Annotated in this window: 177 protein-coding genes, 17 tRNA genes, 1 pseudogene and 1 riboswitch (1 of these 196 only partly in view); of the genes and pseudogenes, 156 read left to right on the top strand and 39 right to left on the bottom strand. The window is 47.0% G+C overall.

Going from position 1 to position 230686, the window contains the following annotated elements; genetic code table 11:
• Positions 1 to 260: 260 nt before the first annotated feature.
• The gene (locus tag NE619_RS01485) at positions 261 to 7457 is read left to right on the top strand and encodes an Ig-like domain-containing protein (protein ID WP_256130583.1); all 7197 of its coding nucleotides are present in this window, start codon (positions 261 to 263) and stop codon (positions 7455 to 7457) included.
• A gap of 76 nt (positions 7458 to 7533) precedes the next feature.
• Here the strand turns inward: NE619_RS01485 and NE619_RS01480 are convergent, their stop codons facing one another.
• The 3 genes from NE619_RS01480 to NE619_RS01470 form a co-directional block, all read right to left on the bottom strand.
• Positions 7534 to 8397 carry a DUF368 domain-containing protein gene (locus NE619_RS01480; protein WP_256130582.1) on the bottom strand — a complete coding sequence of 288 codons (864 nt, stop codon included), beginning with the start codon at positions 8395 to 8397 and terminating at the stop codon, positions 7534 to 7536.
• 72 nt (positions 8398 to 8469) lie between these two features.
• Positions 8470 to 9747, bottom strand: a complete 1278-nt coding sequence (locus tag NE619_RS01475; protein WP_256130581.1) for a glutamate-5-semialdehyde dehydrogenase — start codon at positions 9745 to 9747, stop codon at positions 8470 to 8472.
• The gene (locus tag NE619_RS01470; RefSeq protein ID WP_256130580.1) at positions 9729 to 10736 is read right to left on the bottom strand and encodes a ribonuclease H-like domain-containing protein; all 1008 of its coding nucleotides are present in this window, start codon (positions 10734 to 10736) and stop codon (positions 9729 to 9731) included. Before NE619_RS01470 ends, NE619_RS01475 begins: the two co-directional genes overlap by 19 nt.
• An 808-nt stretch (positions 10737 to 11544) precedes the next feature.
• Here NE619_RS01470 and NE619_RS01465 point away from each other — a divergent pair.
• The 4 genes from NE619_RS01465 to NE619_RS01450 all read left to right on the top strand — a co-directional run bounded on the left by NE619_RS01465 (position 11545) and on the right by NE619_RS01450 (position 14395).
• Positions 11545 to 11805: a stage V sporulation protein S gene (locus tag NE619_RS01465; protein WP_256130579.1), complete on the top strand. Its 261-nt coding sequence runs from the start codon at positions 11545 to 11547 to the stop codon at positions 11803 to 11805.
• Between the two features lie 434 nt (positions 11806 to 12239).
• Entirely contained in the window at positions 12240 to 13037 is a 798-nt protein-coding gene (gene proB, locus NE619_RS01460) for a glutamate 5-kinase (protein WP_256130578.1), read from the top strand.
• A 5-nt stretch (positions 13038 to 13042) separates the two neighbouring features.
• Positions 13043 to 13846, top strand: a complete 804-nt coding sequence (proC, locus tag NE619_RS01455) for a pyrroline-5-carboxylate reductase (RefSeq protein WP_256130577.1) — start codon at positions 13043 to 13045, stop codon at positions 13844 to 13846.
• Positions 13847 to 13855: 9 nt separating this feature from the next.
• Positions 13856 to 14395 (top strand): NUDIX domain-containing protein, encoded by a 540-nt coding sequence (locus NE619_RS01450; protein ID WP_256130576.1) that lies wholly within the window; start codon positions 13856 to 13858, stop codon positions 14393 to 14395.
• Here NE619_RS01450 and spoIIM read toward each other — a convergent pair.
• The gene (gene spoIIM, locus NE619_RS01445; RefSeq protein WP_256130575.1) at positions 14370 to 14993 is read right to left on the bottom strand and encodes a stage II sporulation protein M; all 624 of its coding nucleotides are present in this window, start codon (positions 14991 to 14993) and stop codon (positions 14370 to 14372) included. The genes NE619_RS01450 and spoIIM overlap by 26 nt on opposite strands.
• Positions 14994 to 15160: 167 nt before the next feature.
• On the opposite strand from spoIIM, the gene NE619_RS01440 reads away from it, so the two are divergent.
• Positions 15161 to 16042 carry a tyrosine recombinase gene (locus NE619_RS01440; RefSeq protein ID WP_256130574.1) on the top strand — a complete coding sequence of 294 codons (882 nt, stop codon included), beginning with the start codon at positions 15161 to 15163 and terminating at the stop codon, positions 16040 to 16042.
• A 369-nt stretch (positions 16043 to 16411) separates the two neighbouring features.
• Positions 16412 to 17200, top strand: a complete 789-nt coding sequence (locus tag NE619_RS01435) for a C40 family peptidase (RefSeq protein WP_256130573.1) — start codon at positions 16412 to 16414, stop codon at positions 17198 to 17200.
• 189 nt (positions 17201 to 17389) lie between these two features.
• Here the strand turns inward: NE619_RS01435 and NE619_RS01430 are convergent, their stop codons facing one another.
• Positions 17390 to 18955 (bottom strand): amidohydrolase, encoded by a 1566-nt coding sequence (locus NE619_RS01430; protein ID WP_256130572.1) that lies wholly within the window; start codon positions 18953 to 18955, stop codon positions 17390 to 17392.
• A gap of 697 nt (positions 18956 to 19652) precedes the next feature.
• Here NE619_RS01430 and NE619_RS01425 point away from each other — a divergent pair.
• The 9 genes and pseudogenes from NE619_RS01425 (at position 19653) to NE619_RS01385 (ending at position 31159) form a co-directional block, all read left to right on the top strand.
• Complete coding sequence (locus tag NE619_RS01425) at positions 19653 to 19877, top strand: hypothetical protein (RefSeq protein WP_256130571.1); 225 nt, start codon at positions 19653 to 19655, stop codon at positions 19875 to 19877.
• Positions 19878 to 19891: 14 nt separating this feature from the next.
• Positions 19892 to 21343: a cytosine permease gene (locus NE619_RS01420; RefSeq protein ID WP_256130570.1), complete on the top strand. Its 1452-nt coding sequence runs from the start codon at positions 19892 to 19894 to the stop codon at positions 21341 to 21343.
• A 57-nt stretch (positions 21344 to 21400) separates the two neighbouring features.
• Positions 21401 to 22291 (top strand): glycyl-radical enzyme activating protein, encoded by an 891-nt coding sequence (locus NE619_RS01415; protein ID WP_256130569.1) that lies wholly within the window; start codon positions 21401 to 21403, stop codon positions 22289 to 22291.
• Between the two features lie 743 nt (positions 22292 to 23034).
• Positions 23035 to 24135, top strand: a complete 1101-nt coding sequence (locus NE619_RS01410) for a helix-turn-helix transcriptional regulator (RefSeq protein ID WP_256130568.1) — start codon at positions 23035 to 23037, stop codon at positions 24133 to 24135.
• 117 nt (positions 24136 to 24252) lie between these two features.
• Positions 24253 to 26679: a glycyl radical protein gene (locus NE619_RS01405; protein WP_256130567.1), complete on the top strand. Its 2427-nt coding sequence runs from the start codon at positions 24253 to 24255 to the stop codon at positions 26677 to 26679.
• A 143-nt stretch (positions 26680 to 26822) separates the two neighbouring features.
• A pseudogene (rplS, locus tag NE619_RS01400) lies at positions 26823 to 27224 on the top strand (50S ribosomal protein L19); the annotation flags it as partial.
• Between the two features lie 510 nt (positions 27225 to 27734).
• Positions 27735 to 28580: a ribosome biogenesis GTPase YlqF gene (ylqF, locus tag NE619_RS01395; protein WP_256130566.1), complete on the top strand. Its 846-nt coding sequence runs from the start codon at positions 27735 to 27737 to the stop codon at positions 28578 to 28580.
• Positions 28573 to 29238, top strand: a complete 666-nt coding sequence (locus NE619_RS01390) for a ribonuclease HII (protein WP_256130565.1) — start codon at positions 28573 to 28575, stop codon at positions 29236 to 29238. The genes ylqF and NE619_RS01390 overlap by 8 nt, the downstream gene beginning before the upstream one ends.
• Before the next feature lie 34 nt (positions 29239 to 29272).
• Positions 29273 to 29357: riboswitch (ZMP/ZTP riboswitch) on the top strand.
• 125 nt (positions 29358 to 29482) lie between these two features.
• Positions 29483 to 31159 carry a formate--tetrahydrofolate ligase gene (locus NE619_RS01385; RefSeq protein ID WP_256130564.1) on the top strand — a complete coding sequence of 559 codons (1677 nt, stop codon included), beginning with the start codon at positions 29483 to 29485 and terminating at the stop codon, positions 31157 to 31159.
• A gap of 83 nt (positions 31160 to 31242) precedes the next feature.
• Here the strand turns inward: NE619_RS01385 and NE619_RS01380 are convergent, their stop codons facing one another.
• The 4 genes from NE619_RS01380 to NE619_RS01365 all read right to left on the bottom strand — a co-directional run bounded on the left by NE619_RS01380 (position 31243) and on the right by NE619_RS01365 (position 34697).
• On the bottom strand, positions 31243 to 32094 hold the full coding sequence (locus NE619_RS01380) for a DUF6179 domain-containing protein (RefSeq protein ID WP_256130563.1): 852 nt from the start codon (positions 32092 to 32094) through the stop codon (positions 31243 to 31245).
• A gap of 11 nt (positions 32095 to 32105) precedes the next feature.
• Positions 32106 to 32645, bottom strand: coding sequence for a DUF6323 family protein (locus tag NE619_RS01375; protein WP_256130562.1), 540 nt, complete (start codon positions 32643 to 32645; stop codon positions 32106 to 32108).
• A 128-nt stretch (positions 32646 to 32773) separates the two neighbouring features.
• Complete coding sequence (locus NE619_RS01370; protein ID WP_256130735.1) at positions 32774 to 33940, bottom strand: PucR family transcriptional regulator; 1167 nt, start codon at positions 33938 to 33940, stop codon at positions 32774 to 32776.
• A 160-nt stretch (positions 33941 to 34100) separates the two neighbouring features.
• Positions 34101 to 34697 (bottom strand): hypothetical protein, encoded by a 597-nt coding sequence (locus NE619_RS01365; protein ID WP_256130561.1) that lies wholly within the window; start codon positions 34695 to 34697, stop codon positions 34101 to 34103.
• Between the two features lie 427 nt (positions 34698 to 35124).
• On the opposite strand from NE619_RS01365, the gene NE619_RS01360 reads away from it, so the two are divergent.
• The gene (locus tag NE619_RS01360) at positions 35125 to 36279 is read left to right on the top strand and encodes an Rpn family recombination-promoting nuclease/putative transposase (protein ID WP_256130560.1); all 1155 of its coding nucleotides are present in this window, start codon (positions 35125 to 35127) and stop codon (positions 36277 to 36279) included.
• 218 nt (positions 36280 to 36497) lie between these two features.
• Here the strand turns inward: NE619_RS01360 and NE619_RS01355 are convergent, their stop codons facing one another.
• From NE619_RS01355 to NE619_RS01335, 5 genes are all read right to left on the bottom strand, one after another.
• Positions 36498 to 37466: an SPFH domain-containing protein gene (locus NE619_RS01355; protein ID WP_256130559.1), complete on the bottom strand. Its 969-nt coding sequence runs from the start codon at positions 37464 to 37466 to the stop codon at positions 36498 to 36500.
• Between the two features lie 12 nt (positions 37467 to 37478).
• Positions 37479 to 37946 (bottom strand): NfeD family protein, encoded by a 468-nt coding sequence (locus NE619_RS01350; protein WP_256130558.1) that lies wholly within the window; start codon positions 37944 to 37946, stop codon positions 37479 to 37481.
• Between the two features lie 69 nt (positions 37947 to 38015).
• On the bottom strand, positions 38016 to 38675 hold the full coding sequence (locus NE619_RS01345; protein ID WP_256130557.1) for a GntR family transcriptional regulator: 660 nt from the start codon (positions 38673 to 38675) through the stop codon (positions 38016 to 38018).
• 35 nt (positions 38676 to 38710) lie between these two features.
• Positions 38711 to 39841, bottom strand: coding sequence for an isocitrate/isopropylmalate family dehydrogenase (locus NE619_RS01340; protein ID WP_256130556.1), 1131 nt, complete (start codon positions 39839 to 39841; stop codon positions 38711 to 38713).
• Between the two features lie 14 nt (positions 39842 to 39855).
• A complete protein-coding gene (locus NE619_RS01335) occupies positions 39856 to 41775 on the bottom strand; it encodes an aconitate hydratase (RefSeq protein WP_256130555.1) in 1920 nt (639 codons plus the stop codon).
• 298 nt (positions 41776 to 42073) lie between these two features.
• On the opposite strand from NE619_RS01335, the gene NE619_RS01330 reads away from it, so the two are divergent.
• The 4 genes from NE619_RS01330 to NE619_RS01315 are packed head-to-tail and all read left to right on the top strand — an operon-like array spanning position 42074 to position 45186.
• Positions 42074 to 42931 carry a DUF5685 family protein gene (locus NE619_RS01330; RefSeq protein ID WP_256130554.1) on the top strand — a complete coding sequence of 286 codons (858 nt, stop codon included), beginning with the start codon at positions 42074 to 42076 and terminating at the stop codon, positions 42929 to 42931.
• Positions 42931 to 43530, top strand: a complete 600-nt coding sequence (locus NE619_RS19270; protein WP_256130553.1) for a DnaJ domain-containing protein — start codon at positions 42931 to 42933, stop codon at positions 43528 to 43530. Before NE619_RS01330 ends, NE619_RS19270 begins: the two co-directional genes overlap by 1 nt.
• Positions 43531 to 43547: 17 nt before the next feature.
• Positions 43548 to 44108, top strand: coding sequence for a hypothetical protein (locus NE619_RS01320; protein ID WP_256130552.1), 561 nt, complete (start codon positions 43548 to 43550; stop codon positions 44106 to 44108).
• Entirely contained in the window at positions 44098 to 45186 is a 1089-nt protein-coding gene (locus NE619_RS01315; protein ID WP_256130551.1) for a GGDEF domain-containing protein, read from the top strand. Before NE619_RS01320 ends, NE619_RS01315 begins: the two co-directional genes overlap by 11 nt.
• A 399-nt stretch (positions 45187 to 45585) precedes the next feature.
• Here NE619_RS01315 and hydA read toward each other — a convergent pair whose 3' ends face one another.
• Both hydA and NE619_RS01305 read right to left on the bottom strand, forming a co-directional pair.
• Entirely contained in the window at positions 45586 to 47007 is a 1422-nt protein-coding gene (hydA, locus tag NE619_RS01310) for a dihydropyrimidinase (RefSeq protein ID WP_256130550.1), read from the bottom strand.
• 180 nt (positions 47008 to 47187) lie between these two features.
• Entirely contained in the window at positions 47188 to 48780 is a 1593-nt protein-coding gene (locus tag NE619_RS01305; RefSeq protein ID WP_256130549.1) for an NCS1 family nucleobase:cation symporter-1, read from the bottom strand.
• 178 nt (positions 48781 to 48958) lie between these two features.
• On the opposite strand from NE619_RS01305, the gene nth reads away from it, so the two are divergent.
• Both nth and NE619_RS01295 read left to right on the top strand, forming a co-directional pair.
• Positions 48959 to 49600, top strand: coding sequence for an endonuclease III (gene nth, locus NE619_RS01300; RefSeq protein ID WP_256130548.1), 642 nt, complete (start codon positions 48959 to 48961; stop codon positions 49598 to 49600).
• Positions 49597 to 50109 (top strand): prolyl-tRNA synthetase associated domain-containing protein, encoded by a 513-nt coding sequence (locus NE619_RS01295; RefSeq protein ID WP_256130547.1) that lies wholly within the window; start codon positions 49597 to 49599, stop codon positions 50107 to 50109. Before nth ends, NE619_RS01295 begins: the two co-directional genes overlap by 4 nt.
• Positions 50110 to 50253: 144 nt before the next feature.
• On the opposite strand, the gene NE619_RS01290 is transcribed toward NE619_RS01295, so the two are convergent.
• Together NE619_RS01290 and NE619_RS01285 are read right to left on the bottom strand one after the other, a co-directional pair.
• Entirely contained in the window at positions 50254 to 50748 is a 495-nt protein-coding gene (locus tag NE619_RS01290) for an SEC-C metal-binding domain-containing protein (protein ID WP_256130546.1), read from the bottom strand.
• Between the two features lie 4 nt (positions 50749 to 50752).
• Positions 50753 to 51727, bottom strand: coding sequence for a homoserine dehydrogenase (locus NE619_RS01285; protein WP_256130545.1), 975 nt, complete (start codon positions 51725 to 51727; stop codon positions 50753 to 50755).
• A gap of 179 nt (positions 51728 to 51906) precedes the next feature.
• On the opposite strand from NE619_RS01285, the gene trmL reads away from it, so the two are divergent.
• The 3 genes from trmL to gap all read left to right on the top strand — a co-directional run bounded on the left by trmL (position 51907) and on the right by gap (position 54976).
• Positions 51907 to 52377 carry a tRNA (uridine(34)/cytosine(34)/5-carboxymethylaminomethyluridine(34)-2'-O)-methyltransferase TrmL gene (gene trmL / locus NE619_RS01280; protein ID WP_256130544.1) on the top strand — a complete coding sequence of 157 codons (471 nt, stop codon included), beginning with the start codon at positions 51907 to 51909 and terminating at the stop codon, positions 52375 to 52377.
• 92 nt (positions 52378 to 52469) lie between these two features.
• Positions 52470 to 53912 (top strand): RNA polymerase factor sigma-54, encoded by a 1443-nt coding sequence (gene rpoN, locus NE619_RS01275; protein ID WP_256130543.1) that lies wholly within the window; start codon positions 52470 to 52472, stop codon positions 53910 to 53912.
• A 47-nt stretch (positions 53913 to 53959) separates the two neighbouring features.
• Positions 53960 to 54976: a type I glyceraldehyde-3-phosphate dehydrogenase gene (gap, locus tag NE619_RS01270; protein WP_256130542.1), complete on the top strand. Its 1017-nt coding sequence runs from the start codon at positions 53960 to 53962 to the stop codon at positions 54974 to 54976.
• A gap of 243 nt (positions 54977 to 55219) precedes the next feature.
• Here gap and NE619_RS01265 read toward each other — a convergent pair whose 3' ends face one another.
• Entirely contained in the window at positions 55220 to 56353 is a 1134-nt protein-coding gene (locus NE619_RS01265) for a hypothetical protein (RefSeq protein ID WP_256130541.1), read from the bottom strand.
• Positions 56354 to 56565: 212 nt separating this feature from the next.
• On the opposite strand from NE619_RS01265, the gene NE619_RS01260 reads away from it, so the two are divergent.
• From NE619_RS01260 to NE619_RS01190, 15 genes are all read left to right on the top strand, one after another.
• Positions 56566 to 57750: a phosphoglycerate kinase gene (locus NE619_RS01260; protein ID WP_305146541.1), complete on the top strand. Its 1185-nt coding sequence runs from the start codon at positions 56566 to 56568 to the stop codon at positions 57748 to 57750.
• Complete coding sequence (gene tpiA, locus NE619_RS01255; protein WP_256130540.1) at positions 57750 to 58496, top strand: triose-phosphate isomerase; 747 nt, start codon at positions 57750 to 57752, stop codon at positions 58494 to 58496. The genes NE619_RS01260 and tpiA overlap by 1 nt, the downstream gene beginning before the upstream one ends.
• Positions 58497 to 58513: 17 nt before the next feature.
• Positions 58514 to 59803, top strand: a complete 1290-nt coding sequence (gene eno / locus NE619_RS01250; RefSeq protein WP_256130539.1) for a phosphopyruvate hydratase — start codon at positions 58514 to 58516, stop codon at positions 59801 to 59803.
• Positions 59804 to 59944: 141 nt separating this feature from the next.
• Positions 59945 to 60178 carry a preprotein translocase subunit SecG gene (gene secG / locus NE619_RS01245; RefSeq protein ID WP_256130538.1) on the top strand — a complete coding sequence of 78 codons (234 nt, stop codon included), beginning with the start codon at positions 59945 to 59947 and terminating at the stop codon, positions 60176 to 60178.
• 114 nt (positions 60179 to 60292) lie between these two features.
• The gene (locus NE619_RS01240) at positions 60293 to 62320 is read left to right on the top strand and encodes a sodium-translocating pyrophosphatase (RefSeq protein WP_256130537.1); all 2028 of its coding nucleotides are present in this window, start codon (positions 60293 to 60295) and stop codon (positions 62318 to 62320) included.
• A gap of 230 nt (positions 62321 to 62550) precedes the next feature.
• Complete coding sequence (locus NE619_RS01235) at positions 62551 to 67386, top strand: SpaA isopeptide-forming pilin-related protein (RefSeq protein ID WP_256130536.1); 4836 nt, start codon at positions 62551 to 62553, stop codon at positions 67384 to 67386.
• Positions 67387 to 67398: 12 nt separating this feature from the next.
• Complete coding sequence (locus NE619_RS01230) at positions 67399 to 68457, top strand: Cna B-type domain-containing protein (RefSeq protein WP_256130535.1); 1059 nt, start codon at positions 67399 to 67401, stop codon at positions 68455 to 68457.
• A gap of 14 nt (positions 68458 to 68471) precedes the next feature.
• Positions 68472 to 69125, top strand: a complete 654-nt coding sequence (locus NE619_RS01225) for a SipW-dependent-type signal peptide-containing protein (protein ID WP_256130534.1) — start codon at positions 68472 to 68474, stop codon at positions 69123 to 69125.
• Between the two features lies 1 nt (position 69126).
• Complete coding sequence (locus tag NE619_RS01220; protein ID WP_256130533.1) at positions 69127 to 70251, top strand: hypothetical protein; 1125 nt, start codon at positions 69127 to 69129, stop codon at positions 70249 to 70251.
• The gene (locus tag NE619_RS01215) at positions 70242 to 70736 is read left to right on the top strand and encodes a signal peptidase I (RefSeq protein ID WP_256130532.1); all 495 of its coding nucleotides are present in this window, start codon (positions 70242 to 70244) and stop codon (positions 70734 to 70736) included. Before NE619_RS01220 ends, NE619_RS01215 begins: the two co-directional genes overlap by 10 nt.
• On the top strand, positions 70723 to 71217 hold the full coding sequence (locus NE619_RS01210) for a hypothetical protein (RefSeq protein WP_256130531.1): 495 nt from the start codon (positions 70723 to 70725) through the stop codon (positions 71215 to 71217). Before NE619_RS01215 ends, NE619_RS01210 begins: the two co-directional genes overlap by 14 nt.
• 356 nt (positions 71218 to 71573) lie before the next feature.
• The gene (locus tag NE619_RS01205) at positions 71574 to 77090 is read left to right on the top strand and encodes an Ig-like domain-containing protein (RefSeq protein ID WP_256130530.1); all 5517 of its coding nucleotides are present in this window, start codon (positions 71574 to 71576) and stop codon (positions 77088 to 77090) included.
• 453 nt (positions 77091 to 77543) lie between these two features.
• Positions 77544 to 82337, top strand: a complete 4794-nt coding sequence (locus NE619_RS01200) for an Ig-like domain-containing protein (protein ID WP_256130529.1) — start codon at positions 77544 to 77546, stop codon at positions 82335 to 82337.
• Positions 82338 to 82837: 500 nt separating this feature from the next.
• Positions 82838 to 87049, top strand: a complete 4212-nt coding sequence (locus tag NE619_RS01195; RefSeq protein WP_256130528.1) for an Ig-like domain-containing protein — start codon at positions 82838 to 82840, stop codon at positions 87047 to 87049.
• A gap of 64 nt (positions 87050 to 87113) precedes the next feature.
• Positions 87114 to 89522 carry a fibronectin type III domain-containing protein gene (locus NE619_RS01190; RefSeq protein WP_256130527.1) on the top strand — a complete coding sequence of 803 codons (2409 nt, stop codon included), beginning with the start codon at positions 87114 to 87116 and terminating at the stop codon, positions 89520 to 89522.
• Between the two features lie 351 nt (positions 89523 to 89873).
• Here the strand turns inward: NE619_RS01190 and NE619_RS01185 are convergent, their stop codons facing one another.
• The gene (locus NE619_RS01185) at positions 89874 to 90554 is read right to left on the bottom strand and encodes a hypothetical protein (RefSeq protein ID WP_256130526.1); all 681 of its coding nucleotides are present in this window, start codon (positions 90552 to 90554) and stop codon (positions 89874 to 89876) included.
• A 79-nt stretch (positions 90555 to 90633) separates the two neighbouring features.
• Complete coding sequence (locus NE619_RS01180; RefSeq protein ID WP_256130525.1) at positions 90634 to 90891, bottom strand: hypothetical protein; 258 nt, start codon at positions 90889 to 90891, stop codon at positions 90634 to 90636.
• A gap of 1176 nt (positions 90892 to 92067) precedes the next feature.
• Here NE619_RS01180 and NE619_RS01175 point away from each other — a divergent pair.
• The 4 genes from NE619_RS01175 (at position 92068) to rnr (ending at position 98217) form a co-directional block, all read left to right on the top strand.
• Complete coding sequence (locus NE619_RS01175) at positions 92068 to 94140, top strand: efflux RND transporter permease subunit (RefSeq protein WP_256130524.1); 2073 nt, start codon at positions 92068 to 92070, stop codon at positions 94138 to 94140.
• Positions 94133 to 95782 carry a hypothetical protein gene (locus NE619_RS01170; RefSeq protein ID WP_256130523.1) on the top strand — a complete coding sequence of 550 codons (1650 nt, stop codon included), beginning with the start codon at positions 94133 to 94135 and terminating at the stop codon, positions 95780 to 95782. Before NE619_RS01175 ends, NE619_RS01170 begins: the two co-directional genes overlap by 8 nt.
• A 91-nt stretch (positions 95783 to 95873) precedes the next feature.
• Positions 95874 to 96146: a hypothetical protein gene (locus NE619_RS01165; protein ID WP_256130522.1), complete on the top strand. Its 273-nt coding sequence runs from the start codon at positions 95874 to 95876 to the stop codon at positions 96144 to 96146.
• Between the two features lie 142 nt (positions 96147 to 96288).
• A complete protein-coding gene (gene rnr / locus NE619_RS01160; RefSeq protein ID WP_256130521.1) occupies positions 96289 to 98217 on the top strand; it encodes a ribonuclease R in 1929 nt (642 codons plus the stop codon).
• Positions 98218 to 98300: 83 nt separating this feature from the next.
• On the opposite strand, the gene NE619_RS01155 is transcribed toward rnr, so the two are convergent.
• The 4 genes from NE619_RS01155 to trkA all read right to left on the bottom strand — a co-directional run bounded on the left by NE619_RS01155 (position 98301) and on the right by trkA (position 103217).
• Positions 98301 to 98780: a CBS domain-containing protein gene (locus tag NE619_RS01155; protein WP_256130520.1), complete on the bottom strand. Its 480-nt coding sequence runs from the start codon at positions 98778 to 98780 to the stop codon at positions 98301 to 98303.
• 94 nt (positions 98781 to 98874) lie between these two features.
• Positions 98875 to 100350: a TrkH family potassium uptake protein gene (locus tag NE619_RS01150; RefSeq protein WP_256130519.1), complete on the bottom strand. Its 1476-nt coding sequence runs from the start codon at positions 100348 to 100350 to the stop codon at positions 98875 to 98877.
• An 18-nt stretch (positions 100351 to 100368) separates the two neighbouring features.
• Positions 100369 to 101832: a TrkH family potassium uptake protein gene (locus NE619_RS01145; RefSeq protein ID WP_256130518.1), complete on the bottom strand. Its 1464-nt coding sequence runs from the start codon at positions 101830 to 101832 to the stop codon at positions 100369 to 100371.
• Between the two features lie 14 nt (positions 101833 to 101846).
• The gene (trkA, locus tag NE619_RS01140; RefSeq protein ID WP_256130517.1) at positions 101847 to 103217 is read right to left on the bottom strand and encodes a Trk system potassium transporter TrkA; all 1371 of its coding nucleotides are present in this window, start codon (positions 103215 to 103217) and stop codon (positions 101847 to 101849) included.
• A gap of 165 nt (positions 103218 to 103382) precedes the next feature.
• On the opposite strand from trkA, the gene NE619_RS01135 reads away from it, so the two are divergent.
• From NE619_RS01135 to NE619_RS00990, 30 genes are all read left to right on the top strand, one after another.
• Complete coding sequence (locus tag NE619_RS01135; RefSeq protein ID WP_256130516.1) at positions 103383 to 103982, top strand: MBL fold metallo-hydrolase; 600 nt, start codon at positions 103383 to 103385, stop codon at positions 103980 to 103982.
• Positions 103979 to 104803 carry a Cof-type HAD-IIB family hydrolase gene (locus NE619_RS01130; RefSeq protein WP_256130515.1) on the top strand — a complete coding sequence of 275 codons (825 nt, stop codon included), beginning with the start codon at positions 103979 to 103981 and terminating at the stop codon, positions 104801 to 104803. Before NE619_RS01135 ends, NE619_RS01130 begins: the two co-directional genes overlap by 4 nt.
• A 540-nt stretch (positions 104804 to 105343) precedes the next feature.
• Positions 105344 to 105682, top strand: a complete 339-nt coding sequence (locus tag NE619_RS01125) for a YraN family protein (protein WP_256130514.1) — start codon at positions 105344 to 105346, stop codon at positions 105680 to 105682.
• Between the two features lie 16 nt (positions 105683 to 105698).
• Positions 105699 to 107240 carry a YifB family Mg chelatase-like AAA ATPase gene (locus NE619_RS01120; protein WP_256130513.1) on the top strand — a complete coding sequence of 514 codons (1542 nt, stop codon included), beginning with the start codon at positions 105699 to 105701 and terminating at the stop codon, positions 107238 to 107240.
• Entirely contained in the window at positions 107230 to 108120 is an 891-nt protein-coding gene (gene dprA, locus NE619_RS01115) for a DNA-processing protein DprA (RefSeq protein WP_256130512.1), read from the top strand. The genes NE619_RS01120 and dprA overlap by 11 nt, the downstream gene beginning before the upstream one ends.
• A 75-nt stretch (positions 108121 to 108195) precedes the next feature.
• Positions 108196 to 110271 carry a type I DNA topoisomerase gene (topA, locus tag NE619_RS01110; protein ID WP_256130511.1) on the top strand — a complete coding sequence of 692 codons (2076 nt, stop codon included), beginning with the start codon at positions 108196 to 108198 and terminating at the stop codon, positions 110269 to 110271.
• Between the two features lie 46 nt (positions 110272 to 110317).
• Positions 110318 to 110857 carry an ATP-dependent protease subunit HslV gene (gene hslV / locus NE619_RS01105; RefSeq protein WP_256130510.1) on the top strand — a complete coding sequence of 180 codons (540 nt, stop codon included), beginning with the start codon at positions 110318 to 110320 and terminating at the stop codon, positions 110855 to 110857.
• Positions 110858 to 110866: 9 nt separating this feature from the next.
• Positions 110867 to 112315, top strand: a complete 1449-nt coding sequence (gene hslU, locus NE619_RS01100) for an ATP-dependent protease ATPase subunit HslU (protein WP_256130509.1) — start codon at positions 110867 to 110869, stop codon at positions 112313 to 112315.
• A gap of 224 nt (positions 112316 to 112539) precedes the next feature.
• A complete protein-coding gene (gene codY, locus NE619_RS01095) occupies positions 112540 to 113319 on the top strand; it encodes a GTP-sensing pleiotropic transcriptional regulator CodY (protein ID WP_148395453.1) in 780 nt (259 codons plus the stop codon).
• A gap of 66 nt (positions 113320 to 113385) precedes the next feature.
• On the top strand, positions 113386 to 114057 hold the full coding sequence (gene yunB, locus NE619_RS01090; RefSeq protein WP_256130508.1) for a sporulation protein YunB: 672 nt from the start codon (positions 113386 to 113388) through the stop codon (positions 114055 to 114057).
• Between the two features lie 40 nt (positions 114058 to 114097).
• Positions 114098 to 115378, top strand: coding sequence for a GTPase HflX (hflX, locus tag NE619_RS01085; RefSeq protein WP_256130507.1), 1281 nt, complete (start codon positions 114098 to 114100; stop codon positions 115376 to 115378).
• Positions 115365 to 115994 carry a YigZ family protein gene (locus NE619_RS01080; RefSeq protein WP_256130506.1) on the top strand — a complete coding sequence of 210 codons (630 nt, stop codon included), beginning with the start codon at positions 115365 to 115367 and terminating at the stop codon, positions 115992 to 115994. Before hflX ends, NE619_RS01080 begins: the two co-directional genes overlap by 14 nt.
• A gap of 65 nt (positions 115995 to 116059) precedes the next feature.
• Positions 116060 to 116134, top strand: a tRNA-Asn gene (locus tag NE619_RS01075).
• Between the two features lie 248 nt (positions 116135 to 116382).
• Positions 116383 to 116458, top strand: a tRNA-Val gene (locus NE619_RS01070).
• A gap of 49 nt (positions 116459 to 116507) precedes the next feature.
• Positions 116508 to 116584, top strand: a tRNA-Asp gene (locus NE619_RS01065).
• Positions 116585 to 116617: 33 nt separating this feature from the next.
• Positions 116618 to 116692, top strand: a tRNA-Thr gene (locus NE619_RS01060).
• Between the two features lie 45 nt (positions 116693 to 116737).
• Positions 116738 to 116822: transfer RNA gene (locus NE619_RS01055), tRNA-Tyr, on the top strand.
• Between the two features lie 22 nt (positions 116823 to 116844).
• Positions 116845 to 116919, top strand: a tRNA-Gly gene (locus NE619_RS01050).
• A 5-nt stretch (positions 116920 to 116924) separates the two neighbouring features.
• Positions 116925 to 116998, top strand: a tRNA-Gly gene (locus tag NE619_RS01045).
• Between the two features lie 5 nt (positions 116999 to 117003).
• Positions 117004 to 117080: transfer RNA gene (locus NE619_RS01040), tRNA-Arg, on the top strand.
• Positions 117081 to 117093: 13 nt separating this feature from the next.
• A tRNA-Gln gene (locus tag NE619_RS01035) sits at positions 117094 to 117170 on the top strand.
• Positions 117171 to 117173: 3 nt separating this feature from the next.
• Positions 117174 to 117249, top strand: a tRNA-Lys gene (locus tag NE619_RS01030).
• A 44-nt stretch (positions 117250 to 117293) separates the two neighbouring features.
• A tRNA-Ser gene (locus tag NE619_RS01025) sits at positions 117294 to 117382 on the top strand.
• 54 nt (positions 117383 to 117436) lie between these two features.
• Positions 117437 to 117528: transfer RNA gene (locus tag NE619_RS01020), tRNA-Ser, on the top strand.
• Positions 117529 to 117533: 5 nt separating this feature from the next.
• A tRNA-Trp gene (locus NE619_RS01015) sits at positions 117534 to 117609 on the top strand.
• Between the two features lie 17 nt (positions 117610 to 117626).
• Positions 117627 to 117703, top strand: a tRNA-Pro gene (locus tag NE619_RS01010).
• Between the two features lie 36 nt (positions 117704 to 117739).
• A tRNA-Ile gene (locus NE619_RS01005) sits at positions 117740 to 117816 on the top strand.
• A gap of 19 nt (positions 117817 to 117835) precedes the next feature.
• Positions 117836 to 117911, top strand: a tRNA-Phe gene (locus NE619_RS01000).
• Between the two features lie 128 nt (positions 117912 to 118039).
• Positions 118040 to 118330, top strand: a complete 291-nt coding sequence (locus NE619_RS00995) for a hypothetical protein (protein ID WP_256130505.1) — start codon at positions 118040 to 118042, stop codon at positions 118328 to 118330.
• 75 nt (positions 118331 to 118405) lie between these two features.
• The gene (locus NE619_RS00990) at positions 118406 to 118996 is read left to right on the top strand and encodes a thymidine kinase (protein ID WP_256130504.1); all 591 of its coding nucleotides are present in this window, start codon (positions 118406 to 118408) and stop codon (positions 118994 to 118996) included.
• Between the two features lie 221 nt (positions 118997 to 119217).
• On the opposite strand, the gene NE619_RS00985 is transcribed toward NE619_RS00990, so the two are convergent.
• Positions 119218 to 120165, bottom strand: coding sequence for a TIGR01212 family radical SAM protein (locus NE619_RS00985; RefSeq protein WP_256130503.1), 948 nt, complete (start codon positions 120163 to 120165; stop codon positions 119218 to 119220).
• A gap of 129 nt (positions 120166 to 120294) precedes the next feature.
• On the opposite strand from NE619_RS00985, the gene NE619_RS00980 reads away from it, so the two are divergent.
• From NE619_RS00980 to NE619_RS18975, 28 genes are all read left to right on the top strand, one after another.
• Positions 120295 to 120954, top strand: coding sequence for an epoxyqueuosine reductase QueH (locus NE619_RS00980; protein ID WP_256130502.1), 660 nt, complete (start codon positions 120295 to 120297; stop codon positions 120952 to 120954).
• 13 nt (positions 120955 to 120967) lie between these two features.
• The gene (gene asnA / locus NE619_RS00975; protein ID WP_256130501.1) at positions 120968 to 121978 is read left to right on the top strand and encodes an aspartate--ammonia ligase; all 1011 of its coding nucleotides are present in this window, start codon (positions 120968 to 120970) and stop codon (positions 121976 to 121978) included.
• Positions 121979 to 121987: 9 nt separating this feature from the next.
• Entirely contained in the window at positions 121988 to 124000 is a 2013-nt protein-coding gene (gene priA, locus NE619_RS00970; RefSeq protein ID WP_256130500.1) for a replication restart helicase PriA, read from the top strand.
• A gap of 12 nt (positions 124001 to 124012) precedes the next feature.
• The gene (gene def / locus NE619_RS00965; protein ID WP_256130499.1) at positions 124013 to 124489 is read left to right on the top strand and encodes a peptide deformylase; all 477 of its coding nucleotides are present in this window, start codon (positions 124013 to 124015) and stop codon (positions 124487 to 124489) included.
• Positions 124490 to 125419, top strand: a complete 930-nt coding sequence (gene fmt, locus NE619_RS00960; protein WP_256130498.1) for a methionyl-tRNA formyltransferase — start codon at positions 124490 to 124492, stop codon at positions 125417 to 125419.
• A gap of 109 nt (positions 125420 to 125528) precedes the next feature.
• Positions 125529 to 126239, top strand: a complete 711-nt coding sequence (locus NE619_RS00955) for a zinc metallopeptidase (protein WP_334304326.1) — start codon at positions 125529 to 125531, stop codon at positions 126237 to 126239.
• A gap of 2 nt (positions 126240 to 126241) precedes the next feature.
• Positions 126242 to 127534, top strand: coding sequence for a 16S rRNA (cytosine(967)-C(5))-methyltransferase RsmB (gene rsmB, locus NE619_RS00950; RefSeq protein WP_256130497.1), 1293 nt, complete (start codon positions 126242 to 126244; stop codon positions 127532 to 127534).
• A gap of 34 nt (positions 127535 to 127568) precedes the next feature.
• Positions 127569 to 128297: a Stp1/IreP family PP2C-type Ser/Thr phosphatase gene (locus tag NE619_RS00945; RefSeq protein WP_256130496.1), complete on the top strand. Its 729-nt coding sequence runs from the start codon at positions 127569 to 127571 to the stop codon at positions 128295 to 128297.
• A 12-nt stretch (positions 128298 to 128309) separates the two neighbouring features.
• Positions 128310 to 130250 (top strand): Stk1 family PASTA domain-containing Ser/Thr kinase, encoded by a 1941-nt coding sequence (pknB, locus tag NE619_RS00940; RefSeq protein ID WP_256130495.1) that lies wholly within the window; start codon positions 128310 to 128312, stop codon positions 130248 to 130250.
• On the top strand, positions 130250 to 131122 hold the full coding sequence (gene rsgA, locus NE619_RS00935; protein ID WP_256130493.1) for a ribosome small subunit-dependent GTPase A: 873 nt from the start codon (positions 130250 to 130252) through the stop codon (positions 131120 to 131122). The genes pknB and rsgA overlap by 1 nt, the downstream gene beginning before the upstream one ends.
• Positions 131123 to 131160: 38 nt before the next feature.
• Positions 131161 to 131811: a ribulose-phosphate 3-epimerase gene (rpe, locus tag NE619_RS00930; protein ID WP_256130492.1), complete on the top strand. Its 651-nt coding sequence runs from the start codon at positions 131161 to 131163 to the stop codon at positions 131809 to 131811.
• 197 nt (positions 131812 to 132008) lie between these two features.
• Entirely contained in the window at positions 132009 to 132992 is a 984-nt protein-coding gene (locus NE619_RS00925) for a glycosyltransferase family 2 protein (RefSeq protein WP_256130491.1), read from the top strand.
• Between the two features lie 33 nt (positions 132993 to 133025).
• Complete coding sequence (locus NE619_RS18980; protein WP_330640613.1) at positions 133026 to 133709, top strand: GtrA family protein; 684 nt, start codon at positions 133026 to 133028, stop codon at positions 133707 to 133709.
• A 111-nt stretch (positions 133710 to 133820) separates the two neighbouring features.
• Positions 133821 to 134921: a right-handed parallel beta-helix repeat-containing protein gene (locus NE619_RS00915; protein ID WP_256130490.1), complete on the top strand. Its 1101-nt coding sequence runs from the start codon at positions 133821 to 133823 to the stop codon at positions 134919 to 134921.
• A 171-nt stretch (positions 134922 to 135092) separates the two neighbouring features.
• Entirely contained in the window at positions 135093 to 136916 is a 1824-nt protein-coding gene (locus tag NE619_RS00910; protein WP_256130489.1) for a polysaccharide biosynthesis protein, read from the top strand.
• A 14-nt stretch (positions 136917 to 136930) separates the two neighbouring features.
• A complete protein-coding gene (locus NE619_RS00905; protein ID WP_256130488.1) occupies positions 136931 to 138082 on the top strand; it encodes a DegT/DnrJ/EryC1/StrS family aminotransferase in 1152 nt (383 codons plus the stop codon).
• A gap of 132 nt (positions 138083 to 138214) precedes the next feature.
• Positions 138215 to 139606, top strand: a complete 1392-nt coding sequence (locus NE619_RS00900) for an O-antigen ligase family protein (protein WP_256130487.1) — start codon at positions 138215 to 138217, stop codon at positions 139604 to 139606.
• Between the two features lie 356 nt (positions 139607 to 139962).
• Positions 139963 to 141081 (top strand): DegT/DnrJ/EryC1/StrS family aminotransferase, encoded by a 1119-nt coding sequence (locus NE619_RS00895; RefSeq protein WP_256130486.1) that lies wholly within the window; start codon positions 139963 to 139965, stop codon positions 141079 to 141081.
• A complete protein-coding gene (locus NE619_RS00890) occupies positions 141074 to 141733 on the top strand; it encodes a sugar transferase (protein ID WP_256130485.1) in 660 nt (219 codons plus the stop codon). The genes NE619_RS00895 and NE619_RS00890 overlap by 8 nt, the downstream gene beginning before the upstream one ends.
• A gap of 60 nt (positions 141734 to 141793) precedes the next feature.
• A complete protein-coding gene (locus tag NE619_RS00885; RefSeq protein ID WP_256130484.1) occupies positions 141794 to 142882 on the top strand; it encodes an NAD/NADP-dependent octopine/nopaline dehydrogenase family protein in 1089 nt (362 codons plus the stop codon).
• Positions 142883 to 144094: 1212 nt separating this feature from the next.
• Positions 144095 to 145369: an ATP-grasp domain-containing protein gene (locus NE619_RS00880; RefSeq protein ID WP_256130483.1), complete on the top strand. Its 1275-nt coding sequence runs from the start codon at positions 144095 to 144097 to the stop codon at positions 145367 to 145369.
• 49 nt (positions 145370 to 145418) lie between these two features.
• Complete coding sequence (locus NE619_RS00875) at positions 145419 to 146411, top strand: GNAT family N-acetyltransferase (RefSeq protein WP_256130482.1); 993 nt, start codon at positions 145419 to 145421, stop codon at positions 146409 to 146411.
• A 23-nt stretch (positions 146412 to 146434) separates the two neighbouring features.
• On the top strand, positions 146435 to 147634 hold the full coding sequence (locus NE619_RS00870) for a glycosyltransferase family 4 protein (protein WP_256130481.1): 1200 nt from the start codon (positions 146435 to 146437) through the stop codon (positions 147632 to 147634).
• On the top strand, positions 147635 to 148882 hold the full coding sequence (locus tag NE619_RS00865) for a lipopolysaccharide biosynthesis protein (protein ID WP_256130480.1): 1248 nt from the start codon (positions 147635 to 147637) through the stop codon (positions 148880 to 148882).
• Positions 148883 to 149231: 349 nt separating this feature from the next.
• A complete protein-coding gene (gene tnpB, locus NE619_RS19265; RefSeq protein WP_420314496.1) occupies positions 149232 to 149393 on the top strand; it encodes an IS66 family insertion sequence element accessory protein TnpB in 162 nt (53 codons plus the stop codon).
• Positions 149394 to 149479: 86 nt separating this feature from the next.
• Entirely contained in the window at positions 149480 to 149644 is a 165-nt protein-coding gene (locus tag NE619_RS00860; protein WP_256130479.1) for a hypothetical protein, read from the top strand.
• Positions 149645 to 149780: 136 nt separating this feature from the next.
• Positions 149781 to 150248 (top strand): IS66 family transposase, encoded by a 468-nt coding sequence (locus NE619_RS19255; RefSeq protein ID WP_420314493.1) that lies wholly within the window; start codon positions 149781 to 149783, stop codon positions 150246 to 150248.
• A 104-nt stretch (positions 150249 to 150352) separates the two neighbouring features.
• Positions 150353 to 150547, top strand: coding sequence for an ATP-binding protein (locus NE619_RS18975; protein ID WP_256130478.1), 195 nt, complete (start codon positions 150353 to 150355; stop codon positions 150545 to 150547).
• On the opposite strand, the gene NE619_RS00850 is transcribed toward NE619_RS18975, so the two are convergent.
• Both NE619_RS00850 and NE619_RS00845 read right to left on the bottom strand, forming a co-directional pair.
• Positions 150516 to 150992 (bottom strand): hypothetical protein, encoded by a 477-nt coding sequence (locus NE619_RS00850; RefSeq protein WP_256130477.1) that lies wholly within the window; start codon positions 150990 to 150992, stop codon positions 150516 to 150518. The two genes, NE619_RS18975 and NE619_RS00850, sit on opposite strands and share 32 nt — an antisense overlap.
• The gene (locus NE619_RS00845) at positions 150989 to 151975 is read right to left on the bottom strand and encodes an ISNCY family transposase (protein ID WP_256130476.1); all 987 of its coding nucleotides are present in this window, start codon (positions 151973 to 151975) and stop codon (positions 150989 to 150991) included. The genes NE619_RS00850 and NE619_RS00845 overlap by 4 nt, the downstream gene beginning before the upstream one ends.
• Before the next feature lie 177 nt (positions 151976 to 152152).
• Between NE619_RS00845 and NE619_RS00840 the strand changes: the two genes are divergently transcribed.
• From NE619_RS00840 to NE619_RS00775, 14 genes are all read left to right on the top strand, one after another.
• Entirely contained in the window at positions 152153 to 153544 is a 1392-nt protein-coding gene (locus tag NE619_RS00840) for an O-antigen ligase family protein (RefSeq protein ID WP_256130475.1), read from the top strand.
• A 14-nt stretch (positions 153545 to 153558) separates the two neighbouring features.
• On the top strand, positions 153559 to 154416 hold the full coding sequence (gene rfbA, locus NE619_RS00835) for a glucose-1-phosphate thymidylyltransferase RfbA (RefSeq protein WP_256130474.1): 858 nt from the start codon (positions 153559 to 153561) through the stop codon (positions 154414 to 154416).
• A gap of 19 nt (positions 154417 to 154435) precedes the next feature.
• Entirely contained in the window at positions 154436 to 157105 is a 2670-nt protein-coding gene (locus NE619_RS00830; RefSeq protein WP_256130473.1) for a bifunctional glycosyltransferase/CDP-glycerol:glycerophosphate glycerophosphotransferase, read from the top strand.
• A 67-nt stretch (positions 157106 to 157172) separates the two neighbouring features.
• A complete protein-coding gene (locus tag NE619_RS00825; protein ID WP_256130472.1) occupies positions 157173 to 158333 on the top strand; it encodes a CDP-glycerol glycerophosphotransferase family protein in 1161 nt (386 codons plus the stop codon).
• 428 nt (positions 158334 to 158761) lie between these two features.
• Positions 158762 to 159748: a glycosyltransferase family 2 protein gene (locus tag NE619_RS00820; protein ID WP_256130471.1), complete on the top strand. Its 987-nt coding sequence runs from the start codon at positions 158762 to 158764 to the stop codon at positions 159746 to 159748.
• Positions 159729 to 161219, top strand: a complete 1491-nt coding sequence (locus NE619_RS00815) for a DUF6056 family protein (protein WP_256130470.1) — start codon at positions 159729 to 159731, stop codon at positions 161217 to 161219. The genes NE619_RS00820 and NE619_RS00815 overlap by 20 nt, the downstream gene beginning before the upstream one ends.
• Before the next feature lie 9 nt (positions 161220 to 161228).
• Positions 161229 to 161636: a GtrA family protein gene (locus NE619_RS00810; protein WP_256130469.1), complete on the top strand. Its 408-nt coding sequence runs from the start codon at positions 161229 to 161231 to the stop codon at positions 161634 to 161636.
• Between the two features lie 211 nt (positions 161637 to 161847).
• Positions 161848 to 163230 carry a polysaccharide deacetylase family protein gene (locus tag NE619_RS00805; protein ID WP_256130468.1) on the top strand — a complete coding sequence of 461 codons (1383 nt, stop codon included), beginning with the start codon at positions 161848 to 161850 and terminating at the stop codon, positions 163228 to 163230.
• Positions 163231 to 163303: 73 nt separating this feature from the next.
• The gene (locus tag NE619_RS00800; RefSeq protein ID WP_256130467.1) at positions 163304 to 164419 is read left to right on the top strand and encodes a CDP-glycerol glycerophosphotransferase family protein; all 1116 of its coding nucleotides are present in this window, start codon (positions 163304 to 163306) and stop codon (positions 164417 to 164419) included.
• Positions 164420 to 164428: 9 nt separating this feature from the next.
• Complete coding sequence (locus NE619_RS00795; RefSeq protein ID WP_256130466.1) at positions 164429 to 165136, top strand: 2-C-methyl-D-erythritol 4-phosphate cytidylyltransferase; 708 nt, start codon at positions 164429 to 164431, stop codon at positions 165134 to 165136.
• On the top strand, positions 165137 to 166162 hold the full coding sequence (locus NE619_RS00790; RefSeq protein ID WP_256130465.1) for a ribitol-5-phosphate dehydrogenase: 1026 nt from the start codon (positions 165137 to 165139) through the stop codon (positions 166160 to 166162).
• Positions 166163 to 166184: 22 nt separating this feature from the next.
• Entirely contained in the window at positions 166185 to 166991 is an 807-nt protein-coding gene (locus NE619_RS00785; RefSeq protein ID WP_256130464.1) for an ABC transporter permease, read from the top strand.
• A gap of 12 nt (positions 166992 to 167003) precedes the next feature.
• The gene (locus NE619_RS00780; RefSeq protein ID WP_256130463.1) at positions 167004 to 167744 is read left to right on the top strand and encodes an ABC transporter ATP-binding protein; all 741 of its coding nucleotides are present in this window, start codon (positions 167004 to 167006) and stop codon (positions 167742 to 167744) included.
• A gap of 15 nt (positions 167745 to 167759) precedes the next feature.
• Positions 167760 to 170711: a bifunctional glycosyltransferase/CDP-glycerol:glycerophosphate glycerophosphotransferase gene (locus tag NE619_RS00775; RefSeq protein ID WP_256130462.1), complete on the top strand. Its 2952-nt coding sequence runs from the start codon at positions 167760 to 167762 to the stop codon at positions 170709 to 170711.
• Positions 170712 to 170759: 48 nt separating this feature from the next.
• Here the strand turns inward: NE619_RS00775 and NE619_RS00770 are convergent, their stop codons facing one another.
• On the bottom strand, positions 170760 to 173177 hold the full coding sequence (locus NE619_RS00770) for an LTA synthase family protein (RefSeq protein ID WP_256130461.1): 2418 nt from the start codon (positions 173175 to 173177) through the stop codon (positions 170760 to 170762).
• A 300-nt stretch (positions 173178 to 173477) separates the two neighbouring features.
• On the opposite strand from NE619_RS00770, the gene NE619_RS00765 reads away from it, so the two are divergent.
• The 3 genes from NE619_RS00765 to NE619_RS00755 are packed head-to-tail and all read left to right on the top strand — an operon-like array spanning position 173478 to position 176386.
• Positions 173478 to 173705, top strand: coding sequence for an acyl carrier protein (locus tag NE619_RS00765; protein WP_256130460.1), 228 nt, complete (start codon positions 173478 to 173480; stop codon positions 173703 to 173705).
• Positions 173706 to 173713: 8 nt separating this feature from the next.
• The gene (locus tag NE619_RS00760; protein ID WP_256130459.1) at positions 173714 to 175288 is read left to right on the top strand and encodes an MBOAT family O-acyltransferase; all 1575 of its coding nucleotides are present in this window, start codon (positions 173714 to 173716) and stop codon (positions 175286 to 175288) included.
• Positions 175289 to 175318: 30 nt separating this feature from the next.
• On the top strand, positions 175319 to 176386 hold the full coding sequence (locus NE619_RS00755; RefSeq protein WP_256130458.1) for a hypothetical protein: 1068 nt from the start codon (positions 175319 to 175321) through the stop codon (positions 176384 to 176386).
• A 47-nt stretch (positions 176387 to 176433) separates the two neighbouring features.
• Here NE619_RS00755 and NE619_RS00750 read toward each other — a convergent pair whose 3' ends face one another.
• A complete protein-coding gene (locus tag NE619_RS00750) occupies positions 176434 to 178737 on the bottom strand; it encodes a S8 family serine peptidase (RefSeq protein WP_256130457.1) in 2304 nt (767 codons plus the stop codon).
• A gap of 32 nt (positions 178738 to 178769) precedes the next feature.
• Entirely contained in the window at positions 178770 to 180251 is a 1482-nt protein-coding gene (locus tag NE619_RS00745; protein WP_256130456.1) for a class I adenylate-forming enzyme family protein, read from the bottom strand.
• Between the two features lie 168 nt (positions 180252 to 180419).
• Here NE619_RS00745 and NE619_RS00740 point away from each other — a divergent pair, with 168 nt between their 5' ends.
• The 10 genes from NE619_RS00740 (at position 180420) to NE619_RS00695 (ending at position 192284) form a co-directional block, all read left to right on the top strand.
• A complete protein-coding gene (locus tag NE619_RS00740) occupies positions 180420 to 181367 on the top strand; it encodes a LysR family transcriptional regulator (protein WP_256130455.1) in 948 nt (315 codons plus the stop codon).
• 46 nt (positions 181368 to 181413) lie between these two features.
• The gene (locus NE619_RS00735) at positions 181414 to 182388 is read left to right on the top strand and encodes an ABC transporter substrate-binding protein (RefSeq protein WP_256130454.1); all 975 of its coding nucleotides are present in this window, start codon (positions 181414 to 181416) and stop codon (positions 182386 to 182388) included.
• A 19-nt stretch (positions 182389 to 182407) separates the two neighbouring features.
• Positions 182408 to 183175: an ABC transporter permease gene (locus NE619_RS00730; RefSeq protein WP_256130453.1), complete on the top strand. Its 768-nt coding sequence runs from the start codon at positions 182408 to 182410 to the stop codon at positions 183173 to 183175.
• Complete coding sequence (locus tag NE619_RS00725; protein WP_256130452.1) at positions 183172 to 183933, top strand: ABC transporter ATP-binding protein; 762 nt, start codon at positions 183172 to 183174, stop codon at positions 183931 to 183933. Before NE619_RS00730 ends, NE619_RS00725 begins: the two co-directional genes overlap by 4 nt.
• 182 nt (positions 183934 to 184115) lie before the next feature.
• Positions 184116 to 186098 carry a S8 family serine peptidase gene (locus NE619_RS00720; RefSeq protein ID WP_256130451.1) on the top strand — a complete coding sequence of 661 codons (1983 nt, stop codon included), beginning with the start codon at positions 184116 to 184118 and terminating at the stop codon, positions 186096 to 186098.
• A 113-nt stretch (positions 186099 to 186211) separates the two neighbouring features.
• The gene (locus NE619_RS00715) at positions 186212 to 187573 is read left to right on the top strand and encodes an LCP family protein (protein ID WP_256130450.1); all 1362 of its coding nucleotides are present in this window, start codon (positions 186212 to 186214) and stop codon (positions 187571 to 187573) included.
• Between the two features lie 238 nt (positions 187574 to 187811).
• On the top strand, positions 187812 to 189161 hold the full coding sequence (locus NE619_RS00710; RefSeq protein ID WP_256130449.1) for an LCP family protein: 1350 nt from the start codon (positions 187812 to 187814) through the stop codon (positions 189159 to 189161).
• Between the two features lie 22 nt (positions 189162 to 189183).
• Positions 189184 to 190254, top strand: a complete 1071-nt coding sequence (locus NE619_RS00705; RefSeq protein ID WP_256130448.1) for a D-alanine--D-alanine ligase family protein — start codon at positions 189184 to 189186, stop codon at positions 190252 to 190254.
• Between the two features lie 16 nt (positions 190255 to 190270).
• On the top strand, positions 190271 to 192016 hold the full coding sequence (gene thrS, locus NE619_RS00700; RefSeq protein ID WP_330640609.1) for a threonine--tRNA ligase: 1746 nt from the start codon (positions 190271 to 190273) through the stop codon (positions 192014 to 192016).
• On the top strand, positions 192009 to 192284 hold the full coding sequence (locus tag NE619_RS00695; RefSeq protein ID WP_256130447.1) for a DUF2007 domain-containing protein: 276 nt from the start codon (positions 192009 to 192011) through the stop codon (positions 192282 to 192284). Before thrS ends, NE619_RS00695 begins: the two co-directional genes overlap by 8 nt.
• Positions 192285 to 192403: 119 nt before the next feature.
• On the opposite strand, the gene NE619_RS00690 is transcribed toward NE619_RS00695, so the two are convergent.
• From NE619_RS00690 to NE619_RS00675, 4 genes are read right to left on the bottom strand one after another with little or no spacing between them, the layout of a single operon-like run.
• On the bottom strand, positions 192404 to 193567 hold the full coding sequence (locus NE619_RS00690; protein ID WP_256130446.1) for an NAD(P)/FAD-dependent oxidoreductase: 1164 nt from the start codon (positions 193565 to 193567) through the stop codon (positions 192404 to 192406).
• 9 nt (positions 193568 to 193576) lie between these two features.
• Complete coding sequence (locus NE619_RS00685) at positions 193577 to 195661, bottom strand: hypothetical protein (RefSeq protein WP_256130445.1); 2085 nt, start codon at positions 195659 to 195661, stop codon at positions 193577 to 193579.
• Complete coding sequence (locus tag NE619_RS00680; protein WP_256130444.1) at positions 195642 to 196532, bottom strand: ABC transporter ATP-binding protein; 891 nt, start codon at positions 196530 to 196532, stop codon at positions 195642 to 195644. The genes NE619_RS00685 and NE619_RS00680 overlap by 20 nt, the downstream gene beginning before the upstream one ends.
• Positions 196529 to 196912 carry a GntR family transcriptional regulator gene (locus NE619_RS00675; protein ID WP_256130443.1) on the bottom strand — a complete coding sequence of 128 codons (384 nt, stop codon included), beginning with the start codon at positions 196910 to 196912 and terminating at the stop codon, positions 196529 to 196531. Before NE619_RS00675 ends, NE619_RS00680 begins: the two co-directional genes overlap by 4 nt.
• 147 nt (positions 196913 to 197059) lie before the next feature.
• Between NE619_RS00675 and sppA the strand changes: the two genes are divergently transcribed.
• The 5 genes from sppA to NE619_RS00650 all read left to right on the top strand — a co-directional run bounded on the left by sppA (position 197060) and on the right by NE619_RS00650 (position 203175).
• Entirely contained in the window at positions 197060 to 198226 is a 1167-nt protein-coding gene (gene sppA, locus NE619_RS00670; RefSeq protein ID WP_256130442.1) for a signal peptide peptidase SppA, read from the top strand.
• A 96-nt stretch (positions 198227 to 198322) separates the two neighbouring features.
• Positions 198323 to 199003, top strand: a complete 681-nt coding sequence (locus tag NE619_RS00665; RefSeq protein WP_256130441.1) for a response regulator transcription factor — start codon at positions 198323 to 198325, stop codon at positions 199001 to 199003.
• Complete coding sequence (locus tag NE619_RS00660) at positions 198996 to 200018, top strand: sensor histidine kinase (RefSeq protein WP_256130440.1); 1023 nt, start codon at positions 198996 to 198998, stop codon at positions 200016 to 200018. Before NE619_RS00665 ends, NE619_RS00660 begins: the two co-directional genes overlap by 8 nt.
• An 88-nt stretch (positions 200019 to 200106) precedes the next feature.
• Positions 200107 to 200775 (top strand): ABC transporter ATP-binding protein, encoded by a 669-nt coding sequence (locus NE619_RS00655; protein WP_256130439.1) that lies wholly within the window; start codon positions 200107 to 200109, stop codon positions 200773 to 200775.
• 9 nt (positions 200776 to 200784) lie between these two features.
• Complete coding sequence (locus NE619_RS00650; protein WP_256130438.1) at positions 200785 to 203175, top strand: ABC transporter permease; 2391 nt, start codon at positions 200785 to 200787, stop codon at positions 203173 to 203175.
• A 251-nt stretch (positions 203176 to 203426) separates the two neighbouring features.
• On the opposite strand, the gene NE619_RS00645 is transcribed toward NE619_RS00650, so the two are convergent.
• On the bottom strand, positions 203427 to 203915 hold the full coding sequence (locus NE619_RS00645) for a DUF2284 domain-containing protein (RefSeq protein ID WP_256130437.1): 489 nt from the start codon (positions 203913 to 203915) through the stop codon (positions 203427 to 203429).
• Between the two features lie 509 nt (positions 203916 to 204424).
• Here NE619_RS00645 and NE619_RS00640 point away from each other — a divergent pair.
• The 17 genes from NE619_RS00640 to NE619_RS18970 all read left to right on the top strand — a co-directional run bounded on the left by NE619_RS00640 (position 204425) and on the right by NE619_RS18970 (position 217154).
• Positions 204425 to 204500: transfer RNA gene (locus NE619_RS00640), tRNA-Arg, on the top strand.
• 71 nt (positions 204501 to 204571) lie between these two features.
• Entirely contained in the window at positions 204572 to 205249 is a 678-nt protein-coding gene (tsaA, locus tag NE619_RS00635) for a tRNA (N6-threonylcarbamoyladenosine(37)-N6)-methyltransferase TrmO (protein WP_256130436.1), read from the top strand.
• A gap of 3 nt (positions 205250 to 205252) precedes the next feature.
• Positions 205253 to 206599 (top strand): MATE family efflux transporter, encoded by a 1347-nt coding sequence (locus tag NE619_RS00630; RefSeq protein ID WP_256130435.1) that lies wholly within the window; start codon positions 205253 to 205255, stop codon positions 206597 to 206599.
• 680 nt (positions 206600 to 207279) lie between these two features.
• Positions 207280 to 208032, top strand: coding sequence for a carboxymuconolactone decarboxylase family protein (locus tag NE619_RS00625; protein WP_256130434.1), 753 nt, complete (start codon positions 207280 to 207282; stop codon positions 208030 to 208032).
• Between the two features lie 28 nt (positions 208033 to 208060).
• On the top strand, positions 208061 to 208543 hold the full coding sequence (locus NE619_RS00620) for a flavodoxin (RefSeq protein ID WP_256130433.1): 483 nt from the start codon (positions 208061 to 208063) through the stop codon (positions 208541 to 208543).
• Between the two features lie 2 nt (positions 208544 to 208545).
• Positions 208546 to 209358 (top strand): alpha/beta hydrolase, encoded by an 813-nt coding sequence (locus NE619_RS00615; RefSeq protein ID WP_256130432.1) that lies wholly within the window; start codon positions 208546 to 208548, stop codon positions 209356 to 209358.
• A 125-nt stretch (positions 209359 to 209483) separates the two neighbouring features.
• Complete coding sequence (locus tag NE619_RS00610; protein WP_256130431.1) at positions 209484 to 209711, top strand: hypothetical protein; 228 nt, start codon at positions 209484 to 209486, stop codon at positions 209709 to 209711.
• Positions 209712 to 210004: 293 nt separating this feature from the next.
• Positions 210005 to 210370 (top strand): DUF2089 domain-containing protein, encoded by a 366-nt coding sequence (locus NE619_RS00605; protein ID WP_256130430.1) that lies wholly within the window; start codon positions 210005 to 210007, stop codon positions 210368 to 210370.
• 21 nt (positions 210371 to 210391) lie between these two features.
• Positions 210392 to 210775, top strand: a complete 384-nt coding sequence (locus NE619_RS00600; protein WP_256130429.1) for an SHOCT-like domain-containing protein — start codon at positions 210392 to 210394, stop codon at positions 210773 to 210775.
• Positions 210776 to 210787: 12 nt separating this feature from the next.
• Positions 210788 to 211051 (top strand): hypothetical protein, encoded by a 264-nt coding sequence (locus tag NE619_RS00595; protein WP_256130428.1) that lies wholly within the window; start codon positions 210788 to 210790, stop codon positions 211049 to 211051.
• 114 nt (positions 211052 to 211165) lie between these two features.
• Positions 211166 to 211477 (top strand): hypothetical protein, encoded by a 312-nt coding sequence (locus NE619_RS00590; protein ID WP_256130427.1) that lies wholly within the window; start codon positions 211166 to 211168, stop codon positions 211475 to 211477.
• Positions 211478 to 211617: 140 nt separating this feature from the next.
• Positions 211618 to 212070, top strand: a complete 453-nt coding sequence (locus tag NE619_RS00585) for a ribonuclease domain-containing protein (protein WP_256130426.1) — start codon at positions 211618 to 211620, stop codon at positions 212068 to 212070.
• 2 nt (positions 212071 to 212072) lie between these two features.
• Positions 212073 to 212315 (top strand): barstar family protein, encoded by a 243-nt coding sequence (locus tag NE619_RS00580; RefSeq protein ID WP_256130425.1) that lies wholly within the window; start codon positions 212073 to 212075, stop codon positions 212313 to 212315.
• Between the two features lie 5 nt (positions 212316 to 212320).
• The gene (locus NE619_RS00575) at positions 212321 to 213952 is read left to right on the top strand and encodes a putative polysaccharide biosynthesis protein (RefSeq protein ID WP_256130424.1); all 1632 of its coding nucleotides are present in this window, start codon (positions 212321 to 212323) and stop codon (positions 213950 to 213952) included.
• 109 nt (positions 213953 to 214061) lie between these two features.
• Positions 214062 to 214514, top strand: a complete 453-nt coding sequence (locus tag NE619_RS00570; protein WP_256130423.1) for a hypothetical protein — start codon at positions 214062 to 214064, stop codon at positions 214512 to 214514.
• A 256-nt stretch (positions 214515 to 214770) separates the two neighbouring features.
• On the top strand, positions 214771 to 216255 hold the full coding sequence (locus NE619_RS00565; RefSeq protein WP_256130422.1) for a YfcC family protein: 1485 nt from the start codon (positions 214771 to 214773) through the stop codon (positions 216253 to 216255).
• A gap of 11 nt (positions 216256 to 216266) precedes the next feature.
• Positions 216267 to 217154 (top strand): DUF2971 domain-containing protein, encoded by an 888-nt coding sequence (locus tag NE619_RS18970; RefSeq protein ID WP_256130421.1) that lies wholly within the window; start codon positions 216267 to 216269, stop codon positions 217152 to 217154.
• Positions 217155 to 217217: 63 nt separating this feature from the next.
• On the opposite strand, the gene NE619_RS00555 is transcribed toward NE619_RS18970, so the two are convergent.
• Genes NE619_RS00555 through NE619_RS00545 form a run of 3 tightly spaced genes read right to left on the bottom strand, consistent with a single transcriptional unit; the run spans position 217218 to position 221513 of the window.
• Entirely contained in the window at positions 217218 to 220379 is a 3162-nt protein-coding gene (locus tag NE619_RS00555) for an FtsX-like permease family protein (RefSeq protein ID WP_256130420.1), read from the bottom strand.
• A 4-nt stretch (positions 220380 to 220383) separates the two neighbouring features.
• A complete protein-coding gene (locus NE619_RS00550) occupies positions 220384 to 221085 on the bottom strand; it encodes an ABC transporter ATP-binding protein (RefSeq protein ID WP_256130419.1) in 702 nt (233 codons plus the stop codon).
• Complete coding sequence (locus NE619_RS00545) at positions 221082 to 221513, bottom strand: MarR family winged helix-turn-helix transcriptional regulator (protein WP_256130418.1); 432 nt, start codon at positions 221511 to 221513, stop codon at positions 221082 to 221084. Before NE619_RS00545 ends, NE619_RS00550 begins: the two co-directional genes overlap by 4 nt.
• Positions 221514 to 221723: 210 nt before the next feature.
• Here NE619_RS00545 and NE619_RS00540 point away from each other — a divergent pair, with 210 nt between their 5' ends.
• The 4 genes from NE619_RS00540 to NE619_RS00525 form a co-directional block, all read left to right on the top strand.
• On the top strand, positions 221724 to 223823 hold the full coding sequence (locus NE619_RS00540; RefSeq protein WP_256130417.1) for a GHKL domain-containing protein: 2100 nt from the start codon (positions 221724 to 221726) through the stop codon (positions 223821 to 223823).
• Positions 223824 to 224054: 231 nt separating this feature from the next.
• Complete coding sequence (locus NE619_RS00535) at positions 224055 to 224858, top strand: EAL domain-containing protein (protein ID WP_256130416.1); 804 nt, start codon at positions 224055 to 224057, stop codon at positions 224856 to 224858.
• 93 nt (positions 224859 to 224951) lie between these two features.
• Positions 224952 to 228602, top strand: a complete 3651-nt coding sequence (locus NE619_RS18835) for a fibronectin type III domain-containing protein (RefSeq protein ID WP_305146539.1) — start codon at positions 224952 to 224954, stop codon at positions 228600 to 228602.
• Positions 228603 to 228689: 87 nt separating this feature from the next.
• A protein-coding gene (locus NE619_RS00525) for an MBG domain-containing protein (protein WP_256130415.1) crosses the window boundary here: on the top strand, positions 228690 to 230686 show its 5' end (the start). It continues 2533 nt past the right edge of the window; 1997 of the gene's 4530 nt are visible here — the first part of the coding sequence; it begins with the start codon at positions 228690 to 228692; its stop codon lies off the right edge, out of view.

Below are 230686 nucleotides of genomic sequence, written 5' to 3'. Positions count from 1 at the left end.
TGACAAATCAGGGTTTTGAGGAGTAGTATATTTATACGAACAGAAGGGGATTCCGGGTGAATTACAATTGCGATGCTATTAAAGGGATGAAGATGATAGCGTTTGACGGGCTGTAATTCAATAGACCCTTTTTCGCCGGAGAAAGCTTATATTGAAAACATCTTGCACACTATCACCGCAGATAGTGTGCTTTTTGTGGCGTATCAAGGATCTGATTTTACTTCTTTAATTTTCCGTACCGTCTATGGAGGAGGATACATATGGAATCGAGAAAAAAGACAAGCAGTAAGCTTTTGTCATGGCTCATAGCCATTGCCGTGACATTCACCATGACATTCCCGACCGCCTTTGTCTGGGGAGCGACGGCGCCGGAAGAGCCTGCGCCGGTTGCTGAAACAACAGCTCCGGCAAATGATGCGGATAAAGAAACCGGTGCCAATGAGGAAACGGCTGCGGCAGCAAAGCAGGCAGCGCAGCCTGCGTCCAATGAAAGCAGATCGGAGAAACAAGCCTCAGGAAAAGCGGCTGCCAATGGAGCCGTAAAAATTAACGAATTGTCAGAGATCACAGGTTCAGGTAATTATCAAATTGAAAACAATATCGAGATAACTGTAAATAATGATGATCCGTATTTGACCATTCCCGAGGGATGGGATGTGACTCTGGATTTAAACGGAAAAGAAATCAAGGTTATCAGTCCGCAGTATGGAAGTATTGCTTTTATCAATGAAGGCAAGCTGACCATTAAAGACAGTGGAACAAACGGAGAAATCATAACCGAGACGCTCAGCCTTTTAAAAAATATGAAAAGCGGCAGTGTTATTGTTGACGGAGGAACATTCCGTACTGCGTACACAGGCGGCGCAGTCCTGTTCAATTCCAGCGCGCAAGGTAAACTTACCATAAACGGCGGAACTGTAGACGCTAAGGGATACGGAGTATACAATACTGGAATCTGTACCATTAATGGTGGGAGCTTTCATTCGACTTCTTCCAGTGTGGACAAGCTCCCTAATGCGGATAAAGGATTTTATGCATACTGCATAAGAAACAGCAAGGAAATGACCATTAATAATGCGACTGTTACGGGTATCCAAGGAGCTGTGGCATGTGCGGCCGGAAAGATCGTAATCCGTGACGGCCATTTTTCAGCGGAAAAGGGAAACAATAAATCCTTTTATGCACTGTATGTGGCCGGTGAAGAGGGAGAATCGGCGGGAGAAGTGTACGGAGGAACATTTTACAGTCCAAGGAACGCAGTCCATGTTGGGAATGACAACGCCGGCGGGGACGGAGGAATTCGGACGAAAGCAACCGCAAAGATTTTCGGGGGCACCTTTACCGGAGAACAGGGTGCCATTGAGTACGAAAAACTGACAGGAAAGGATCCCTATATAAAAGCGGGTATATTCAATACAAATCCGATAGAGTACATAGCGAATGATTCCTTTGTCACAAAAACCGATGGAAACTATCAGGTCGCACCGGTTGATATCTCGTGGTATGACGCGGACAAAGAAATTTATACCATTGGCACGGCAGCAGATTTGGCCGGTCTCGCATATCTTACCAATACGGGACTGGGCGATAAGAAAATAGATTTTAAAGGTAAAACGATAAAGCTCGGCAGCGACATTGATCTTACAGGGGTGGACTGGACGCCGATCGGAAGCGGAGCCAGCTCTTCACAGATTTCCGAAGGGACCTATGGAAAGATCAATGTGACTTGCGATAATCCGTTCAGAGGAGTTTTTGATGGGCAAAACCATACAATCAAGAATCTGACTATGGATGGGAAAAATTATGAAACGAAAGAACAGGAGAAGACATCTTATGGAAAATACATTGGACTGTTCACTGCGACTGAAAATGCAGAGATAAGAAACCTCACTCTGGAGGCGGTTCGAATTGACAATGCGGGGGCCTTTGCAGCTCCGGTCGTAAGCTTTGCTGCTTCTACCGTTATGGACAATGTAAAAGTAACTGGAAAGAGCAGTGTTTCCGGTCAAAATGCCGCAGGCTTGGCAGCCTGTCTGATCGATACAAAAGACGGAAAACAATGTGAAATGAAAGACTGTTCCAGCACAGCCGATTTGACGGTTTCTGGAAATACTGCCGGAATTATAGCCGGCGGGCTGATCCAGCAGATTTCCAGTGGATGGGACAGAACTGTAGTGATAGATGGATGTCAATATACGGGATTGATCAATATTGACGCGAAGGGAACTGCATATATTTGGGCAGGAGGACTTTACGGCGGCACATCCTTCGAAGAAGGGGGCTTCACCCTGAAGGTTAAAGATTGCTCCAATAGTGAAAGCAATATTAAGGTTACAAATCAGGGCAGCCTGCCAGGAGCATTTTTTGGAACGACTTCTCAGAAAACCGAAGACAAAGACAGCCTTTCCGGAACAAGAATGGAATTTTTCGGCGGCTTGCTGGGAAGAACGCATTACAATGTGGAGGTGGTGGTTTTTGACCGGGACGGCATTCACGTGGGCGTTTCCGGTCAGTTGGAATACAAGACTGCGGCAGCCGCCATCGGCGATCGCTACTATGTATCGGTAGCGGCAGCTGTTGACGCGGCCAAGGCCGGCGATATCATCGAAATCGCAGAAGGGACCCACTCGGAAGACCTGACGGTCAACAAAGACATTACCCTGCGGGGAAAAGGCGAGGATAAGACGATCCTTAAAGGAAAAATCGATCTCACCGGCGGAACCAGCGCTTTTGAGAATTTAAAAGTAGAAAACCGGGAAAACACGACATATGAAAATGCCTTGATTACCTTAAAAGGAGAGCAGCCATCGACGGCAAGGTTTGAGCATTGTACGATTCACGACAATGAGACCGCTTTCCGCATGGAAAGCAAGGGCTCGGCCCTGACCCTGAAGGACACCGATGTAAAGGGCGAGGATCGTTATGGAATCGGGATCCGAAATGAAGGCCAAACGCTGACCGTTGAAGGCGGAACCATTGAAGGTTGGGGAGCTATTATGACATCGGCAGGCGGGCTTGTAGAGGGAAAGCTGGAAAACAGTAGGGTCAAAATAAAGATCACCGGCGCGACCATAGTTGGAATCGCCCAGGATAACGATGATTATGGAGCAATAACCCTGCAGGAAAATTTCCACAAAGTTCAGCTGGATGTTGAGGATACCATCTTTAACACGGAGAAGAAAGAAGGCCAAACGGGAGCAAAGCAGAGCTGCCTGACGATTCGCTGTTATGACAGTATAATAAATCTTAGCAGATGTACCTTCAACAACAAGCTGGCAGTCAAGCCCGGAGCCGCGCTCATCCATTCGCTGCGCAATACAACGAAAGGCTACGAAGAAAAATTCAATGAAGTCCCGACAAAAATCAATATCGAAAACTGTAAATTTGATTACACGCCTTATAACGCAGAGAAAAACGAAGGCACTTATCCAATTATAAAGCGCGGGGTCGATGTGGTTAAGATTGACGGAACCTCATACAACGTGGTTGACGGCGGAAGCATCAACGATGCCATTCACGCGGCAAAAGACGGCGATACCATCAGGATTCAGGCGGGGACCTACGATGAAAAGGTGAACCCTTTTCCGGAATCCAACCATTCGCAGGAAAAATCCATTTCTCTGATGGGCGCGAACAGCGAAAATGATCCCAATAAAAGCAGCTGGTTTGAAAAAGAGACAATTTTAACCGGCGGAATGTACCTGGGATATGATGACAGCCACACCAGAAATAACAGTATAACCGTGAAGGGGATTACCTTTAGAGGAAACGGACTGACAGTTGCGGACGAGAAGGACGTGACCATTTCAAACAACAAATTCGTAGGTATTCAACCGGCTTCTGACGGTAACGCCAACGCCATTGCCGTGCTGGACCAAGAGCTTTCAGACCTGCGGGGAAATGCCACAATCAGTAATAATCGCATTGAGGGCGTGACGGCCATCCAGGGAAAAGCCGGGATGGGTATTAACCTGCGCAACCCATATAACGCGACAGTGACCAACAACTACATCAAGGATACGGAGCATAACGGAATATTGTTCCAGAAAAACAGCAGTTATGAGAAAAATACGGGCCAGGCAACCATCACAGGGAATATTCTCGTCAATTGGGATTCGAACGATGACAGCACCGGCGGCAGGGCTCTGCGGTTAGATTTCAGGGGCAATAAAGAGGGCGATGACAGCGCCAAATCCATTTCCGTTACCGGAAATATCTTTGATAAGCCGAATATGATATCGAAACATACGGATCCGGATTTTGTAAAAATAACGGGGATTGAAAAGTGCAGCCTGGATTTGACTAAAAATTACTGGAACTCAGCGAAACCGGATTTTAAATCAATTCTTACGGTAACATCGGATGATGGCCAGGTACTGAGCAAGAACGTTTCGCCATTTTATATAGACAAAAGCCTGAGCGAAAGCAGTCTCAGATCCGATATCCGAAGCGTTGATCTGGACAAAATTAAAGCAACGCTTCACAAAGGTGAAACTTTGCAGCTTTCCGCGCTGGTATCGCCAAGCGATGCCTATGATAAATCCGTTGAGTGGACATCCTCGGATAAGTCGATCGCAACAGTAGACGCTAGCGGAATGGTGAAGGCGGTCGCTCCGGGCTCTGCGGAAATTACGGCTGCTGCGGTTAACGGAGAAAAGGATGTCTGCAAAATAAGGGTTATTAATGAAACCGTTGCGGCGAAGATCGGAAGCGAACCTTATGACTCCCTGGAAAGCGCGATTGCGGCAGCGGAAGCCGGGGACACAGTGACAATTGTATCGGATATAACCTTATCGCAGCCAATAACAATCGGTAAGGCGATCACCCTTACCGACGACGGGGATAGGACGATTACCGTGGATTATGAGCCAAAGGATGGGAAGGCGCCGATTCAGACGCCTGTTTCAGGTGTGACAATCAAGGATTTGAATGTTGTTCTGAACTATAATTCCTTTAATATTGTTCATTGCGCGGGACAGGCTATTACACTGCAAAACAATACATTTAAGGCAAAAGGTGTTAATGTCGCCCTGAGAAAACCGTTCAACTCCATTGGCGGCGGTTCAAAATTAATCGGCAATACGGTAATTTCAGGAAATAAAGCGTGGGATGGTGTTCCTGATAAGAACGGGATCCTCTCCGTTCGGACAAAAGATCCCGGGGATGCAAAAGAAGGTGAAATCATCATTAAGGATAATCACTTCGAAAACTTTTACAAAGGAATTTCCCTGGACAACAATGGGGCAAATGTGCCGGTGACTGTTACCAATAATAAATTCCTGAATGTGAATTATGCCTTTGAGATGAGTAAGAATCAGAAAAACGATGGCTATAGCTTTATGGAAAATTATAACGGCGGAGCAGCGCCAAAAGTATTGGATGCGGATTCATCAGCGGAGCTGGCCGGCGCGCCTTCCGTGCTGCCATATTATAAAGACGCAGAACTGACCCAATTGGTGACTGCGATTAAAGCCGTAAAGCTTAACGCTACTAAAATGGATGTGAAACAGGGCAATCAGGCACAGCTGATCGCAGCCGTAATTCCGGAAACGGAAAAAGGTGAATATGATACGGGTATACAATGGTCGGCAGAAGCCGGTAAGGGAGCCTCGGTAGATGAACAGGGCGTTGTCTCCATAGAGGAAGGAGCAGAGATTAATGACAAAGTTGTTGTTACTGCTGCGGCAAAGGGCAATGGCGCTAAGTACGCTACCTGCGAGATCACGATCCTTGCCAAAACGGACGATGGGTCAGCAACCCATATCCAACCGACCGTAAAAGACCAAAGGATCAACAGCGATGATGTGAAAATGGCCATCGGCAATACAGCCAAAGGGCAGGATATCGTAGTCGTAGCACCTGAAGAAGTCCCGGCGCCGATCATTGAACAGGATCTCATTGCGAGCGCAAAAGCAAATGAAAGCAATCTGATTATTGAGACACGGAATAAAAACGACAATTTGAAAGCGACTTTCAGTTTCGATGCGAAAACCATAAAAGATACTTCAATTGCAGTAAAAACCGGAATAACAAAAAAAGAAATCGCAGAGAAGCCCGTCGAACTGGGAAGTGCCGATATAACCGGCATTTCGCTGGAACATGAAGGCGGTTTTCCGGGGCTGGCTGTAATCACAGTCGCATTACCGGATCAGAATATTAATGCCGACAGCGTATATGTCTATCACCTGCAGAAGGATAATTCTTTGAAACTGGTGGATAATGGGGCTTTACCGGTGAAAAAGGACAGCAGCGGCACCAAAACGGTAACCTTTAGGCTGCTTCACGCATCGGATTATGTGTTCAGCAGTGCTCCGATGAAAGCTTCCGCTGCCAAGGCGCTTGTCGAGCAGGAGATTGAAGCAATCAGCAGAACGGATGAGATTTCCTATACCCACCAGTGGGACGCTAAGATTAAGGATGCCAGAGCGGCTTATGACGGATTTAAGGCGCAGTATCCGGACAAAGCAGCTATGCTTGGCTCTGATGAGGTTATTGTTGCCGCAGAGCGTAAATATGAAGCTATGGATGCGCAGGTGGAAGCTTTCAGAAAAAGTCTCAAAGCCTTCGAGGGAGTAAGCGGCGTTCTCAGCCGTTACCAGCAGCAGGATGCCGATAAGCTTAAAGAGGACTACGAAAGACTGGACGCGGATCAAAAGGCTTCATTAAAAGATGTTCAGGATCAGTACAACTATGTGCTGGAACTGGAGGCCGGCAGCAAAGTAGCGGAAAACAGGGTACATGCAAACAGAGTCATCAAAGCGGTAGAACAGCTCCCGATAAACGTCGTTTATTCTGCGGAAGATAAAAAGAAAATTGATGCGGCGCGGAATGTGTATAACAGTGTTGTCAGTGAAACTCCGGGAGCAAAAGCGTTGCTGACAGAAGAGCTGAAAAAAATTGAAGCTGCCGAGGCCGCTTATCGCAGCGCGGAAACGGCTTACAAGACAGCCAGGAGAAATACGTACAGCGGTACAAGAATTTCTCTGGCAGCGGCTCAGTATACCTATGACGGAAGAGCCAAAACGCCGAAAGTAAACGGCCTGTCCGGATTTGTGAAGGGAACCGACTATGTTATATCGTATAAAAACAATGTGAAGACCGGAAAAGCAACGGTAACGGTTACAGCAAAAGGGGATTTTGCCGGACTTCGCACAAAGACCGCGACCTTTAGAATCATTCCGGCCAAAGCGGCTATCAGCAAACTGAAAGGCGGCGCAAAATCATTCAAGGTAACGGTAAAGAGCCAGAAAAATACGGGCGTAACCGGCTACCAGATCGCTTATTCAAAAAAGAAGAACAAAGGATTTAAAAAGGTCAATACAACCAAGACAAGCAAAAAAATCAAAAAGCTGAAGGCCGAACAGAAATATTACGTAAAGGTGCGCGCGTATAAACGGATTGACGGAAAAAACTATTACGGCGCATACAGTAAGGTAAAGCGCATAAAAACAAAATAACTAGTTCCTTGTAATTCCATACAAAAAGAAACGGGTCTGCCTCAGGGCAAGCCCGTTTCTTTTTGTAGAATAGATCTTATTCGCCAAGCTTTCTCGTCAAAAACAAGCCCACGAGCAAAGTGACAGCGCTCAATCCAATATTAAGCGGAGAAAAAGCGGAGCGCTCCACATCCGCCAGCATGACAACCGGCGTGGCGGCGATGAGGCCGGCGATGGCCGAATACACATGTGAAGGAATTTTCTTGAAGAGGAACTGAACGAATTTTGCTGTAAGAAATACGCCAATTACCACACCAACCCCTAAAGGCACGATAAAAATGAGCTGCCGCGCCGCAGCAGGAAAGTCCAGGCTAAACGCTGCGGTGACAAAAGTGCTGGCAATGGAAAGCAGCGGCTTGTAGTAGCCCAGCGAGGTCAGGATCATTGTTCCGGAAAGTCCCGGAACAACCAGAGTAGTGGCGGCGATCATTCCAATTCCCACAAGAATCATCATCGAAAGGGGACCCGCTGAAAGGGAGGCGCTGCCGCTGCCAGCGCCTTTGGCAAACACGGGGATCAGTACGATCAGAAAAAAGAATCCTGCTGTGAGGACATGGGAAAAACGCAGGCCTTTTTCTCCCTGATGACTTTTTAGCTTTGCCCATATAAAAGGCAATGTGCCGATAATGAATCCAATAAAAAGCGTATTTGTCGGAAGCGGATAATGGATAAAGAGATAATTGATCGCCACGGACAGGCAGGCCACGCTGGCGAGTCCGCCGATTCCGTAAGGCAGCAGATATAAAAAGTTTTTGCGGAAATGCTTCAAAAGATCCGCGATGGCATTGATTAAATGCTCATAAAAACCCAGGGCAATGGCGATCGTTCCGCCAGAAAGCCCTGGTGCGATGGATGCGACGCCGATCAGGACGCCGTATAAAACCCTGGTGATAAAACTCATCTTTTGTCTGGTCCTCCCCTGAACCTTAGAAATAACAGTCTCTTCTCCCCGTAAATTGTTTCCTCTGTTGTTTTACTTCAAATCCTTGAAATGGAACTGGCTGGCGCCGCTGGCATAGTCCGCTACGATCTGGCCGCTGCCAAAGAGCTTGTATTTGTAAGTCACAAGCCCGTCAAGTCCCACAGGGCCTCTGGCGTGCAGCTTTCCGGTACTGATGCCAACCTCTGCGCCGAACCCGTAACGGAATCCATCGGCAAAGCGGGTGGAACAATTCTGGTACACTCCGGCGGAATCCACGTTAGCCATGAATCGGGACGCGGTGTCCGCGTTTTCCGTAATAATGCAGTCCGTATGATGGGATCCGTAATGGTTGATATGGTCGATAGCTTCATCGGTGCTGTCTACGATTTTAATGGACAGGATGTAGTCCAGATATTCCGTTTCAAAATCCTCTGCCTCCGCTTTTTTGCAGCTGATCAGATTGCAGACCGTTTCATCGCCCCGATACTCGATGGAGGTGCCGGACGCCTGCGCCAGTCCGGGCAGGAATTCTGCGGCGATTTTGCGGTTTACAAGCAGTGTCTCCGCTGCGTTGCAGGCGGCTACATACTGGGTTTTGGAATCGATTACGATGGGAACCGCTTTTTCGATATCGGCGTCTTCATCCACATATACATGGCAGACTCCATCGGCGTGACCCATTACCGGGATTTTGGAGTTGGCCATAATGTACTGGACGAATTGATTGGAGCCTCTGGGTATAATCAGGTCCACAGATTCGTGACACTTGAGCAGTTCGTCAATGCCGGCCCGGTCTTCGATCAGGAGCGCAAAATTTTCAGGAAGGCCCGCGGATACACCGGCCTTATAAATGGTGTCAAAGAGAATGCGGTTTGTGTTGGCGGCTTCGCTTCCGCCCTTTAAAATCGCGCAGTTTCCACTCTTGATGCACAGTGCGGAGATTTGCACCAGCGCGTCGGGGCGGGATTCAAAAATAACGCCGATAACGCCGATGGGGCAAGTCGTCTTGATGAGCGTGAGCCCCTCGTCCAGCTCTCTTTTGAGCAGCTGCCGAAAAAGAGGATCTTCCATAGCCTTGAGGTCTTCCATGCCGCTGATGCAGTCGCTGAGCTTATGCTCATCGAATTTCAGCCTGTTCTGGATCGGTGCGGGAAGCGAATCCTCCGCGGCTTTGACAAGATCACGGGCATTGGCATCAAAGATCGCTTTGCTGTTTGCCCTCAGAGCTGCGATAATGGCCTCTAACGCCTTATCCCGTACCTCCCGGGGCAGAGCCGCCATCTTAAAGCTATCGGCTTTGACGTTTGCTGCTAAGGTCTTATAATCCATTGGTTCAACATCCTTTCTAAAAATACTTTAACAAAATGATTGATTTCTAAATAATGTTTTTCTCCCTGCTGCTCGAGAATCAGAAAACCCTCCTGACAGCCGGGATATTTTTCGAAAACGGAAAGGTCCATTTTCAGCGCCGCCAGATCCACCAGGATAAGGCCGCTGTGTTTTATAAGAGGTACTGAGACCGAAAAAATGCTCTTCTGCCGGCTGAAATCCGCGCTGCAGGGGATTTCTCCCCATTCAAAGCATTTGTAGTCGCATGCTCCCTTTAACTGCCTTCCCGAAATGATCAGCTGATTTCCTGAAAACCCGATCTTTTCCACGATGAGAGCCCCGGTTCCGTCGGATTTAACCGGAAAACCCATGTGAAAAAGCGCTCTGTGAAGGTCAGCTTTTTCCAAAACCGCCAAGAGACGATAAAGCTGGAGCACGTCATCGTGATTGTGAAGCAGAATCTTTTCTTTTATGTAAGGCTCCTTCTGTGACAGGTACTGATAGTAGAGCTCCACGCTCTCGGCGCCGGATATCTCGTCCTTTCTATGATCCCACAGTCCCAGAAAATTTTCCACTGTTTTTTGCTTTAAATTGGGAAGAAACTTTCGGACAGGACTGTAATTCTTGACTAGAAGATAGAGGTCCAGATTAAACGGAAGCTTCGGCGGCGCATCCTTGGTACGCTCCCGGATAAAAGGCAGGTCAAATTTCTGCCCGTTATAGGTCAGGAGGAAATCCGCTTTCCCGATGGCTTCCAGATAAGCCTGCAGCGCTTCCCTTTCCTGCTTAAGGTCCTCAGCAAAAAACTGCCGAACCTGCAGCGCCCCATTTTCCACAGTTAAAAGCCCTCCCAGAACAAACTGGCTGTGCCTTGGACTGAGCCCCGTGGTCTCAATATCCAAAACTCCCAGCTTCATATCCCCAAAGTACAGATCAAATGCCTTTGAGGTATATATAGGATATGTAATTTTATCTGTAATATAATCCATATGATATTCTCCATACCAAGCGACCTTATATCAAACAACCAAACTAGCAAACAACCTTGCAGCCTTCGCCTGCGGCCCGCTCCGCCCCGGCAACCTTCAAAGTCGCCGGCCCCGGTAACTTTTCCCGTTTTTTTCGAAAAGTTACGCACTTTTCAACGTTTCCGGGGCCTCCCAAACAGCCGCCAGCACAAATTTTCACTTTATACGCTTTCGAACCCCCGCAAACCCACAACTTTGCGTAACTTTCCATTATTTTTTCGAAAAGTTACCGCCGGGTGCCATTCTACGCAGTTCCATGTATATCCACTGGGTTTATTATAATATGCGAGCGTAGTCGAGCATATTTCAATGGTTCCACCCTTACGGCAACGTTCGCCTGCGGCTCACTCCTCCGCTCCGCTACGCTGTCCGTTTTTCCAGCAGCGCTAAAGCGCCGGGAAAAAAGGCGAAGCCGTATCAATTTATGGAACCATTATACCACAATCCCCCTCTTTTCCAAAAAACAAAACAGACTGCAGGGGAGCAGTCTGTTTTGTTCAAAAGGGGTATTGGGATTAGAGATTAATGAGGTTATCAGGGGGATAACCACAATTTGATTATAGCTGTTCATGTCAAAAAAATCAAGGGGTTGTCTAAAAATTTTAGAAAAAAGAAAAAAAGCAAAGAATTTGTCGGTTTTTTTTGCTATAAATTGGTATTTTTGAAATATATAATAGGGATGAGGCTGAAAAAAGTTTGAACCTCACTTTAACCTTGTAAGCCCGAGAGGGACGAATGAATATCTATTTATATTAAGGAGGATGTACACGTGGAAGTTTTAAAAGTATCAGCGAAATCAAATCCGAATTCGGTGGCAGGAGCACTCGCAGGAGTATTGAGAGAAAAGGGCGGAGCGGAAATCCAGGCCATTGGCGCGGGGGCGCTCAATCAGGCGGTGAAAGCCATCGCCATTGCAAGAGGATTTGTAGCTCCCAGCGGCGTGGACCTGGTAACTGTGCCGGCGTTTACGGATATAGAAATAGACGGTGAGGAGCGGACCGCGATCAAGCTGATCGTAGAACCCAGATAAATACAGACAAACACAGGCGGAACCTGAGCGTACATAAAAAACGGGTTCCGCTTTTTATATGTAGTTTTCCATATTATTCTCGAAAGAAGGGAATAAGGAGAAATTTTGCTATATGAGAGGGATCAGGCAGCGTTCCCTCTTGTCCATCGGCCCGTCGCTGTCCGTTAAGGAGTTTTGTCTCTTGCTGCGACAGCCCCGCAATAGCAACAAACGCTGCCGATAAAATGAATCAGCGAAGCCGGCTTTATTATGCGAAAAATCGCCTGCGCAGCTGGAATCGCCGCCGCCGGAGCAGGGAATTTCCAAGACTGCCGCAAAGACTGCCGTAAATTTTCAACCGCAGGCCGGGTAAAAACCTCTGCGAACCTTGCAGGAGCGCCGATTTTGTCGTATACTTATACGGTCATATAAATAAAGAAAGAGGCGATGTAAGAATGAATCCTATCAGCGATTTAATAAAGGAGAGTCGGAAGATTGTCATCAAGATCGGCAGCAATGTGCTCTCCGACGATAATGGGGCGGTAAACCGGGAGGTCCTTCACAATATTGTAGAACAGGTCAATACTCTCATAGAAAATCATAAACAGGTTATCATGGTTTCCTCCGGAGCAGGAATCTGCGGGGTGGGCGCCATCAACAAGTGGAGCCGCCGGGGCGATATGAATTACAAGCAGGCCCTGTGCGCCATCGGTCAGGTGGAGTTAATGATGGCCTATAAAGAATATTTTGGGGATTACGGTATCCACGTGGGGCAGATTCTGCTGACCCGAGAAGATTTTCTGGATCCCCACAGGACGCTTAATATCCGCAACGCGCTGTTTACTTTGGTGGATGAGGGCGTGGTCCCCATTATCAATGAAAACGACAGTGTAAGCGTGGATGAAATAAAAATCGGCGACAATGATACCCTGGGCGCCCATACGGCTAACCTTTGGAATGCCGACGCCCTGATCGTCCTCAGCGATATCAACGGCGTCTATGACAAGGATCCCAAGGCGGAAACCGATGCAAAGCTGATCGAAGAGGTGTCGGATATTGATCGCCTGCTTTCAGATATTGATATTGGAGAAAAAAGCAGCTTTGGCACAGGCGGCATAGCGACCAAAATCGAAGCCGCCAGACTGGTCAATAAATACGGAATTTCAATGATTCTTTTAAACGGAAAAAAGCCGGATATCATTAAAAAGGCATGGAACGGCGAAGAAACGGGAACAGTATTCTCAGGGAGGTAATACATATGAAGATTGGATTTATCGGAGCAGGAAACATGGGCGGAGCGATCCTGAAAGGATACGCGGATACCGCGGCCCAAAAGGGCGACCAGATACTTGTCTATGATAAGAGGGAAGAAAACGGAAAAGCTCTGGAAGCGCAGTTTGCAGTAGTATCGGCGAGGTCCTCGGAAAAAGAGCTGACCCGCGACAGCGATGTGATCATACTGGGAGTAAAGCCCAATATGTTTGAAGATCTGCTTCCCCAGATTGCCGGAGAATGCGGCAGTGAGAAAGTAATTGTTTCCATGGCGGCCGGTGTCAGCATTGGTTTCATCGAAGGTTATCTGGGCAGCGACCGCAGGATCATCCGCATCATGCCCAATACACCGGCACAGGTGGGAGAATCCATGGTAGCGGTGTGCAGGAACAAAAACGTGGATGATGAAACCTTTGGCAAGGTTTTCGGCATCTTTGAAGCCATCGGCAGGGCCGAGGAGGTGGACGAAGAGCTGATTCACTGCGTCATCGGTGTCAGCGGCAGCAGTCCTGCCTATACCTATATGTACATAGATGCGCTCATTCAGGCAGCGGTAGACCACGGTATGGCGCCGGAGAAAGCGAAAATCTTCGCCGCCCAATCGGTCCTGGGAGCCGCTAAAATGGTCCTGGAAAACGATATCAGCGTGGAACAGCTGCGTATCAATGTATGCTCACCGGGAGGCACGACCATCGAAGCCGTCAACAAACTCTTTGAAAACGGTTTTATGGACAATATAAAGGAAGGCTTTGCGGCAGCAGTGGAAAAATCCAAAGTCATGACGAAATAGGAGGAGAAAATGGTCTTTGAGGAAAAGAAAATCAGCAGCGAGAGGATCTACGAAGGCGCGATTCTCAATCTGAGAAAGGACACCGTAACGGCGCCCAAGGGAACCGCTTACCGGGAAATCGTCGAACACAACGGAGCCGTAGCCATCGTACCGATTACCGATGAAGGAAAGCTGGTGATGGTCAAACAATTTCGCTATCCCAGCGGAAAGGTCATTTTAGAAATTCCCGCCGGCAAGATCGATGAGGGGGAAACTGACCCGCTGCAGACCGCCAGGCGCGAGCTGAAGGAAGAGACCGGATATGCGGCCGACAGCATGCACTATCTGGGGAAAATCAATCCCAGCGTAGCCTACACTGAGGAAGTGATCCATCTTTACGCTGCCACGGGCCTGACGCCGGGCGAAACCAGCTTTGACGACGATGAAGCCCTGGACATTCTGGAATACGATTTTAAAGAAGCCTATCAGATGGCAGCCTGCGGACAGATGGTAGATGCCAAAACCATTGCCGCCATCTTTATGGCTAAAGAACAATTGGGTATAAAATAGCTTCCAGCCCACAGGCCAGTCCGATGGCCAGGCATAAAAAGAGCATAAGCAAAATGTAAGAGCCTGAAACATCCTTCAGGTTCTTTTTTGTTGGCATTCGTCTGGAACGCAGAGAAAACAAGCCGTAGTTCACCGCCGCCGCGGAGGCGAGGATGAAGACCGGGATCAGGATCAGATTTTGCGGAACCAGGGAAGTCAGGATTACCAATATTCCCTTATCCTTCAGCGTTTCAACGATCAGGCCCGTACAAAACCCCAGAGCCATACCCTTATAAGTCAGCGCTGCCAGGGCGGCTGGAAATCCCAGGGCCGAGAGCCCGGCCAGGAATATAATCAGCAGGAGCAGCAAATTGCTGGTGAGGGAAGACAAAAAGGGATTGGGATAATCCACAGACCCGCTGTCCATGTAGAGATACTGCTGGAGATAGCCAGCCAGGCTGCTTTTTTCGTCGGCGGCCATGGTCAGCTCCAGAAAAATTCCGGTGGAGATGCCAGTCAGAAAAAAGAATACGGAGATCAGGAAGACCTTTTTACTGGCAAAAGCCACGGCAGCAACCTGACTCAAAGTATATGAGTGATTCCTTAAAAATTTTTTCATATGTATGCCTCCTCTTACTTAGTTAAATTATGTTAACCGAAAGCGCTTTATTACTGCTCAACAAAAAATGTCAAAATTCGGCAGAATATTATTGTAAACCATAACCCTATGGATTATAATGGAAATGGAGCCCAAACAGGGCTAATTGCCAGGAGGGAGGAGCATACATGCTTCTTGAACAATTTTTTGAGTATTTAAAACATGAAAAGAAAATGGCCAAAAATACGCTGGAAGCGTACAGGCGGGACGTATTGGAATTCTCCGAGTTTGAAAAACAGAGGGGAATCCGGGACCTCAGAGAGACTCCCGGCACGGAAGTGGTAGCGTACCTTCTCAAACTGAAAAATGACGGGAAGTCGGCGGCTACGGTTAATCGCAAGCTGGCATCCGTACGATCGCTTTATAACTACCTCCTGACCATAAAGGAAGTTGCCGTAAATCCCACCAGCGATATAAAGTCGCCGAGGATTGAAAGAAAGACGATTGAATACCTGACCATCGAGGAAATTGACCGTCTGCTGGCGCTGCCGGATAAGAGCGTCCGCGGAATTCGGGATAAAGCGATTCTGGAGCTTTTGTACGCGACAGGCATTCGGGTCAGCGAGCTGATCGAGGCCGACGTTGAGGATATCAACCTGCGTATGGGTTTCATCACCTGCGCGGGGGAACAGAGCAAGGCCAGGATCATTCCGGTGGGAAGACCTGCCAGAGCAGCTCTGGAAGAATACATATACGATGCCAGAAACAAACTGCTGAAAGAGCGCACCGAAGAAACAGCCCTCTTTGTCAACTACTATGGGCAGCGCATTACCAGGCAGGGACTTTGGAAGATCTTAAAGGAGTACGGAAAGCAGGCTGATTTGGAACACAAGCTGACGCCCAATATAATAAGAAACTCCTTTGCCGTCCATATGATCCAGAACGGAGCGGATCTCAAATCGCTGCAGGAGCTTTTAGGACACGAGGACATTTCAGCGACGCAGATTTACCTCACTGTAACAAAAAATCGCATAAAAGATGTTTACGATAAAACCCACCCAAGAGCCTGAGATGGGTTTTTATTCATTCTAATGAATAAAACAGATAAACAAACAGGTACATATCAAGAACAATTTACAGCAAATTAGTTAGAAAAATACATGAAAAAACATTAAAACAATTTTAACAAAAACGGTAAAAACATGACGAAATAAGTTGAGAAGTTAGAGAATTCAATGACTTTGGGTCTACAAGCTATAAAAAATATGGCGTTTTTTTAAAGTTTTTTTAAAGAATTTTGTGCTGTTTTGGGTAATATCGTACTGCATACTAGTGATAGCAAGGGATGGAGCGGAATTTGACTTTTTGCATGTTCGATGGTATAGTAATACCCGTGTTATTCAATAAAAGCTAGGCAAAACATGAAGAGAGAGGCTTTTATGAGTAAAAAGATGGTAACCTATGCGGTGACCCTGGCAATGATGTTCAGCATCTTTTGTCTTCCGGCAGCAGTGCATGGAGCTGACGGACAGAAACCGCAAGTGGCGAAAACGACCGGTGCAAAAGCGAAGGCAACAAGCGACAGCACGATCAAAGTGACCTGGAAGGCGGCAGGCGGTGCAGACGGCTATGAAGTCTACAGGTATAACTCAAAAAAGAAGCAGTATACTGAGTTGACAGAGACATCGCAGACGAGCTATGTAAACAAAAAGCTGAAAGCAAATACGACTTACCGTTACAAGGTGAGGGCGTACGCCGAAGTGAACGGCGAAAAATATTACGGAGATTATTCCGCAGCCGCGAAAGCAAAGACTAAGAAAAGCGATCCGCAGAAAGTGGTCGCAAAAGCAAAGAGTAAAATCGGCGCTCGCTATAGATCCGGCGGTTCGGGTCCAAAAGCGTTTGACTGCAGCGGCTTTGTATACTGGGTATACAAAAATGCCAATGTGGACGCAAAGAAAAAGATAAAGAGGACTTCTTCCGCAGGACTGTATTCTTCTCTTAAAAAGTATAAGGTGGGTTCTTCCATGAAGAGCATCAAAAAGGCCAAGGCCGGAGATATTATTCTTTTTAAGAGGGGCGGACGTTATAGCCATGCCGCTATATACGCCGGAAGCGGAAAGATTATCCATGCTGCTAACGTTAGAAAGGGAGTCTGCTCCCAGAGCGTGAAGCAACTGAATAATTCAGGTACTCGGGTAGCTGCGATTATTCGGGTCGTTGAATAAGCCACACGAAAAAACGCAAATAAAAGAGGATGTAGTATTAGAAAATTCAATACTGCATCCCCTTTTTGTTTGTATGTGGACCCGGAAGCCTGAACGCAATCTTTATTCTCCATAATCGCCGGCATCCCCAGCGGTCCGCCTCAGCTTATTTTTCCGACGCGTTCATTGCGTCCTATCTTTCAATACGTCCTATTTTTCGAATACGATCCTGCCTTCCGAAATCGTTCCCTTGACTTGGATCTCATCGATGCGGTCAGACGCCTCGTAAGGGTCCTCTTCCAATATGGTAAAGTCCGCGTAATAGCCTTCTTTGATGGTTCCTCGTTCATTTTCTTCGAAAGCCGCATAGGCTGCGTTGTAAGTATAGACCTTCAGCGCTTCGGTAACGCTCATGCGCCTGGTATCAAAGCGGGCATTTACAAGCCCCTGAATTCCGGTCAGAGGATTGAGCCCGTTTACCGGTGAATCAGAGCCTCCGGCTACGATAACTCCTTGATCGCTGATATATTTATAGGGCTCCATTCGTTTGTTTCTCTCCTCGCCAAACCACTGCTCGATGGGCCCGCCCGGCGAACCGAAGAGATAAGTGTATTCCGGCTGCTGGCTGACAACGATGCCCAGCTCGGCGGCCATCTTAATATGGGATTCTCTGGGGAGCGTAAAATGTTCGACTCTCAGGCGAAGATTTTTCTGTCCCTGCTCCGCGATAACTCGTCTGTATGCGTCCATAACCTGATCGATGGCCCGCTCTCCCATGGCGTGAAAGGCGATTTGCTTATTATCGGCGTAAGCTTTTGCCGTCAAATTATAGACTTCACTGTCCTTTCGGTAAAGGTCGCCGCGGACCTCGGGCTTACAGGTATACGGTTCGTCAAGGGCCATGGTGTAATCCAGGTCCGCTCCGTCCAGCGTCAGGCATCCGCCGTGTCTGGGCAGATTGTATTTCCTGGATTTTTCATAATCCCACATCTGCGGATAGAGAACACAGTGGAGCGGCAGATCATCCTTCTCGAGCCGTTTGATCCACAGATCCAAATCAATGTCTCCTGTGACAAATTGTCCTTCCAGACAGTGGGCGGTAGTAATCCCGTTTTCAACGCACATCTGGGCGAACTGTGTGATATAGCTATCGTACTTTTCTTCCGAAATTCCTGCGATCAGCTCGCCAAGGGTGTAGAAATTGACTTCATCTTCTGCGAGATAGCCGTTGAACTCCCCGTTTTCGTCCATAGTCAGGCCATAGGTGTTTCCATGATAATCGACAGCTTCATAGGCTGCGGTGTTGATTGCCGATGTGTGCAGGGTAATGCTGATTACCATGACCTTTTTGCCGTGGGAAACGGAATCCAGCTCCTGCCTCGTAGGAAAACGGCCTTCTTTTATCTGAGCGACGATAAAAAAGGGAGCGAATACCAGATCGTCTTCTGTGGTTTTACAGCGCTCTTCAATCAAAGCCAGAACCTCGCCAATCGTCGAGGCGTTGATCAGGTTGACACCGCCGGTCATAATGGCAGTCTGCCCCGCATGAACATGGGAATCGATGAGGCCGGGAATGATGACGCTGTCGCCAAAATCCTTTTTCATACAGCCCTCGGGGATCGGGCCGTCGCCTACCTTTACGATTTTCTTGTCCTTAACGGCGATCCAATCCGCCGCAGGATGGTCTTCATCCAGCGTGTAGATCTTTTTTCCTGTCAAAATATAATCACAGTCCATACTTCTCCTTTCCGTGCGCAAAGACAGCTTTTCATCCATAAAAAACACCTCCTGATAAACAATGGGGAAAACAAATTTGAATGGAACAATCTATTAAAAAGCAAGAACTGTTCCAAAAACTGCAATTTGCAGCTTCTGCATACTTATTGATGTCTGGCAGTTGAGTCCCGGATGAACTGCTATGAGACCCCTCCCGGAACTCAAATTGCTATTTTTATCAACACGCACCGAAAATCCGGGCTTTTGTTGGCCTTTTTCCAAGGATACAGGCGCATGCGGGCAGAAAAACTCGCTCAATATGCAGTTTTGAGCAGGAGGAGAGCTCCGGAACCTTGGAAACACCTCAACAACAAAGGAAAAATGACTCCGTTGTTGTACAAAATATGCACATGTCAAAAAAAGGCCCCCAGCCAGAGAAAAATTCATATAAGAATTGGGCCAAGTCTCGGACAACATGTCCAAACGCATAAGCTTCAAAGAAATACTCTGTTTTTGGGAGTTATTTATAAATGACTTGAGGAATTTAAATTTGAATAATTGCGCAGGCCTTTCTCCGTGCGCAGCGAAGGGGGAAGTTATTTTTGCGGAGAGGCTGGCCAGATGACCGATACACCTTAGGGATAGTAGCCCGGCGGCAAAGTATACTCGGGGATAATTATCACCAATGAATAATTGTTTTACAATTATGGTAATAGATGTTTCAATCAAAGCTGTTTTACAGAAAAGAGGTGAGCGTATGTTACCAGTTGAACAATTACCCATTGACATTAAGGGAATCACCCCGGAAATGCGACAGGAACTGGAGGAGCGAATCAGTGACTTTGAAAGGGAGCACGAACCCGAAACCTCAAGGGGCGGGGAGGGCTATGTTCCCAAAATCAGGAAAGTCGATTATATTTTCGCTGGAGTTATCAATGGACTGATCTTACTGTATTACATTGTGGCCGTTCTATTGGCATAGAGAAAGGAGAAAAAATGGCGAATAATAATAACGTTGCGGAAGCTGTATACACATCTCTATTGCCGGCAAACAAGGCCGAGAGATGTTACGGCATGTGGGATCTGATCGCAGTTCAGATCTGCTTTGGCATAGCGGCATGGTTCTTCCTCTGCGGAAGTCAGGCCGGAATGCTGCTTCCCGCCAGAGAAGCGATTCCGACAATTCTGGCAGGAAACTGCGTTGGTATTTTTATGATTTCATTCTTATCGATCAGCCCGTCAAGGTACGGAGTAGAACAGCTGACAGCCACTGCCGGCATTTTCGGACAAAAGGGATCGATTCTGATGACCTTTTTCTTCCTGATCGCTTGTTATCCGGCCCTGGCGCTGGCGACCCTGATGTTCGGACAGAGCGCCATAAAATTCGTAGCCGTTCTTACGGGCCCGGGATTCTTTGCCACAGAAGGAGCGGCAGTGACGATCTTCGCGCTGATCGCGCTGGTGGGCGGAACCTTCATCGCCTGGCTGGGACCCAACGCTCTCAGATGGTTTACAAGGCTTTCCGCCATATTTATGGCATTGATACTCGCAGGACTTATCATATACTTATTTGCGTATCACGGGATCGATTCCGTTATACATGCCAAACCGGCGGAACCCTATACCGATGCTGACATGGGAGCGGGTATGGGCATAAAATGGAGCAGGGCCACTGCCCTTGAAGCAAACCTGGGGCTGGGAATGTCATGGGGATTCTTCTTCGGCGGCTGGACAAGACTGGCTAAGACAGAGAGCAACGGATATCACGGCTGCATGTGGGGCTGGGGTGTGCTTGCTGCGGTTGCCGGTTTGTTTGCTGCTTTCGCGGCTCTGGCCATCGGCAAGTACGACCCGACGATCTGGTTCGTGCAGGTCAGCGAAGATACGGGCCTGGGATTCCTCGCCGCTATAGGTTTAGTGCTGTTTGCCATCGCGAACATCACTTCAGTAGCCACCCTCGTTTATCCGGAGGCCATTGCGGTGAAAAGCCGTATTCCAAGATTCGGCTGGATACCGGCGCTGCTCATTTCCGTGGTGCCGGTGCTGTTCATGCTCAACAACGCCGTATACTATATGGTCAGCAACGTCTATGCGTTTATCGGCCTGGTTACGGGAATCTATGCGTCAATTGTGGTGTCCGATTTTATCTTTATCAGCAGAGGCAGATTCCGCTTAAGGGAATTTTTCAGCGTCAACAAGGGCTATCAATATGCAAAGGGCTGGAACCCGGCGGCGCTGATCGCAGTGGCGGCAGGCTTTGCTACATACCTGTTAATCCTCAATCCACTTACCTGGACGAGCATGACGGGAATCTTTCCCTATACGACCGCGATCATACCGACTTTCTTTATCACCGGAATTGTTTATACCGTGTTAATGAAAGTCTGGATTTTGAAAAAATACAAGCTTCCGTTTGTCAATGACAACGAGATTGAAGAAAGCAACTAATGGAAAGGGGCTGCGATCTTTTATGAGGTCGCAGCCTATTAATAGGAATGAGATAACATGATAGGAACCATATTTGACATTCAAAAATATTCGCTGCACGACGGGCCAGGGATCAGAACCCTGGTTTTTATGAAAGGCTGTCCGCTGCGCTGTATATGGTGCAGCAATCCGGAATCGCAGAGCGGGGAGTGCCAGGTGGGGTATACGCTGAAAAACTGCATAAAGTGCGGCAGGTGCGCGGAGATCTGCCCTGAGCAGGCGATTGATAAAGAGGATTTTCATATCGACTGGGAGAAATGCGTCAGTTGCGGAAGCTGCGCTGCCTGCTGCCCGGTTCAGGCCAAGAAAAAAATCGGCTATGGGATCAGCGAGGAAGATCTACTGGATAAGATTCGGGAAGACAGGCTGTTTTACCGCAATTCAGGCGGCGGAGCAACCATCGGCGGCGGCGAGCCTGCGGTTCAAAGTCAGTTTGTAAACCGGGTATTGAAAAGGTGCAGGAAGGATTCCATTCACACCTGTATCGAAACCTGTGCTTACGCAGAAGAGGACAAATTCCAGGAAACCATTGAATATGCGGATCTGGTGCTGTTTGACTTGAAGCATATGGATTCCCGAATACATAAAAAACTTACTGGAGCAGGAAACGAGCTGATTTTAAAGAATGCCCATAACATAAAACAGGACGTGGTCTTTCGAGTTCCGCTGATACCTGGCCTCAATGACAGCAGAGAAAACCTGGAGGAAACCTTTTCCTTTGCGGCAGGATTGGAAAATGCCAAAGGCGTGGAGCTGTTGCCCTATCACAATCTGGGAGAAAGCAAATATCCGTGGATCGGGAAGGATTACCAGCTGAAAACGCTTGAGAAATATTCGGAAGAGCAGAAAGAAGAGCTGCGGCAGTGGATTGCAGGAGAAAATTTTCCCATCGGGATTAAATTGCTTTGACGATACCCTTTCCCCCGGTAACTAATCCGGATTTTTTCAAAAAGTTACGCATCTTTCAACGTTTCCACAGCTTTCCAAGTAACCACCAGCACAAATTTTCGCTTTTTACGATTTCAAGTATCCTCAAACCCACAACTTTGCGTAACTTTGCATCAATTTTGCGAAAAGGTTGCCACAGCCTGCAGGCCGCACCCCGGGGTCACTCAGGCCGTGGAATCCAGCTCCAAATCCATCGTCTGTAACCTGGGGAGCAGAAGCCTTTTTTTTGACAATGTGCATATTTGTTCAACAACGGATTCATTTCTGCTTTGTTGTTGAGGTATTTCCAAGGTTTGCGGTCTCTGCTCCCCTTCAAATTCGCATATTGGCCAAGATTTTGTGCTCGCATGCTCCGTATCCTTGAAAAAAGGTTAACAAAGACTCGGTTTCTCGCTGCGTGTTGATAAAAATAGCAATTTGCCTTTTGGACAGGTGTTCATATGAGCCGATTCTTGCCGCAAGCTTGAATATACGTGAAACTTGCTCGACCTAGCTCGCAAGTTATACTATTTTCCTCGATCGGAAACGGCTTCGCCGTAAGGCAAAAAACAGTGAAACTTGCTCGACGCTGCTCGCAAGTTATAAGATATTCTCCATTGGAAACGGCTTCGCCGAGAAGTTGAATATACGTGAAACTTGCTCGACCTTGCTCGCAAGTTATATAATTGGGATACTTTGATTTTGATGTATGGGAGGTAATGAATATGGGCACCTTTTTGGACAATAAAGAATTGCTGTATCTCAATCAGATCCTGGCGGAGCTTCATGATGACGATGATTATGAGAAAGCGTTCAAAAACTTTCTTGCCAAGCTCAAAGAGTTGATTCTCTTTGAAAAGGGGGATATTTATTTCTATAAAAAGAAAGACGGGCAGATTATTTTTGAGGATTTTATCTTTGTCGATTGGGGCGAAAAGGATTTGCAGAGCTACCTGGGCAGGTACTGCGGCATCGACGATGTGCTGCCTATCGTTTCCAATGACCAGCCGATGATGTTCCGCAGTTCCGACGTGTTCATCTTTGATGAACGAAAAAAGACGAGATACTACAATGAACTGCTGCGGCCCGCAGGTATGAATCATTCGATCGAGGGAAACCTGTATGTAGGGGAAAACGGCTATGTAGGCGGAATCGGCATACACCGGCCGGAAAAGTACAAGGATTTTTCCGATAAGGATCTGGAAATCCTCAAAATGGCCAGACCGCATCTGGCCAACATCGCCAAGCGCTTTCAGAACACGAGGGAGCAAATCAACAGCTATCTCTTTGAGCTTCCCCTGCTGTCCAACATTCAGGGAATGGGCATCTGCATATGGGATTACGATTTAAAACTGCTGGACTGCAATCTGGAAAAAAATCCGACCATCCAGTACCAGCATATCGAGGAGCTGATGCGTACACTGATTACATTGTGCAAAAGTCTGAGGGGAAAGCTTGCCTCCGGGGAAAACATTCTGACAGCCCGCGAAGGCGCCAGCGCCAGAAGCAGAATTGCCATTGACCGGGCGACGTATTTTGCTGAGGTGGTATTTGTTTGGGAAAAATCCATGGAGACCGGGAAATTCATAGCCACAGTCTACGACTATTCCAGCCTGTTTGAAAATATCCTGGCGGAAGTGAAGGACCGGTACGGCCTGACCGAGCGGGAATATGAAGTGATGCAATGTATGTTTAAGGGAATGAACAACCTGGAAATCAGCAAAAAGCTGTTCATCAGCGTTCCCACGGTGAAGAAGCATCTAACCAATATCTATAATAAAATGGACATCGAAGGCAAACATCAAATCCTGGGGACCATCCTCTAAGGTATACGGGAGTATACATGCGCGGGCTCTTTTTATCCTTGCGGCGAATATACAAATTTTCTGGAAACGGTACAATATTTGTATACGATACCACACAGAGAGTGAAAGGAGAAACCAATGAGCGATGTTATAAAAAAAGAATCCTGCTGCGGAACCATAGATCAATCGAGCAGCACAGCGTTTCCACGGGTAAACAGATTACTGGACCGTTTTTTTGATATTAAGCCGCAGCTCTGTATTGAAAGAGCGCTTGCCTATACAAAATCCTACAAAGAGACCGAAGGGGAAGCCACGGTGATCAGAAGGGCTAAGGCGTTTAAACGGGCCTGTGAGGAAAAGAGCATTTTTATTGCCGACGATGAGCTGATTGTAGGCTGTGCGGCTTCCGTGCCAAGGGCCGCGGTTTTCTGTCCGGAGCATGCCACCGGCTGGCTCAGAGAGGAGCTGGACGATTTGAGCACCAGGAGGCAGGACCCCTACGATGTTACGGAAGATCAGAAGAAAGTTCTGCGGGAAGAAATCTTTCCTTACTGGGAGGATAAGGATATCAGCAGTCACTGGCTGCGTCAGATTCCCGATGAGGTCAAAGAGATCGCTGTGAAAACAGGGATTATTGATATTGAGATCAAAACCCAGAGCGGCCCGGGAGAAATTTCACCCAACGTGAAAAAGGTGCTGCAAAAGGGATTCCTGGGAATCAGACAAGAGGCCTGCGAGGCCATGAACGGGCTGGATATCGTCAATCCGGCGGACTATGAGAAAAAGAATTTTTATGAGGCTGTCTGCATTTCTTTAGATGGAGTGATGGCGCTGGCCGGCCGCTACGCAAAGCTGGCCAGGGAAAAAGCGGCAGCAGAAGCTTCTCCGCAGCGAAAGGCGGAACTGCTGCAGATCGCAGAAAATCTGGAGCACGTGCCTGCCAATCCGGCGAGGACGTTTATGGAAGCGCTGCAGTCCTTCTGGATTCTGCAGATCTGCTGCTATATTGAGGCGAACGGCCCTTCCTACTCTCCGGGCAGAGTCGATCAGTTGTTTTACCCCTACTATAGAAGGGACACGGACCAGGGGAAGCTTACGGATGACAAGGCTTTGGAGCTGATTGAATGCCTGTATCTGAAATTTGCTGAAAACACATGGTTCCTGAGTACAAACGCGGCCATGTATTTTGCCGGGTACCAGCCGTATCAGAATACTTGCGTGGGAGGGATCAACAGGGACGGCAAGGATGCCACCAATGAGCTGTCCTATCTCTTCATCACTGCAAAGATGGAAGTTCGCCTGCATTCACCTTCCCTTTCTGTGCGGGTGCACAAACAGTCGCCTGAAAAATTTCTCAGAAAAGTAGCTGAATTGTCTCAGATTGGTACCGGCTTCCCGGCCATTCACAACGATGAGGTCACGATTAAAATGATGCTCATGAGCGGAGCAGGCATTGAGGACGCAAGAGATTACTGCATGGTCGGCTGCGTGGAACCGTATATTCCGGGCAAGATGTCCAAGTGGACCGATGGCGGGCATTACAATTACGGTTCCGTTATGGAGCTGGCCCTCACCAATGGAGTCAGCGTCGTCAACGGCAATCGCAGACTGGGTGTCGAAACAGGAGATTCCACAAAGATGAGTTTTGAGGAATTGAAGTCAGCGGTGAAGGAGCAGCTGGCTTTCTGCATCAAGCACATTGCTACGGCGTGTCACATCTGCGAAAAACAGCATGCGGAATATACGCCTTATCCCTATATGTCCTCCATGATTGACGGCTGTATCGAAAGCGGCACAGATATTACCCGCGGCGGCGCGGAGCTGACAGTGGGACCGGCCTTTATCGGTACGGGTATCGCCGATCTGGCGGATTCTCTGTCCGTGATAAAGGAATTCGTCTTCGACAAAAAAGTCATCAAGATGGAGGAAATCGTTGAAGCTGTCAAGAATAACTTCGCGGGCCATGAAGACCTGCGGGCCTTTGTTGAAAGCAACGGCAGGTTCTATGGCAATGACGATGACTATGTGGATGAATTCGTCCGGGAAATGACCGATTACGCCTTCGAGCAGATTACCAGCTACCAGTCCTACCGGGGTCCGCACTATATTTCAGGATTGTATCCGGTTGCGTCACATGTTCCCCACGGAGAAGTGGTGGCGGCGCTTCCTTATGGCAGGCTGCAGGGAACTCCACTGGCGGATGGCTGCTCGCCCAAGGGCGGCACGGACGTTAAAGGCCCGACAGCCGTTCTCAAATCCGTTTCAAAGATAAACCACGACGCACATGTTGCCGGTACGCTGCTGAATATGCGTCTGGACCCCATGTCGTCCCAGGGAGAGGAAGGAAACGCCAGAATTGTTTCCCTTATTAAGAGCTTTATCGACCTGAATATCTATCATGTGCAGTTTAATATCATTTCCAGTGATATACTAAAGCGTGCGCAGGAGAGCCCGCATAATTACAAATCCCTGATCGTGAGGGTGGCAGGATACAGCGCCTTCTTTACTGAGCTGTGCAAAGAGATGCAGGACGATATCATTCAAAGAACGGTGCAGGAATTCTAATTTGGGACAAAATTTGGGAGAACGTGCAAAAACTCCTTGCGCCTGACCGGCTTTTATGCTAAGATATGAGAGTTATTACGGGCGGTCCTCTGGATGCGGAAAAGGGCACCACGAACGTCTTGGAGGGAAGGAGGAAATGAGCAATGGATGTTATGCAGTCAATTGCACAGGAATACACCAAAAAAGATATCCCTGCGTTTAATGTGGGAGACACGGTAAAAGTGCACATTAAAATCAAAGAAGGATCAAGAGAAAGAATCCAGATCTTTGAAGGTTTTGTCCTGAAAAAGCAGAACGGCGGAATCAGCGAAACTTTTACAGTTAGAAGAATCGCTTCCGGTGTCGGCGTGGAAAAGACATTCCCAATTCACTCACCGCTGGTTGAGAAGATCGAAGTTGTGAGAAAAGGTGATGTCAGAAGAGCGAAGCTCCACTACATGCGTGAAAGAACCGGTAAATCCGCGAAGATCAAGGCCAAGGAATACAGCGAAGAACAGCTGGCAGCAGTTGCGGAGGCAAAAGCAGCCGCGCAGGCAGCTAAGGCCGAGGCAGAAGCTCAGGCAGCCGCCGCGGAAGCAGAGGCTCCTGCTGAAGAAGCTAAGACAGAAGAATAATCACGACATTACAAAGAGGTTGCCCCTGTGCGGGGCGGCCTTTTTTCATGAAGCGATTATCAAAAGAAAGCAGCCATAAAGGTCAAATTGCCATTTTATGTTCCTGATGGCGCTTCCAGCCTGTTTTGTGAACATACTTTTCTTGAATTGCGTAAGAATCACAAACAATTTCCTGCATTCAAGAGGAGGATAGAACAAAATGGTTCGTGCAATTGCTCATATAAGAGCAAATAAGTGATAGGAGTAATCTAAATGACTTTTTTTATGTTCACATGGGCGGCAAAAGTCGCCGTACGGAACATAAAACGCAGATTTTTTATAAAACAGATTTCTTCTGGCCGCTATCTTCGCCGGCCGAAAACATCTGCCTGAGCCGGCGTTTGTAATTCTCCAAAATCCCTGCTATAATTAGGTACACTTTAAAAACGAGAGGAAAAGCCTATGATGGAACATATAAACTGGTATCCGGGCCACATGAAAAAGACCCGGGAACTGATCGCGGAAAATCTGAAAATGGTGGATGCCGTAGTGGAGGTGATCGATGCCCGCATCCCCTTTTCCAGCAGAAATCCGATCATCGATGAGCTGGTAAAAAATAAAAAACGGATTATCATTCTCAACAAAAGCGATTTGTCGGATCACGAGGCCAACCAGGAATGGGAGCAGTATTTCCGCAAGCGGGGAAACCTGGTGCTGACTATGAACTGCATGACAGGGGGCGGGGCGGCCCAGCTGCTTAAGCTGCTGTCCCGTCTTCAGGAGGAAAAAAACCGGGATCAGGTGCGAAAAAGGCCATACCGGCTGATGATCGTAGGGGTGCCCAATGTGGGAAAATCTTCATTGATAAACCGGCTGACCGGGAAAAAGAGCGCGCCGACCGGGGACAGGCCCGGCGTGACAAAGGGCAAACAATGGCTCAACCTTCCGGGCAACATGCAGCTTCTGGATACGCCGGGAATTCTCTGGCCCAAGTTCGAAGACCCTAAGGCGGGGCTCAATTTGGCTTTCTGCGGCTCTATCAAGGACGAAATTCTTGATGTGGCGACGTTGGCCCTGGAGCTGATTTCCGTCCTCCAGAGGGACTATCCGAGCCTCCTGAGGGAACGCTACAAGCTGGAAGAGATATCTGAGACGCCGCTGGAGACCATGGAAGCCATAGCCATGAAACGGGGCTGCATTCTTCCTGGTAAAAAAATTGACTACGATCGAATCGCGAAGGTTGTGCTGGACGAATTCCGGGCGGGGATCATCGGCAGAATCACGCTGGAAAGGGCTTCTCATGAATAAGCAGGAAAAGGAAGCATACCTGGCCCAGCGGCTGCAGGAGATGAAACAGTTTGAAACAGAGCTGTGCGGCAGCGCGACCCGTTTTATCGCCGGCGTGGACGAAGTGGGAAGAGGTCCGCTGGCAGGCCCTGTTGTAGCGGCCTGCGTCGTGCTGCCGCGGGATTTCGACGTGCCGGGTATCGATGATTCGAAAAAACTGACGGAAAAAAAGAGGGAAGCGCTGTTTCCTGTTATTCAAGAAAAGGCGGTGGCTTACGGTATCGGCATGGCTGACCATGAGCGCATCGACGCCATCAACATTCTCCAGGCGACGAAGGAAGCAATGACAGCGGCAGTTGAGGCGGCTTCCGCCCAATTAGCCGAAAAAGAAGGGGCTGCCATCGAGCATATTCTCTTCGATGCCATGACCATCGATGCGATTGCCATTCCTCAGACCTCCGTCATAAAGGGCGACAGCAAAAGCCTTTCCATCGCTGCGGCCTCGATTTTGGCGAAAGTTACGCGGGACCGGATGATGGTGGAGCTTGCCGAGGTTTATCCCGGCTACGGCTTTGAAAAAAACAAGGGGTACGGCACGAAAGCCCACTACGAAGGCTTGCGGCAGCAGGGAACCTGTCCCATCCACCGGATGACTTTTTTAAAAAACTTCTTAAAATAAAAGCTTGATTCTCAAAAGGAGAGGTGCTATTATTTATTTGTTATACGACTGACGGAATAAGTGGAATCGACCACATGGAGTATAATGTAAATCATGAGCCGACCGTCTGGGCATTTGTCCGGGCAGTCAGGCTCTTTTTGTATTTTGCATACATACAGGGAATATGCGGATGCCGGTTGACAGCCTGCGGATAAAATTGTATGTTACAGATAAGTTTTATTTATGATGAAAAAGGAGAAGTGGAATGGAAATCAAAAGTGATATAAAGATCGCCCAGGAAACAGAAATGAAAAATATCAGAGACATTGCGGACGCCGCAGGTCTGGACCAGAAGTACATAGAGCTTTACGGAAACTACAAAGCAAAGGTGGATTACAATCTGCTGGAAGAGAAAAAGGACGCAGCCGATGGCAAGGTGATCCTGGTGACTGCCATTTCTCCCACACCGGCAGGAGAAGGCAAAACGACGACCACCGTGGGTCTTGCCGATGCCCTGAAAAAAATCGATAAGAGCGTACTTGTGGCGCTGAGAGAGCCATCCTTGGGACCGGTATTCGGCGTTAAAGGCGGGGCCGCGGGCGGCGGTTACGCGCAGGTGGTGCCGATGGAGGACATCAACCTGCACTTTACCGGCGATATGCACGCTATCGGGGCTGCCAATAATCTGCTGGCCGCAATGCTGGACAACCATATTCAGCAGGGCAATGGGCTGGGCATCGATCCCCGAAAGATCACCTGGAAACGGTGCGTGGACATGAATGACCGCCAGCTGCGGTTTGTGGTGGACGGAATGGGCGGCAAGGCCAACGGAACGCCAAGAGAGGACGGCTTTGACATCACCGTTGCCAGCGAGATCATGGCGATCCTCTGCCTGTCCAGCGATATTGAGGATCTGAAAAACAGAGTAGCAAACATAATTGTAGGCTATACCTACGACGACCAACCGGTGACAGCCGGACAGCTGAAAGCCCAGGGGGCCCTGGCCGCACTTTTGAAGGATGCCTTAAAGCCAAATCTGGTACAGACACTGGAGCACACACCGGCATTTATCCATGGCGGACCGTTTGCCAATATTGCCCACGGCTGCAATTCCATCATGGCTACCCGCATGGCAATGAAGATGGCCGATTATGTGGTAACGGAAGCCGGCTTCGGCGCGGATCTGGGCGCGGAAAAATTCCTGGATATCAAGTGCCGCATGGCAGGGATCACCCCCTCGGCTGTTGTAGTAGTTGCCACGGTCCGGGCGCTGAAACACCACGGGGGCGTGGCGAAGGCCGATCTGGGGAAGGAAAATCTGGATGCTCTGGAAAAGGGACTGCCTAACCTTCTGCAGCATGTGGAGAACATTACCCAAGTATACGGCCTGCCGGCTGTAGTGGCTATCAACCGTTTCCCAACCGATACGGAAGCGGAGCTGGCGCTGGTGGAGGACAAATGCAGGGAGCTGGGGGTAAACGTTGCTCTCAGCGAAGTCTGGGGCAAGGGCGGCGAAGGCGGCATTGAGCTGGCCAAAGAAGTTGTCCGCCTCTGCGAAGAGCCAAACTCTTTTGCTCAGTCCTACGATCTGGATCTGTCCATTGAAGAAAAGATTCGCGCCATCGCCACGAAGATCTATCGGGCCGATGATATCAATATCCTTCCTGCGGCCAGAAAACAGATGGCTCAGCTGGAAAAACTGGGATTTGGGGACTTGCCTATCTGCGTTGCCAAGACCCAGTACAGCTTTTCCGATGATCCCACACTCCTGGGAGCACCGAGAGATTTTGTGCTGACCGTAAGAAACCTGAAGGTTTCCGCAGGCGCAGGCTTTATCGTAGCCCTGACCGGCGACATCATGACCATGCCGGGTCTGCCGAAGGTTCCGGCGGCGGAAAAGATCGACGTGGATAAAACCGGAAAGATCACAGGCCTGTTCTAGCATTGCCTGACAGCATCTATAATTTAGCAATAAGCAGCGCCCGCCAAATTACGTGCGCTGCTTATTTTTTGTCTGCGGGAAAGCTAAAAATGAAAAGTTTCACAGTCCGGATAGAGCTGGGAAAACTGTATCAGTCTGACTGCGAAATCGTCCATATCAGCTCGCAGATACTCAAAAAGGCCGGGAGCATCGTCTCCTGTCTGCTGAATAAAAAGCTGCAGCAGATTCTCCAGCCGCGCTTTCAATTCATTGGCCTCAGAACCGCGGGCAAGAGCCGCCAGAGCGGCGTGCTCCGAAGGGGTAAAGGGAATTTGACGGAGAGGCTTTAACAGCAGCATACAGCATAGAGCGTGGCGCAGGACAGGGCTGCACAGGTTCATAACCTGCCGGTCATAATCCGGGTAATGATGCGCCAGCACGCGGCAAACGTGCTCCCTTGGAAAACGGCTTAAAAACCGCTGCTCCAACTTTACGGAGGCAAGATAGCTTTGGACCGCGTTTATACCGCTCAGATCCGGCAAAGGGCGGAGAATCGGATAATCCAGCGTGAGAATATGGTCCTGCGGCGCGAAATCAATATCGTAGTAATTGAAGAATGCGGAAAATCCACGGACAATCGTATCGTAATACGTTTGATTTCCATAAGCGTCAAATTCCTTCAGAAGGCCTTCATACAGATTTTTTGCCGCAACGGTTTTCTGATATACCAAATCCCGTCCCCGCTTATAGGCCTTCATAGCATCAGCATTGCGTAAATCCCGCAGATTCGAGCGGACAGCATAGGCATCCTCGTCCTCATAAGCCTCGATGCAGTACAGGATTGCCGTCATCAGCTGCTGGGCTGTTTCTCTGCGAATGGATGTGCTCTCGTTCAACGTGTACTTTTGGGTCAGCATTTGTAAAACAGGAAAAAGTTCTTCTAATGTATAGCTCATAACGTTCCTCCCTATTGGATCAATTCACGCAATACCTCTAAAAACAGCTGGTGATCCCAATGCTGCTCCTGAGAAAATTGCTCGTACATGCCTTTGCCTCCAGTAGCCTGATAGCCGTCATACCCGGCACGGGCTGCCTGAGCGAACCGGTCCAGGCAGGTTCCTCCCAGATAGTCCGTGTCACCGCAGCAGATGCCGTCAAATTGCTCGCGCATGAAGGCCAAAAGTTCATCGTCTGTGAGCAGGTCCAGGGATTCGTTTTTATAGATGTAGAATAGTTCCTGCAGATCTGCGAGGGTTTGCGCATAAGTATCCTGATGGATATAGGGAGAGTCGCAGAACGTCTCAATAAGCCGGGGGAGAATTCCTTCCGAAAGTTCTATGCGGTTTTGATCTTTTAGGGCCTGCTCCCGGGACAAGAGCAAAAGCTCCGTATCCTCAGGACTGAGGCGGAGGCCATACTGAGCGGTTAGTGAATTACAGGCAATAATTTTTTGGAACTGAGAATAACGCTGCCCCTGCAGCGCCGTGGTAAAAGAAAGCTGATTCATAATGATTTCTCCTTTCGCTTGTAATAAAGAAGTCTACTACGAAGGGAGAAAGACTGCAAGACTTGAAATTTGAACGATTTTGTGGTAATATAAGGGTGTAAAAAAGAAAAAAATCGCATTTGAAACGCCTATTTTTCACCCAGCAGCTGATGAATTTCGGACAAACGGATAAAACTGTAAAGTTGGCAATAGGAATCCATGGAGTCGCTGATATCCAGCAGTGTTTTGATTTTGGCCAGCCGGTAGCGAATCGTATTGGCATGCTGATACAGGGTGTTTGCTGTCAGGATAACATCACCGCTGCATTTCATATACTGATAGAGGGTTTCGTACAAATTTGTGTTATGTTCTTCATCGTAGAGGGTCAGAATCGAGCGGAAACGTTGATATTGACTGTCGATCCAGGGGTTGTTTCTGAGAGGGATCAGCCATTGATCCAGACCGATCTGGCGGAATTCCAGCTGATCTTCCTTGTCGATCCGGCAGGAAATATTGGCGCAGAAACTTTCGGTGATTGCCTCTCCTAAAAGCTCCAATCCGTCCTTCGCTTCGCTGAAACCAATCTGCAGATGCTTTCGGTACTCGTTCCATTTTTCAATAAAAGTGAGAGCGCTGTTTCGCAAAGCTTCAGCATCGGCGTCCTCCGTGTAAATGATTAAAATTCTGTTTTCGTACCAGATCAGAGAATACGAACTTTTCTCCGGGTCGATCAGATCTGTTTTCGGCATATTCATGTGATGACTTCTCAGCAGTTCCATAATATCCTCCGGCTTTTCCTGAGGCAGGGGACTGCATGTGCAGCAGATCAGATGCGGGTGGAAAAATGGATTGAGCTGTTTTGTGAGACGTATGGCTTCATCCCTTTCCCCCTGAAAGTGAGTGATCTGTGAAACCTTTTCTACCAGCAGGTCATTGAGATCATCTGTCAGCAGGGCTTTCTTCACCGTATAAATGATGTCATCGAAAAAAGTATCGGAGAAAAGAAAGACAGGAATGTGATGCTCATTGGCATAGCGCAGGAAGGATTGGGAAATATCCTGATAATAAACGGTTTTGATAGAAATGGCGCAGACCCGCTTGCGGATCAGCGGCTTTAAGGATTCTTCCGCCTTGCGAGGGTCGTCTCTGGACGCTGAGAGCGTCGTCATGACGAATTCGCCTGAACGAAAGGTTTTCCTGATATCATCCTCAGTTTCCCATTCAAAAATACCTGTGCCCGACACCTTATTCATCAATCCGGTAGCATCGGATACAAGCGTAAAATTTTGAAATAACGGGTACGAAAGTAATTCCATTACTGTAATCAAGACGCACACCTCACAACTCTTTGGTTTCTATAAGTGTACCATAATATTGACAGCTTGCGCGGTATGCGCTTGCCGTCAGACGGAACTTAAGCCGCAAAGCGGCATTGATCAGGGAAGATGTATACTCTTTAAAAACGCTGAAACCGGATTAATCGACAGGATGAAAGGGGCTCCTGTAAAGATCAAATTCGTTCTGATCGGTTATGGTGCACAAGTGGTTTGCCTTCTCGGTGCTTTCCTGGCTGTTCAGGTCCTTTAAAACAAGAGTCGCCATCTCCCGATCCATATAATCCTTGTTGGCATCCTCCGTATCCAGAGAAGTCTTAACAAAGGTATATTCAAAAGCGAGCGCTTTATAGGTTTCCCTGTCTGTCTCGTTGCACAGTACAAGAAACACTGTTTTTTTCGCATCGCATTTTACTTTCTTTTTTCCTTTGATCTGATTGTCATACTGCTCTTTTGTCATGGTAACACTCATAGCACCGCTGGAATCTCCGGTATTGGTCGCATCGATCAGCCCGATCAGATAGCTGCCGGATGCCTCCTTGACATCTGTGATACGCATGTCGCCGTCAACTGTTTCAGCCATGACAGCGTAAGAGACATCGTCCATCGTGTATTGACTGTCTCCATCCGAGCCGGCTTTGGAACCTGACGTATTTTTCTCTTTGCTGCTTCCGCCGGCGCAGGCCGTAATGCCAAGGAGCAGGCAAAGCGCAGTCATAATGCAAACAATTTTCTTCATTTAACAACCTTCTTTCCTGTTATTGATACACACATCTCCCCTGAAAGAAAACTGACGTGCAGCAGAATGAAACTGCTGGAACAGCTTCTGAGATATATTGTAACACAATTTGGCTGACAAGCAAATGTATAGGATCAAGAGAAAATGTGCAGGCCGCATAGAAAATGGCTTCGTTCAGGCAGTGGGTGTTTTGCCATCTCCCTGCAATGACCCTCTGGTGAGGAAGTTTTTTCTCATCTGCGTTGCGGCCAAAGTTACGTTTCTCATGGTTTACGCCTTCTTTTTGGCTCGCCTTTGCACACTGCGCAAACCGCAATTCATCAGAACCCGCTGCAAAGATATTCATATGAAATGGAAAAAAATAACTGTAATATATTTACAAAATGGAGACTGCGTGATATACTACATTTATTAAACGGAAAGGGGGATGAATATCATTGCACTAAATTTGAAAAATGATGTAATTTTTAAAGCTGTGTACGGGAGAGAAAACGAAGAATGCAAGCAAGCGCTAATCGCCGTACTCAATTTGATCCTGGATCGGAAAGAGGATCCCATTAGGAAGATTGATTACAAAAATTCCTTTAACTTACGTAAAATCGCGTCGCAAAAAGAATCGGTTCTCGATATAAAAGGGGAGACGATGCAAGGGGAACTGCTGGATTTGGAGATCCAGCTGCTCTATGACGAGGACTTTATCCCACGGAATATTTATTATCATGGAGGGATGATTACTGAGGCATTGGAAAGCGGGCAGAAATATGGTATGATGAAAAAAACAATCAGTATCTTTATTGTGGATTTTTCCCTGTTTGAGTGGACACGGCGCTATCATTGCCAATTTGGCATTGAGGAGATTCAGGAACATTTTTCTCTGACTGATTTAATGGAGATGCATTACCTGGAATTACCCAAAGTCAATCCTGACAGGCGGCCGGTCAGCCAGCTTACGGAGCTGGAACGATACCTTGAGTATCTGAGATATGCGGGTGACCCGCAGCAGGCCGCATATCTTTCCGAACTGAAAGCACAGGGAGGAAAGGAGATTCAAATGACGGAGAGATTGCTAAAAAAGGCTACGGCTGATGAAATCATTCGTGAGGAAGCCCTTGCCAGGGACAAGTTTTTGCTGCAGCAGGCCTGCAGGGAACGTCAGTGGGCCCGCAGAGAAAAAGAGTGCATTGAAAAAGAAACCCAGCTGGCGGGTAAGGAGACCCAGTTGGCGGGTAAGGAGACCCAGTTGGCAGGTAAGGAGAATCAGCTGACAGACAAGGAAACGCAACTGGCAGGTAAGGAGAATCAGCTGACAGACAAGGAAACGCAGCTAACTGAAAAGGAGAATCAACTGGCAGGTAAGGAAATGGAGCTGACCGATAAGGAAACACAATTGGTCGACAAAGAGAGCCAACTGGCAGATAAGGAAACGCAGCTGGCTAATCGCGAGCGGCAGCTGTCCGAAGCAAAGGAAAAGGTGGAACGCGATCTGGTGAGAAAGATGCGAGCCAGCGGTATGTCAAAGGAGCAGATTGCTGAGATGATAAAACTGGATCAGGCAGTAGTAGAAGGCTATCTGAGAGATTGAGAAAGGCTGCCGCCGGGTGGGACCGGCAAATGAGAGCAGCGACCGCCTGCCTATCGGAGGAGGTAGAAACAATTTAAAAGGACCCAACTTTTAAGCAAATACGCAGATGTGAAGCGGTTTGCTTTTTTCATGGAAAAAACAGCCTTTTAAGAGCATGAAAAAGGCCGCCGCGCTAAGAGTTTTGCTCCTTATCACGACGGCCTCTGATTAACGATATGCTATTGTTTTTCTTCCGTTTTTACCGCTGGCTTTGCAGGCGGTCTTTTGACCGGCGCCGGAGCGGCAACCGGAGATTGAACCAATTCCGCCAGGGAGCTGGCCAAACCGGCAATTCCCTGAATCTCTGATGGAATGATGATCTTAGTTGCTTTTCCGTCGGCAGCGGCCTTAAAGGCGTCCAGACTCTGGATGGTCAGAACTTCCTGTGTCGGCTCTGACTCGGAGAGCATACGCAGACCGTCGGCTGTTGCTTGCTGCACCATACGGATCGCTTCCGCCTTACCTTCAGCCTCTCGGATAGCGGACTGCTTGGCCGCTTCTGCTTCCAGAATGACTGCTTCCTTGTTACCCTCGGCGATGAGGATGGCGGATTTCTTTTCGCCTTCCGCACGCAGGATGGATTCACGCCGTTCACGCTCAGCACGCATCTGCTTTTCCATGGCCATTTGGATATCGCGGGGAGGATTGATATTCTTTACTTCCACACGGTTGATTTTGATTCCCCATGCGTCCGTAGCTTCATCCAGAACGATACGGATCTTGCCATTGATGTGTTCTCGGCTGGTCAAGGTTCCGTCCAGCTCCAGCTCTCCGATAATGTTACGGAGGGTGGTGGCTGAGAGATTTTCAATGGCGGCCATTGGGTTTTCCACACCATAGGCGTACAGCTTGGGGTCAGTAATCTGAAAATATACGACCGTGTCAATCTCAATGGTTACATTATCTTTCGTAATCACCGGCTGCGGCGGGAAGTCGATAACATGTTCCTTTAAGGAAACTTTTCGCGCTACTTTGTCGATGAGCGGAATTTTAAAGTGAAGGCCTACCTGCCAGGTACTGTGATAGGCACCCAGACGTTCCAGAACGTAAGCATGCGCCTGCGGCACAATGCGAATATTCGTCACGATCAGCCAAATGACCAGTACGATCAGGATGATCGGAGCAATGATGGACATAACAGTATTCATAAGATCCTCCTTTTATTTTAAACTCTGTTCTTCAGAAGGAGAGACGATCAGCTTCACGCCTTCTACGCGGTCGATCACGACCGTTGTTCCGCTTTCGATCGTAGCATGGGCTTCCTTTGCCACAGCCGTCCATGTAAGTCCGTCCACTTTTGCCTGACCGGCGCCAAACGGCTGAATCGTTTGTGTTACGATTGCCTCTTTGCCGGCTAAGGCATCCACGTTGGTTTTTTCATTTCCCACCTTTAGTTTTTTCTTGGCCAGAGGCCTGGTGAAATAGATGAGCAGTACGGAGACAACGAGGAAAACAATAACCTGTACCAACACGGAAAATCTGGCCATGGCTACAACGGATGCGATAATCGCGCCGCCGGTAAACCAGATGGTAGTAAGTCCCATGGTAGCCGCTTCAATCAGACCGCAGACAGCTGCTATAATCAGCCAGATAATCGCTGCGCTCAGGGTGACTCCAAAGATTGTCATAAAAAATTCCCCCTTCTTCTTTTATACACAAGCAATACCGGATTAACTTATTTTATCACAGTTTTCTGTTTATTTACATCTTCTTTTTTTGGAATTGTCAATATGCCGCTCCATCGCTTCCGCTCCGGCCTCGGCGTCTTTTTCCGTAAAGGCTTTGAAGATCATGCGATGTTCTTCCAACACAGTCGTCAGATAGTCATCGGCATAGATGTCTTCCTGGGACCGATACTTGAAATAGATCTGGTAGGAAGAAAGGAGCTGCCTCAGCATGCGGTTATGCGATGCTTCGTAAATGATCTGGTGAAACCCGGCATTTATAGTGAGCATTTTATCAACATCGTTTCGCAGCGTGTAGAACTCCATGAATTCGAAAGTCTCTTCCAGCGCCTCCATTTCGTCGTCTGTGATCCGTTCGATGGCCCATTTGACGGCCTGGATCTCGTATGCCTTTCGAAGCTCGAACATGTCCTCAAAATCCTGCTGTGACAGACCGATAACAAAAGAGCCCCGGTTGAGGATATTTTCCACCAGCCCCTCGGTCTCCAACTGACGCAGAGCTTCGCGCACAGGAGTACGGCTCACCTTGTATTCCTTGCAGATCGCCTGCTCAGTAAGTTTCTGACCGGGAGCAAGCTTCCCGGTCAGAATATCTCTTTGCAGCTGTGAAAACAGATTGCTGGAAATTGGCGCATTTGATTTCGGATCATCAGAATGCTTGTAGAGTACCATAACTGTCTCCTTTTATCGTATAGGAAATTGCTTTATTATTTCAGGTGTTCGATTACGAACTTTGTGAAATCGTCAGTGGAATTTCCTGTATTGTTGGATGTCATGTTGAGAGCTTCCAGCGCTTCATCCAGAGCCTTGTCCAGCGCTGCCGCCTGATCCTGATAGCCGATGTGTCTCAGCAGCATGGCTCCGGCTCTTACGATGCTGGAAGGGTTGGCGTACTGGCCTCTTCCTTCGGAGATCATTCTTGGAGCAGAACCGTGGATGGCTTCGAACATAGCGTAGCGCCCGCCCTGGTTGATGCTGCCGGCCGTGCCTACGCCGCCCTGGATCTGCGCAGCTTCGTCAGTAATGATATCGCCGTACAGGTTGGGCAGAATGAACACGTTGAACTTGCTGTTGGTCGGTTCCTTAATCAGGTTGGCCGCTGTGATATCAACGTAGTAATCGTCAACCTCAATTTCCGGATAATCTTTCGCAACTTCGTAGCAGAGGCTGAGGAATTTTCCGTCTGTCTTTTTCATGATGTTGGCTTTGGTTACGATGGTAACCCGCTTGTTGCCGTTTGCTTTGGCAAATTCAAAAGCGGCTCTGGCCAGACGAGTGGTTCCGATGGTGGTAGTAACCTTAAAGTCCATGGAGATATCGTCATTGATGTCCACGCCCTGGCTTCCCAGCGCGTATTCTCCCTCAGTGTTTTCCCTGAAGAACGTCCAGTCGATATTCTTTTCCGGAATGGAAACCGGTCTTACATTGGCAAAGAGGTCCAGCTCTTTTCTCAGCTTAACATTGGCGCTTTCCAGATTGGGCATGTTATCGCCTTTGCCTGGAGTCATGGTAGGCCCTTTCAGCAGCACGTGGCATTCCTTTACGGCTGCCAGGACATCGGCAGGAACCGTCTCCAGTTTCTCAACTCTGTTTTCAATGGTCAGTCCCTCGATGTCTCTCAGCTCCAGCTTTCCGGCGGCAATTTCGTCAGCCATCAGCTCTTCCATGATCTTCTTGCAGGACTGGGTAATGATAGGGCCGATGCCGTCTCCGTCGATAATACCGACGATGATCTTGTCCAGGCTCTTGTAATCCGTGGACTGAGGAGCGGTTTTCATCCGCTCAACTCTCTCCAACTGCTCTTTTACGATCGTTTCAAATGCTTTCACATATTCCATAGTATCTCACCTTTTTAACCTTTCATGTAATTGATCTTTCCGCCTTTTAAAATCAGTGCGATTTCCAGATCGGAGAAGTTTGTCTTTGTCTTGTAAACCTTGCCGGTGCCTGCGTTTTTTACTTCTACAGTGCCACCTTTAACCTGCTGCGGTGCGTTTTCAATCACCAGCTTGTCGCCGATGGAAAAATCATCGTAATCAGCCGGATCTTCAAATACCAGAGGCATGATACCGCTGTTAATCAGATTGGAGCGGTGAATACGCGCAAAGGATTTCGCAATTACGAATTTAACGCCCAGGTACAGTGGGGCCAATGCGGCGTGCTCCCGGCTGGATCCCTGGCCATAGTTGTCGCCTCCTACGATGGCGCAGGAACCGGCTTCCTTACATCTTCCGGCAAATTCGTTGTCTACTTTTTCAAAGCAGTAGTTTGCCAGGTGCGGAATGTTGGAACGATAAGGCAGCAGTCTGGAATCGGACGGCATGATGTCGTCTGTGGTGATATTGTCGCCTGCATGAAGCGTCACGGTTACTTCTACGGTTTCCGGCAGGGCAGTGTTTCTCGGGAACGGTTTGATGTTCGGTCCCATGGCTACCGGTGTGTTTTCCGTATTGGTACCTTCCGGATAAACAATAAAGTTATCGTTGAAGGTAAAGTCCGTATCTTCGATCTGCGGCAGTGCCTGTACTGTTTTGCTGCCGTCGGTCAGCACGCCGGTGACAGCGGAAATCGCGGCAGTTTCAGGGCTTACCAGGTAAACATCAGCGTCCAGCGTTCCCGATCTGCCTTTGAAGTTACGGTTGAAGGTTCTCAGAGAAACCGCGCCGGATTTGGGAGACTGTCCCATGCCGATGCAGGGGCCGCAGGCGTTTTCGATAATACGTGCTCCGCTGGCGATGATATCGGCCAGTGCTCCGTTTTCAGCCATCTTTGTCAGGATCTTGCTGGACCCCGGGGAGATAACAAGACTTACGTCAGGGTGTACCTTTTTCCCCTTGAGGATCGCGGCAACCTTCATCAAATCTGTATAAGATGAGTTGGTGCAGCTGCCGATGGCAACCTGATCAACTTTGATTTCACCGATATTGGCTACGGAATCTACATTGTCAGGGCTGTGGGGCTGTGCAGCCAGCGGTGCGAGACTGTTCAGGTCTACGATCAATTCCTGGTCGTAAACGGCATCCGCGTCCGCGCAGAGTGGAGTGTAATCCGCTTCCCTGCCCTGGGATTTGAGATATGCCTGTGTATTTTCATCACTGGGAAATACAGAAGTGGTCGCGCCCAGCTCCGCGCCCATGTTGGTGATGGTGGCTCTGTCGGTTACGGAGAGGGATTTCACGCCTTCGCCCGTGTATTCCACGATTTTGCCCACACCGCCTTTTACGCTCAGCTGCTGGAGTACGTAGAGGATGACATCCTTTGCCGAAGTCCAGGGCTGCAGCTGTCCTTTCAGCTCTACCTTGATTACTTTCGGAGCTATCAGGCTGTATGTACCTTTTGCCATGGCTACCGCAACGTCCAGTCCGCCGGCGCCGATGGCGATCATGCCCAGGCCGCCGCCTGTCGGAGTGTGGCTGTCGGAGCCCAGCAGCGTTTTGCCCGGCTTACCGTAGTTTTCCAGGTGCAGCTGATGACAGATGCCGTTGCCCGGCTTGGAGAAGAGAACTCCGTGTCTTTGAGCCACGCTCTTGATAAAAGCATGGTCATCTGCGTTTTCAAAGCCCGTCTGCAGTGTGTTGTGGTCTATGTAAGCCACAGAAAGCTCTGTCTGTACCTTGTCTACATCCATGGCTTCCAGCTGCAGGTATACCATCGTTCCCGTGGAATCCTGCGTCAGTGTTTGGTCAATTTTGATCGTGATTTCCTCACCCGGCGTCAGATTGCCGCTCACCAGATGGTTTTCCAGGATCTTATATGCCAGTGTTTTTCCCATTGTATATGGACCTCCTTGTTTCTTATATAATGTAGCTTTATTGACTTTTTGAACCGTCCCCGGAAGGGGTGCGGAATCGTGATGTTCTTTATTCGACATCATTGTATACAAGTATACCAGTATGCGCATGGCAGGTCAAGAGCGATGTGCGGCAGTAAAGTGGCGCAGGGGGCAAAACCCTGTATTTTCAGGCAAAATTGGGTTTAAAATTAATGAAGATTTTATGATATTTTCTACATTCTGTTTGAATTTCGGAAGGCGTTATGGTACTCTAAGTCTCAGAAAGGGGCAGATACAAATGCTAGGATATGTGACAGCGGATAAGCCGGAACTGAAAATGCGGGAATTCGAAGTATATAACGGATATTACTGCGGTATCTGCAAGTCAATCGCAAGGCGCTACGGTCAACTCCCAAGGATGGTGCTGAGCTACGACGCCGCGTTCTTAGCGCTGCTTATCGGAAGCCTCAGCAGAGAAGAGGATATCCCCTCAAAGGAGCACTGCATCATCCATCCGCTGAAAAAGAAAACCATCGTGCAAAATGAAGTGATCGACTACGCAGGTGATGTGATGCTGATTCTGGCCTGGCACAAATTGCTGGATGATGCCCATGACGAAGGAAAGCTTTATGCCAGGGCCGCAGTGGGGACAATGAAGGGCATCTATAGAAAGCTGGAAAAGGCCAGACCACAGCTTTGCCTCAAGGTGGAAGAGTGCCTGAAAGAGCTCGGCCGGCTGGAAGAGGAAAAATGCGGCAATCTGGATCAGGCAGCAGAGGCATTTGCCAGAATCATGGAGGCCATCTTTGAAGAAGGGCCGCTCCCGGAAAGCTTTAAAGAGCAGGAAGCGCTACGCAGAATCGGTTACCATTTAGGTAAATGGATTTATCTGATGGACGCTGTAGACGATATTGAAGATAATATTGAGAGCGGAGCATATAATCCGCTGATCTACCGCTTTGGCTATGAGCCGGGCGAGCCGGATTTCAGAGAGCGGATCATGGAAACCTGCGAATTTAACCTCTATCATTATCTGGGGGAAATGGGAAAGGCTGCGGATCTGCTTGCTATTAGGAAAAATGAAGGTATAATAGAAAATATAATTTACAAGGGGTTATTGCGAAGAACACAGAATATGACCCAAAAGGAGGAGTAATGGATCCATATGAAGTACTGGGAGTCAGACAGGGGGCTTCCGAGGAAGAAATCAAAGCGGCTTACAAAGAGCTGGTGAAAAAATATCATCCCGACAGATATCAGAATAATCCGCTGGCCGATCTGGCGGAAGAAAAGCTCCAGGAAGTAAACGAGGCCTACGATATGCTCATGAAGGGCTACGGGGGTACTTCCGCAAATACGGGATACGGGCCGGGGTCCAGCCGTGGAAACGGATATGGTCAGGCCCGGACTACGCCGGAGTTCAATCAGGTGAGAAGAAATATCGATATGGGGAATCTGCAAGCGGCGGAAGAGATCCTCAACAGAACCCAGAACCGCAATGCGGAATGGATGTTTTTGTCGGGAATGCTGTCCTACAGAAAAGGCTGGTACGATGACGCAGTCAGTAAGGTGCAGCAGGCGGTCAATATGGACCCCTCTAATCCGGAATACAGCCAGGCTCTGGGTCAGATGATGAATGTCGGCCGGAGCTATCAGAATACGGCCTACGGAAGAGGCTATAATTCGACGGAGGACGCTTTCTGCAAGGCTCTGCAGTGTTATTGTTGCGCGGATATGTGCTGTGACTGCTTCTAAATTCAAGGGGGGATTAGGTGGCAAACAAAAAAACCTTTAAACTTGCGCTGGGCGGAATTTGTCTGGCACTGTCCGTTGTATTCATGTTCGGGGCGTCTTTTGTTCCGGGAGTGGAGCTGACGCTGTACGCTCTCAGTTCCCTGTTTATTGCGGTAATGATTATTGAGACAGGGGTCAAGGGCGGAGTTCTTTTATATGTCGCGGCCGTACTGCTGGGGCTTTTAGTAGTGCCCAATAAGGTGGCAATTCTGCCCTATGCCTGTCTCTTCGGTATTTACGGAATACTAAAGTATTATATTGAAAAGATAAGAAACCCTGTCGTTCAGGTGCTATTGAAAGTCCTGTTTTTCGCAGGACTCCTGTCGGCGGCGTTTTTGGGATTCAGGGGCGTGGCGCTGGGCAATGTGGAGCTGCCGGATCTGCCTGCAGGGGTGTTGATCGCGGCAGGGGTACTGTTTCTGCTGCTGTATGATTTGATTTATACGCTGCTCATCCGCATCTACCGAAAACGGTTCCGAAAGCAGGAAGTGGTATCTTTTCATTTATCGGAAAAGGAAAACAATGAAAATGACCAATAGGTATGAAAAAACGCTGGAAAAAGCGTTGTCGATTCACATGCAGACGCTTTTTGGAATGGCTGTGGCCACATTTGCGGCTGAGATTGCCTTTTACTTTGTTCTGTCCGCACAGGGTACAATGGAATCAGAGCCGGCCAGATATTTTGTTAAATACGTAGCCCTGCCGACAGGCCTTAATCTGATCGGCGTTCTTGCGGCCTGGATCGTTTACAAGTCGGATAAAACGACCTTTAAGATGAAGGCGTATACAGTGTCGCTGCTGGCGGTAGCAGCGGCTTTTGTTATAGCCATTATTCATGCAACGTTTCCGTCCGTATTTTTGCTGTTTGCTTTTATGATTATCATCACCGTATTTTATGGGGATAAGTTCCTTACAACGATTACTTTTTTCGCAGCCCTGATCGGAAGGTGTCTCAGCGCAATCTATTGCATTGACCCCTCCGTTGTCTTTCTTGCGGATGAGCTGGCGGACCTGCTGCTGGCAGTAATTGTTCTCTGCGGGATCTATGTACTCTCGCTGACGATTATACGCCTGGAAAATGAAAAGCGGGAAATGATGCTTCAAAGCATTGAAGCATGGAGTCAAATGAAAGAGACGGCCCAGAGGGATTCCCTGACAAAACTGTATAATCTCAGAGCCTTAAGTGATTTTCAGGAAAAAGCAAAAGCAGGGGAAATCGGAGCGCTCCCAACTTTCCTGTCCATGTGGGACATTGACGGTTTTAAGGAGATCAACGATACTTACGGGCATTTGGAAGGGGATGCGGTGTTGAGATTCATAGGCGAGCAGTGCCGGGAGCCGGTGTGCGGGATGCTGTGCTTTCGGTATGGCGGCGATGAATTTTGCGCGCTGATCTACGATGATAAATGGGCGGACGCGGAGAAACGGCTGGAAGAGCTGCAATACCAGCTGAGCCAGTACACGATTGGAGAAACAAAAGGGGGAGCCCTGCTTTCTGTCAGTATCGGCGCGACGCCTTATGACAGCAGCCTGGACTTGGAAGATCTTATCGCTCGGGCGGACAAGGCCATGTATCAGGCCAAAAAGGAAAGAAAAGGCAGCATTGTGCTGGCCTGAAGTTGGAAAAAACAGTGGGAGTTTTTCGCCGTGGCGAAAAACTTTCTTTATTTTGGGCAGAGGGAGGCAGCCGTAACCCTTGGAGATGAAGCCTTTTTTAAGCAATCTACATAGTTGTTCAACAGCGAACCCATTTCTACTTTCTTGTTGAAGTATTTCCAAAGCTTGCGATCTCCGACCGGTCCAAAAGCTGCATATTGACCGAGAATCTGTTCTTGCAGGCTCTGCACCCTTGAAAAAAGTTCAACAAGAACTCGATTTTTTGCTGCGTGTTGCTAAAAATCGCAATTTACCTATTTTGCAATGCTCCTGCGGCATTCAAATAAAAGGGGACTGCAGCATCATGATGCTGCAGTCCCTCTCTTCTCAAAAACAACTCGATATGGCGCTTATGATGTACTAAAGTGTCGGAGTCTTATGCTTAATCTTATTGCATTTTACGAATTTACCGTCACCCTTCTTGCCGAGGAACTCGCCGTCTTTGTAAACCAGATTTCCTCTGCTGTAAGTAGCTACCGGATATCCCTTTACAGGAACGCCTTCCCAGATCGTATGATCGGTGTCGCCATGCATAGCGTCGTTGGTGATGGTGAAGTTCTTCTTAGGATCGTAAATTACGATATCCGCGTCCAGTCCAACCTGCAGAGCGCCCTTTGCGTGATCCAGCCCGAACAGCTTTGACGGGTTCGTTGCGCACAGCTCAACCGCCTTGTTAAAGGAGATTCTGCCCTTGTTGGCTTCCGAGAGAACGTAAGGATACATGTTTTCAATGCCTGCGCACCCATTCGGGATCGTAGTGAAGTTTCCTGGGGTACCGTCTTTCTGCGTGATTCCCCAGTCCTTTTCAGCTTTCGTGAACGGGCAGTGGTCTGTTGCGATGGTTGAAATGTCGCCTCTCTTAATTCCTTCCCACAGAGCGTCCTGGGACTCCTTGCCCTTCATTGGAGGGGAACATACAAAGTCGCGGGCTCTCAGATTCTGTTCCGGAATTCCATCCTTATAAACCTTGCTGGTAAAGTACAGGTACTGCGGGCAAGTCTCTGCGAAGATCGGATAACCCTGGTCTCTTGCTTCCGTAACAGCATCCATACCCTGCTTATTTGCCAGATGAACAATGTACAGAGAAGTGCCGGCCATTTTCGCCAAATTGATGGCTCTTACGTCGGCTTCGCCTTCAACTGCTTCATTCTTGGACATATAATGCCACCAGGCATCTGTTTTGCCTTCGGAGAGATACTGAGCGATCAGCACATTGTTTACTTCTCTGTTTTCAGCGTGAACGCCCACAAGAGCACCGATATCTTTTGCTTTTACCAGAGTCTTGTAGAACTGTCCGTCATCTACGCCGAAATCATATACCATGAATACTTTAAAGGAGGTTACGCCAAACTTAACGGCATCCTCCATGGAATCCAGCATTTCATCAGTGGTGACATCGCCAACGCCGATATGGAACGAGTAATCCACTGCCGCAGTTGGAGCAGCCAGATCATTTCTTCTATTGATGGCATCCAGCATCGGTTCACCCTGTCCCTGCAGAACGAAATCGAATACGGTGGTTGTTCCGCCGCAGGCAGCGGATCTTGTGCCCGCATAATAGTCATCTGTGGAAATCGTTCCGCCGAACGGCATAGCCAGATGAGTATGTCCGTCAATTGCGCCCGGAAGTACCAGTTTGCCTTTGGCATCTACTACCTCAGCTCCCTTTTCCGGTTTCAGATTTGCACCGATGGCAGTGATTTTACCATTTTTTACGGCCACGTCCGCTTTAAAGCTCGACTGTGCTGTTACGACGGTGCCGCCCTTGATTAATAAATCCATAATACAACCTCCTTCTATTATGTAGAAAACATTGATTTCAATATTTCGGAAATATCGACAATGTACGCTGTTGCCATAAAATGGTCGGGCCAGCGCTGCCCTTTGGATAAGAGTAGAAGCCTTTGGTTTCAAAGGCTTCTACGATGTTGCTATTTAAGTCTTTGTGAAAACGGAACTTCTTTATGATTCTACTTTTTCAATCGCCTTAAACTCTTCGTCAGAGATGTAGGAATCCTTAGCCATGCTGGTCTTCATCAGCAATACATAAACGATGAAACCAATAATGAAGGACCAGATGTAGTTAATGGAATTGATCCAAGTAATAAGCGTCCAGAAACCGTTGCTTGCGCCGGCAGGCTGGAAGTAAGTGATCAGCGGAATAATGAATGCTACGATCCAGGCGATGATTGCAGCCTGATTGAATCCTCCGTTGTACCAGTATCTTCCTTCTTCTCCCTTGAACAGTGCCGCAACTTCTACCTTCTTCTTCTTGCATACGAAGTAGTCTGCGATGAAGATAGCCGCGATCGGTGAGAGGATAGTGCCGTAAGCGTTCATCCAAGTGAAGTACGCGCCGCCGGAACCATAGATCCACCAAGCCTGTAAGATGAAGAACGCGATGAAAATAGTACCAACAACGCCCTTCTTGTAGCTGATTCTCTTCGGGTTCATGTTGGAGAATCCGTTGGCCGGTGCTACTACGTTGGCTGCTACGCAGGTAGTAACCGTAGCTGCAACTACAGCCAGAGCTGCGATAAATACGATGATCTTGTTGTCGATCCGATAGAATACGGCGGTCGGGTCGAACATTGCCTGACCGTCTACCAGCTCGGTCGCTCTTGCGAAGAAAGCGCCTACAAATGCGCAGAATGCCATTGGAACAGGCATGCCGTACAGCTGGCCTCTGAACTGATCTTTCTGGGATCTGGCGTATCTGGAAAAGTCCGGAATATTCAGTGCCATTGTAGCCCAGAACGCGATGTTGCCCATCAGACCTCCCAGATAAACGAGAGCAAAGCCGCCTCCGCTTTCAATCAGAGCGTCATTATTCGGTGAATTGAGTACGTCTGAGAAGGAATATCCCGCATTGCTTGCGTACATAGCCGCCCAGATCAGCAGTGCGATCATAACAGCGATGAGCAGTGGTCCGCCGACATTCTGGACCCATTTGATCTGGTCCATACCTTTGTAAGCAACCCATCCAATGAAGAGGATAAAGATGATGTAACCGATAAACTGTCCGGCTACGACTGTTTCCATACCGCCCCAGGAAGGAAGACTCATGGTCCAATCGTCATGTGCGAATTTTGGAATAAAACAGCCGATGATAGCCGCTACAGCGCCGCCGCCTACCCAGGCCTGCACCGAAGTCCAGCCGCAGGCGGTGATCGCCCTCAAGAGTGCCGGTATCTGTGCGCCTCTTCCGCCGAAGGTCAATCTGGCGAACAGCGGGAACGGGATACCGTATTTGGTTCCGACCTGCGAGTTCAACTGAATCGGGATCAGAACGATGATGTTGCCTAAGGCTACATTGATGATGGAAAGCCATGGGGATACGCCCATGCCGATAAGTCCGGATGCCAGAGATAAGGATGGGATACAGATCGACATACCTACCCACAGCATCGAAATGTTGTATGTAGTCCAGGTTCTTTGGGATACTGAAGTGGGAGCCAAGTCTTCATTGTAATACTTCGAAGACAATAGTTCTGCCTTGGCAGTATCCGTCAATTCGTATAGTCCGTTGCGAACTACTTGTGTGTGCGTTGACATTTAAACACCTCCATATTAAAATTTATAAAGCATAAATTATTTCATAACCAATTATACTATAAATTGTCAGAAATGTAACTAGTTTTTTTTAATTTTTTAGAAAACTCAAAATATTGCTTGCGGTTGAAAACAATTTGGGATGCATGTATAATCATATTCGTACTCAAGGAGGTATGAAATGAGCTTTACGAAATCCCAGGTCAATGAAATCCTGGATAAATTGGAATTGCAATATCCGGACGCTGATTGCGCACTGGAGCACGGCAGCGTTTTTCAGCTTTTAGTGGCAGTTGTTTTGTCGGCACAAACAACGGATAAAAGCGTTAATGTAGTCACAAAAAAACTTTTTGAAACATACCCGGACGCCCATGCTTTAGCCCGGGCGGATCAGGAAAATCTTGAAGAAACGATTAAGCGGATCGGGATGTATAAGACGAAATCGAAAAATATTCTGGCTTTGGCCAAGATGCTGGTCGAGAAATACGACGGGCAGGTCCCCGAGGCTTACGACAAACTGATTGAGCTTCCCGGTGTGGGAAGAAAAACCGCCAATGTGGTGCTGTCAGTTGGTTTCGGGCATCAGCGGATCGCCGTGGATACCCATGTTTTCAGGGTTTCCAACCGCATTGGGCTGGTCAGTGAAAAGGATGTTTTGAAGACGGAGCTGGCGCTGATGAAGACTTTGCCGGAGGACAGATGGTCCCGGGCGCACCATAGTTTGATTTTTCACGGCCGCTATTGCTGCCATGCCAGAAAGCCGGACTGCGAAAACTGTGTAATCGGTTACATATGTAAAAAGAAGGGCGTAAACGCAAAATGAAGAAAGACGGAAAAAATGCCCGCGGGCAAGTATATCAGGCGCTGGATGAATTGAAGATTTCGTATCAGGTCCACGAGCACGAGGCGTTTTTTACCGTTGCCGAGGCTGACGAAAAGGGATATGCGCTGCCGGGACTAAATTTGAAGAACCTTTTTATAAAGCACAAAAAAGGACCGGAGCGCTGGCTGGTCATATTGGAAGACCACTGCCGGCTGGACTTCAAAGCCCTTGGGAAATTGACCGGATGGGGAAACAAAGCCGCTTTTGCAGGTGATGAAGAGCTGATGCGATGTCTGGGACTGACGCCGGGATCCGTAGGCCCTTTCGGGCTGCTCAATGATCGGGAGCATCAGGTGATTGTAGTGCTGGGAAAGGCGGTCTGCGACGCGGAGGAGGGAACCCTGGTGAACTTTCACCCCAACGATAACACGGCTACTCTGTCGCTGACAAAAAAAGATTTCCTGAAATTCCTCAGACATATGGGAAATCCGGTGATCTTTGAAATTTGATCCGCAAGAGAATGCTGCCGCTGAAAAGCCAAGGCAGTATTTGGACTTCCGTGAGGGACTGCGGATTTTATAAAACACATGAAAAAAGGAGCTTGCTGCGCCAAAGGCTGAACCATTGACGCGGCAGCTCCCATTTTTAATTGTTTATCTTCCGCAGCATTTCTTGTATTTCTTGCCGCTTCCGCACGGGCATGGATCATTGCGCCCGATTTTTTCTCCCTTTACAACAGTCTTTGACTTCTTGTAAGCCTTGGTGATCTCCTGCCTTTTTTCTTCGGTCAGAAGCTCGTCCCACTGGGGCAGGCCGTACAGGTAATCGGCATCGGCCACCAGCATATTGTAGTAAAGCTTTTCCAGGTCAATGTCCAGCTCCACCTGAGAATCCTCGCTGAAGTTTTCAAAATCGTTCTCTTTGCGAAGACTGGTATTAATTCCGTCCAGAAATCCCATGAAGATTACAGGACGGGTCTGATACTTGTCCGCCAGATCTTTCAGCGGAGCGGATACTTTCTGGCCGGGGTTGTCCAACAGATCGCTGTAGATCCTTGTCTCAGCCTCGCTGTACTCCTCCCAGAAATCTCTGAATGTGGCATCCGTCTGATTTTCGATCAGGTCGCGCCATTGTTCGTACAAAGTCATTTATCTATTTCCTCCCACATAATTTTGCTATTTCCAGCACATCGCCCATGACCGCGCTGCCGGTTGGAAGAGGGCCGGCCCCTTTACCGTAGAACATCAGCTCGTCCACTGCGTTGCCGCGTACAAAGACTGCGTTAAACTCATTGTTGATGGTCGCCAGAGGATGGGAATTGGGAATGCGTGTCGGTTTCACACTGTATTCCAGCCCGTTTTCTGTTTTCTTCGCAGAAGCGATCAGCTTGATCTTACAGCCGTTGACAGCGGCATCCGTGATATCGGATCTGGTAATGCTCGTGATGCCTGTGGTCGGAATGTCTTCAGGAGCCACATAGGTGTCAAAAGCCAGCGCCATCAGAATAGACAGTTTATTGGCGACATCGATTCCTTCCACGTCAGCGGTCGGATCGGCTTCGGCAAATCCCTTTTCCTGGGCTTTTTTCAGCACGTCTGCATAGGGAAGCCCGTATTCGGTCATCTGGGTCAGGATGTAGTTGGTAGTTCCGTTGAGGATACCGAGGATTTCCTCGAACTGGTTGGAGCGGAGCACGGTAGTGATGGCGTTAAGAATTGGAATTCCACCGCCTACACTGGCTTCAAAGCGAAATTCCACATGGTTCTCTTTCGCGGTTTTCATCAGCCGGTCAAAGTTGGCGGCAACGGCAGCTTTGTTGGCCGTAACCACATGCTTGCCGTTTTCCATGGCAGAGAGCATGAATGTGGATGCCGGTTCGATACCGCCCAGAAGCTCGATGACAATATCTATTTCAGGATCCTTGAAGATCGAATCCGGGTCCTGTGTGAACTGCTGCGGCACAACGGTTATGTCGCGCTCCCGGTCCACGTCCCGCTCAAGGATCTTTGTTATCTCAATTTTGCATTCAGCGGCAGCTTCGATCTGCGCTTTGTTCATTTCTAAGGTTTTATACGTGCCGGTCCCGATGTTGCCAAGACCCAGCAAACCAACCTTTACTGTTTTCATTCAGAATACCTCCTACGATCTCAAAATGCATTGACTAAAAAATTATATAACAAAAAAGAAGATTTGTCTTTAGAAAATTAGAAATTTTTGCGATTGGTTACAAAGCCATTGACTTTTTTTCGCCAAGCCGCCACAATGAAAGGAGTCTTGCATAAAAGTCTTGATCAGGAGGAAAGAACATGGCAATCCATATAGTTTTGGTCGAACCGGAAATTCCGCCCAATACGGGCAATATCGCCAGATCCTGCGCGGCTACGGGCAGCGTGCTGCACCTTGTAAAACCGCTGGGCTTTTCCATCGATGACAAAAGTCTCAAACGGGCGGGGCTGGATTACTGGCCCTTTGTAAAGCTGGAGGTTCATGAGAGCCTTGATGAGTTTTTGGACACATATAAAGGAAGAAATATGTATCTGGCCACCACCAAAGGCGAACGCCTTTATACGGAGGTGACCTACCGGGATGGAGATATGCTTCTCTTTGGAAAAGAGACGGCAGGACTGCCGCGGGATTTCATTGAAAAGCACAAAGAAAACGCGGTACGGATCCCCATGAGCGAAGATACCAGGCTCCGGTCTTTCAACCTGTCCAACTCAGCCAATATCATTCTCTTTGAAGCGCTGAGGCAGATGGGTTTTCCGAATTTAAGCTAAAAGCTCTAGAAAAAAAAACTGACTATGGTATAATTATTGCGTAAGTGTTGTAAACAATAAAGGGAATTTCGTGATTTTACAGAGGTGTTTTAATGAGCATGAGACTTGGGTATGATCTGACAATTGAACAAACGCAAAAACTGGTGATGACACCGGAACTGATCCAGGCGATTCAAATCCTGCAGTTCAACACCCAGGAATTGGATTCCTATGTGCAGGAGCAGCTGCTGACTAACCCGGTACTGGAACAGGGAGCATCTGCGCCGGGAGACTCACAGGAACATCGCGAGCAGGAAAGCGAAGGCAGAGAGGAAACCTCCGCGTCTGAAAAGAACGATCACGACAGCGAGATCGACTGGAAGGAATATCTCAAAGACCGGCAGTACGACGACATTAGCTATCGCCAATGGGAGTACAAAGATCCTGAGGAAAAGGAAAACTCTTATGAGCAGTATACGACATATGATGTGACACTGCCGGAGCATCTGATGTTTCAGCTGCAGTTCGCTTCTCATAAAAAAGGATGCCGCAACGTGGGAAGATATATCATCGAATCGCTGGACGAGAACGGATATATGACGCTGACAGTGGAAGAGATATCCAAAGTGACCGGTGTGCCGGAGGATAAGATTGAGGAGGTCCTCGATATCATACACACCTTCGACCCTGCGGGAGTGGGGGCCAGGGATCTGCGGGAATGTCTGCTGATCCAGATGGAGCACCAGGGCATGCTGACAGATGAATATGAAACCGTTATCAACGAGCATCTGGAAGATCTGGCGGCCAACAGACTGGGCGCTATTTCCAAATCTATGGGAATTCCGGTAAAAGAAATTCAGGAGATGGCGGATGTGATCAAATCGCTGGAACCGAAGCCGGGCCGTCAATTCGCTACCCAGACGGACACCAGGTATATTGTGCCGGATGTTCTGGTGGAGCGGGTGGATGACGACTATGTGGTAACGGTCAATGACAGCAGCACCCCGCATCTGATGGTCAGCTCTTACTATGAAAAGCTGCTGGGAGAAGCGGAAAAGGATTCCAACCTTTCCAAATATCTCACGGACCGGCTCAATTCGGCTGTCTGGCTCATCAAGAGCATCGACCAGAGAAAACAGACAATTTACAATGTGGTAAAAGCCGTTGTCAAATATCAGAAGGAATTCTTTGACAAGGGCAGCAAATATCTGAGGACCCTTACTTTAAAGCAAATCGCAGAAGAAGTGGGCATTCATGAATCTACGGTCAGCCGTTCCATCAACGGCAAATACCTGCAGAGCCCAATGGGCGTTTTCGAGATTAAATACTTTTTCTCAGGAGGCGTAGCGGGCGACCAGGGAGAGGGGATTTCCTCCAAGAGCATCAAGAGTTTTATTAAGGAAATTGTGGACAGCGAAGATCCGAAATCGCCGCACAGTGACCAGGATATGGTGAAGATGCTCAAAGACAAGGGCATTGATATCTCCCGAAGGACAGTAGCAAAATACAGAGATGAGATGAACATTCTATCCTCATCCAAACGAAGACGGTATTAATTAATACATTTAGAATATATTTTTTAGTTAATCGAGGAGGATTAAAAATGGCAATTAAAGTCGGTATTAGTGGTTTTGGTCGTATCGCAAGAGTAGTGATCCGCGCAGCTATGGATGACAAAGATATCGATATCTGCGGAATCAACGTACGTAATGCGGACAAGGAGTACATGGTGTACATGCTCAAGTATGACACTATCTTCGGCCGTTTTCCAAAGGACCTGGCTGTATACGACAATGGAATCGTGATCGATGGCAAGAAAGTTCCTGTTTACAGCGAGAGTGACGCCGCTAATATCCCTTGGAGCGAATGTGGGGCAGAGTATATCGTAGAAGGTACCGGAGCATATAACACTACGGAAAAAGCAATGGTACATATCAATCAGGGAGCAAAGAAGGTTGTTATCACAGCACCGGCAAAGGATAAGACAACACCTACCTTTGTAATGGGCGTAAACCATCAGGGTTATAAAAAAGATATGAAGATCGTATCCAACGCATCCTGCACTACCAACTGTCTGGCGCCGCTGGCTAAAGTTATTGAAGATAACTGGGGAATCGAGCAGGGGCTCATGTCCACCATCCATGCGGCTACGGCAAAACAGAAGGTTGTAGACGCACGTTCTCTGAAGGACTGGAGAACAGGAAGATCCGCTTTCAATAATATCATTCCATCCTCAACGGGCGCGGCAAAGGCGGTTGGCCTGGTTATCCCATCTCTGGTGGGAAAAATGACCGGTATCTCCTATCGTGTTCCCACTGCCGACGTTTCCGTTATCGATCTGAATATCATGACCAAAAAATCCGCTTCCTACGAAGCGATCTGCGCAAAGATCAAAGAAGCGTCCGAAAAAGATATGAAGGGTGTAATCGAATACGTGGATGATGAAGTGGTATCCAGCGACTTTATCGGAGATCCGCATACTTCCATCTTCGATGCCAGAGAAGGCATCCAGCTCAACGATAAATTCTTCAAACTGATTGCCTTTTATGATAACGAGTACGGATATTCCAGCAAAATCCTCTCGCTCATAAAACACATGAACAGTGTAGATACTAAATAGAGGTAAAGAGAATATATTCTCTGCAATACAACAGCCGATGAAAGAATCGGCTGTTGTATTATAACTTACGAGCTGCGTCGAGTAAGTTTCACGCATATTCAACCTTGCGGCGAAGCCGGTTCAATTGGAGAATATCGTATACGATTCTGAATGATTGAAACGGCGTTGCCGTAAGGTACAGAATCGTGAAACAAGCTCGACATGGCTCGCTTGTTATAGCTTACGAGCTGCGTGGAGTAAGTTTCACGCATATTCAACCTTGCGGGCTGCGGTAACTTTTTCGTAAAAATGATGGGAAGTTACGCAAAGATGTGGGTTTGCGGGTGCTCGAAACCGTAAAAAGTGAAACTTTGTGCTGCAGGCCGTTTCGAAGGCCGCGGAATCGTTGCAAAGTGCGTAACTTTTCGAAAAAAGCGGGGCATAGTTACCAAAATTACTATTTTTGTCAACATGCAGCAAAGAATCAAAGTTTTGTTGAACTTTTTTCAAGGATGCCAGAGCATGAGGGTATAGAATCTTGGCCAATATGCAGAATTGAACAGGTGTAGAGGCCGAAACCCTTGGAAATGTATCAACAATACAGGCAAAATGAATTCGATGTTGAACAAAATACGCATATTGTTGAAAAAGGCCGCGCGGTAAGGCGGCAAATCGTATGCGCCATACAATATTGCGGCGCCGGCCCGATTGAATCCAGGCAGCCTTGCGGGCTGCGGTAACTTTTTCGTAAAAATGATGGGAAGTTACGCAAAGATGTGGGTTTGCGGGTGTTCGAAACCGTAAAAAGTGAAACTTTGTGCTGCAGGCCGTTTCGAAGGCCGCAGAATCGTTGCAAAGTGCGTAACTTTTCGCAAAAAGCGGACCATGGTTACCAAAATTACTATTTTTATCAACATGCAGCAAAGAATCAAAGTTTTGTTGAACTTTTTTCAAGGATACCAGAGCATGAGGGTATAGAATCTCGGTCAATATGCAGAATTGAACAGGTGTAGAGGCCGAAACCCTTGGAAATGTATCAACAATACAGGCGAAATGAATTCGATGTTGAACAAAATACGCATATTGTTCAAAAAGGCCGCGCGGTAAGGCGGCAAATCGTATGCGCCATACAATATTGCGGCGCCGGCTTGATTGAATCCAGGCAGCCTTGCGGGCTGCGGTAACTTTTTCGTAAAAATGATGGGAAGTTACGCAAAGATGTGGGTTTGCGGGTGTTCGAAACCGTAAAAAGTGAAACTTTGTGCTGCAGGCCGTTTCGAAGGCCGCGGAATCGTTGCAAAGTGCGTAACTTTTCGCAAAAAGCGGGGCATAGTTACCAAAATTACTATTTTTGTCAACATGCAGCAAAGAATCAAAGTTTTGTTGAACTTTTTTCAAGGATACCAGAGCATGAGGGTATAGAATCTCGGTCAATATGCAGAATTGAACAGGTGTAGAGGCCGAAAACCTTGGAAATGCATCAACAATAAAGGCGAAATGAATCCGATGTTGAACAAAATACGCATATTGTTCAAAAAGGCTGCGCGGTAAGGCCGCAATGGTGTACTCAATTGAAGAAAAATGAAATCAACTTGAAAGGGAGTAGAATTATGAAAAAAACAGTAAGAGATGTGGAAGTAAGAGGAAAGAGAGCCCTGGTGAGGTGCGACTTCAACGTGCCGATGCAGGACGGTAAAATCACCGACGACATTCGTATTACTTCGGCTCTGCCAACCATTAAATATCTGATCGATCACGGCGCGAAAGTGATTCTCATGTCCCACATGGGAAGGCCGAAGGGTGAAGCGAAAATGGAATATACATTAAAGCCGGTAGCCGAAAGACTGGAAGAGCTTCTGGGACAGGCTGTTTCCTTCATCAGCGTTCCGGAAGTGGTAAACCAGCAGATTGTGGATGCTGCCGGAGCCCTGAAAGAGGGACAGGTTATGCTGCTGGAAAACGTTCGTTTCCGCAAAGAAGAGACTAAAAATGAAGCGGGATTTGCCAAAGAGCTGGCGCAGCTGGGAGAGATTTTCGTAAACGATGCTTTCGGAACCGCTCACCGTGCCCACTGCTCTACGGCGGGAGTCGCTGACTATCTGCCGGCTGTTTCCGGATTTCTCATCGAAAAAGAAGTGAAATTCCTCGGCGATGCCCTGGAAAATCCGCAGCGTCCCTTTGTTGCTATCATGGGCGGCGCAAAGGTGGGAGATAAGATCCCGGTGATCGAAAACCTGCTGAAAAAGGTGGACACGCTGATTATCGGAGGCGGCATGAGCTACACATTCTTTAAGGCCATGGGGCTGGAGATTGGTACTTCCATTCTGGATGAAGACAGTATCGGACTGGCGGGAGAACTGATAAAGAAAGCCGAATCCGCCGGTGTGAAGCTGGTGCTGCCGGTGGATGTGGTATGCGCGAAAGAATTTGACAACAACAGCGAGAAAAAGGTCTGCGACAGAGAAAACATCCCTTCCGATATGATGGGAATGGATATTGGACCGAAGTCGGTACAGCTGATCAGCGACGAGCTGGCAAAGGCAAAGACCGTAGTATGGAACGGACCTGCCGGTGTATTTGAAATGCCCAATTTCGCGGAAGGCACGAAAAAAATCGCAGAAGCCTTGGCAAACAGCCAGGCAACGACTATAATAGGTGGTGGCGATTCGGCAGCTGCCGTGGAACAGTTCGGCTTTGCGGATAAGATGACTCATATTTCCACCGGAGGCGGCGCGTCGCTGGAATTTTTAGAGGGTAAGGCATTACCCGGAATTGCAGTATTGGAGGAGAAATAATGAGAACACCTTTTATCGCAGGGAACTGGAAAATGTTTAAAACGGGACGGGATGCCGTAACGTTTGCCGAAGAATTCAAGACTCTGTATAAGGACACGGACGTGAAAACAGCGATCTGCGCGCCTTATGTGTATTTAGGGCTTTTGAAGAATCTGTTCTCCGGCACGGAGATCAAAGTGGGCGCGCAGAATGCTTTTTATGAAGATGAAGGCGCATTTACCGGTGAGATTTCCGTAAAGATGCTGGAAGATGTAGGCGTTGATTACTGCATTATCGGACATTCGGAAAGAAGACAGTATTTTGGAGAAAGCGACCAGCTTATCAACAGAAAATTAAAGAGACTTTTTGCCGGTCCCATCACGCCAATCCTGTGCGTGGGAGAGAACCTGGAACAGAGAGAAAAAGAAGAACAGTATCTGATCGTAAGGGATCAGCTGGTGGGCGCGCTTGCGGGAATTACTCCGGAGCAGGCGGCAAGACTGGTTATCGCTTATGAACCGGTATGGGCTATCGGAACGGGTAAAACAGCCACACCTCAGCAGGCGGAGGATATGTGCGAATTTATCAGAAACGCGATTGAAGCCCTCTATAACGAAGACATTGCCGATGAGGTAGTGATCCAGTATGGCGGCAGCGTTAAGCCGGCCAATGCTACGGAAATCATGAACATGGACAATATCGACGGCGCTCTTGTTGGCGGAGCGAGCCTGAATGCAAAAGATTTTATGGAAATTATTGATTTTTAAGAAGGAGGATGAAGAACATGCCATTTATTGAAGATGTAATCGCACGGGAAGTGCTGGACTCAAGAGGTAACCCGACAGTCGAAGTTGAGATCATGCTGGACGACGGCAGTGTGGGAAGAGCGATGGTGCCGTCCGGAGCGTCCACGGGCGTTCACGAGGCAGTTGAGCTGCGGGACGGAGACAAGGGCCGTTATCTGGGAAAAGGAACGCTGCAGGCTGTTGAGAATGTGAATACTGTGATCGCGGACCATGTGGTGGGGTACGACGTATTTGACCAGGTGGGTCTGGACAAACTGCTCATCGAGCTGGACGGAACTCCCAACAAAGGTAAGCTGGGAGCCAATGCGATTCTCGGCGTTTCCATGGCAGCGGCCAGAGCCGCGGCGGAATCTTTGGGACTACCGCTGTTCCAGTATCTGGGCGGCGTAAACGGAAAAGTTCTTCCTACTCCGATGATGAATATTTTAAACGGCGGCTCCCACGCGGACAACACCGTTGACATTCAGGAATTTATGATTATGCCGGCAGGAGCGCCGACCTTCAGAGAGGCGCTGAGAATGGGCGCGGAAGTATTCCACAGCCTGAAAGCCGTATTAAAGGGCAAGGGGCTCAATACGGCAGTTGGCGATGAAGGCGGATTCGCGCCAAACCTTTCCACCAATGAAGAGGCGATTCAGGTAATCATCGAGGCCATCGAAAAGGCCGGATATAAGCCCGGTGATGACGTTCGCATCGCACTGGACGTTGCGGCCAGCGAATTTTACGATGCTGACAAGGATATTTACAACCTGACCGGGGAAGGCGTGAGCAGAACGGCTGCGGAAATGGTTGATTATTATGACATGCTGGTGGATAAATACCCGATCGTTTCCATTGAAGACGGACTTGCGGAAGACGACTGGAACGGCTGGAAACTGCTGACAGAGAAACTGGGCAAGAAGATTCAGCTGGTAGGCGACGACCTGTTTGTTACCAATACGGAAAGACTGGCCAGCGGAATTGAGAAAGGCATTGCCAATTCCATTCTCATCAAGGTTAACCAGATCGGAACTCTCACAGAAACCTTCGACGCCATTGAGATGGCGAAGAAAGCCGGTTATACGGCAGTGGTTTCCCACAGAAGCGGCGAAACGGAAGACACGACGATCGCTGATATCGTTGTGGGTCTCAATGCCGGACAGATCAAGACCGGTTCCCTTTCCAGAACCGACCGTATCGCGAAATACAATCAGCTGCTCCGCATCGAAGAGCTGCTGGGAACTTCCGGAGAATATGCCGGATTTGATGCTTTCTACAACCTGAAATAAGAAAAGGCAGGCATGCCGCATATGTGTGATTTTACACGCATGTGCGGCTTTTTTTGTTTTAGTTGCAGTAAAGCGAAAAATCTTGATTTTTGAAACAGCTTATGGTAGACTTATGTAGTTACTTTACAAGGAGGTAAGAAAATGCAGACATTTCTCATGGTAGTACTGGCGATCGCAAGTGTTATTCTGATCATAAGCATTCTGCTGCAATCCAGTAATAGTGCCGGTTTGTCAGGCTCTATCGGAGGAGGGGCGGAACAGCTTTTCGGTAAGAAAAAAAGTCAGGGATACGAGGGTATTCTCAATAGAATCTCTACGGTAGCTGCTATTCTGTTCATCGTGCTGTCTCTTATTCTCGTTATGCTTGAGGGTTAGGGTTAGCGATTAATTCGTTTCGTTTAATTTTATTATTATATTTCACTTTTATATAAGAGGTGTCAAAGGGCTCCTCTTATAGTTATGTAAAAGTGAGAGGGAGGTATCATTTTTATGGACAACTTATCAATTATTGCTCCTATTGCGGCAGTCATCGGACTAATCGTAGCCTTCGGTCTGTCATCATGGATCAGCAAAGTAGCTGAGGGTAATGATAGAATGAAGGAGATCTCGGGTTACATCCGTGAGGGTGCTATGGCGTTCCTGAGGAGAGAGTACAAAGTTATGATCTTCGTTATCATTGTACTGTTCCTGCTGATCGGCTTAGGCCTTCAGAACTGGGTAACGGCTGGGCTCTATGTAGTTGGCGCTCTGCTGTCTGTTCTGGCAGGTTTCTTTGGAATGAACGTTGCTACTAAAGGTAACGTAAGAACTGCCAATGCTGCCAATGAAGGCGGTATGAACAAAGCTCTCAAGGTGGCGTTCCGTTCAGGCGCGGTAATGGGCCTGTGTGTATCCGGTCTTGGCCTTTTGGGACTCGGTGTGATTTTCGTTCTCATGGGCATTGATTCCGCATCCGTAATTACAGGATTCGGTCTCGGAGCTTCTTCCATGGCCCTGTTCGGAAGAGTAGGCGGCGGTATCTACACAAAAGCGGCGGACGTTGGCGCTGACCTGGTAGGTAAAGTCGAAGCCGGTATTCCGGAAGACGACCCGAGAAACCCTGCTGTTATCGCAGATAACGTAGGCGACAACGTAGGCGACGTTGCCGGTATGGGTTCCGACCTGTTTGAATCTTATGTTGGTTCCATTATTTCCGCAATTACTCTTGCAGTTATTATCCCGCAAGTAACTCCAATGTTTGGATCTTCTTTTGAACTGGATCCTGTCGTTGGTTCCGTGTTCCCGTTAATTCTGGCAGCTGTCGGTCTGATCGCTTCCGTGATCGGTATCCTGCTCGTAAGAGGTAAGGAAGGCGGAAACCCGGCTACGGCTCTCAACATGGGAACTTATATCAGTGGTGTTATCGTAATTATTGCTTCACTGATTCTGAGCAAATACATGCTGGGCAACTTCAACTCAGCGATCGCTATTATCGCCGGACTGATCGTTGGTATTGCCATCGGTAAGATTACAGAAATTTATACATCCGCAGATTACAAATCTGTTAAGAAGATCGCGGAGCAGTCCCAGACTGGTTCTGCGACAACAATTATCAGCGGTCTTGGTGTTGGAATGCTGTCTACAGTATGGCCAATCATCTGCATCGCAGTTGGTATTTTCGTAGCAAACGGTTTTGCGGGATTATACGGTATCGCTCTGGCTGCCGTAGGTATGCTGTCTACGACCGGTATGGTTGTAGCGGTTGACGCTTATGGTCCGGTATCCGACAATGCCGGCGGTATCGCAGAAATGTCCGAACTGCCTGCAGGCGTAAGAGAAATCACAGACAAACTTGACTCTGTTGGTAACACTACAGCAGCAATCGGTAAAGGTTTTGCCATCGGTTCCGCGGCTCTGACAGCTCTGGCTCTGTTCGCATCCTTCTCACAGGTTGCGGAAATCAGTGTGATTTCCCTGCTGGAACCAATGGTAATCATCGGTCTGTTCATCGGCGCTATGCTGCCGTTCCTGTTCTCCGCTATGACTATGAATTCCGTAGGTAAAGCGGCTAACCAGATGATCGAAGAGGTTAGAAGACAGTTCAGAGAAGACAAGGGCATTATGGAAGGTACTTCCAAGCCTGACTATGCAAGATGCGTAGATATTTCCACAAAAGCAGCTCTGAAAGAAATGGTTGCTCCCGGACTGCTGGCTATCATCGCACCGCTGGCTGTTGGTATCATCCTGGGCGTTGAAGCTCTGGGCGGAATGCTGGCAGGCGCGCTGGCGGCAGGTGTACTGCTGGCTATCATGATGGCTAACGCAGGCGGCGCATGGGATAACGCTAAAAAGTACGTTGAAGAAGGACATTACGGCGGAAAGGGTTCCGACACTCACAAGGCTACAGTAGTAGGCGATACAGTTGGTGACCCGTTCAAGGATACATCCGGCCCGTCCATCAACATCCTCATCAAGCTGATGACAATCGTAGCAGTAGTATTCGCACCACTGTTCGTAAGCATCGGCGGCCTGATCTAAGAAAAGAAAATAGAAAAGATATAACGGGGACCGTTGCATCAAAATTATTTGATGTGACGGTCTTTTTTTTGCGTGAAATTTGGCTGGCGTAGTTGTGTCTTGCATATCCATATAAAGGGATTAATGTAAAAAAATACTTGACAAAATTTGTAAAATATCCCATAATGTAAATAAATGTAAACGGAGTGACGGGATAAAAGCGGGAATATGTACAAAGGGGGATTCTTGCAATGGGAAAATACAAAGGGACTTCTGATATACGAGGTGATCGGTTCTATGGCGACTTTCACCATCTGCGGATGGTTTTAGCACTTGTAACGATGCTTTTTCTGCTGGCAGGCCTTGTCTGGGAAGCAAGGGCCTTTACAATAGACGGCGGCAGCTACCGGTCGTTGTCATCCTATTCGGGGATTAGGAAATTCAATTATGCTGCTAAGCCGGTCAGAGAGAACTTTATCAGTTCGGACATGGTAGAGCCGGAGTACAGCTTCAAAACCGCCTCCAAGGCAGTGGACGTGTATTTCGGCACGACAGCCAACTATACGGATAACGCGGGGACGAAACGAAAAGGCTTTTATCTCAATAAGAACAGCAAGGGCAAATGCGGTGTTCGATACAACAAGCTGTTCCAATACAACAATACCTGGGTGGATGTAAAGACCACTTACACCAACTGGTCGCTGAAGGACAAGAAAAAAGCCTTTGCAACGGGAGGCTTCTGCAAGATCTGGTGGACCAACGTCAAGTGGCTTAAAATGAAGCATGAATTCTTTGTTTCCGGCACCGACACGCCGATTCAGGTAAAGGGCTTTTTTACTTACATAGATGTGGACGATGCCCAGGGACTGGCGATTCCCGCTGACCAGATCAAAAAGATCTGGACCAATTCCAAGGGAACGATTCTCAAATATAAAAAAGAGGACGGCCTTCTGCTGATAAAATCGGACGATGTCCTTATACCCAACGAATCCCACGGGAACTATGACCCGGGAAAAGCGGCCACGGCTATGTTTTCCTACCAATTCGCGGGCAAAAACCATACCCAGTATGTGCTGGACGGCAATGCGGATTCTTCGGACAACGTGATCGGTTTCGACGCCGCAAAATATATTCCTTCCATGATTCCCTCGCCGATACCTCCGGCTGTGGAAAAATCCGTATCCGACGGGGACGAAACGAAAGTCTCCGTCAATACCGCAGCTTCCGCAAGGGATCGCTGGACCTACTGCCTCAACGGCCTGGTTCCCCTTGAGACGGAACAGGGAAACTTCTATAAAGGCTTTTCTCTTTCCGATACGCTGGACAGCTGCCTGGAGATAAAAAGCGTGAAAGTTTATAGAAATGAAAGTCAGGATGTGTCGGCGCAGTTTTCCATAAGCCGGTCAGGCCAGACGGTCACAGCGTCAGCAGGGAACTGCGGAGATAAAGCCTTTTACGGCTGCAACTATCAGCTGTACATCGAAGCCGGCATTAAGCCCGATGCCGCAGAAAACCTCCTCAGGGAGCACGGACATTATGACGCCGGCCGAGATGCTTTTGTCTTTCAAAATACTGGAAAGGTCCTGTATAAAACGGGCAGCGGTGAGGCGGTTCGCAGCACCAATACCGTGACAACGGAGCTGCCGCTTCCGAAGCTTTCCGTAACCAAAGAGGCTTCTCAAAAAGAATACCGGGTTGGGGATGAGATTGCCTATACGGTGAAGGTGACCCAGACAAGGCCGAAGGCATCGGCGCTGGATCTCTCCATTGAGGATAACAGCCTGCCGCCTGAAGTGAAAATCCGGAGAGAAACCATACAGGTGGATGGCGCTGCGGGCGCTCAGCTGACTCATCTTGAAAACGGATATAAGGTCAGACTGGACCGGCTGGACTACGGGCAGACAGTGACGATCCGCTATAAAGCCAGAGCTGAAAAGAAGGCCGCTGATCGGGATATCGTCAATCGGGTTCTTGCTGAGGCAATGTTCGTTCCCCGGAAAACAGCCCAGGCTTCCGTTCATATCAATCCCTATGACATACGGGGACAAAAGATCTGGAAGGACAAGGATGATCAGGATGGGATTCGCCCCGCATCGGTCACGATTCGTCTTTTGGCAGACGGGAAGCCGCTGCTGGAAACGACCACAGATGAAAAACAGAACTGGAAGTACGGTTTTAAAAATCTGGACCGTTTTGATAAAGAAGAACGGGAAATACGCTACACCGTAGAAGAGGTTCCGATCCCCGGCTATACGATTCAGGTTTCAGGATTTGACCTCATTAATACCCATCCTCCGGAACAGGTGACTATAGCAGGTAAAAAACACTGGAACGATGCGGAAAATCTGGATAAATTGCGACCCAAAAGGATTATTGTCTATCTGATGCGGGACGGAGAACGGTATGCCTCCAAAACGATTTCAGCAGGCGATGACTGGCAGTATTCCTGGGAAGTCGATAAATATCGGCACAGGGGCAGACAAATACAATATTCAATCGAGGAAAAGCCTGTAGACGGATATGACACTGAGAATAAGGGATTTGATTTGGTTAACACCCATGTTCCCTATGGGATACGCCTGAGCAAATACGAAAAGCTGGAAAGTGGAGAGAAGACAGAGAATCACCTTTCGGGGGCCGAATATCTGGCTTACCGGCAGGGAGAAAAGGACCGGGAGGGGAGTCCGGCGCCGGATCAATACCTGGGTAAGTATGTCACGGATAAAAACGGCCTGCTGTACGTAAAAGGATTGTATCCGGGCAGTTATTACTTTATCGAACAAAAAGCTCCGCCCGGCTATGAGAAGGCGGCGGAGCGGATCGATGTGGAGATTGAGAGGGCGGAAGCGGCAGAAAAGGTGAAGGATGCTGAAATAACGGAAGTTACTGCCTATAACCAGCGAAAGTACGGTTCCATTGAGGTTGTAAAAAAGGACGACAGCGGCAACAGCATCGCCGGCGCAGAGTTTGCGCTCTATGACGATGAGGCGTGTAGCCAAAGAATCGCAGCCTGCGAAACCGATGAAAAAGGGACTTTCCGAATAAACAACCTGAACTGGGGAACGTATTTCCTCAAAGAGGAAAAAGCGCCCAAAGGGTATGTGCAGTCGGCGCAGGTTCGGAAAATCACCGTTGGACCGGAGTCCCTCAGTCAAGTGATTAAGGTTCAAAACCAGCAGAAAAAAGGATCGATAATCCTGACCAAGACGGATGAGTCAAAGACCCTGAGACTGAAGGGCGCGGTGTATGATCTCTTTGACGATGGAGGGCGGCTGATAAAAGGCGGCTTATCCACGGATGAGGAAGGCAGGATCGAAGTGGGCAATTTGTCCTGGGGCGGCTATTATTTCCTGGAAAAGCAGCCACCCAAGGGATACGGTTTGAGCGGAGAGAAAATTCGTTTTTCTGTGAACAGCACCACAGGTGGGAGCACCCAGCACGTGGAGGCTGTGGACAGCGTCGAAGCTTGTCAGGTGACCGTAAACAAACAGCTCAGGGCAGAGGATATCCATCCGGCCCACGGGACGCCCTGTTTCGTATTCCGGCTGTCGGGGGAAACCGTAGACGGTGAACCCTGGGAGGAATATCAGATTGTCACGTTCCCGGAGGAATACGTGAAGGAGCATAGGGATCAAAACGGTGTCGTACAAAATTCCCTTATCTTTTCGGGACTGAAAGCCGGAACCTATACGGTAGAGGAACTGGACCATATCCGCTACCGGCCGAGTGGACTGTCCGGAATGACGGAAAACGGCAGAAAAGAAGGAATGAAGGCTGTATTTGACCTGACAGAAGGCCGCAATGGCGCCGTTACCTTTATCAATGAAAAGGTACAGTGGCAGGACTATTCGGATACTGCTTCAAAGACCAACATGATCCGGCTGAGCCGCAGGCTTACAGGGCTGGTGGCCGAATACAGCGGAAAACAGCTGCTGGAGGGCAACAGCCCCTTTCCCCGGGAAAAACTGAAAGTAACGGCAGCCTACGATGACGGGACTGAGGAGGCCTTGGAACCGGGAGAATATGCTTTGAACAGGGAAGACGGAACGCCTCTGGTTAAAGTCCCGAAAACAGCCGGAACCTATACGACGGTCATTGAATACGAGGAAGACGGCATCAGCCGCAGGACAGCGATCGGCTATAAAGTGGAGGCGGTAAAGACGGTAACGATCCGCTTCGATACGAGGGGCGGCGAGCCATTGGCGCCTCTTGTGGCAGAAAAGTATGACAGCCTTTCCGATTATAAGGAGGGGAGTTATATTCCCGTTCGCTCCGGGTTCGCGTTTCTCGGATGGTACGAGGATCAGCAGTGCGGGATTCCCTTTGACACAAAACGGGTGCTGACAGAGGATCGGACCCTGTACGCCGGCTGGAAGGACAAGCATTTGGATGATTACACATGGGAAGAAATAAAGGAGGCCGCCGATTCGGGGATGGCGGAGACCTTGTTTGATGAATGCTTCACCGCAGTTAAAGAGGATCTGCGGGACGGAACGCTTTCACAGGAAACCCTCCGTCACATGAAAGCCTTTTCTCTGAACGGGCAGACCTATCATGCCATGCTCCTGGGATTTAATCAGGATATAAAGGAAGACGGCACCAGAGCAGGGATTTCCTTTCTTATTCAGGAACCGCTGGCAACAGCCAAATACAATCCGCAGCAGACCAACCGGGGCGGCTGGAAGGATTCGCAGCTGCGTCAAAGTCTTTCCGACCTCTCGAAAACACTGCCGGATGTAGTTGCCGCTGTGAAAAAAGAAAGCTGGGCCTACGATGAGGCCGGACCTGCCGGCGCGATAACCTGGGATCGCCTCTGGCTGCTGTCGCAATCGGAGGTCTGCGGCGCATGGGGTTATGAAGGCCGGGAACTGGAGCCTTCCATCTATTTCGAAGATACGGACTGGGGAAAGCTGCGGAGCGGAAAAGGTGAGGGAACTCAGTACAAACTGTTTCGCAATTTGGTTCCCGATGGAGCGGCGGACGGAGAAACGGCCCTGGCCTTTGGGCGGCCATGGTGGCTGCGTTCCGCCAATCTGGAATCGGATAAAGGCTTTTGCTTCATCCGTGAGAATGGCGCGGCAAGATAGGAGGGAAGAAAGATGCGGAACAAAGAAAAGAGCTGGAAACAACTGAAGCGATGTGTCTTCTGCCTGGCTGTCTGCGGAGTGCTGTTGATTGTTCTTCTGGAGCCGGTGATGGCAAAAACCGTTTCGGGCACCACTTCCAAGAACGGTTCCAAATATGACTTCAACTGCGTCTATACCTTATCAAGCGATGCCGCCAACAGCCGGTACAAGCTGGAGGTAACCGCGCAGCTGAAAATTATCAAATACAAATTCAGCACCACCAAGACCCATAAAGTTCATATCAAGATAAACGGGGAAACTTACACGAAAACCTTCAACGGTTTGAGCGGCGGAAACAATTCATCGACCGTAACCAAAAACCTTTACACCAAGACGGTCTATTTCGCCTATGGGTCCGCCGCCAGAACCGTACCTGTCAGCATCACCACGACGGATATCTCCTCCGGCGGCTACGGGCCGGGAGTCTGTAAAGCTTCCGCAAATGTAACAATTCCGGCGGTATCCACGTCAAAGACGTTGTCCGGCAGCATTATCTGGCAGGATAACAACAACCAGGATGGCTTGCGAAGTACGCGGACCGTAACGATTATGCGGGACGGGCAAGCCTATACCAGCTTTGCCGCCGGCGGCGCCTGGAACGTCTCAGTTCCGGTCTATAAGGCAGGCGGGGGAGTCAGCTCCTATGGAGTAACCGGAAACGCTTTGAGCGGCTACACAGGCCCCGTTGTTTCAGGGTACAATCTGATCTATTCCAGAACAGCCTACTACACCACAGATGTTTCAGGGGAAATCCTTTGGGAAGATTTAGGCAATGTGATGAATAACCGCCCCGCATCGGTGGAGGTAAAGGTTATGAAGGGCGATGCTGTGGCAGCTCAGGGAATCGCAGGGCCCGGAGCGGACGGAAAGTGGAGCTACCGTTTTACCGGACTTCCCAAGTACGAAGGAGGAAAGGTAATCGCCTACAGACCGTACGCCCGGATCGCAGGCTATGAAACAGAGTATAAAGGCTTCAATATTATCAATACCTGGATTCCGGCCTTCGATGTGAGGGCAGGGTTCAGCATATAGAAAGGGAAAGAAAAATGGGAAAAGAGAAAAAATCAATAAGAAAAACCGTACTTTTAGCGGCAGGGCTTGCTGCTGTAATTACCATCGGAGGGATCAGCGCCTATTTTACAGATGTGGATTCGGCGGCAAACGTGTTCACGACCGGTAAGGTTGCCATTGAACTGAAAGAACCGGAGTACAATGCCCGTCCGGAGGAACACCGGAATATCACGCCGAATAAAAGCCTGGCTAAAGATCCATATGTGACCAATACGGGCATCAACGACGCTTTTGTGTTCTTGGAATTCACAATACCGAAAGCAACAGTGAAAACGGCCAATGAGAACGGATCTCAGAATGTAGCCATCAATCAGGAGCTGTTTGCTTATGGGATCAGTGAAGGGTGGACGCAGATTGTCCGGGAAGACGGCGAAGACGGGTGCAGATATGTCTACGCATACGGAACGAAAGAGGCCTGTAAGCCTCTGGCAGCAGGAGAAACCACACCGGTGCTCTTTTCCGGCGGAGCGATTCGGTTTATCAATGTGATCGAAGGGCAGGGCATGGAAGAAGAAACGCTTGAGCTTCCGGTGGAGGCTTATGGGATACAGACGGTGGACATTGACGGAGGGAAAACAGCGCCCGAAGATATCTGGCCTGTCCTAGAGAACCAGCAGACAGCAGGCTGAAATGAAGAGGCGGAAAACAGCAGCAGCCGCAGTGCTGGCTTTCACCTTGCTGACAGGGGGAATACTGGGACTTGCGGCCTTGCCGGAGCAGAGCGTTTTCAGCAGATTTCAGACAGGCGGAGTCAGTATTGAGCTGGAATCAAAGATGGTGGAAGGCGGAACCAAGAAGAAATTTACAGTCCCCGGCAATGTCGTTCCGGGGCAAAGAATTTCAATGATTCCCAGAGTCATCAACCGTGCGGAAGAATGCTATGTACGGGCGGAAATAAAGATCCATGGAGAGTTCCAGAACACGAGGGTTATTGATACGAAGGATTTCTATGGCATGGAGCCGGGCTGGGTCAGGCAGGAGAAATATTTTTATTATACCCGCCCGCTGAAACATGGACAGGCGGCCGATTTGTATCAGGGGCTGCAGGTGCCGGGGGATTGGAGTGAAACCGATGCTTCCGAATTTCGTGTGGAGATTACTGCGGAAGCCATTCAGGCGGAAAATTTAAACCCGGATTTCGACAGCGGCAGCCCGTGGGGAAGCATAGAAACAGAAGTATCCCAGATCGGCGAAAACTACCGCACCGGTGTCAGCAAAAAGACCGACAAACGGGGAATCAATCTGGTCTATCAGGGAGGCGCGAAAACCATTGCGGCGGATGGAGATTCGTTCATGTCCCGTCTGGACCGCCTGATGCCGGGAGACATTTACAGCGATACGATGAAGCTGAGAAACCCGGAAAAGAAAAAGGTTCGAATTTATTTCAAAGCAACCGCTGAGGACAGCTCATTGCTGCGGCGGATGCAGCTGACAATCCGCTCAGGCGACGAGCTGTTTTATAAAGGGCCGATGACCTGCGGCGATTTATCGGATTACCGCCTGCTGGCAGAGTTGGTCCCCGGCGGTGTTCGGGATATTTCCTTTACCGTCAGCGTGCCTGAGGACCTGCGCAATCCTTATCAGGTTCTCAGGGATCAGGTGACATGGTGCTTTATGGCGCAGGATACAGAGGGAAATCCCGTACAGACAGGAGATGACACCGGACTTTTTGCAGCAGCGTTCATAATGCTTTTAACGGCCGGTGGAATCATCGCGTTGGTTTTCAGTAACAGGGGGAGGAGACTATGGCAATAAAACTATATCGCATACTGGAGACGATTTTGATCTTTCTGGCAATGTTCATAGTACTGGCATTGGGAGGCATGAGGCTTTTCGGCAATATGAGCCCGTATATCGTTTTATCGGGATCCATGGAACCGGTGGTTCCTGCGGGCAGCCTGTGCTTTGTGGATAAAAAGTCTACAGAGATTGAGGTGGGGGATATCGTAGCCTTCTCAAAGGGAAGGCTGCCGGTTGCCCACCGGATCATTGCGGAGAAAGACGGCGTCTATCGAACGAAAGGCGACAACAATCTGACTGCGGATACGGCGCCTGTAAAGAAGGCGGAAATCATAGGGAAAACAATTTTTTCAATACCAAAGGCCGGATATGCGGCAGCTTTTTTAAAATCTGCAAGAGGGATGGTTTTGACAACGATTCTGCTGGCCGGATTCATCGCCACCGGCCGTGTTCTTTCGAAAAGGAAAAAGCACAAAGAGGTTCGCTATGGTGAAGATTAAAAATCGTGACAAGCCACTGATTGCCGCGATGGTCCTTTTGCTCTTATTAGCGGCAGGATGCTTCGGAATTCTGGCGTACAGCACCTATCGGGACCAGACGGTCAACGCCTTTACAGTCGGATATGGAGAAATCGCCATTGAAGAGGATTTCAAACCGCCCCGAAAGCTTCTTCCGGGCATTTCAATCAAGAAGGAAGTCGCGGTAGCCAATACCGGCCCGGTGCCATGCTCGGTCAGGGTTCTGGCAAAATATACAAGCAGCAAAATGATCAAATTTTCATCGGTGGACTTCAATACGGAAGCATGGACAGCCAAAGGCGACTACTTTTATTATAATTCCATCTTGCAGCCGGGCGAAAAAACCATCCCTTTGTTTACCTCCATACAGATTCAGGACAATGTCAGTCAGGCCCAACTGGAACCTTTTGATGTTCTGATTTATGCGGAAGCGATTCAGGCGGACGGCGTAAAATGGGATTGACCGATAGCAGTCAAGAGCTGTTTGTTACATAATGAAATCCGCCTGTTACATTGTGTCAATGTAACGATTTTATCCTGCTAAAAAAACACGAAAAGTATTGACAAAAGTGAGTGGGGGGGGGGTAGTATAAATGTACAAGTAGGGGAACCGCAAAGGTGAAATACAATCAATGATGCTATTAGGACCATGATAGCTAGTTGTAAAAAGTAGTTTAATGGGGCAGTCCCTCCGCCTGGGCTCTCGTATCAAATGAAAGTTTACACACTGTCATGATTGATAGTGTGTTTTTTGTACTCATTTTTAGCAGATCCGCCTATCGAATATTTTGTTTTGTACTATTTTTTAAGGAGGAAGACATGGAAGCAAGGAAAAAGAAATCCAGCAGGCTTCTGGCGTGGGTTGTCGTGATCGCGGTTGCGTTCACAATGACGCTCCCAAGCTCATTCGTCTGGGCAGCAGAAACCGGCGCGACACAGGAAAAAGTCGTGACGGAAGACCAGACGCCGACAGAAGCGCCTGCAGTAGAAGAAAGCAGTAACAAGGACCCGACTGAGGCCGCGAAGGCACAGACGGAGAAGAAAGCAGCGAAGGCTGCGGCAACCGGGACTGAGGACCCGACAACTCCTGGCAGCACAGAAGAATCTGTTGCGAGCATTGGAGACAAGGGATATGTATCTCTGGAGGAAGCAATCGCGGCAGCAACAGATAAAGAGACTGTAAAGCTGTTAAAAGACGTAACCGTCGATAAGAAGATAGTTGTAACCGGAAAGAAAGCTATTACTTTAGATCTGGCAGAGAAGAAAATTACTGGAGGAGATCAACTATTTACTGATGAGCAGCAGCATACACAGCCATTAGAAGTGAACGGCGCAGAGTCAGAGTTAACTATTACTGGAAACGGTGAAATCAATAGTGGAAAAACCGCATTTGCGGCCGTTGGAGTAATGGGCGCAGGAAAATTGACGGTTGAAAATGGAACTTTAGTAGGTCAATATTACGGGATTGCCGGAAATGGTCTGGCAAAGAATTCAGGAACTGAAATTATCATAAAAGGTGGAACCATTAAAGGACTTGCGACTGATGATAACGCAGCAGTCTATCATCCACAGGATGGTAAGTTAGCTATTGAAGGCGGAACGCTGGAAGGAGCTACCGGTGTTCAGATGTGCGCGGGCGAAGGCAGTATCAATATCACAGGCGGAAAGATTATCGCCACCGGTCAGGACAATAAAGCCAATAAAGGAGAAGGTGATGGACTGATTTGTGACGGAGCCGCTATTTCTCTAGTAAGCAGAAATTACCCAGGAGGAGATCCTTCCCTGACAATTACCGCCGGCGAGTTTACATCCGAACATAACGATGCAGTTGTAGCTTATAAGTGGAACAGTGATAAGACATGGGGCACATGGGCGGATGCGTCAGACCATTTAAAGATCAGTGGCGGAATCTTCAGCTCCAATCCATCAGACTATGTAATTGCTGGCTATAAATCTGAACAATCAGGAGATAACTTTATCGTCAGAGCATTAAATAGCAGTGATGAGGAATCTGTTGCGAACATTGGAGACAAGGGATACGCGTCTCTGGCAGAAGCAATCGCAGCAGCAACAGATAAAGAGACTGTAAAGCTGTTAAAAGACGTAACCTTGGAAAGTTCAATTGCTGTAGAAGCAAAAAAACTTACCCTCGACCTGAATGGAAAAGACATCAATTGTGGTTATGTGCCACTCAAGGTAATGAAAGGTGCGGACCTCACAATAAAAGACAGCACAGTCAAAGCGGATTATGTATATAGTGAGGGAAATTACGATGATTATCCCGGAGGAAAGATTTATTCTAAAACAGATAACGGCATCAACGTAATAGGAAATGAAAAGGCTGACACATGGGAAACGGCAATAGATTCCAAATTAACTATTGAAGGAGCGTCAATCGATAGTCAGGAATATGGTATTGGCGTTTACGGAAACGGCGCCGTGCTGAATATGAATGCCGGCTATGTGAGAGCCAGAGATAATGCAGCGATTGCTGGAAACGGAACCAAGGATAATACAACGAACGATGGAGGAACCACCATTAATTTCAACGGCGGCGCTCTCATTGGTGAAATTGTTTCTAATGGTTATACGAGCTGTGGTATTTATCACCCGCAGTCAGGAAACCTGAACATCAACGGCGGAACGATTATCAGTACAAAAGGACCGGGCGTTGTTATGCGAAACGGTGCCCTTGACCTGCAGAAAGCAACGATAGATGCCAGGGGTGACAAAGATCTGAAAGGCAAGGTTGGAGACAGAACTTATGATCTGATTCCGAACGGAATTATCGTTGACTATGCAGAAGGATATAACCACAATAATGAGACAAAAGACACCAGAAGCATCTCAATCAGTGGAGGCAACGTAGCGTCCAAATCCTGTGAAGCCGTATACGTTGTAAAGGACGATGGCAATAAAATCGATGGAATTAACGTTACCGGCGGAACCTTCAGCTCCAACCCATCAGATTATGTAACTGAAGGATATGCGGTCAACAAAACAAAAGATGGCTATAAGGTTAGCAATGCAGAAGAAGTCAATGGCGAAGCCGTTATTGGCAAGCTGTATTATGAATCCCTTGCAGACGCAATAGAAGCCGCAAAGGATGGGGATACAGTTAAGTTAAACAAAGACCTTGAAGTATCTATCACCGTGCCGAACACAGGGGCAATTCTAATCAATAAGGACATTACTCTGGACGGAAACGGAAAGACAATCACAGCTACCGGATCCGAAAACATTGGGCATGTGATTCAGGTTGACAGCGGTGCAAACGCTGCGATTAAAAACCTGACAATCGATGGCAACAAGGTCGCAAAACATGGCATCCAGGTATATAGTAAAGAAGAGAAGCAGAGCGTAGCGAAAGTGACTTCCGTTGCAGTGAACAATTGCGTTGGTTATGGATTCATGATCAATGGCGGTAAGCTGAACGCGACCAGAATCACGGCTAAAGATAATGACTGGGGCGGAGTGAATATTGGACAGGGCACGGATGTGGATTTCGAGCCAAACTTTATCTTCAACAGCGGCACGCTGCAGGAGAAGAATCCAATCCAGGCAGACAATGTCGGTGACAAGGCGCCAAAGGCAAACTGGGTTACATTTGGCGATAACGCCGGAACCTGGTACGCAACGAAGAGCGTTCGTGAAATAGACAATAAAACACTTATTCAGTGGAGCAATGAATTACAGGGCGAAGCTCAGACAGATGGCGTGACCTATAAGACTTTCGCAGAGGCGCTTGCTGCCGCTGAAGATAATTCCGTAGTAACCTTAATGGAAGACATTGAGGTGGATATGGGAACGGATAAAAATCAGCCTGCAATCCTCATTGATAAGGCAATTACTTTAGACGGAAACGGAAAGACCATTAAAGCGATTGGCTCTAAAACAGATATCGGTCACGTGATCGGCGTACAGAGCGGCGGTGTTACGATTATGAATCTGGACATCAACGGCAACGATACAGCCAGACACGGAATACAGACATATGGAAGCGACAGCGCTGCAGAACTGCAGAATGTACAAATCACCAACTGTATCGGATATGCAGTAGTAGCAAACGGATCAAGCGTGACAGCCGAAGGTCTGTATACCAGCGATAACGGTTGGGGCGGCGTCAATGTAGGCAAAGGATCCGGTGTAGAAACTGACCCGACATTTACCTTTAAGGGTGGAGATCTGCAGGAGAATAATCCTATTCAGATTGACAACGTTGGCACTGAGGATCCAAATGCAGATTGGGTTGACATTCAGTTAGACACTGAATGGCATTACATAACAAAAAAAGATGGCGATAAAACGATCATTCAGTTTGCACCGGGCGCAGCTATTACAGACGTTGTTCTGAATGCTGACGAAATGTCTCTGACTGAAGGAGACAAGGCGCAGCTTATCGCAACAATTGCGCCAGAGAATGCATACGATACAGACGTTACATGGACGGTTGAGGACGACAGTGATGTAATAACAGTCGATGATAATGGACTTGTTACCGCTGTGAAAGAAGGCAAGGCGACTGTCATCGCAACAGCAGCGGATGGAGAAAAAACGGCGGAATGTACAATAACCGTAGAGAAAAAACAGGAAGCTGTTAAAGAACCGGTTAAGGTTGTAGTGGCGCCAAGCACAACGACAAACGAAGACGAGGAAACTGTAGTCAACGAATCAGACGTTATGCAGGCAATTGGAAATGCAAAAGAAAAAGAAGAAGTTGTTGTCAGAATGCCGGAAAATGTGGCTCCGGTGCTGAGTGAAGAAGTCTTTGTAGCAGCAAATGAGAGCGATGCGGACAAATTAATCGTAGAAGTACCGGCAACAGCTACCACTTATGAGGCAACCTTTGAATTCGAGACTGCGGCTATCGAAAAATTTGTAGAAGTCAATACAGAGATTAAGACGAATGACATTGATGACGTATCAACGCAGCTTCCTGAGAATGCGGCGAAGCTTGGACTGTCTCTGTCACATGAGGGTGATTTCCCGGCTCCGGCAACGATTACAATTACCATAACAGATGAGAACATCCAGGTAAACGATACTGTATATATCTATTATCTCAGGGACGGAAAGCTCCAACTGATTGATAATGAGCCACTGGAGGTTAAAGCGGGTAAAGATGGTAAAAGCAAGAAGGTTACCTTTACTCTGAACCATGCTTCTGACTATGTAATCAGCAGTGAGCCGATTGAACCGGAAACAGCAGCAGACTCTGTTGATGTCCTGATTGGTAAAATTGGTGCGGTCACATATACAGATGATGTATATCAGGCGATTAAAGCAGCCAGAGATGCATATAATGGTTTCAAAAAACAATACAAAGAAGCATCGTCAGACTTAGTTACAAAATACGACACCTTAGAAAAGGCTGAGGCGAGTTATAAAGCGTTAGACGACCAGGTAAAGGCATTCAAAGCGGCAGTCGATGAATTCCCTAAGGACAAAATTAAGGGCGCGATGACTTACGCGCAGCAGAAGGAAGTCGATAAACTGGAAGCAGCCTATAACGCATTAAATATTGAACAGAAAGAAGCGTTGCAGCGTGATGCGTTTGATGAAGATTATACTTATGAGGAAATATATCAGGAATTAGGAAATATTCGCGACGCCAGCAAAGACGCAGAAACAGTTTCACAGGCCAACAGAGTCAGCAAGCTGGTTGAACAGCTGCCGGCTACAGCGACCTATTCAGCAGCGGACAAGAGCAAGATCGACGCGGCCAGAAACATGTACAACAGCGTAGTTGCCGAAACACCGGCTGCAAAACAATTATTGGAGAACGAGTTAAATAAGATCCAGAAAGCCGAAACCGAGTACAGGAACGCCAAGAGAACCGCGTACAACAACGCGAGAATCTCCCTGTCAACAACCCAGTACACCTACACCGGCGGCGCCAAGACACCGGCAGTCTACGGATTATCCGCTTTCGTAAACGGAAGAGACTACTCCGTAGCTTATAGGAATAACGTCAAGACCGGAAAGGCGACCGTGACGGTTACCGCGATCGGTGACTGCGCGGGACTCAGCGCTAAGACCGCGACCTTCAGGATCACTCCGGCCAAAGCTGCCATCAGCAAGCTGAAGAAAGGGAAGAAATCCTTCAAGGTAACGATCAAGAGCCAGAAGAGCGCGGGCGTGAGCGGCTACCAGATTTCTTACTCGTTGAAGAAGAATAAGAGTTTCAAGAGCACAACGACCACGAAGACAAGCAAGACCGTGAAAAAACTGAAAGCCAAGAAGACTTACTACGTAAAAGTACGTTCGTACAAGACGATCGACGGCAAGAAGTATTACGGAGCTTACAGCAAGGTCAAGAAGATAAAAACTAAATAAAACAAATTCCTTGCAATTACATGCACAAAAAGAAACGGGCTTCGCCGAAAGGCGGGTCCGTTTCTTTTTATGTGGTCGTTTTCCGTTTTATGACATTTTAGATGCTGTCAAGAGCTGTTTGTTACATAATGAAATCCGCCTGTTACATCGTTTCAATGTAACAATTTTCTCCTGCTAAAAAAACATGAAAAGTATTGACAAAAGTGAGTGGGGGGGGGGTAGTATAAATGTACAAATAGGGGACATGCAAGGGTGAAATACAATCAATGATGCTATTAGGACCATGATAGCTAGTTGTAAAACGTAGTTTAATGGAGCAGGCCCTCCATCCGGGAGCTCGTATCAAATGAAAGTTTACACACTGTCATGATTGATAGTGTGTTTTTTGTACTCATTTTTAGCAGGTTCGCCTATTACGTATTTTATTTTGTACTATTTTTTAAGGAGGAAAACATGGAAGCAAGGAAAAAGAAATCCAGCAGGCTTCTGGCGTGGGTCGTCGTGATCGCGGTTGCGTTCACAATGACGCTCCCAAGCTCGTTCGTCTGGGCAGCAGAAACCGGCGCGACACAGGAAAAAGTCGTGACGGAAGACCAGACGCCGACAGAAGCGCCTGCGGTAGAAGAAAGCAGTAACAAGGACCCGACTGAGGCCGCGAAGGCACAGACGACTAAGAAAGCGGCCAAGGCTGCGGCAACTGATGAGGTTGTAGATACAACAAAGCCGCATGTGAATCAGGATGGCAGTAAGACTCACAATGCCGGAACGGTATTTTTTGCAGAGGGTTATCCTGTTACAATTACAGAGGCAAAAGATTTAGAAGATGGCAAAGTCGGATTTACCGCATCGTGGAAAGAGGGGGAGGAAGAAAAATCCCTGACTGTATCTAGAGATGCTGCCACAGAAAAGCAACCGGTTGCGGCAGCCAACATGATTACCGTAGTCGGCGGTACGGAAGGATTAAATGATAAGACAGATTTAGATACCACAAAGATTACGGTAAAGAGCGGAGTCGTGGACTATGTAGTTGGTGGTAACTTTAATGCAGGGAAGGTTAAGACAGCAGATATTACTGTAGAAGGCGGAACGATCGGTATTGTCCACGGAGCAACTAGAGACCTTCCAAACAATACTTATGCTAACCGCAAGGAGAAGGCTTCTATTGACACGGTAAACATGACCATCAGCGGCGGAGATATGGAAGCAGTAATCGGTGGTACGTTTGGCTATACTTATGTAAAAGATGTTAACGTAACTATCAGCGGAGGAACAATCGCAGCAACGACTTCCCCGATGCAGGCTGGCATTTTACTAGGCGGTACCAATGGCGAAGTGGAGAATGCCACCCTCAATTTCAGCGGTGGCAAAACGAAAGATATAGCACTTGGTCAGAGAGTAATGATTACAGGGAAGACCACTCTGAATCTTACCGGAGGAAATGCAGGCAATATTTACGCAGGGTCCTATTATGACGATGGAGACAATGCAGCAGGTACAGAAAATTGGGGAACATGGGGAGTTGGCAGTGTAAACTATGGACAGGCGGCTGCTATTGATATGACCCTCGGAGGAAATCTGACATATAATGATGTTTATGCAGGATTCCAATTTGTAGATAAAGACGCATTTGCTGAAAAATACAAAACATCAATAAGCGATATCAGCGGTTCAGAGAAAGCACCCATAAATATTTCCGTAAAGAAAGCTGGCGAAGCGAAACGCGGCACAGCGGAACAGCATACTGTCAGCATGCTGGAAAAAGTATTCCCGAGCGAGACACTGACAATTGAAACATCTCTTGCGGAGGGAAAAGTACTTGACTTACAAGAAGGCTGTACCGTTGTTGTAAAAGACGGAGTAAAAGATATTAAAGCAAAAACAGGCGCAGCTGATGTAACTTTGCAAGCAAGCAATACCTACACTGTTAAGGACGGCAAATTAGCCTCAATAGTAGCTAAGATTGGAAATGAAGGATACCTTACATTGCAGGATGCAATAGAAGCCGCAAGGGCTGGGGATACTGTTAAACTAAACAAAGATATCTCAGTCGATATGGGCAAAGACAAGACTGCGCCTGCAATTCTGATCGACAAAAGCATAACATTGGACGGCAACGGAAAAACAATTACAGCGAAAAAATCAGACGGCGCTGAGGACGGCATGGGGCATGTGATCGGCGTCCAGAACGGTGCAAAGGCTGCAATTAAGAACCTGACAGTAGATGGAAATAACAAAGCAGCAAGGCATGGAATTCAGACATACGGTGATGGTAGCGAAGCGAATCTTACGTCTATAACAGTAAAGAACTGCTTTGGTTACGGTGTAGTTGCGAACGGCTCATCCATTACGGCCACTAGGCTGACCACAAACGACAATGGCTGGGGTGGCGTAAACGTAACAAAGGGAGCTAATGTGACTACCGAACCAAGATTTGAGTTTAACAGCGGAAACTTAAACGAAGCAAATCCGATTCAGGCAGACAATGTTGACAAATCCGAGGTAAGCAAAGATTATGTGAACTTCGGAAAGAACGCAGGCGACTGGTACTCTGTTAATACAAAAACGGATGAAAATGCGCCAGCTATTCAGTGGAAACAGGGAATTGCCCCTGCCGAAGGTGAAGCAAAAGTTGGAACATTGGTATATGCAACACTGAAGGAAGCCCTTGAGGCAGCTACAGATGGTGAAACCGTTACATTAACAAAAGATATTACCGTCGATATGGGTCAAGATGCGAACGCAGCCGCTATTGCAATCACTAAGAACATTACTTTAGTGGGTAATAATCATACGATTACTGCAAAGCAGACCGATGCTACTAAGGCAGCAAAAGATGGTCTGGGACATGTAATCGGTGTTCAGAATGGCGCAGTTGTCACCATTGAAAATCTGACGGTTAATGGAAATCAGGCAGCAAAACATGGTATTCAGACATATGGTGAGAATAGCTATGCTGAATTAAATAATGTGACAGTGAAAGACTGTAAAGGCTACGGCGCAGTTGCAAATGGTTCGACAATAATTGCAAATGATCTCTATGCCAGCGGCAACGGTTGGGGAGGCGTTAACGTTTCCAAGGGTTCTGGCGTAGAAACAGATCCTTCCTTTACACTTTATGGAGGAGAGTTGCAGAAAGAAAACCCAATCCAGGCTGATAATGTAGACGGTAGTAAGGTAGAGGAAGCGTGGGTAGATTATCTTGCAGGTGACTGGTATAAAGTAGTATCAGAAGAGGGAAAGGTTATCAATTGGAAACAAGGAATCGAAATTGATAGTGTTGCTCTCAATGCTGAGAAATCCACGTTAACTGTAGGAGATAAAGAACAGCTGATTGCTAAAGTAATTCCGGAGGATGCCTATAACAGAGAAGTAAAGTGGGCGTCTTCTGACGAAAAAAAAGCTACGGTTAACGAACAAGGCATCGTTACCGCAGTAAGCGCAACGGGGGATACCCCTGTAACCATTACCGCAACAGCGGCGAATGGAGAAAAGGCCGAATGCGAGGTAACTATTAAAGCGGCAACTGCAGAAGGCTCAGCTACAATTACAATACAGCCATCACTTGATGAATACGATGACTTTAATACAGCTGCTGTATCTACAGCAATCGAAAATGCGAAAACGGAGAATATAAAAGACGTTGTCATCGTGATGCCGACTGAGATAGAAACCGTTCCAGAAGACGTTTTCGAAATTGCAAAGAAAAATACTGTGGGAAAACTGGTAATCAAGGCGGAAGCTGCTAATCGCAAAGTTGGAGATGTAGATGTAAAGACTTGCGACGCAACTTTTGAATTTGATACAAAAGACATCAATAAGCTGGTAAGTGTTAATACTGATATTGTTCTGGAAAACATGAACGATGTACCAAGCAGCTTACCGGAAGATTCAGCAGTAGAAAAAATCCGCTTAGAACATGAAGGCGATTTCCCTGCACCAGCCACAATTACACTTTCGCTGACAAACCAGAAAGTGCAGGAAGGCCAAAAAGGATACCTCTATTATGAGAATGGAGATGAACTGACATTAATTGATCACGGCATTGTGGAAGTAAAAGCCAATAAGGAAGTGGCTATTACATTGACGCATGCATCTGAATATGTATTCAGTACAAAACAGATGGAGCCTGCAATAGCTGCGGATTCGGTGGAAAATTCAATCAAAAACATTGGAAAAGTTGTGTATTCTGCCAAAACCGGTAAAGCAATAAAAACAGCAAGAAGCGCATACAATGGATTCAAAGAGCAGTACGCTGGAAATAATGAATCCATGATTAGAAATATCAGCACTCTGAATGAGGCTGAGAAAGCATATCAGATCCTCGACGATCAGGTGCAAGCGGTTAAAGCAGCTATGGCAAAATTTGATAATTTCGAAGATAGCGTACTGACTTATGATCAGCAGAAACAGATCGCTCAGATTGAAGCGGATTTTGCCAAACTGGATAAAAATCAAAAAGCAGTCATGGAAGAGGAAGACTATGGCCAGGGCTATGTAGACTATTTGGTGGAATTGAGCAAGGCTTCACAGAACCGTGAGGCAGTTTCACAGGCCAACAGAGTCAGCAAACTGGCTGACCAGCTCCCGGCTACAGCGACCTATTCAGCAGCAGACAAGAGCAAGATCGACGCGGCCAGAAACATGTACAACAGCGTAGTTGCCGAAACACCGGCTACGAAAGCTTTACTGACTGCGGATTTGGCTAAGATCCAGAAAGCCGAGACTGAGTACAGGAACGCCAAGAGAACCGCGTACAACAACGTGAGAATCTCTCTGTCAACGACCCAGTACACCTACAACGGTGGCGCCAAGACACCGGCAGTCTACGGATTATCCGCTTTCGTAAACGGAAGAGACTACTCCGTAGCTTATAAGAATAACGTCAAGACCGGAAAAGCGACCGTGACGGTTACCGCGATCGGTGACTGCGCGGGACTCAGCGCTAAGACCGCGACCTTCAGGATCACCCCTGCCAAAGCTGCCATCAGCAAGCTGAAGAAAGGGAAGAAATCCTTCAAGGTAACGATCAAGAGCCAGAAGAGCGCGGGCGTGAGCGGCTACCAGATTTCTTACTCTTTGAAGAAGAATAAGAGTTTCAAGAGCACAACGACCACGAAGACAAGCAAGACCGTGAAAAAACTGAAAGCCAAGAAGAACTACTACGTAAAGGTACGTTCGTACAAGACGATCGATGGCAAGAAGTACTACGGCGCTTACAGCAAGGTCAAGAAGATAAAAACTAAATAAAACAAATTCCTTGCAATTACATGCACAAAAAGAAACGGACTTCGCCGAAAGGTGGGTCCGTTTCTTTTTGTGTGCAGAGATTTTCCATTTTATAACATTGTGCTTATTGTCAAGAGTTGTTTGTTACATAAAAAAGGCTGTTTGTTACACCATGTCAATGTAACAAATTTCCTGTTTTCAAAAAACTCACAAATCGTTGACAAAACTGGTGGGGGGGGGGTAGTATAAATATACGAATAGGGGACTTACGGGCTGTAGAGAAACAATAAAATCAGGCACAATAATGACAGCCAAAAAAGTGTGCGACAGATAAAAGAAAAAATTTTGAAACATTTTCCGAACCGGATTCTCAGAAATCGTTTTGATGATGATTGCTTTTTTATGAAGTAAGGACGCTGTCAGATAGATGGCGTTTTTTTGTTCGGGCAGTATTCGGTGCAGGAAGCAGGAGCTGAGCCTGCAATACAGATTTAGCGAAAAATGAAATGGAGAACAGTGAGATGAAAGTGAAAGAACGTAATTATGGAAATCCTTTCTTAACGGTACTGGTGATTGTTCTGCTTGCTTTTGCCTTCCAGAGCGCCAGCGTGTTTGCGGAAGATATTGATGCAAGCAAGTTGTCGCCGGACGGGAGCGTAACCAGCTTTTCGAACCCTGGCGGGTGGAAGTACGATGAGGCGGAACACGCCTATATGGCGGATTTCGCTTCCGAGGAGTACAAAACGTTAAAGGCAACGATCGATGGGTCGGCTGTCCTCTCGTTTGAATATAAAGTGGAAAACGACGATGGTTCTGCTATGTTGGTAGTTTCTGATGAGTATTACTATGACACAGAGGGCCAGTTTAAGAAAGTCGTTATGTCAATCCCTGAGGGTCAAACAGAAATGGGATGGATGGCAGCGTATATTGGAGGCGGGACGGGAAAAGTCTACTTGAAAAACTTCTCATTGATCACCGGCCTCGCAGACATCACAGTCAGTAACGGAAAGACTTCCAACAAATACAGCTTTGAAGATATCAATGAAGAATATTTCCCCTCAAAGGGCAATGTTACATATACCGTGGAGACGAAACTGACGGATAAGCTGAGCGGCCTTAAGCTCTCCGCGAAGCTGGACGGCGATACAGTAAGCGCAGGGACAGAGGGAAAAATTGAGATTCCTATGACCGAAACCAGCACAGAACGCAAGCTGGAATTATCCATTGACAATAACGGTAAAACTTATACAAAAACAGTAACCATCACCCCGGCGCAGACCGAAAACGCAGGGGTTACAATCGAAGGCGACCCTCAGAAGGGGACGGTAACGGCCATATGCGACCAGGCACCTCTGAAAACAGATGGAACCGTCAACGAAATTACCAGAAAAAGCAGCGTGACAGTTAAAGCGACTCCCAATTCGGGTGTAGATTTTCTGGGATGGGTCGATGGGGAAGGCCGTTTCCTGTCAACCGACAAGGAGTATTCCTTTACCGTTGAAAAGAATATAAAGTTAAAAGCTGTTTTTAGCAAGAACGACTATGCGGCAAGAATTAACGGTGAATTCTATGCCTCGTTGAAGACAGCCCTTGATTCTGCCAAGGCGGGAGACACGGTTATTCTCACAGGAGATACGGCTCTGACGGAAAATACCGTTGTTCCAAAAGACGTATTCCTCTTACTGCCAACCGACGCAACGGATACGAAGGGGTATGCGGCTAGTGGTTACTGCCCGGACGGTACAAGTCTCGATTCGTCCACCGGTTTGGGAAAGAAGGCAACCCTGTATCATACCCTGACCATTGGTGAGAATGTTTCTCTGGACATCAATGGCAGCGTTCTTGTCAACGCAGTAGTAGGCCGCCCGCAAGGTGGGCATAATGATCAGGATATAACCGGCGGGTACTCCCAGATTAATCTACAGGGATCTATCAATGTTGAGGACGGTGGAATACTGGATGTATGCGGTTATGTAAAAGGAAAAGGAAAAATTCACGGAAAAGCCGGTAGCGAAATAAGGGATTTATTTGTTATAAGGCATTGGCGGGGAGGATCTCAGGCTCTTAAGATGTATTTGGCAAACGTTTTCCCGTTCACAGAATACGACTGCCACAACATTCAGGCTCCAACCAGAATCGATTATGGCGCTTCCCTTTTGGGGACTGTCAAAATGTACGCAAGCAGTACGTATAACTATACCCGTTTTCCTCAGATTGACGGCAACAATGGGATGTACCGCCTGAAAGATACAAGCAGCTACGCAATGAAAACTTATGAAAATGGAATAGAAAACATTAGCCTATACGGTGGCGGTACGTTTTCAAATTCCACATTGGATATCACTGGCTTGACGCTTTCTACCAAAAGCTATCTGTATCCAATCGACGGAGACTATCAATATGAATTAAACGATGGCGAATATATTTTTGACAATGATTATAAATTCATGCCGGGATCAAAAGTTACCGTTAGAGCTGACGCGAAGCTTACCATCCCGGAAAAGAAAAAAGTTGTCTTTTATGATAGCTTTGAGGATCCTACAAATATTTCTGGTACCCAGTATCCTCAGGACCGTACTCCGGCACAGCTGGTTCTTAACGGAACCCTCGATCTAAAGGGAACCCTGGCAGGACAGGTTCTCTGCGGCAAGGAATCTTTCGTCAGCAGAGAATGCAATGCCGGACTGACCCTGACGACAAAAGAAGCCAGTGGAGATCAAAAGGGAACGAAAACATATACCTTTAATTTGACATGGCTCGATGCGGGTGGGAAGCCGATGGAAGCTCCTGCGGCAAAACCTCATATTGGTGATTGGACATCGGATGCCCAGAATCATACCAGGGCCTGTCCGAAATGCGGAACCATTGAAACAGAAGCGCATCAATACGATTCGTGGAGCAGCACCGGCGATACACAGCACAAGCACGCTTGTACCGTTTGCGGATACGAAGAAACAGCGGATCATCAATGGGGAAAAGCAGTAGAAAACGCAGAGGAAACGGAACTGGTTTATACCTGTGAGGATTGCGGTGCGCAGAAGATTGAAAAACTGGTGACGGGTATCAGCCTGAACAAAAAAGTGGTTGAAATCGCAAAGGGCAACAAAGAGCTGCTGATCGCCAAGCTCGAACCGGAAGACGCGGCGGATAAGACAATAACTTGGTCGTCTTCCAATGAAGATGTGGCCACGGTTGATGAAAACGGCCTGGTAACGGCGAAAGATGCGGGAAACACAATGATAACCGCTAAGAGTAACAGCAAAGAACGGTTGGCAACCTGCGCAGTATCCGTAATGGAAGAACCGGGAGAATCGATTCCGGGAGCAGGGGAAAGCCCAACTGTAACCGTTCAGCCGCAGACCAATGAAGCGGGGACGCTGGATGCCGAACCGGTTATTCAGCTCATAGAGAAATCGGGAACGGACGAAACGGTTGTCATTTTGCTGGAACAAGAAGCCAGGGAAGAATTGCCGAGTGTCCCTGCGGAAGTCTTTGAAAAGGCGGCGGCAACAGAAGGCGCACCGATTGTCATACAGACGGTCACAAAAGAGGATGATAAAATTGCTGCTACCTTTGTCTTTGAACGTTCTGAAATAACCAAGCCGGACATTCCGGTAAAGACAGACATTTCCAAGACTCCAAAGACAAATGAGAAGGCATTGCTTGATGCATGCCTGCCGGATAAAGCGGCAAAGAAAACGTTGAATTTAAGCCACAGTGGTGATTTCCCGGGACCGGTGATGATTACCCTGGATGTCAGCGACACCTTTAAGGCGGGAAATATCGTTCATTTGTATTATCTCAATACGGAAAAGAATAACCTGACCCTTACAGCCGAGACGTTAACCGTTGACCCTAAAGGTCAGATTACCGTGAAATTGGCCCATGCTTCCAGCTATGTCGTGACAGACACGATATACAAAGGCAAGAACATAACGGGAATTACCCTGGATAAAAGCAAAGTCACCCTGGAAGCGGGGAAAAAGACACAGCTCCATGCGTCAGTACAGCCGGAGGACGCCGCCGATAAGACGGTCACTTGGAGTTCCTCCAAAGAAAAGGTTGCCAAAGTCAGTCAGAGCGGAGAAGTGACGGCCCTTACCCCGGGCAGCGCGGAAATCTACGGCAAAACCGCTGACGGAAGAACTGCCGTATGCAAAGTTGAAGTAAGACTGGCACAGACAGCAGGCTTGAAGGCAGTTTCGAAAGAATACGACAAAACCAGGCTGACCTGGAAGAAAACAGCGGGAGCAAAAGGCTACAAGATTTATCGAGCCGCTTCCAAAAACGGGAAATACAAGAAAATCAAAACAACCAAAGCAACCAATTACACAGACAAAAAACTGAAGACAGGAAAAACGTACTATTACAAAGTAAGGGCCTATGCCGACGCAAATGGAAAAACCACCCATGGCGCCTACACATCGGTCAAGAAAGTAAAAGTAATCCCGGCAGCGCCGAAGGGCGTCAAAGCGAAAGCGGGAAAGAACAGAAGCGTTAAGTTCACCTGGAACAAGGTGCAGGGGGCCAGCGGATACGAAATCTACAGATCCAAGGCCGATACGAAGCATTTCAAAAAGATCCGCACAGCCGGAAAAGCTTCAAAGAGCTATAAGAGCCAAAACCTGAGCAAGAAAACGAAGTATTACTACAAGGTGCGGGCTTACAGAAAAGTAGCCGGTAAGAAAGTATATAGCAAATATTCCAAGACCACAGCTGTGTTTGTAAAATGATGGCGAATCGCCGTCTTACAAAATATAACTTATCTCATTAACAATTTTAAAGAAGGAGTTTGTTATGAAGAAACAAGGCAAAACGAAAAAACTTTTGGCCTTCCTCCTGTCGCTGACGGTATTGTTTACCATGTCAGCGCCGGCGGTATGGGCCGAAACGTCAGATGACCCTACTGTTACGGGGACAGTTGACAAGGTAAATCTCTCCATTCAGTCGGGCAATGCGAGGGTATCCGCCGTTGTACGGGATGACTATTCCGCGTACTTGCAGATCACGAAGAATGCGACAGTAGACGCCGCCAATGCCACAATTAAGCTTACAATGAAAAATATCGAGAGCTTAGGTATGGGGAATATGGAAAAATCCCACGAAATATCCATTAATACAGGCGTGACTGGTCATGACAGTGTGCCCCTAGAAGGATTTATCGAACCGATTACAAATTTTAAAGATGCGAAAATATCGGGCAAGATTGATGGAAAAGAGTATTCCTATAAAATAGAGAATAAAACACAGCCGGACGACAGTGATTATTTAATCAAGGCAAGTACCAATACTGAGCAGACGAGAGCTGCATGGCAGTCTCTGGCTTCCCATGTGACAACAACTACTTATGCTGAGGACGACAGCTACATGATGATCCCGGCAAAGGCTTACATGCAGATTGGAAAAGAAAGACTGAGCTTTACTGATCCTGACGGTACACCATTGAAACTGGATGATACCAGTAATCTGGATCAAATGCAGAAGGATATCCGCAATCTTGTTGAACTGGATACAAATGCTCCAGCATTTAGTGATAGCAGACAGGCAGAGGCATATATTCCGGCGGGAACAATTCTGCGTGTTGGCGCAACGGAAGCAAGGCTCATGCAGGGTGCTACAATTGATCTGAGCGGACTGAATACAGAGACTTTAGCAGATGATACGCTCAGCGGTCTGCGCGATGCGGGAAATAATAGTGATATGATCAAAGCGCTGATCACCTTTGTCATGAACCCAATCAGCGCCGCAAGTGGACAGCAGGATATCAAATGTAACATCAGCTTTGACAAGGTAGATGTAGAAAAAACTGACGAAACAACAACGGTAAACGTAGATAAACCCGATCCAATGGAGTCTACAACCGTAGATACGATCAAGAACATCCTTGCCACAGCGGGAGCAGAAGAGACCGTAGAGGTTGTCGTTCCTCAGACCAAAGACGGCGAGGCTCCGGAAATTGATAAAGCGATTTTTGCCGCAGCAAAGGATTCCCAGGCAAAGACGCTGGTTATCAAGACAAAAGATGAAGAAAATGCGATTACCGCAACCTTCGTATTCAACACAGAAGAAATAGCGAATGACATCGCTGTTAATCCGGGAATCAAAGCCAGTGTAAAAGATGACTCACAGAAGCTGGCCGACGCAGCGCTGCCGGCAGGCACCAAGACAATGGGCATTACCCTGGCGCACAACGGAGATTTTCCGGCACCGGCCAATATCACATTGTCTGTTGACAAGAACAAGTTTAAGGCTGGAGATACCGTTTATCTGTATTACATCAATCCAAACACAAAGAAACTGGAACAGATCGGAGATAAGCCTCTGACCGTAAGCGACGAATATACAGTTACTTTCACTTTGGCTCACGCTTCCGAATATGTGATTACCAGCGCGGCTGTAAAGAACGCGGTGGATGTTTCCGGAATCACGCTCAACACAACGAAAACAAGTGTAAAGACAGGCAAAACCGTTGCTCTGAAAGCTACCATAACGCCTGCTGACGCGACAAACAAGACTGTAACCTGGACATCCTCCAACACGAAGGTAGCCACAGTAGACGCTAACGGCGTTGTAACCGGAAGAGCAGTTGGTTCTGCTACCATTACCGCCAAGACAGCCAATGGAAAGACCGCAGCCTGTGCAGTTTCCGTAAGCCTGTCCGCGCCGGAAAACGTAAAGGCAGCTTCCGCAAGTAATACCAGTGTTAAAGTTTCCTGGCAGAAGGCTGTAGGCGCACAGAAATATCAGGTATATCGTGCCACTTCCAAGAAGGGTAAGTTTAAGAAAGTCGCCACTACCTCCGGTGCCAGCTACACCAATAAAAAACTGACTACCGGCAAGACTTATTACTACAAAGTAAAAGCGATCGCAGGTTCATCGACCAGCGCGTACACAAAGGTTGTAAGCGCGAAACCGGTTCCGAAAGCTCCTACTAAGGTGAAGGCTAAGAAGGCCAGCAAGACCAGCATCAAGGTTTCCTGGAAGAAAGTCAGCAAGGCAAACGGATACAAAGTATACCGCGCCACTTCCCAGAAGGGTAAGTACAAGGCTGTAAAGACGATCACCAAAGGATCAACGACAAAATACACGAACAAAAAGCTGAAGAAAAACAAGACCTATTACTACAAAGTAAGAGCTTATCAGAAGGTAAAAGGTAAGAAGGTTTATGGAACCTATTCAAAGGTTGTAAAGGCAAGAACAAAATAAATGCCCGTTTGTTACATAATAAAACCTATTTATTACATGGTTGCGATGTAACAAAATAAAGGGCTGAAAAAACGGCTGAAACCCTTGACTTTACTGGAATTCAGCGTTAGTATAATAGTACAAACAAACTTTGAAATAAGAAATTCCTTACAATAATTACATGCACCAATAGGGCGGGCTTTGCGAATGCAAAGCTCGTTCTATTTTGTTTTAGGTGTTTTTCTTGTAGTCCCGGCGCAACAAAAAAGAGGAAAACGCTTGTGTAAACAAACTCATTCGCTTCCCTCTTTCAATCCGATCATCTATCCCATATGTTTCTGCCTGCCGTCTGCTGGAGAGCGGCAAGACCGGTTAATGGGCGGCGTAGGTATCGTAATATTTTTGTGCCTCCGCCGCATTTAACTGAAAATGCTTCCTTAGCTTCTTAACAACCTTTTGTTCAGAGAAACCTTCCTCGCAGAAGGCTGAAATAAATCCGGCAATGTCCTGTTCCCGGGCTTCTCCCCAAGTCTCCTTCCGGGCTTGTTCCCAGGCCTCTTCCCAAGCCTCTTTGCGTGCCAGTTCCCGTGCCTCTTCCACTTGGATTCGAATTATATCCTCATAAGTGATCTCGTCAAACATCATATTATACACCTCCTTACCGTGCCGCTGTAAAAACTTCCGCAGGATATTTTCCTTCATACACTCCCGAATCGCTTCTTTTACTGCTATGTCCCGATTTTTTCCATCTCGTTGTTTTGCGTGGATTCGCCCGATAAACTGGCTGTACTCCTTCAACGGCGGGCATCGATCCAGAATCGGATGCTCCTTTTCAATGTTGATATTGATGGCCAGCACTTCCAGTTCCACTGGAGTCTCTCCCTGGGCTGCCCGGAACGCATCGGAGAGCCGATACCGCTTTTCCCGAGGAAAATCTTCTTTTCCGTTGTACAAAAGATACAGCCGCGGAGTCGGAATTCGATACAAAGCCCGCTGGTATGCCTTACTGATGTCCAGAATCTGTTCATAGACTCTCGCCAGATACAGAAACATCCGTATCGGTGCGTTCCCGGTTATGCTGGATTGGTGCTCGATAATACTGAGATAGCACTCCTCCACGGAAAAAGAAAGGTCATTGCGCACGCACCTTGTTGAAAATAGCACCTTTCAGGGTGTTGATCCGAATATCCGATTTCTTTGTGTAATGCGTATCCTCCAGGGCGTTAAACAAACTCAGCAGATTTTCCTCATCATCAAAGAGCAGACGGAAGACACTGTCTTTAATGCTGCGATTTGAACTAAAAGTTTTAATACTTTCTCTTATTAGTTCTCCTTTTATTATAAAATTTTCTTCCTCTGAATGCAAGAAATATTGCGCAAAATGATCCATATCCCGATACTCCTTTTTATTTACCATTTTTATCCATTGTATAGCCCAATCAACAATATGTCAATAATTTCCAATGCAAAATTATGGGAGGCGGAGGATTATCTGCGGGCGCTATTCATCTGCAGAGGATTCTTTCATTTCCGTACCAGCCGGTTGTTGAAATTTTAGCAATACCTATTATAATAAAGTATAAGATACGCATCGTTCTGTGCCTTGCGGCAACACCGGCTCAACTGGTCAGGATCGTGTAACTTACGAACTGTCTGACAGGAAGATGGTCTGGCGCTTTTTGCTTTGAATTTTGGCAGGAGCGGATAAAATATGCAGGTTTGCGGGGTTTATGGATTTATTTTTGGGAAAGTTCCACTTGAGATTGACCACCAAGGACAAGAAACGTTGAAAAAAGGTCCGATTCCACCTATTTTTTTGGATAAAAGATCCGGAAATAATTTAGCGCGTTACAATGCGAAATCGGATAGACGTTTCTTCTTAGCCGAATGCAGTCCGAATGTAGTCCGAACGCAGCAGAGAGCGAAGAATGTTTTGGAATTTGCGACCAAATCTCAATTTTACCAGCAAATTCTGCGACCATTGCCCCTCAAAGAAGCACCATGGTCGCAGATTAAATTCGAAAAGGGCCGATTTGACGGCAGGCCCATAATCTGCCGCAATATGCGGTAACTTTTCGAAAAAATCCTGCAAAGTTACGCAAGGTTGTGGGATTGCGGGTGCTAGAAATTGTAAAAAATGACAATTTGTGCTGCCAATCTTTCTGAAGGCTGCAGGCTCGTTGAAAAGTGCGTAACTTTTCGAAAAAATTTGGATTAGTTACCGAAGGTGCTTGTTCCTGGCAGCAAGCGCAGGGAGCTGCGCCGTCAGCCATTTTGGAGGTCGCAGGCTCGTTGAAACATGAGGGGCACGAAAAAATGCCAAAAAGGCAAATCACTATTTTTATCAACACGCAGCGAAAAGTCAAGTCCTTGTTGAGCTTTTTTCAAGGCTACAGAGCATATGAACGCGGAAATTCGAGCAATATGCAGCGTTGAACAGAAACAGAGGCCGTAAACTTTGAAAAAACTTCAACAACAAAGCCGAAACGAACCCGTTGTTGAGGAACTAAGCGCATTATGATGTTCATCAGTTGAAACGAAATTTGTCAATATAAAGGAGAGGCCAATGGAACGATTTTTTCGGGCAATACTAAGTCATAAAAAGACCGTGGTGCTGATTTTTGCCGCGTGCGCTGTCCTGGGCGCGATTCTTTCCACAGGAGTAAAGGTGAATTATACCTTTGCCGACTATCTGCCGGAAGATACGCCCTCGACGATTGCCTTAAAGACGATGAACGAGGAATTTGGCAGCGGCGCGCCCAACGCCAGGCTGACTGTGCAGGACGTTTCAATTCCCGAAGCTCTGGCTTTGAAGAAAAAAATCGCGGAGATCGAAGGAGTCAGAGACATTGCCTGGCTCGACGACGCAGCGGATATCAACGGACCTTTGGAGTTGATCGAACAGAAGACACTGGACGAATACTATAAAGGAAGGAAGGCCTGCTTTACCCTGACCATTGCCTCCGATAAGATTTTGGAAACCTATAATCAGGTCCGCGAGGCAGCAGGCGAGGACGCGGCAATGGCCGGGGCGGCGGTCAATACGGCGGTAGCCACGGCGACGACAGGGATTGAAGTGGGAAAGATCATGATGCTGGTCATACCGCTGTGCTTTATCATTCTCTTGCTGACAACCACCTCCTGGTTTGAGCCGGTGCTGTTTATGGTGACCATTGGCATTGCGATCCTGATTAACCTGGGGACTAACCTGTTCTTTGGGGAAATCTCCTTTGTCACAAAAGCGGCGTGCAGTATCCTGCAGCTGGCGGTTTCCATGGACTATTCCATTTTCCTGCTGCACAGGTTCTCCGGTTACCGGGCGGAAGGCATGCCGGTTCAGGATGCCATGATAAAAGCCATACGCAAATCCTTTTTTACCATAGCGGCCAGCGGCCTGACCACGGTCATCGGTTTCGCGGCTCTGATCCTTATGGAATTCCGTATCGGACCGGATATGGGAACCGTCATGGCAAAAGCCATCGCCCTTTCCATGATCAGCGTTCTGGTCCTGCTTCCGGTGCTGGCGCTCATGAGCTACAGACTGATCGACAAGACGCAGCACAGGCCACTGATGCCAAAGTTTCAGGGATTCGCAAAATTTGTCAATAAGATACGGGTTCCGGCGCTGATCCTGTTTCTGCTGATAATGATACCGGCCTTTCTGGCCCAGAGCAGCAATGATTTTCGCTACGGCGCCGGCGAGATATTCCGGCAGGGAACGGAAACGTACGCGGAACGGGTTCAAGTGGAAAAGGATTTCGGCAGGGCCAATCAGCTGGTTATAATGGTGCCCAAAGGGGATACGGCAAAGGAAAAAGAGCTGAGCAACGATATTCACCAAATACCGCAGGTTACGGGCGTTCTCTCCTTCGTGGATGCCGCAGGACCGCAGGTGCCGCCCGCCTATCTGGATGAGAACACCCGCAGTAAATTGATCTCCGACCATTACAGCCGAATGGTCGTGACCGTCAGCACCAATCAGGAAAGCCGGGACGCTTTTACAGTCGTAGAAAAGCTGCGGCAGCTGGGCAAAAAGTATTACGGGAGCAAGTATCTTTTGGCAGGGGAAAGCGCCACCACCTACGATATGCGGGACGTGACAACCAGAGATATGGAGCGGGTCAACTTCATCGCCATTGGAGCGATTTTCCTGATTCTGCTGCTGACCATGCGCTCTGTCATCATCCCGGTGATTCTAGTATTGGTGATCGAGACGTCCATATGGATCAATTTGTCGGTTCCCTATTTTTCCGGTGAGCAGCTGCAGTACATCGCCTACCTGATTATCAGCGCCATTCAGCTGGGCGCCACGGTGGATTACGCTATTCTGATGGCCAGCAGATATATTGAGGAGCGTCAGCTGTATCCCAGGAAGCAAGCGGTCCTTCAGGCCGTGCAAAATACGGCTCTGTCCATTCTCACCTCCGCTTCCATCCTGACTTTAGGAGGGGGAATGCTGGGAGCCATCTCCACCAACGGCGTGTTGATCGAACTGGGCACTCTGGTAGCCCGCGGGGCCGTATTATCCGCAGCGCTGGTTCTGCTGGTTCTACCGGCGGTCCTGTATCTTTCGGATAATCTTATAAGCAGGCTGACTCTAAAAACGGATTTCGCGCAAGGGGGTAAAAAACATGCGTAAAAAATATGAAATTGATAAAAAAATAAAACGGTTTACAGCTGCGGCTTTGCTGTTTTCTCTGATGGCCCTGAGCGCGGTTCCGGCTTTTGCGGACCAAACGCCCAGCCAGAAGGATGAGGTTGTCTATGCGGATCTGGGCGCGGCAGGACAGCCTGAGCGCATCTACGTGGTTAACATTTTCGAAAATCAAAAATCCATTCTTGACTACGGAAACTATGAAAGCGTCCGCAACATGACCTCCGCGGATAAAATCCGTGAAAACGGCGATAAAGTCCTCATAGAGACCGATCAGGACATGCTTTACTACCAGGGGAATTTAAAGGAAGGAGAACTGCCGTGGAGCATAGGGCTGACCTACTGGCTGGACGGCAGGGAGACGGTTCCGCAGGATCTTGCCGGAAGCTCCGGGCAGTTGAAGCTGCAAATTACAGTTACTAAAAATCCCAAAGCAAAGAAAGATTTTTTCGACAATTACGCACTGCAGATCACAGCCGCCTTCGATACGGAAAAGTGCGGGAATATCCGCTGTGAAGGCGCGACAGAGGCCAATGCGGGCCGCAACAGACAGCTGACCTGGACGCTGCTTCCGGGAACGGAAAAGACACTCGAAGTTCAGGCCGCAGTGAAGAATTTTGAGATGGAAAGTCTGTCCTTTAACGGCGTCCGGCTGAATATGGACGCGGATGTTGACAGCGGGAAGCTGACCGACAAGTTTGAGCAGCTGTCAACAGCGGTCAGCGCCATCGACCGGGGAGCAAAGGGAGTCGCAAAGGGCACGGAGCAGGCGGACAGCGGAGCAAAAAAACTGAAAAAGGGAACCGGAGAACTGGACAAAAGCGTAGAGCAGCTTTCCAGGCAGACAAAACAGGTGGGGAAGCTGGGTACGGCTTCCTCTGAAATCAAAGGCGCCGTTGAAACGCTGGATCAGGGTATGGAAAAGGTTAAAGAGGGAATCAGCTATGACGCGTATAAGCAAGCCATGGCGCAGAACGGCCTGAATATTGATGAGCTGAAAAATCAAAACACACAGATGATGACCTTACTGGACCAGCTGAAGGCCCTGGCGGAGCAGCTGCCAGAACCGACGAAAACCCAGCTCCTTTCACAGATCAGCCAGGCAAAGAAATTGACCCAGGGAAATATCGCAGCCGCAGAAGGAACGGAACAATACCTCAACAAAGCAGCGGAAGGACTCTCGGAAACAGAGAAGGGGGCGGCGGCTTTAGCGGAAAAATACGGCGAATTTGACCGGAATATACAAAAGACCGTAAAGCAGCTGCAGGGACTGGACCTGTCTCAGATCAGCAAGCTCACCAAAGGCGCGGAAGATCTTGCCAAAGGAACAGGGAAAATGAAAAAAGGCAGCAGTGCTCTGGCCCAGGGAACAGATCAGCTAAGCAGCAAAACCTCCGATATGGGTCGGCAGGCGCAGGAGCAGATCGACGAGATGCTGCAGGGAATATCGGGAACCGACGCCGATACAGTGTCCTTTGTTTCCGAAAAGAATACTGACGTCCGCAGCGTTCAATTTGTAATAAAAAATGATCCCATAGAGATTCCGGAAAAAGAGCCGCCCGCCGAATCCTCCTCAGAAAAACTGAGCTGGTGGCAAAAGCTGCTGGCGCTGTTTGGCATCAAATAGACGTTTTCAAATAAAATTTCTTTTTTCATTGATAAATTTGCGGTAAAAGGCAAATAATAGTTTAAGAAAAAAAGAGAGGAGTGAAGACGTTTTGAAAAAAGCAAGAATCATATTAGCGATGCTGCTGGCTGTATCTGTATTTTCCTTTGCAGGCTGCGGCGACAGCAATAAAAGCGACAGTGGCGTAAACGATGGCACAACAGTGGAGCAGACAACGGATAAAGCGTCCGATGCCGGCGAAGATCTGAAGAATGACGCCGAGGATCTGGGCGACGATGTGAAAGACGGTGCTAAAGACATGGTCGATGGCACAGACAACACAGATGATGCGCAGAAAAGTACAACCAAAGAAACTACCAAATAGGTGGTTTGCTGAACGGTGAGCCAGCGTTTTTTCAGAAGGACGCTGGCTTTCCTGTAAAGGAACGGCAAGGGATGATGGCTCCTGCTCGTTTTATGGTGCGTTAACCGCCGTGATGTGTTAGAATGTACATATGAGAAAAAAGATGAAAAGACCTGAAAGGATAGGCACATTGTCAAAGCACAGAAAAGGCTTTGGCTTTGTTATAACAGAAGATGAAAACCCGGATATCTATATTTCCGCCCGCAGTATGGGAGGAGCTATGAACGGGGACAAGGTGCTGGTGGAGGTAATTCCCAAGACCTCCGGCAGTTCCGGAGAAGGAATAATTGTCAAGGTGCTGGAACGCAATACCAAGGAGATCGTGGGCACCTTTGAGAAAAGCAAGCGCTATGGTTTTGTCGCACCCGATGACCGCAGGATGGGTGAAGATATTTTCGTAAGGAAAAAAGATTTTCACGGTGCGCAGAGGGGCGACAAGGTCGTAGTTCAGATAAGCAGGTACCCGGATAAAGAAAACAGTGCCGAAGGCAAAATCGTAGAGATCATAAGCCGCCGGGGTCAGGCGGGAGGCGATATCAAGGCTCTGATGAGGGCCTGCGGTCTCAGAGAGACCTTCCCCAGCCGCGTCAACGCGGAGGCAAAAGCTGTTAGCAAAGGCGGCGTGACGGACCGGGAACTGGCAGGACGAAGGGATCTGAGGCAAAAGACCATCATTACCATAGACGGAGCCGACTCAAAGGACTTCGATGACGCCATATCCGTTGAAATGCTTCCGGGAGGCAATTACCTTCTGGGCGTGCATATTGCCGACGTGACCCACTATGTCAAAGAAGACGGCTACCTGGATCAGGAAGCCCTGAAAAGAGGAAACAGCGTTTACCTGATCGACCAGGTGGTGCCCATGCTCCCCAAAAAACTTTCTAACGGCATATGCAGTCTGAATCCCGATGTGGACAGGCTGACTCTGTCCGTGGATATGGAAGTGACTCCCCAGGGAGAAGTGGTGGACCACGATATCTACGAAAGCGTGATTCATTCCAAGGCCAGAATGGTCTATTCAGAGGTGTCCGATATGCTAGAAAAAAACGATCTGGCGCTGATGAAAAAGCACAGGGCGGTCTTTGAGGACATCCTCATCATGGATAAGCTGGCCAAGATCCTCCGCAAAAAGCGGGAGGAGAGGGGCAGCCTGGACTTTGATTTCGATGAGGCATACATTACCCTGGATGCTTCGGGTATCCCTGTAAGCGTTGACATTGCTGAACGCAGGACAGCCAACAAGCTGGTGGAAGAGTTTATGCTTTTGGCAAACCAGACGGTAGCGGAGCATTTTTACTGGATGGAAGTGCCCTTTGTCTATCGTGTCCATGAGTCCCCCTCGCCGGAAAAAATGGAGGAATTCCGCACTTTCCTGAGAGGCTTCGGCATTCGGATGAAAGGCGATGTCGATTCGGTGCATCCGAAAACCCTCAACGGCATACTGGAAAAAGTGTCGGGAAAGAATTACGAAAACGTGGTCAATACGGTGATGCTCCGCTCCATGCAAAAGGCTTTTTACGGGACGGACTGCGGCGGCCATTTTGGGCTGGCGCTTAAATACTACTGCCATTTCACATCGCCGATCCGAAGATATCCGGATCTGATTATTCACCGGATTATCAAGGCCTGCCTCCACGGAGAGCTGGACAGCGGGACCGTGAAAAACTTCAAGAAAAAAACCCGCGAAGCGGCGGAAATCGCATCTGCCACCGAGCGCCAGGCCATTGACCTGGAACGGCAGGTTGAAAAAATGAAGAAAGCGGAATATATATCCTATCACATCGGTGAATCCTTTGACGGCATCATCAGCGGCGTGACCACATACGGGATCTATGTACAGCTGGAAAATACCATAGAAGGTATGATCAGGCTCGATTCGCTTAAGGATGATTACTATATTTACGAACCGGAAAAGTATCGGGTTGTAGGGGAACGAAGACACAAGATCTATATGCTGGGCGGAAAGGTCCGCATTACTGTGGATTCGGTCAGCATTGAGAACCGGGAGATCAATTTCGTAATTGAGGAATAGCAGGCGCCGCCGGACGAAGCACGGAACCTGCCGGGTGTATGAAAACCGGCAGGCACGTCCCCGGCCTTTATCCCTTGGGAGGCCTATAGATGCGCGGGAGGCGCAATCGCGCAGATTGAAGAAAGTGCGTCCCCTGCTTCGTCGATAAAGACGGTTTTTCTTGCGATATCGGCCATGGACAGCATTCCCACCAGCTTGCCGTTCTGCGTTACCGGCAGTCTGCGGACCTGATATTTGGACAGCAGCAGAGCCGCATGGTGGGTATTCATATCGGGAGTCGCGCAGACAATGTTTGTGGACATCACATCGCATGCTTTTAATTCGCTTTCCCTGGAGCTGGAGTTTTCCGGCTTTTTTTTCTGCCCGGAACGATCCCCTATTTCCCGGGCCATGGCCCGCAGAACGAGATCGCGGTCCGTTACCACGCCCAGAACCTCCCCCTTATCATTGCAGACCGGAATCAGGCCCACGTCCTCCTGCTTCATCTGTTTGGCGATCTGCCTGAGAGAAGCGTCCTCCTTCACGCAGCTTATCCCCGTGCTCATCAAATCCTTTACCAGCATAAAATTTTCCCCCTGCTTCTTGATTATTCAGCTCCTTTCATAAAAAAGAGCACCCTGTTGTTAGGGTGCCCATAAATTTCCTGTTCATGCGGTTTTAACGGTCTCTTCCCCAGAAGTTTCTTGTGAAGAGGATTACGATGGTAAAGAGCTCCAGCCTTCCTACGATCATCAAAAGGCTCAGATACAGCTTGAGCCCGCCTCCGAACATGGAGTAGTTCCCCAGAGCGCCCACCTGTCCGAAAGCCATTCCCGTATTGGAGAGCATGGCGGCGGAGGTGGTGATCGTTGTTTCCAAATCCAGATTCTGCAGAGAGAGAATCAGGCAGGAGAAGAGAAACAGTCCCATATACATAAGGATGAACACTGTGATGGCAGAAACCACCGGAGCAGGCACAGCCTTCCCGCGCAGCTTTACCGCCACGACGGAACGGGGGTGAATCCGTTTATAAAAGCCGCGCCCGATCAGTTTGAGCAGGACCACGATACGAATCACTTTGATGGAACCGCAGGTGGAAGCCGCGCAGCCGCCGATGAACATCAGGGTAAATAGGATCATCTGGCACAGCACCGGCCAGAGGGTGTAGTCGGCGCTGGAATATCCGGAGGTGGTAGCCACGCTGATAACCTGGAAGAACGAATCGCGCAGCGCCTTGCCGAAACTGGGGGCGTTTCCCAGAAAATACAGCCCCAGCGTGCAGAGCAGAACCGCTCCGATGAGAATCCGAAGAAAGGCCCGCAGCTCGATGTCCTTTAAGACATACTTCCATTGTCTTTTTATGGCATAGTGATAGAGCACAAAGTTGACGGAAGCCAGGATCGTAAATACGCTGATGACGATTTCCACATAAACGCTGTTGTAATAGGCGATCCCGTTGGGATGAGCCACAAGTCCTCCTGTGCTGATGCTGCCCATAGTGTTGATAAGTGCGTCAAAAGGTGACATAGAGGGACTGAGAGCCAGCATGACAAATTCAATTACCGTAAAGGAAAAGTACATCAGGTAGAGAATTTTTGCCGAATCGCTCATCCGCACCGCCATTTTCTCCAGAACAGGCCCCGGCGCCTCGGCTCTGGCAATCATCTGTCCGTTGATTCCCAGTGTGGGAAGGATGGAAATGACGAATACCAGGATACCCATTCCTCCCAGCCAGTGAGAAATGGCCTTCCACATGAGCAGGGAATTGGGCATGATTCCGGCGCCGATGGACGTGCAGCCGGTGGTGGTAAATCCGGCGGTGGATTCAAAAAATCCGTCGATAAAGCTATTGGTGTAATCCGAAAGATAGTAGGGCAGCGTGCCGAACAGAGAAGCGATGATCCAGCACAGAGCGACCACCAGATAGCCTTCTCTGGCACGGAACTTTGCTTTAACCGGCCGGATGAGCAGAACGGTCAGTCCTCCGGCGGCGATGGTAACGGCGGAAGAAATCAGCAGCGCCTTAAAGCTGGACGGCTCTTTATAGATATGAGCGCAGAAAAGAGCCGGGAGCATGGAAATCCCAACGATCAGGGTGATGACTCCTAAGATCTTCACGATTGCTTGATAATTCAATGATGTGTTAAATGACATGGTTCTTCTCCCTTGCGGTTAGTGGTCCTGATTCCAGAATTTCGGCGTCAGCAGAATAAAGAGCGTGAAAAGCTCGAGTCTGCCGGCCAGCATTAAAAAGGATAAAAGCACTTTCGCCGGGCCCGCGTAAATGCTGAAATTGGCCGTAGGCCCTACCAGCTCAAAGCCGGGACCGATATTGCCCAGGCAGGTAATCACAGAAGTAAAGCTGGTGACCAGATTGAAATTGTTTAATGAAATCAGGATCGTAGAGATGAATATGACCACGATATATAAAAACGCGTGGTTAGCGATAGCCGTGACCGTATCGGCCGGCACGGTGCTCCCGTTCAGTTTTACGTTGACTATGGCGCTGGGATGCAGCCGGGTGGCGATGCCCCGCCGAATCAGCTTCAGCAGGATCAGAACACGGATTACCTTTACGCCGCCTCCGGTGGACGATGAGCAGCCGCCGATGAACATCAGCAGCATCAGCAGCATCTTGCTGAAAGTGGGCCAGAGGTCAAAGTCCGTGGTGGCAAAGCCGGTTGTCGTCAGTATCGACGCGGTCTGGAAAGCGGAGTAACGCACAGCCTGTCCAATACTTTCATAATAATTGGAAAGGAGCAGATTCAGGCTGATTAAAGCCGTTACCGAAGCGGTAATGAACAGATAAAACCGGAATTCGGCGTCCTTGAACAGGGTACGGATACCTCTGCGCAAAGACATATAGTAAAGGTTGAAGTTGGCTCCCGAGAGAACCATAAAGACCGTAATGACAATATCCACATAGGCGCTGTTAAAGTGCGCCACACTGTCGCCGTAATTGGAATAACCGCCGGTCCCCACAGAGCCGAAGGTGTGAATCAGCGCATCGTAAAGGCTCAATCCGCCCAGGCAGAGCAGAACCGTTTCCACAACTGTGAAGATGATGTAAACGGCATAGAGAACCTTGGCGGTGTCGGACATTTTCGGCGTAATTTTATCTAAAGTGGGACCGGGAGCTTCCGATACGGCGATATTCTGGCCGTTGATTCCCAGGGAAGGCATCAGCGCGATGGCAAAGATCAGAATTCCCATGCCGCCGATCCAGTGGGTGAAGGAACGCCAGAAAAGAATGCTCTTGGGAAGCGCTTCCACATCGGAAAGGATCGATGCTCCGGTGGTGGAAAAGCCCGAGCAGGTTTCAAAGAAGGCATCGATAAAGCTGGGGATGCTCTGTGAAATTACAAAAGGAACGGCTCCGATCAGCGCGGAAACGATCCAGCATAAAGTAACGATGAGAAATCCGTCTCTGACTTTCAGTATGGCAGTGGACCGATGGCCGAAACGAATGAGGATGAACCCGCAGACTCCAGCGATCAAAATAGTTGACAAAAACGCCAAAAGAGCAGGCATTTCGCTATAAATGCCTGCTACCGCAAGTGATGGTATCATGGAAGCGCCGATCACCAAAAGCACCAGTCCGATGATTCGGCATACTGCACGTAAACTTAAATTCATTGTCTGCCCTACCCTTACTTCCTCAGGAACGAGAATTTCCCGCTTACCCGCAGCAGTTTTTCCAGGTTCGGAAGCTCTGTCAGCAGGCTGAAAATAATAACGCGGTCATCTTCTTCGATGACTGTGTCTCCGTCAGGGATGATGACGCTGAGACCGCGGTGTATGGCTGCTACGATTACGCCCTTCGGCAGGTTCAGCTCCCGCAGCGGCGTATCGACCATCCGCATGTGGTCGGAGGCTACGATTTCCATGATCTCAGCTTGTCCCTGAATCAGGACGGAGGAGATCACCCGTTTGGAGCCCTGCACAAAGCGAAGGATCGTACTGGCAGTGATATCCAGCGGATTAAGCGCCATGTCGATACCCATGCTCTCGATCAGGTCGGAATAGCTTTCTCTGCTGATCTTGGCGATAACGTCTTCAATGCCGTGACGCTTCGCCATGAGCGCCAGCAGCAGATTTTCTTCATCATAGCCGGTGGCCGTGACAAAGGCATCCATCTCATCGAGGTTTTCTTCCTCAAGGAGATCCAGATCTGTCGCGTCGCCGTGAAGAACCATGACGTCTTCCAGGTGAGTGGAAAGATAGTGGCAGCGATTTTTATCCATTTCAATGATTTTTACCGCAGCGCCGAACTCGGACAGTTTTCCGGCCAGATAATATCCGGTTTTTCCGCCGCCTACGATCATTACCTTCTGCAAGTCGGTGTATTTTCCCTTTTCATGGACCTGCGCGTTCAGCTCCATGATAGGGGTCCGTTCTCCGATTACGTAAAGTCCGTCTTCCGGGTGGATGACCGTATCCCCGTGGGGGATAATCACTTTTCCGTTTCTGGAAATGGCCGCCACCAGCATATCGGCCAGAACCGAATTGACCTCCTGCATGGACAGGCCGATGAGCTGCGGCATCTTTTCGGAATTGAATTCCAGAAGAGAAACTTTTCCGCTGGAAAAGATTCCGTTGCTCAATGTATATTTTTCCACCAGGTATTTATAAATTTCCACAGTAATGGAAAGGTCCGGATTGACAATGCTGTCGATCCCCATAGTTTCCTTAATGAAGCCCAGCTGCCCCATATGCTCCGGGTCGCGCACTCTGGCGATGACCTTTGAGCAGCCTAACTTTTTTGCGAAGGCGGATATGACGATATTAGTCTCATCGCTTTCCGTTACGGCGATCAGATAATCGTACGTGGAAATACCCAGGTTCTTTAATATCTTTGTTTCTTTGGCGTTGGCATTTACAGTCATAACATCCAGATGAGAACTCAGTTTCTGTAAAACGGATTCATCCTGATCGATGACGGTCACAGAATGATCTCCCCCAAGGAGAGCTTCCGTGACCTTCAGACCCAGCTTCCCCGCGCCAACTATTGCAATCTTCATTTTCTACCTCCAATATGAATAACACAACCATTTTACCACTAATTTGCGGTTTGGCAACAGGTATTTGAGAGGAAGTGCAAAAAGAGCAGGAAAAGCTGTTTTTTTGGACGAATTTCTATATTTGTGGTAGAATAATTCATAAGTATAAAAAGGATGGTTGAGAATATGAAAATCAAACGTTTTATCGGAGGTGTTCTGGAAAGCAACGGCTATGTGATCTATCAGAACGAAGGCGGCAGCTGCTTTGTGATCGATCCCGGCTACAACTCGGACCGATTTGTTCAATATATTCAAAAAATGGATCTGAAACCGGAAGGAATTCTTCTCACGCACCACCATTACGACCATACGGGCGCGGTGAAAAAACTGAAAAATGAATTTGACTGCCCGGTCTTTCTGCATCGGGAGGATATGGACATCTATAAGGAGGCCGTGGAGCACCCGCTGGAAGACGGCGAGGCAATCATGCTGGAGGACGAAGAGCTGAGAGTGATCCATACGCCGGGCCACACCCGGGGCAGCGTATGCTTTTATTCGGAAAAAAGCAAGACGGTATTCACCGGAGACACGATCTTCAACGTGGATCTTGGAAGGACGGATCTGGAAGACGGTTGTCAGGAAGATATGGTCCGTTCCTGCAGGGACATCATTGACAAGTGGAGCAATGAGATCTACATTTATCCCGGACATGGAGACGGGTGCAATATGAAGAAAGTACGCAGACTGAACAAGGAGTTTCTGGACATAGTGGGGGAAGAATCATGACTATAAAATTAATCGCTTTGGACCTGGACGGAACAACGCTCAACAACGACAGAATCATCAGCAGGGCCAACCGCTCAGCCCTTGAAGAGGCCATCGACCGGGGCGTCAACGTGGTGATCGCCACCGGCAGAACCTATAGCGCGCTGCCGGAAGACGTCTTTCAGATCAGAGGAATCCAGTACGTGCTTACTTCCAACGGAGCGGTGATTACGGATCTGAGGACCAAAGAGTCCATCTATGAGAACTGCATCGCGCCGGAGGCTGTGGAAAAGGCAGTAGCTTTGCTGAAGCAGTATAATTTTATGATTGAAGCCTTTACAGGAGGAGGCGCGTATATTGAAAAATCCTTCTATGACCATATTAAGGAGACGCGTCTCAGTTTCCGCCATGTGGACTACGTGCTGACGACGAGGCAGCCCATTGAAGGACTGTATGATTTCATTCTGGAACACAAAGATCATATTGAGAATATCAATGTCAACTTTGACGATCAGGCCGACCGGTCTATGATGCGGGAAGTTCTTTCGGGTCTGGAAGACACCACCCTGACCACTTCCTTCGATCATAACCTTGAAATCGGCGGCGCGACCACCAGTAAAGCGGCGGCTCTGCGGGAGCTGGAGCATATTCTGGAGGTAAAGCCGGAGGAAATGATGGCCATTGGGGACAGTCCCAACGATATGGCTATGATGCGGCTTGCCGGTATGCCGGTGGCTGTTGGCAATGCCAAGGATGAGGTGAAATCCATTGCCAAATACGTAACCGCGACCAACCACGAGGACGGAGTAGCTCAGGCAGTGCGGAAATTTGTCCTGGCGTAGAATGGGGTGGGGTGATTTACCCATATTCCTTCTTTTTAAGGAGAAAATGGAGAGTTTTACAATGGTTCCCGGAGCCGGTTTTTGAAAAATGAATTGGCTAGAGAGAAAAGCTTTAAAACAGTCCTTTCAAAGCCACAACTTTTATCCATAAAGAGGACTTTTCGACCGGATATGGAGAAAAAATTGGATTCACGTCTCCGGGATCGTGTCTAAACCTAAAGGGGCTGTCGCATTAAGTAAGAAAGACGGATGCGACAGCCCGTTTTTTATAATATAGGAAATATCGAATGCGTGGCATTTCCTATATTTCAAAAAAATCTACAATATGAAAATGAGCGCTATGCGTGAATAACTCACCGAAGGTGATTTTTTTATAATACAGGAAATATCAACAAAGTCTACCACTGAACAGAATCGGTGAGGAGACATTGTTTTATCCGTGTATGTAATTTATTGTAAAAAATGTAATAAAATTCTTGACTTTTGCCGATTAATATTATACCATAAATACAAAATATGGAAATGAAAAGGGGATAAACGATGAATAACCGACAATTGGGGCGTCTGGGGGAAGACGCAGCGGCGCAGTTCCTGGGAGGCAAGGGATATCGAATCCTCTGCAGGAACTTCACCTGCAGAGCAGGAGAAATTGATATTGTGGCATCAAAGGGGGCCGTGCTGCATTTTATAGAAGTAAAGACACGGCAGGGAGATCTTTTCGGCACTCCGGCGGAAAGCATCGATCAGCGGAAAAAAGGCCATATCCGAATGGCAGCTAAGATTTATCTTTCCACCCGGCCGAAAGGCTTTTGGCAGCCCCGCCAGTTTCAGTTCGACGCAGTGGAGATACAGATTAATCATATTGAAGATATTTTTTAAAAGGGGGATGAACGGCATGATGTCAAAGATTTTTACTGCCTCTCTTTTAGGAATGGAGGCGGACCTGGTAACCGTAGAGACGGATATTCAGCCGGGGCTTCCGGCGATGAACCTGGTGGGACTGGCGGATACGACGATCAAAGAAGCAAAAGAACGGATCCGGGCGGCGATTCTCAACTCAGACTATCCGTTTCCAAAGCATAGAATTACCGTTAATCTGTCGCCTGCGGGCAGGCCAAAGGAGGGCAGCCACTTCGATCTGCCCATCGCCGTAGGGATTCTGCTGCTGGGCAGCGAACGGACTGCGCGGCAGGAAAAGACGGCTTTCATCGGCGAACTGGCATTGGATGGAAAAGTCAAACATATCCGGGGCGCACTGCCTCTGGCCATGGGTCTCCGGGAAAGGGGTATCCGCCGGCTGGTTCTCCCCTATGAGAACCTTGAAGAAGTAGCACTGCTCCGGGACCTGGAACTCTATCCGGTCCGCAGTTTGCGGGAGAGCATTGAGTGGTGCCTTGGACGAAGAGAACAATCCGCATATAAAAGGAAGAAAAAAGTTAAAAGGAAAATAATGGATCAAACAATAGATTTTTGCGACGTAGTCAGCCAGGAGAATGCCAAGCGGGCGATTACTGTGGCGGCGGCCGGCAATCATGGAATTTTGCTCATGGGCAGCCCGGGCAGCGGAAAAACGATGCTTGCCAAACGTATCCCGGCGATCATGCCGGAAATGAGCTATACGGAGCAGTTGGAGGCTACTCGGATTTACAGTGCCGCCGGGCTCCTGAGTCAGGCCTGTCCGTATATCGGGGAAAGGCCCTTTCGCATGCCGCACCATACAATTTCCCGGGCAGCGCTTATCGGAGGGGGAAACAGGCCCAGACCGGGGGAAATCTCTCTGGCCCATAACGGGATTCTCTTTCTGGATGAATTCGGAGAATTCGATCCGCAGGTGACAGAGCTTTTGCGGCAGCCTCTGGAGGATGGCCAGGTGACGATCAATCGCGCCTGGGGCAGCGTGACTTTTCCATGCAGAATGATGCTGGTCGCTGCGGCGAATCCATGCAAATGCGGGTATCTGGGAGATGACAGACATACCTGCACCTGCTCGGAAAATCAGCTGAGCCGTTATTTGTCCAGATTTTCAGGGCCGGTACTGGAACGCATCGATCTGCATATTAAGGTGCCTGCCGTTCCTGCGCAAAAACTGGAGAAAAAGACCACCGCGCTTTCCACGGCAGAGATGAAAGCACAGGTGCGGCAAGCGGCAATGCTGCAGAAGGAGCGATATAAAGGTACGGATATTTGTTTCAACGGACAGCTTACTCAGCGGCAGATACAGAGCTACTGTCCCGTTACGGCGTCGGCAAACCGGTTCTTGAAGGAAGCCTATGAAAAACTGGCTCTGAGTATGCGTACATATTACAAAATTATTAAGGTTGCCCGAACGATCGCCGACCTTCATGGAACCGACACAATTGATGCGTACCATATAGCAGAAGCACTCCAATACCGGGCATTGGACAGATTTTACAGGAGGCCGGGCAATGGAAATTAAAGAAGTGCGCCTTGATGATTCCGATTATCCCCGGCTGCTGAAAGAAATAAAGGATCCTCCCAATCCTCTCTATTATGCGGGGGATCTGAAACTGGCCAGTGAGCGCTGCGCAGCGGTAGTCGGGTCCCGAACAGCGACGGAGTACGGCTGCTGGGCTGCCAGACGACTAGGGGCGCGTCTGGCGGAAAGCGGAGTCGTCGTAGTCAGCGGAATGGCAAAAGGCATCGATGCCTGTGCCCATGAGGGCGCTCTGGAGAGCGGCAGAAGTGAAGAGGTTTCCCATAGTGAGGTCGGAAGCGGAAGGACCATTGCGGTCCTGGGATGCGGCATCGACGTCTGCTACCCCGCTTCCAACCGCAGGCTGTGGAAGGAGATCGCCCGAAAGGGACTGCTGCTTTCCGAATATCCCGAAGGGACCGAGCCGGCCAGATATCGTTTCCCCCGGAGAAACCGTATTATCAGCGGTCTGGCGGAGGCGGTGGTCGTGGTACAGGCCAAAGAACGCAGCGGAGCGCTGATTACAGCTGAGCTGGCGGCCGATCAGGGGAGAAACGTATATGCTATCCCGGGCAATATCAACAGCGCCTACAATCTGGGCAGCAACAAGCTGCTCCGCGACGGGGCGATGCCGCTGGTGGTGATGGAGGATATTCTCGATGATATGGGGCTGGCGTCCTCCCATTTACAAAAAATACGAAAAGATTTAGGAAAAGATGAAATGACCCTGATTTCCCTCTTAGAAAAAAACGGCGAAATGACGGCAGACCAGTTGTGTGCGGCAACAGGACAGCCGCCCTTTCAGATCAGCGGAATTGTGACAATTCTGGAGATGAAAGGAGTAATTTACACATCTTTGGGAAAAATTTTTATTGCAAAATAAAAAAAAGGCGATATAATAAGCTTTTAGAACCAATAGGCAAGAAATATTCCTGCTGCCGGCAGGAAAAGATTATAGATGGGGAGGATTTTTATGGCTGCCGCCAAGAAAAATTTGGTGATCGTAGAGTCACCGTCAAAAGCAAAGACCATTGGGAAGTTCCTGGGGAGCAAATATAAAGTGATTGCTTCCGTAGGACATGTACGGGATCTGCCCAAAAGCAAACTGGGAATCGACCTTGAAAACGATTTTGAACCGCAGTATATCGCGATTCGCGGCAAGGGCGACATCATTAAGGAACTGAAAAAAGAGGCGAAAAACGCCGCAAAAGTATATCTGGCAACTGACCCGGACCGTGAGGGAGAAGCCATTTCCTGGCATCTGGCGTATCTTTTGGGTATTGACCAGAGCAAGCCATGCAGAATCGTATTCAATGAAATTACGAAGAAAGCCGTGCAGAATGCGATAAAAAGCCCGCGGCCGATTGACCTGAAGCTGGTGGATGCTCAGCAGGCAAGAAGGGTGCTGGACCGGCTGGTAGGCTATCAGATCAGCCCGCTTCTGTGGAGAAAGGTAAGACGGGGTCTGTCCGCGGGAAGAGTTCAGTCCGCCGCCCTGAAAATTATCTGTGACCGGGAAAACGAGATTAAGGCGTTCGTGCCCAAAGAATACTGGAACATTACCGCAGAACTGAAAAAAGGAAAGAAATTTACGGCAAAGCTTACGGAATATAAAGGTAAGAAACTCACCGTAGAAAATAAAGAACAGGCTGACGAGATTGTCAAAGCGCTGAAGGCAGGGGAATACACAGTAAAGAAAGTGGAGGAGAAGGAACGCTCCCGCAGACCCTATGCTCCCTTCACAACCAGCAGCCTGCAGCAGGAAGCTTCCACAAAGCTGGGATTTTACACGAAAAAAACCATGCTCATTGCTCAGCAGCTTTATGAGGGTATTGAAATCAAAGGACACGGTACGGTAGGTCTGGTATCTTATATCCGAACAGACTCCGTCCGCATTTCCGACGAAGCAAAGGCCGCTGCCAAAGAATACATCACTGAAAAGCTGGGCGCTCAGTATTATCAGAACAATGTCTATTCCAATAAGAAAAAGGATGTGCAGGATGCTCACGAAGCCATCCGTCCCAGCTATATCGAGCTGGAGCCTGATGAGATAAAAGAATCTCTCAGCAAAGATCAATATAATCTATACAAGCTGATCTGGTCAAGATTTATGGCCAGTCAGATGTCTCCTGCCAAATTTATGGGCGTTTCCGCAGCGATTGAGAACAATGACTATATCTTCAAAGCCACCGGCTCTAAGCTGATCTTCGATGGCTTTTTAAAGGTATATTCTCCGGGAAAAGATGATGACAGCGACAAACTGCTTCCGCATCTGGAAAAGGGCGAAAAGCTGGAGCTGGCGGAGCTTTTATCCGAACAGAACTTTACTCAGCCGCCGGCAAGATTTACAGAGGCCAGCCTTGTTAAGGACCTGGAGGAAAAGGATATCGGCAGACCGAGTACTTACGCGCCGATCATCGCGACGATTATTGACCGGAAATATGTGACCAGAGAAAAGAAAACGCTGACCCCCACTGAGCTGGGCTTTATTGTCACCCAGATGATGGAAGACTATTTTAAGGAAATCGTAGACACCGGGTTTACGGCTGACATGGAAGACAAGCTGGACGCAGTGGAAGTAAAGGACGTGGAGTGGAAGGATATCATCCGCGATTATTACGGTACTCTGGAAAAGGAGCTGGAAGTCGCGGACAAAGAAATAAAGAAGGTCGAATTTGAAGTGGAGCTTACCGGAGAAATGTGCGAGAAATGCGGTAAACCGATGGCCATCAAGCATGGACGTTTCGGCGAATTCGCAGCCTGTACCGGTTATCCGGAATGTAAAAACACAAAGCCGATCGTTAAATCCACCGATGTCAAATGCCCGAAATGCGGTAAGGACATCGTGGCCCGAAAGAGCAAGACAGGACGGGTGTTCTACGGATGCAGCGGTTATCCGGAATGTCAGCAGTCTTACTGGAATAAGCCGATCGACAGGAAATGCCCGAAATGCGGGGCGCTTCTTGTAGAGAAGAAAACTAAGACCAGCAAATACGCGTGCTCCAACAGCGAGTGCGATTATAAAGAAGAATAAATAGTTCAGTAACCTAAAGCAAGGTGAAACATGAGGAGGTATGAATATGGTACAGTTCCACGCGACGACGATCGTTGCAGTAAGAAGAGGTCCTGACGATGTCTGCATAGGAGGCGACGGTCAGGTGACAATGGGTGAAACTGCCATTATGAAAAATGGCGCTAAGAAAGTAAAGAAAATCTATCGCAATTCCGTTCTCACGGGGTTCGCGGGATCTGTGGCGGACGCGTTTTCGCTGACTGAAAAATTTGAAAGCAAGCTGGATGAACACGGCGGCAATCTTAAGCGGGCGGCGGTAGCGCTGGCTCAGCTGTGGCGCTCCGATAAAGCGATGAGAAGCCTGGAGGCCCTGATGATCGTAGCGGATCATGAAAGTCTGCTGGTGGTTTCCGGAAACGGAGAGGTAATCGAGCCGGATCAGGACTTTATCGCCATCGGTTCGGGCGGAAACTATGCCTACGCAGCGGCAAAAGCATTGTATAACAATACGGATATGACCGCAGAGGAAATTGTAAAGGAGGCCCTCAATATCGCCTCTTCCATCTGCGTTTATACCAATGACAACATATCTGTAGAAAAACTATAGGAGGAGATTATGGCAAACAAACTATACCAAATGACCCCCAAAGAAATCGTGGGGGAATTGGACAAATATATCATCGGGCAGGACGAGGCCAAGAAATCCGTGTCAATCGCCCTCAGAAACAGGTACAGGAGAAGTCTGCTTTCAGAGGAGATGCAGGAAGAGATTACACCAAAGAACATCCTTATGATGGGCCCTACCGGAGTAGGTAAGACGGAAATCGCAAGGCGGCTGGCAAAACTGATGGACGCTCCTTTTGTAAAGGTAGAAGCCACTAAGTTTACGGAGGTCGGATATGTAGGACGGGACGTGGACTCCATGATCCGGGATCTGGTGGAAGCTTCCATTCGCATTACAAAACAGAGCCAGCTGGATGAGAAATACGCCATTGCCGATGAAATCGTGGAAGAACGTATTATTGAAGCGATCATTCCAGGAAAGAAAAAAACAGGCAGTGAGCAGAACACAAGCCGAAATCCCTTTGACTTCCTGCTGGGCGGCGGAGGCTATCAGAGTCAGAAGCAGCAGTATGAACAACAGCAGCAGGATCAGAATAAGCAGAGCCCTGAAGAAAAGCAGGATGTGGAGCTGGCCAGAGAACAGGTAAGGCAGCAGCTGAGACAGGGACTTTTGGAGGAACAGTTTATTGAGATTCAGGTGACGGATACACCGAAGAGCAATACGCTGGATCTCAACGGCGAAGGCATGGGAATCGCCATAGGCAATATTTTCGGCGATATGATGCCTCAGAAGAAAAAGAATAAGAAAGTACGGGTCAAGGATGCCAGAAAGATTCTGAGGGAAGAGGAAGCTCAGAATCTGATCGACATGGACCAGGTTATCGAGGATGCGCTTCATAACGCGGAGCAGAACGGAATCATCTTCATTGATGAGATTGATAAGATCGCTTCCGGCTCCGGTTACCGTTCGTCAGGCGCTGACGTATCCAGAGAAGGCGTACAGAGAGATATTCTTCCTATTGTAGAGGGCAGCGTTGTCAATACAAAGCACGGCCCCGTAAAGACGGATCACATCCTCTTTATCGGCGCGGGAGCATTCCATACGGCAAAGCCTACGGATCTGATTCCCGAACTGCAGGGCCGTTTCCCGATCCGTGTTGAGCTGGAAAATCTGGACCGCGAGACATTCCTCAAGATCCTGACGATTCCTGAAAACGCGCTTTTAAAACAGCATAAGGCGCTTCTGGAGACAGAAGGCGTGGAGATCGAATTCACCGACAGCGCCATCGAAGAAATCGCTACAATGGCATTTTTGATGAATGAACAGACCGAAAATATCGGTGCCAGAAGGCTTCATACCATTCTGGAAAAGCTTTTGGAGGATATTTCTTTCAATATTCCGGATATGGATGAGGACAAATTTGTAATCGATGAAGAATATGTAAAAGAGAAATTCATGGAAAAAATCCATCCAGAAGATATTGATCGGTTCATCTTGTAAGGTTTATAGGGTGTTTGAGCAAACCTTCTATAAAATACGCAAAGTAGTAAAAAAAGGAACTGCTCAAAGAACAAGTTTGTTTTAATTTTCTCGTTCTAAAAAACTTTTTAGAAAACTCAAAAAATGAGTTGTCATATTTGAGAAAACCATATATAATACCTTATATCAACAAGACGACTGGAAATTTTGTACAACACAGTGTTGTAGAAGGAGAGACATCATATATGGAAAATCAAATTTTAGCAAAAGTAAGAAAGTTGAACTGGGTCCTCCAGGAAAGCGTTGCAGGCGCGTTTTCGTTTAAAGAACTCTGCGCTATCCTGAGCGACCTGATGGATGCCAATGTTTACATTGTCAATCGAAAGGGAAAAGTCATCGGCGTAAACTATAAAATCCGTTCCGACAGTTCTACAATCGCGGACCCGGAGACTGGCTCCGAAAAATTCCCGATTGAATATAATGAAGCATTGCTGAAAGTAACGACCACCCAGGCCAACCTGACTGCCGAGGAGGCGCTGAAGATCTTCAAGTACGATTATGATACTTCGGACAAGCTCCATACAGTCATTCCGATTCTGGGAGGCGGCCAGAGATGGGGTACTCTCATCGTGACCAGATACGCACCGGAATTCAGCGATGAGGACCTGGTGCTGGGCGAATACGGCGCTACGGTAGTAGGCCTTGAGATTCAGAGGAGAAAAGCGCTGGAAGAGGAAGAAGAGTCCAGACAGCGGGCTGTTGTTCAGATGGCTATCGGTACTCTGTCCTATTCCGAAATCGAAGCGGTACAGCAGATATTCTCCGAACTCAATGGAAACGAAGGTCTTCTGGTTGCCAGCAAGATCGCCGACCGTTCCGGGATTACCAGATCGGTTATTGTTAATGCGCTGAGAAAACTGGAGAGCGCCGGCGTAATTGAATCCCGTTCCCTGGGAATGAAAGGTACTCACATCAAGATCGTTAATTCCAAATTTAACGAAGAGCTGGAGAATCTCAATATTTAATTAAAAGAAATAAGCACGAAGCATCTCTGCCGAGCATAGACTGATATAGTCGGCGGAGGTGTTATTATGAGAAGAAAAAGAAGACAGAGAGAAAGACGGTCTATTGTACTGCCTTTGTCTCTGTTTTTAATTTTTGCAGCGATCCTTTGCTCCGCCAGCTATTTCCTCAAAACGACGATAGAGCCCAATCTGGAAGAGATCGGTAAAATGAGGGCCAAAACGCTGGTAACCAGAATGGTCAATAAGGCTATTAACGACCAGTTTCACGAGGAAACCGATACGGAAAACCTGATTATCCGCAAGACCAACGATAAGGGCGAGACAGAAATGATCCAGGCGGATACCAAAGCCATGAATCTGCTGATTACAGAAATATCGAAGGAATTACAGGCCGAATACCGGCGAATGGAGGAAGATAAGATCGACGTGCCTCTGGGAGCCGTCCTGGGAAGCCAGATTTTATCCGAGCACGGCCCAAAGATCGATGTTAAGGTAATTCCCCTAAGCGTGTCCGGAATCGACTTTAAAACGGAATTTGAGACCAAGGGGATCAACCAGACGAAATACAAGGTGTACATAATCCTCAAAAGCCAGGTCAAGGTTCTGGCTCCGCTGTCATCGTCCACCTTCGATATGTCCAGTACGGTTCTCATCGCGGAAGCGGTTATTCTGGGAAGCGTTCCCAACAGCTATGTTCAGGTACCAAAGGAGAATATTTTGGATGTAACCGAAGAGTAAAGGGTGGCATAAAGCCAGGCGGGTGTGGTAAGATATAGGCATGGTTAGATTTAATGAAAACAATGAGATAATAAAAGACGAGGATTATCGGGCCATTCTGGTCGGCCTGCAGATGGGCAAAGATATATCCTATTCCATGGAAGAGCTGGCCGGCCTGGCTCAGGCGGCGGGGGTAACTGTGCTGGGACAGATGGTCCAGAGCCTGGAAAAACCCAACTCCGCCACACTGATCGGAAAGGGAAAGGTGGAAGAACTGGCTGACATGTGCGCCAACATGGAAGCGGATACGGTCATTTTCAATGATGAACTTTCCGGCATGCAGCTGCGAAATCTGGAAGAAGGGCTGGCGGTGCGAGTGATCGACCGTACAATTCTGATTCTGGATATCTTTGCGTCCAGAGCCACTTCCCGGGAAGGAAAACTTCAAGTGGAGCTGGCGCAGCTCCAGTATCGGCTGCCGAGGCTGACCGGTTTCGGCAAATCCCTGTCCAGACTGGGCGGAGGAATCGGAACCAGAGGGCCGGGCGAGAAGAAACTCGAGACCGACCGCAGGCATGTTTCCGGAAGAATGGACGATATAAAAAAAGAGCTGACCCGCATAAAAAATACCAGAAGCGTGCAGCGGACGCAGCGGGAAAAAGCGGAGATCCCGGTAGTGGCTCTCGTGGGCTATACAAACTCAGGAAAATCAGCGCTTATGAACCGCCTGCTGACTATGTCCGAAAAGGAGGACAAGTCCGTAACGGAGCAGGATATGCTTTTCGCTACCCTGGATACGCAGCAGCGCAGCATCCGCCTGGACAATAACTGCGAGTTCATTCTCATCGATACGGTGGGATTTGTCAGCAAACTGCCTCATTCCCTTGTGGATGCCTTCAAGGCCACCCTGGAAGAGGTGACTTACGCGGATCTGCTGCTTCACGTGGTAGACGCGTCTTATGAAAATTATGACTTTCATATTGAGGTGACGGACCGGGTTATCGATGAGATCGGGGCCGGCGGAAAAGAAAAAGTCATGGTATACAATAAGATTGATTTGATTCAGGAGCCTCCGGTGGATGCGACGGGCCATGACAGTGTGCTGATTTCTGCAAAGTATGGGCAGCACATAGATGAGCTGTTGTCAAAAATAAGAGAGAAGCTTTTCTCCTCGCGGGTGCGCGCCAAACTTCTGATCCCCTATGATCGCGGAGATATTTCCTCCTATTTGTGTGAAAAATCTACGGTGTATTCTATGGACTACGGAGAAAACGGGACGCTCTTTGACGCGGAATTGTCGCAGACGGATTATAACAGGTTGAAGAAATATGATACAGTATAAAACACCAGCAAAAGAAGCTCATGCTGAACAAATTATAGAAAGATCCAGGTTTATCGCCCATGTAAAGCCGGTGGAAAGCAGAGAAGAAGCAGAAGCGTTTATCGCATCGATAAAGAGCTCTCATAAGACGGCTACTCACAATGTTCCGGCTCTGGTGGTGGGCGATCAATTCCAGCTGCAGTGGGCCAGCGACGACGGAGAGCCTCAGGGAACTTCCGGAGCGCCCATCGTGCAGATGCTGGTCAAAGAGGGCATTACCAATGTGGCTGTCGTGGTGACCCGTTATTTTGGCGGCATCAAACTGGGCACAGGCGGACTGGTAAGAGCCTATACCGGCAGCGCTAAAATGGGTCTTGAGGCGGCAGGAATATGCCGGGTCAGGGAAATGTCAATTCTGCGGTTCAAGACGGACTATTCCTTTCTCAGCAAAATCCAAAACCTGTCGCAGGATGGAAATTTTTCAATTGAGGATATAATTTACGAAGAAATGGTTACGCTAAAAGTGGCGACAGAAATGGACAAAGCGGAAGAAATCAAAGAACTTTTCGGCAATCTCACGGCGGGAACCGCGTCTCTCATTTCTGAGACTACGGAACTCGTAAAAATTGCTTTATAAATTTCCAAAAATTGCGTTGACACGCACCTTTAGCTGTGCTACTATATAAAAGCTCTCAGGATTGTTCCAAGGTAGCTCAATGGTGGAGCAACCGGCTGTTAACCGGTAGGCTGTGGGTTCGAGCCCCACCCTTGGAGCCAACTTTAAAAATGCGAGCAAAAAGGGCGAGAACCCGAGAGGGCATAAATCTCCGGTGGAGATTTATGCGCGGAGCAGTGCTTATGCACGGCGGAGCGGATTCAGCTTGCGCGCAAGCGTGAGCCCCACCCTTGGAGCCAACTTTAAAACCTGCGAGAAATGACAAAAAAGATTAAAAAAGTTCTTGACAAGTTAGAGAAAATGCTGTATATTTAATAAATGTGTCGAGTAGATAAAAACACTTACTTATGGGCGCTTAGCTCAGCTGGGAGAGCACCTGCCTTACAAGCAGGGGGTCATAGGTTCGAGCCCTATAGCGCCCACCATAACAGTTGACGTTTGGCTGAAAAAGCGGACGTGTTATCTAGGATATGCGGTCCGGTAGTTCAGTTGGTTAGAATGCCAGCCTGTCACGCTGGAGGTCGACGGTTCGAGCCCGTTCCGGATCGCCAATTTTTATCAGACTGATACAGACAGCGATGTTTGCTGGCGTGGCTCAACGGTAGAGCAGCTGATTTGTAATCAGCAGGTTGGGGGTTCGATTCCCTCCGCCAGCTCCAGTATAATGTTTAACGGTCGCATGTGTGAACGTGCGGCAACTATATCGAGGGTTTCCCGAGTGGCCAAAGGGGGCGGACTGTAAATCCGTTAGCTGAGCTTTCGGTGGTTCGAATCCACCACCCTCGACCAATTTAATTAATATGTTTAGTGTGCGGAAGTGGCTCAGGGGTAGAGCATCGCCTTGCCAAGGCGAGGGTCGCGAGTTCGAATCTCGTCTTCCGCTCCATTTATGCGGATGTAGTTCAATGGTAGAACCTCAGCCTTCCAAGCTGATGGCGTGAGTTCGATTCTCATCATCCGCTCCATTTTTGGGCTCATAGCTCAGTTGGATAGAGCAACGGCCTTCTAAGCCGTGTGTCCGGGGTTCGAATCCCTGTGGGCTCGCCATTTTTTTCAAGATTGGGGTATAGCCAAGCCGGTTAAGGCAACGGACTTTGACTCCGTCATTCGTAGGTTCGAGTCCTGCTACCCCAGCCATACGACCCATTAGCTCAGTCGGCAGAGCACTTGACTTTTAATCAAGGTGTCCGGAGTTCGAATCTCCGATGGGTCACCAACTTTTTAAGGGTATGGTGTAGCAGAACAAAGACTTACAAGTGAGGAGAGGTGTCCGAGTGGTTTAAGGAGCTGGTCTTGAAAACCAGTGACTCCGAAAGGGGCCGTGGGTTCGAATCCCACCCTCTCCGCCATAAGGATTCTGAGGATACTCGCAGAATAATAGGACGGAAAAATAATTTTAGCCTGGAGAAGTACTCAAGAGGCTGAAGAGGACGGTTTGCTAAATCGTTAGGGTTCGTTAAGGGCCGCATGGGTTCGAATCCCATCTTCTCCGCCATTTATAGGGGTATAGCTCAGTTGGTAGAGCAGTGGTCTCCAAAACCACGTGCCGTGGGTTCAAATCCTACTGCCCCTGCCATATCACAATCCTACTTTCGGGGTGTAGCGCAGTTTGGTAGCGCAACTGGTTTGGGACCAGTGGGCCGCGGGTTCAAATCCTGCCACCCCGACCAAAAATAGGAAGACTGTGACGGAAGACCGCGTAAAATGGGCCATTAGCTCAGTTGGTCAGAGCATCCGGCTCATAACCGGCAGGTCCGGGGTTCAAGTCCCTGATGGCCCACCATCATATGAATAAGAATTATGCCCAGATAGCTCAGTAGGTAGAGCAGAGGACTGAAAATCCTCGTGTCCTTGGTTCAATTCCGAGTCTGGGCACCATTTTTTAAAAGGTAATCTTTTGCTGACTTTATGTCCGAAGGGTTACTTTTTTTCTTGTTCAAAACCGGATGAATGGATGTTTTCATAAAATGACATACTAAGAAAAAAGCAGAAAAGGAGACGAAAAAATGAAAGCAACAAAAAGCGGTATTTTGGTGTCAGTGCTGTTGGCGCTGCTGATCGTTGTTTCGATGGTCATGAATATTCAAAATGGCAAAGTTTTTGAGATTGGGCACAACCCTGCTCCAAGTATTGAGGAATGGAAATTTTTCGGATGGTGGGCGGTTTCCTTTGCGAGCGCGCTTCTTCTGTTCGGCGCCTCGAGGGTGATGTTTTCTCACTGCAGAAAAGCTTTCTCGACAGTGGCCTGTCTGGTCCTTATCCTGGTGCTGGGCGTGCTGGCGCTGCTGATTTTTTAGCGCCGTTTGCGGTTGCTTTTCCCTTGGCGATACGATACAATGGACAGGCAGATAAAAGGGAAGAGGTGAACGTAATTGGCGCAGCTTTATTACAGGTATAGTACAATGAATGCGGGAAAATCGGCGGAGATCATCCGTATTGCCCATAACTATGAGGAGCGGAGCAAACGGGTGCTGACGTTAACTCCCAGTGTGGATGACCGCTACGGACTGGGTGTGATTACATCCAGAATCGGCATCCAGCGGGACGCCCTGGTGGTTAACGAAAGTACCAACATCCTGGAGCTTTTCATGATGGAAAACATGAAAGAGGAAATCGCATGTGTACTGATCGATGAAGCGCAGTTTTTAAAAAAGCATCATGTGGAAGAACTGGTTGAAATTGTGGACAGCTGTGATGTGCCGGTGCTGGCTTACGGACTGAAAAACGATTTTCGCAATGAGCTTTTTGAAGGGTCTTATTATTTGCTGGTTTACGCCGATAAGATTGAAGAGATTAAAACGATCTGCTGGTGCGGCAGAAAGGCTACCATGGTAGCCCGAATCGTAGACGGAAAGCTGGTGAAGACTGGGGAACAGATTGTAATCGGGGGCAATGACATGTACGTTTCCCTGTGCAGAAAGCATTATAACGATGGCCGGATCGGGCCGAAGATCAAAAAATAAATATCATAGAAAAAGAAGGCAGCTGCATTGGATGAAATTTAACGCAGCTGCCTTTTTAATAAATCGAAGAACCAGCATCGTAATTCTGCTGTCCCGGGAAGCAGGGTGAAGAGATAATGTCGCCTGATCCTGCTCGTATAACTACACCCAGGTCTGAGCTTCTGACCCGCATCCAAACAAATGGCAGCGTTCAGGTTTTAGCAACTAATCCCCCCGCCAAATCACTGAGAGTCTGACTCTGCCAGCCGCCCCTGCCAGGTCTTGCGGTCGCGCAAAGCCTTGTGGATGCCGTTGAGGATGGTTCTTTTTTTGTAACTCCACTCCGGCGCGATCAAAGTCGGACGGGGAGCATCCCCGGACAGTCGGTGAATGGTGATTTCCGGCGGAATAATTTCCAGAGCGGAGATTACCAGATCGATGTACTCCTCGATAGATTGGAAGGAAACGTAATTGGGATACAGCTTTTCCATCTGGGAACCGCGGACCAGGTTGAGCATATGAAGCTTGATGCCGAAGATTCTCTGGGGAACGTGGTCCGGTGAAGTTTGGCCGGACAGATCACGGCAGACATAGCGGACGGAATCCAGCATCTGCTTTTTTGATTCCCCGGGAAGGCCGAAGATTAAATGGGTTACTACCCGAATCCCCCGGGAGCTTAATTGGGACACTGCATGGTCGTAAACGGACAGAGGATAACAGCGATTAATCAGCGAGGCTGTTTCCTCATGGATCGTCTGCAGTCCCAATTCCACCCACAAAAATGTTTTGCGGTTAAATTCGGAAAGAAGGTCCAGGACCTCGTCGGACAGGCAGTCGGGCCGGGTGGCGATAGCCAGACCGACGACACCGGGATATTCCAGTGCCTGGGAATATTTGCGGCGTAGCTCGGAGGCCGGCGCATAAGTATTGGTGTGGCTTTGAAAGTAAGCGAGATATTTCGCATTGGGCCACTTATCCGACAGAAGATGAATCTGAGAGGGAATATCGCTGGCCAAATCTCCCGAACCCGCTGCCGAACAGAATATGCAGCCGCCGGTCCCCTTGGTGCCGTCCCTGTTGGGACAGGTAAATCCGCCGTCTATGGAAAGCTTTACGATCTTGCAGCCCATCCGCTCTTTCAGATGAGCGCCAATGGCGTTGAAAGTGTAACTCGTTGAAATCTCTGACATTTTATCCCTTTCTGCTCATAGAAAAAACACATTTTTTTAAGTCCTGAATATTTCCAGAACAATATTTATATGATATAATAAATTGTTCAAATTGCAAACAAAAATCTCACGTAAGAAGGAATGATCTTTATGACAGGAGAGAAACGGACAAAACCGCTGCCCAGCGGCGGAAATTTCGGCGGACAAGCGAAACAGAGCTTTGCCTGCATGAAAGGATTTTCTGATAAAATCGAAAAACCATCTCTGCTTTTGCACAGCTGCTGCGGTCCCTGCAGTACAGCGGTAATAGAAAGACTAGCCGGTGACTATCAGATCACCATCTTTTTTTATAATCCGTGCATTACCGATCAGGCGGAATACCAGCGGCGCAAAGACGCGCAGCTCGACTTTATAAAAAAATACAATGAGAGTCTGCCGCCGAAGGAACATATTTGTTTTATGGAAGGGCCTTACGACACCAAGAACTTTTACCGGGCCGCAAAAGGTCTGGAAGCGGAGCCGGAAGGCGGAAAGCGGTGTCTGGAATGTTTTCGGCTGCGACTGGAAAAAACAGCGGAGACCTGCAAGCTGGCGGGATGCGATTATTTTGGCACCACTCTGACCGTCAGTCCGCATAAAAATTACGAACTGATCAGCAGGCTGGGCAAAAAACTGGCAGTCCGGTATGGGCTCAGCTTTATTGATGAAGATTTTAAGAAAAAAGACGGATTTAAACGAAGTATTGAGCTATCACGGCAGTATGGATTATATAGACAGAATTACTGCGGATGCGAATTTTCCAAACGATAGAAGGAGAGACTATATGGCAAACGTAATCATACCCGAAAACTACACCCCGGTGATCGACTTTATGGAGAGCCAGCGGGCGATCAAAAAAATCAAAGACTTTTTCCAGCAGGAGCTGGCTTACGGCCTGAGCCTGCGGCGGGTGACCGCACCTCTGTTCGTGGCCCCGGAAACGGGCCTCAACGATAACCTCAACGGCGTGGAACGGACAGTGAGCTTTACCGTCAAGGACATGGGGGAAAAGCCGGTTGAGATCGTTCAGTCGCTGGCAAAGTGGAAGCGGATGGCTCTGGGAAAGTACAGAATTGAGCCGGGGCACGGAATCTATACGGACATGAACGCGATCCGCAGAGACGAGGAGCTGGATAACCTGCATTCCATCTATGTGGATCAGTGGGACTGGGAAAAGGTAATTACAAAAGAGCAGCGTACGGAGAGCTACCTCAGAGAAGTGGTAACCAATCTGTACAATGCGCTGAAGAATCTGGGCGATTACGTCAACCGTCTTTACAGAGACCTGAGGACAAAGATGCCCAATGAGATTTTTTTCGTCACCACTCAGGAACTGGAGGACATGTACCCGGATAAAACGCCGAAGGAAAGAGAAGACGCCATTACCGAAGAGAAACGGGCTGTTTTCATCATGAAGATCGGCGGCAGACTGAAGTCCGGAGAGCGGCATGACGGCCGGGCTCCCGATTATGACGACTGGGAACTGAACGGCGACATCATTCTCTGGAACGATATTCTGGGACGCGCTTTTGAAATTTCTTCCATGGGAATTCGCGTGGATGAAGCGGCTATGGAAAGGCAGCTTAAAGAAGCCGGAGCCGAAGAACGGCGCAGCATGGAGTTTCATAAGAAGATCCTCAACAGAGAACTTCCGTACACCATAGGCGGCGGCATCGGCCAGAGCCGGCTGTGCATGTTTTTCCTGCGGAAGGCTCATATCGGAGAAGTACAGGTCTCCATCTGGCCGGACGAGATGATAAAAGAATGCAGTGAAAACAATATCTTCCTGCTGTAAGGGGATCGGATGAAATACATAAACGTAGCGATTGACAATAAAAGCGAGCATACGGATACGCTGTACACCTACGGGTGCGAGGACGATCAGGTTCAGGTCGGACAGAAGGTATACGTGCCCTTCGGACTGGGCGACAAGGTACGGGAAGCTTATGTATTTCAGGTCCTGGAAGAGCCGGAGCAGGAATATAAAAAACTGAAATTCGCAGAGAAGATCGATGAGGAAGTCAGCCTGACGGAAGAAATCATCGATACCTGTATGTGGATGAAACGCAGATATCTCTGCAAATATATAGATGCGGTCAAATGCTTCACCCCGGCGGGAAGCAGATCCAAACGGGGAAAAGAAAGAAATCCCTATAAAGACGCCGAGGGGGAAGCGCAGAACATTCTTAGTTTGACCGCCGAGCAGGAGAGGGTTCTTGCGCCCATCCGGCAGGCCATTTCCGAGGGGCGGCACAGACGCTTTCTGCTCCACGGGGTCACTGGCAGCGGAAAAACCGAAGTCTATATGCGGGCCGTGGCCAAATGCCTGGAAGAAGGCAGGCAGGCCGTGATGCTGGTGCCGGAGATCTCGCTCACAAAGCAGATCATAGAGCGGTTTATCGGCAGATTCGGATCGGACAGTATCGCAGTGCTTCACAGCCGCTTGTCCCTGGGCGAGCGCTATGACGAGTGGAGCCGGATCCGAAGCGGGCAGGTGAAGATTGTCATTGGGGCCAGATCAGCGGTTTTCGCGCCATTGTCGCAGATTGGACTAGTCGTACTGGATGAAGAACATGAGACCACTTACAAGTCCGACATGACCCCCAAATACGACGCGGTGGAGGTGGCGCTCAAAAGACTTCAGCACCATGATGGCGTATTGCTTTTAGGCAGTGCGACTCCGGGCGTGGCGACCTACTTTCGATCCTGCCAGGGAATTTACGAAAGGCTGGAGCTGACCAGCAGGTACAACCAGGTGGCTCTGCCGCAGGTATCGGTGGTGGATATGCGCGATGAGATGAAGGCTGGGAACCGCTCCATCATCAGCAGGCAGCTGTATGAAGCCATGGAAACGGCGCTGGAGAAAAAACAGCAGATTATTCTCTTCCTCAACAGGAGAGGCTATTCCACCTTTATCTCATGCAGAGAATGCGGCAAGGTCCTCAAATGCCCGGATTGCGGGATATCCCTTACTTATCATAAAGATAAGAACCGGGCAGTCTGTCACTACTGCGGGTATGAAGAAAAACCGCCGGAAATCTGTCCGGATTGCGGCAGCCGCTACATCCGATATTTCGGAACCGGTACGGAAAAGGTGGAAGAAACGGTCCGCGGGTTTTTTGAAAAAGCATCAGTCGAGAGGCTGGATTTGGATACGACAAAACGCAAGGGCAGCATTGAAAGAATATTAAACAGCTTTAAAAAGGGTAAAATAGACATATTGATCGGCACTCAGCTGGTGGCCAAAGGGCTGGACTTTAAGAACGTGGGGCTGGTGGGCATCATTTCCGCGGATGTCACCTTGAATATCCCGGACTTTCGCTCTCCGGAGCGCACCTTCCAGATGATTACCCAGGCTGCGGGAAGAGCCGGGCGGGGCGACGAAACCGGTACGGTGATTATCCAGTCCTATACGCCGGAGAATTACGCCGTACAGCTGGCCGCTGAGCAGGACTACAAAGGGTTTTACGAAACAGAGATCCAACTGCGCCAATACATGGGCTACCCGCCCTACAGCGATTTAATCCAGCTGGTGTTTGCTTCCAAAACAGAAGAAAAGGCGAAAGGTGCGGCGGAAAACTGGTATGAAAAGATTCTCTCGGCCCTGGGCGGCGAGGAGAAGGAATGCGTATTCCGGCCGCAGGCAGCGCCCATGAGCAAGATTAAAGAGCAGTATCGCTACTGTATGCTGATTAAGTGCCCTCAGGGGAAACGAAGGGCTTACTCGGAGATTCTGGAAACGCTCAAGGAAGCCGAAAAAATAAAAAAGAAAGACTATACGGTTAACGTGGATATCAATCCATACAGCTTTATATAAACGGAGGAGAAAATGGCATTAAGAAATATTGTACTTGAAGGAGATCCAATTTTAAGAAAACACTGCAGAGAAGTGGATCAGGTGGATGACCGCATCCGCATGATTCTGGACGATATGGTGGAGACCATGCGCCAGGCCAACGGCTGCGGTCTGGCGGCGCCCCAGATCGGAATTATGCGCCGGATGTTTGTCGCCGAACCTGAGGAAGGCAGAGTGTACTGCTTCGTCAATCCTGAAATTTTGGAGATGGAGGGCTCTCAGACAGGAGATGAAGGCTGCCTGAGCCTGCCGGGTTATCAGGGAACGGTAGAACGTCCCCAGAGGATCAAAATACAGGGGCTGGACAAAGAGGGCAATCATCAGTCTTACGAATTCGAAGGCTGGGACGCAGTGGTGATGTGCCACGAGTTCGACCATCTGGAAGGAATTCTTTATACCGATAAATCGGATCACGTCTATGAACTGACAGATGCGGAAGAGGGAAAATAAGTGAAGATTGTATATATGGGAACCCCGGATTTTGCCGTACCGGCGCTGGCCGCTTTGGTCGAAGCAGGTCATGAGATCGGCTATGTGGTGACTCAGCCGGACGCGGTTCGGGACCGGGGGAAAAAAGTAAAAATGACTCCGGTGAAAGAAAAAGCGCTGGAATTGGGACTGAAAGCCCTGCAGCCGGAGAAAATAAAAAAAGACGCTGAATTTTTTGAGACCCTGAAGGCCTATGCGCCGGATCTCATCGCAGTGGCCGCATACGGACAGATCCTTCCCAAAGAGCTTCTGGATCTGCCAAAGCTGGGGTGCGTGAACATTCACGGCTCTCTGCTTCCGCGCTTTCGCGGCGCGGCGCCGATCCAAAGAGCTATTCTGGAGGGAGATGAGGAAACCGGTATCACTCTCATGTATATGGAGGAAGGTCTGGATACAGGGGCAATGCTGGCAAAATGCAGTACGCCCATTGAAAAAAAGAACTGTGCGCAGCTGCATGATGAGCTGGCTCAGATGGGAGCACAGCTGCTGGTAGAATCGCTTCCGGCTCTCGCGGCGGGAGAACTGGCAGCCCAGCCTCAGGATGACGCCAAATCTACCTATGCGCCGATGATCGCTAAGAAGGACGGGGAGATTGATTTTTCCCAGAGTCCTCAGAGGATCGAACGGCTCATCCGGGCCTTTGACCCGTGGCCGGGCGCCTATACGTCTTACCAGGGAAAGCTTTTGAAGATCTGGCAGGCTGATGTAACAGACGCCAAATGTCAGGAGCCTCCGGGAACCATTGTCGGAGTTTCGGAGAAAGGAATCGAAATTTCCGCGGGAGGGGGAACTCTTTTGGCAGAGATCATACAGCTTCCCGGGAAAAAGAGAGTGGCGGTAAGGGACTATTTAAAGGGCAATAGCATTGAAAAAGGCAGCGTTTTAGGATAAAATACTATATTAACCAGAGTGTGCGGCGTTGCCGTGAGGTACAATATAGTGAAAGAAACTTGACGTGGCTCGTTTCTTAATAGAATGAAAATAAAAAGGAGGGGTACGGATCATGCCGATGTTTGGGATGTTTGATCCTACGATTATTCTGCTGATTCCGGCGATTTTATTTACGCTGTACGCACAGGGGAAGGTGAACCGTGCATATCGAAAGTTTTCACAGGTTCCCAACAGAACCCATATGACAGGGGCGCAGGCAGCGAGAAGAGTATTGGACGCCAATGGGCTTCAGAACGTAAGGATCGAAATGGTGGGAGGGACGCTCAGCGACCACTATGACCCGCGGGACCGGGTTATGCGTCTTTCCGCACAGGTTTATAACGATGCGACAATCGCATCGGTCAGCATAGCGGCGCATGAATCAGGACATGCTATCCAGCATGGCGGCGGCTATGCGCTTTTAACCATCAGAAACGCCATTGTACCGGTGGTCAACGTAGCATCTAATCTTTCCTGGTTCCTGCTGATTATTGGAATTGTCATTTCCGGTACAGGCAGGATAGCCACGGGAAATTTAGTTTTTGACATAGGGATTCTTTTCTTTGCGGCGGTCGTTGTTTTTCATCTGGTCACATTGCCGGTGGAGCTCAATGCCAGCAGCAGAGCGATCCAGCAGCTGCAGACTCTGGGCATCGTCGGAACGGACGAGATCGCAGGGTCGAAGAAGGTCCTTTCAGCGGCGGCCATGACCTATGTGGCGGCCCTTGCAACAGCCGTTTTAAATTTAATAAGGTTACTATTGATTAGGGAGCGTGATTGATCATGGATGCAAACAGGAAAACCGCTTATTTAACACTGATGGATGTGGAGTCAAAAAAATCCTATTCCAATATCGCTTTAAACCACCAGATTATCTGCAACAGGCCTAATTCTCAAGGGTTTGTTAGGGAACTGGTATATGGGGTGCTGGAAAACAAGCTCCTCTTGGACTACTATATCGATCAGCTTGTGAGCTCGGGGGCGGATTCGCTTCGGGCCAGCGATCTGACCGTACTGCGCATGGGGATCTACCAGCTGGGGTATATGGACTCAGTGCCTGAATACGCGGCAGTTAACGAAAGCGTGATCCTTGCCAAACGATACTGCCGGGGAAGGGAAGGCTTTGTTAACGGCGTCCTGAGAAATTACCTGAACCGCAAATTTTCCATCAAGCTGCCGGATCGTACGGAGGATGAGATTCGCTATTTATCCATCAAGTATTCCTATGCGCCGTGGATCATCGAGCTTTGGATGGAGCAGTACAAGGTGGACTTTGTGGAGGAGCTGCTGAAAGCAGGAAATGAAACGCCTCAGACCACGATCCGCCTCAATTGGCTGCGGATCATAAAAAAGGATCTGATTGAGAAGCTGGAAGCGAAGGGTTATGAAATAACGCCGGGAGAGCTGTGCCAGAACGCGCTGCACGTCAAAGGCAGCGAACTGCTGGGTACGGAACTCTACAAGCACGGGCTGTTTTCCATTCAGGATGAAAGTTCCATGCTGGTGGCGGAAAAGCTGGATCCCAAGCACGGAGACGTTGTTATGGATGTCTGTGCGGCTCCGGGCGGCAAAACCATGGCAATCGCAGAAAGAATGAACAATACGGGTACGATCATCGCATCCGATATTTATAGAAGAAAACTGGACATTATCGATAAGGAAGCGGAACGACTGGGGATTACCAATGTGGAGACCCGCTCCTGGGACGCTACCAGAGTGGATTCTTCCATGGTTGAGAAGGCCGACCGGGTTCTGGTGGATGTGCCTTGTTCCGGCTTGGGCGTTGTCCGCAGAAAACCGGAGATCAAATACAAGGAAAAGACTACGGAGATGGAGCTGCTGCCGAAAAAGCAGCTGGCGATTCTATCCGCGTCCTCCCAATACGTTAAACCGGGCGGCACGCTGCTTTACAGCACCTGCACCATCAATCCTTATGAAAACCAGAGAATCATTGCCGACTTTCTCAAAAAGAACCCGAGCTTCAAGAAAGAGGAGGCGATTCAGCTGCTTCCCCACATTAACCATACAGACGGATTTTTTATCTGCGTGATGAAAAAGAGTAAGGGACTTGTATAAATGTTCGTTAATACCTTCTGAGCGGAGAAATAATATGGCGCAAATAGGATTTAAAAGCAATACCGGGGTGATTCGCGATAATAATGAAGATGCGTGTTTCGTCATTCCCAGCCACAACGTTTACGTTGTGGCTGATGGCGTGGGCGGAAACAACGCAGGCGAGATCGCCAGCAGGACCTGTGTGCGGGGGGTGGCCGAATATGTGGCTGCCAATCCCATAGAGAAATGCATGGAGGACCAGGAAATCTACGAATATTTTAACCGGTGCCTTAGGCTGGTCAATGATGAGATTTATCAGATGGGGCGAAAACATAAAGAAAACAAAGGGATGGCCACCACTGCGGTCATCGCGTACATCAGAGACGATACCGCCTATGTGGTCAATGTGGGGGACAGCCGTGCGTATTTATACCGCGGGGGCAGGCTCTCCCAGATCACAGAGGACCATACTTATGTGAACGAGCTTTTAAGAAACGGTGTGATCACCACCGAGGAAGCGGAAAATCACAATCAGAAAAATGTGATCACAAGAGCCGTGGGCGCGGAGCTTACGGTAAAAGCTGATTTTTTTCAGACGCAGCTAGAAAAGGGCGACATAGTGATGCTTTGTTCGGACGGACTTTACGGTGAGGTAGAGGAACAAAAGCTTGTGGAGATACTGGACAAAAAGAATACGATGTCAGGGACATGCACACGTCTTGTGGAAGAAGCCATCCGATGCGGCGGCAGAGACAACATCACCGTAGTTTGTTTGAAAATATAAGGGAGGATGAGAATGAGCAGTAAGATCTTAGCTGGGCGATATGAGCTGTTTGAAAAGATTGGCGAAGGCGGCATGTCCGTTGTATATAAAGCAAAAGATAAGCTTTTGAATCGCTATATCGCCATTAAAGTACTAAAGCCGGAATTTGTCAAGGACCGTAAATTCATAGAAAGTTTCAGAAGGGAATCCCAGGCGGCGGCCAGTCTGTCCCATCCCAATATTGTAAATATTTTCGATGTAGGACAGGAAGGCAATATCCACTACATCGTTATGGAGCTGGTTGAAGGAAGAACCCTCAGCGAGCTGATTCACGATGAAGGGCCCCTTCCTTATCCGCGAGTGATTGAGTTGACAAAGCAGATTGCCGCGGCCCTCAGCGTGGCCCATAAAAATCAGATTATACACAGGGACGTCAAGCCCCATAACGTATTGATCACATCCGGCGGAACGGCCAAGATCACCGACTTTGGTATCGCTAAGGCGGTAAACTCCTCCACTATCGTGGATACGACCGGAGGCGGAATCATGGGTTCGGTCCATTATTTTTCCCCGGAACAGGCCAGGGGAGGATATGTGGATGAAAAATCCGATATTTATTCTCTGGGAATCGTTATGTATGAAATGCTCACAGGCCGTGTTCCCTTTGACGGAGACAATCCGGTGAACATCGCGCTGATGCATATCAACAGTGAAATGGTACCGCCCTCCAAACTGGTTTCCGGCATTCCGCCGGCGTTGGAGAGGATTGTTCTCAAGTGTGCCGATAAATATCAGACCAACCGCTTTGCCAGTGCCGATGAGCTGATCGATACGCTGGACCGTCTGGAGTTTGTGGGAAGCGTCGTTGGAAATTCTGTTTTTATGGCCGGAGAAAACGAAAAGGCGGATCCCGATAAGCCGCTGGTGGATACGGATTTTGATGACGGCGACGATGAAGATGATGACGATTACGAAGAGCCAAAGAAGAAAAAGAAAAACAAGAAGAATAAGAACGGTTCAGGCAGAAATAAAAAAATTCTGATTGCCGTGATTGCGGGACTGGTCGTAGTGGCTGCCGTGGCGGTTGCCGCGGCGACGGGGGTATTCAGCGGAAAGCCGGTCATTGTGCCGAACTTGACAGGCCAGACTCTTGAAGAGGCTCAGAAACTGGCTGAAGAGGTTGGCTTCGAAGTAGAACAGGGCGATCTGGTTTCCGATCCGGAGATTCCGGAGGGAAGCGTTGTTTCCCAAAGCCCCGAGGCCAACACCCCGGCCAAGAAAGGCACGACGATACGGGTAAATATCAGTAAAGGCCCGGGAAACGGCAAAGTGCCGGACGTGACCGGAAAAACAGAGGATGAAGCCAGAGAGTTGCTGGAAGCCAACAACTTTAAAGTCGGAAACGTGAGCACCGGCGCCAGCGAGCTGGAAAAGGGCAAGGTGTACAAACAATCTCCTGAGGCCGGATCTACGGAAAAGGAAGGCACGGCCATCGATCTGGTGCTGAGCGACGGCTCAAAGATGAAGGTTGTGGTTCCTTATCTGATCGGAAAGGATATCGACGCGGCTCAGCAGGAGCTGGAGGACCTTGGTCTCAAACCGGGAAAGGTTAGTTATGAATCCAGCACCACCTATTCGGTGAACCAGGTTATGTGGCAGCAGTACGATGCCAACAAAGAGGTTTCCAAAGGGACTTCCATTAAACTGACCGTCAGCACCGGACCGGAGGAATCCAAGGAGCTGCAGCTGCATATTGATTTTAACCAGGCGGAAAACGAAATGTTCTTTATGACCGTAACGCTGAGCGACAGCGACGGAACCAGAAATGTAATCGACCATCAGCAGAGGATAAAAAGTGATGGCAGCGAGGACGTAATGCTTGAAGGAAAAGGCAAGGGAACGGTAATCGTCACCTTTGACGGCAAGCAGGTAATGAAGAAGACGGTTGACTTTACAAAGGGGACTATCCGCTGATGAAGGGCACTATTGTCAAGGGAATCGCAGGATTCTACTATGTAAAAAGCGGTACGGAGGTTTACCAGTGCAAGGCCAGAGGGGTCTTCAAAAAGGAGGGAATCACGCCCTTTGTGGGAGATCAGGTGGAATTTGATCTGGGCCGGGACGAAGAAGATGACGGGCTGATCCGGGAGATCGGCGAACGTAAGAATCAGTTTGTCCGGCCGCCCATTGCCAATGTTGACTGCTTTGCTGTAGTTCTGGCAGCGGCCAGGCCCAAGCCCAATCTTTCCATTGCGGATCGTTTCCTGGTGATGGCGGAAAAGAGCGGTACGGATGTGATCCTTTGCATCAACAAGATTGATCTGGCGAAAGGAAAAACCGTATCGGAGATCCTGGAGATTTACAGGCAGATCTATCCGGTGGTGTGTCTCAGCGGCAGCACCGGGGAAGGCATCGCAGAGCTGCGGGAACAGATGAGCGGCAAGCGGACGGCGCTGGCCGGTCCGTCGGGCGTGGGAAAGTCCACGATCCTCAACCGGCTGATACCCGGCGCAGGAGCAGAGACAGGTGATATCAGCGAGAAGACCAGACGGGGAAAACATACGACCCGCCATTGTGAGCTGTTTGACCTGGGCGGCGGCACCATGATCTTTGATACGCCGGGATTTACATCCTTTGACATCCTGGAGGCCGATGAAGAGGAGCTGCAGTTTCTGTATCCGGAGATGGAGCCCTTTGTGGGGCAGTGCCGGTACGACAACTGCAGACATCTGAAAGAGCCGGGATGCGCGGTGCGGCAGGCTGTGGAGGATGGAGAAATCACCCCATGCCGCTATGAATCCTATAAGGATCAGCTTAAAGAAATACAGGAAAAGAAAAAATATTAGCAGAAAAAATATCAGCGAAAATCAGGAAAGGATTTGCTATGATCAGATTAGCGCCATCTATTTTATCCGCGGATTTCTCCCAGCTGGGAAAAGAAACGGAATTGATTGAAAAAGCCGGGGCCCATGTGATACACGTGGATGTCATGGACGGTCACTTCGTGCCCAATATCAGTTATGGGGCAACGGTTATGAAGAGCCTCTGCGGCAAAACGAAGCTGCCCTTTGATGTACATTTAATGATTGAGAATCCAGATAAATATCTGGAAGACTTCGTAACGGATCAGACGGAATATATTACGGTCCATCAGGAAGCCTGCCCGCATCTGCACAGGACGGTGCAGCATATCAAGAGTTTGGGAGTAAAGGCCGGAGTGGCGTTAAACCCGGCGACTTCGCTCTCTTCCCTGGATTACATTCTCGAGGAAGCGGATTTGATTCTGATTATGTCGGTCAACCCGGGGTTCGGCGGCCAGAAGTTCATTCCCTCGGCCCTGCGGAAGGTCGAAGCGCTGAAAGCGCTGAAAATGCAGAACGATCATGATTTTATCATTGAGATCGACGGCGGAATCAACCTGGACAATGTCCGTTCCGTTACGGACGCAGGGGTAGAACTGGTTGTCGCCGGTTCCTCAGTATTCGGAGCGCCGGATATTGAAAAACGCGTCGGTGAGTTTTTAAAATTATTTTAGGAAAATGAAAAAACTGTTTCAGATTCCGGCCTGTCTCTTGTCAAGCAAGGGTGGGCGGGTTCTTCTGGAGCAGTTTTGTTTTTCTGTCGAAACCGTGGGAATCCTGTAAAGCCCTGACGAAGAGCGGCGGCTCAGAAACGTTGAAATTTCAATTTTTGTATGGTATACTGTTTTCTTGTCGGGGAGGGATAAGAAGTATGAATGAAAAAAAGAAACAAAAACTGAGCGTTATCGTTCCTTGTTATAATGAAGAAAAAGTTTTGCGCCTGTTTCACGGGGCGCTGATCAAACAGCTGCGTCAGCTGGATCCCGAAAAATACGATTATGAACTGATCTTTGTCAATGACGGCAGCAGGGACAAAACCTTAGCCTTGATTCTTGAATTCGCGGCCGGAAACGACTGCCTTAAATACATTTCTTTCAGCCGGAACTTCGGAAAGGAGGCGGCCATGCTGGCCGGCCTCGAACATGCGTCCGGGGACTGCGCTGTCATAATGGATGCCGATCTGCAGCATCCGCCGGCTCTGATTCATCAGATGCTGGAAAAATACGAAGAGGGGTACGATCAGGTCATCGCTAAACGTGACCGAAAGGGCGAACCGAAGAAAGCCGCTTTTTTTGCCAGGACCTACTACAAGCTGGTCAATAAAATGGTCGATGTTCATATGGTGGACGGCGCTGGCGATTTCCGCCTCCTCAGCCGGGAAACCATCGACGCGGTCCTTTCTCTCAAGGAAACCAACCGTTTTTCCAAGGGCATCTTTTCCTGGGTGGGCTTTAACCAGACCTATATCGAATACGCCAATCGGCAGAGAACATTCGATGACAGCCGATGGTCCTTTAAACGATTGCTGCGCTACGGCATTGACGGCGTCGTCTCCTTTAACGTACAGCCCCTCAGACTGTGCGTCTATCTGGGCGGTGTGCTGCTTGCCATCAGCATGCTCTATCTGGTCTATCTCTTTGTGCGCATCCTGATTTACGGTGTCGATGTACCCGGGTACTTTACCACCATCACGCTGATTGCTGTCCTGGGCGGCGTACAGCTGATCTCTCTGGGAATCATCGGCGAATACGTAGGCAGAATCTACGCGGAAGTAAAAAAACGACCCATTTATATTGTGGCTAAAACGAACATCCGTAAAACGAATATCAGCAAAACGAGCATCAGGGAAAAATGATGAAATCCGATTATATATGAAGGAAGTTGTATTATGGTGAAACGCATATTGAATAAAACCTTATTTAAGTTTGTTATTGTTGGAGTTATAAATACCCTTCTTGGTATGGCGATTATGTTTGGCCTCTATAATCTGGCGGGAGTCTCCTACTGGGTGTCCACGGCCGCTAATTATGTGATCGTCAGCTTTCTGAGCTTTTATCTCAACAAGAGGTTTACTTTCCGCCATGAAGGCAATGTGATTAAAAGCGGACTGCGGTTTGCCGTAAACATCGGAGTCTGTTATCTGCTGGCTTATGGGGTAGCCAAGCCCTGGGCTATGTTGATGCTGTCCGGGCAGGACCGCCAGTTTCAGGAAAACGTGGCTATGCTGGCGGGGATGTGCCTCTTTACGCTGTTTAATTATCTGGGGCAAAGACTTTTTGTGTTCGCCGATTCCGGCCAAGGCCTGCCGGGCGCCCGGCAGAGCGCTGGGAAAGCAAAGAGCAGGGAGGAGCTCGCGGCCGAGCTTGCGGAGGCCATGGCCCGGGAAGACGACCGTGATCCGGGGAGCTATTTTGACCGGGAAGCGCTGGATCGGCGGCGGGAAAGGGTGCTGGCAGCCGCGAAGCGCAGTGTGGCGGCTGCGGAGGTGCCGAAGGAGGCTGAGGAGATGATTGTTCGGGAGAAGGAAGAAGGGACGGAGAAGCGTTTTGACGAAGAGCGAGCTGAGAAATAGTTTTCTGAACCGTATAATGAAGAGTTTTGTGGTATTGCAGGCGAATTGCAAGTGAAACCTGAGTATGATAAACTGTAGGAAATTATAATGAAGGAAGGATGAGGAAGAGCAATGAAAAAGTCATTCAAAAGGTTACTGGTGATAATGTCCATAACCGTCATAGGCTTCACCTTTACTGTACCCGCCGCTGCTTTTGCGGACAGCGCGTCCGGCAGCGTAACGGTGACAACAGCGGGTGAGCTTTATGCCGCTATGGATGACAGTTCAGTAACAAACATTACAATTCCGGGAGGAACGACCATCAACCTTACCAGGGCGATTCGGGTAAAAAGCAATAAAACGATTAACGCTGCAGGCGCAACTATCGTCCGCAACGGAACCGTGATGCTCAATGAACCCGCGGCAGTTGATTACAAGGCCTTCTCTAATCTGACGATTCTCGGAGGCATCTGGAAAAGCACCAGCAGCAAAGGCTATAACGGTACCATGATTCGTCTGGCCCACGGCAATAACATTACTTTTGATGGATGTACGGTGTATACCAATTACAGCGGCCATGGGATCGAACTGATTGCCTGCAAAAATGTTAATGTGAGAAACTGCACACTCCTTGGACAGGGAACTTGCCCCAAGAAGGGATTGGAGGAACAGCTCCAGATTGATATTGCGACTCCGAAAACTGCTCCGGGTTTAAAGCAATATGGCAGCAAATATGTAAATGGCCAGACTTGTCAGAACGTCTATGTTACGAATTGTACAATAACTGGTGCCAGGGCTGTCTGCGCAAATTACGCATCGAAGGAGAAAAAATTCAAAAAGAAATTCCATAAAAATATTCAGGTGAAAAACTGCACTCTGACCGGCAAGACTTCCGAGGCGCTGGCGCTGTTCAATACCCGAAGCGCCGTAGTCAGCGGTAATAAGATTTATTCAAAGGGCAAACGAACCAGTAGTTCCTATACCGTAGGATGCCATGTGGCCATGTTCGGAAAAGCTCCGTCAGGGATTAAAAAAGACAAAATTACCATCACCAACAACACGATCAAAGGAGGGAGACATGCGGTTTTGGTTTACTCCCATTCCTCCTCCAAATACGGAAAAGTGACCGTCAAGAAAAATAAGCTGTATTGTAAAAAGGGAAAGAAAAACGCGCTGAAAATCAGCGGCGCAAAGAAAAAATCCGTGTCAAAGAATAAATTGAAGAAATGGTAGGAAGGGATGGCGGCTCTTGGGTTATTGGGGAATATACCGGCAAGTATGGTAAAAATCGTCGAATCCTTGAAATATAAATGTATATGTGGTATACTTGTGCAAGATTTTCAATATATGTGCGATATTGAACACGTTAAAATATGTATTCAAGGAAATGAGCAATATTAACCGATGGGTAAGAAATATAGCAGAATTATTATATTAATATTTGTGGACATGGCGATTGTCGCAGTTAGCTCCATCTTTCCGCTGGCACTCCGTTTCGGTATTTTTACTATGGATGTGACTTATCTGGAGCCGGCACTGAAATGTCTGCCAGCTGACATTGTCATTACAGTTATTGTGATGGCATTGTTTAAGTTATACAATCGAGTTTGGACCTATGCGGGCATTGATGAACTGATGTCAGTGCTTAAGGCCTCGCTGATCATAGAAGCACTGTACGTTGCGTACCGGCTCTTTATGGGGGTTGCTATGCCGCGGAGCTTTTATGTCTTTAACTGGGTATTTTTGTTTTTGCTGCTCGCGGCATCGAGAGTATCCGTGCGGCTGTTCCGGCAGATTAGAAGAAAATACACAAAAGAGGTCAGCTCTCACAGACTGATGATTATCGGAGCGGGTTCTGCAGCATCAGTGTTGATCAGAGAACTTCAGTATAATAGCAGTTCGAAAATCGCTTGTCTGATTGATGATAACCCGGGGAAAAAAGGAAAATATATTCACGGTATTCCTATTGTGGGAAATCGGCAGGATATCCCCCATATGGTTGAAAAGTATGAGGTTGATGAAATTATAATCGCCATTCCTTCTGCGCCGCCCAGAACTATCAGAGATATCATTTCAATCTGCAATGAAACCCCGGCAAAATTAAAAATCTTACCGGCGATTGCCTCGACTTTGACATCTTCGCTTAGCCAAAAGGTACGAGAAGTTAATTATGAGGACCTGCTAGGCAGAGATGCGGTCGTTATCAACAACAGGGAAGTCGAAAGCTTTGTAAGTGAAAAAACGGTAATGGTCACAGGCGGGGGTGGGACAATTGGCTCGGAACTATGCCGACAAATTGTAGCGAACAAGCCCAAACGATTACTTGTCATTGATATTTACGAGAATGGCGCCTATGAACTTCAGATGGAGCTTTTACGAAATTACCCGGAAGCAGATGTTAAAGTACTGATTGCATCGGTGCGGGATTATGATCGTATGAAAATGATCTTTGAAGAATATCAACCGGAAATCATTTATCATGCGGCGGCCCACAAACATGTGCCATTAATGGAATATTCACCTAACGAAGCGGTCAAGAATAATTGTAAAGGAACGCTGAACATGGCCAAGCTGTCCGATGAGTATGGTGTAAAACGCTTTGTGCTGATATCTACAGATAAAGCGGTGCGCCCGACCAATGTGATGGGTGCCACGAAACGCATTTGCGAGATGATTGTACAGTCCTACAATAAAATGTCTGAGACAGAATTCGTTGCCGTGCGTTTTGGAAATGTGCTGGGCTCCAATGGGTCAGTGATTCCTTTATTTTTAAAACAAATTGAAGCAGGAGGACCGGTGACCTTGACACACAGGGATATCACGCGTTTTTTCATGACAGTCAGTGAAGCTGTTTCGCTGGTGCTGCAAGCGGGCCTTCTGGCAAAAGGCGGAGAGATATTCGTCTTGGATATGGGACAACCTGTGAAAATTTATGACTTGGCAGTTAATCTGATTCGATTAAAAGGCTACGTTCCGGGCGAGGACATTAAGATAGAAATTGTTGGACTTCGACCGGGAGAAAAGTTGTATGAAGAACTGTTAATGGCAGAAGAAGGCTTAGAGAGTACGCCCAATGAATTGATATATATTGGGCAGCCGATTGATATGAATTGCAGAAAGTTTTTGCAGCAATTGGACAAGCTGATTGAAACTGCGGAAAAGAATAGTGACCAGATTAAGGCGGAAATTGAGCGTGTATGTGATACGTACAATCCGCAATTATCATGAAAGAGAGCAGTATAATGACAGAAAAAGAACGAATCTTTCTGGCCTCACCGCATATGAGCGATGAGGGTTATGAAATGGAATATATAAAAGAGGCGTTTGAAACCAACTGGATTGCACCTTTGGGAGCCAATGTGACAAACTTTGAGAAAGAAATATGTCAAAAAATCGGCTGTAAGGCTGCGGTGGCATTATCCTCCGGAACTGCTGCGATGCATCTTGCGCTAAAGCTTTTAAACGTAAAAGAGGGTGATTTAATATTCTGCCAGGATTTAACTTTTTCTGCCACAGCGAATCCGATTATGTATGAAAGGGCGAAGCCGGTCTTTATTGACAGTGATCGGGAAACCTGGAATATGAGTCCGGAAGCATTGACAAGAGCTTTTGAAAAGTATGAAGCCATAGGTCAAAAGCCTAAAGCGGTAGTAATTGTTCATTTGTACGGCCTTGCGGCTGATATGGATGAAATCACCCGCATATGTAAGAAGTATGATACTCCGATCATAGAGGATGCTGCAGAGAGCCTGGGAACTATTTATAAAGATAAGATGACAGGAACCTTTGGAGACTATAGTATTCTTTCCTTTAATGGGAATAAAATAATCACATCTTCCGGCGGGGGGATGTTGCTGTGCAATACAGCGAAGGCGGGAGATGATGCAAAAAAGACACTTTTTTGGGCGACACAGGCCAGGGACCAGGCGAGATATTATCAGCATAGCGAACTGGGATATAACTATCGGATGAGCAATATCGTTGCGGGGATTGGAAGAGGCCAATTAAAGGTCCTGGATGAACGTGTGAAGAAAAAGCGGCAGATTTATAGCGTCTATCAAGAAGCCTTTGCTGATGTACCTGACATAACGATGATGCCGATTCACGATGGTATAGAAAAAAGCAACTGCTGGCTTTCCTGCATGGTGTTGGCAGACGATTCGAAGGTTACGCCATTGGATGTCCAGTTGGCCTTGGAGGCTGATAACATTGAGGCGAGACATATCTGGAAGCCAATGCATATGCAGCCGTTTTTTGCAGAGTGTGATTATATCGATAATGGAGACATAGGGCAATGGCTGTTTGAGCAAGGTGTATGTCTGCCGTCAGATACCAAGATGACCGAAAGGGATATGAGCAGAATCATCAAAATCATAAAGGACTTGTGGAAATAAAGATATGAGTAAACCCTTTAAAAAGTAAGCAGGATGAATAAAAAGGTATTCTGTAGGGTAATATTATTAATATAATGATTTTCGTAACATTTTTATTTGGAATTAAGTAATGAATAGTTTTGGAGCAAAAGAATGAAGAACAAATATAACAGGAAACAAATAAATGAGACACTATTATTTATTGCAATGGTGCTTATCCTGTTACCAATTGTAGGGGTTTCATTTTTCGGGATTCCTGGTTATGTTTATACAATTGAAATAGGTGTGGCTTATTTAGTACAAACGTGCATTTTAATTTATACATTTAATGAAGGATTGTGGAGAGTTAGAGAAAATCTGCTAGCTAAGACTGTTTTGGCGGTATTTATATTATCGCAAATATATATTTGTTTGTTAGGATTAAAGAATTCCGTAAGTCCAAATGTAAAAGAGATTATCAATATCTTTACTCTTTCCATAAACGGCTATATTATAATACTGGCTAATAACTACAGCTTAAATGAAACAAAATTACTAAGCTTTATGCGAAATTTTGTTGATATTGCAATTATAGCGTGTATTTATAATATAATGCTACATTTTGGGGATATTCTAAGTGTTTTATCAGGGACAAATAAAGAATACTTACAAATTGATAGTTTTTTCACTAATAGAAATTTATTTGGAGCATTTTTGGTTTTTTCTATAATTGCGTTGCTGATAGCAAAAGACATACAACAACTTAATAGAGATAACTGGGTACTATGTTTATTTGTTTTTAATTTATTATTGACAATGTCAAGATCTGCTATAGGCACCTTTATAATTGTTGTTACGGTTAAATATATTTATGAGATCGTTTCAAAGGAGTATACTATAAAGGAGACAGTTACTAAATGTAGTATAGAACTAAAATATATGATAGGAGGGATTGCAAGTGTATTTTTTAAAAGAATTTTTGCTGGAATATTAATCCTGATACTACTTGTTGCATCAATTAGTTCAGAAAGAATTGTTTCAGATAAAAGCGATAAGTCATTAGGGGAGAATCTGATTAGGGCTGAAGATATTGGAAGTGTAGCAGGGCGAACAGTCATTTGGAAAGAGGGGCTTAAAATTTGGAATACTCACCGTATTTTAGGAGTAGGAAGATTTGGCGCTATAGAACGGTTGCATAATTCGCGGGAAGATTGCAAAAAATTTACCCAATTCCATAATGCATATATCGAGGTTCTTGCATCACATGGGATTTTAGGGTTGATGATATACTTATTCCTATTTTTATGGATATTAAGAAAAATTTATAGAAGCCGAATGCCTATTAAACAAAAAGGAATATTTTATGCCATGTATATATCAATGGGGATCCAATCATTATTTGAAACAAGGATTAGATTTTCTATGGGGTTTGTAGATACATTTTCTATGTTTTTCTTAGTTGTTATACCTATTCTTTACATTAATAACTATAGTGAAAAAGTGGAAATACAGGCAAAAGATAGACTTTCTAAGGACTCTGAAAGAAATGAGCCAACATATTCATAAATTATAAGGATATTGTAATAAGGGGTGATATTAGTGTAAGCTAGTAGCACAATTTTGATTATGATAGTGATAATCTTTATGGTAATAGAATATACCACTAATTAGTAATGAACTGCCCAATATATAATTAAGTTTGCTTTGAGAAAACTTAATTAAGAAGGATTTAATATACAGCACTCTAATAATTTTGTCTTGCCATATTTAGGTCATAGTTTTATAAGGAGAAAGCCTGTAAAACCAATGATTTAGGGCTTGGCATTATAGGAAGGAAAACTGATAAATATGATTATGGACTTTAGCTTACTAAGCCGGTTAATAGGAGTTATATCTTTATTGGAACAAAAGAATGTGATAAAATGCAAAGAGAAATAGGTAGCTACTTTTGGATTAATCCAAATACAAAAGTAGTGAGCGAATCGATAGTTTCTCCTGAAAAATTCAACTGCAAAGGTAGCGATTATGTTTGGTTATCAAGCGGGCGTGCTGCAATCACCTACATTTTGGATTCAATCTCTGAAAGAAATCCTAATATAGAAAAAATAGCGTTGCTTCCATCATATACTTGCCATACAGTAATAGAACCTTTTTTTCGTAACCAGTATACTGTTCATTTTATTCCCATTCACGAAAAAATGAACATTTATGCACAAGAATTAATAAAAATTGCAAGAAAAACGAACGCAAAAGTGATTTTACTTCATAACTATTTTGGATTTAATACTTTGCTGGGTTGCGATAACGTATTAAAAATATTGCGTAATGAAGGTGTGATCATTATTGAAGATAGAACGCAATGCTTATATAGTAAGTTCCCGCCCCTGTCTGCAGATTATTATGTCGGCAGTATAAGAAAATGGATAGGCGTTCCTGATGGAGGGTTTGCAATGTGCAAAAAAGGTTCTTTCACGAAAAAACCTTATAAATCAGATCTTAAAATGGAATCAACTAGAGTGGCAGCAAGCATTGATAAGTATAAATATTTATACGAAAATATTGGAAGTAAAGAGGAGTATATTAAAAAATACAAGACATCTGATAATATGTTGGCTAAACAAAAAAATTTTTATGCAATTGGAAGTTGTTCGATTAAAATGCAAGCAGCACTTGATTACGATGAATTAACTATAAAGAGACGGTCAAATTATAATGTGCTATTATCCGGTTTACGTACTTGCAAAGCTGTAATTCCTATCTTTAAAGTATTGCCAGAGGACGTAACACCTTTGTTTTTTCCTCTTTGGATTAGTGATAATAGACAAGCCTTTCAAGAAAAATTAATACAAGCAGAAATTTATGCCCCAATAATATGGCCTAAATCAAAGCTTATATCTTGCGAGTATCACGAAACCGAAGAAATGTATAAACATATTTTGTGTATCCCGATTGATCAAAGATACAATGAGGAAGATATGAATAGAATTGTTGATGAAATATGCGTATTTCAATTAAAGAATAAAAGGTATAAAAATGAATGAGTTTATGCAACAACATCAAAAAGGATTTTATGAAAAATATATAAAAAGACCATTGGGATTTTGCTGTGCCTTGATAGCAGTTGTATTGTTAAGCTGGTTTATGGTGATTATTGCAGTACTAGTTAAACTTAAATTAGGTAGTCCAATTATATTTAAGCAAGAGCGACCAGGGCTGAATGAAGAAATTTTTACCCTTTATAAGTTTAGAACCATGAACAACCAGACTGATGAAAAAGGGAATTTATTACCGGATGACGTGCGATTAACTAAATTTGGAAGGTTTTTGCGTTCATTAAGCATTGACGAATTACCTGAATTGTTTAATATATTGAAAGGGGATATGGCAATTGTTGGACCAAGGCCATTGGCAGTTATTTACCTGCCATATTATTCAAAACTAGAAAGACAACGACATAGTGTAAGACCTGGTTTGTCAGGACTCGCTCAAGTAAATGGAAGAAATTCAATATCATGGGAAAAAAAATTTGAGTTTGATATAGAATATGTTAATAATATATCCTTTATTAATGATTTGTTGATTGTTATGAAAACAATTAGGAAGGTTTTTGCTAGAAGTGATATTGGACAAGGTGAGGAGCATCCAGGGAGTTTACATATTGAGCGACAAAATAAAAAAAATGATGATATGTAAAGAGGCCTATAAGTTTATAAATTGATTTTTTTGGTTGTAAAGATTAGGAGATGATCAGAAATGAAAGTAACAGTTATAGGATGTGGAAATGGTGCATTTGCAGTAGCAGCAGATTTATCAAGCCGAGGGCATCAAATTACCTTGTATGTTGATCCAAGTCATAAAAAAAACTTCGAAGTCATAGAAAAAACTAAAGTGATTCATTGTGTCGGAAAGGAATTAAAGGGTGACATATCTATTTATAAGGTGACGACAAATATTGAAGAAGCACTGATAGATGTGGATTTAATTATGCCCGTAGTGCCTTCATTTGCACATGAAGATATTGCAAAGTCGTTAGTACCTTATGTTAATAAAAAACATAAAATTTTACTTGCCCCAGGAAGTACAGGGGGAGCGCTAGTTTTTGCAAAAGTCTTTGCAAATAATAAGATAGGGCAAGATGTTCGTATATCAGAAATGCATACCTTGCCATACGTTGCTAGAAGGATTAGTGAAGATTCTGTGGATATTTCGTTGTTTGTAAAAAAGATATATTTTTCCACATTCCCTGCAATCCATAATCGGGAAATGTATGATTTGGTTAGGCAATTATATAATGGAATTGTAATGGTAACAGATGTTTTAGAAACGGGTCTAAATAATGGAAATCTTGTTATTCACCCAGCCCCGGTCATACTAAATGCAGGAAAGATTGAATATTATGGTAAACACTATCATTATAAAGAAGGGATAACCCCTTCAGTCGGAAAAGTTATTCAAAAAATTGATGATGAAAGAAAACTAATATGTCGAGCTTTTGGATATAAGGAAATTGATATGAAACAAAGACTTTATGAACAAGGAGACTGTGAACTAAAGGATACAGTTTATGAAACGGTACAGACTAGTACAGACATTCTTGTTCCATTAGAGGGTCCCAATAATTTGGATAGCAGATATTTGGTCGAAGATACATCATATACTTTAGTAGCTGCTATTAGTTTGGCGGAGGTTGCTGGTGTTGAAACGCCTCTGATGAAATCGATTCTGTATTTAGCAAACGCATTAAAGGATGAGGATTATATGAAAACTGGAAGAAACTTGAAAAGGATGGGATTAGAGAACAAAACTGTAGAAGACATCAAAGCTTATTTAAAGTTTGGATGATAAAAAACAAAGGGTTATAGCTAAAAAATTTTTAAAAAATGAAAAAAGCAAAACTCAAGATATGTTTAGAGAGAGGGATTTCTATAGTAACTCAGTTGTCAAGATAAAAATCTAAGATTTTTATCTTGAACTAAATGGTTGATAAGTAACTAGGAATATGGAAAGGAGAACGGAACACATGGTGTTGTCAGCCTAGTGGCTTTTTATCCATACTCTGACGGATACCATTTTCTTTTACAAAGTCAACGCACTGCTGATTTGTAAACTAACAGTCCTGATCTAGGTTAAACATCTGTGGTTTTGCCACGGCAAATGCCTTTTTAAGTGTATTGACAACTATGCAAGTGCATCGTCGACTTCCCAGCAACGTTACAGCGTCTAGACCAGTCGATTACAGAAATCTGTACATGGTTGGAATATATGTAAGGGCCAATAGATTAGTCCTGATTTGATACGTCTATGATGCGTTGCGAAGAAGATAAGGGCATACCATAAGTCTGTTGCACCCGTCTGAATGGATTCATCTTCGGATAGATTGGATAAATAACCATTTCATTCATACGATGATGTGCTTTACAGTACTTGACAATGATATTCTCTGTATTTGTGTTGCTCCCCTAGTAGGATTATTTGTATGAAAATGATCAATAATCTTTTTACAAACCAGTTCTTCTGCTGACGTAGAAGAACGGTTATAGTAAATGTTGGTATGATTGATATCAAGAAGCTTCGATCCTACAGGTACCAGTATTTATTTGGTCGTCAAAAGGTTTTGAACTAAATTTGCTCTCATAGTTAGGCCCACAAATTTTCTTGGATTTTTTTGAGCCGGTTAATCTGCATAGTTAAATGGCTAAATTTTTTGGCATACTCCGCGTTTTTTGCATCCTTCGACAAGCTTACCCCTTGAGGTTTTCTTCACGTTTGTTTTCGAATCCTGCAGAAACGTTGATTAGGAACTTTTTCCTCCGATTACGGAGCAGATTAGGTGGATATTGTTCTCAGCCGCCAGAGTGTTGAGGTTTCTCTCTCCCGTAAGCAGCTTAATTATAAGCTCTAATTTAAATTTGGTGCTAAAGTTTCTCCTTTGTCTGGACATAATGATGAATTCTCTCTTTCGTATGGATTTTAGTATATCAGATTCATTAAAAAGTCCGAAAAAGCGTCTTAATTTATGAGACCATTATACTCATAGAAAGGTTATTTATAGATATGTATAATAATTTGATAGGAAAAAAGTTATTAATTTTAGGGGGCATTCGTACTCTGTGCGATTATGTTGTGCGAGCTCAAAAAATGGGCGTTTATGTATATGTTGCAGATTACGATATATATAGTCCGGCAAAACAAATAGCTGATCAAGCAGTATTCTTAGATGCAACTAATGTTGAAGAGATAGTTGCGTTCTGCAAAAAAGAAGGCATTGATGGGATTACTACAGGATATGTCGATATATTGCTAAAGCCATGTTATGAAGCTTGCAGACGTTTGAACCTTTTTTGTTACTTAACTCCTGAAATGATAGAAATGTCAACAAATAAAGAATACTTTAAATCTATATGTGCTGAATATAGTATTCCTACTCCTATTAGCCATGAAATTAAAAACGAAGACTATGAAGTTGCAGCTTTGGCGCTTAATTACCCTGTTTTCATAAAGCCTTTGGATGCAAGCGGGTCTAGAGGCGCGGCAGTTTGTAATAATGTGAAAGAGTTTAAAAAGCAATATAAATGCGCATTAAATTTCTCTAAACAAAAAAAGGTTGTTGTCGAAGAATACCTAAGTGGGACAGAATTCTTAATGGACTACTTAATAGTTGATGGACGTCCTTATTTATTGTCAATGTTTGATAGAATAATGAGTGCAGATAGGAATTCTGCAATTAATCATTCGGATTTATGTATAGCACCTTCTTGTAATTTAACTGTTTTTCAACAAAAAATACATCAAAATATTTTAGAAATGTTATCTGGAATGAATTTTGAAAATGGCTTAATATTTTTTCAAGGATTTGTAAAGGATAAGAACATTACAATATACGAAATGGGATGTAGGCTAGGAGGATCCTTTCCATTTATAGATGAGCATTGTACCGGAATAAATCCAATGGACATGCTCATCAACTACGCATTAACTGGGGAAATGGGTAAAAAAATTGCTATTGAAGAGATCTCTCCACATTTTTCGGAACTGGGAGGGGTAATAAATATAATGGCTTTGAGTTCGGAATATAGAATTGCAGAGATTAACGGGATTGAAGAAGTAAGTAAGCTACCACAAATGTTACACTATCTTCAACGTATGTTTATTGGAGATTCCTTTCAAGTTGGAAAAATTACAGATAGTCCGGTGGTTAGCTTTTATTTTTATGCGAAAGATATAGATGAATATAAAGAAATTGTTCGCTTTATATATTCCAAAGTATCGGTATTTGACAAATATGGAAACTCACTCTTAATGCAACCATGCAGTATAGAAAACTTGTAGATAAAGGAGTTAATTTACAGAGTAAGGAAAATGCTCAGAGGGAAGTCGTATGGATATTTATTTTAGTGATAATTATGGAAAGTTATATGAAGAATTGGAAGATGGCGTAGCTGAAATTTTTGTGCATAATGATATAAATGGATGTGTTAAACACCAGTTTATAAAAAGAAAGATAATTCCATGGATTGATGGAAAGCAGTTTTATGATTTAGTGACACCTTACGGATATGGGGGGCCCTATATTGTTGAATTAAAGGGTGAAAAAAAAATATTGGTTGAATCTTTTCAAAAAGCTTTTTCTAAATATTGCATGGATAATATGATTGTATCTGAATTTGTTAGATTTCATCCAATAAAAAGGAACCATAGGGACTTTTGGGAAATGTATTACCCTATTTTCGATAGGATAACTTTGGGTACGAATATCTATAAGTATGATGATCCGGTTCAAGAAGAATTTTCGAAAAGTTGTAGAAAAAATATTCGCCAAGCATTAAACAAAGGGGCAAGTTACTCTATTACTGAAGCCCCCGAATCTTTAGCAGACTTTGTTGGCGTATACTATTCTACAATGGATAGAAATAACGCAAATGATTATTATTATTTTAACAAAACGTATTTTCAAAATTTAATAAAATATTTTAGAAATAATATTTTACTAGTTAAAGTCCATTATGACAATAAAATAGTTGCTGCAGGTTGTTATTTTGTTAGTGATAGCGTGGTACATATTCATTTGTCTGGAACGTTAAGTGAATATTTATGGCTATCACCAGCATATTTATTGAGATATGCAGTTACTAAGTGGGCTAAAGAAAATAATATCACATATTTACATCATGGGGGAGGTAGAACAAATAAAACAGATGATTCACTTTACCAATTTAAAAAACGATTTGCAAAAAACACGGAATTTGAATTCTATATAGGGCAGAAAATATGGAACAAAAAAATATATGATAAATTATGTAATATAAATAGAAAAAATGTAAATAGTGATTACTTCCCTGAATATAGAATACATGGAAACAATGATAGGTAGTAGTGGATAGAAAAGGAATGCATATGAATATACTAATTGTTGCAAATTATTGTAGGGACTTTTCTAAAATAGATAATGGGCGGTTTAACTATTTAGCTAGACTTCTAGCTAAAGAACATAATGTCGAAGTTATTACTTCAGATTTTAACCATACAACTAAAACTTTTAAAGAGGAAATATGTGGAATATTGCCCTTTAAAGTTACTTTTATTCATGAAACGGGTTATCCTAAAAACATATGTTTAAGGCGGTTTTATAGCCATTATGTTTGGGGAAAAAATATAGGAAGCTATTTATTAAAAATAGACAAGCCTGATCTCATCTATTGTGCGATTCCTTCATTGGAAGCTCCCTTTGTTATTGCACGGTATTGTAAACAAAATAATGTACGTTTTATTATTGACATTCAGGACTTATGGCCGGAAGCTTTTAAGATGGTTTTTAATACTCCTTTATTAAGCGATATTATTTATCAGCCAATGAAAATGAAGGCAGATTATATTTATAGTCAAGCGGATCAAATCATTGCAGTATCAAAAACATATGTTAATAGGGCAATGAAGGCAAAGAAGCAAAGGGAAAAAGGATATGCTGTTTTTTTAGGAACTGAATTAGCCTCATTTGATTTAGCCAAGCAAAAATACATAATAAAATATAATCATAAAGAGATCCATTGTGCATACATTGGATCACTAGGTTACAGCTATGACTTAGAATGTATTATAGACGCAATTGCACTTTTAAAAAAAAGGGGAATCACTAATATTAGGCTAATCGTTATGGGGGATGGACCATTAAAAGAGAAGTTTGAAAACCATGCCAAAAGTATAAATGTTAATTGTGATTTTTTGGGGAAATTGGATTATCCTCAAATGGTTAGAAATTTGTGTGCATGTGATATTGCTGTTAACCCAATTAAAAAAGGATCGGCAGGAAGTATTCTTAATAAAGTTGGCGATTATGCGGCAGCTGGTTTGCCTGTGATTAATACCCAGGACAGCAGGGAATATCGGGATCTTTTGGAAGAATATAATGCAGGGTTAAACTGTATTTGTGGGGAGGCAAAAGACGTGGCCATGAAATTTGAATATTTAATTAAAAATGAAAATATAAAAGTACAAATGGGTTTGAATAGTAGAAAATTAGCTGAAGAAAAATTCGATAGGGCAAGAACTTATGAGACAATTGTTCAGATAATAAATGATGATTTTTTGGAGAAATAAATGCGAGTTATCAAATACTTTAAAAGCAATAAGCATGTAAAAAAATTTACTGGCGATGTATTTTTTAATATTGTCGCATTTTCTATTTACATTATAGGTCAACAGATACTTTTACTACCAATTTTGGCCAGAAACACCAATGATAAAGGCTTTTCCTCAATAGTTGTATTTATTTCTATTTTTTCGATTATTACAAATACATTGGGAAGTGAACTAGGAGTAACAAGACAAATAAAAAAAGAAGATGATGAGAATAAGGGAATCGATCAAGACGGATATGATAGATTTATTTTGTATTTGACCCCAATCGTGATTATAGTTGCAGTTACCTTGTTAAGTATATATAATTTTAACTTGAAATATATCATAGTCTGCACTATTGTGATAGTCTTAGGAAATTTTAGGCTGTATTTAGCCGCTTTTTTTCGTTTACAAAAGAATTTTATTAGAGTTATTTTACAAAATGTTGCATATGTCGTTGGGATGTTAATAGGTCTAGGTATATTTTTACTTACAGAGAACTTTTTTCTACCATTTATTGTTGCAGAGGTTTGTGGTGTCGGGTATAGTCTTAAGAAGATCCCTTTTAGAAAAAAAAGAAAATTTAGATGGCAACAATTTAAACTTGATGTTAGTAGAATAGGGAAAACATTTTTTGACTTGGGACTAATTGCACTGCTAATCAATACAATGGTGTATTTTGATAGATTAATTATTTACCCAATTTTAGGCGCAACAGCGGTTTCCGTTTATTATGCAGCAAACTCAATGTCAAAAGCGGTGACACTGATAGTTAATCCAATTCATGGTGTTATACTATCATGGTTGGGCTCATCAAAAAACTATAATAAACAAAGAATCTTAAAGATAACAATTAAACTAAACTTTCCAATGGTTATTATTGCAGCGATTGTTAGTTGGCCAATAACATACTTTGCTTTATGGTTTCTTTACCCCCAGTATTTTGAACAAGCTCTATCTTTTATAGTTCCAATCTGCATTTCAGTAGGTTTTAGTGTCGCTTGCAGTCTGTCAAAAGGCGTGCTTCTGAAATTTATTAATAGTAGAAAGCTTTTGACATGTTATATCTCATATTTTATAATTTTTGCAATTCTTGCAATGCCTTTAAGCAGTATGTATGGAATAATGGGATTTGTAATAGCTAATTTGGTTGCTAGAATAGAACAATGGGTAGTATTTATGGTATTTATGAAAAACGCATTATCCAAAGGGGAAAGTGTTAACTAGCCGACCTAAACATAGATGGATGGTGGTAAATGGTAAACCACCCGTGCGTCGAATTCCTCCTAAATAAACCTTAAAATACCCTTAAGGTCTTTAGGGGAATTTTTAATGAATATCAAAGAATAGATGAAACTGCAAAAGTGGGTAGCAGATACGGCTGAGCAAAAACCAAGCGGTCTATTCTTGGTAAAACAAGAACTGTCGGAGCCTGTTTTTTACAAAAATAGAGCTTAATCTTTAGGGAATTGATGTTAACATAGGATCTGGCATTAACATGAAAGGAAGCGGTATTATGGTAAATATAGCACTAAATTCCAACATTGAATATAGCATGAGGTTATACTGATCTAAGATACAGTATAGATGGACTGGCGTAAGCGCCTTTGAAACCGAAGCAATCTTTTTGTTTTGCGGAAGACGAAATGACCGAATAAAAACTCTTGTCTGGGAAGGTGACTGTTGCTGTAGAAAAGCCTTGAAGCAGGTAAATTTGAAGCCACAGTACCGTTATTGAAATTTCGATGGACAACTTAGCCTATTCGACAATGGTTTCAATGAGGTTGAAGCAATTTTTTCAGATCAGCCTATCTGGAGCCTGAAATGGATCAGGAGGTAGTTCATACGCATACAAGGAAGAAGTGCAAAGGAAAACGAGATGAGGATTTATCAGGCTACCCAACAATTATAACTTACCATACTCTTTCAGGAAAAGAACTGAAAGAGTATGGTAAATTTCTTGATGAATATACAAGAAGTTGGAAATGATTTCTGTTCCTTTGAAGTTCACGAGCACCATATCGAAGTCTACAAAGGCAAAATGGGAAGATAGTTAAAAGAGAACATTCGAAAGCGATGCTGAATAACAGTATTACTATATCATCTTTAGTTACCGCAAGCACTAATGCAAAATATGGCTGTCAGATTTATCGTGTACTTAAAAACGAACCGGTTACCAGATTTCAGTTTGCGGGACGCTGGGCTAGGCACATGTAAGAGACCACTTGCGGAAATAGTAAAAAGTCTTAAGCTTAAGCATAATACGTCAATTGGTACTGTAGCATATGAAGCGCTGGTACAGCTCCAGAATATCTATCATACAGAGAATTCTCTTAAGAAGTTGCCACCATCAAGAAGAAAAGCTCAACGAAAAGCGCTGGCTAGGTCACTAGTTGACAACTACTTTAAATGGGCGAGAAAAAGTCTTCTTAGAGTCCCGCCAAGCAGTGCGATAGCAGATGGCATAAAATATTCTTTTAATCAGGAGAAATACCTAGGATCATTTTTAACAGCTCAAGAAGCTACGCTTAATAATAACCTTGCAGAGCAAGTGATCAGGCCTTGTTGTGTTAGGATGAAAAACTGGAGCTGATTGATACGGTAAATGGTGCTACCGCCAGCGCAATTTTATAAAGTAACAGAGCTGGTTCTGAAGTTGGTAAAAGTCCGAAAAAACGATATACTGGAGAGGCTTCTGTGGGATTTAAGGGTCTTGAACTGCCTATCCTGGAAGAATGGGGATATGTGCCGGTAGATAAAGATGGCTCACAGTTGCTGTTCCGCGTCATATCTGACAGCTATGAGAGCAAAAGTCTGAAACTGACCCCAAACCTGGGATTTTCCAAATGGGGAAGGATCTTTACAGATGAGCAGATGGTGTCAATAACTTGAGAAAATGTCCCTTTTTGTAAGGAAAATTCACTTGAGAAACTGTCTTCTTTGTGAAAGGGCGTTTTCGCCCTTTCACAACGCTAGCTGGTTTGGATTGTTTTTCAAAGAACAGCTCATAAAAGAATTTCAGCGATAAGTTATAGTCCTCCATCCACCAAATACGCTTCCATTCTTCGCTGCCATGTCGCAGCCCCACGTGCGGCGTGACGGTGGTCACGACTTTCCTCGGGACCTTCGTATTGGTGTTCTTGTTCTGCGGTTTCAAGTAGCGAATCGTGTCGTAGGTTCTCCCCTGGTATTCCATGCGAATTCCACGGTTTGGGTGAACCAGAACCGTGATCTCCTTGTGGGCGTTGATGATGGGGAACCCAGCGTCCAGAATCTGAAAGCAGCGATTCTTGAAAGAAAAGACACCGGCTGCGTCCGTTTTTCGTCTATGCTTCACGCATAAAATCGCGTCCAGGTCGGTCGTTTCCTGGACCGGGACGAACAGGGAGCCGCCTTCGGCTTCCACCGCGAAATGGGCGTTGAACTGATCCAGATAAGTTTCCTCCAGAAAGCGATTGCCTCAGCGAGCGTCTTGATCCTGCGTTTGGCGAATTCGACGGGCAAGCGGCTCTGCAGCGTCGCCCAGAGACGTTCCACCCGGCCTTTGGTCTGGGGCGAACCGGCAAAGAGCAGGTCGACGCCCAGTTCTCGCATGGCCCGTCCGAACTGGGTCAGGTTGACTTGTTTGCCGTCCAGCAGCTCCTCGACCGTGAGTTTACCGGTCTTGGGGGAGCGGAAAATGGTGTGGTTGTCCAAATAGACGGTCTGTGGCACGCCGAAGCGGCGGCAGCATTGGTCCATGGTCCACAGGTAACCATAGAGACATTCGTTGCTGGTTAAAAACAGGCCGACGACCTTTCCGGTGGCGTCGTCGATGGCGCTGTGCAGGGCGTATTTGGAGGCGCCGCCAAACCATTCGTAAGGGGTGGCGTCAATCTGGATCAGCTGGCCGGGATGCGGCTTGCGCTTACGGCGATGAGTGCGGTGACGGATTTTTTTCTTTTGAGGGCTTTCTTTTCCGGAATTTTTCAGTATACTGGAAAGAGCGGAGTAGGGAATGGCGATTCCGAAATCCGTGAGTAGAATTTCTTTGAAGTGGAGGAAGTTAACCTGGGAAAATTCCGGTTTGGAAGCGATCCTGAGGATGGCTTCCTTCGTTTCGTCTTTTATGGCAAGGGCTGGTTTTCTACCGGTGTTTTTATGAATCAGGGATTCGGGGCCAGAAGCGAGAACTACTTTCTTTAAACGAGAAATCTGGCGGGTAGAAAGACCCAGGAGGTCAGCGGCCTGCTGCCTGGTAATGTCTTTGTTGATGAAACGGTAGATGACCGTTAGCGTTTTCAGTTGTTTTTGTGACAATGTGAGGTTACCTTCTTTCATAGTTTTCAGTGTATCAAATTGGGACAGTTTCTCAAGTGATTCCTATGGTGACATTATCACAAGTTAATAACAACTTTAGAGTGAACACTTTGAAAGCATGAACGATTTATGGTATACTTACATTCTAAAAAGAGAACACCTTTCTTCCTTAGTTTTTAAAAGGAAAAAATTGATGATATGAGAGGAGCGTTTCCTGTTAATAAGATAGCGTGGAAAAATGATATGATATTATTACAAAAACTATATATAGTCGTCTTGAACTCTATTTATAAAATTACAAATAAAATACCAAATAAAATAAGACATGGGATTATTTATTTGACTGCAGCTGCTTTGATGAGTATATATTTGATTTTGGATGCATATGCATATCTGGGGATATCAATGACAAGGACAAACAAAACTATACTGGGATGTTTTCTACTATTAATCATTATTGCTATGAGCATTAATGGTAACCTACACATGGTAATCTGGGAGAAAAAGATCACAATTCTTTGGTTTGGATCAGGTATCTGCATGCTAGTAATAAGCTTATTTCACCCTATAGGAGAAGGGTTACGAGCAACTATATTGGCCATGCTATTTGGATTCCCTTGCTTGTATTTCGTATGGCATAATAGAAATGATTACAGCACACTATATAAATTAATCGCAAGAGCGTTTTCACATGTTTTTTTGATTTATTTTACCTTGTGTTTCATTTTTGTCCCTATGGGAGAACAAACTTTGCAAAACGGAAGGTATTTAGCTACTACATTTAATCCTAATGCGTTAGGGATGTTTTGCGGGGTAGCAATGTTCACTGCGTTGTATCTTATCTCAGAAAAGGACAAGTGGTTTGGGATATATTTCTTTCAAATAGCAAGTGCAATTGGTTTTGCAATCCTATCCGGCGCAAGGGCGACTATGCTCGTAATTATTTTAGAACTAATTGCCTTTTTTATATATTATGGTAGACACATGATTAGAAACTCAATAGAAAAAAAGGCGTCTATTCTTATTCTGATTGTATTGATTTTAACATTGCTCTTTTCTGCAAGTTACATTCCTAAACATATGATGAAAGATACAGTAAAAGCAGAAGAAGAGGTGAATGAGCAACAGAAGCCGACGGTGCAGAGCCCTGTTAACAGATTCAATCCTGAGGGGAAAAATCTGAATGAAATTTCTTCTGGACGACTCACTGTTTGGAAAGCATACCTGCATAGTTTGAACTTTATAGGGCATAATGGAAACAAACCATTATATTATAGCGGAACTAAAAAAATGTGGGCACATAATACAGTACTCGAAATTGCATACCGTTGTGGTATTATACCGGGAATATTGTTCTTGATATTAGAAATATATTCGGCAATTTATATGTTGTCATGTCTATTCAGAGGAGAATATGTAAGCTGGAAACTGTTTTCGATACTAGGCGTAGGCCTATTTTGTATATATTCTATTCTGGAGGTAGTGATATTCCCCTTTGAACACTCCCCGATGTTCGTGTTTTTTATTGCTATTATGCCAATGTTTAAAAAAGAGCAAAAAAAGGAACTAAGAAATTATAAAGAAATATAAGGAGATTGGGTTTTATGAAAGGTATTATTTTGGCAGCAGGAAAGGGCACACGCCTGTATCCCATGACTAAACCAGTATGTAAACCATTACTCCCAGTATATGACAAGCCTTTAATTTATTACCCACTGGAGGTATTATTACAGGCGAATGTCAATGAGGTTTTAATAATTATCCCCCCTGGAGAGGAAACTGCTTTTGAGACATTGCTAGGAGACGGGAGTGAGCTGGGCATTTCTATAACTTACGAAATACAATCTGTAGCCAGAGGAATTGCAGACGCACTTTTGATTGGTGAGAAATTTATCGATGGAGATAATTTTTGTTTAATGCTGGGCGACAATATTTTTTATCATCCGAATTTAAAAAATATGATAGAGTCTGCATATGACAAAAGTATTGGTGCAACAGTTTTTGGCTATTGGGTTGAAGATCCAAGGCCTTTTGGAGTTGTGGAATTTGATCAAAATGGCAGAGCTATTTCAATTGAAGAAAAGCCACAAGAGCCAAAATCGAATTATATTATTCCAGGTCTTTATTTCTATGACGGACAGGCAGTAGATATCGCAAAGGGATTAAAACCTTCAGCGCGAGGAGAACTGGAAATAACGGATGTGAATTTAGAATATCTTAAAAGACAGCAACTCCAAGTGATCCCGTTCGAAAAAGATTTGCTGTGGTTTGATGCTGGAAATGCGGATAGTTTATTTCAAGCGGCTTCTGCGATTCGGTCACTGCAAAAGAAAGGGCAATATATAGGATGTATTGAAGAGCAAGCCTATAAAAATGGTTTTATTTCTAAGGAGCAAATGAGGCGGCTGGGAGAGCGTATTTCCATGAGTGAATACGGGAAATATTTAAAACGTCGATCATAGAAGTATAAGGGAAAGATTTATGACACAGGATTACAAATATAAAGTTTCTGTTATTATGCCGCTCTATAATATAGAAGGATATCTTGAAGAGGCGGTTGACAGTATTATAAGTCAAACAATGGGATTCGAGGATAATATTCAGCTCATTTTTGTAAATGACGGTAGCCCAGATAATCTTGATTTAATATGTAAGAAATATAAAGAACAATATCCAAAAAATATTATTTATCTAGAAAAAGAAAACGGTGGCGTTTCCAGTGCTCGAAATGCGGGAATTCCCTCTATTGAAGGAAAGTATGTTAATTTTTTTGATGGTGATGATAAATGGGATAAAGAAGCGTTTAGCAATATATATTCATTTTTTGAGAAAAATTTTAATCAGATTGATATAGTGGCGGGAAGATATTGTTATTTTGAAGGCAAAGAGGGTTTTGAACATCCACTCGATTATAAATTCGGCAAAACGCATATCGTGGATATCCACAAAGAATTCGATCATGTGCAACTATCAACAGCAACGGTTTTTTTGAAGGCATCCGCATTGAAAGACTATAAATTTGATACAAGGCTGCGCTTTTCTGAAGATTCGATTTTTCTATCAAAACTATTATTGGAGAAAGAAAAGTACGGGGTTGTACGTGAAGCTGTGTATTATTATAGAAAAAGGATCAATGAGGACTCGGCAATCAATACGATGACATCATCTCCAGCATGGTACTTCGATACTCCGAAGTATTGTTATAAAAATTTGTTTCAATATTCGAAAGAAAAATATGGGACGGTTATACCTTATATTCAATATCTGGTTATGTATGATTTACAATGGCGATTAGGAACAGTGATGCCTCTGTCATTTAGTGAAGAAGATCGTAATTGGTATAAAGACTGTCTTACTGGACTACTGAAAGAAATCGATGATAAGATCATTGCGCAGCAAAGGAGCCTTAATTTTGTATACAAGATATTTGCTCTATCCTTAAAATATGAAACTGATATTTTGCAGGATGTAAACCTTAACGGATGGAAGATTCAATATAAAGGTACACACTTGTTCAGTCTAAGGGCGAAATACCGTCTGTATTTAACTAACATGCAAATAAGAGACGGAATACTGCATATAGAAGGAAGCTACCAGCTTGGTTATCTGGGGGAAGCGTATTCATTGCAGGTACAAGATGACCACGGAAAAGAGTATGCCCCAGCCTTTTATCCCGTTTTACAAAAGGATCGATATGCGTTTTCAGGTGAAAAGCTTTTGACAGGGACTGGTTTCCGATTGAAAATCCCTGTGCAGGAGGTTAGTTGGGTAGAATTCGCTCTAATTAAAAAAAATGGAGAAAAGATTGTCCTATCCCCTTCTTTTGGACGTTTTGCGAAAATTGATAAAGAACAAAAAAGCACTTATTATGCTCACAAAAACTTCCTTGTTAAGTATAGAAACAATAAGATCAAAATAATACCAAGAACAAAAAAAAGACTGCTGGCTTCAGAAATGCGGTATCTGAAAAACAGCGTTTTAAAGGATCGAAAATGGAAAGTGGCTTGTTATAGGGCAATGGCTCTTTTAGGAAAGGCTTTCAGCAGAAAAGATATTTGGCTTGTTTCTGATCGAACGGATATGGCTCGAGACAATGGGGAGGCTTTATTTGCATACTTAATGAAGCAAAAGACTCAGAATAAAAAAATATTTTTTGCAATTGATAAAAGCAGTGTGGACTATCCACGTATGAAAGCTCTGGGGAGTGTATTGCGTATCGGTTCGATGAGATATAAACTATATTTTCTAAGAGCTGAAAAAATAATATCGGCGCATGCGGATGATTGGGTTATCAATGCTTTTGGAGAAGACAAGTCCTATTTTGGAGATCTTTACGATTTTGATTATATTTTCTTACAGCATGGGATCATTAAGGATGATTTGTCGGATTGGCTGCATAAATTTAAAAAAAATATTCATATATTTGTAACTTCTGCAAAGGAGGAATATAATTCTATTATATTCGGTGATTATGGCTATACGGAGAATGAAGTCAAATTGACAGGACTGCCTAGGTTCGATAAATTGACAAGCGAAGCTGAGCGGAAAATTGTGTTTCTGCCTACATGGAGAAAAGAAATTGCTAACCCAGTAATAAAAGGGACTTCTATTAGAGAGTACTCAGAAAAATTTAAGAAATCAAGGTATTTTGAATTTTTTAATGGGCTGATAAATGATAATAGAATTTTAGAAGTTTTAAAAAAATGTGGGTATACAGGAGAATTTTATGTACATCCGGCTTTTTCTAGTCAGATAAAAGATTTCGAAGGAAATGAAGTGATAAAGGTTGCTGACGAAGAGGCGGATTATCAAAAGCTTTTTAGGGAGAATATGTTAATGGTGACGGATTTTTCAAGTGTTGCATTTGATTTTGCATATATGAAAAAACCTATTATTTACAGCCAATTCGATCACGACACATTTTTTGCCGGGCATTCTTACGATAAGGGATATTTTGAGTATGAAAGAGACGGATTTGGCCCTGTATGCTATAATTATGAAGATACAGTTGCCGCAATCATACAATCAGTTAAGAATGGATGTAAAATGGAAACGCAGTATATAGAACGGGTAAATCAATTTTTTGCTTGGAAAGATAAAAATAATTGTGAACGAGTATACAGGGCCATTTTGGATATGGATAATATGTAGTGAAAGAGAAGTAGTGCCATTTTGGTGCACTGCTTCTCTTTGTTGCGGAAAGGGGTAAATCTCATTGATGCGAATAGTATTGCGCAAGCTGAAAACATTAGTTAAAATGATTATGTTCAAGTTTGTGAGTTTGTTTTTTCAACTTCGGTATAAGGTTAACGAAAAAAAGGTCTTTTTCGTTTCTGACGTAAGAAACGAACTGGGCGGAAACCTGAAAGATGTTTACGACTACCTTGAAGGTAAAGGATATGACCGGCAGGTATTCTGCAAAAGGAAACGAACGGATAAAACGACAAAAGCCGATTTTGTTGAAATTGCAAAACAGTTATCTACGGCAAAATATATTTTGCTGGAAGACGTTTTTGATTATATTGGATTCATGCATGTGAGAAAAGGGCAGGAAATATGTCAGCTATGGCATGGTGCGGGGGCATACAAAAGATTTGGGTTCAGCAGGCTGAAAAATGAAAAAGGTAATCTGCGGATTCATAAAGGATATCGGAAATATGCCAAGGCAATAACTAGCGCTGACTCAATTCGTGAATGTTATGCAGAAGCCTTCGATATTGACATTGGAAAAGTCCGGGCAACGGGAATCCCCAGAACGGACATCTTTTTTGATAAGGCATACATTGGCCGGAAGAAGACTGAGTTGTATAATGAATTCCCGCAATTCAGAGGGAAGAAAGTAATCTTGTTTGCTCCCACTTACAGAGGTACAAAAGTAAGGGATGCAGCCTATAACTTTGATATGATAAATTTAAAAGAAATTTATCAGCAATTGGGCGATGAATATGTTTTTGTCTTTAAATGGCATCCTGCGGCGTATAACAATATCCTTCTCCAGGGAAAGGATGTCTATAATTTAGAAGGTTTTAACGACTTCTATATGGACCTTTCCCAGAACCGGGATATAAATGATTTGTTACTGATTACAGATGTTTTGATTACAGACTATTCATCCGTAATTTTTGACTACCTGCTGGTGGACAAGCCAATTGTTTATTATACTTACGATTTGGAGGAATACAGTGCCGATCGGGGTATTTATTATCCCTTTGAAGATTATGTGTACGGAGCGGTTGTAAGAACACAGGCCGGATTGATTCAAGCGATAAAGAACGAAGACATGATGGAAGATAAGCGGGAGACTTTTCGGAAGCGATTTATGGAAGCCTGCGACGGGCATTCCACGGAACATGTGTGTAAATGGATTTTTGATATGTAGATAGGGGGAATATCTATGAGTTACAATAGAAAGAAGAGTCGTATGGATATGTTTAATCTCATATAAAGATTGGGATGAAATCATAACGTATAATTCTGAAGATGAGTAGGGGCATGTTCATCATAAGCTTACAAGCTACAATGTAACAGAACAATGTAAAAATAACGCATTAGAGGAGAAGCTAATATACTTTGGAAGATATTATTCGAGTTCAAAATTATATAGTTTATTGAATGATATGGATTCTGAAGAAGCTTTGTCTCCCTTAGCAAACCTGATTCCTTTGGAAAATAAGCGGTTAATGAAAAAATAGAGCTTGTGCATGGATTCGTTTCACAGAATCAAGGTAAAACCTTTCAACACATGTTGCCTTATGAAAACTGGAAAAGCTACAGTCAATGGAATAATATAAATTAATAGAGGTTGTTATGAATACTACTAATAAAAAACAATTATTAAGCATTATCATACCTTGCTATAATGAAGAAGAAGTAATTGAACTTTTTTATGAAAAACTCAAATTATGCTTGATGACACTTGACAATACAGAATTTGACTATGAAATTATTTTTGTGAATGATGGAAGTAAAGATCAAACACTGCAAAAACTTCAGGGACTGGCAATACGGGATTCCTCTGTTAAGTATATTTCTTTCAGCAGAAATTTTGGAAAAGAATCAGCAATGCTGGCAGCTCTTGAATATACATCTGCAGATTGTGTTGTTATTATGGATGCGGATCTACAACACCCTCCTGAACTTATCCCCCAAATGCTATCATTATATGAGCAAGGATATGATCAAGTAATCGCCAAAAGAAGCAGAACTGGAGATTCTAAGAGAAGTACATTTTTTGCCCGTTTGTACTATAAGATTGTTAACAAAGCTGTGGACGTTCAAATGGTAGATGGAGCAGGGGATTTTAGGCTGTTGAGCAGGCCTGCTGTGAATGCGGTGATTTCGTTAAAAGAGACAAACCGATTTTCAAAGGGTATTTTCTCTTGGATTGGCTTTAAACAAACCTATATTGAATATGAAAATCAGGTGAGGGTATCTGGTGAAACAAAATGGTCTTTTAAACGATTATTAAGCTATGGGATTGATGGAATAATGTCATTTAATGTACAGCCATTACGCATATGTCTATATGCGGGGGGGATTTTACTGACTATTAGTATTCTGTACTTAATATATTTATTTATTAGTATTTTGATTAATGGAATTGATGTGCCAGGTTACTTTACGACGGTGTTACTGATTTCTATTTTAAGCGGGGTACAATTAATTTCATTGGGCGTTATTGGGGAGTATGTAGGCCGTATTTATGCCGAAGTAAAAAAGAGACCGGCCTATATTGTACAAGAGAGTAATATTAAGGGAGAGGCAGCAGTAAATAATGATAAGTTTAAAAACTAAGAATTTTAATTTGATGATTTTATATAGCATAATGTTTTTGATCTTGGTGTGGTTGTGCTATATATTCCCATATACCGGAGATGATTGGGCGTGGGGAAGTTCAGTAGGCCTTGAACGGCTGTCCTCATGGTTTGAGAATTATAATGGTAGATATGCAGGAAATCTGGCAGTCCTAATTCTAACGAGATGTAGATTTGTGAAAGCGATATTTGAGGCGATCTGTTTAACGGGAATAGTATATCTGATAGTCCCTAAAAGGCAAAACCGTTTTTTCAATACAGTAGTTTGTTTTTTATTGATTGCAGCAATACCTAAATTTCTAATGAGACAGACAATCGTTTGGACCTCCGGCTTTTCTAATTATACTATTCCAGTTGTATTGGTTTTAATTTACTTAAGGTATTGCTATTCGTTATTAGAAAGTGGAGATCCTCCAGGGAATAATAAATTTTCGACATCAGTTGCAATGTTGCTATTTGCGTTTGTTTCTGCTCTGTTTATGGAACATGTAACCATATATATGTTATTTATGGGAGCTGCAATTGTAATATACACATTTTATAAATATAGAAAAGTATATACTGCTTACTTAAGCTATTTTATAGGTGTGGCCATAGGTGCAGCATACATGTTTTCTAACGGAGCATATAGACTGATTGCAAGCGATGCGGATGAGTGCAAATACCGTACGATTGCACAAGGCAGTGGCTTAGTGTCCCGTGCAATAGAGAATTATTTTAAGGTTATAGGTAAAGAGCTATTTTTGAGTAACTTTATATTAAATATTTGTATTTTCTTTGCTGTAGTATCGCTGTTCTGGAAATATAGGGAACAAATTAAAGCAAGTAGGTTTAGGATGATTGCTATTTTTAGTACCATTATGGTTGAGGCGGCATGTGTATATAGTTTTGTTGCCAATATATTTATGATTTTTTTAAGAAAAAATATCGGATCAATACATTTTGATGGGATTATAACATTGCTGTTTTGTTTTTGCTTAATTTTATTTTGTTTCAGCGCTGTGTTTGATAGGACCTTAAAAAAGAAATTGATTTTTCTTGTATTTTCAATTGCAATCATGACGGGGCCTTTGCTGGCAGTAACCCCGCTTCAAAGCAGATGTTTTTTCCCTACGTATGTCTTATTTTGTTACTTTGTAATAGAGTGTTTTGGTATATTAAAAATGAAAAAACAGATGCCAATTGTAGCGCTAATCGCATTATTCCTTGCATTGTTTAATTTGTTTCGAATATATATCCCTATATATCAAGTGGATATCCAAAGAGTTGACAATGTACAGGCTGCTGCAAATAGTGGCCGAACAGAGGCGGAACTCTCCCACTTCCCGCATGAGAATTACCTGTGGATGGCAATGCCGGACTTAGGTCCTATGTGGGAAGAGCGATATAAATTGTTTTATGATATCCCTTTAAATGTAAAACTAAAGGAAATAGACTACAAAGAAAAGTAAGGGGTAGATATGTTTAAAAAACTGATTGACATCAAGTTGGCTAAATTTATTATAGTAGGGATTATAAATACAATTGTTGGAACTGCGATTATGTTTGGTCTATATAATTTTGCAGGCTGCTCCTATTGGGTGTCTTCGGCGGCAAATTATATTTTGACAAGTATTCTTAGCTTTTTTCTCAACAAACATTTTACTTTTCAGCATAAAGGTTCAACGATAAAAAGCGCAGCCCGTTTTACAGTTAATATAGCTATATGTTATCTATTGGCATATGGCATTGCTAAGCCTGCAGTATTATGCTTCTTGTCAGGACAGCCCAAAGCAATTCAGGAAAATATCGCTATGTTAGCAGGAATGTGTTTGTTTGTTGGTTTCAATTACTTGGGACAGCGATTTTTTGCATTTAAAGAGGAGTGAAGTAAGGATATCCTGTATTCATTCGATGAGCAGGTGCGTTTATTCCTTTTGGAAAATTGAGAAGATTTTAAATGAACTATTGCCGAGCTAGGAGAGCTTAGAGGCCTTGCAAGGACATCTATGTTTAAATCAATACAAGAATTGTTCTTGTTTAGCTTTCTACAAGATATAACAAACTTATTGTAAAGATACAAGCCAGGGGGAAACAGAAATGAAGAATAAAATTTTGAGCTTATTGATAATTTTTACATTAGCTTTGGGGTTTTGCACCCCTTTCTATTCTAGCGGGAGTAGAACCTATGCGCAGACAAGACTTGAAGCGCCGAAAGACTTTCAGCTGCAGGCTAAAAATAAAAATTCGATTCAGCTAAAATGGAAAGCTGACAAAAATGCAAAAGGCTATGTCTTATATCAATATAATAAAAAGAAGAAAAAGTTCAAAAAGATAAAAACAATTAAGAAAAAGACAACCAAAAGTGCGGTTGTCAAAAAAATAAAGCAGGGAAAAACTGAAAAGTTCAGGATGCGCGCCTATACAACTATAAACGGGAAAAAGAAATATAGCGCATATACATATACCGTAAGCGGCAGCACGAAAAGTAGAAAAAAGAATAACGTTACAGCAGTTAAATCAAATAAAAAAGCATATACGTTAAATAAAGGCGACTCCCTTAAACTAAAGGTCAAAATTTTGCCAAAGAAAAAGCTTGTTTCAAAAAAGATAAACTGGACGAGCTCCAATAATAAAATTGCCAAAGTATCTTCTTCCGGAAAAGTAAAAGCAGTAGCAAGCGGGACTGCTTATGTAACCGCAAGAGCCCATAGTGGTAAGGCTGTAAAAGTGAAGATTACCGTAAGAAGCAAATATGCTGATGAAATTCCAGTGCTGACATTTCATCGCCTTGTTTCAGAAAAGGTGAAAAAAATGTATTTTGCAGATGAACAATGGGTAGCCTCTATAGAAGATTTTAGGCAACAGATGAAATATTTGCATGATAATGGATACAAAACCTTATCCATGGATGAGTTCTATGATTGGTATTCAGGAAATAGGGAATATCCAAAAAAGACAGTCGTCCTCACTTTTGACGATGGGGACTATCAATTGTATTATCTGGGATTGCCGATTTTAAAGCAATATGGATTTAAGGGCACGGCCTTTATTGTGGGCTCCAGAATCAAGGAGGCCACCCCGGCTTATGAAGAATCAAACAACAGATATTTTATCGGACAGGATTTAATTAAGAGAGTAAAAGCCGAATATCCGAATTTAGAGTTCCAGAGCCATTCCTACGATCTGCATGAGTACATTAATAACTCTATTACGCCAATTATGTACAGTAAAACATTGGACGAACTCAGGGACGATTTTGAGCAGAACAAGAAATTTGGATTTAAATACATGGCCTACCCTTACGGCCAATATTCCAGGGACTATGTGACTGCCTTTTCAGAAAGCGGGTATAAGCTGGCTTTTAGCTTCGGAAAGTATAGAAAAGCAAGGCGCACGGATCCTCCATATGACATTTACCGAGTAAAAATAAACGGACAAATAAGCTTCGAGGCTTTTAAGAAGAAAGTCGCGGTAAAATAGACCGAAATTTCACCCACCCATCAATGGTTGTAGTTTCCAGAAGAGTATGCTAAAATGTAAAGGTTAAAATGATATGAGAGATTTAATCATAAAAGCGGGAAAAGCTGTACTGGAAGCGATTTATTTCTTTCTAAAGCTGTTTCCCCAAAAAAACAGAATAACCTTCATTAGCAGGCAGAGCAATTCACCATCTTTGGATATCCGTATGCTGGAAAGCAGGATAGAGCAGGGAGGCGTTTCCGCTGTGGTACTGTGTAAAAAACTGGAACCAGGCCTGGGCAAGAAACTAGGCTACTGTTTTCATATATTTAAACAGATGTATTATATGGCAACTTCGAAAGTGCTCGTTCTGGATGGCTACTGCATTGCGGCCAGTCTGCTGCATCATCGGAAATCATTAGCGGTTGTGCAGATGTGGCACGCGCTTGGATCGCTGAAAAAGTTTGGATACAGCATTATCGATCAGCCGGAAGGAAGCAGCTTGTCTATAGCGCGGCTGATGCGTATGCATAAAAATTACGACTATATCTTTACCAGCAGCCCTCATTGCATAAAGGCGTTTTCAGAAGCGTTTCGCTATGGGGAGGATGAATTTACGGTAATGTCTCTGCCAAGGGTAGATGCATTGCTGGATGAAGAACGTGACCGGACAAAGGCGGCATTGATCTATGAAGCGTATCCGCAATTGAAAACCAAAAAAACGATTTTATATGCGCCGACCTTTCGGAAGGGATTCGATATGTCTGATGCGGTAAATCGTTTAGTAGACGCCGTAGATTACGAGAAATATAATTTGATCATAAAACTGCACCCGCTGACCGAAGGACAGATACATGTCAGCCAGGCAATCTGGGACAGGCATTTTTCCACACTGGACATGCTGTCGGTCAGCGATTTCGTCATTACCGATTATTCCGCGGTTACCTTTGAAGCGGCGCTGAAGGGAAAGCTCCTTTTCTTCTATGCGTTTGATCTGGATGAATATATGCGGAATCGAAGCTTCTATATTGATTACCAGCAGGAAATGCCGGGCATGATAGAGACGGAGGCAGACAAAATTATCCGCATGATAGAAGAAAACGGCGGGGAACCGGCGAGAGTCAAAGACTTTGCGGATAAATACATTGAAAAGCAATCAAACTGTACAAAAGAGATGACAGATTTTTTAATAGGTTTATTGGATGAATAGGAGGTAAACATGGAGTTTGGAGTTATTCTGGCCGGAGGGATCGGCAAGAGAATGGGCAACGCGGAAAAACCAAAGCAGTATTTACAGGTAGGCGGCAAGCCGATTATCGTGCATACTGTGGAAAAATTCATTGTATGCGATGAATTTGAGCAGATCATTGTGCTGTGTCCGCAGCCATGGATTGAACATACAAAGAATTTGCTGAAAAAGCACATTGAAAATACAGATAGAGTCGTTGTTATTGAAGGCGGAGAGACGCGAAACGAGACCGTAATGAACTCGATCCGATATATTGAGAAAAACTACGGACTTGATGAGGAGACGATCATTGTGACGCACGATGCGGTAAGGCCGTTTTTGACCTATCGAATCATTCAGGACAACATTAAGTTTGCAAGAAAATTTGGTGCCTGCGATACGGTGATCCCGGCTACGGATACGATCGTTGAGGCAATAGATAATGAAGTGATCAGCCAGATTCCCGATCGGTCCAAGATGTACCAGGGGCAGACTCCGCAGAGCTTTAACGCTTTGAAGCTCAAGTCACTGTACGAAGCTTTGACTGAAGAAGAAAAAGAGATTCTGACCGATGCGGCGAAGATCTTTGTCATGAAGGGCGAGAAGGTGTATCTGGTTGAGGGAGAAACCTTTAACATTAAGATTACCTACCCGTATGACTTGACAGTAGCAGAATCATTATTGAAAGGTGAAAAATAAATGTTAAACGCAGTATATAGATTAGTGGAGCCAAGAAGATTCGAAATCGAATTTACGGACATCGATCTGTTCGGCGACCAGGTGATCGTGAGACCGACGCATCTGTCGATCTGTAATGCCGATCAGAGATATTACCAGGGAAAGCGGGCTCCGGAAGTTTTGGCGAAAAAGCTGCCCATGGCGCTGATCCATGAAGGTATAGGCAGAGTTGTTTACGATCCCAAGGGCGAGTTCAAAAAGGGCCAGAACGTTGTAATGATCCCCAATACGCCCGTAGAAGAAGATGAAATTATCGCGGAAAATTATTTGCGGAGCAGCAAGTTCAGGGCCAGCGGATTTGACGGATTCATGCAGGACAACGTAGCGCTGAACAGAGACCGGGTGATTTTATTGCCTGAAGGCATCAATAAAGAGGTTGCCGCTTTTACAGAAATCGCATCTGTGAGCTACCACGCAATCACCAGATTCGGCAGGTTTTCCCATGAAAGAAGAGCTCATATCGGAGTATGGGGAGACGGAAACCTGGCGTTTATTACATCGGTATTTTTAAGATACCGTTACCCGGATGCCAACCTCTATATCTTTGGTGTCAATAACGACAAGCTTTCTGATTTTACATTTGCTGACGCTACCTACCATGTAAATGAGATCCCCGAGAACGTTGTTCTCGATCACGCCTTTGAGTGCGTTGGAGGGGAAGGTTCACCGAAGGCAATCAATCAGATTATTGACTACATCAACCCGGAGGGGACCATCTCCATTTTAGGCGTATCAGAGAACCCGGTGCCGATTAATACCAGAATGATCCTGGAAAAGGGGCTGAGAGTATTCGGAAGCAGCAGAAGCGGAAGAAAAGACTTTGAAGATACCATCAGGCTGTATGAAGAAAATCCGCAGGTCGTGCAGTATTTGGAGAATTTAGTGGGAGATGTGGTTGAAATAAAAGAAATAAAGGACTTCACCAAGGCTTTTGAAGCGGATATCCATAAAGCCGGCGGTAAAACGATTATGGTTTGGAATAAATAAGGAAGGGTATTGAGAGCGCAATATGAGTACAGTACGAGAAATCTTAAAAGAGCATATTGAATGGAGGCATCAAGTTTTTAAACTGGCCAAAGCTGATATTGTGAAGACTTACAGCGGTGCGGCTCTGGGATGGGCATGGGCCATCATTAAACCTACCATTACCATATTGGTATTCTGGTTCGCTTTTTCCATAGGTCTGCGTATGGGCGGCAAGGTTGCCGGTTTCCCTTACATTCTATGGCTGATTGCGGGAATGGTACCGTGGTTTTATATGAGTGAGATGATTACCCAGGGTGCGGGAGCTATTCGAAAATATCGATACCTGGTAACAAAAATGAAGTTCCCGGTTTCAACGATTCCGACTTTTGTGAGCTTCTCAAAGTTTACCGTGCATTTGTTCCTGCTGGGGATTACGTTAGTCATATTCGCATTGTTTGGGTACTTGCCGGACCTCTATCTCCTGCAGCTGCCGTTCTACATGCTTGCGATGCTGATGTTTTTCATTGAATGGAGCCTGTTTTCGGCAATGCTGTCATCTGTGAGTCAAGATTTCCTCAACTTAGTGAAGTCCATTGTGACTCCGATATTCTGGCTTTCCGGTATCATGTGGGATGTGCATAAGATTGACATTGGATGGCTGAAGACGCTGCTGATGTTTAATCCAGTGACCTATGTTTCCACCGGCTACAGAAATACATTTATCTATAAGATCTGGTTCTGGGAACAGCCGCGCAGTCTGCTTTATTTTTGCATTATCTTTCTGATTATGACGATAGCGGCAGTATGGAGCTATCGAAAGCTGATCAAAGAAATCCCGGACGTGTTATAGGAGTAAGCATATATGAGTAAAACAGTAATCGAATTTAAAAACGTTTCAAAGATCTACAAGCTCTATAAAAATGACAAAATGAGATTGCTTTCCGTATTCACAAAGAAAATTCCGTATAAAGAAAAAAAAGCTGTGGACAATGTTTCCTTTAAAATTGAGCAGGGAGAATCCGTAGCTATTTTTGGAAAAAATGGAGCCGGAAAGTCTACAATATTGAAAATCATTACAGGAGTAGCTTATGCGACAAAGGGAGATGTCAATGTCGATGGCAGGGTCAGCGCGCTGCTGGAGCTGACATCCGGATTCGACCCTGAATTTACCGGTCGGGAAAATATTTATTTAAAAGGCCAGCTTTCCGGCCTGCGGGATGAAGAGATAAAAGAACTCGAAGAGACCATTGTGGACTTTGCCGAGATCGGAGAATATATCGACCAGCCGGTAAGGACCTATTCCAGCGGTATGAAAGCCCGCTTAGGCTTTGCGGTTAATGTGAATATCAATCCCGAAATTTTGATCGTAGACGAAGCCCTGAGTGTAGGAGACGTTTCCTTCAAAAATAAATGTATCGAGAAGGTGAATGAAATCATTCATAAAGACAACGTGACACTGCTTTTTGTCACCCATGCGACAGGAACCGCTCAGGAGTTTTGCAAGCGTGGAATCGTCATGAAGAACGGAAAGATTATTTACGATGATGATATCGACGCGGCCATTGAAGTCTATGATAAGAGCATAAGAAAGAAAAAAGCGTAAGCGGAGGTATAGCAGATGAAGGCAAAAATTTCTGTCATTATACCGGTGTACAATGTCGAAAACTATATAGAAAAAATGTTGGAGTCAGTGAGGAATCAGACCTTCACTGACTTTGAAGTTATTATAATCAATGACGGATCCAGCGATGGATCGCAGCAGATTATCGACCGGTTTTGCCGGGAGGATGAGCGGTTCCATTCTTACCAGCAGCCAAACGGGGGCGTTTCCTCCGCCAGAAATAAAGGCTTGGAGATGGCCGGGGGTGAATATGTGGTTTTCTATGATCCGGATGATTATATACCGGAAGATGCGCTGAAGGCGATGTTCACTGCTGCAAAAGAGGAACTGGCTGATCTGATTATCGGCAAGATGGAACTCTTTAACCTGGGGGAATCCTATGTTATAAAGCCTACGGAAGCCCTCGCAAAGCAGAAAAAGATCGACGTATTTGATAAAAGCTTCAACTGGTCCTTTTCCGTATGCAATAAAATGTTTCGCAGGGAAGTTATCGAACAGCTTCACCTGCGTTTTGAAGCATTGGCGCACGGGGAAGACGGCGTATTCTTATTTCAATTCGTCCACGGATGCAAAACCATTACCGGATGCAAGGAAGTCGTGTACCATTACCTGCGCAGGCCTTTCTGGGAGGGGCATTCTGTGACGCAGTCCGCGAACCTGAGTGCCCTTGAAGATTTACTGACGGTCTTTAAACGGCTGATTTCGACCGTCGAAGGAAGCTATGCAAGGCGTTACGATGAGCTGAAAGAGAATCCCAAAACAAGGGAAATAGAACTGGAAGCCTTTGAAAACACATATCGTGATTACCGTTCGAATTTATATGCCAGATTTGTTCAGACCAGCCTTCTGGGAGAATATTACAGGCTCCTGTGGAAACTGGAGCTTCCGGCCTTTGAACTGGTGGAACAATATGTCCGCCAATTCAAGGATCATATTTTTCCGCAGACCTGGAAATCCCATATCCTGGAGAGAAATAAAGATTTATCTTTGCAGAAGAAGCTGCTGCTCACTGCCGATGAGGTGAGTGAAATGCCTGTCATGAGTTTTGTCCTGTCCGATCGGATTTCTGAGAATATGGCAGATCTTATTGTGGCGGGTTTATACAATCAGGAGTTCCCGGCCTTCGAAATTCTGGCCCATGAAAATTTAAAAGGGCATATTAATGAAGCTTGGACAGAGAAGAAGAATTTTCATTTTATTTCTAAGGAGAAGGATATTGCGGCCTTTAAGAAAAACGCGCTGAATTCTTTAAAGGGGGAATTCGTTAATTTCATCGACGAAGACATGATTGTACCCAGGCGTCTGATCAAGCAGATGTATGACGCGATCGCCGGCAAAGGCGATAACAACAGCATCCCTGACTTTATCACGGTCTCCTTAAAGCAAATGACTTCCGGGCAATACAGGGAATTGCAAAGTCAGGCGACTGTCTTCATAAAGGAATTTGTGAGCCAAAAAATTCGTACTCCCTATAATCAGCTGGACTGGATGTGGGGAAACAAGCTTTTCCATGTACAGGCATTAAAGGCAAAAAAGGTGCTTTTCTCCAACGATCCGGCAGCGGACATGAACAGACTGTACAACAATTCCCGATACAAAAAAGTCGGCGAGCTGAGTATGGTTACAACCATGAGTGATTCGGATATTCTGGTAAATGTCAAGAGTCATAAAGTCAAGCTGTTTTACAAACACAAGTTAAAACAGGAAGCAAAGCGGCTGGAGGCATTGGAGAAAGAGGATCTGCCTGTGGTAACTTTAAGCCAGCGTTTTCGGAGATGGAAAAATAAAACCCTGCGGCAGGGATATAAGTTTATCACCAGAAAAATTGTATTCCCGATCCAATATCGAATTTACAGCAGGAAACCTGTTGAGGAAAACAAGGTGATTTTCGTTGAAGCCAGACTGAAAAACATAAGCAATAGCATGATTGTTTTACGCAACCGGTTCGAGCAGCTGGGCGGATATCAAATCCATGACCACTTTCTGAGACAGGATTTTGCCAGATATCGACAGCAGTATAGGAACGCCAGTGCTTTTGTAAAAGATATGGCGACTGCGAAATTTGTATTTGTAGCAGAGGCGAATAACGTAATCGGAGCGGTCCGGAAGAGAAAAGAAACAACCGTGGTACAGACCTGGCATGGCTGCGGCGCTTTCAAACGCTTTGGATTCAGCACCGCCGACTATATTTTCGGCGGAACGAGAAAGCAGTTGGAAAAATACCCGATGTACAAGAACTTTGACTTGATTACGGTCAGCAGTCCGGAGGTTGTATGGGCCTATAAAGAAGCCATGAATCTGGACGATAAGGATGAGGCGGTAAAGCCCATTGGCGTCAGCAGAACGGACGTATTCTTTGACCAGGACTTCATTCATGAGGCCAGGGAGCGGATTTATCAAATGGTTCCCCAGGCAAGGGATAAGAAAATCCTTTTGTATGCGCCCACCTTTCGGGGACGCGTAGCAAAAGCGACAGGACCTGATAATTTAGATGTGGGCCGGCTTGCCGAAGCTCTGACGGATGAATATGTTTTGCTGATCAAGCACCATCCGATTGTAAAAAACGTTCCGGAGATTCCCATGGAATACCAGGGAACCTTTGCCATAGATGTAACCCGCAGCGCGGACATTGAAGATTTGCTATGTGCTGCGGACATCTGTATTTCCGATTATTCTTCCCTGGTGTTTGAATATTCCCTGTTTGGAAAACCGATGATTTTCTTTGCCTATGACTTGGATACCTATTTTGACTGGAGAGGGTTCTACTATGACTATCACGAACTGGCTCCGGGCCCGGTATTGACCAGTACGGAGGAAATCATCCATTATATCCGGAATCTCGACACGATGTTTGATCAAGAGAAGGTGCAGGCTTTCAGAGAGCGTTTTATGCGGTCCTGCGACGGACATGCCACAGACCGGATACTGGAAACCATATTAAAAAAATAAGAAAAAAGCAAGATGCTTTGATCGGTTATGCATCTTGCTTTTTTGTTACTATTTTTCAGGTTCTTCAATAAAGAAGAAGTCACTGATTCGTTTCTTGGAGTCAAACATATTGTTGTATTGCAGGATTTGGTACTCGTTAAGCAGCGGACTGTATTTGGACTTTTCACCGGGGCTGTACATTTTCCCATCATCTCCTATATAACAGATGGAAGACAGTATAGGAACCTTTTTCTGCAGCTCCAGTAGATACTTGTTGTACCCGGTCATATCCGCACCCATGAGTTCGAGCAAATTGGATGAAAGGTAATTGGCGCTCATGTCTTTCGTCTCTGACGGAATATCGTAGTTTGCCCAGATAACGTAAGCGCTTTGGTACATGCGGGCCGTTTCTTCCAATGTCAGAGAATCTAACGGTTTGCCGTATAAAGCTTCATAAAATTCGTCCGGAATTTTAGGCTGGTGGTCGCCGAACATAACGATAATCGTTGGCTCGTCCACAGATTTAAAATAGTCTGTAAGCTTTTTAAACGCCGCGTCGGATTCCTTTACCACACTGAGGTACAGCTCCGCCTGGCTTGTTTTGATCGCGGAATCCTTGATCTCAACCACATCTTTCACTGTATCCAGAGACTCATTATATCCACCGTGATTCTGCATGGTTACGTTAAAGATATAGAATGGATCGTCTTTATCATCTTTTTTGCTCTTTTCGTATTCCTCAATCAATTTATCAAAATCCGTCTCATCCGAGATATAGTTTCGGATATATTTTGGTGACTCAAAATCGTCAATCGTCAGAAAATCCTTGAACCCCAGGAACGGATAAACCACATCCCGGTTCCATCCATTGCCGCGGAAGGGATGAACCGCTTTACCGCCGCTGTAGTTTTGCGCATCCAGGGTATAGGTCAGGGACGGTATGGTTTCCTTTATATAATTATTGTAAGGAATTGAGCGGAACGGGAAGAAGGCCATGGAATTTCCGGTGAGAAATTCAAACTCCGTATTTGCGGTAGTCCCGCCGAAACAAGAGACATACAGGTTCCCTTTTACCGTGTTTTTCTTTAGACTGTGGATATACGGCATATAGTCTTCCGATGTTTCAAACTGTTTAATAACCGACAGATCGGAGAAAGCCTCATTCATAATACAGATGACATTTGGTTTCTTCGTGTCGGAAGTCTTAGACGCACCCTTGTCGGAAGGGTACTTGGAGGCAATTTCTTTTGCCGCATCCGCAGAGTAACCGTCAGGCTTTTCCACCACAAAATAGCTCAGGGTAACGACAAAGGAAAGGGCGGAACCATTCTTGAAATAATTCCTCTTAGGTTCCCATACGCTTACCCGAATTCCATGGTCTTTTATGAAAGAGCTGCGGAAGAACAGGCTGTTGAAGGTAAAGGCCAGGCCGATCCACACGGCAACAAAAACAATCCTTTTTTTCCAGTGAAGCCCCTTATACGAATTCAGGCACAGCACCAGACAGCAGAATATAACCGTGTAAGTGATCGCCCAAAGCGCTGATAAATTAAAGGTCAGCTGATAAGTGGCTGCTACGTTCATGGCAGTGCCGAGAGCACTGAAATCAGTAGCGACCAGGGGGCAGCCCCGGAAGATGGTCAACAGATAATTGATAAAACCGAAAACAAATCCGAGAAGACATAGAAGCAGGCTGGTGTACTTGGTACGGTTCAAAATCGCATATAATAGCCACCAGATAAAGGCATAAATGAAAATATTCAGCAATCCGGTCAGAGAAAACAGGCCTGACAAAAACTTACTTAAGGGGTATCCCGAAAATTTTTCCACAACCCAGTAAGCCACAATCGGCGAAGCGAAGAAAAGAATCCGGGAGATCAGAACATGCAGGTTAATCTCCTTATCCCTATTCTTATTTAATTTGCGTGAAACATCATCCAGCGGGATGGCAACAAGAATAATGCCGATCAATAGAAACGCATATACCATAAAGAGGTTCCGATAACTGAAACCAGTATAGATTTCCTTATGGCCTTCGTAAAGAAAAACGCCGTTTTCGTTGTAAATCTGATCGTTGAGTACGGCAATCGTATAAGTTTCCCCGCTATCCAAAGTGATGTTTACGTCGAAAAGCGTGGGACGGTTATCCGTACGAACCTGTGCGATAGGCTGCGACGCGGAAGCAAGCGCAGTCCCGTTTTTATCGCGAATCTGTACGACGACGCTTCCCCTGGCCGCATCCCGGCCGACATTTTCAAACTTCAACGAAATTTGCTTCAACTGCTCCTTTTCCGCAGTAAAAGTTTCCAGGATCTCAGGATGGTCGATTAAGGATTGCTCCTGCCTTTCATCTGCAGGAGGGCCGAAGTTATATGTATAGTCCTTATTAAAGGCTTCTCTCTGTGCCGTCATAAAGAACATTGCGGCAATCATAATTCCAATCAAGATCCATTTCTTGATTGTCATGGACTTAAAAAACGTTTTCATTTGTACTTTCCCCCTTATGTAAAGCTTTATTATACACATGATACATGTGTATAAGTATAACATAGGAAAATGCGTTTGTGCTACTCAAATATCGGGAAATGTGAACTATTTTGATGAATATTTGTAGTTTTAGTGATGGCGCTTGACTTGACAAATGCAGAATGATAACATATCTTTATGTGTGGATAGCGTGTATTCTGTAGGGTGTTTTTAGATCCAAAGAAGGACGTTATATTTTTTTGTTTTTGATATGGACTTCGCCTATTCAAGAACAGACTGACATGAAGAGAGGTATTACAAATGAAAGAAGCTGTTTTAGCAATTTTAAAGGACATCAGGAGCGATGTTGATTTCTTAGGCGACGCAAAGTTAATTGATGACGGAATTTTGGAATCCCTGGATATTGTAGCCATTGTGGGAGAATTCAATGAGGAATTCGATATCGAAATTTCGGTCGAAGATCTGACTCCGGAAAACTTTAATTCCGTAGATGCGATGGTGGACTTGATTACGAAAGCGCAGGGTTAATATAAAAAATGGCGTTTACATCTTTTTACTTTTTAGTATTTGTCCTGGCCGTTGTATGTCTGTATTTTGCGATTCCTAAAAGGTACCGGTGGGGCGTTCTGCTTCTGGCCAGCTATGTTTTTTACCTGATATCCAGCCCCAGGACGTTTATATTTTTGCTGTTTACTACGGCTGTCACTTTTTGGGGCGGAAAGCGCATCGGAAAACAGAACGCGGAATATAAAGAATACATCGCGCAGAACGGCGACCGTCTGAGCAGAGACGAAAAAAAGGCGCAGAAGGCACTTTCCCAAAAGAAGAAAAAACGGATCGTTGCGCTTTTGCTGCTTTTGGATTTTGGCGTACTGGCCATTGTGAAATATTTTCGCTATTATATTGAGGCGTTGGGATTCGAGGGCATCCATTTTGACGCCGGTTTTTTGATTCCTCTGGGAATCTCTTTTTATACATTCCAGTCCGTCGCCTATATTATTGACTTATATCGAAATAAATTTGAGGCAGATCAAAGCTTTTTTAAATTCGCACTTTTTGTATCTTTTTTTCCGCAGATCATACAGGGGCCGATCAGCCGTTACGATCAGCTGGCAGGGCAGTTGTATGAAGGACATGCCTTCAGCTATAAAAATCTGACCTTTGGCGCGCAGCTGATCCTTTGGGGTTTCGTGAAAAAGCTGGTAATCGCGGATCGGGTAGGGATTTTAGTCAGCCAGGTTTTTGACAATTATACGGAATATCAGGGCTTTTATATCGTGATAGCGCTGTTGTTCTACTCCATCCAGATATACGGAGATTTTTCCGGCGGAATTGACATCGCACGGGGCGTTGCCCAGATCATGGGCATTGATATGGCCAATAATTTCCAGAGGCCCTATTTCTCCGACAGCATTTCAGAATTCTGGAGGAGATGGCATATTACCCTGGGAAACTGGTGCAGGGATTACATCTTCTACCCCATTTCCCTTTCCAAGACATTTGGAAAAGCAGGGAAGAAGCTTCGGAAAACCCTGGGCGACCGGCTGGGAAAGCTGTTTCCCGTATTGGTAGCTCAGCTGGCGACCTTTCTTACAATTGGTCTGTGGCACGGCGCTGAATTCAAATATATTGCCTACGGCCTGTATAACGGGGGAATTATTATTCTGGGCATGATTCTGGAACCGTATCTTGTCAAGCTGGCGGAATTGCTGCAGATTAATACAAAGGCATTCAGCTGGCGTCTGTTCCAGATAGGAAGAACTTTTTTCCTGATTGTAATCGGCAGACTGCTCCCAAGAGCCGCGTCTTTCTCAGCGGCAGTCAGCATGTTTAAATCCATGCTGGTCTTTAATCCCAGTATTGTACTGGACGGGGATATCTTTAATCTTGGCCTGACTCTGCTGGATTTTGCTTTGATCTTTTTCCTGTGCGCGATCTGGTTCGTAATCAGTTTGATGCAGGAGAACGGCTGGAAAATAAGAGAAGCGCTGGCGAGGCAGAATATCTTATTCAGATGGGGAATCTATCTTGCTGCCATTGTGGCGATTTTCATCTTTGGTATATACGGTCCGGGCTATGATGCCAGTTCCTTTATATATCGAGGATTTTAATTTTATGATTAAGTAAAGATTGGAGTATATATGACAAAAAGAGACGGTGTACGGTCGATCATTTTTCTGTTAATCTGTCTGATAGCGTTCGTTGGCCTGAACAAGTCTTTCAGTCTTTCACAGTCTGATGAGAACCGGCGGGTTTTAAACACTTTCTACGCTGAAAAAGAAAATTCGCTGGATGGAATCTATTTGGGCTCCAGCGCGGCCAATCGGTTTTGGAATGCCCCGCTGGCATATAACGAGACGGGAATCGCGGTGTTTGATCTGGCGACATCAGGACAGCCAATGGTGCTGTACAAATACTTGATAGAGGAAGCAGAAAAGACCCAGGACCCAAAAGTATATATCATGGAACTCAGGGAAGTGACGGAAAGCCTGGATAAGATTGAAGAGGTGGGCATCCGAAGAGCTACGGACAGTATGCACTTTAACCTCAACCGGATAAAAGCGATCAATGCCGCCGTAGATTATGCGGAGGGCTGGGACAATGGCGTAGATACGGAAAAGCTAAACTACTATTTCCCGATTATAAAATACCACGGACGCTGGCAGGGAGGTGATCTGACTACTAAGGATTTGCTGCAGCTGAACAGAATGCAGGAAACAAAGGGATTCTTTGTCAGCAAGGCCAGATCCCTGAAACAGGAACCGCAAAAACCTCCTGTGTATACGACGCAGACAGAACCCCTTTATAAAGAAGCGGAGGAGCTGCTGAACGATCTGATGGACTATTGTGATACGCTGGACGCGGAGGTACTGTTCGTATTCTCGCCATATTCGGAGCAGGTCGCGGAAGAAGTGGGGAGAATCAATCAAACCGTTAAGCTGGTTCAGGAACGCGGATATGAGGTGATCAACTTCAACACGAAGGAAATGAATGAGGAGCTGGGCATCGACTGGAGCAAGGATTGCTACGATCCCAGACATTTGAACATGCTCGGATCGGAAAAATATACGAAATATCTCGCTGAGTATCTGGCTGAGCACTATGATCTGCCGGACCATAGAGGCGATAAAGACTATGAAAGCTGGGACGAAGCATATGACTTCTATGCGGAGTTTGAGGCTAAAAATCGGGGCGTAATGCAAGAATAAATAGAAAAACCACCTGATCACTGCAGGTGGTTTTTCTATTCAATTTATTAAAAGCGGCATTTCTTTATATCGGAATAGGGTCCGTAGATTCGCTTGCCCCGATATGTCTTGTATGCGCGGGCTTTATAGTAATAATTTTTCCCTTTCTTCAAACGCTTGCTGGTGAAACTTCTGCGTGAAGAGGATTTTTTGGTAGCGACTTTTTTATATTTCCCGTTTTTCGATGTGGCCCGATAAACCACATATCCGCTGACTGTTGAAACCCGTTTCCAGGTAACTATCGCTTTCCGCTGCTTTTTGTTCTTTTTCAGAGAAATATAAGTTTTGGCAGGCGTGGTTTTCAGTTGCTTTACAGAGGAATAGCTTCCATAGATCCGCTTGCCGCTGACCGTCCGGTAAGCCCGCACTTTGTAGTAATAATTCTTGTTAGCCTTTAAACCGGAGTTGGTGTAAGTTAGGGTAGAACCATTCTTAATGCGTTTCACATAAGTGTACTTGCCATTCTTGGAGGTGGCGCGGTAAATTCCATACCCGGAAGCACCGCTCACCTTTTTCCATTTCAGCTTAATCCCCTTATAAGTCGTATGATACAGATTCAGGCTCTGTGGCACCGCAGGGGTCGGTTTGGCCGATTTGGCGCCTGACAGCGGACTGTACGCTTTTTTATTGGAAAGCGTGCCAAAAGCTTTTACCTTATAATAGTATGTAGTATTTGTTTTCAGGCCGGTATTGGTATAGCTGGTGGTGCCATTGCCGGAAACGGTAGCAACCGGTTTGAATGTTCCGCTTGCGGAGGTAGCCCGATGGATCTGATAGCCCGATGCTCCGGATACTCGATTCCAGCTGACTTTAATCCGGTCGTACCCGGAAGAGGAGGCTTTTACGGAAGCCGGCGTGGCCAATGCTCCGGGAGAAGGAACGGAGCGTCCCAATACCTTGGAAACCGCGGCCAAAGCGTTTACATTGCCGTAGCGTGTGTAAATATCGTCACCGTCGGTATATAGGTCCGTAGCGGTTGAAGTCAGGATTTGCCTTACTTCCTGCGGAGTAATGGAGGGCTTTAGGTAGTAGAGCATGGCAGCCACGCCGGAAACAACCGGTGCGGCCATGGATGTGCCCGTGCTGCTGTTGTTGGTGTAGCCTCCGCTGGGGAATGTTGTGCTTACCGATTCGCCGGGTGCGGAAATGTCTTTTTTCCAGCCATAATTAGAGTTCTTCGCTTTGCATAAGGAGAAGGCATCCGAGTAGTTGGTGGTCGAGATGACACTGATGCAGTCGTCAAAATCGGAAGGAAGCCAGGCGACGGTGCTTTTTTTGTTTCCTGCGGAACAGACAATCGTTACTTTTTTATCGTTCACTGCAGTGTGAATCGTCTGCTCCAAGAGACTGTCCGTACCAGGTTTGCCTCCCGGCAGCATTGCGCTGTTTGATTCGGGGTCGCCGGGATGATGGCCCAGACTCATATTGATGACTTTTGCCCCGGCAGTCTCGCAGGCATAATTGATGCCCTTGATAATATCGGCGGAAGTGGCCAGCCGGTCTTTGCTCGTATTATAGCGGGCGTACACGTCAATAACCGCCAGCTCCACCAGATCATTGTGTTTGCCGGAAGCTACCCCGGCGACACCGATACCATTGCCGGAGGTGGCGGCGATAATGCCGGAAACCTTCGTTCCGTGTCCGCCTTCATCGCCGTTGTTTTTAGGTGTTTTTTCTAGCGATAGATAGTTCATAGGGTCATCTTCGCCTACCACATTGACACAATTCTTCTTTTTCAAGGCGGTCTGCAAGTCCGGATGCTTTAGGTTCACACCTGTGTCCAATACTGCCACGGTTACTTTTTCGCGGGGCGTCTGCCCACCGGCCTTGACAACCTCGTCGATCAGTTCCCAGGCCTCTTTGGCATTGATCTTATTCAAATTCCAAAGGTTCGTATCGTCGATTGCCCTTGGAGAGGCTTTAGCCGCGATGTCCGCGGATTTGTCATCTTCCAGACCATATAAGAAGTTGGGCTGGGCATAAGCAACCGAAGATTCCTTTTCCAGTTCCTCTACTGCATCCTCTACCGATTGGTCTTCGTCCAGTGTCAGCACATAGGGAGTCTCTTTTTCCGGAGTTTCAATTTCTTCCGCGCTCTTTGCGTCTACTTCCTCTGTCACAGCCCTGACTTCTTTCTTGGAAGGGGTATCGTCAAAAACCACAAGAACCTCGTCCTCCACGTATGCTCCCTCTTTAGCCACATCCTTGTCAGAAGCGTTCTCTGCGGCAAAAGCAGAAGCCGGAAGTGAAAAAGACATGGTTGCCAATAAAGTCAAAGTCGTAATCAGCATCAAAGATATTGCTTTTTTCATAATAAACCTCGTATACTCATTTAGTTTAATCATTAATTGGAACGGTCGATCAGCTTGTTCCGCTGAATTTTCCCGTTAAAGGTCCGGGGAATCTCATCGATGACTTCCACTGTTTTCGGCTGCTTGTTGGCATCAAGATTTTTCTGCAGATAGTTTTTCAGATCCTTTGGATCATACTGCTGCGGGTCTGATATGGAAACAAACAGCTTGGGGGCCTGTCCCGTAAGGGGATCTTTCATAGGTACGCAGGCACAATCGGAAACCAGCGGATGCTTGATGACGATGCTTTCGATTTCCTCGGGCGAGATTTTGATACCGCCGTAATTAATTACATCATCCTTTCTTCCCAGCATATAGATGAAGCCTTCTTCGTCGATATACCCCAGGTCCTTGGTGTAGATGAATCCGTCGGCCATGGCCTCCCTGGTCAGCTCAGGCGCTTTCCAGTAGCCCTTCATATTGATGGAACCGGAGCTGGCCAGAAATCCCAGATTTTCCTTGGATGACTGAATCTCCTTGCGGTTTTCATCGACTACAATAAATTGCGCGTTTTTCGCGGGCTTGCCGATGCATCCGGGTTTCCCCGAAGCAGCGTTAAAATCTAGCAGGCAGGAGCAGCCTGCTTCGGTGCTGCCGTAAAAATTGTAAAGGCGGGTCTTGGGAAGAATTCTGGAAAGATGGAGCTTGTCTTCTTCCGGCAGCGGAGCGGAACCCAGCTGAATGTAGTCCATCTGATCCGCGTAATCGCCCAGCCTGTCCTTGGAAAGCTTGAAAATGATCGACAGATTGCTGGGGGATAGATCCATGGAAGTGACGTGATACTGATCCATTAAATCAAAGACCTTCTGCAGTAAGGTGACCCCATTGGTAAAAACAGCGGAGCTGCCATTGAGCATATTGCCGTAACAGCGTCTCAGACCGTGGGAGTGGCTGAGGGGCATGGGAATCAGCTCAACATTATCCGCTTTCATCTTTACGCCGTACATGACGTTTTCCGCCAGAGCCACATCGTTTCCGTGGGAAAGCTCAATCCCTTTGGACTTTCCGGTGGTGCCGGTGGAGAACAAAATTTCAGCAGTGTCGCAGCCTTGCGGGAACGATATACTGCTGAGATCAGGGGTTTCCTCATATTGATAATCGCTCACATTTTCAATGGAGAAAAAGGGAATCGATTCGCTGATTGCCTTTTTCCCGATATATAGTTTGCCTTCGACATCGGAAATCATTTCCCTGATTTTATCGACAGCGGAATTCTTTTCAACAGGAACAAAGATGCCGCCGGCCAGCTGGATTGCGAATTCGCAGATCATATAATCGACATTCTGTGTGCATTCGACTAGAACGCAATCGCCTTTTTTGATCCCCATTTTCCAAAGTTGCCGGGCAAGGCCGTAAATGTTATTCCAAACCTGCTGATAGTTCGCGGACTTTTTGGCGTCAGCAAGGCATAATTTCGTCGGTTGATGGTGGGCGTGGAAGGCGATGCATTCCACAATAGACTGATGAGCTGTCATTTAAATCCTCCTAATGCTAATAAATATAGGTACATTATAGCGTACTTTTTAAGAATTCTTAAGAATTTACGGGAATCTTCACCGTTTTTTCACAATGTATCTATATAATAGGCGACGGTATAAAGAAGTGTTTATGTGTGTATAAGTAAAAAGTTATGGAGAGGTAAAATGAATATTGTTCCATCCAGTTATATACTGGTAGCAGCACAGTACAGGAGCGTATCCAAGGCCGCTGAGAAGCTGGGAATTTCACAGCCGGCTTTGAGCGCGCATATCAGGAAGGTTGAAGAGCAGTTGGGGATCACCATCTTTGACCGATCGCACAAGCCTTTGACCCTGACCGACGCAGGAGAAATTTATCTGCAGTACGCAAAGCAGTCGCTGGAGCTTGATAAAGCCTTTTCACAGCGTATTTCAGATCTGGAAGATCTGGCTACCGGAAATCTGGTCCTTGGGGGAGCCAGTTTTTTTAATGTCAGTTACCTGCCGGCGGCAGTGGCGGAGTATTCCCGCCGCTATCCGGGAATCCATATCGAAGTAATCGACGGAAAAATGCCGGAGATCATTGACAAAGCTTTGAATAATGAGATTGACCTGTTTATTTCACCGCCCTGGAAGCAGGACGAACGGTTCTTTTATGAACCCTTTCTCAGCGAACGGATCTTTATCTGTGTGCCGCCCGAGTGGCCAATCAATGAATCGCTTGCGGAGCTGAGGGTGCCGTATGAACAGATCCTGTCAAAGGACTGCGATTCGGCAGCGCCGCCTGGGACCGTGGATTTCCGTGTTTTCAAGGATGAGTCCTTTGTGCTCCTTAAAGATGACCAGCATATCGGAAATATCATGAAGCAGCTCTTTGAGCGGCATGGGTTTTATCCCAGGAGACATATCGAGGTGGAGCAGACCATGACCAGCTACGCTTTTACGCTGGCAGGAGCAGGAATTTCACTGATGACAGAAAGCACGATTAAAAACAGTCATTTCCGGGACTATCCGGCTTTTTATCTGACGGACCCGGACATTTGTCAAAGGGACATCTATCTTGCGTATCCCAAACAAAAATATTTATCGCGGGCCTGCAAAGAATTCATTTCAATTTTAAAAGATTCTTTGTAACCGTTTTGATAAACGCGGAATTATATCAAACCAAAAGGAGTAGAACATGAAACATTTAAAAAAGACAGTTGCAATTATTTTGGCTCTGATCCTGACTGTTTCTCTTGCCGCCTGCGGAGGCTCAGACTCGGGATCGAAGAAAGACAATAAGCTTACGATCGCGTATCAGTATGGAATGGCTTATGCGCCTCTTCAGGTCATGAAGGAACAAAAACTGATCGAAAAGTATTACGATGGCGTGGAAATCGAATGGTCCGTATTAAACTCCGGTTCCGCTATCAATGAGGGCTTTGCCGGGGGCAGCATTGATGTGGGCGCAGTAGGCGTAGGACCGGCTATTACCGGAATCACCAGCGGCGTACCGTATAAAATCTGCTCCAATGTGTCGGCGCAGCCCCATAAGGTCATGACAAACAATCCCAACATTAAATCCTTAAAGGATATCAAGGATGAAAAAATTGCCCTTGTCAATATCGGAAGCTTCCAGCACATCGTTCTGGCCATGGCGGCAAAGGAGCAGCTGGGAGATGCCCATGCTCTGGATACCAATATCGTAGCCATGTCACATCCGGACGGCATGTCCTCTCTGCTTTCAGGCAGCGTAGAGTGCCAGTTGACGACCTCTCCATATGTTTTCAAGGAAGCAGCGGAGAAGGGTATTTCCGAGGTCAATGCGCTGGAGTCCGTATGGCCCAGCGGGAATTCCTTTATCGTAGCGGTGGCATCCACTTCTCTTCAGAAGGATAACCCGGAGCTTTACGACGCTGTAGTGAAAGCTTTCGCAGACGCTATTGACTATCTGAACAATAATACCAAGGAAGCGGCTGAGATGCTCTGTGAAGCGGAAAACGTAGACGCGGCCACTATGGAGAAATGGCTGAAGGATAAGGACTGCGTATATTCCACAGAGACAAAGGGCCTGATGGATTTTGCCAACTTTATGTCGGAAAACGATTTCCTGGAAAACGACGGCCCGAAGGATATCAGCGACTTGGTTTTTGACAATGTTAAAGGAAATTAATTAAGAGAGGGTTATGTGGATGAAAGAGGCTAGAACTCAAATTATATTTGTTGTCTGTTTTCTGGTGGTATGGCAGATCGTTTACCAGATGCAGGCATTCAACGAATTGGTTTTTCCTTCTTTGAAGGATATTGGACAAAGCTTTATTGACGGCTTTAGAGAAGACAGTTTGATGACATACACCATGTATTCCATGTCCCTGATCTTAAAGGGCCTGGCTATCGGAATCATACTGGCGTTCATCTTTTCCAGCATCGCGGTAGTTAGCAAGACCTTTCAGGCGATCTATCATCTGATCGTATCGGTCTGCGACCTGCTGCCGGGCGTGGCCCTGCTGCCGCTGGCAATCGTATGGTTCGGAATCGGCGAAATAACGACGATCTTCATTGTCGTCCATTCCATCATCTGGCCGATGTCCAGGAGCATCATGGACGGATACAATTCCGTGTCAAAGATCTACATAGAGGGAGGCAGAAATATCGGCCTCAGAGGCTTTAATCTCGTTAAAGGGGTTTATCTTCCGGCCGCCTTTACCCATGTGCTGTCCGGCATGCGGGTAGGCTGGGCCAGGGCCTGGCGTGCGCTGATCAGTATTGAAATGATCTTTGGAACGACCGGCGCCGGCGCCGGAATCGGCTGGTTTATTTTTATGAAGCGGACCAATGTGGACATTGCCGGCGTATTCGCGGCCCTGATCGTTATTATGATCATCGGTATTATTATCGAATACGGTCTGTTCCACACCATTGAAAGAAATACGGTAAAGAAATGGGGGATGGCCAGATGAGTAAAATTTTAGAGATATCGGGACTGACAAAGAACTATCACGATGCCCCGGATTCAGAGGACATTCTTAAAAACCTGAACCTTACCGTAAATGAAGGGGACTTCCTCTGTATATTAGGCCCTTCCGGCTGCGGAAAGACGACTTTGATCCGATGCATCGCGGGCTTTGAGGAATATGAAGGGATGATCAAGGTAGACGGGAAGAAGGTGGAAAAACCGGGAATCGACAGAATCATGGTTTTTCAGGATTTCAATCAGCTGTTCCCATGGAAAACGGTCCGCAAAAACATCCAGTACCCATTGAAAATCAATGGTATAACGGATAAAGCCGAGCTGGATCGGATTGCCCGTGAGCACCTGGAACTGGTGGGACTATCGGAATACGGAGACTTTTATCCCCACCAGCTCAGCGGAGGCATGAAGCAGAGAGTGGCCATCGCCAAAGGACTGGCCCTCAACCCGAAGATCATCCTCATGGATGAACCTTTTGCCAGCCTGGATGCCATGACGCGAAACAAGCTGCAGGAAGAATTGTGGCGGATCAAGGAAAAAGAAAACGCCACCGTGATCTTCATCACCCACAATATCCAGGAAGCCCTTGTCCTGGGAACCCGCATCCTGCTCCTCTCCAAGCAGGGTAAAATTAAGATCGATATGGAAAACAACGTCGCCAAGCCGGTTACGCCGGCCTCCGAAGGGTACGGAGAAATGTGGAAGAAATTCAACGATGCTCTATGGGAAGAGGATGAAGAAAATTAAATAAAAGACAGCCAAAAGACAGGCCCGGCGCAAAGGATGACAGCATCCCGCGCTGGGCCTGTCTTTTGGCGGGTAAACGCGGGCTGCGGCGCATTGTACGCGATAAGCTTGACTGACAGAGTGGCAGGTGGTACCATATTTATAAGTGTGGATATATTTGATAAAAGAAAGGAACTGCGATCATGAAGAAGAGAAAATTTACAACAAGAGGCGCAATCTGTCTTGTTACGGTTTTCATCATGACGTTTGTACTGGGATGGCCGGGGATTGAAGTCAGCAGCGCAGAAACCTCATCCGATTTACAGCGTCTTTCGAGAAATAATGAACTGAAAGGGACTCTCTGGAATCTGGATTATATGGACGTACCGGAAGCCTGGGACCTGATCGATGAACTTAAGCCAAAGCAGCAGAGGCAGGAGAGCGATAAAATTTCTGTGGCGACACTGGATACAGGAATTGATTATAACCATCCGGATCTGCAGGGCAATGTGGATGTAGAGAATTGTGTCGCGGTGGCCGGGGTATCCGCGCCATACGCAGTATACGACAAGCCCAGTTTTTCCCATGGAACGAAAACGGCCGGAGTCATCGCGGCCACTTCCCGCAATCACAAAGGGATTGACGGGGTAGCTGCGGGAAACGACAATGACTTGATCTCGTTAATGGGCATCAACGTGTTTCGCGACAACAGCTACACGGCACAGAGCAATGCCACAACGGAAGATATTATAAAGGGATTGAACTATGCCTGTGAACATGGCGCACGGGTTATTAATATGTGCCTGGGCCATGCTCCGGGATCAACGGACATTTTGGGAAACCCCCATAATGATAAGGCCCTGGAAAAGGCCATCAACGACGCAGTCTATAAAAAGAATGTGGTGGTTGTCTGTTCCGCCGGCAATCACAATAATGAAAAGACCTGGTATCCCTCGGACTTCGACGCGACAATCAGCGTCATCAATACGCAGAGGTACACCAATGCCTGGAGCCGAAACTGCAAAGCTCCCCGTTCCAACTACGGCAGGAAAAAGGATCTTTCCGCACCAGGGACCGGTGTATACACAACGACTCTTGGCGGGTCCTATGTGCTGGGCTCAGGAACTTCCTACGCAGCGCCTTCCGTAGCAGGCGTCGCGGCTCTTATGCTGTATGTGAACCCGGGCTTAAAAGCCTGGGAAGTAAAAGATATTCTCTGTTCGACTGCTACGGATCTACATACAAAAGGATATGATATTTATACCGGTCATGGCAATGTCAACGCATACCGGGCCGTAGCCGCGGCAGCAGGCAGAGCTGACGGGAGGCTTGTGCAGACCTTGCCGCAGCCAGCGGCAAAAGCACAGTCGGCAGGCCGTCACTCCATTGAGATTTCATGGGACCCAGTACCCCGGGCAAACGGGTACTGGATCTACCGTGCGACAAAGGAAAACGGGACTTATAAAAAAATAAAAAGGGTCGATAAAGGGAATCAGCGCTCCTATCGTGATGGAGACTGTTCTTTTAACAAAGGTTATTTCTATAAAGTAAAAGCCTATGGAACTACGGAGGATGGCAAAAAGATCGTCAGTGATTTCAGCCCTTTGGCCACGGCAAAGGCCAGGGGATCGGGAAGGGTTTCGGCTTTCAACTGCAAAACCATCAATTATAAAACGATTAAGCTTTCCTGGAAGAAAGTGAAAAGCGCCGATGGCTATGTGGTTTACCGGAAAGCAGGGAAGAACGATACCTATAGACAGGTTAAATCCGTTTCCAGAAAATCTGTTTCCTGGAAAAACACCGGATTAAAACCGGGCCAGAAATACTATTACAAGATATGCTCATACCGAAAGGTTGGCGGGAAACGGTATTACGGAGAACCGTCTAAAGTTAAAACGGCTGCGGCAAGACCGGCGAGGCCGGTGCTGACCCTCAAGAAAAACGCATCGTCGATCACCCTGAAGTGGACAAAAATATCCGGAATCAGCGGCTATAAGATATACAGGAGCAGGAATTCTTCGGGCAGATGGAGGATGATTAAAAAAAGAAACGCAGGCAGCCGGAAGTTTGTGAACAAAGATCTCAGGGAAGGTGTGAAGTATCGTTACAAGATCCGTGCCTACAAACGAATACATGGAAAATATATTTATAGCGCTTATTCAGCCGTAAAAGCAAAGCGAATGTAACGAGGCAGGGCCCTTAATTTTCCCTTACGATTTCTAAATTTTTTCGGCATTTCTTGCCTTCAAAGCTGTTTACTGCTATAATGAATCCGCTATACGAAGAAGGAGAAAACCCTATGAGATCAGATAAGTACAGCGGCAGAAGAGACAGCAGCAGAGATACTCAGTCCTACGACGGATGGGAAGAGACACAGCAGCTTTTTCAGAGCCGCAACAGGGAAAAGGAAGAAGAAAAAAAGCGAAGACAGAGAGAAGAAGCTTACCGGGAATACCTGGCCTTGAGGGAAAACCCCAGCTCGCACCGTGAGCCTGAGGACGATGTGAAAACCTATTCGAGAAAAAAGCAGAGACGACAAGCAGAAAATCGCAGTGTTTTCGAAGAACCAAAGCCTTCGCGAAGTGAAAAGAAAAAACAAAGGAAGCAAGAGCAAAAACAAGCGGTCAAGAAGAAAAAGCGGAAAGGAAGGGCGGTCAGACGGATCATCCTCATCGTGCTTTTACTGCTGATCGCGGCTGCTGCCGCAGGAGTTCTCTTTGTAATGGGCCTGATGGGAAAAGTAGGAACGGAAGAAATCGATCAGGCCAATCTGGGAATCGCTCCCCAGGCAGAACGAGACCTGAAGGACTATCAGAATATTGCCCTGCTGGGCGTAGATGCCAGAGATATGAACGACTATAAGACTTGCAGAACCGATGCCATCATCATACTCAGCATTGATAAAAACAACAAAGCGATTCGTCAGATATCTGTTTACAGAGACACTTATCTGCATGTCAATAAAAAATATGGGTATGACAAAATCACAAATGTCCACGCCTACGCCGGGACTACAGGAACGCTCCACAGTCTGAACGAGAATATGGACATGAATATCAGAGAAGCGGTCATCGTCAACTGGAAAGCTGTCGCTGATGCCATCGACGGACTGGGCGGAATCGAGGTCGATATCAAAAAGTCCGAGATTAAAGAGATGAATAAATACATCAAGGATACCCAGAAAAACATCGGCGGCTCCAAGGAAAAGATCAAAAAGGCCGGAACACAGACTCTCAACGGAAATCAGGCCGTAACCTATGCACGAATCCGAAAGGACGCGGCAGACGGCGACTACCGGAGAAATGAGAGAATGAAAATTGTCGTATCGGCTGCGGTAGATAAGGCCAAGAAAACCAATCCGCTGAAGCTGAAACAGATTGCCGATCAGGTAATGCCCCAGATCAAAACCAACATGGATACCAACAGCATGATGAAGGTGATGCTGGCGTTCCTGCGGTACGATATGACCGATAATGCAGGATGGCCGTTTGAAACGGGCAGCTGGACCAACTATAACGGTGCCTGGGTCGGACCTCCGGTCACCCTGAAACGCAACGTCGTGGAGCTGCATGAAAAGTATTTTGGACAGCCCGGCTACGAGCCGACACAGACTGTACAGGATATCAGTAAAGAGATTTCCAGACGCACGGGACTGTATTAAAAGATAAAGAAAAAAATTGGATACCTGGATTTCGGACAAGTTCCGGCGGGTATCCTTTTCTATTTTGTGAAGAATGTCTTAAAAAGCCGCTTTTTGTTGCATTTTAGGGGCAATATTGGTATAATAGGAACGTTATTTATGCGGGAAAACCTCCCGCATGCAGCAAAGAATATACGTTACAGGAACTAGGAATGTCTGAAAACACCTGAGGGTAAGAGACAGAAAGGAGAAATCCGAAATGGGCTCTGAGAATCAGTTCAACAATGATAAAAAAAATAAGGATAGCGAATTTGAAAATATAGAGGATCTGCTGGGGAGCCTGCTGGACGACGAAGAAATACCGGAAGAGATTCCGGAGGAAGTGTCGGTGGCCAGCGTCCTGGGAGAGAAAGGAGAGCCTTCTGAAGCGCTTTCTGAAGATGACCTCCCGGAGGAAGAAACCCCCAAAGAGCGGCGGGACCGGGAAAAGCAGGAAAAAAGGGAACAAAAGGAACGGGAAAAAGAGGAAAAGCGTCAGGCCAAAGCCGGCGGCGAAACGCCCGTTAAGAAGAAAAAAAAGAAGAGCAATAAACCGCTGGCAATCGCGGTCATCGTTGTTTTAGTCATGGTAGTGGCCCTGGGAGGCGTCATCGGCGCAGGACTCACGGTTGTTCACACGAAGCTGGACAAGGTGGCGAAAGTCCAGGTTAACAGGGAAGCCCTGGGTATAGACGACCGGGTAGCCAAGGAGCTGAAAAATTACCGAAATATCGCCCTTCTGGGTATAGATGCCCGCGATATGGACGATGATTCTAATACAAGGAGCGATGCGATGATCATCGCCAGCATCAACGAAAAAACCAACGAAGTTAAGCTGGTCTCCCTCTATCGGGATACCTACGTGAGCCTGGGGGACAACTTCGGTCTGGATAAAATGACCCACGCCTATTTCTACGGCAAAGCGGCCCAGACGCTGCAGACCATCAACCGCAATCTGGACCTGAACTGTGAAGAGGCCGTGGTGGTTAACTGGAAGTCGGTGGCCGATACGGTGGACGAGCTGGGCGGCCTTGATATCGAAATCCAGGAATCAGAGATCAAAGAAATGAATAAGTATATTAAGGATACGCAGAAGAATATCGGCGGATCGAAGAAAAAGATCAAGAAAGCCGGTATGCAGACGCTCAACGGAAATCAGGCCGTAACCTATGCCAGAATCCGAAAGGACTCCGCGGAAGGCGACCACCGGAGAAACGAGCGTATGAAAATTGTACTTTCTGCGGCCTTCGAAAAAGCCAAGACGCTGAGCCTGAGCCAGCTGAACAAGATTGCTGACAAAATCCTGCCGACGATCAAAACCAATATGTCCACCAATCAGATGATGGAAATGATCCTGGAGATCAACTCCTACAATATTACGGACAGCAAAAACTGGCCGTATAAATCGGCAGACTGGATGCATAACAACATATACTACGGGCCGCCGGTAACGCTCAAGAGCAACGTCATTCAGCTTCATGAGGAATTCTTTGGCCAGAAGGACTACAAGCCGACCGAGACGGTGGAGAAAATCAGCAACAGCATTTCAAGCATAACAGGAATGTGGTAGGTTCCTGTAGAAAGGGTGTTCGATGAAACAAAGACTACTGGTCCTCTTCGGAGGAGCATCAGCGGAGCACGAGGTTTCCTGCTTATCGGCAGCTTCGGTGCTCAGACATTTGGATGAAAATAAATATGAAATATACAAAGCGGGCATTACAAAAGAGGGGAACTGGTTTTTGACCGATTCCCCTGTTTCAGATGTGGAAGACGGAAGCTGGAAGAAAAATCCCGCCAACAAAAAAGCCTTTCTGTCGCCGGACACGGAGGTGGGGGGCCTGGTGGTTCTGGAGAAAGACAAATACGAAGTGCTTCCCCTGGATGTGGTATTTCCGGTGCTCCACGGCAAAAACGGCGAGGATGGAACCGTGCAGGGACTGCTGGACCTGTCCGGCATCCCCTATGTGGGTTCCGGCACCGCCGCCTCAGCCGCATCTATGGATAAAGCCATCACCAAGATGATCGTCTGCCAGACAGGCGTCAGACAGGCGGACTTTTACCTGACTGACCGTTACACCTTCGCTTCCGATCCCCAGGGAATTTTAAAAGAAGCGGAGGACCATTTCGGCGGCGCTTATCCGCTTTTCGTAAAGCCGGCCAATGCTGGATCGTCCGTAGGAATTTCCAAGGCAAAAAACAGCAGAGAACTGTTCGATGCTATACGGATCGCGGCGGAGGAGGACCACAAGGTCTTAATCGAAGAAGCCATCGTGGGCCGCGAAATAGAGGTGGCGGTGCTGGGAAACAGGCACCCCAACGCTTCCCGGGTGGGAGAGATTCTGGCGGCAAATGAGTTTTACGATTACGATGCCAAATACATCAACAACCAGTCCAAAACCCGGATTTTAGACGATGTATCGGAAGAAAAAGAAGAGGAAATCCGCCAGGCGGCTCTGACGGTCTATAAAGCCATGGGCTGTGAGGGACTGGCGCGGGTGGACTTTTTCCTCAGCAAAACAGAGCAGGTAGTCTTCAACGAGATCAATACCCTGCCCGGATTCACCAATATCAGTATGTACCCAAAACTCTGGGAGGCCGCGGGCCTGCCCTACAAGGAACTTTTAGATAAGCTGATCGCCCTGGCGACGGAGGAAATGGAATAAACAGGAGGATGAGAATATGGCGAAAGAAAAGATAAACTTTGATGATGAACAGGTGAGACTTCGTTACAGACATACGACTTCCCACATCCTGGCGCAGGCCGTAAAAAAGCTGTGGCCGGAAGCCAAGCTGGCGATCGGTCCTGCCATTGAAAACGGATTTTACTACGACTTTGACCTGGAACATAAATTTACCGATCAGGATCTGATGAAAATCCAGAAAGAAATGAAAAAGATCATACAGGCCAACTACCCGCTGGAACGCTTTGAGCTTCCCCGGGACGAAGCCATCGCTAAGATGAAGGGTCTGGATGAAGACTATAAAGTGGAGCTGATCGAAGATCTGCCGGAGGATGAAATCATCTCCTTCTATCAGCAGGGAGATTTCGTAGATCTCTGCGCCGGACCCCACATGGAAAAGACCGGCCAGATCAAAGCCGTCAAGCTGCAGAGCGTTGCCGGCGCTTACTGGCGGGGCGACGAAAAGCGCAAGATGCTGCAGAGAATTTACGGAACCTGCTTCCCGTCTCAGGCAGAGCTGGACGAATATCTGAAAAAGCTGGAAGAAGCAAAGAAGAGAGATCACCGTAAGATCGGAAAAGAGATGGACCTCTTTGCTCTCTACGAGGAAGGACCTGGATTCCCGTTCTTCATGCCCAACGGAATGATTATCCGCAACGAGCTGGAAAATTTCTGGCGGCAGGAGCATAGGAAGAGAGGCTATCAGGAGATCAAAACACCTCTGATCCTCAACGAGCAGCTCTGGCATACCTCAGGTCACTGGGATCATTATCAGGATAACATGTATTTCACTAAGATCGACGATGGAGATTATGCGATCAAACCGATGAACTGCCCGGGATCTATGCTTGCTTATAAGCGTAAAATGTACTCTTACAGAGATTTTCCGATCCGCATGGGAGAACTGGGGCAGGTGCACAGACACGAGCTGTCGGGAGCCCTTCACGGCCTGATGCGTGTAAGGACCTTTACCCAGGACGACGCGCATATCTTCATGCTGCCGGATCAGATCACAGACGAGATCATGGGCGTCATTGACTTTATCGACTACGTCTATAATCTGTTTGGCTTTAAATATCACGTGGAGCTTTCCACAAAGCCGGAAGACTCCATGGGCTCCGAGGAGGACTGGGAACGGGCCACCAACGCGCTGAGAGAAGCTATGGAAAAGAAGGGCATGGACTATGTGGTCAACGAAGGCGATGGTGCTTTCTACGGACCGAAGCTGGATTTCCACCTGGAGGACTCTCTGGGAAGAACCTGGCAGTGCGGAACCATTCAGCTGGACTTCCAGATGCCACAGCGCTTTGACCTGACTTACGTGGGCTCTGACGGAGAAAAGCACAGACCTATCATGATTCACAGGGTTATCTTCGGCTCGATTGAACGCTTTATCGGTATTCTCACCGAACATTTTGCCGGAAAATTCCCGCTGTGGCTGGCTCCGGTGCAGGTAAAGCTTCTGACCGTAACCGAGAAGTTCGCGGACTATGCCCAGGAAGTGGGCCGCAAGATGGAAGAGGCCGGCCTGAGAACTGAGGTAGACGTGAGAAATGAGAAAATCGGTTACAAGATCCGTGAAGCGCGCAACGAGCGTACACCATACATTTGTATCATCGGTGAAAGAGAAGCCGAATCAGGCACCCTGACCGTTCGTTCCAGCAAGGCAGGAGAGCTGGGAGAAATGCAGGTGGATGAGCTCAAGAGCAAGCTGCTGAAGGAAATCGAGGATAAGGATGTTTAGTAATTACGATAAAAAAGATCCGTGGCGTGACGGCGTCTATCTCTGTACAGCGGAGAGCAGCTTTCAGGCGGACCTTTTGGAATCCAAGCTGCGAAGCGAAGGCATCCCCTGTGTGAAAAAATATCAGGGGGCCAGTAATTTTATAGAAATCGCCATGGGCGGAAACAGCGCCTATCCCATCGACCTTTATGTGCCGGAGGAGACCTTGGAGGATGCCAGGAACGTGATCGTTCCGGTTCCCATTGACGACGATTTTGAAGAAGAATAAAAAGAAACGCCAGAGGGTGTCTTTCCGATCCTTATTTGAAAGGTTGGAAGAGACACCCTCTTTTCGTTTATATTCACAACACACACTTTACAGAAAAAACACAACACACGATTTTATATTCACAATACACACTTTGCGGCGCCATAGCCGCTGGAAAAGGCGAACTGCAGGTTATAGCCGCCCGTATCGCCGTCAATATCCAAAGCCTCCCCTATGATGAACAGCCCCGGATACTTCTTGCATTCAAAGGTTTTAAGGTCCACCTCCGTCAGGCTGACCCCACCGCTGGTGGACATTGCCGAACCGAACCCCGAGGTCCCGCTGATGGAAAAGGTATCATCCCTTAAAAGCGCTGCCGCCGTCCGCAGCTTTGACGCTGCCAGGGAAGACGCTTTGGCTTCGGGGTCCGCCCCTGCCCGCCGCAGAATGATCTCTGCGAACCGCCTGGGAATTTCCAGGGTGTCCGCCAGGAAGGTAACCGCTTTTCTGCGGTCCCCGGCAGCATTGGGAATCTCTGCGCCCGGCACATAGTCGATCCTCAGGCTGCTGCCCGGCCGGGCGTAACGGGACAGATTAAGTACAGCCGGTCCGGAAAAACTGCTGTGGGTCAAGAGCAGGTCATCTTTGAGACTATGCCCGTCGATCCGCACCAGCGCATTCCGGAAGGAGATCCCTGACAGTTCGCCGTAGGGATACTGCTGCACCGTCACCGGGACCAAAGCCGGTTTCGGCTCTATAATCTCCAGACCCAGCTTTTCAAGGATGGGAAACATGCTCCCGTCCGAACCGGTGGCAGGATAGGAACAGCCACCTGCCGCCACCACCACCTGCCTGGTGCGAAGCCTTCCGTTGATAAAAAACGTTCCATCCTTTTCAGCCTCCAGCGCAGTGACCGGACTGCCGGTCCGAATCTCCCAGCCGTTTTCGCCTGCCTGTCTCAAAAGCAGCTCCAGCACCTGCGAAGCTTTCATGGAGCTGGGAAAGACCTTTCCGTCCGTCCGCTCAGTCAGAGCCAGTCCCCGTTCTGTGAAAAACTTCATTAAGAGCAGGTTGTTTCCCTTATAGAGAGCTGAACGGATCTTGGGGCCGCCGGGGCCATAGTGGCCAATAAAATCTTTGATGCTGCCCCCATGGGTCAGATTGCAGCTGCCGCTTCCCGAGAGCAGCAGCTTCTGGCCGGGCGAATCGTTTTTTTCCAGAATCAGCCCTCTGCCTGCCGGACAGCAGGCGGCGTAGTACAGGCCGGCTGCGCCGCCGCCGATAATCATTCGGTCGTATATCATAACATCCCCCTATTTTGCCAATCCTTCCAGAAAGGAAGGAGCCGAATCCTGCCCATAGTAAAAGGCAATCGTTTCTCCGTCAAATACTTTGTTCTGCTTAAAGGTGATCTCGCAGATAAAGACATCGGGATTTGTCTCGCAAGTGTCCAACACCGTCTGGATTTGTTTCTTATCCGTCAGGGTCGCGGTCTTTTTAAAGTAAGATGAATATTTTGGCTCCAGCATATTCAATTCGTCGAGCGCCTGGTCTTTTTTCGCAGGATCGCAGGCATAGACCTGGATCTCTTTCACGTCATCCGCGGTAGGCTGCAGGGAGCGAAGGGATTTATGCTGACTGAGCCACTGCAGGGTGTGGGTATCGCTGTCCAGCAGGTTCAGATTAATCCCGTCCACCGTATAACCGCTTCCGGGAATCAGGTTCTTGAAGCTCAGATAGACGCTGCCACAGGGCCTCTTTTTATTCAGCTGCTCTTCATAAGTCCGGTCGAGAAAGTCCGCATCCAGACATTTGAGGAATTCTTCACGCTCATTCTCGCGGATCTCGATATCCGAATAATTAAAGGAAGAGTAAACGCTCAGCTCTCCCTTGCCCAGCTTTTTCAGATTTCCCGCACGGTACAGATCTTTATATTCATGGGATTCGTAAACCTTTTTATAGGCAGAGCTGTCCCGGAAAAAATCTTCATCGACAACATAGCTGCGTTCCAGATCCGCGCCATCCCTGTAATAGTGGAGACCGAAGACCACGCCTCCGCTCTCAGGCGTTTTTTTATCCGCATAATTGGAGATGATCGCCTGATGCAGCTTGGCAATGGCTTGAATGTTTTCCGGAGACCGGTAGATTTCCAGAGCCATTTTGCTGCCGTCCCGGTAATAGGACGGATCAAAGCGGGCGTCGCTGTTTCGGAGAGTAGAATCATCCACCGCCACCTTTGAGACCTGGGAAACATCGGGTACTCGATCCGTGTATCCGGTAAGATCAAAGATCAGCACGCACAGAAAGATGATTGCTATAGCCGCGTAAGCAGCAAAACATTTCAGCGCCGGCAGGCTAAAAACGTACAATGTTTTTTTGACCACCATTCTGCCGAGGATAAAGGAGACCAGGCCGCCGCCGATAAACCCAGCGTAAGTGATCCATTTCGCATTCTGATCGGAGAACAGCACCAGGCCTGCCAGCGTCATGCCGAAGAAGGTCAGCAGATAGCAAATGGCCGTATCCATGCCCCGGAAGACGAAGGCCTTCTTTGTCCGTTCCAGCCTGCGCTTGTGATAGAGCACCGAGGAAAGCACGACCAGAGCGAGGCTGCCGGCCAGATAAGCGATGACCAGAGGCGGCGAGGGCTTTACAATCATTTGGTTTGTCAAACCGGTAAAGGGAGAGAGACTGGTAATCAGCTCCTGCAGCTTTTCGCCGGTGACGTATCCAAAGAGGAAGGTGCTGAAATAATAGGTCAGCGTAGTCATAAAGGCAGTGCCCAGAAAGTTAAATCCAATGGCCGCAAAAAACTGTATGATCCCGCTGCCGCTGATGACTGCCGCGAATACGGAAATGACATACACGCACAGAACCGCCAGCAGGGTCTGGCCGATCCAGCACAGCACCATATTATGGGAGAACACATTGATATGGGACAGGATGGCGTTCTCGTTGATGCTGCCCATCTCATCCGTATAGGAAGCGGCTTTACCGAAATGTACCGGCTTTGCCAGGGCCAGCAGGATCAGCCCTGTCAGCAGTACAGGAAGAACACTGAACAAAAGCCCTGACAGCAAATTACTGTTGAATAGCCGGCTTCTGGTAAAGGGCAGCGCGTGCATGATCGTTGCCGAGCTGCGGCTGTACAGATAACGGAATACCAGGCTGGCGGCGATAACCGGTACCAAAAGGCTGAGAATCTTGTAAATGGGATACGCCTGATTCAGCAGCGGATTGATAAAGAGCGCCAAGCCTCTTCCATGTCTGTAATTGGCCAGGATCGGTATGATGCCGGAGATCAGGTAAGTCAGAAAAGCGATAGCCGGCAGCGCCCAGAAACGGCGGAAATTCTCTTTGATAATCGGTGCGGACAGGCTAAAATAAGATGTCTTCATTGTCAGCACCTCCCAGCTCGTAAATAAATATTTCTTCCAGAGAAAGGGGCAGCATATCAAAGATTGCCGGATGGGTATCCAGAATTTTACTTTCCACTTTCTCTTTCTTTTCCCGAACGATCAGAAGATCCACAGAGCCGCGTCTTTCCCTGTGAAGGATGTTCAGGCCTGCATAGGGATCCTCCGGCATGCTGCGGTAAGCCACCTGGATTTTATGTACGTCGGATTTCAAATCGTCCAGATCCCGCTCGATCACCATGGAACCTGCGGATATGATACCGATGCAATCGCAGACGCCTTCCATCTCCCGCAGATTATGGGAAGAAACCAGAACCGTCATCTCCCGGTCCGCCACATCGTCCATTACCAATTGCCACACCAGCTTGCGAACAATGGGATCCAGCCCATCGATGGGCTCGTCGAGAATCAGATAATCGGGATGCGCGGCCATGATCAGGGCAAAGGCCGCCTGTTTTTGCATGCCTTTGGAAAATTGGGAAAGCTTTCTCTGCGTCTCCAACCTGAACCGTGAGACTGCTGATTCAAAGAGTCCCTGATCCCATCGGGGATAGATATCTTTGAAAAAACAGGACAGTTCTTTCAGCGTATAAGAGGAAAGGAAATACAAATCATCGGGGATATAGCCGATCCTTTCCTTAATTTTCAAATTATCGTAGACCGGCTGACCGTCGATGGTGATCCGGCCGCTGTCGGGCCGGAGTATGCCGGTGATATGGTTGAGGATTGTCGTTTTACCGGCCCCATTGGTGCCAATAAGTCCGTAAATCGATCCCTTTTTTACATTTATATCTAAATTGTTTAAAGCCTGAAAACCATCAAAATTTTTGCTTATCTTTTCGACTCTGATCATTTCCAGCCCTCCTTTTCTTTTAATGCCTCTTCAAACATCCGTCGGATTTCCGCCGAGGTTACGCCCAGATAAAAAAGCTCTGCGATCTCGCTGCGGATACGATCCATGACCTCCTCTACTTTTTGAGGGTCAGCGCTGGCGTCCGTCTGGTCGGCGGCAAAGGTGCCCAGTCCTGAGGACGTATACACATACCCCTGCCGTTCCAGCTCGCGGTACGCCTTTTGCACCGTGTTGGGATTCACAGTCAGCGTCCGGGAAAGTTCCCTTACGGAAGGCAGTTTTTCCCCGCTCTTTAAGACGCCGGAAATAATCATCTCTTTTAAGTTGTCAACCACCTGCTCGTAAATGGATTTACGGCTTTTCAGGTCCAGTTGAAACATACGTATAAATCCCCCAATTCTATTAGTATATTAAGTGTACTATTTCGCATAGTACACTGTCAAGAGAAATCTTTACTGGGGGATAAAAAAATGGTATAGTAGACACATCATTTAAAGCGGCGCTGCCGCAGGGAAAGGGGAATATTCATGAGTGAAAGCAAGAAAACCGTAATCAGCGATCCGGATGAAAGCGGGGTCCGCCATTATACATTTCAGCAGCCGGAAGAAAATTCGGGGAGTGTCCAGGAGGCAGCGGCGGCAGCCGGATCGGGCGGAGCAGGCGTTCCCCCAGCCGGCACATACGGTGGCTATGCCGGAGGCGGCGGGAACGGACCCGGCGGCAGAAAAAAATCGCTTAAAAAGCCGCTGATTATTTTCGGGTGCATATTGCTGGCAGTGATTCTGCTGGCTGCGGCATGCAGTAAGATGGAACGCAGCCCCGACAGCCAATATGCCAAGATCAGCGACGATCATATCAGCATCCTCCATATTAACGGAACTATCAGCAGTGAGAGCGGAGATTCTCTGTACAGCGAGAACAGCTATAACCACCAATGGGTGCTGAACCGTCTGGATGATGCCATTGACAATCCCCATAACAAGGGTTTGATCCTCTTTGTCAATACGCCGGGCGGCGGCGTCTATGAGACGGATGAGATCTACCTCAAGCTGAAAAAGTACAAAGAGACCGGACGGCCGGTGTATTCAGCCATGGGCTCCATGGCAGCTTCCGGGGGATATTATCTATCGGCTCCGGCGGACAAGATCATTGCCAACCGCAATTGCTGGACCGGCTCCATCGGTGTTACTATCGGTACGCTCTTTGACGTTTCCGGGCTTCTGGACAAATACGGAATCAAGACGGTGACCATTACTTCCGGAAAGAATAAAGCCATGGGAAGCTCAGTGGACCCCATGACAAAGGAACAGCGGGAAATCTTCCAGTCGCTGGTGGACGAAGCCTATGAACAGTTTGTGGGAATCGTAGCCGAGGGCAGACATATGGATATGAACCGGGTGAAAAAACTGGCGGACGGCAGAATCTACACGGCTAAGCAGGCCCTGGGAAATGGGCTGATCGACCAGATTGGCACGCTGGATGAGGCTGTCGCCGATATGAAGAGCGCATATGATCTTCAGGACTGCGAGATCTACAATATGAAATACGAAAATACCGGTCTTTTCAGCCAGCTTTTGGGACAGCTGAAAGGGCTGAGAAAAGACAGCGCTGCGGGTGATGTGGCCGCTTTGCTAAAGATCATGAACGATCAGGGCAAAGTGCCGATCAGCTATATGTCGGAGATACGAAAATAAAGAATTTTTAAAGGGTAAGCGAATTACATCGCCTGCCCTTTTTTATACAAGCGGCGCCTCTGATATGCTATAATAATTCCCGGAGGACATGAGAATATGAGCAAAATTTTAATCATAGAAGACGACCGGACGCTGAATGAAGGAATTGCCATGACCCTGGAAGGTCCGGAGATGAATATTGCGAGAGCGGGATCCATAAAAGAGGCGAAACGCCTCATGGAGCAGGGACTTTTCGATCTGATCCTGCTGGATGTGAATCTGCCGGACGGCAATGGATTTGAATTCTGCAAAGAGCTGCGCCAGCAGACGGATGTGCCGATTATCTTTCTGACAGCCAATGACATGGAGCTGGATATTGTTCGCGGGCTGGAGCTGGGCGGCGATGACTACATTACCAAACCTTTCAGCCTGATGGTTCTGCGGGCCAGAGTCAATTCCGTCCTGCGCCGGCGGCAGGGCAGCCATGAAACGAGAGAAAAGAAATCGGTTTTCCGCAGCAATGGGCTGGTACTGGACTTTGAAAAAATGAATTTTTCACGAAACGGTCAGCCTGTAATTCTCAGCAGGACCGAGCAAAAGCTTTTGAAGCTGCTGGTGGTGAATCGGGGACAGGTGCTGTCAAAGGAACAGCTGCTGGACCGTGTATGGGAAACCGAATATGTGGATGACCATGCCCTGACGGTGACGATCAAGCGGCTGCGGGACAAGCTGGGAACCGGGCAGATCAAAAGTATCTACGGCATCGGATACAGATGGGAGAAGGAAGACGATGAATGAACAAAGGCAGATGAGCAACCAATGGTTTTATAAGATATACGGAATTTACGGCGCGGCCTTTTTCCTGCTGTGCGCGGGGATCATCGCAGCCAGTCACCTGGATTTTTACAGGAAGATCATCGTGCCGGCGGCACTGGGCGCTCTGGCCCTGCTGCTGGTCTTTTTTATACTGACGATCAAAAAAGGGGTGCTGTCTATTTTTGAACGATGCAATGAGCTGCTGGATCAGGCCATTGAGGGCAGGCCCTTTTCTGCGGATAACGAAGAAACGGAACTGGCGCGGTTCACAGGCAAGCTGGAACGGTTTGTATCCATGAAGGATAAGGCATTTCGGGACGCCAGGCTGCAGAAAGGACAGGTGGAGACCCTCCTTGCGGATATTTCCCATCAGACCAAAACGCCTATCGCCAATATATTGCTTTACAGCCAGCTGCTGGAGGAACGATCCTGCGAAAATAAAGAACTGGTCCGCAAGCTTACCGGCCAGTCGGAGAAGCTGCAGTTTCTGATCCGCAGGCTGGTTGAAATGTCCAGATTGGAAAACGGTATTATACGATGCATGCCAAAGAAAGAGAATGTGAGAGAATTTCTCCTGCAGATTATAGGCGACTATTGCGATAAAGCGCAGGAAAAGGAGCAGGAGCTGCTGTTGGAATGTCCGCAGGAAACGGCAGCGGTCTTTGACGGCAAGTGGCTCAGGGAAGCGGTCGGAAACATCGTGGATAATGGGATCAAGTATACCCCGCCCAGGGGCAGAATCCGGATTTGTGTTATCGGCTATGAAATGTTTGTGAGGATCGATATTTCCGATACGGGCCGCGGGATCCGCGAAGAAGAGATCCCTAAGCTGTTCGGCAGGTTTTACCGAAGCGCGGATTCCGCTTCCGACGAAGGCCTGGGACTGGGCCTGTATCTGGCCAGAGAGATGGTTCATGCCCAGGGAGGATATATAAAGGTCAGCTCCCGGCAGGGAAAGGGAAGCTGCTTTAGCGTATATATACCGGCTTTTTCCTGAAAAATATCAGAACTGTTACTTTTCCGTGAGAGTCTGGTTACTATTATCCCTTAGAATGGAGCCATAATAAAAGAGGAGGGGCAGAGAAATGTCTGTACTGAAAACAGTAAACTTAAAAAAATATTATGGCAAGGGAGAAAACCGGGTAAAAGCGCTGGACGGCGTCAACCTGGAAATTCAGCAGGGAGAATTCGTAGCGATCGTGGGTACTTCCGGCAGCGGTAAGAGTACCCTGCTGCATATGATGGGAGGCCTGGATCGGGCCACCAAAGGAAAGGTGTACATCAAGGATAACGATATTTTTTCCATGAAAGACGATGAACTGACGATCTTTCGCAGAAGAAACATTGGATTCGTTTTTCAGAACTATAATCTGGTGCCGATTTTAAACGTGTATGAAAACATCGTGCTGCCCATGGAACTGGACGGACACCACGCTGAACGGGGATATGTGGATCACATTATTCATATTCTGGGACTTTCGGAAAAGAAACGTCAGATGCCCAATCAGCTTTCCGGCGGTCAGCAGCAGCGGGTAGCCATTGCCAGGGCGCTGGCTACGAAGCCGGCCATCATACTGGCGGATGAGCCTACGGGCAATCTGGACAGCGCCACCAGTCAGGATGTAATCAGTCTGATGAAGACTACCAGCCGTGAGTTTTCGCAGACCATGGTTATGATTACCCACAATGAGGAGATTGCCCAGACTGCCGACCGGATCATCCGTATTGAAGACGGAAAGATCGTCAGAAGGTAGGTGGCGGACATGTATGAAACACAGAATAAAAAAATCATTGGCCATCTGGCCAAATCGGACCTGAAGTCGAAGAAAATGGGCAATGTCTTTATCATGATCACGATTATCCTCGCCACCAGTCTGCTGCTGGTTATGGGGCTGTTTCCGGGCTCTGTTAAGCTGGATCTGCAGCGTCAGCTGGCAGATGCCCAGGATGTGTTCTATATGAACGTGACCAAAGAGCAGATCAGGGATTTAGAGCAGGATGACCGTATTTCCTACATGACCCTGACCAAGTTCGGCGAGCGGATGGAGGTGGACGATTACATCATCTCTCATGTTTATTTCGACGGCAATTCCAAAACCATCAAGGTAACGGAGCTGACCGAAGGCAGGCACCCGGAAAAAAGGAACGAGGTAGCGGTCCCCAAGGCCTATATGAAACAAATCGGTAAAGAAGCAAAGGTGGGAACAAAGATTGAAGTACCGCTTTTATCGGGGAAAAAAGAAGTGTGTGTTGTTTCAGGATTTACCAAAGATATAGAGAATACCAACGTTTATCAAATCAGGCATTCCAAAGACTATGCGGAAAAGGGGAGCACGTTAAAGAATATTAATTACGATGCGGCCGCGAAAATCGCGAATGCCAAAAACATGACGCAGGAAGAATTTTCAAACACGACCCGGGATATAGCGGCCGAGGCTCAGATCCCGCGCAGCCAGGTCAATGAAAACAATCATTTCAAGGGAACGCTGCCGGAAGGACATTTCAGCCCCGAAGTGCTGTCGTTCGCTATCATCGGTCTGATTATTCTAGTAGCCGGCGTTATGGTTATCTACAGTGTGTTTTACATCTCAGTCACAGGAAAAACCAGGCAGTACGGTCAGCTGCGCACGCTGGGAATGACGAAAAAACAGGTGCGCGGGCTGGTAAGAAAGGAAGGCCTTTTGCTGGCGCTGCGGGCGGCTCCCATCGGTCTGGTACTGGGAGGAATTATTTCCTGCGTAATCAAGCCGGGTGGATTCTCTCTGAGCAGAACGCTGATTATGGCTGTGATTGTATTGGTTATCATATTGGTGACGGTTCTGGTTTCCGTCATGAAGCCGGCCAGACTGGCTGCGTCCATACCGCCCATTGAAGCTGCGAAATATTCGGCTTACAGCGGTGAGGAAGGAAAGAAGCAGACGCAAAAGCTGCAGAGAAAAATTACGCCCTTTACCCTGGCCAGGATGAACAGCTCCCGAAACCGCAAAAAAACATTTGTTACCATGCTGTCTCTGGGAATCGGCGGCATTCTCTTCATCGGGGCCGTTACCTTCGCCGTTTCCATGGACAAAGAGAAATTTGCCCGTCAGGGTGGGTTTGAAGTGGGTGAATTCAGTATCTACATCTCAGAGAACGCTGCGGAAACCGCTAAACACGGGGAAATGGAGATCAAGATGGAATCCCCTTTTACCAGCAAGGTTTACGATCAGATCAAGTCAATTCCGGGGGTAAAAAAGATCTATTCCTACGATAACGCTAACATCAAGTACGATTATAAGGATCAGAAGGAAAATGAGGATATGATTTCACCCTTCAGCAGGAAAGAAGTTCCGGAAATGAAGAAGTTCATAACGGAAGGCGCTCTCGATTATGATAATATGCTCTCAGAAGGTAAGGTGCTGGTTCGCAATAACGATGTAGTCGAGGAGATTTACGGTTGGAGGTTTGAGATCGGAGATAAAGTTACGATCCACTACTGGGACGGAAAAGAAAAGACCAAGACCTATGAAGTGGCAGGAGATATCGGAGATTATAAAGCTGGCTTTATCGACGGCTGGTTCCTGGTACCTGAGGAAGAACTGGCTGCCCAGCTGCCCGGAATCAATCTGACCGACAACTGGCTTGTTTCCACAGATCCGGATTACACGGATAAGGTTGAGGAGTCTCTAAATCAGATACTGGACCAGAACCCAAATCTAACCATGAATATCCTGCGTTTGCATCGGGCCCAGTCACAGGCTTCCGCTAATCAGATGATTCTGCTGATCGTCGCTATCGTGCTCTTTGTGGTGCTGTTCAGCATGATCAATCTGGTCAACACGCTGATTACCAACTTCATGTCTCAGCGGACGGAGCTGGCCATGCTTCAGTCCGTTGGTATGACGGGAGGCCAGATCAGCAGGCTGGTCATGGGAGAAGGTCTGATATTGGCAATCGGGAATATCATCATATCCCTGATTTTTGGGTCGCTGCTGGGCTACGGGGTCTGCAGGCTGTTTGCCTATACGGGCCTTAACTACATGGTATATCAGTTCCCACTGGCCTTCAGCTTGATCTATGTGGCAATCGTTATCCTGGTGCCGTGCGTGATCGCTTTCTTTATGATCAGAAAATTCCAGGGCCAAAGCCTGATCGATCGGCTGAGGGAAGTATAGCCAAAAAGCAGAGGCTGCCGAAAGTTCAGATTTGAGAGGAACCTTCATATCCGGATGTCTTACCCATATTCAACCACGAAGCCTTCTTTATGGATAAAAGTTGTGGCCTGTAAGGGACTGTTTTGGATCATACCCCGCCAAATGAGCAGATTTTAAAAAATGAACCACTCAGAGCGTTGCGAAGTTATCCAGATTCTCCTGAAAACAAGGGAATCTGGATAACTTTCGTTATATCAACATACTCAAGCGCTTCATTCAAAAAGAGCCAGACCAAAATACTGATCTCCCACGCCCTTTTCCGTTACAACCTCCAGCTGGTAGCCGTTGGCACGGACAGTGGCGAACACATCGATCCCGCAGCCTTCCATCGAAGGAAGCGTTTGTTTGGGAAAGCGGCACTTTTCCAATGTGCAGGTATCGCACAGCATACAAGGCCCGGAGCCGAAAGCGATGGTCTTATAATAACCATCCAAAAACAATTCTCTGGCCAGAGCCACCGCCGCCTGCCTTATGTCGCCGCGGTGCGAGGTGAAGAGAATTCCTTTGGTGTATTCATCCAGCATTTTCTGTGTTTCCTCATGGCCCGGCGAATAGGGAGGGCAGCACAAATTGGTGCCATAGCAGTCGCAGCCGTACTGGCAGCGGTAACGGGTCCAGGCTGCGGTTTTCACGGTTTTGGCATCGATTACTTTTGCATCGTCCATGCCCATTTTTGATAACAGATCAAAATACTTCTTCAAGTGATTCCTCCTTCGACAGATACGAACTATTTAACAGAAAATAATATGTAAAATAATTACTGTAAAAATATTGAAAATAATAGCCAATTGAAATATAATAAAGAAAGACAAGATAGAGCGGCGAAAGCGGTTAGCCTTCGAAAGAAGGAAAGTTACCCAAGCTACGTAGAAATCCGTTTATGGAAATCTAGGAGGGGAGGGCAACGTTTATGTCAGATTACGAAATCCTGTCACTGATGCTCATTTTCGTGGGTATTGTGGTTGGTATTCTGATCGAGTACATAAAAAAGTAACCGCCTGTTTTCGCAAAGCACGGTTACTTTCAAGTAACGGCTAACCGTTTTCAACGGTTTCGCTCTTCTTGTCTATATTATATAAAAGCTGCTGCCAGATTACAAGCGTTTTTCTTTAAGAAAATGGCGGAGGACAAAAAAATTTAGGGTGTACATTTGCGGCGTTTTTGTGTATAATAACATACAGTGTTGATCCGTTCAGGGATCGCACATCAGGCCCCCGTAGCTCAGGGGATAGAGCGTCGGTTTCCGAAGCCGTGCGTCGCACGTTCGATTCGTGTCGGGGGCACCACGGGAAAACCCGCCAAAGCGTATTAATTTAAGGCGCTTTGCGGGTTTTTTAATATTACAGGAGGAAACACTATGAGGAAAATTACACCGATTGCGCATATTCGTACGGATTTTTCCACAAAGTTTGGGATACCACGTCAGAGCGGGCTGGTAAAGGAGCTGGAAGGGAAAATCGTTTTTGAGCCGGAGTTCCGCAACATGGAAGCGCTGCGGGGACTGGAAGCGTTTTCGCATATCTGGCTTATTTGGGAATTCTCTCAGGCCGGAAAAGATGAATGGTCTCCGACTGTACGGCCGCCCCGGCTGGGAGGAAACCAAAGGATGGGTGTTTTCGCCACAAGATCGCCATTCCGCCCCAATCCCATCGGCCTGTCCTGTGTAGAATTGAAAGGCATCGAACAGGATGGAAAGCTGGGGCCGGTACTGCATGTTCTGGGCGCCGATCTCATGGACCTTACGCCTGTTCTGGATATCAAGCCCTATGTCCCTCTGGCGGACAGTCATCCGGAGGCGTCCGGAGGATTCAGCGATGCTGTTCAGGATTACGGACTTGAAGTGTGTTTTCCGGAAAAATGGCTGAACCTGATCCCCCGGGAAAAAAGGGCGGCGCTGATCGGAGCGCTGAGACAGGACCCAAGACCGGCCTATCAGAATGATCCTGACCGGATTTATGGTTTCGCCTTCGCCGGCTTTGAGATCCGGTTTCAGGTAAAAGAGCAGATGCTTACGGTCTGCGAAGTGGAGGAGTAAAAGGTGACAAAAGAACGTATTCATGATATGACATCGGGAGATCCCAAAAAGCTGATTTTCAAATTCATGCTGCCATTGATGGCCGGCAATTTTCTGCAGCAGCTTTATACTGTGGCGGATGCCATGATTGTCGGCAAAGGCGTTGGTGTTACGGCCCTGGCCGCAATCGGCGCTACGGATTGGATTTACTGGTTTATGATGTGGGCGGCTTTTGGATTTGGCCAGGGTTTTTCGGTTTTGATTACCTTTTATTTTGGAGCGAAGGATTACGAGCTGCTGAAAAAAAGCGTAAACATGTCAATTATTCTGAGCCTTATCACAGGGGCAGCCTTAGCTCTGATCGGCATTTGCGCCGCCGGGCCGCTGCTGTCGCTGCTTCACACACCGGCCAATATTTTTGAGTATGCGAAAACGTATGTCATTATCATGTATGCGGGGATTTTTGTGGTTATGATGTATAACATCGCTGCCTGTATCCTGCGGGCGCTGGGTGACAGCAGCACTCCGTTTATCGCACTGGTTATTTCGTCGCTTTCCAATATAGGACTGGATCTGCTTTTCGTACTGGTGTTCAAATGGGGCATTGCCGGGGCAGCCGTTGCTACTATTGCAGCCCAGAGTGTTTCCTGCCTATATTGTTTCAACAAGATTCGGCGGATTTCAATCTTGAAATCCAGCAGGGAAGACTGGGCCATTGATAAAAAAATAATGGCCCGGCTTTGGCGCAAAGGACTGCCGGCAGCTTTCCAATACGCGATCATCGCAATTGGCGGCATTGTCGTGCAGTATGCGCTGAACACCTTGGGATTTCTTTATGTGGCAGGCTTCACGGCCACCAACAAATTATATGGAGTGCTGGAAGCGATTTCTCTGGCTGTGGGAAATGCGATGATGGTATATACTGGACAAAACTACGGTGCCGGCGACAAGGAGCGAATAAAAAAAGGCGAGAAGGTATCCATTGTGTTTGGCGCGATCGCCGCCGTAGCCATTGGTATCATCATGATTGTCTTTGGAAAATCCGTTCTGATGCTGTTTATTTCAGCAGAAGCGGGAGTGGCAAATCAGGTCCTTTTAATTGCGTATAAATACCTGTTCATCATGAGCGTACTGCTGTTTTCGCTGTATGCGCTGAATATCTACCGAAATATTCTCATGGGACTGGGAAAGGTGTGGATCGCTGTGACAGCGGGATTTATCGAATTGGTTTTAAGGGCGCTGATGGCAGTTTTGGTAATCAAGGTCATAGGCGAAGCGGGTATCTACTTTGTGGAAGTGGCCGCCTGGCTGGGAGCGGCGGTTCTCTTATTCGTCGCCTATCGGGTGGTCATCAGAAAGCTTCGCTTTTAATTGCGGTTGGCAGCCGTTCGGCGTACAGGGCACTGGACCTCGCCTTGCGGGCTGCGGTAACTCTATCGACTCTCGTCTCCCCCTCAAATATCAACAAGTACAAAAGAACACCATAATTTTGATACTTTCAAAGGAGATCGGGGAAATAAAAACCTTTAAATGTCAATAGATGCGCAACAGCATCATCACTTTGATAGTTTCATAGTGCTTTGGGAAAATAAAAGCGGCTAAATATCAATGGCGCATCTTCTACCATGTGATTTTGATAATCCCTTGCGGATTTTACCGCATTTTTTCCTGAAAGTATCATTCAATCTTGATATAGTCGCATATTTTGATATTCTTCCTTACTCCGGTGCTGGCAAGATGTTGACGGTTTCCACGGCTAAAGGCAGGACGGCTAAGCCCTGACTCCCCATGAAATACACAAGGTATAGATAAAAAGCATTGCAGATAATGTAATATAGGCATTGGATATTTCAATGGACCGGTAGTAAAATATAGGTGTTCCTGGAAGGGAACCCCTATATTTTTTATAACGTAGGAAATATCGCCTTTGGCGATGTTGACGGAGTTTCAAAGAACGTACCTTGCAAAGCGTCGCCCCTTGCGGGCGACATGTGTGCATAGGAATCTTTGATTCCGTCATGCACACGTTTTTTTAAAGGAGGAAATTTGTTATGACATATAAAAAAGTAACGGCAGGACACGAAGCGCTGGGAGAATTCGCTCCCAAATTCGCAGAACTCAACGACGACGTGCTGTTCGGGCAGGTGTGGTCCAGAGAGCAGCAGCTTTCCCCCAGAGACCGCAGCCTCATTACCGTGACGGCGCTGATGAGCAGTGGGATTTTGGATTCGTCCCTCCGGTTTCATATGAGCAAAGCAAAGGAGAACGGCATCACGAAGGAAGAAATTGCCGAAGTGCTTACACAGCTGGCCTTTTACAGCGGCTGGCCCAAGGCATGGGCCGCCTTTAATATGGCAAAGGAGATCTGGAAAGAAGAAGAGACAGACTGTGAGGCAGAAGCAGCCGCCTTTGACAAAGATTCCATCTTTCCCATTGGCAAACCCAACGATGCTTTCGCAAAATACTTTACCGGGCAGAGTTACCTGGAAATGCTGACTACAGACGGCGTTCCTGCAGCCCATGTCACTTTTGAGCCGGGGTGCCGCAATTGGGGGCACATCCATCATAAAGGCGGACAGATTCTGCTGGTGACAGGGGGGAGAGGATATTACCAGGAATGGGGACAGTCGGCTAGAGCGCTGCATCCGGGAGATGTGGTCAATATCGCGCCCGAGATCAAGCACTGGCACGGTGCGGCCAAAGACAGCTGGTTTTCCCATATCGCGATCGAAGTTCCGGCGGAAGGCGGTTCCAATGAATGGGTAGGGCCGGTGACCGATGATGAATACAAAGCGTTGAAGTAAGCCTAAAAAACAATAGGGAGGAAATACTATGAATAAAAAATTAGTCGCATATTTTTCGTGCAGCGGAGTAACAGGGAAAGTAGCGGAAAAGCTGGCGGAGGCCGCGGGCGCGGATCTTTATGAAATCAAACCGCAACTGCCATATACAGCTGCGGACCTGGACTGGATGGATAAAAAAAGCCGCAGCACAGTGGAGATGAACGATCCATCGTCAAGACCCGCAATTCTTGACAGCGTGCAGGGTATGGACAGCTACGATGTAGTCTTTGTGGGTTTCCCCATCTGGTGGTACACGGCCCCGACGATCATTAATACCTTCCTGGAAAGCTATGACTTTTCCAGTAAAACCATAGTACCCTTCGCCACATCCGGCGGCAGCGGGATCACCGGCTGCGGAAAAAAGCTGCAGCCTTCCTGTTCCCCGCAGACCAAATGGCGGGAGGGCAAACTTTGGAACAGCAACGTAACAAGGGAAAGGCTTGCCGAATGGGTAGAGAGACTGGAGCTGTAAAAATGAAGCGAAAATTATGGGGCGCCGTATGTCTGCTATGTCTGCTGCTAATTGCGGTAGGTCTTACCGGATGCGGCGGCAGCGGACAGCAGAGGGTGGAGGCCCTGGGGCTGGGAGAGGCGAATGTCGTGAAGACAACCAGAGATTACACGATATATGAATTGACCTTTCAGCGGGAAAACCAAAGCATATACGGCCAGCTGTATTTGCCTGCGGAAGATAAAACGCATTACCCCACGGTGATTATCGGTCATGGATATGGAGGCACTTACCGCAACTCTGCCACGGATGCAAAAGCCTTCGCGAAGGCGGGGATCGCAAGCTATGCCTTTGATTTCTGCGGCGGATCGGAAGACAGCAAAAGCGACGGCAGTATGGAGGACATGACCGTGTTTACAGAGTCAGCCGATATGAGAGCTGTTTTAGAAGGCATCAAAACGTATGCTTTCGCAGACCAAAATAATCTATTCCTGCTGGGGAAAAGCCTGGGCGGACAGGCGGCAGCGCTGCTTGCCCCAGAGAAGCAGGATGATATAAAAGGCTTGATTTTATTCTATCCATATATGATAAACATGGGCGGCCGCGATTTTGATCTTTTCCATGAGATCGCCAAATACGAGGGTGATGTTTTGATCGTTCAGGGTACGAAGGATAAAGCAGTGCCGGTGGAATTATCGCGGAAAACAGCAGGCGTATACCATTCTGCCCGGCTCGTTGAAATAGACGGTGCCAGCCATGGCTTTCGGGATGACGGATACCGCAGACAAGCAGACGGTGCGGCCATAGAATATATGACTGACAGGATTTCAAAATAAGCGCTTCGGACCTGCTGAAATCCGCCCTTGTTTCGTAAATAAAGAGTGAAACCTGTAAATTCATTGTCTTTTGCCTAAGCCTTGTTTAAACTTAAAGAAGATAAATTCGAAACAAGGAGGGCACCATGGAGATTAAAGAAAAAATTGAGGAACTGGTAGACAAAGCGAAGAACGATGAAGAGTTTCACAAAGGGCTGAAAGAAGACCCGGTGAAGGCCGTAGAAGGGCTGTTGGGGGTGGATCTGCCTGACGAGCAGGTGAAGGCCATTGCTCACGGCGTAGCCGCCAAGCTGGATATGGGCGATATCAAAGATGCTGCCATGGATAAGTTAGGCGGACTCTTTAAGAAATAATGGCAAATGTATTTCTGACAATAAATTGTACAACGAACAAAACCAAAACGACCATGAACCAGCAGGAGCGATTCGTGGTCGTTTTGGTTTTTGGCTGCGGCGCAAATAAAAACACCGGGGAGAGCGCAGCGTTTCCGTAGAAGACCGAGCATTATATGAATTTATTTGGAAATAAACAATATTTAAATAAAAAGTTAATAAAATTAATAAAGTAATTAAATATATTAATTTTATTATTGACATTTTTAATGAAGAGGTGTATGGTAGATATATCGAAAGGGGGAAAATGGGAAATGAATAAAGTAATCAGCCAGTGCCCTGTCTGCAAAGGTGAACTGAGGGCTACACGGCTCAAGTGCGGGGACTGCGGCACGGTGATCGAAAATGACTTTTCCCTGAGCAAATTTGATTATCTTTCCGGCGAAGAATTGTTTTTTACAGAAACCTTTATCCGCTGCCGGGGGAACATCAAGGAAGTGGAAAAGGAATTAAAGATCTCTTATCCCACGGTCCGGGCAAAGCTGGACGGTATCATTAAAAAGCTGGGCTATGAGAGTGACACGGACAAGGAAGCGGAACGAGTACGGCGTGAGGCAGTATTGAACTCTCTGGAGCAGGGGGAGATTTCTGCAGCAGAGGCGATTGAAAGATTAAAGTAATGAGGAAGAGAGGGGAACATAATGGACGAAAAACTGAGAATATTGAAAATGGTAGAAGAGGGCACTATTACAGCAGAAGAGGCGGCGGAATTAATGAAGGCTGTCGGCGCGCAAGAGCAGGAGACGGCAGTAGCGCTGAACAGCAATTATGACAAAAAGATGTTTCGCATCATTGTAGACAGTGAGACTGGGGATAAGGTTAATATCCAATTTCCGGTAGGGGCGGTAAAGAAGATATTAAAGGCCACAGGAAAGCTTCCGATTCCGGACAAGGATCTGGAGGGTCTGGATCTTTCCGCAATGATGGACGCGGTCTGCGAATGCCTGGACGACGAAGTGGAAGGCGACTTTGTAAATGTAACGGCTGCGGACGGAACGATCGTGCGCATTTACGTGGACAAATAAAGGAGCGGCATAATGTGGATTCGAATTCGGACAGAGGGCGTCAATTTCGCCATGCCCGCGCCTCTGTCAATGGTGAGCTTTGCTCTGCGGGCCATACCGGAGGCAGCCTTCGAGAAAATGCGGCAGAAGACCGCGCCGCCTTACGATGAGTTGATCAACAAGGAAACCATATGCTTTTTTTGGCAGGAGTGCAGGGACAGCCTGAGGCCGTACAAGGGACTGGAACTGGTCCATGTGGAAGCAGCCGACGGCACCTTCGTATCCATCCGGCTGTGAGAAAGGATCTTAGGATTTCTCATCCTCCTTATTAAATTTCCAAACATTACCGGTATCCATTGGTAAAATCTTTCCTTATAATAGAATTATCAGCAGACGAAGAGGGAAGATACATTGGATATTAACGATATGGATGAAATGATGATGCGCTGCGGCAAAAGCAGCCGCCAGAAAGAGCTGGCACGGCGCTATCTGAAAAGCTGGAACACGGATATGACCGATGAAGAAGCAGAACGGCTTCTCGGTCACGAGGAGTTTGTCAAAAGCATCGTTAAAGAATATATGAGAAAAGAACTGGAAACGATCCTCCTGCGGATTAAGGATTTGGAGGGGGAATCCGGGCGGAAAGTCAGGCGGGAAAAAAAGGAATCGCTTTTAAACGATCTGAGATTATTGCTGCCCGATTTGATTGATATACTGGAATAAACATAAGGAAAAAACCGCGTAAGCGCGGTTTTTTTGTACGTAATAACGGCCTGAACAGGTTGAGGGAAGTTTTGTTTTTGGAGCGCCGGGGGATATGTGTTACAATAGCAGCAGACAATATAGATAGGAGAAGGATAGCAATGAAAAAATGGATTTCAGTTCTGGCGGCTTTGCTGCTGACTTTCGCCATACTGACCGGATGCCAGACGCAGGATCAGTCACAGACGCAGGACCAGGGGACCGCTGTTTCCGTCAGCGAAAGCGGGGAGTACGACTCCAGGGAAGAAGTGGCGGCATACCTGCAGGAGTACGGAAAGCTGCCGCAGAATTATATCACCAAAAAAGATGCCAAAAAGCTCGGTTGGAAAGGCGGCTCTCTGGAACCCTACGCACCGGGCAAGAGCATTGGCGGAGATCACTTTGGCAATCGGGAAAAGGTGCTGCCGGAGGAAGACGAATACAAGGAATGCGACATTGACACTAGAGGAGCGGAAAGCCGGGGCGCCAAACGAATTGTGTACAGCGATGACGGTGATATCTACTACACGGAAGATCACTACAAAACCTTTACTAAGCTGGTGGAAGGAGAATAGCCATGAGGGAAATTTATCTGGAAGGCAAAGAGCTGGTCGGTGAATTCCATCAATATCTGAAAAAGGCTCTGGATCTGCCCGATTACTACGGATGCAATCTGGACGCGCTCTACGATTGTCTGACGGACATCGGCCAGGAAAGCAGGATTTATATCAAGGGCAGCCAGCTGGTGGGGCAGGAGCTTTTGGCCGTGTTTCGGGAAGCGGCGCAGGAGAATGAATACCTCCTGCTGGAATTGAGATAAACATTATGAAAGCAATTGAAAAACAACATTCATTTATGTCCAGCGTGATGAGTATCCTCATCGCGCAGATTGTCGTTAAACTGCTGGGTTTTCTGTACCGGATTGTAATCACTAATATCGATGGTTTCGGAGATGCCGGAAACGGCTATTATAACGCGGGATTCCAGTTTTACACGCTGCTGCTTGCCATATCTTCCGTGGGAATTCCCAACGCAATTTCCAAGCTGACCGCAGGCGCGGCGGCCAGGGGCGACCGGGCCAGGGCCCATATGATTTTCCGTACCGCCCTGTGGCTCTTTCTGGGAATCGGGCTGGTCTGTTCCTGCCTTCTATATATGGGAGCAGACTTTATCGCCCTGACAGTTATCAAAATGGATGGGGTCCAGTACACCCTGAAAGCCTTGGCACCGTCCATTCTGTTTGTCTGCCTGTCGTCTGTAATCCGGGGCTATTTCATGGGGCTGGGAAATGCTTCGCCCACCGGCAGGTCGCAGATGCTGGAGCAGGCTTTGAAGTCTTCAATGACAATTATATTTGTCATGGTCCTGTCCGCTTATTCGGCTAAGGTAATGTCCGCCGGGGCCAATCTGGCGACTTCAGTGGCGACACTGTTCAGCTTTGGCTATCTGCTCTGCTATTATCTGAGAAGAAGGAGCGGTATTCTGGAAGGAATGGAAACAGATATGTCCCTGGGAAAACGGGAGTTTCTCCATTATGCCAAGGCAATCCTTTTCATGTCCATTCCCATTTCCTTCAGTTCGATCATCATGTCGGCCGGAAGAGTTGTCGATACGGCTACCATTACCAGAGGTATTGCCAAAGCCTTTGCCTTTGGAATACCCGGTGAGGTCGGAATCCCCACCGCGGCGGAGCTCAACTCCAAGGCAGTGGAATTGGCCGGGATGCTGGCGAAAAGCGATCCGCTGACCAATCTGCCGCTGGCTCTCAATGTGGCCTTTGCCTCTGTCTTAGTCCCCACCATATCGGCAGCGATCGCAAAGGGAGACAGGCAGGAAGCCAATTCCAAGATTTCTTTTTCCATGCTGATCTCCATATTGATCATTCTGCCGTGCATGACAGGACTGATTCTTTTTGCCAAACCGATTTTTCTCATGATTTACCCCGGTGCTCCCGATGGCTGGCAGCTGCTGCAAATCAGCGCGGCAGGGATGGCCTTTGCAGCGATGGACCAAACGCTGTGCGGAAGTCTGCAGGGCCTGGGCAAAGTGCTGGTGCCGGCAAAAGCGCTGATGATCGGAGTTTTGGTAAAGATTGCTCTGAATCTGACCCTGATTCCCATAACGGGCATCAACATTTACGGGGCAGCGATCAGTTCTGTGGTGTGCCACGGTCTGGCATGTACGATCTGCTACAGAAGCCTGAAAAAAGAACTTTCGCTTCCTCTGGAGCTGAAAAAATATTTTCTCAAACCGGCAGCAGCCTGTCTGATTATGGCAGCAGTGTCGGCAGCCTGTTATCTTTTGGTTTTTCAACTCACCCAGTCCAACCGGATTGCCCTGCTGGCCGCGATTCTGTTTGCTGTCGTTATATATGCAATTGCGGTGCTGAGCATGAAGATTCTCAATGAGGAAGAGCTGAAGCAGCTGCCTCTGGTCAATAAACTGAGAAGCAAATGAAGAGAAAAACCATGAGACATTTTGATGTCTTGGTGAAGTTTTCTCCAAACCTCTGTCATAATATGAGAAATATGTTAGAATAGAAAAAAGTCTGCAAAAGAGGTTAAAAATGAGCAACTGGAAATACAAACTATATCAATTCATGCAGGGCAGATACGGCTTCGACGCCTTTGGTCAGTTCCTGATTATCGCTTCGGCGGTCATTATACTGCTGTCGAATTTTATTCATCTTCGATTTGTCTATCTGGCGGGACTTGCGCTTTTGATTTACGCATATTTTCGCATCGTATCGAGAAATATATACAAAAGACAGAAGGAAAATCAAAAGTACCTTGCCATTCGAGCCAAATTCAGCAGGAAGAAAAGCGGCGGGTCCGTGAATAACTGGCAGCAGGGAAACACCGGCTATGGACAGGGCGCAGCCGGCGGTAGAAATGAAAACGCCCAGTACAATTTCTATCGCTGCAGAAACTGCGGGCAGACGGTCCGCGTGCCCAAAGGCAAGGGAACCATAAAGATCACCTGTCCCAGCTGCGGCAACAGCTTTGTGGATCGGACGTGACTGTAATTTGTGTTACGCAAAGTTGTGGGCTTGCGGGCGCTCGAAACCGTAAAAAATGAAAATTTGTGCTGGCGACCGTTTTGGAGGCCGCAGGATCGTTGAAAAACGCGTAACTTTTCGAAAAAATCGGGAGAAGTTACCGGAACGCCCTTGCCACCAATGGAAGGGACCAGAAGAGTGCTTTTCCTATATGGAGCGTATAAAATCCTCACACCTGTACAAGCTAAGAAAAAACAGGAATTGTGAGGATTTTATTATGAAAAAATTCAGAATGCCCAGCGCGTTTACCATACTTTTCTTAATCATCATTGTGATTGCTGTCCTGACCTGGATCGTACCGGCCGGGACCTACCAGTATGTGGATGAGACCGCAACGCCGCTGGAGCCGGTTCCCGGCACCTATGAGGCCATCGCGCAGAATCCCCAGGGGTTCTGGGAAGTGCTGCGGGCGCCCATTGAGGGATTTTTCAACGCTACGGATATTATTGTATTCATTCTGGTTATCGGCGGATTTTTAGGGCTGGTAACCGATACGGGGGCCATTGACTCCGGAATCGGTTCCATTGTCAGCCGGCTTTCCGGCAGAGAGACCGTCATGATCCCCATCCTCATGTGCATCTTTGCGCTGGGCGGGACCATTTTCGGTATGTCCGAGGAAACCATAGCTTTCTATGTTTTAGTAATCCCCGTCTTTATCGCGGCGGGCTTTGACTCCATTACCGGCTTTGCCGTCATCTTTCTGGGCGCCGGAATCGGCTGCCTGGGCTCGACGGTCAATCCCTTTGCCACAGGCATTGCCTCCGGCTTTGCCGGAATCTCCATCGGAGAAGGCATCGTACTGCGGGTCATTATCCTGGTGGCGACACTGGTCATCGGCATCTGGTTTGTGATGGCCTACGGAAAAAAAGTGAAAGCAGATCCTTCAAAATCACTGGTCTATCATATGAAAGAGAGCAATGAACAGCATTTCCTCTCCCAGAAGGAGGTAGACGACAGTTCCAGCGTCATGTCCGGCAAGCAAAAGGCAATCCTCTGGGTGTTTGCTCTGAGCTTTCTGATTATGGTGCTGGGGGTAATCCCCTGGGCGGATAAGTTCGGCATTACCGTTTTCGAGGATTTCAACGGCTGGGTACGGGGGATTCCGGTACTGGGCACGGTGTTGGGAAACATCACGCCGCTGGGTTCCTGGTGGTTCGGCGACATTACGATCCTCTTCCTCCTGTCCTCCTTTATCTGCGGACTGATTTGGAGATGGAAGGAACTGCGGTTTATCGAGCTGTTTTTAAACGGCGCTAAGGATCTTCTGGGCGTAGCGCTGATTATCGGCATTACCAGAGGAATCGCAGTGGTGATGAACGATGGCGGCATGACTGCCACCATTCTTCATTGGGGCGAGGAATCTCTGAAATCCATGGGATCGGTGGCCTTTGTGGACCTGTCTTATCTGTTCTTTCTGCTGCTGTCCTTCCTGGTGCCATCCTCTTCGGGACTTGCGGCCCTGGCGATGCCCATTATGGCGCCGGTGGCAGATTTCGCGGCAGTGGGCAGAGATGTAATCATTACGGCCTATGCGTCGGCCAGCGGAATCGTTAACCTGATTACACCGACCAGCGGGGTGTTAATGGGCGCCCTGGCGATTGCCCGGGTTTCTTACGGCATCTATCTCAAATGGATATGGAAGTTCCTTTTGGTGCTCTTCCTGCTGGTACTGGCAATCCTCAGTGTTGCCGTGATTTTTTAAAGGAGCGGAACGTGGATAAAGATAATCGGATCTATCACTATACGTCTGCGGAGGGGCTTCACGGGATACTGTCTACAGGTACCTTGTTTTTTACCGACAGCCTCTTCCTCAATGACAGGAGTGAACGGAAAAACTTTTACCTGGTTTTAAAGAAATACCTCCATAAAACGCCCCTGAGCAAGACCTGGGTGCAGGAAATGGACAAACGGTATTTCGGGAAAAACGATTATATTTCCCGCAGGCTGGTGAACACAGGTCCGGCCGATCGAGACTCTCTGCGATATTTCGTTTTATCCTGCTGCAGGGACCGGGACAGCCTGCCCATGTGGAATTACTATACCCGCAGCATCCGCGCCGCCGGATACAATCTGCACTTTCTCACAGAAGAGCTGATCCGCCAGATGAAGTATCATCCGCTGGTCAGCAAGCTGACCCAAAAAAGGGGAACGCTGATGTGCAGAGAAGTGGTGTACGATGAAAAGAAAAAATCCGCAGTGATCGGTCAGATCCTGCGATATACACAGAAAAAATGGGAATCCCTGACTTCAGCTTCCGACAGAGAGAGGCTGCTTTTCAGGCTGGATCTGGCCTTTGAGGAAATGAGCCTTTTCTTCAAAGACAGCGCTTTCGCTCATGAAAAAGAGGTGCGGATCGTAGTCTGCGCGGAAAATAAAACGATTCTGGAGTTGCCCGAAGCCAGCTACCAGTTCCGGGAGGTCAGAGGCATCCAGATTCCCTGCCTGGCCATAGATGTGCTGGAAAAGGGAAGGGTAATCACCGGCGTAACCGCAGGCCCGGCTCTGGATAAAGAAATGGCAGCCAGCGGAGTGGAGCATATGCTTTACTATTACGGATTTCCTCAGACCTGTAAGGTGTCCTCGGTTCCGCTGCGTTACTAAAAAAATGCTATTGCTTTGCGGTGCTTTTCTCCGCCGGGCAATAGCATTTTTGCTGTAATACGGTCAGTCTACGGCCTTCATGGATTCCACCATCTCAATGCGCCGCAGCTTGAATACCATGAGAAAATCCACCAGTATGGAAAACGCTAAAGTGATGACCGCTGAGAGAAGATAGCTGAGCGGTGAAATCTCGCGTCCCATCATAAAGTCCGGCGACTCCGCGGTGAGAACAACATAGCGGTGGAGGACAAAGCCGGCGGCCAGGCCCACCAGCGTTCCCAGAATCGCCAGAAGCCCGATCTCGCGGAAGATATAGCGTGCCACCTCATTGTGATAATAACCCAGAACCCGCAGAGTTGCCAGCTCGCGGCTGCGTTCATTGATATTGATGTTGGTCAGATTGTAGAGAACCACCACCGCTAAAGCCCCCGCGCAGAGAATGAGTACGTATACGATCAGGTTGATGCTGGACATCATGTTTTCATAGCTCTCCTTTGATTGGGAATTAAACTCAGATGAGGCTACATATTCGGAGTCCTGAAGCCTTTCGGCGATTTCATCCTGAGCCGCCAGGCCGCTTATCTGTGAACGTACCAGATAAGCGTTGTAGTCAAATTCACCGAAAGCCGCTTGATATACCGACTGGTCCATGTAAAGGTAGCAGCCCACATAATTCTCCGTAATTGCGGTGAGGGTAAATTCCGCCTGTTTATCGTCCACATTGGTGAGCGTAAACCGGTCGCCTTTGGAAAGCTTCAGCGCGTCGGCCATTTTTTCAGTCATGATTACAGCGTCCCTGTCCAAAGAAACAGGAGTGTCGCTCCGGGGCTGGTGCAAGGCGATGAATTCGCTGAAAGCCCGGTCATTCTCAGGAATGTAGAGGGTGGTGCTGATCTTTTCCCCATCTGCGGGGCTGGAAGCCTCGGCGCTCTGACTGCTGATCTTTGTATGGGCTTTTCCGGCCAGAAAATCGTCCAGCACCCCATCGGTCTTATCCTCGACAAGCTCAATTTTCATATCGTACTTGAAAATATCCTTGTATTGCGTATTTACGATTTCCGACATGGAATCCTGCAGGCCAAAGCCGGTGACCATGAGGGCCGTACAGCCGGCGATGCCGATGATCGTCATGAAAAGGTGTTTCTTGTAACGGAAAATATTCCGTGCGGTCGCTTTATAGCTGAAAGAAAGCCGTTTCCAGATCAGAGGAAGGCGTTCGAGAAGAATCCGCTTTCCGGCCTTGGGAGCACGCGGAACCATCAGAGCGGCAGGTTTTTCCTTCAGCGTGCGGCGGCAGGCAAACCAGGTGGCACCCAGGGTACAGAGGACTTCCAGGCCGCAGGAGATCAGGGCGTACTTGAGATTGAACTGCAGGAAAAGCCGCGGCAGCTCGTATTGGGTGGCATAGGCCTGATAGAGAACCGTCGGCAGCAGCTGAAAACCGCCGGCAAGGCCGAGGGCACCCCCCAGGACCGTAGCGGCTCCACAGTAAATCAGGTATTTGGCCATGATCGTTTTCCGATTATAGCCCAGGGCTTTCAGCGTGCCGATCTGAATCCGCTCCTCCTCGACCATTCGGGTCATGGTGGTGAGGGAAACCAGGGCGGCCACCAGGAAAAAGAAGATGGGGAAGACCGTAGCGATATCGGCTACTTTTTCCACGTCCACCTTATAGCGGGCATAGCTGACATTGGAGTTCCGGTCGAGAATATACCATTCAGGCCGCTCCAAATCCCCAATGTCTTTTTCTGCCTCACGGATCTTTTTCTCCCCCCTGGCAATTTCTTCAGCCGCTGTTTTCTTTCCGTCTTTGTATTCCGTGCGTGCCTGGTCCAGCTGTTTTTTAGCGTCGGCCAGCTTTTTCTCATTGGCGGCGATGGTCTTCTCCGCATCGGCCAGCTCTTTTTCGTTGGCGGAGATTTCCTTTTGGGACCGGTTTAATTTCTTTTCGTTTGCCTTTAAGACACGTTCCGTGTCGGCCAGCTTTTTCTCTTCGCTTTGCAGCTGGGAGAGGCCCTGCTGGTACTGGGCCATGCCCTGATCGTAGGCCGCGATCTGGGCCAGCGCCTCATCGGAGAGGGGATAACCCGCAGCAAGGGCCTGTTTTGCCTGTTCCACCTGATCCCTGACCGAATCCAGCTGTTTTTTGCTCTCGTCCAGCTGCTGACGGGCCTGCTGCAGCTGGGCTTTTCCGGACTTCAACTGAGCCTTGGCGTCCTCCAGCTGCGCTTTACCGGATTTGAACTCAGCCTTTCCCGATTTCAGCTGAGCCTTCCCTGACTTTAGCTGTTCTTTTGCTTTTTTCAGCTGCGCGCTGCCGCTGTCCAGCTCCTTTTGACCCTGATCGATCTCCTTCCTGGCGTCAGCCAGTTGTTTCTCCGATTTCCGTTTCTCTTTATCCAGCTTTTCTCTGGCATCGTTCAGTTTATCCTCCGCTTCGCTGACGACCTCATTATAGCGGGCCTCGATGCGAACCCGGGAGAGATCCTCGATATCATCGGAAGCGGCTTCGATGCGGGATTTATAGGCATCGGAGAAAGAAGAACCCTGGTTTTTCAGCGTAAGGAAAATATCCGTATAGGCGTCCAGCTTGTAAGCCCGGCTGTCTGCGTAGACAATGGCGCCGGCACGGCCGTTTCCTGCGGAGGCGGGTTCTTTGGAATTGCAGAAATAGTAAGGGCTGCTGACGATTCCCACGATGGTAAAGCTCTGCTGCCGGTAAGTATCGGAAAGATCCTCGCCGTCCTTTGACAGGGAAAGCGTATCCCCGATGGTCAGCTGAGACATATAATCATTGGGATTTTCGATGACACATTCACCGGCGTTTTCCGGCATGCGTCCTTTGAGCAGCGTCAGATCGTTGACAAAGGACGCGCTGTTGTTTTTGGACAGATCCAGGCCGTAGAGCCGTCCGGCCAGCACCTCGTCCTCACCGGTGGACATCAGCACATCGGTGGCGTAGGCCGGCATAACCCTGTCTGTCTGGGGAAGCGCCGCCAGAGCCGATACGTCCTCGTCGGTCAGTCCCATCGTCGACTTTATATTGAAATCGGACATGGAGCTGCCCCGGTAATATTGGTCCACGGAAGCCTTCATATCGGGAGTCGCGGAAAGGATTCCCACCAGAAAGCCCACGCCCAGGGCGACAATGGCAATGATTGCCGCGAATCTGCCAAAGCTCTGTTTGATTTCTCTTGTGATTGTCCGAATATAATTCCGTTTCATCAGCTCACCATTCGATTTGTTCTACGGGGATAGGGGTTTGGTTCTCTTCAATACTGGCTACACTGCCGTTGTGAATATGGATCACCCGGTCGGCCATCGGTGTCAGCGCCTGGTTATGGGTGACTACGATGACTGTTTTATTCATATTCCTGCAGCAGTCCTGCAGCAGTCTGAGGATTGTTTTTCCTGTACTGTAGTCCAGAGCCCCGGTGGGCTCGTCGCATAAAAGAATCTTGGGATTTTTGGCCAGCGCACGGGCAATGGCCACCCGCTGCTGCTCACCGCCGGATAGCTGAGCAGGGAAATTGTCCATGCGGGCGGAAAGACCTACGGAATCCAATACCTGCTCAGGAGGAAGGGGTTCCTTGCAGATTTCGGAGGCCAGCTCCACATTTTCCAGGGCCGTCAGATTCTGAACCAGATTATAGAACTGGAAGACGAATCCCACGTCATGGCGACGGTAGGAGGTCAGCTCTTTTTCATTCATTCCGCTGACCTTGCGTCCGTCAAGGAGAACCGTGCCTTCATCGCAGGAATCCATACCTCCCAGAATGTTGAGCACAGTGGTCTTTCCGGCTCCACTGGGACCCACGACCACGCAGAATTCTCCCTGCTTAATGGTAAAGGTGACGTGATCTGCGGCAGCGATGGTCTGACTGCCCATGTGATAGTATTTGCAGACGTCTTGGAATGTGACATAACTCATTTTGCGATACCCTCCATCTTTTCTGCCGTTAACTGTACCAAACGCTGGAACTCCCGCATGTTTTCCTCGCCAAGAGCCTCCAGCAGCATGTCAAAATAATTTTCTACGAACCGGCGCTTTTCGATTACATACCTGCGTCCGGCGGCGCTGAGAATGATCCGCATTCTTCTGCGGTCCTTTTCTGCGGTTTCCATCGTGATGTAGCCCTTTTTCCGAAGAGCGGAGAGGATGGTGGTGATCCGCTGCCGGGTAACGAAAAGAGCCTCGCTGAGGGCCGAGGGATAGATATCCTCCTTCTCATGAGCATCCAGGTAGAGCAGCACCCGCATCTCCCCCTGACAGAACTCCATCAACGGAGCCACCAGCTCCATATCGTACATTTTTTGCAGGGAGCCTAAAAAGGAATCCCGCAGCTGACGCTTATCCATAAATCGCTCCTTCCAAAAGTAAATAGTATGTATAATCAATATGGTTGACTATATAATACTATATTCCGGCCCGCAGGGCAACAGGTATTCGGAATTTTCTGATTTTAAAGTTTATTTGTGGTAAAAATAACAAACCTACATTTTCGGGTAGTTGCAAACTGAAAAAATAACTTTATAATAAGTGGCAATATGTGTAAAGGAGGCAAAAATGTGTATGTAGCAATTTGTGACGATAGTGAAAAAGACCGTTCTGCTCTCAGGAAGCTTGTTATGAGGTTCGCGGCTGAGAATAATATCGAAATCGATATTCAGGAATACGGATCAGGGCAGGAGCTGTTGGACGCATTCCGGGAACTTAAAGGAAACCACATAATTATTATCGACATTTACATGAAAAAGGAAAACGGCATGCAGACGGCAAAAATTCTGAGGGAGGAGGGCTTTGCCGGCGAAATCATTTTTTCGACAATCAGCAGGGAATACGCCATTGAAGGTTATCAGGTAAAAGCAGCCGGATATCTGGTCAAGCCTTACGGATACCGGGAATTTGTTCCCTATATGAAAAGGGCGGTCGATAAAGCCGGGGAGAATTTGAGATACCTTAAAATTGCCTATCAAAGAGTGGAACGAAAAGTCTTTTATCATGAAATCATGTATGTAGAAACAGAAAAAAGAGACTCTGTGATCGTTACGACGAGGGGGAAGCTGCGGTGCAGAAAAACACTTTCCGATTTGGAGCAAATCCTGTGCGGTGAGCCGAACTTTCTGCGCTGCCACAGAAGCGCGATCATAAACCTCAATTATGTGGAAACCGCCAATGCCAATTATATCAATATGCTTGACGGAGGGCGGCTCCCCATCAATATTAAAAACGGAAAAAAGATATGCCAGGAAATAGAAAACTATTTTTCCAAACAATTAAATTACAATTTTTTCCAGGGGGGGGGGGGGCAGATGATTTTAGATGCAATGCTTGTCTTCGATATCTTTGGAAGTTTTTTCCCCTATGGTGTTATGCTCGTAATCTTTTATTGGGATCTCAAAGCGCTTTCTGCACAACGGTTTGTTGCGGTTTTGATGATTTTTTCCATTGGCGCCACAGTTATCTGTCTGGTTTTGACCCAGGTGCTGCATTTAACTTATGAAAGAACCAATATGGTCATCCTTATACTTGGTATTCTGCTGTGCCTGATTGCCAAGATCTTCATAGACTCCTGCTGGCCGATGTATCTTTTTACTACGGCACTGATTCTCAATATCGCGGCCATGGTCAATGGGAGCGTGGTGCTGATTAACTGCTATCTGCATATTAACGAGCACCTCGACCAGCTATATGTGACAGCGGAGATTATAATAATTTGCCTGATTAATATCGGAGCTGCAGTGCTGATGCGAAAGTTTATCACCAAAAGGCTGATGCGCTTTTCACAGACGAAGGTTTGGTTATTTATGACGCTGCCGCTTGCCATTGTGCTGGCATCCATGGTGTACGGCGTCAATGCGTGCATGGAGATAGCCGTGAGAACATCCGGGGCTAATCTTATAAAGGGCATCGTCATGTATCAGCTGCTGTATATGGCTGTTTTTGTGATCCAGATTGGATATACCCATCTTATGATAAAAACGATAAAATCCGAATCCTACAAAAAAGAAGCGGAAACATCAAAAAAGCTTTTGTATATGCAAAAGCAACAATATCAGATCCTGTGTGAAAAAGACGAGTCCGCAAGAAAGCTCCGGCATGATTTGCGGCATCTTAAACTTTCCGTGGCCGGTCTCCTGCAGGCCGGCGAACAGGAACGCGTTCTGAGTCTGTTTAACAAATTCGTGGCAGAATATGAAAATACGGACAGCGGACGCTGGTGCCGCAATCTGATCATTAACAGTCTCGTCAGCTGGTATATGACAGTCGCCAGAACCAGGAGCATCGATTTCAAAACAGCTCTGAACTTGGGGGATATGAAAGATATGGATCTTGATTTGGCGGTCCTCTTTGGGAACGCACTGGAAAATGCTTTTGAATCCGCGGCCAAAGCTGAAAAAAAAGAAGTCAGGGTCAGCGCAGGAGTAAGAGGCCAGGGCATTCACATACGATTCGAAAATACCTTTGATGGGGTAATGAAGCGCAGCGAGGGCAGGTATTTGTCGAGGAAACGGGGATTTAAAGAAAAAGGAATCGGAATAGCGTCGATTCAGACCATAGCTGAAAAATACGGCGGAATGGTACATATTCGAACGGAGCAATATAGATTCATACTGCTCGTTGTACTTAAGAAAAACAATGCTCCATCAGCAGAAATTGAAAATTAAAAGACTTTGGGACACCGGATTTCGATATCACCGATAATGGAATCCGGTGTCTTTTATTGGGCGGAAATGTCGAGCAAAAGGGGAATCTGTCGTAAACGGGGAGGTTTATGTCGCAGACGGTTATTCAAGAAGTCAGGAAAGTATTCTAAAATAAAAATAAAGAGGAGTTAAGCATTATGAAATGCTAGTGAACAATATGTGAATAAATGGTGAAAGACAGGAGAAACGTATATGGAAACAGGCAGTGAAAACTCTGTAAGATTGGAGAATGCGCAGAAATATGGGAAATATGGACCAGGCATCCAGGATTTCTATGCGATGTTTCAGCCGTTGTACTCGGGAGATGACGGTGCGTTATGGGGATTTGAAAGCCTGCTTCGTTTTTATAACACCCTGACAGGCGCCATTCCGCCGGAGACGATCATACCGATCATAGAGGCCAGGGGATGCGCGCTGATCGCAGAATCTGTGATCCTGCGTGAAACGACTGACTTGCTGAAGAGGATCGACGCATTAGGTCAGGCGGCCAAGGGAAGCATTAATATCAGCCCGAACCAAATGCGCCAACGGGATTTAATTCCCCGGTTGGAAGAACACATGGAATGTGAAGGCCTGCTTAAAGAAAATCTGGTATTGGAAATTACAGAAGATTGTTATGCGGATGCCGATGCAACGGTTCGCTTTGCGACTGAGGCAAAGGAATGTGGGTTTTCAGTCAGCATTGATGATTTTGGCAAGGGGTATACCTCACCGGAAATGATTTTGGAGGTTCCCAGCGACATCGTAAAGATTGATAAAGATTTTATTCAGAAAAGCAGGCGCAGTGATTATAAGAGAATCGTTGAACCTTTGGCGGAATATTGCAGAAAGGCAGGCATACTGCTCTGCCAGGAAGGCGTAGAGGAGAAGAGACAATTGGAGCTGTGCAAAGAGCTGCGTATTGATATTATACAGGGATTCTATTATTCGGAAGCAGTAACAGCAAATCAGCTGATGAAGCTGGCGCAATGTCAGGAGCGCACCGAAATAACCTGAAAGGAGGCGGAAAATATTTGCAGCGTTCCATGTTTTAATTGATCAGAATAGTTATAGCAAATCAAAAGCAACAAGAAGACGAGGAGGACGTATATGAAAAAAAATATGCTGAAACGGTGGCTGGCAGTTGGACTGGCGGTTACCGTAGCATTTTCACCGACAATGCCTTTTGCGCAGAAAGCATCGGCAGCGAGCACAGGAGGCAAAATCATAGAAGCGGATGATACCAGTGACTTTCCCATCGAACTGAATGATGGTGATACGCTGAGAATCATGAGTTCCAAAACAGTCGAAGCAAAAACCGCAGGTTCGTCGCCCGTATCCGTAGCGGCCGGGGCCAGCGCGACAATCGACTTGAACGGATACACGCTTTCTCTCAAAGGGAAAGATGCTTCGGGCAGAGAGCCGGGAACCGCGGCTGTTCGTGTACCGAAGACTTCCGCACTGACGATTATCAGCGGAGAGAATAACGACAAAGGCGGGAAACTGACTTGTACCGGAGGCAACGCAAGCAACGGGGTCAATGGGGACAACGGAGATAACGCCGGCAGACAGCATCCGGGAAAAGGCGGCAACGGCGGTGACGGCGGCGGAGGCGCCGGAGCGGGGATCGGCGGCAACGGCGGAAAAGGCGGAGCCGGCGGCAGCGGCGGCAACGGCAACAATGGCAATGCCGATGATTACAAAGGAGCATCAGGCGGATCCGGTGGTGCTCCGACAGCAGCGGAAGCCGGTGGCAGCGTTTATCTGCTGGCCAACATTCAGCTGACTGCCAATGGCGGTGTCAGCGGAAAAGGCGGTAACGGAGGCAGCGGCGGTAAAGCCTTTTACTATTATGGAACCGGTGCGGCTCCTGACAGCGCAGCCGGCGGAGGCGCCGGTGGTGGCGGCGGCGGAGCAGGAATGGCCGCGGCAGGAATCGGCGGCGGAGGCGCCGCAGGAACCGGAGGCGCCGGTGGTGCTGAAGGCGGCGGAGAATATAACGGCAACATACGGGCCGGTGGTGGCGGCGGCGGCCGCGGAGGCTGGCCATCCGCAGGAGGCGGCGGAGCTGGTGGCAGCGCGGCTAAAAAGTATGAGTATTATGGAAAAGCCGGCGGCATCGGACAATCTGTCGCAAGCAATGGAACTGGCGGAAAATCCGATACGGCCAATGCTGACGAACAGGGCGGCTATGTACAGAGGACAGGTAACGGCGGAGCCGGTGGCTACTCAATTTTCTGCAGCGATTCGGAGTTCTGTTCACAGACGACAAATGGTGCTGAAGGAGCAAAAACCTGGCATGATAACAGCGGTTACCGCGGTTACGGCGGTTACGGCGGCGTGCTGAACGCAGGTATCGTAAACAGGACAGGTACGGCAACAACGCCAAAAACAGAAATCCTGACAGGAGGAGCCGGCAGCACGGCGTGGTATTCCACCAGACTGCAGAACGTGATTTCCAACAATCTGACGACAGCACAGGGCTACAAGGGATGGAACAGCGCCGGAGCAACTGCCAAACAGGCAGTCTATGATGTTCAGGACTGTAGCATTGTACTGAACCCGACTTCCTATACATATGACGGGACCCCGAAAAAACCGGATTATACCATATCCTACAGTCGCACAGGCAGAAAAGGCGATACGGAACCGGCCAGCATAGGAGACTTAAAATCCTTTGTGAAATCCGTATCCTACGGAACCAATGCCGACTGCCCGAAAGGAAAGATCATTCTGACAGGAAAAGGTATTCAAAACGGAACATCGCTGGTGGGAACCGTAAGCAAAGAATTTCCGATCAACAAAGCCGACAACTCTCTTGAGCTGTATGCTAAATACAATGCAGAGACCATTACACGACCGGTTCCCGTGGGGACGGAATTTGAAGTGAGCTGTGTGGTGGCAAAGGGTTCCGTTCAGGAGAAGAAGATTAAATGGAGCCTGGCGACGGATCTTCCGGGTACGGACATCAATGAGGGGTCAGAAGCTTCTGCGGTTATCGAGAACCCGGATGCACTGACGACAAAAATAACGGCAACGGAAGCAGGAAGGCTTAAATTGCGCGCTACAGTATCCGGTATGGAAAATTTCAACGATTGTTTTTCCGACATAGCCATCGATGTGGCTAAAGCACCGGGACAAATTTATTTGACCAACTTCTGGGCAACGCCTACCTACGGGGAAACCTTTAAAGTGGACTACGATGGAAACGACGAGCCCGGCGATGTGGAATACAGCATTAATTCTTCTGGCGGCGCGGCCACGATCGACAAGGAGGGCACTGTCACGGTCCTTGGCGTCGGAGAGTTCAATGTGACGGTAAGAAAAACCATCAGCACAGAGTTTGGCGGGCATGAAACACTGTCCGATACGAAAACGGCTGTTGCGCAGCCGATAACGATATCCGCTCAATGGAAGGGATATGAAAATCTGGTTTACGATGGAAACGAGAAAAACGTTACCGTTTCTTTAGATAATGTTAAGAAGGATGACCCGGTAAATCCGGTTATTGAAAATGGAAACAAGACAGAGGCGGGAAGCTATCAAGCCCAAATTACGGGCCTTTCCGGAAGCAAAGCGAACTGTTACAAGCTTTCCGGAGAAACCGTAAAAACTTATACAATAGAGCAGGCGGAACAGAATTTCACTGTTACCTGTGATGATGTAACCTTTGGACCGGATATGAATATTAAGCCAAAGGCGCAGGGGCTGAAAGAAGACCCTCAAATCGTTTGGCAGTATAAAGAAAAAGATGCGGATGACAGTGAATTCACCGGTATCCAGCCCACGGAACCCGGAGACTATACGGTAAAGGGTACGGCATACGCCACGAAAAATTACAAAGAAGCTGTCGGAAGAGCCGATTTTAAAATCGTAAGCGCAGGACAGATCGGCGGATTATCGCTCAATCTGAATAAAACTTCCATCCAAGTCGGGGAATCCATTACTGCCCAGCTGGAAAATCTTCCGGAAGGAGCAAATGACGCGGATATCGCCTGGAAACTGATCAACAGCAGCGGTAAAGAAGCAAACGCAGTGATTTCCGAAGACAGCAGCGAAAAGACCGTTGTCATCACACCGAAGGAGAGCGGCAGCTATACGGTGAAGGCCGTGCTGAGCGGCATGCGTTATTACGAAGACAGCGAAGCGGTCAGCGGCACGATTACGGTGAAAGCCGAAGAAAAACCGGCGCCGGCGCCGGCTCCCAGCGTCAGCGTGGCGGCCCCAACGGGACTGAAAGCGGCGGCAAAGAGCTACAACAGCCTGAATGTCAGCTGGAACAGAGTGTCCAACGCCACAGGCTACGAAGTATACCGGGCCACGCAGAACGGAAGCTACAAGAAACTGCGGAGCCTGACGGGAAGCAGCTTCAGCGATACCGGACTGGCCACCGGCACCAAGTATTATTATAAAGTACGGGCGTACAACGTGAGCAACGGAAAGACCGTGTACAGCGGCCTGACGGGAGCTGCCGCGGGAACGCCTAAGCTGGCAACGCCGACGGTGAAGGTGAAAGCCGGAAAGAAAAAAGCGACGGTGAAATGGTCCAAGGTGGCGGGAAAAACCAAATATCAGGTGTACCGGGCGACGAAGAAGAGCGGCAAATACAAGAAGGTAGCCACGACGAAGAAGACCAGCTACACCAACAAAAAGCTTAAGAGCAAGAAGAAATATTACTACAAAGTGCGCGCGTACCGGAAGGTGAGCGGCAGGACCGTATATGGAAGCTATTCCAAAGTGAAAAGCGTAAAAGTAAAGTAAGATAGGCCCAGAGCCTAATGTGAGGGTGAAAATAGCTTCACCCTCACTTTTACAGTAGACAAAAGGGCATTGGAGAGGGAGGTCAAAATGCGAAAAGGATTTATCATACTGATCATAATGGCTTTTGTTGCAGCCGGAACAGTTTTTTCTTTCGCTGATTCAAAACTGGAAACGCAGAAAAACGCGGCGCCCGAAGGTACAAAGATGTCCCTCCCTACAGGACAGAAGATGTTCCTTACCCTGGAGGAGGACTGGTATTGGAGATGGAATATCAACAGCCCGGCAGGAATTGGCAGCGTTGCCCATCTGGATGACACGGAAGGAAGCAATTGCGAATTCCAGTTTGAATACGCAGGGGACGGTTATTACGGAATTAAATACGGATCCTATTATCTGGATGTGGAGGACAAGGCCTCGGATATTGGCAAGGTGCTGCATTTGTATCATACGGGACTGAGTCAGGATAATCAGAGATTTGCCTTTTACAGCGCGGGCCAGGACGCATACGGCAACCAGAAATACTACATACAGGTAAAATCCAGCGGATACTGGGTCGGGGTGGAGAATAACCAGGCCGGTGAACATAAAAAAATCATGCAGGTGGAACAAGATGCCCGAAAGGCGTGGCTGCTCACCCCCTGTACCTATCCTTCCGGAGGAGAAGGCAGCCATATCGCAGGCGGCTCCACAGCGGAGTTTTTTACACAGGACAGCGATATGCCGAAATCGGTAAACGTCAAGGATGATTCTTTTTCCAACGGCGCACGGCTCAACCTGTTTCAACTGGGTACAAGCTGCAAAATGAGAATGCACTGGAATCCCGATTTTCAGGCATATACCATAGAAGCCACCAATAATTTTTCGGCAGAAACCACAGGAAAGGTTTGGGACGTAAAGGGAGAAAACGGGAGAGCGGGAACAGCCATTCATCTTTGGGAGGGCCAGACGAAGACAAAAAATCAGAATACCAGTCAGCTGTGGAGGCTGATAAAAGAAGGCGATGGAAGCTACCGCATACAGAACCTTCGCTGCGGCCTTTACGCAGGATTGGACGCAAATGATGAACTGGTACTGTCGTCAAGAGGAGTATGCTTTGACATGGATATGATCGATGATTTGGGGCAGGCGACTCCATGGATGAAAGAGATCCCCGATGAAGCCTTACTGTCTTCACTTAGCATACCCGGGACCCACGACACAGGAACGGCAAATATTGTTCAGGGAGGCACTCCCCAGATATCGGTTACTTCCTGCCAGAAGTATTACTTCGACGAACAGCTGAACACCGGTATCCGCGCCTTTGATATCAGAGGCAGCGCAGGCGCCGGGGCCAAAACCGTTTCGGATGTCGGTCTGGTTCACGGAGGAGCGACCTGGAAATGTAAAAACAAAGACGGAAGTGACTTGACTCTGAAAAACATTCTGGATGACAGTATTCGATTTTTGGAGGCATATCCCAGCGAGACGCTGATTATGACTGTCAAACCGGATGCGGGAACCGATGAAGATCTGGCGAGGGCATTGGGAAATTTCATGAAAAACAACCCACGATATGTATGGCAGTCCGATCAGATTCCTTCAATGGGGCAGGCGCGAGGGAAAATCGTATTCGTCCGTCGGTTTGAGATGGGAGACTATTCACCGAAGAGCGACGGCATCGAAACCTCCTGGTTCGGTCCCAATCTGTCCAAGTGGGATTCCTACGATTATGGGGCGCAGCAGCGGGCAATCAAAATATATGATGAAGGCGGCAAGAGCGTCTACGTGCAGGACGCTTATAACGCCGGAGCATCTGACAAACTGAATTATATCGAAGGAACGATGAAACAGACAACGGGCGAGGATAACAGCAACCCCATCCCGGCGGAAGCCTATGTATATAACTACACCAGTACGGCCAGCGGTCTTTTTCCACTGGGGTCAACCAGGCAGGTCAATCCCTGGCTTTACAGGCAGAGCCTGATCGGTTCCGCGAAACTGGGGATCGTTATGCTCAATTTTGCCGACCGACCCATGGCCCAACGAATTTACCAGGCCAATAACAGGGACAGCCGCTTTGCCACAAAAGCCCAATTCCCCGATAA

It is taken from the genome of Anaerovorax odorimutans (assembly GCF_024459955.1).
Taxonomy (GTDB): Bacteria; Bacillota; Clostridia; order Peptostreptococcales; family Anaerovoracaceae; genus Hominibacterium; species Hominibacterium odorimutans_A.
Note: the sequence above shows the minus strand (reverse complement) of the source record. Positions and strands in the feature narration are given on the sequence as shown.

Excerpts from the sequence above, each read along its gene's own strand:
- NE619_RS00985 (WP_256130503.1), bottom strand. The coding sequence starts at position 120,165 with ATGTCAGAGATTTCAACGAGTTACACTTTCAACGCCATTGGCGCTCAT.
- codY (WP_148395453.1), top strand. The coding sequence starts at position 112,540 with ATGGAAAATCAAATTTTAGCAAAAGTAAGAAAGTTGAACTGGGTCCTC.
- trkA (WP_256130517.1), bottom strand. The coding sequence starts at position 103,217 with ATGAAGATTGCAATAGTTGGCGCGGGGAAGCTGGGTCTGAAGGTCACG.
- NE619_RS01430 (WP_256130572.1), bottom strand. The coding sequence starts at position 18,955 with ATGGATGAAAAGCTGTCTTTGCGCACGGAAAGGAGAAGTATGGACTGT.
- NE619_RS00995 (WP_256130505.1), top strand. The coding sequence starts at position 118,040 with ATGAAAGCAACAAAAAGCGGTATTTTGGTGTCAGTGCTGTTGGCGCTG.
- NE619_RS00820 (WP_256130471.1), top strand. The coding sequence starts at position 158,762 with ATGAATACTACTAATAAAAAACAATTATTAAGCATTATCATACCTTGC.
- asnA (WP_256130501.1), top strand. The coding sequence starts at position 120,968 with ATGGCAAACGTAATCATACCCGAAAACTACACCCCGGTGATCGACTTT.
- NE619_RS01235 (WP_256130536.1), top strand. The coding sequence starts at position 62,551 with ATGGGAAAATACAAAGGGACTTCTGATATACGAGGTGATCGGTTCTAT.
- topA (WP_256130511.1), top strand. The coding sequence starts at position 108,196 with ATGGGGAGGATTTTTATGGCTGCCGCCAAGAAAAATTTGGTGATCGTA.
- NE619_RS01370 (WP_256130735.1), bottom strand. The coding sequence starts at position 33,940 with ATGGAATTACTTTCGTACCCGTTATTTCAAAATTTTACGCTTGTATCC.
- dprA (WP_256130512.1), top strand. The coding sequence starts at position 107,230 with ATGGAAATTAAAGAAGTGCGCCTTGATGATTCCGATTATCCCCGGCTG.
- rpe (WP_256130492.1), top strand. The coding sequence starts at position 131,161 with ATGATCAGATTAGCGCCATCTATTTTATCCGCGGATTTCTCCCAGCTG.
- NE619_RS01375 (WP_256130562.1), bottom strand. The coding sequence starts at position 32,645 with ATGAATCAGCTTTCTTTTACCACGGCGCTGCAGGGGCAGCGTTATTCT.
- NE619_RS00870 (WP_256130481.1), top strand. The coding sequence starts at position 146,435 with ATGAATATACTAATTGTTGCAAATTATTGTAGGGACTTTTCTAAAATA.
- thrS (WP_330640609.1), top strand. The coding sequence starts at position 190,271 with ATGGCGAAAGAAAAGATAAACTTTGATGATGAACAGGTGAGACTTCGT.
- NE619_RS00565 (WP_256130422.1), top strand. The coding sequence starts at position 214,771 with ATGAAAAAATTCAGAATGCCCAGCGCGTTTACCATACTTTTCTTAATC.
- NE619_RS00755 (WP_256130458.1), top strand. The coding sequence starts at position 175,319 with ATGACAAAAAGAGACGGTGTACGGTCGATCATTTTTCTGTTAATCTGT.
- NE619_RS00725 (WP_256130452.1), top strand. The coding sequence starts at position 183,172 with ATGAGTAAAATTTTAGAGATATCGGGACTGACAAAGAACTATCACGAT.
- rpoN (WP_256130543.1), top strand. The coding sequence starts at position 52,470 with ATGAGCATGAGACTTGGGTATGATCTGACAATTGAACAAACGCAAAAA.
- NE619_RS01185 (WP_256130526.1), bottom strand. The coding sequence starts at position 90,554 with ATGTTTCTGTATCTGGCGAGAGTCTATGAACAGATTCTGGACATCAGT.
- NE619_RS01170 (WP_256130523.1), top strand. The coding sequence starts at position 94,133 with ATGCGTAAAAAATATGAAATTGATAAAAAAATAAAACGGTTTACAGCT.
- NE619_RS00790 (WP_256130465.1), top strand. The coding sequence starts at position 165,137 with ATGTTAAACGCAGTATATAGATTAGTGGAGCCAAGAAGATTCGAAATC.
- NE619_RS01175 (WP_256130524.1), top strand. The coding sequence starts at position 92,068 with ATGGAACGATTTTTTCGGGCAATACTAAGTCATAAAAAGACCGTGGTG.
- NE619_RS19255 (WP_420314493.1), top strand. The coding sequence starts at position 149,781 with ATGCAAAATATGGCTGTCAGATTTATCGTGTACTTAAAAACGAACCGG.
- NE619_RS01195 (WP_256130528.1), top strand. The coding sequence starts at position 82,838 with ATGAAAGTGAAAGAACGTAATTATGGAAATCCTTTCTTAACGGTACTG.
- NE619_RS00615 (WP_256130432.1), top strand. The coding sequence starts at position 208,546 with ATGAAGCGAAAATTATGGGGCGCCGTATGTCTGCTATGTCTGCTGCTA.
- hslV (WP_256130510.1), top strand. The coding sequence starts at position 110,318 with ATGGTACAGTTCCACGCGACGACGATCGTTGCAGTAAGAAGAGGTCCT.
- NE619_RS01350 (WP_256130558.1), bottom strand. The coding sequence starts at position 37,946 with ATGACAATCTTTGGAGTCACCCTGAGCGCAGCGATTATCTGGCTGATT.
- NE619_RS18835 (WP_305146539.1), top strand. The coding sequence starts at position 224,952 with ATGAAAAAAAATATGCTGAAACGGTGGCTGGCAGTTGGACTGGCGGTT.
- NE619_RS01240 (WP_256130537.1), top strand. The coding sequence starts at position 60,293 with ATGGACAACTTATCAATTATTGCTCCTATTGCGGCAGTCATCGGACTA.
- NE619_RS01340 (WP_256130556.1), bottom strand. The coding sequence starts at position 39,841 with ATGGAATATGTGAAAGCATTTGAAACGATCGTAAAAGAGCAGTTGGAG.
- secG (WP_256130538.1), top strand. The coding sequence starts at position 59,945 with ATGCAGACATTTCTCATGGTAGTACTGGCGATCGCAAGTGTTATTCTG.
- NE619_RS00895 (WP_256130486.1), top strand. The coding sequence starts at position 139,963 with ATGCAAAGAGAAATAGGTAGCTACTTTTGGATTAATCCAAATACAAAA.
- NE619_RS01290 (WP_256130546.1), bottom strand. The coding sequence starts at position 50,748 with ATGACTTTGTACGAACAATGGCGCGACCTGATCGAAAATCAGACGGAT.
- NE619_RS00890 (WP_256130485.1), top strand. The coding sequence starts at position 141,074 with ATGAATGAGTTTATGCAACAACATCAAAAAGGATTTTATGAAAAATAT.
- NE619_RS00625 (WP_256130434.1), top strand. The coding sequence starts at position 207,280 with ATGACATATAAAAAAGTAACGGCAGGACACGAAGCGCTGGGAGAATTC.
- NE619_RS00715 (WP_256130450.1), top strand. The coding sequence starts at position 186,212 with ATGAGATCAGATAAGTACAGCGGCAGAAGAGACAGCAGCAGAGATACT.
- tsaA (WP_256130436.1), top strand. The coding sequence starts at position 204,572 with ATGAGGAAAATTACACCGATTGCGCATATTCGTACGGATTTTTCCACA.
- NE619_RS00720 (WP_256130451.1), top strand. The coding sequence starts at position 184,116 with ATGAAGAAGAGAAAATTTACAACAAGAGGCGCAATCTGTCTTGTTACG.
- NE619_RS00830 (WP_256130473.1), top strand. The coding sequence starts at position 154,436 with ATGACACAGGATTACAAATATAAAGTTTCTGTTATTATGCCGCTCTAT.
- NE619_RS01295 (WP_256130547.1), top strand. The coding sequence starts at position 49,597 with ATGAAGAAAGACGGAAAAAATGCCCGCGGGCAAGTATATCAGGCGCTG.
- NE619_RS00655 (WP_256130439.1), top strand. The coding sequence starts at position 200,107 with ATGTCTGTACTGAAAACAGTAAACTTAAAAAAATATTATGGCAAGGGA.
- NE619_RS00775 (WP_256130462.1), top strand. The coding sequence starts at position 167,760 with ATGAAGGCAAAAATTTCTGTCATTATACCGGTGTACAATGTCGAAAAC.
- NE619_RS00605 (WP_256130430.1), top strand. The coding sequence starts at position 210,005 with ATGAATAAAGTAATCAGCCAGTGCCCTGTCTGCAAAGGTGAACTGAGG.
- NE619_RS00545 (WP_256130418.1), bottom strand. The coding sequence starts at position 221,513 with ATGGATAAGCGTCAGCTGCGGGATTCCTTTTTAGGCTCCCTGCAAAAA.
- NE619_RS00885 (WP_256130484.1), top strand. The coding sequence starts at position 141,794 with ATGAAAGTAACAGTTATAGGATGTGGAAATGGTGCATTTGCAGTAGCA.
- NE619_RS01220 (WP_256130533.1), top strand. The coding sequence starts at position 69,127 with ATGAAGAGGCGGAAAACAGCAGCAGCCGCAGTGCTGGCTTTCACCTTG.
- NE619_RS01155 (WP_256130520.1), bottom strand. The coding sequence starts at position 98,780 with ATGCTGGTAAAGGATTTGATGAGCACGGGGATAAGCTGCGTGAAGGAG.
- ylqF (WP_256130566.1), top strand. The coding sequence starts at position 27,735 with ATGATGGAACATATAAACTGGTATCCGGGCCACATGAAAAAGACCCGG.
- NE619_RS01130 (WP_256130515.1), top strand. The coding sequence starts at position 103,979 with ATGACTATAAAATTAATCGCTTTGGACCTGGACGGAACAACGCTCAAC.
- NE619_RS00780 (WP_256130463.1), top strand. The coding sequence starts at position 167,004 with ATGAGTAAAACAGTAATCGAATTTAAAAACGTTTCAAAGATCTACAAG.
- NE619_RS01360 (WP_256130560.1), top strand. The coding sequence starts at position 35,125 with ATGAATATCATTGCACTAAATTTGAAAAATGATGTAATTTTTAAAGCT.
- NE619_RS00580 (WP_256130425.1), top strand. The coding sequence starts at position 212,073 with ATGAGGGAAATTTATCTGGAAGGCAAAGAGCTGGTCGGTGAATTCCAT.
- rnr (WP_256130521.1), top strand. The coding sequence starts at position 96,289 with ATGAAAAGACCTGAAAGGATAGGCACATTGTCAAAGCACAGAAAAGGC.
- proB (WP_256130578.1), top strand. The coding sequence starts at position 12,240 with ATGAATCCTATCAGCGATTTAATAAAGGAGAGTCGGAAGATTGTCATC.
- NE619_RS01150 (WP_256130519.1), bottom strand. The coding sequence starts at position 100,350 with ATGTCATTTAACACATCATTGAATTATCAAGCAATCGTGAAGATCTTA.
- NE619_RS01180 (WP_256130525.1), bottom strand. The coding sequence starts at position 90,891 with ATGGATCATTTTGCGCAATATTTCTTGCATTCAGAGGAAGAAAATTTT.
- NE619_RS01215 (WP_256130532.1), top strand. The coding sequence starts at position 70,242 with ATGGCAATAAAACTATATCGCATACTGGAGACGATTTTGATCTTTCTG.
- NE619_RS00980 (WP_256130502.1), top strand. The coding sequence starts at position 120,295 with ATGACAGGAGAGAAACGGACAAAACCGCTGCCCAGCGGCGGAAATTTC.
- NE619_RS01335 (WP_256130555.1), bottom strand. The coding sequence starts at position 41,775 with ATGGGAAAAACACTGGCATATAAGATCCTGGAAAACCATCTGGTGAGC.
- NE619_RS01420 (WP_256130570.1), top strand. The coding sequence starts at position 19,892 with ATGGCGAATAATAATAACGTTGCGGAAGCTGTATACACATCTCTATTG.
- def (WP_256130499.1), top strand. The coding sequence starts at position 124,013 with ATGGCATTAAGAAATATTGTACTTGAAGGAGATCCAATTTTAAGAAAA.
- NE619_RS00740 (WP_256130455.1), top strand. The coding sequence starts at position 180,420 with ATGAATATTGTTCCATCCAGTTATATACTGGTAGCAGCACAGTACAGG.
- NE619_RS01470 (WP_256130580.1), bottom strand. The coding sequence starts at position 10,736 with ATGGATTATATTACAGATAAAATTACATATCCTATATATACCTCAAAG.
- NE619_RS00650 (WP_256130438.1), top strand. The coding sequence starts at position 200,785 with ATGTATGAAACACAGAATAAAAAAATCATTGGCCATCTGGCCAAATCG.
- proC (WP_256130577.1), top strand. The coding sequence starts at position 13,043 with ATGAAGATTGGATTTATCGGAGCAGGAAACATGGGCGGAGCGATCCTG.
- NE619_RS01405 (WP_256130567.1), top strand. The coding sequence starts at position 24,253 with ATGAGCGATGTTATAAAAAAAGAATCCTGCTGCGGAACCATAGATCAA.
- NE619_RS01450 (WP_256130576.1), top strand. The coding sequence starts at position 13,856 with ATGGTCTTTGAGGAAAAGAAAATCAGCAGCGAGAGGATCTACGAAGGC.
- NE619_RS00710 (WP_256130449.1), top strand. The coding sequence starts at position 187,812 with ATGGGCTCTGAGAATCAGTTCAACAATGATAAAAAAAATAAGGATAGC.
- NE619_RS01225 (WP_256130534.1), top strand. The coding sequence starts at position 68,472 with ATGGGAAAAGAGAAAAAATCAATAAGAAAAACCGTACTTTTAGCGGCA.
- sppA (WP_256130442.1), top strand. The coding sequence starts at position 197,060 with ATGAGTGAAAGCAAGAAAACCGTAATCAGCGATCCGGATGAAAGCGGG.
- NE619_RS00805 (WP_256130468.1), top strand. The coding sequence starts at position 161,848 with ATGAAGAATAAAATTTTGAGCTTATTGATAATTTTTACATTAGCTTTG.
- NE619_RS01435 (WP_256130573.1), top strand. The coding sequence starts at position 16,412 with ATGAGTAAAAAGATGGTAACCTATGCGGTGACCCTGGCAATGATGTTC.
- NE619_RS00665 (WP_256130441.1), top strand. The coding sequence starts at position 198,323 with ATGAGCAAAATTTTAATCATAGAAGACGACCGGACGCTGAATGAAGGA.
- pknB (WP_256130495.1), top strand. The coding sequence starts at position 128,310 with ATGAGCAGTAAGATCTTAGCTGGGCGATATGAGCTGTTTGAAAAGATT.
- NE619_RS01415 (WP_256130569.1), top strand. The coding sequence starts at position 21,401 with ATGATAGGAACCATATTTGACATTCAAAAATATTCGCTGCACGACGGG.
- hydA (WP_256130550.1), bottom strand. The coding sequence starts at position 47,007 with ATGGATTTATTAATCAAGGGCGGCACCGTCGTAACAGCACAGTCGAGC.
- NE619_RS00945 (WP_256130496.1), top strand. The coding sequence starts at position 127,569 with ATGGCGCAAATAGGATTTAAAAGCAATACCGGGGTGATTCGCGATAAT.
- NE619_RS00685 (WP_256130445.1), bottom strand. The coding sequence starts at position 195,661 with ATGAAGACATCTTATTTTAGCCTGTCCGCACCGATTATCAAAGAGAAT.
- NE619_RS00760 (WP_256130459.1), top strand. The coding sequence starts at position 173,714 with ATGGCGTTTACATCTTTTTACTTTTTAGTATTTGTCCTGGCCGTTGTA.
- eno (WP_256130539.1), top strand. The coding sequence starts at position 58,514 with ATGCCATTTATTGAAGATGTAATCGCACGGGAAGTGCTGGACTCAAGA.
- NE619_RS00585 (WP_256130426.1), top strand. The coding sequence starts at position 211,618 with ATGAAAAAATGGATTTCAGTTCTGGCGGCTTTGCTGCTGACTTTCGCC.
- NE619_RS00730 (WP_256130453.1), top strand. The coding sequence starts at position 182,408 with ATGAAAGAGGCTAGAACTCAAATTATATTTGTTGTCTGTTTTCTGGTG.
- NE619_RS00735 (WP_256130454.1), top strand. The coding sequence starts at position 181,414 with ATGAAACATTTAAAAAAGACAGTTGCAATTATTTTGGCTCTGATCCTG.
- NE619_RS01480 (WP_256130582.1), bottom strand. The coding sequence starts at position 8,397 with ATGAGTTTTATCACCAGGGTTTTATACGGCGTCCTGATCGGCGTCGCA.
- NE619_RS00770 (WP_256130461.1), bottom strand. The coding sequence starts at position 173,177 with ATGAAAACGTTTTTTAAGTCCATGACAATCAAGAAATGGATCTTGATT.
- NE619_RS19270 (WP_256130553.1), top strand. The coding sequence starts at position 42,931 with ATGGATCCATATGAAGTACTGGGAGTCAGACAGGGGGCTTCCGAGGAA.
- NE619_RS00825 (WP_256130472.1), top strand. The coding sequence starts at position 157,173 with ATGCGAATAGTATTGCGCAAGCTGAAAACATTAGTTAAAATGATTATG.
- tpiA (WP_256130540.1), top strand. The coding sequence starts at position 57,750 with ATGAGAACACCTTTTATCGCAGGGAACTGGAAAATGTTTAAAACGGGA.
- NE619_RS00550 (WP_256130419.1), bottom strand. The coding sequence starts at position 221,085 with ATGAGTTATGTCACATTCCAAGACGTCTGCAAATACTATCACATGGGC.
- NE619_RS01120 (WP_256130513.1), top strand. The coding sequence starts at position 105,699 with ATGATGTCAAAGATTTTTACTGCCTCTCTTTTAGGAATGGAGGCGGAC.
- NE619_RS00705 (WP_256130448.1), top strand. The coding sequence starts at position 189,184 with ATGAAACAAAGACTACTGGTCCTCTTCGGAGGAGCATCAGCGGAGCAC.
- NE619_RS00800 (WP_256130467.1), top strand. The coding sequence starts at position 163,304 with ATGAGAGATTTAATCATAAAAGCGGGAAAAGCTGTACTGGAAGCGATT.
- NE619_RS01345 (WP_256130557.1), bottom strand. The coding sequence starts at position 38,675 with ATGGTACTCTACAAGCATTCTGATGATCCGAAATCAAATGCGCCAATT.
- NE619_RS00620 (WP_256130433.1), top strand. The coding sequence starts at position 208,061 with ATGAATAAAAAATTAGTCGCATATTTTTCGTGCAGCGGAGTAACAGGG.
- NE619_RS01475 (WP_256130581.1), bottom strand. The coding sequence starts at position 9,747 with ATGGATTATAAGACCTTAGCAGCAAACGTCAAAGCCGATAGCTTTAAG.
- NE619_RS00600 (WP_256130429.1), top strand. The coding sequence starts at position 210,392 with ATGGACGAAAAACTGAGAATATTGAAAATGGTAGAAGAGGGCACTATT.
- NE619_RS01285 (WP_256130545.1), bottom strand. The coding sequence starts at position 51,727 with ATGAAAACAGTAAAGGTTGGTTTGCTGGGTCTTGGCAACATCGGGACC.
- NE619_RS00875 (WP_256130482.1), top strand. The coding sequence starts at position 145,419 with ATGGATATTTATTTTAGTGATAATTATGGAAAGTTATATGAAGAATTG.
- NE619_RS00695 (WP_256130447.1), top strand. The coding sequence starts at position 192,009 with ATGTTTAGTAATTACGATAAAAAAGATCCGTGGCGTGACGGCGTCTAT.
- NE619_RS00925 (WP_256130491.1), top strand. The coding sequence starts at position 132,009 with ATGAATGAAAAAAAGAAACAAAAACTGAGCGTTATCGTTCCTTGTTAT.
- NE619_RS00900 (WP_256130487.1), top strand. The coding sequence starts at position 138,215 with ATGAAGAACAAATATAACAGGAAACAAATAAATGAGACACTATTATTT.
- NE619_RS01210 (WP_256130531.1), top strand. The coding sequence starts at position 70,723 with ATGGTGAAGATTAAAAATCGTGACAAGCCACTGATTGCCGCGATGGTC.
- NE619_RS01440 (WP_256130574.1), top strand. The coding sequence starts at position 15,161 with ATGCTTCTTGAACAATTTTTTGAGTATTTAAAACATGAAAAGAAAATG.
- NE619_RS00570 (WP_256130423.1), top strand. The coding sequence starts at position 214,062 with ATGAGCAACTGGAAATACAAACTATATCAATTCATGCAGGGCAGATAC.
- NE619_RS01205 (WP_256130530.1), top strand. The coding sequence starts at position 71,574 with ATGGAAGCAAGGAAAAAGAAATCCAGCAGGCTTCTGGCGTGGGTTGTC.
- rsmB (WP_256130497.1), top strand. The coding sequence starts at position 126,242 with ATGGATGCAAACAGGAAAACCGCTTATTTAACACTGATGGATGTGGAG.
- NE619_RS00785 (WP_256130464.1), top strand. The coding sequence starts at position 166,185 with ATGAGTACAGTACGAGAAATCTTAAAAGAGCATATTGAATGGAGGCAT.
- NE619_RS00795 (WP_256130466.1), top strand. The coding sequence starts at position 164,429 with ATGGAGTTTGGAGTTATTCTGGCCGGAGGGATCGGCAAGAGAATGGGC.
- NE619_RS00880 (WP_256130483.1), top strand. The coding sequence starts at position 144,095 with ATGTATAATAATTTGATAGGAAAAAAGTTATTAATTTTAGGGGGCATT.
- NE619_RS00690 (WP_256130446.1), bottom strand. The coding sequence starts at position 193,567 with ATGATATACGACCGAATGATTATCGGCGGCGGCGCAGCCGGCCTGTAC.
- NE619_RS00555 (WP_256130420.1), bottom strand. The coding sequence starts at position 220,379 with ATGAAACGGAATTATATTCGGACAATCACAAGAGAAATCAAACAGAGC.
- rsgA (WP_256130493.1), top strand. The coding sequence starts at position 130,250 with ATGAAGGGCACTATTGTCAAGGGAATCGCAGGATTCTACTATGTAAAA.
- gap (WP_256130542.1), top strand. The coding sequence starts at position 53,960 with ATGGCAATTAAAGTCGGTATTAGTGGTTTTGGTCGTATCGCAAGAGTA.
- NE619_RS01485 (WP_256130583.1), top strand. The coding sequence starts at position 261 with ATGGAATCGAGAAAAAAGACAAGCAGTAAGCTTTTGTCATGGCTCATA.
- NE619_RS01145 (WP_256130518.1), bottom strand. The coding sequence starts at position 101,832 with ATGAATTTAAGTTTACGTGCAGTATGCCGAATCATCGGACTGGTGCTT.
- NE619_RS01390 (WP_256130565.1), top strand. The coding sequence starts at position 28,573 with ATGAATAAGCAGGAAAAGGAAGCATACCTGGCCCAGCGGCTGCAGGAG.
- NE619_RS00575 (WP_256130424.1), top strand. The coding sequence starts at position 212,321 with ATGAAAGCAATTGAAAAACAACATTCATTTATGTCCAGCGTGATGAGT.
- hflX (WP_256130507.1), top strand. The coding sequence starts at position 114,098 with ATGGTTAGATTTAATGAAAACAATGAGATAATAAAAGACGAGGATTAT.
- hslU (WP_256130509.1), top strand. The coding sequence starts at position 110,867 with ATGGCAAACAAACTATACCAAATGACCCCCAAAGAAATCGTGGGGGAA.
- NE619_RS00535 (WP_256130416.1), top strand. The coding sequence starts at position 224,055 with ATGGAAACAGGCAGTGAAAACTCTGTAAGATTGGAGAATGCGCAGAAA.
- NE619_RS01410 (WP_256130568.1), top strand. The coding sequence starts at position 23,035 with ATGGGCACCTTTTTGGACAATAAAGAATTGCTGTATCTCAATCAGATC.
- NE619_RS00840 (WP_256130475.1), top strand. The coding sequence starts at position 152,153 with ATGAGAGGAGCGTTTCCTGTTAATAAGATAGCGTGGAAAAATGATATG.
- spoIIM (WP_256130575.1), bottom strand. The coding sequence starts at position 14,993 with ATGAAAAAATTTTTAAGGAATCACTCATATACTTTGAGTCAGGTTGCT.
- NE619_RS00845 (WP_256130476.1), bottom strand. The coding sequence starts at position 151,975 with ATGAAAGAAGGTAACCTCACATTGTCACAAAAACAACTGAAAACGCTA.
- NE619_RS01380 (WP_256130563.1), bottom strand. The coding sequence starts at position 32,094 with ATGAGCTATACATTAGAAGAACTTTTTCCTGTTTTACAAATGCTGACC.
- NE619_RS01315 (WP_256130551.1), top strand. The coding sequence starts at position 44,098 with ATGACCAATAGGTATGAAAAAACGCTGGAAAAAGCGTTGTCGATTCAC.
- NE619_RS00595 (WP_256130428.1), top strand. The coding sequence starts at position 210,788 with ATGTGGATTCGAATTCGGACAGAGGGCGTCAATTTCGCCATGCCCGCG.
- rfbA (WP_256130474.1), top strand. The coding sequence starts at position 153,559 with ATGAAAGGTATTATTTTGGCAGCAGGAAAGGGCACACGCCTGTATCCC.
- NE619_RS01355 (WP_256130559.1), bottom strand. The coding sequence starts at position 37,466 with ATGAATACTGTTATGTCCATCATTGCTCCGATCATCCTGATCGTACTG.
- NE619_RS01425 (WP_256130571.1), top strand. The coding sequence starts at position 19,653 with ATGTTACCAGTTGAACAATTACCCATTGACATTAAGGGAATCACCCCG.
- NE619_RS00860 (WP_256130479.1), top strand. The coding sequence starts at position 149,480 with ATGGATCAGGAGGTAGTTCATACGCATACAAGGAAGAAGTGCAAAGGA.
- NE619_RS00750 (WP_256130457.1), bottom strand. The coding sequence starts at position 178,737 with ATGAAAAAAGCAATATCTTTGATGCTGATTACGACTTTGACTTTATTG.
- NE619_RS00610 (WP_256130431.1), top strand. The coding sequence starts at position 209,484 with ATGGAGATTAAAGAAAAAATTGAGGAACTGGTAGACAAAGCGAAGAAC.
- NE619_RS01365 (WP_256130561.1), bottom strand. The coding sequence starts at position 34,697 with ATGAAGAAAATTGTTTGCATTATGACTGCGCTTTGCCTGCTCCTTGGC.
- NE619_RS01125 (WP_256130514.1), top strand. The coding sequence starts at position 105,344 with ATGAATAACCGACAATTGGGGCGTCTGGGGGAAGACGCAGCGGCGCAG.
- NE619_RS01330 (WP_256130554.1), top strand. The coding sequence starts at position 42,074 with ATGCTAGGATATGTGACAGCGGATAAGCCGGAACTGAAAATGCGGGAA.
- NE619_RS00810 (WP_256130469.1), top strand. The coding sequence starts at position 161,229 with ATGTTTAAAAAACTGATTGACATCAAGTTGGCTAAATTTATTATAGTA.
- NE619_RS00865 (WP_256130480.1), top strand. The coding sequence starts at position 147,635 with ATGCGAGTTATCAAATACTTTAAAAGCAATAAGCATGTAAAAAAATTT.
- trmL (WP_256130544.1), top strand. The coding sequence starts at position 51,907 with ATGGCAATCCATATAGTTTTGGTCGAACCGGAAATTCCGCCCAATACG.
- NE619_RS01305 (WP_256130549.1), bottom strand. The coding sequence starts at position 48,780 with ATGTCAACGCACACACAAGTAGTTCGCAACGGACTATACGAATTGACG.
- NE619_RS00745 (WP_256130456.1), bottom strand. The coding sequence starts at position 180,251 with ATGACAGCTCATCAGTCTATTGTGGAATGCATCGCCTTCCACGCCCAC.
- NE619_RS00765 (WP_256130460.1), top strand. The coding sequence starts at position 173,478 with ATGAAAGAAGCTGTTTTAGCAATTTTAAAGGACATCAGGAGCGATGTT.
- NE619_RS01080 (WP_256130506.1), top strand. The coding sequence starts at position 115,365 with ATGATACAGTATAAAACACCAGCAAAAGAAGCTCATGCTGAACAAATT.
- NE619_RS01200 (WP_256130529.1), top strand. The coding sequence starts at position 77,544 with ATGGAAGCAAGGAAAAAGAAATCCAGCAGGCTTCTGGCGTGGGTCGTC.
- NE619_RS00915 (WP_256130490.1), top strand. The coding sequence starts at position 133,821 with ATGAAAAAGTCATTCAAAAGGTTACTGGTGATAATGTCCATAACCGTC.
- NE619_RS01385 (WP_256130564.1), top strand. The coding sequence starts at position 29,483 with ATGGAAATCAAAAGTGATATAAAGATCGCCCAGGAAACAGAAATGAAA.
- NE619_RS00815 (WP_256130470.1), top strand. The coding sequence starts at position 159,729 with ATGATAAGTTTAAAAACTAAGAATTTTAATTTGATGATTTTATATAGC.
- NE619_RS00680 (WP_256130444.1), bottom strand. The coding sequence starts at position 196,532 with ATGATCAGAGTCGAAAAGATAAGCAAAAATTTTGATGGTTTTCAGGCT.
- priA (WP_256130500.1), top strand. The coding sequence starts at position 121,988 with ATGAAATACATAAACGTAGCGATTGACAATAAAAGCGAGCATACGGAT.
- NE619_RS00905 (WP_256130488.1), top strand. The coding sequence starts at position 136,931 with ATGACAGAAAAAGAACGAATCTTTCTGGCCTCACCGCATATGAGCGAT.
- NE619_RS18980 (WP_330640613.1), top strand. The coding sequence starts at position 133,026 with ATGGTGAAACGCATATTGAATAAAACCTTATTTAAGTTTGTTATTGTT.
- yunB (WP_256130508.1), top strand. The coding sequence starts at position 113,386 with ATGAGAAGAAAAAGAAGACAGAGAGAAAGACGGTCTATTGTACTGCCT.
- NE619_RS01190 (WP_256130527.1), top strand. The coding sequence starts at position 87,114 with ATGAAGAAACAAGGCAAAACGAAAAAACTTTTGGCCTTCCTCCTGTCG.
- NE619_RS01135 (WP_256130516.1), top strand. The coding sequence starts at position 103,383 with ATGAAAATCAAACGTTTTATCGGAGGTGTTCTGGAAAGCAACGGCTAT.
- NE619_RS00660 (WP_256130440.1), top strand. The coding sequence starts at position 198,996 with ATGAATGAACAAAGGCAGATGAGCAACCAATGGTTTTATAAGATATAC.
- NE619_RS00675 (WP_256130443.1), bottom strand. The coding sequence starts at position 196,912 with ATGTTTCAACTGGACCTGAAAAGCCGTAAATCCATTTACGAGCAGGTG.
- NE619_RS01260 (WP_305146541.1), top strand. The coding sequence starts at position 56,566 with ATGAAAAAAACAGTAAGAGATGTGGAAGTAAGAGGAAAGAGAGCCCTG.
- NE619_RS01230 (WP_256130535.1), top strand. The coding sequence starts at position 67,399 with ATGCGGAACAAAGAAAAGAGCTGGAAACAACTGAAGCGATGTGTCTTC.
- NE619_RS00910 (WP_256130489.1), top strand. The coding sequence starts at position 135,093 with ATGGGTAAGAAATATAGCAGAATTATTATATTAATATTTGTGGACATG.
- nth (WP_256130548.1), top strand. The coding sequence starts at position 48,959 with ATGAGCTTTACGAAATCCCAGGTCAATGAAATCCTGGATAAATTGGAA.